The sequence below is a fragment of the Phaeobacter porticola genome (assembly GCF_001888185.1).
GTDB lineage: Bacteria > Pseudomonadota > Alphaproteobacteria > Rhodobacterales > Rhodobacteraceae > Phaeobacter > Phaeobacter porticola.
Map to the genome: position 1 here is coordinate 1,979,109 of NZ_CP016364.1, position 228,612 is coordinate 2,207,720.

209 protein-coding genes, 5 tRNA genes and 2 pseudogenes (2 of these 216 running past the window's edge) are annotated in these 228,612 nt (G+C 59.8%); 90 read left to right on the plus strand and 126 right to left on the minus strand.

The genetic code is table 11. From position 1 onward, the window contains the following. Positions 1-580 carry the 3' portion of a pentapeptide repeat-containing protein gene (locus PhaeoP97_RS09515; protein WP_072504866.1) on the plus strand. It extends 836 nt beyond the left edge of the window, so only the last 580 of its 1,416 coding nucleotides appear in the window; its start codon lies off the left edge, out of view; it ends in the stop codon at positions 578-580. Positions 581-677: 97 nt separating this feature from the next. Beyond that, positions 678-1,970 carry a serine--tRNA ligase gene (gene serS / locus PhaeoP97_RS09520; RefSeq protein WP_072504867.1) on the plus strand — a complete coding sequence of 431 codons (1,293 nt, stop codon included), beginning with the start codon at positions 678-680 and terminating at the stop codon, positions 1,968-1,970. Positions 1,971-2,060: 90 nt separating this feature from the next. Here serS and PhaeoP97_RS09525 read toward each other — a convergent pair whose 3' ends face one another. The 5 genes from PhaeoP97_RS09525 to PhaeoP97_RS09545 all read right to left on the minus strand — a co-directional run bounded on the left by PhaeoP97_RS09525 (position 2,061) and on the right by PhaeoP97_RS09545 (position 7,702). Next, on the minus strand, positions 2,061-2,774 hold the full coding sequence (locus PhaeoP97_RS09525) for a helix-hairpin-helix domain-containing protein (protein ID WP_072504868.1): 714 nt from the start codon (positions 2,772-2,774) through the stop codon (positions 2,061-2,063). Further along, positions 2,771-3,784, minus strand: a complete 1,014-nt coding sequence (locus PhaeoP97_RS09530; RefSeq protein ID WP_072504869.1) for a fatty acid desaturase — start codon at positions 3,782-3,784, stop codon at positions 2,771-2,773. The genes PhaeoP97_RS09525 and PhaeoP97_RS09530 overlap by 4 nt, the downstream gene beginning before the upstream one ends. A gap of 307 nt (positions 3,785-4,091) precedes the next feature. Continuing rightward, positions 4,092-5,552 carry a ribosome biogenesis GTPase Der gene (gene der, locus PhaeoP97_RS09535; protein ID WP_072506392.1) on the minus strand — a complete coding sequence of 487 codons (1,461 nt, stop codon included), beginning with the start codon at positions 5,550-5,552 and terminating at the stop codon, positions 4,092-4,094. Between the two features lie 99 nt (positions 5,553-5,651). Beyond that, on the minus strand, positions 5,652-6,974 hold the full coding sequence (locus tag PhaeoP97_RS09540) for a PQQ-like beta-propeller repeat protein (protein WP_072504870.1): 1,323 nt from the start codon (positions 6,972-6,974) through the stop codon (positions 5,652-5,654). A 56-nt stretch (positions 6,975-7,030) separates the two neighbouring features. Then, positions 7,031-7,702 (minus strand): hypothetical protein, encoded by a 672-nt coding sequence (locus tag PhaeoP97_RS09545; RefSeq protein WP_072504871.1) that lies wholly within the window; start codon positions 7,700-7,702, stop codon positions 7,031-7,033. 297 nt (positions 7,703-7,999) lie between these two features. Between PhaeoP97_RS09545 and PhaeoP97_RS09550 the strand changes: the two genes are divergently transcribed. The 3 genes from PhaeoP97_RS09550 to PhaeoP97_RS09560 all read left to right on the plus strand — a co-directional run bounded on the left by PhaeoP97_RS09550 (position 8,000) and on the right by PhaeoP97_RS09560 (position 13,595). Next, on the plus strand, positions 8,000-9,295 hold the full coding sequence (locus tag PhaeoP97_RS09550; protein ID WP_072504872.1) for an efflux RND transporter periplasmic adaptor subunit: 1,296 nt from the start codon (positions 8,000-8,002) through the stop codon (positions 9,293-9,295). Beyond that, positions 9,292-13,134: an efflux RND transporter permease subunit gene (locus PhaeoP97_RS09555; protein ID WP_072504873.1), complete on the plus strand. Its 3,843-nt coding sequence runs from the start codon at positions 9,292-9,294 to the stop codon at positions 13,132-13,134. The genes PhaeoP97_RS09550 and PhaeoP97_RS09555 overlap by 4 nt, the downstream gene beginning before the upstream one ends. 233 nt (positions 13,135-13,367) lie before the next feature. Beyond that, positions 13,368-13,595 (plus strand): hypothetical protein, encoded by a 228-nt coding sequence (locus PhaeoP97_RS09560; protein ID WP_072506393.1) that lies wholly within the window; start codon positions 13,368-13,370, stop codon positions 13,593-13,595. Positions 13,596-13,642: 47 nt separating this feature from the next. Here the strand turns inward: PhaeoP97_RS09560 and PhaeoP97_RS09565 are convergent, their stop codons facing one another. Together PhaeoP97_RS09565 and PhaeoP97_RS09570 are read right to left on the minus strand one after the other, a co-directional pair. Continuing rightward, complete coding sequence (locus tag PhaeoP97_RS09565) at positions 13,643-15,451, minus strand: ABCB family ABC transporter ATP-binding protein/permease (RefSeq protein ID WP_072506394.1); 1,809 nt, start codon at positions 15,449-15,451, stop codon at positions 13,643-13,645. A 148-nt stretch (positions 15,452-15,599) separates the two neighbouring features. Continuing rightward, positions 15,600-17,240, minus strand: coding sequence for a LysM peptidoglycan-binding domain-containing protein (locus tag PhaeoP97_RS09570; RefSeq protein ID WP_072504874.1), 1,641 nt, complete (start codon positions 17,238-17,240; stop codon positions 15,600-15,602). A 164-nt stretch (positions 17,241-17,404) separates the two neighbouring features. On the opposite strand from PhaeoP97_RS09570, the gene PhaeoP97_RS09575 reads away from it, so the two are divergent. Then, a complete protein-coding gene (locus tag PhaeoP97_RS09575; protein WP_072506395.1) occupies positions 17,405-17,947 on the plus strand; it encodes an LOG family protein in 543 nt (180 codons plus the stop codon). 74 nt (positions 17,948-18,021) lie between these two features. On the opposite strand, the gene PhaeoP97_RS09580 is transcribed toward PhaeoP97_RS09575, so the two are convergent. The 9 genes from PhaeoP97_RS09580 to PhaeoP97_RS09620 form a co-directional block, all read right to left on the minus strand. After that, positions 18,022-18,474: a host attachment family protein gene (locus PhaeoP97_RS09580; RefSeq protein ID WP_072504875.1), complete on the minus strand. Its 453-nt coding sequence runs from the start codon at positions 18,472-18,474 to the stop codon at positions 18,022-18,024. After that, positions 18,474-18,674, minus strand: coding sequence for a hypothetical protein (locus PhaeoP97_RS09585; RefSeq protein WP_072504876.1), 201 nt, complete (start codon positions 18,672-18,674; stop codon positions 18,474-18,476). Before PhaeoP97_RS09585 ends, PhaeoP97_RS09580 begins: the two co-directional genes overlap by 1 nt. Positions 18,675-18,815: 141 nt before the next feature. Beyond that, entirely contained in the window at positions 18,816-19,415 is a 600-nt protein-coding gene (locus PhaeoP97_RS09590; RefSeq protein WP_072504877.1) for a superoxide dismutase, read from the minus strand. Positions 19,416-19,587: 172 nt separating this feature from the next. Then, a complete protein-coding gene (locus PhaeoP97_RS09595; protein WP_072504878.1) occupies positions 19,588-20,013 on the minus strand; it encodes a hypothetical protein in 426 nt (141 codons plus the stop codon). A gap of 112 nt (positions 20,014-20,125) precedes the next feature. After that, positions 20,126-20,599 carry a hypothetical protein gene (locus PhaeoP97_RS09600; protein ID WP_072504879.1) on the minus strand — a complete coding sequence of 158 codons (474 nt, stop codon included), beginning with the start codon at positions 20,597-20,599 and terminating at the stop codon, positions 20,126-20,128. A 180-nt stretch (positions 20,600-20,779) separates the two neighbouring features. Further along, the gene (locus PhaeoP97_RS09605) at positions 20,780-21,352 is read right to left on the minus strand and encodes a sarcosine oxidase subunit gamma (RefSeq protein WP_072504880.1); all 573 of its coding nucleotides are present in this window, start codon (positions 21,350-21,352) and stop codon (positions 20,780-20,782) included. Further along, complete coding sequence (locus tag PhaeoP97_RS09610; protein WP_072504881.1) at positions 21,345-24,377, minus strand: sarcosine oxidase subunit alpha family protein; 3,033 nt, start codon at positions 24,375-24,377, stop codon at positions 21,345-21,347. The genes PhaeoP97_RS09605 and PhaeoP97_RS09610 overlap by 8 nt, the downstream gene beginning before the upstream one ends. A 58-nt stretch (positions 24,378-24,435) precedes the next feature. Further along, positions 24,436-24,765 carry a sarcosine oxidase subunit delta gene (locus tag PhaeoP97_RS09615; protein ID WP_014874937.1) on the minus strand — a complete coding sequence of 110 codons (330 nt, stop codon included), beginning with the start codon at positions 24,763-24,765 and terminating at the stop codon, positions 24,436-24,438. 85 nt (positions 24,766-24,850) lie between these two features. Beyond that, entirely contained in the window at positions 24,851-26,095 is a 1,245-nt protein-coding gene (locus PhaeoP97_RS09620; RefSeq protein WP_072504882.1) for a sarcosine oxidase subunit beta family protein, read from the minus strand. 233 nt (positions 26,096-26,328) lie between these two features. On the opposite strand from PhaeoP97_RS09620, the gene ccmI reads away from it, so the two are divergent. From ccmI to PhaeoP97_RS09635, 3 genes are read left to right on the plus strand one after another with little or no spacing between them, the layout of a single operon-like run. Next, entirely contained in the window at positions 26,329-27,591 is a 1,263-nt protein-coding gene (ccmI, locus tag PhaeoP97_RS09625; protein ID WP_072506396.1) for a c-type cytochrome biogenesis protein CcmI, read from the plus strand. Further along, a complete protein-coding gene (ruvX, locus tag PhaeoP97_RS09630) occupies positions 27,588-28,061 on the plus strand; it encodes a Holliday junction resolvase RuvX (RefSeq protein WP_072504883.1) in 474 nt (157 codons plus the stop codon). Before ccmI ends, ruvX begins: the two co-directional genes overlap by 4 nt. A gap of 5 nt (positions 28,062-28,066) precedes the next feature. After that, positions 28,067-28,300, plus strand: a complete 234-nt coding sequence (locus PhaeoP97_RS09635) for a DUF1289 domain-containing protein (RefSeq protein ID WP_072504884.1) — start codon at positions 28,067-28,069, stop codon at positions 28,298-28,300. A 190-nt stretch (positions 28,301-28,490) separates the two neighbouring features. Here the strand turns inward: PhaeoP97_RS09635 and PhaeoP97_RS09640 are convergent, their stop codons facing one another. The 4 genes from PhaeoP97_RS09640 to dusA all read right to left on the minus strand — a co-directional run bounded on the left by PhaeoP97_RS09640 (position 28,491) and on the right by dusA (position 32,115). Continuing rightward, entirely contained in the window at positions 28,491-29,156 is a 666-nt protein-coding gene (locus PhaeoP97_RS09640; RefSeq protein WP_072504885.1) for an HNH endonuclease, read from the minus strand. A 39-nt stretch (positions 29,157-29,195) separates the two neighbouring features. Next, the gene (locus PhaeoP97_RS09645; protein ID WP_072504886.1) at positions 29,196-29,987 is read right to left on the minus strand and encodes a hypothetical protein; all 792 of its coding nucleotides are present in this window, start codon (positions 29,985-29,987) and stop codon (positions 29,196-29,198) included. A 25-nt stretch (positions 29,988-30,012) separates the two neighbouring features. Further along, positions 30,013-30,879: a sulfite exporter TauE/SafE family protein gene (locus tag PhaeoP97_RS09650; RefSeq protein ID WP_072504887.1), complete on the minus strand. Its 867-nt coding sequence runs from the start codon at positions 30,877-30,879 to the stop codon at positions 30,013-30,015. A gap of 213 nt (positions 30,880-31,092) precedes the next feature. After that, on the minus strand, positions 31,093-32,115 hold the full coding sequence (gene dusA, locus PhaeoP97_RS09655) for a tRNA dihydrouridine(20/20a) synthase DusA (protein ID WP_072504888.1): 1,023 nt from the start codon (positions 32,113-32,115) through the stop codon (positions 31,093-31,095). A gap of 451 nt (positions 32,116-32,566) precedes the next feature. Here dusA and PhaeoP97_RS09660 point away from each other — a divergent pair. Then, positions 32,567-33,232, plus strand: a pseudogene (locus PhaeoP97_RS09660) (transposase). Between the two features lie 179 nt (positions 33,233-33,411). On the opposite strand, the gene PhaeoP97_RS09665 reads toward PhaeoP97_RS09660, so the two are convergent. Beyond that, positions 33,412-34,143: a Crp/Fnr family transcriptional regulator gene (locus PhaeoP97_RS09665; protein WP_072504889.1), complete on the minus strand. Its 732-nt coding sequence runs from the start codon at positions 34,141-34,143 to the stop codon at positions 33,412-33,414. 87 nt (positions 34,144-34,230) lie between these two features. Between PhaeoP97_RS09665 and PhaeoP97_RS09670 the strand changes: the two genes are divergently transcribed. Then, positions 34,231-34,698: a hypothetical protein gene (locus PhaeoP97_RS09670; protein ID WP_237028921.1), complete on the plus strand. Its 468-nt coding sequence runs from the start codon at positions 34,231-34,233 to the stop codon at positions 34,696-34,698. A gap of 20 nt (positions 34,699-34,718) precedes the next feature. After that, on the plus strand, positions 34,719-34,892 hold the full coding sequence (locus tag PhaeoP97_RS09675) for a DUF1328 domain-containing protein (RefSeq protein WP_072504890.1): 174 nt from the start codon (positions 34,719-34,721) through the stop codon (positions 34,890-34,892). Between the two features lie 126 nt (positions 34,893-35,018). Here PhaeoP97_RS09675 and PhaeoP97_RS09680 read toward each other — a convergent pair whose 3' ends face one another. Further along, the gene (locus tag PhaeoP97_RS09680) at positions 35,019-37,691 is read right to left on the minus strand and encodes a hybrid sensor histidine kinase/response regulator (RefSeq protein WP_072504891.1); all 2,673 of its coding nucleotides are present in this window, start codon (positions 37,689-37,691) and stop codon (positions 35,019-35,021) included. Between the two features lie 26 nt (positions 37,692-37,717). Further along, the gene (locus tag PhaeoP97_RS09685) at positions 37,718-38,242 is read right to left on the minus strand and encodes a putative pterin-binding protein (RefSeq protein WP_072504892.1); all 525 of its coding nucleotides are present in this window, start codon (positions 38,240-38,242) and stop codon (positions 37,718-37,720) included. A 339-nt stretch (positions 38,243-38,581) separates the two neighbouring features. On the opposite strand from PhaeoP97_RS09685, the gene PhaeoP97_RS09690 reads away from it, so the two are divergent. Beyond that, the gene (locus PhaeoP97_RS09690; protein WP_072504893.1) at positions 38,582-39,196 is read left to right on the plus strand and encodes a response regulator transcription factor; all 615 of its coding nucleotides are present in this window, start codon (positions 38,582-38,584) and stop codon (positions 39,194-39,196) included. A 426-nt stretch (positions 39,197-39,622) separates the two neighbouring features. On the opposite strand, the gene cydB is transcribed toward PhaeoP97_RS09690, so the two are convergent. From cydB to PhaeoP97_RS09710, 3 genes are all read right to left on the minus strand, one after another. Then, positions 39,623-40,627 (minus strand): cytochrome d ubiquinol oxidase subunit II, encoded by a 1,005-nt coding sequence (gene cydB / locus PhaeoP97_RS09695; protein ID WP_072504894.1) that lies wholly within the window; start codon positions 40,625-40,627, stop codon positions 39,623-39,625. Between the two features lie 14 nt (positions 40,628-40,641). Further along, the gene (locus PhaeoP97_RS09700) at positions 40,642-42,066 is read right to left on the minus strand and encodes a cytochrome ubiquinol oxidase subunit I (protein WP_072504895.1); all 1,425 of its coding nucleotides are present in this window, start codon (positions 42,064-42,066) and stop codon (positions 40,642-40,644) included. Positions 42,067-42,663: 597 nt separating this feature from the next. After that, positions 42,664-44,025 (minus strand): glycosyltransferase family protein, encoded by a 1,362-nt coding sequence (locus PhaeoP97_RS09710; RefSeq protein WP_072504897.1) that lies wholly within the window; start codon positions 44,023-44,025, stop codon positions 42,664-42,666. 219 nt (positions 44,026-44,244) lie between these two features. Between PhaeoP97_RS09710 and PhaeoP97_RS09715 the strand changes: the two genes are divergently transcribed. The 3 genes from PhaeoP97_RS09715 (at position 44,245) to PhaeoP97_RS09725 (ending at position 45,349) form a co-directional block, all read left to right on the plus strand. After that, on the plus strand, positions 44,245-44,574 hold the full coding sequence (locus PhaeoP97_RS09715; protein WP_072504898.1) for a TfoX/Sxy family protein: 330 nt from the start codon (positions 44,245-44,247) through the stop codon (positions 44,572-44,574). 90 nt (positions 44,575-44,664) lie between these two features. After that, on the plus strand, positions 44,665-44,835 hold the full coding sequence (locus tag PhaeoP97_RS09720; RefSeq protein ID WP_072504899.1) for a YqaE/Pmp3 family membrane protein: 171 nt from the start codon (positions 44,665-44,667) through the stop codon (positions 44,833-44,835). After that, positions 44,828-45,349 carry a DUF4112 domain-containing protein gene (locus tag PhaeoP97_RS09725; protein ID WP_072504900.1) on the plus strand — a complete coding sequence of 174 codons (522 nt, stop codon included), beginning with the start codon at positions 44,828-44,830 and terminating at the stop codon, positions 45,347-45,349. Before PhaeoP97_RS09720 ends, PhaeoP97_RS09725 begins: the two co-directional genes overlap by 8 nt. Positions 45,350-45,473: 124 nt before the next feature. Here PhaeoP97_RS09725 and ndk read toward each other — a convergent pair whose 3' ends face one another. After that, positions 45,474-45,896, minus strand: coding sequence for a nucleoside-diphosphate kinase (gene ndk, locus PhaeoP97_RS09730; RefSeq protein ID WP_024096904.1), 423 nt, complete (start codon positions 45,894-45,896; stop codon positions 45,474-45,476). 242 nt (positions 45,897-46,138) lie between these two features. Here ndk and PhaeoP97_RS09735 point away from each other — a divergent pair, with 242 nt between their 5' ends. The 3 genes from PhaeoP97_RS09735 (at position 46,139) to PhaeoP97_RS09745 (ending at position 49,261) form a co-directional block, all read left to right on the plus strand. Continuing rightward, positions 46,139-47,992 carry an ABC-F family ATP-binding cassette domain-containing protein gene (locus tag PhaeoP97_RS09735; protein ID WP_072506397.1) on the plus strand — a complete coding sequence of 618 codons (1,854 nt, stop codon included), beginning with the start codon at positions 46,139-46,141 and terminating at the stop codon, positions 47,990-47,992. Beyond that, a complete protein-coding gene (locus PhaeoP97_RS09740) occupies positions 47,992-48,612 on the plus strand; it encodes a MarC family protein (RefSeq protein WP_014874962.1) in 621 nt (206 codons plus the stop codon). The genes PhaeoP97_RS09735 and PhaeoP97_RS09740 overlap by 1 nt, the downstream gene beginning before the upstream one ends. A 67-nt stretch (positions 48,613-48,679) precedes the next feature. Next, positions 48,680-49,261 (plus strand): retropepsin-like aspartic protease family protein, encoded by a 582-nt coding sequence (locus PhaeoP97_RS09745; protein ID WP_072504901.1) that lies wholly within the window; start codon positions 48,680-48,682, stop codon positions 49,259-49,261. 34 nt (positions 49,262-49,295) lie between these two features. Here the strand turns inward: PhaeoP97_RS09745 and PhaeoP97_RS09750 are convergent, their stop codons facing one another. Both PhaeoP97_RS09750 and PhaeoP97_RS09755 read right to left on the minus strand, forming a co-directional pair. Then, positions 49,296-49,760 (minus strand): DNA polymerase III subunit chi, encoded by a 465-nt coding sequence (locus PhaeoP97_RS09750; protein WP_072504902.1) that lies wholly within the window; start codon positions 49,758-49,760, stop codon positions 49,296-49,298. A 20-nt stretch (positions 49,761-49,780) separates the two neighbouring features. Beyond that, positions 49,781-51,256 carry a leucyl aminopeptidase gene (locus tag PhaeoP97_RS09755; RefSeq protein ID WP_072506398.1) on the minus strand — a complete coding sequence of 492 codons (1,476 nt, stop codon included), beginning with the start codon at positions 51,254-51,256 and terminating at the stop codon, positions 49,781-49,783. A gap of 237 nt (positions 51,257-51,493) precedes the next feature. On the opposite strand from PhaeoP97_RS09755, the gene lptF reads away from it, so the two are divergent. The 6 genes from lptF to rsmA all read left to right on the plus strand — a co-directional run bounded on the left by lptF (position 51,494) and on the right by rsmA (position 59,119). Next, entirely contained in the window at positions 51,494-52,636 is a 1,143-nt protein-coding gene (gene lptF / locus PhaeoP97_RS09760; protein WP_072504903.1) for an LPS export ABC transporter permease LptF, read from the plus strand. Then, positions 52,633-53,736, plus strand: a complete 1,104-nt coding sequence (gene lptG, locus PhaeoP97_RS09765) for an LPS export ABC transporter permease LptG (protein ID WP_072504904.1) — start codon at positions 52,633-52,635, stop codon at positions 53,734-53,736. Before lptF ends, lptG begins: the two co-directional genes overlap by 4 nt. A gap of 1 nt (position 53,737) precedes the next feature. Continuing rightward, a complete protein-coding gene (locus PhaeoP97_RS09770; protein WP_072504905.1) occupies positions 53,738-55,927 on the plus strand; it encodes an LPS-assembly protein LptD in 2,190 nt (729 codons plus the stop codon). Continuing rightward, positions 55,912-57,177, plus strand: a complete 1,266-nt coding sequence (locus tag PhaeoP97_RS09775; protein WP_072504906.1) for a peptidylprolyl isomerase — start codon at positions 55,912-55,914, stop codon at positions 57,175-57,177. Before PhaeoP97_RS09770 ends, PhaeoP97_RS09775 begins: the two co-directional genes overlap by 16 nt. After that, positions 57,174-58,151 (plus strand): 4-hydroxythreonine-4-phosphate dehydrogenase PdxA, encoded by a 978-nt coding sequence (gene pdxA, locus PhaeoP97_RS09780; RefSeq protein WP_072504907.1) that lies wholly within the window; start codon positions 57,174-57,176, stop codon positions 58,149-58,151. The genes PhaeoP97_RS09775 and pdxA overlap by 4 nt, the downstream gene beginning before the upstream one ends. Before the next feature lie 122 nt (positions 58,152-58,273). Continuing rightward, positions 58,274-59,119 (plus strand): 16S rRNA (adenine(1518)-N(6)/adenine(1519)-N(6))-dimethyltransferase RsmA, encoded by an 846-nt coding sequence (gene rsmA, locus PhaeoP97_RS09785; RefSeq protein WP_072504908.1) that lies wholly within the window; start codon positions 58,274-58,276, stop codon positions 59,117-59,119. 118 nt (positions 59,120-59,237) lie between these two features. Here rsmA and PhaeoP97_RS09790 read toward each other — a convergent pair whose 3' ends face one another. The 3 genes from PhaeoP97_RS09790 to prfA all read right to left on the minus strand — a co-directional run bounded on the left by PhaeoP97_RS09790 (position 59,238) and on the right by prfA (position 62,097). Beyond that, positions 59,238-59,963, minus strand: a complete 726-nt coding sequence (locus PhaeoP97_RS09790) for a DUF4167 domain-containing protein (protein WP_072504909.1) — start codon at positions 59,961-59,963, stop codon at positions 59,238-59,240. A 224-nt stretch (positions 59,964-60,187) separates the two neighbouring features. Further along, a complete protein-coding gene (gene prmC, locus PhaeoP97_RS09795; RefSeq protein ID WP_072504910.1) occupies positions 60,188-61,045 on the minus strand; it encodes a peptide chain release factor N(5)-glutamine methyltransferase in 858 nt (285 codons plus the stop codon). Then, positions 61,042-62,097 carry a peptide chain release factor 1 gene (gene prfA / locus PhaeoP97_RS09800; protein WP_072506399.1) on the minus strand — a complete coding sequence of 352 codons (1,056 nt, stop codon included), beginning with the start codon at positions 62,095-62,097 and terminating at the stop codon, positions 61,042-61,044. Before prfA ends, prmC begins: the two co-directional genes overlap by 4 nt. A 166-nt stretch (positions 62,098-62,263) precedes the next feature. Between prfA and PhaeoP97_RS09805 the strand changes: the two genes are divergently transcribed. Continuing rightward, entirely contained in the window at positions 62,264-62,557 is a 294-nt protein-coding gene (locus tag PhaeoP97_RS09805) for a hypothetical protein (protein WP_237029021.1), read from the plus strand. A 42-nt stretch (positions 62,558-62,599) separates the two neighbouring features. Here the strand turns inward: PhaeoP97_RS09805 and PhaeoP97_RS09810 are convergent, their stop codons facing one another. Genes PhaeoP97_RS09810 through PhaeoP97_RS09825 form a run of 4 tightly spaced genes read right to left on the minus strand, consistent with a single transcriptional unit; the run spans position 62,600 to position 66,228 of the window. Continuing rightward, positions 62,600-63,022 (minus strand): DUF1499 domain-containing protein, encoded by a 423-nt coding sequence (locus PhaeoP97_RS09810; protein WP_072504912.1) that lies wholly within the window; start codon positions 63,020-63,022, stop codon positions 62,600-62,602. A gap of 44 nt (positions 63,023-63,066) precedes the next feature. Further along, entirely contained in the window at positions 63,067-64,014 is a 948-nt protein-coding gene (speB, locus tag PhaeoP97_RS09815) for an agmatinase (protein WP_072504913.1), read from the minus strand. Then, positions 64,007-64,975: an agmatinase gene (speB, locus tag PhaeoP97_RS09820; RefSeq protein WP_072504914.1), complete on the minus strand. Its 969-nt coding sequence runs from the start codon at positions 64,973-64,975 to the stop codon at positions 64,007-64,009. The genes speB (PhaeoP97_RS09815) and speB (PhaeoP97_RS09820) overlap by 8 nt, the downstream gene beginning before the upstream one ends. A 59-nt stretch (positions 64,976-65,034) precedes the next feature. Then, the gene (locus PhaeoP97_RS09825; protein WP_072506400.1) at positions 65,035-66,228 is read right to left on the minus strand and encodes a M20 aminoacylase family protein; all 1,194 of its coding nucleotides are present in this window, start codon (positions 66,226-66,228) and stop codon (positions 65,035-65,037) included. A gap of 64 nt (positions 66,229-66,292) precedes the next feature. On the opposite strand from PhaeoP97_RS09825, the gene mazG reads away from it, so the two are divergent. From mazG to PhaeoP97_RS09840, 3 genes are all read left to right on the plus strand, one after another. Next, positions 66,293-67,129, plus strand: a complete 837-nt coding sequence (gene mazG / locus PhaeoP97_RS09830) for a nucleoside triphosphate pyrophosphohydrolase (RefSeq protein WP_072504915.1) — start codon at positions 66,293-66,295, stop codon at positions 67,127-67,129. Between the two features lie 64 nt (positions 67,130-67,193). Continuing rightward, on the plus strand, positions 67,194-67,886 hold the full coding sequence (locus PhaeoP97_RS09835; RefSeq protein ID WP_072504916.1) for a M48 family metallopeptidase: 693 nt from the start codon (positions 67,194-67,196) through the stop codon (positions 67,884-67,886). 193 nt (positions 67,887-68,079) lie between these two features. Beyond that, the gene (locus PhaeoP97_RS09840) at positions 68,080-69,075 is read left to right on the plus strand and encodes an LLM class flavin-dependent oxidoreductase (protein ID WP_072504917.1); all 996 of its coding nucleotides are present in this window, start codon (positions 68,080-68,082) and stop codon (positions 69,073-69,075) included. Positions 69,076-69,141: 66 nt separating this feature from the next. On the opposite strand, the gene PhaeoP97_RS09845 is transcribed toward PhaeoP97_RS09840, so the two are convergent. The 4 genes from PhaeoP97_RS09845 to PhaeoP97_RS09860 form a co-directional block, all read right to left on the minus strand. Continuing rightward, a complete protein-coding gene (locus PhaeoP97_RS09845) occupies positions 69,142-69,681 on the minus strand; it encodes an RSP_2648 family PIN domain-containing protein (RefSeq protein WP_072504918.1) in 540 nt (179 codons plus the stop codon). A gap of 16 nt (positions 69,682-69,697) precedes the next feature. Continuing rightward, a complete protein-coding gene (locus PhaeoP97_RS09850) occupies positions 69,698-70,912 on the minus strand; it encodes an RSP_2647 family RNA methyltransferase (protein WP_072504919.1) in 1,215 nt (404 codons plus the stop codon). Between the two features lie 105 nt (positions 70,913-71,017). Then, positions 71,018-71,308, minus strand: a complete 291-nt coding sequence (locus PhaeoP97_RS09855) for a hypothetical protein (RefSeq protein WP_072506401.1) — start codon at positions 71,306-71,308, stop codon at positions 71,018-71,020. After that, positions 71,301-74,117, minus strand: coding sequence for a [protein-PII] uridylyltransferase family protein (locus tag PhaeoP97_RS09860; protein ID WP_072504920.1), 2,817 nt, complete (start codon positions 74,115-74,117; stop codon positions 71,301-71,303). The genes PhaeoP97_RS09855 and PhaeoP97_RS09860 overlap by 8 nt, the downstream gene beginning before the upstream one ends. Before the next feature lie 542 nt (positions 74,118-74,659). Here PhaeoP97_RS09860 and PhaeoP97_RS09865 point away from each other — a divergent pair. The 5 genes from PhaeoP97_RS09865 (at position 74,660) to PhaeoP97_RS09885 (ending at position 78,894) form a co-directional block, all read left to right on the plus strand. Continuing rightward, positions 74,660-75,877, plus strand: coding sequence for an MFS transporter (locus PhaeoP97_RS09865; protein ID WP_072506402.1), 1,218 nt, complete (start codon positions 74,660-74,662; stop codon positions 75,875-75,877). A gap of 39 nt (positions 75,878-75,916) precedes the next feature. Further along, a complete protein-coding gene (locus PhaeoP97_RS09870) occupies positions 75,917-76,897 on the plus strand; it encodes a contractile injection system protein, VgrG/Pvc8 family (RefSeq protein WP_072504921.1) in 981 nt (326 codons plus the stop codon). After that, positions 76,894-77,265, plus strand: a complete 372-nt coding sequence (locus tag PhaeoP97_RS09875; RefSeq protein WP_072504922.1) for a DUF1353 domain-containing protein — start codon at positions 76,894-76,896, stop codon at positions 77,263-77,265. The genes PhaeoP97_RS09870 and PhaeoP97_RS09875 overlap by 4 nt, the downstream gene beginning before the upstream one ends. Before the next feature lie 405 nt (positions 77,266-77,670). Further along, positions 77,671-78,378, plus strand: a complete 708-nt coding sequence (locus PhaeoP97_RS09880) for a hypothetical protein (RefSeq protein ID WP_157891243.1) — start codon at positions 77,671-77,673, stop codon at positions 78,376-78,378. Positions 78,379-78,384: 6 nt separating this feature from the next. Continuing rightward, the gene (locus tag PhaeoP97_RS09885) at positions 78,385-78,894 is read left to right on the plus strand and encodes a hypothetical protein (protein WP_072504924.1); all 510 of its coding nucleotides are present in this window, start codon (positions 78,385-78,387) and stop codon (positions 78,892-78,894) included. A 1,151-nt stretch (positions 78,895-80,045) separates the two neighbouring features. On the opposite strand, the gene PhaeoP97_RS09890 is transcribed toward PhaeoP97_RS09885, so the two are convergent. Continuing rightward, a complete protein-coding gene (locus tag PhaeoP97_RS09890) occupies positions 80,046-80,693 on the minus strand; it encodes a TVP38/TMEM64 family protein (RefSeq protein WP_072504925.1) in 648 nt (215 codons plus the stop codon). A 4-nt stretch (positions 80,694-80,697) separates the two neighbouring features. Continuing rightward, entirely contained in the window at positions 80,698-81,429 is a 732-nt protein-coding gene (locus PhaeoP97_RS09895) for an SDR family oxidoreductase (RefSeq protein ID WP_072504926.1), read from the minus strand. Between the two features lie 90 nt (positions 81,430-81,519). Between PhaeoP97_RS09895 and PhaeoP97_RS09900 the strand changes: the two genes are divergently transcribed. Continuing rightward, a complete protein-coding gene (locus PhaeoP97_RS09900; protein WP_072504927.1) occupies positions 81,520-82,056 on the plus strand; it encodes a Crp/Fnr family transcriptional regulator in 537 nt (178 codons plus the stop codon). Between the two features lie 477 nt (positions 82,057-82,533). Here PhaeoP97_RS09900 and istB read toward each other — a convergent pair whose 3' ends face one another. The 3 genes from istB to PhaeoP97_RS20505 are packed head-to-tail and all read right to left on the minus strand — an operon-like array spanning position 82,534 to position 84,761. Continuing rightward, positions 82,534-83,265: an IS21-like element helper ATPase IstB gene (gene istB / locus PhaeoP97_RS09905; RefSeq protein WP_072503358.1), complete on the minus strand. Its 732-nt coding sequence runs from the start codon at positions 83,263-83,265 to the stop codon at positions 82,534-82,536. Next, positions 83,262-84,278 (minus strand): Mu transposase domain-containing protein, encoded by a 1,017-nt coding sequence (locus tag PhaeoP97_RS09910; RefSeq protein WP_237029020.1) that lies wholly within the window; start codon positions 84,276-84,278, stop codon positions 83,262-83,264. The genes istB and PhaeoP97_RS09910 overlap by 4 nt, the downstream gene beginning before the upstream one ends. A gap of 39 nt (positions 84,279-84,317) precedes the next feature. After that, on the minus strand, positions 84,318-84,761 hold the full coding sequence (locus PhaeoP97_RS20505; RefSeq protein ID WP_217525901.1) for a hypothetical protein: 444 nt from the start codon (positions 84,759-84,761) through the stop codon (positions 84,318-84,320). A 173-nt stretch (positions 84,762-84,934) separates the two neighbouring features. On the opposite strand from PhaeoP97_RS20505, the gene PhaeoP97_RS09915 reads away from it, so the two are divergent. From PhaeoP97_RS09915 to PhaeoP97_RS09935, 5 genes are all read left to right on the plus strand, one after another. Beyond that, complete coding sequence (locus PhaeoP97_RS09915) at positions 84,935-85,873, plus strand: hypothetical protein (RefSeq protein WP_102870100.1); 939 nt, start codon at positions 84,935-84,937, stop codon at positions 85,871-85,873. A 570-nt stretch (positions 85,874-86,443) separates the two neighbouring features. Continuing rightward, on the plus strand, positions 86,444-86,911 hold the full coding sequence (locus PhaeoP97_RS09920) for a DUF2852 domain-containing protein (protein ID WP_072504929.1): 468 nt from the start codon (positions 86,444-86,446) through the stop codon (positions 86,909-86,911). A gap of 200 nt (positions 86,912-87,111) precedes the next feature. Further along, complete coding sequence (locus PhaeoP97_RS09925) at positions 87,112-87,543, plus strand: RDD family protein (RefSeq protein ID WP_072504930.1); 432 nt, start codon at positions 87,112-87,114, stop codon at positions 87,541-87,543. Positions 87,544-87,764: 221 nt separating this feature from the next. Further along, positions 87,765-88,586, plus strand: coding sequence for an arginyltransferase (locus PhaeoP97_RS09930; protein ID WP_072504931.1), 822 nt, complete (start codon positions 87,765-87,767; stop codon positions 88,584-88,586). Between the two features lie 3 nt (positions 88,587-88,589). Beyond that, entirely contained in the window at positions 88,590-88,973 is a 384-nt protein-coding gene (locus tag PhaeoP97_RS09935) for a VOC family protein (RefSeq protein WP_072504932.1), read from the plus strand. 193 nt (positions 88,974-89,166) lie between these two features. Here the strand turns inward: PhaeoP97_RS09935 and PhaeoP97_RS09940 are convergent, their stop codons facing one another. From PhaeoP97_RS09940 to PhaeoP97_RS09950, 3 genes are all read right to left on the minus strand, one after another. Continuing rightward, a complete protein-coding gene (locus PhaeoP97_RS09940) occupies positions 89,167-91,521 on the minus strand; it encodes a TRAP transporter large permease (RefSeq protein ID WP_072504933.1) in 2,355 nt (784 codons plus the stop codon). 16 nt (positions 91,522-91,537) lie between these two features. Then, positions 91,538-92,464 carry a TRAP transporter small permease subunit gene (locus PhaeoP97_RS09945; protein WP_072504934.1) on the minus strand — a complete coding sequence of 309 codons (927 nt, stop codon included), beginning with the start codon at positions 92,462-92,464 and terminating at the stop codon, positions 91,538-91,540. 182 nt (positions 92,465-92,646) lie between these two features. After that, the gene (locus PhaeoP97_RS09950) at positions 92,647-93,729 is read right to left on the minus strand and encodes a TRAP transporter substrate-binding protein (protein WP_072504935.1); all 1,083 of its coding nucleotides are present in this window, start codon (positions 93,727-93,729) and stop codon (positions 92,647-92,649) included. Positions 93,730-93,981: 252 nt separating this feature from the next. Between PhaeoP97_RS09950 and PhaeoP97_RS09955 the strand changes: the two genes are divergently transcribed. From PhaeoP97_RS09955 to ilvN, 4 genes are all read left to right on the plus strand, one after another. Then, a complete protein-coding gene (locus PhaeoP97_RS09955; RefSeq protein ID WP_072504936.1) occupies positions 93,982-95,415 on the plus strand; it encodes a cache domain-containing protein in 1,434 nt (477 codons plus the stop codon). Positions 95,416-95,492: 77 nt separating this feature from the next. Next, positions 95,493-96,137: a response regulator transcription factor gene (locus tag PhaeoP97_RS09960; RefSeq protein WP_072506403.1), complete on the plus strand. Its 645-nt coding sequence runs from the start codon at positions 95,493-95,495 to the stop codon at positions 96,135-96,137. A gap of 468 nt (positions 96,138-96,605) precedes the next feature. Continuing rightward, a complete protein-coding gene (locus tag PhaeoP97_RS09965; RefSeq protein ID WP_072504937.1) occupies positions 96,606-98,357 on the plus strand; it encodes an acetolactate synthase 3 large subunit in 1,752 nt (583 codons plus the stop codon). Between the two features lie 66 nt (positions 98,358-98,423). After that, positions 98,424-98,984 (plus strand): acetolactate synthase small subunit, encoded by a 561-nt coding sequence (ilvN, locus tag PhaeoP97_RS09970; RefSeq protein ID WP_072504938.1) that lies wholly within the window; start codon positions 98,424-98,426, stop codon positions 98,982-98,984. A 116-nt stretch (positions 98,985-99,100) separates the two neighbouring features. Here ilvN and PhaeoP97_RS09975 read toward each other — a convergent pair whose 3' ends face one another. Continuing rightward, a complete protein-coding gene (locus PhaeoP97_RS09975; protein ID WP_072504939.1) occupies positions 99,101-99,598 on the minus strand; it encodes a hypothetical protein in 498 nt (165 codons plus the stop codon). A gap of 212 nt (positions 99,599-99,810) precedes the next feature. On the opposite strand from PhaeoP97_RS09975, the gene PhaeoP97_RS09980 reads away from it, so the two are divergent. Then, positions 99,811-100,623, plus strand: a complete 813-nt coding sequence (locus tag PhaeoP97_RS09980; protein WP_420848978.1) for a helix-turn-helix domain-containing protein — start codon at positions 99,811-99,813, stop codon at positions 100,621-100,623. 16 nt (positions 100,624-100,639) lie between these two features. On the opposite strand, the gene PhaeoP97_RS09985 is transcribed toward PhaeoP97_RS09980, so the two are convergent. The 6 genes from PhaeoP97_RS09985 to PhaeoP97_RS10010 all read right to left on the minus strand — a co-directional run bounded on the left by PhaeoP97_RS09985 (position 100,640) and on the right by PhaeoP97_RS10010 (position 109,586). Next, positions 100,640-101,410, minus strand: coding sequence for a DUF2189 domain-containing protein (locus tag PhaeoP97_RS09985; protein ID WP_072504941.1), 771 nt, complete (start codon positions 101,408-101,410; stop codon positions 100,640-100,642). Continuing rightward, positions 101,410-102,849: an amidase gene (locus tag PhaeoP97_RS09990; RefSeq protein ID WP_072504942.1), complete on the minus strand. Its 1,440-nt coding sequence runs from the start codon at positions 102,847-102,849 to the stop codon at positions 101,410-101,412. Before PhaeoP97_RS09990 ends, PhaeoP97_RS09985 begins: the two co-directional genes overlap by 1 nt. A 142-nt stretch (positions 102,850-102,991) precedes the next feature. Further along, on the minus strand, positions 102,992-104,116 hold the full coding sequence (gene prfB, locus PhaeoP97_RS09995; protein ID WP_072504943.1) for a peptide chain release factor 2: 1,125 nt from the start codon (positions 104,114-104,116) through the stop codon (positions 102,992-102,994). A gap of 163 nt (positions 104,117-104,279) precedes the next feature. After that, the gene (locus PhaeoP97_RS10000; RefSeq protein WP_072504944.1) at positions 104,280-106,781 is read right to left on the minus strand and encodes a penicillin-binding protein 1A; all 2,502 of its coding nucleotides are present in this window, start codon (positions 106,779-106,781) and stop codon (positions 104,280-104,282) included. A gap of 196 nt (positions 106,782-106,977) precedes the next feature. After that, complete coding sequence (locus PhaeoP97_RS10005; RefSeq protein ID WP_192849653.1) at positions 106,978-108,246, minus strand: N-acetylmuramoyl-L-alanine amidase; 1,269 nt, start codon at positions 108,244-108,246, stop codon at positions 106,978-106,980. Positions 108,247-108,440: 194 nt separating this feature from the next. Next, the gene (locus PhaeoP97_RS10010) at positions 108,441-109,586 is read right to left on the minus strand and encodes a pyridoxal phosphate-dependent aminotransferase (protein ID WP_072504946.1); all 1,146 of its coding nucleotides are present in this window, start codon (positions 109,584-109,586) and stop codon (positions 108,441-108,443) included. Between PhaeoP97_RS10010 and PhaeoP97_RS10015 the strand changes: the two genes are divergently transcribed. Next, entirely contained in the window at positions 109,585-110,973 is a 1,389-nt protein-coding gene (locus PhaeoP97_RS10015) for a M48 family metalloprotease (protein ID WP_072504947.1), read from the plus strand. The genes PhaeoP97_RS10010 and PhaeoP97_RS10015 overlap by 2 nt on opposite strands. Beyond that, a complete protein-coding gene (locus PhaeoP97_RS10020; protein WP_072504948.1) occupies positions 110,970-111,743 on the plus strand; it encodes a DsbA family protein in 774 nt (257 codons plus the stop codon). Before PhaeoP97_RS10015 ends, PhaeoP97_RS10020 begins: the two co-directional genes overlap by 4 nt. A 204-nt stretch (positions 111,744-111,947) precedes the next feature. On the opposite strand, the gene ispG is transcribed toward PhaeoP97_RS10020, so the two are convergent. The 3 genes from ispG to hemA all read right to left on the minus strand — a co-directional run bounded on the left by ispG (position 111,948) and on the right by hemA (position 115,864). Continuing rightward, on the minus strand, positions 111,948-113,069 hold the full coding sequence (gene ispG, locus PhaeoP97_RS10025) for a flavodoxin-dependent (E)-4-hydroxy-3-methylbut-2-enyl-diphosphate synthase (RefSeq protein WP_072506404.1): 1,122 nt from the start codon (positions 113,067-113,069) through the stop codon (positions 111,948-111,950). 201 nt (positions 113,070-113,270) lie between these two features. Then, on the minus strand, positions 113,271-114,497 hold the full coding sequence (locus PhaeoP97_RS10030; protein ID WP_072504949.1) for a helix-turn-helix domain-containing protein: 1,227 nt from the start codon (positions 114,495-114,497) through the stop codon (positions 113,271-113,273). A 131-nt stretch (positions 114,498-114,628) separates the two neighbouring features. Next, positions 114,629-115,864, minus strand: coding sequence for a 5-aminolevulinate synthase (gene hemA, locus PhaeoP97_RS10035; protein WP_192849707.1), 1,236 nt, complete (start codon positions 115,862-115,864; stop codon positions 114,629-114,631). Positions 115,865-116,166: 302 nt separating this feature from the next. On the opposite strand from hemA, the gene PhaeoP97_RS10040 reads away from it, so the two are divergent. Next, entirely contained in the window at positions 116,167-117,558 is a 1,392-nt protein-coding gene (locus tag PhaeoP97_RS10040) for a M20/M25/M40 family metallo-hydrolase (protein WP_072504950.1), read from the plus strand. Between the two features lie 137 nt (positions 117,559-117,695). On the opposite strand, the gene PhaeoP97_RS10045 is transcribed toward PhaeoP97_RS10040, so the two are convergent. From PhaeoP97_RS10045 to PhaeoP97_RS10075, 7 genes are all read right to left on the minus strand, one after another. After that, positions 117,696-117,772, minus strand: a tRNA-Asp gene (locus tag PhaeoP97_RS10045). 87 nt (positions 117,773-117,859) lie between these two features. Beyond that, positions 117,860-117,936 (minus strand) — tRNA-Asp (locus PhaeoP97_RS10050). 50 nt (positions 117,937-117,986) lie between these two features. Continuing rightward, a tRNA-Asp gene (locus PhaeoP97_RS10055) sits at positions 117,987-118,063 on the minus strand. Between the two features lie 304 nt (positions 118,064-118,367). Continuing rightward, positions 118,368-118,443, minus strand: a tRNA-Val gene (locus PhaeoP97_RS10060). Positions 118,444-118,520: 77 nt separating this feature from the next. After that, the gene (locus PhaeoP97_RS10065; RefSeq protein WP_072504951.1) at positions 118,521-119,090 is read right to left on the minus strand and encodes a histidine phosphatase family protein; all 570 of its coding nucleotides are present in this window, start codon (positions 119,088-119,090) and stop codon (positions 118,521-118,523) included. 145 nt (positions 119,091-119,235) lie between these two features. Continuing rightward, positions 119,236-119,310: transfer RNA gene (locus PhaeoP97_RS10070), tRNA-Val, on the minus strand. Positions 119,311-119,459: 149 nt separating this feature from the next. After that, positions 119,460-119,915, minus strand: a complete 456-nt coding sequence (locus PhaeoP97_RS10075; RefSeq protein WP_072506406.1) for an Lrp/AsnC family transcriptional regulator — start codon at positions 119,913-119,915, stop codon at positions 119,460-119,462. A 129-nt stretch (positions 119,916-120,044) separates the two neighbouring features. On the opposite strand from PhaeoP97_RS10075, the gene PhaeoP97_RS10080 reads away from it, so the two are divergent. Next, the gene (locus tag PhaeoP97_RS10080) at positions 120,045-121,100 is read left to right on the plus strand and encodes a Leu/Phe/Val dehydrogenase (protein ID WP_072504952.1); all 1,056 of its coding nucleotides are present in this window, start codon (positions 120,045-120,047) and stop codon (positions 121,098-121,100) included. 247 nt (positions 121,101-121,347) lie between these two features. Then, positions 121,348-121,620 carry a YrhK family protein gene (locus tag PhaeoP97_RS10085; RefSeq protein WP_072506407.1) on the plus strand — a complete coding sequence of 91 codons (273 nt, stop codon included), beginning with the start codon at positions 121,348-121,350 and terminating at the stop codon, positions 121,618-121,620. Between the two features lie 201 nt (positions 121,621-121,821). Here the strand turns inward: PhaeoP97_RS10085 and PhaeoP97_RS10090 are convergent, their stop codons facing one another. Then, positions 121,822-122,193 carry a VOC family protein gene (locus PhaeoP97_RS10090; protein WP_072504953.1) on the minus strand — a complete coding sequence of 124 codons (372 nt, stop codon included), beginning with the start codon at positions 122,191-122,193 and terminating at the stop codon, positions 121,822-121,824. 69 nt (positions 122,194-122,262) lie between these two features. Here PhaeoP97_RS10090 and PhaeoP97_RS10095 point away from each other — a divergent pair, with 69 nt between their 5' ends. After that, complete coding sequence (locus PhaeoP97_RS10095; protein WP_072504954.1) at positions 122,263-122,814, plus strand: TetR/AcrR family transcriptional regulator; 552 nt, start codon at positions 122,263-122,265, stop codon at positions 122,812-122,814. A 186-nt stretch (positions 122,815-123,000) separates the two neighbouring features. On the opposite strand, the gene lon is transcribed toward PhaeoP97_RS10095, so the two are convergent. The 5 genes from lon to tgt all read right to left on the minus strand — a co-directional run bounded on the left by lon (position 123,001) and on the right by tgt (position 128,476). Further along, complete coding sequence (gene lon, locus PhaeoP97_RS10100) at positions 123,001-125,415, minus strand: endopeptidase La (RefSeq protein WP_072504955.1); 2,415 nt, start codon at positions 125,413-125,415, stop codon at positions 123,001-123,003. Between the two features lie 280 nt (positions 125,416-125,695). Continuing rightward, on the minus strand, positions 125,696-125,848 hold the full coding sequence (locus tag PhaeoP97_RS20300; RefSeq protein WP_157891244.1) for a hypothetical protein: 153 nt from the start codon (positions 125,846-125,848) through the stop codon (positions 125,696-125,698). 275 nt (positions 125,849-126,123) lie between these two features. Continuing rightward, a complete protein-coding gene (locus PhaeoP97_RS10110; protein WP_237028922.1) occupies positions 126,124-126,474 on the minus strand; it encodes a hypothetical protein in 351 nt (116 codons plus the stop codon). Between the two features lie 98 nt (positions 126,475-126,572). Next, on the minus strand, positions 126,573-127,349 hold the full coding sequence (locus PhaeoP97_RS10115) for a hypothetical protein (protein ID WP_157891245.1): 777 nt from the start codon (positions 127,347-127,349) through the stop codon (positions 126,573-126,575). Then, a complete protein-coding gene (gene tgt, locus PhaeoP97_RS10120) occupies positions 127,346-128,476 on the minus strand; it encodes a tRNA guanosine(34) transglycosylase Tgt (protein WP_072506408.1) in 1,131 nt (376 codons plus the stop codon). Before tgt ends, PhaeoP97_RS10115 begins: the two co-directional genes overlap by 4 nt. Positions 128,477-128,823: 347 nt before the next feature. On the opposite strand from tgt, the gene PhaeoP97_RS10125 reads away from it, so the two are divergent. Both PhaeoP97_RS10125 and PhaeoP97_RS10130 read left to right on the plus strand, forming a co-directional pair. Next, positions 128,824-129,717, plus strand: coding sequence for an SPFH domain-containing protein (locus tag PhaeoP97_RS10125; protein ID WP_014875050.1), 894 nt, complete (start codon positions 128,824-128,826; stop codon positions 129,715-129,717). Beyond that, entirely contained in the window at positions 129,714-129,992 is a 279-nt protein-coding gene (locus PhaeoP97_RS10130; RefSeq protein WP_072504959.1) for an NfeD family protein, read from the plus strand. Before PhaeoP97_RS10125 ends, PhaeoP97_RS10130 begins: the two co-directional genes overlap by 4 nt. A gap of 228 nt (positions 129,993-130,220) precedes the next feature. On the opposite strand, the gene PhaeoP97_RS10135 is transcribed toward PhaeoP97_RS10130, so the two are convergent. Next, positions 130,221-130,763, minus strand: coding sequence for a YaeQ family protein (locus PhaeoP97_RS10135; protein ID WP_072504960.1), 543 nt, complete (start codon positions 130,761-130,763; stop codon positions 130,221-130,223). Positions 130,764-131,140: 377 nt separating this feature from the next. Here PhaeoP97_RS10135 and PhaeoP97_RS10140 point away from each other — a divergent pair, with 377 nt between their 5' ends. From PhaeoP97_RS10140 to tpiA, 4 genes are all read left to right on the plus strand, one after another. Next, positions 131,141-131,503, plus strand: coding sequence for an SUF system Fe-S cluster assembly protein (locus tag PhaeoP97_RS10140; protein ID WP_072504961.1), 363 nt, complete (start codon positions 131,141-131,143; stop codon positions 131,501-131,503). 353 nt (positions 131,504-131,856) lie between these two features. Continuing rightward, positions 131,857-133,110, plus strand: a complete 1,254-nt coding sequence (locus PhaeoP97_RS10145; protein WP_072506409.1) for a glycerophosphodiester phosphodiesterase family protein — start codon at positions 131,857-131,859, stop codon at positions 133,108-133,110. A gap of 68 nt (positions 133,111-133,178) precedes the next feature. Continuing rightward, entirely contained in the window at positions 133,179-133,538 is a 360-nt protein-coding gene (locus PhaeoP97_RS10150; protein WP_072504962.1) for a HesB/IscA family protein, read from the plus strand. A 308-nt stretch (positions 133,539-133,846) separates the two neighbouring features. Beyond that, on the plus strand, positions 133,847-134,599 hold the full coding sequence (tpiA, locus tag PhaeoP97_RS10155) for a triose-phosphate isomerase (RefSeq protein ID WP_072504963.1): 753 nt from the start codon (positions 133,847-133,849) through the stop codon (positions 134,597-134,599). Positions 134,600-134,801: 202 nt separating this feature from the next. On the opposite strand, the gene PhaeoP97_RS10160 is transcribed toward tpiA, so the two are convergent. The 6 genes from PhaeoP97_RS10160 to PhaeoP97_RS10185 form a co-directional block, all read right to left on the minus strand. Next, a complete protein-coding gene (locus PhaeoP97_RS10160; protein ID WP_072504964.1) occupies positions 134,802-136,205 on the minus strand; it encodes a TRAP transporter large permease in 1,404 nt (467 codons plus the stop codon). Further along, positions 136,205-136,882, minus strand: a complete 678-nt coding sequence (locus PhaeoP97_RS10165; RefSeq protein ID WP_072504965.1) for a TRAP transporter small permease — start codon at positions 136,880-136,882, stop codon at positions 136,205-136,207. The genes PhaeoP97_RS10160 and PhaeoP97_RS10165 overlap by 1 nt, the downstream gene beginning before the upstream one ends. Before the next feature lie 108 nt (positions 136,883-136,990). Continuing rightward, the gene (locus PhaeoP97_RS10170; RefSeq protein ID WP_072504966.1) at positions 136,991-137,992 is read right to left on the minus strand and encodes a DctP family TRAP transporter solute-binding subunit; all 1,002 of its coding nucleotides are present in this window, start codon (positions 137,990-137,992) and stop codon (positions 136,991-136,993) included. A 291-nt stretch (positions 137,993-138,283) separates the two neighbouring features. Further along, positions 138,284-138,541: a hypothetical protein gene (locus PhaeoP97_RS10175; protein ID WP_072504967.1), complete on the minus strand. Its 258-nt coding sequence runs from the start codon at positions 138,539-138,541 to the stop codon at positions 138,284-138,286. 132 nt (positions 138,542-138,673) lie between these two features. Continuing rightward, positions 138,674-139,909 carry a sigma-54-dependent transcriptional regulator gene (locus PhaeoP97_RS10180; RefSeq protein WP_072504968.1) on the minus strand — a complete coding sequence of 412 codons (1,236 nt, stop codon included), beginning with the start codon at positions 139,907-139,909 and terminating at the stop codon, positions 138,674-138,676. Then, entirely contained in the window at positions 139,906-141,696 is a 1,791-nt protein-coding gene (locus tag PhaeoP97_RS10185; RefSeq protein ID WP_072504969.1) for a sensor histidine kinase, read from the minus strand. The genes PhaeoP97_RS10180 and PhaeoP97_RS10185 overlap by 4 nt, the downstream gene beginning before the upstream one ends. A 61-nt stretch (positions 141,697-141,757) precedes the next feature. On the opposite strand from PhaeoP97_RS10185, the gene PhaeoP97_RS10190 reads away from it, so the two are divergent. Then, positions 141,758-142,942 carry a cytochrome P450 gene (locus PhaeoP97_RS10190; protein ID WP_072504970.1) on the plus strand — a complete coding sequence of 395 codons (1,185 nt, stop codon included), beginning with the start codon at positions 141,758-141,760 and terminating at the stop codon, positions 142,940-142,942. Between the two features lie 74 nt (positions 142,943-143,016). On the opposite strand, the gene PhaeoP97_RS10195 is transcribed toward PhaeoP97_RS10190, so the two are convergent. Both PhaeoP97_RS10195 and PhaeoP97_RS10200 read right to left on the minus strand, forming a co-directional pair. After that, positions 143,017-144,222 carry an MFS transporter gene (locus PhaeoP97_RS10195; protein WP_072504971.1) on the minus strand — a complete coding sequence of 402 codons (1,206 nt, stop codon included), beginning with the start codon at positions 144,220-144,222 and terminating at the stop codon, positions 143,017-143,019. Positions 144,223-144,427: 205 nt separating this feature from the next. Continuing rightward, the gene (locus PhaeoP97_RS10200) at positions 144,428-144,907 is read right to left on the minus strand and encodes an Lrp/AsnC family transcriptional regulator (RefSeq protein ID WP_014880395.1); all 480 of its coding nucleotides are present in this window, start codon (positions 144,905-144,907) and stop codon (positions 144,428-144,430) included. A gap of 146 nt (positions 144,908-145,053) precedes the next feature. Between PhaeoP97_RS10200 and cobA the strand changes: the two genes are divergently transcribed. From cobA to PhaeoP97_RS10230, 6 genes are all read left to right on the plus strand, one after another. After that, the gene (gene cobA, locus PhaeoP97_RS10205; RefSeq protein ID WP_072504972.1) at positions 145,054-145,887 is read left to right on the plus strand and encodes a uroporphyrinogen-III C-methyltransferase; all 834 of its coding nucleotides are present in this window, start codon (positions 145,054-145,056) and stop codon (positions 145,885-145,887) included. Further along, complete coding sequence (locus PhaeoP97_RS10210) at positions 145,887-146,195, plus strand: DUF2849 domain-containing protein (RefSeq protein WP_014880397.1); 309 nt, start codon at positions 145,887-145,889, stop codon at positions 146,193-146,195. Before cobA ends, PhaeoP97_RS10210 begins: the two co-directional genes overlap by 1 nt. Next, positions 146,188-147,852, plus strand: a complete 1,665-nt coding sequence (locus PhaeoP97_RS10215) for a nitrite/sulfite reductase (protein WP_072504973.1) — start codon at positions 146,188-146,190, stop codon at positions 147,850-147,852. Before PhaeoP97_RS10210 ends, PhaeoP97_RS10215 begins: the two co-directional genes overlap by 8 nt. A gap of 4 nt (positions 147,853-147,856) precedes the next feature. Continuing rightward, entirely contained in the window at positions 147,857-148,636 is a 780-nt protein-coding gene (locus PhaeoP97_RS10220; protein ID WP_072504974.1) for a phosphoadenylyl-sulfate reductase, read from the plus strand. A gap of 3 nt (positions 148,637-148,639) precedes the next feature. Continuing rightward, positions 148,640-149,038 (plus strand): DUF934 domain-containing protein, encoded by a 399-nt coding sequence (locus tag PhaeoP97_RS10225; RefSeq protein ID WP_072504975.1) that lies wholly within the window; start codon positions 148,640-148,642, stop codon positions 149,036-149,038. 148 nt (positions 149,039-149,186) lie between these two features. Further along, positions 149,187-150,077: a ferredoxin--NADP reductase gene (locus tag PhaeoP97_RS10230; protein WP_072506410.1), complete on the plus strand. Its 891-nt coding sequence runs from the start codon at positions 149,187-149,189 to the stop codon at positions 150,075-150,077. 826 nt (positions 150,078-150,903) lie between these two features. Here the strand turns inward: PhaeoP97_RS10230 and PhaeoP97_RS10235 are convergent. From PhaeoP97_RS10235 to PhaeoP97_RS10245, 3 genes are all read right to left on the minus strand, one after another. Continuing rightward, entirely contained in the window at positions 150,904-152,124 is a 1,221-nt protein-coding gene (locus PhaeoP97_RS10235) for an NADH:flavin oxidoreductase/NADH oxidase family protein (RefSeq protein WP_072504976.1), read from the minus strand. Between the two features lie 2 nt (positions 152,125-152,126). Further along, positions 152,127-152,426, minus strand: coding sequence for an ArsR/SmtB family transcription factor (locus tag PhaeoP97_RS10240; RefSeq protein ID WP_072504977.1), 300 nt, complete (start codon positions 152,424-152,426; stop codon positions 152,127-152,129). 206 nt (positions 152,427-152,632) lie between these two features. After that, complete coding sequence (locus PhaeoP97_RS10245; protein WP_072504978.1) at positions 152,633-155,080, minus strand: GcvT family protein; 2,448 nt, start codon at positions 155,078-155,080, stop codon at positions 152,633-152,635. A gap of 97 nt (positions 155,081-155,177) precedes the next feature. Between PhaeoP97_RS10245 and PhaeoP97_RS10250 the strand changes: the two genes are divergently transcribed. Then, a complete protein-coding gene (locus tag PhaeoP97_RS10250; protein WP_096740454.1) occupies positions 155,178-155,945 on the plus strand; it encodes a GntR family transcriptional regulator in 768 nt (255 codons plus the stop codon). A gap of 70 nt (positions 155,946-156,015) precedes the next feature. Continuing rightward, positions 156,016-157,173 (plus strand): M24 family metallopeptidase, encoded by a 1,158-nt coding sequence (locus tag PhaeoP97_RS10255; protein ID WP_072504979.1) that lies wholly within the window; start codon positions 156,016-156,018, stop codon positions 157,171-157,173. 72 nt (positions 157,174-157,245) lie between these two features. Here the strand turns inward: PhaeoP97_RS10255 and PhaeoP97_RS10260 are convergent, their stop codons facing one another. Then, complete coding sequence (locus PhaeoP97_RS10260; protein ID WP_072504980.1) at positions 157,246-157,722, minus strand: dihydrofolate reductase; 477 nt, start codon at positions 157,720-157,722, stop codon at positions 157,246-157,248. Between the two features lie 12 nt (positions 157,723-157,734). Further along, positions 157,735-158,568, minus strand: a complete 834-nt coding sequence (locus PhaeoP97_RS10265) for a thymidylate synthase (RefSeq protein WP_072506412.1) — start codon at positions 158,566-158,568, stop codon at positions 157,735-157,737. 313 nt (positions 158,569-158,881) lie between these two features. Between PhaeoP97_RS10265 and PhaeoP97_RS10270 the strand changes: the two genes are divergently transcribed. The 3 genes from PhaeoP97_RS10270 to PhaeoP97_RS10280 all read left to right on the plus strand — a co-directional run bounded on the left by PhaeoP97_RS10270 (position 158,882) and on the right by PhaeoP97_RS10280 (position 161,808). After that, on the plus strand, positions 158,882-159,820 hold the full coding sequence (locus tag PhaeoP97_RS10270; protein ID WP_072504981.1) for a thymidylate synthase: 939 nt from the start codon (positions 158,882-158,884) through the stop codon (positions 159,818-159,820). Positions 159,821-159,824: 4 nt separating this feature from the next. Beyond that, positions 159,825-161,249, plus strand: a complete 1,425-nt coding sequence (locus tag PhaeoP97_RS10275) for a hypothetical protein (protein ID WP_072504982.1) — start codon at positions 159,825-159,827, stop codon at positions 161,247-161,249. Positions 161,250-161,379: 130 nt separating this feature from the next. Further along, positions 161,380-161,808 (plus strand): VOC family protein, encoded by a 429-nt coding sequence (locus PhaeoP97_RS10280; RefSeq protein ID WP_014875114.1) that lies wholly within the window; start codon positions 161,380-161,382, stop codon positions 161,806-161,808. 514 nt (positions 161,809-162,322) lie between these two features. Here PhaeoP97_RS10280 and PhaeoP97_RS10285 read toward each other — a convergent pair. The 3 genes from PhaeoP97_RS10285 to PhaeoP97_RS10295 form a co-directional block, all read right to left on the minus strand. Next, the gene (locus PhaeoP97_RS10285; RefSeq protein WP_192849654.1) at positions 162,323-162,820 is read right to left on the minus strand and encodes a MarR family winged helix-turn-helix transcriptional regulator; all 498 of its coding nucleotides are present in this window, start codon (positions 162,818-162,820) and stop codon (positions 162,323-162,325) included. 73 nt (positions 162,821-162,893) lie between these two features. Further along, positions 162,894-163,154, minus strand: coding sequence for a succinate dehydrogenase assembly factor 2 (locus PhaeoP97_RS10290; protein ID WP_072504983.1), 261 nt, complete (start codon positions 163,152-163,154; stop codon positions 162,894-162,896). After that, positions 163,151-163,546 carry a helix-turn-helix domain-containing protein gene (locus tag PhaeoP97_RS10295; RefSeq protein WP_072504984.1) on the minus strand — a complete coding sequence of 132 codons (396 nt, stop codon included), beginning with the start codon at positions 163,544-163,546 and terminating at the stop codon, positions 163,151-163,153. The genes PhaeoP97_RS10290 and PhaeoP97_RS10295 overlap by 4 nt, the downstream gene beginning before the upstream one ends. Before the next feature lie 109 nt (positions 163,547-163,655). On the opposite strand from PhaeoP97_RS10295, the gene PhaeoP97_RS10300 reads away from it, so the two are divergent. From PhaeoP97_RS10300 to PhaeoP97_RS10310, 3 genes are all read left to right on the plus strand, one after another. Further along, on the plus strand, positions 163,656-164,858 hold the full coding sequence (locus PhaeoP97_RS10300; protein ID WP_072504985.1) for a pyridoxal phosphate-dependent aminotransferase: 1,203 nt from the start codon (positions 163,656-163,658) through the stop codon (positions 164,856-164,858). Positions 164,859-164,872: 14 nt separating this feature from the next. After that, complete coding sequence (locus PhaeoP97_RS10305; protein ID WP_072504986.1) at positions 164,873-165,295, plus strand: hypothetical protein; 423 nt, start codon at positions 164,873-164,875, stop codon at positions 165,293-165,295. Between the two features lie 250 nt (positions 165,296-165,545). Next, the gene (locus tag PhaeoP97_RS10310; protein ID WP_072506414.1) at positions 165,546-166,412 is read left to right on the plus strand and encodes a delta-class carbonic anhydrase; all 867 of its coding nucleotides are present in this window, start codon (positions 165,546-165,548) and stop codon (positions 166,410-166,412) included. A 181-nt stretch (positions 166,413-166,593) separates the two neighbouring features. Here the strand turns inward: PhaeoP97_RS10310 and PhaeoP97_RS10315 are convergent, their stop codons facing one another. Continuing rightward, positions 166,594-167,685, minus strand: coding sequence for a hypothetical protein (locus PhaeoP97_RS10315; RefSeq protein WP_072504987.1), 1,092 nt, complete (start codon positions 167,683-167,685; stop codon positions 166,594-166,596). Between the two features lie 236 nt (positions 167,686-167,921). Then, positions 167,922-169,316: an MATE family efflux transporter gene (locus tag PhaeoP97_RS10320; RefSeq protein ID WP_072504988.1), complete on the minus strand. Its 1,395-nt coding sequence runs from the start codon at positions 169,314-169,316 to the stop codon at positions 167,922-167,924. Between the two features lie 170 nt (positions 169,317-169,486). On the opposite strand from PhaeoP97_RS10320, the gene PhaeoP97_RS10325 reads away from it, so the two are divergent. Further along, complete coding sequence (locus PhaeoP97_RS10325; protein WP_072504989.1) at positions 169,487-170,221, plus strand: DUF2461 domain-containing protein; 735 nt, start codon at positions 169,487-169,489, stop codon at positions 170,219-170,221. Positions 170,222-170,243: 22 nt separating this feature from the next. Here the strand turns inward: PhaeoP97_RS10325 and PhaeoP97_RS10330 are convergent, their stop codons facing one another. Both PhaeoP97_RS10330 and PhaeoP97_RS10335 read right to left on the minus strand, forming a co-directional pair. Then, entirely contained in the window at positions 170,244-170,852 is a 609-nt protein-coding gene (locus PhaeoP97_RS10330) for a peroxidase-related enzyme (protein ID WP_072504990.1), read from the minus strand. 89 nt (positions 170,853-170,941) lie between these two features. Beyond that, positions 170,942-172,357, minus strand: a complete 1,416-nt coding sequence (locus PhaeoP97_RS10335; protein ID WP_072504991.1) for a pyridoxal phosphate-dependent decarboxylase family protein — start codon at positions 172,355-172,357, stop codon at positions 170,942-170,944. 358 nt (positions 172,358-172,715) lie between these two features. Here PhaeoP97_RS10335 and parE point away from each other — a divergent pair, with 358 nt between their 5' ends. Then, positions 172,716-174,674 (plus strand): DNA topoisomerase IV subunit B, encoded by a 1,959-nt coding sequence (gene parE / locus PhaeoP97_RS10340; RefSeq protein ID WP_072506415.1) that lies wholly within the window; start codon positions 172,716-172,718, stop codon positions 174,672-174,674. Between the two features lie 12 nt (positions 174,675-174,686). On the opposite strand, the gene PhaeoP97_RS10345 is transcribed toward parE, so the two are convergent. Both PhaeoP97_RS10345 and PhaeoP97_RS10350 read right to left on the minus strand, forming a co-directional pair. Further along, positions 174,687-175,325, minus strand: coding sequence for a hypothetical protein (locus tag PhaeoP97_RS10345; protein ID WP_072504992.1), 639 nt, complete (start codon positions 175,323-175,325; stop codon positions 174,687-174,689). Between the two features lie 6 nt (positions 175,326-175,331). Next, entirely contained in the window at positions 175,332-175,556 is a 225-nt protein-coding gene (locus PhaeoP97_RS10350) for a DUF2188 domain-containing protein (RefSeq protein WP_072504993.1), read from the minus strand. A gap of 726 nt (positions 175,557-176,282) precedes the next feature. Between PhaeoP97_RS10350 and PhaeoP97_RS10355 the strand changes: the two genes are divergently transcribed. The 3 genes from PhaeoP97_RS10355 (at position 176,283) to PhaeoP97_RS10365 (ending at position 179,952) form a co-directional block, all read left to right on the plus strand. Beyond that, positions 176,283-177,035, plus strand: coding sequence for a hypothetical protein (locus PhaeoP97_RS10355; RefSeq protein WP_072504994.1), 753 nt, complete (start codon positions 176,283-176,285; stop codon positions 177,033-177,035). Between the two features lie 101 nt (positions 177,036-177,136). Beyond that, positions 177,137-179,203: a molybdopterin-dependent oxidoreductase gene (locus PhaeoP97_RS10360; RefSeq protein WP_072504995.1), complete on the plus strand. Its 2,067-nt coding sequence runs from the start codon at positions 177,137-177,139 to the stop codon at positions 179,201-179,203. Between the two features lie 62 nt (positions 179,204-179,265). Then, positions 179,266-179,952, plus strand: a complete 687-nt coding sequence (locus PhaeoP97_RS10365; RefSeq protein WP_072504996.1) for a hypothetical protein — start codon at positions 179,266-179,268, stop codon at positions 179,950-179,952. A gap of 10 nt (positions 179,953-179,962) precedes the next feature. On the opposite strand, the gene PhaeoP97_RS10370 is transcribed toward PhaeoP97_RS10365, so the two are convergent. From PhaeoP97_RS10370 to proS, 3 genes are all read right to left on the minus strand, one after another. Next, positions 179,963-180,676: an ABC transporter ATP-binding protein gene (locus tag PhaeoP97_RS10370; RefSeq protein WP_072504997.1), complete on the minus strand. Its 714-nt coding sequence runs from the start codon at positions 180,674-180,676 to the stop codon at positions 179,963-179,965. Further along, a complete protein-coding gene (locus tag PhaeoP97_RS10375; RefSeq protein WP_072504998.1) occupies positions 180,669-181,961 on the minus strand; it encodes a lipoprotein-releasing ABC transporter permease subunit in 1,293 nt (430 codons plus the stop codon). Before PhaeoP97_RS10375 ends, PhaeoP97_RS10370 begins: the two co-directional genes overlap by 8 nt. A 171-nt stretch (positions 181,962-182,132) precedes the next feature. Continuing rightward, positions 182,133-183,488 (minus strand): proline--tRNA ligase, encoded by a 1,356-nt coding sequence (gene proS, locus PhaeoP97_RS10380; protein WP_014880453.1) that lies wholly within the window; start codon positions 183,486-183,488, stop codon positions 182,133-182,135. A gap of 195 nt (positions 183,489-183,683) precedes the next feature. Here proS and PhaeoP97_RS10385 point away from each other — a divergent pair, with 195 nt between their 5' ends. Genes PhaeoP97_RS10385 through PhaeoP97_RS10395 form a run of 3 tightly spaced genes read left to right on the plus strand, consistent with a single transcriptional unit; the run spans position 183,684 to position 187,134 of the window. Next, positions 183,684-184,751, plus strand: a complete 1,068-nt coding sequence (locus PhaeoP97_RS10385; protein ID WP_072506416.1) for an AI-2E family transporter — start codon at positions 183,684-183,686, stop codon at positions 184,749-184,751. A gap of 8 nt (positions 184,752-184,759) precedes the next feature. Further along, complete coding sequence (locus tag PhaeoP97_RS10390; RefSeq protein ID WP_072504999.1) at positions 184,760-185,542, plus strand: P-loop NTPase family protein; 783 nt, start codon at positions 184,760-184,762, stop codon at positions 185,540-185,542. Positions 185,543-185,589: 47 nt separating this feature from the next. Continuing rightward, positions 185,590-187,134, plus strand: a complete 1,545-nt coding sequence (locus PhaeoP97_RS10395; RefSeq protein WP_072505000.1) for a Ppx/GppA family phosphatase — start codon at positions 185,590-185,592, stop codon at positions 187,132-187,134. A gap of 71 nt (positions 187,135-187,205) precedes the next feature. Here PhaeoP97_RS10395 and PhaeoP97_RS10400 read toward each other — a convergent pair whose 3' ends face one another. From PhaeoP97_RS10400 to PhaeoP97_RS10430, 7 genes are all read right to left on the minus strand, one after another. Continuing rightward, a complete protein-coding gene (locus tag PhaeoP97_RS10400; protein ID WP_014880457.1) occupies positions 187,206-187,646 on the minus strand; it encodes a hypothetical protein in 441 nt (146 codons plus the stop codon). Between the two features lie 136 nt (positions 187,647-187,782). Continuing rightward, positions 187,783-188,778: an endonuclease/exonuclease/phosphatase family protein gene (locus PhaeoP97_RS10405; RefSeq protein ID WP_072505001.1), complete on the minus strand. Its 996-nt coding sequence runs from the start codon at positions 188,776-188,778 to the stop codon at positions 187,783-187,785. Continuing rightward, positions 188,759-189,457 carry a molecular chaperone DjiA gene (locus PhaeoP97_RS10410; protein ID WP_027246949.1) on the minus strand — a complete coding sequence of 233 codons (699 nt, stop codon included), beginning with the start codon at positions 189,455-189,457 and terminating at the stop codon, positions 188,759-188,761. Before PhaeoP97_RS10410 ends, PhaeoP97_RS10405 begins: the two co-directional genes overlap by 20 nt. A 9-nt stretch (positions 189,458-189,466) precedes the next feature. After that, on the minus strand, positions 189,467-189,991 hold the full coding sequence (locus PhaeoP97_RS10415) for a GNAT family N-acetyltransferase (protein WP_072505002.1): 525 nt from the start codon (positions 189,989-189,991) through the stop codon (positions 189,467-189,469). Next, positions 189,988-190,590 carry a VOC family protein gene (locus tag PhaeoP97_RS10420; protein ID WP_072505003.1) on the minus strand — a complete coding sequence of 201 codons (603 nt, stop codon included), beginning with the start codon at positions 190,588-190,590 and terminating at the stop codon, positions 189,988-189,990. The genes PhaeoP97_RS10415 and PhaeoP97_RS10420 overlap by 4 nt, the downstream gene beginning before the upstream one ends. Positions 190,591-190,939: 349 nt before the next feature. Then, on the minus strand, positions 190,940-193,063 hold the full coding sequence (gene scpA, locus PhaeoP97_RS10425; RefSeq protein ID WP_072505004.1) for a methylmalonyl-CoA mutase: 2,124 nt from the start codon (positions 193,061-193,063) through the stop codon (positions 190,940-190,942). Then, a complete protein-coding gene (locus tag PhaeoP97_RS10430) occupies positions 193,026-193,961 on the minus strand; it encodes a hypothetical protein (protein ID WP_072505005.1) in 936 nt (311 codons plus the stop codon). The genes scpA and PhaeoP97_RS10430 overlap by 38 nt, the downstream gene beginning before the upstream one ends. Positions 193,962-194,163: 202 nt before the next feature. Here PhaeoP97_RS10430 and PhaeoP97_RS20850 point away from each other — a divergent pair, with 202 nt between their 5' ends. Beyond that, positions 194,164-194,805: a DUF4174 domain-containing protein gene (locus tag PhaeoP97_RS20850; RefSeq protein ID WP_083570429.1), complete on the plus strand. Its 642-nt coding sequence runs from the start codon at positions 194,164-194,166 to the stop codon at positions 194,803-194,805. Between the two features lie 144 nt (positions 194,806-194,949). Here the strand turns inward: PhaeoP97_RS20850 and PhaeoP97_RS10440 are convergent, their stop codons facing one another. From PhaeoP97_RS10440 to PhaeoP97_RS10470, 7 genes are all read right to left on the minus strand, one after another. Further along, the gene (locus PhaeoP97_RS10440; protein ID WP_237028923.1) at positions 194,950-195,474 is read right to left on the minus strand and encodes a hypothetical protein; all 525 of its coding nucleotides are present in this window, start codon (positions 195,472-195,474) and stop codon (positions 194,950-194,952) included. 9 nt (positions 195,475-195,483) lie between these two features. Next, on the minus strand, positions 195,484-197,529 hold the full coding sequence (locus PhaeoP97_RS10445) for an acetyl-CoA carboxylase biotin carboxylase subunit (RefSeq protein ID WP_072506418.1): 2,046 nt from the start codon (positions 197,527-197,529) through the stop codon (positions 195,484-195,486). 197 nt (positions 197,530-197,726) lie between these two features. Continuing rightward, the gene (locus tag PhaeoP97_RS10450; protein WP_072505007.1) at positions 197,727-197,930 is read right to left on the minus strand and encodes a hypothetical protein; all 204 of its coding nucleotides are present in this window, start codon (positions 197,928-197,930) and stop codon (positions 197,727-197,729) included. 552 nt (positions 197,931-198,482) lie between these two features. Continuing rightward, positions 198,483-198,839 carry a hypothetical protein gene (locus tag PhaeoP97_RS10460; RefSeq protein WP_072505009.1) on the minus strand — a complete coding sequence of 119 codons (357 nt, stop codon included), beginning with the start codon at positions 198,837-198,839 and terminating at the stop codon, positions 198,483-198,485. A 69-nt stretch (positions 198,840-198,908) separates the two neighbouring features. Next, positions 198,909-199,049: a hypothetical protein gene (locus tag PhaeoP97_RS20440; RefSeq protein ID WP_192849655.1), complete on the minus strand. Its 141-nt coding sequence runs from the start codon at positions 199,047-199,049 to the stop codon at positions 198,909-198,911. 283 nt (positions 199,050-199,332) lie between these two features. After that, a complete protein-coding gene (locus tag PhaeoP97_RS20630) occupies positions 199,333-199,692 on the minus strand; it encodes a DUF6497 family protein (protein WP_237028924.1) in 360 nt (119 codons plus the stop codon). A 503-nt stretch (positions 199,693-200,195) separates the two neighbouring features. Continuing rightward, complete coding sequence (locus PhaeoP97_RS10470; RefSeq protein ID WP_072505011.1) at positions 200,196-201,728, minus strand: acyl-CoA carboxylase subunit beta; 1,533 nt, start codon at positions 201,726-201,728, stop codon at positions 200,196-200,198. 217 nt (positions 201,729-201,945) lie between these two features. Between PhaeoP97_RS10470 and PhaeoP97_RS10475 the strand changes: the two genes are divergently transcribed. The 3 genes from PhaeoP97_RS10475 (at position 201,946) to PhaeoP97_RS10485 (ending at position 205,949) form a co-directional block, all read left to right on the plus strand. After that, positions 201,946-203,175: a M10 family metallopeptidase gene (locus PhaeoP97_RS10475; RefSeq protein WP_237028925.1), complete on the plus strand. Its 1,230-nt coding sequence runs from the start codon at positions 201,946-201,948 to the stop codon at positions 203,173-203,175. Between the two features lie 47 nt (positions 203,176-203,222). Continuing rightward, positions 203,223-204,434, plus strand: a complete 1,212-nt coding sequence (locus tag PhaeoP97_RS10480; protein ID WP_072505013.1) for a multidrug effflux MFS transporter — start codon at positions 203,223-203,225, stop codon at positions 204,432-204,434. Positions 204,435-204,560: 126 nt separating this feature from the next. After that, positions 204,561-205,949 carry a helix-turn-helix domain-containing protein gene (locus PhaeoP97_RS10485; protein ID WP_072505014.1) on the plus strand — a complete coding sequence of 463 codons (1,389 nt, stop codon included), beginning with the start codon at positions 204,561-204,563 and terminating at the stop codon, positions 205,947-205,949. 149 nt (positions 205,950-206,098) lie between these two features. Here the strand turns inward: PhaeoP97_RS10485 and PhaeoP97_RS10490 are convergent, their stop codons facing one another. After that, on the minus strand, positions 206,099-206,437 hold the full coding sequence (locus PhaeoP97_RS10490) for a winged helix-turn-helix transcriptional regulator (RefSeq protein WP_072505015.1): 339 nt from the start codon (positions 206,435-206,437) through the stop codon (positions 206,099-206,101). Positions 206,438-206,537: 100 nt separating this feature from the next. Here PhaeoP97_RS10490 and PhaeoP97_RS10495 point away from each other — a divergent pair, with 100 nt between their 5' ends. Then, complete coding sequence (locus tag PhaeoP97_RS10495) at positions 206,538-207,518, plus strand: quinone oxidoreductase family protein (protein ID WP_072505016.1); 981 nt, start codon at positions 206,538-206,540, stop codon at positions 207,516-207,518. A gap of 79 nt (positions 207,519-207,597) precedes the next feature. Here the strand turns inward: PhaeoP97_RS10495 and PhaeoP97_RS10500 are convergent, their stop codons facing one another. From PhaeoP97_RS10500 to PhaeoP97_RS10520, 5 genes are all read right to left on the minus strand, one after another. Continuing rightward, positions 207,598-207,837: an HP1242/YdcH family protein gene (locus PhaeoP97_RS10500; protein WP_072505017.1), complete on the minus strand. Its 240-nt coding sequence runs from the start codon at positions 207,835-207,837 to the stop codon at positions 207,598-207,600. A gap of 180 nt (positions 207,838-208,017) precedes the next feature. Then, positions 208,018-209,673, minus strand: coding sequence for a choline dehydrogenase (gene betA / locus PhaeoP97_RS10505; RefSeq protein WP_072505018.1), 1,656 nt, complete (start codon positions 209,671-209,673; stop codon positions 208,018-208,020). A gap of 209 nt (positions 209,674-209,882) precedes the next feature. Further along, positions 209,883-211,340 (minus strand): betaine-aldehyde dehydrogenase, encoded by a 1,458-nt coding sequence (gene betB, locus PhaeoP97_RS10510; protein WP_072505019.1) that lies wholly within the window; start codon positions 211,338-211,340, stop codon positions 209,883-209,885. Positions 211,341-211,406: 66 nt separating this feature from the next. Beyond that, positions 211,407-212,915, minus strand: coding sequence for a choline-sulfatase (betC, locus tag PhaeoP97_RS10515; protein WP_072505020.1), 1,509 nt, complete (start codon positions 212,913-212,915; stop codon positions 211,407-211,409). Positions 212,916-213,096: 181 nt separating this feature from the next. Further along, positions 213,097-214,305, minus strand: a complete 1,209-nt coding sequence (locus PhaeoP97_RS10520; RefSeq protein ID WP_027246937.1) for a choline transporter — start codon at positions 214,303-214,305, stop codon at positions 213,097-213,099. Positions 214,306-214,465: 160 nt separating this feature from the next. Between PhaeoP97_RS10520 and betI the strand changes: the two genes are divergently transcribed. Next, positions 214,466-215,041, plus strand: a complete 576-nt coding sequence (betI, locus tag PhaeoP97_RS10525) for a choline-binding transcriptional repressor BetI (RefSeq protein WP_072505021.1) — start codon at positions 214,466-214,468, stop codon at positions 215,039-215,041. 55 nt (positions 215,042-215,096) lie between these two features. On the opposite strand, the gene PhaeoP97_RS10530 is transcribed toward betI, so the two are convergent. From PhaeoP97_RS10530 to PhaeoP97_RS10540, 3 genes are all read right to left on the minus strand, one after another. After that, positions 215,097-216,212 (minus strand): DUF1036 domain-containing protein, encoded by a 1,116-nt coding sequence (locus tag PhaeoP97_RS10530; protein WP_072505022.1) that lies wholly within the window; start codon positions 216,210-216,212, stop codon positions 215,097-215,099. 103 nt (positions 216,213-216,315) lie between these two features. Further along, positions 216,316-217,176: a DMT family transporter gene (locus PhaeoP97_RS10535; RefSeq protein ID WP_072506419.1), complete on the minus strand. Its 861-nt coding sequence runs from the start codon at positions 217,174-217,176 to the stop codon at positions 216,316-216,318. 234 nt (positions 217,177-217,410) lie between these two features. Next, the gene (locus PhaeoP97_RS10540) at positions 217,411-218,016 is read right to left on the minus strand and encodes a LysE/ArgO family amino acid transporter (protein ID WP_072505023.1); all 606 of its coding nucleotides are present in this window, start codon (positions 218,014-218,016) and stop codon (positions 217,411-217,413) included. Between the two features lie 114 nt (positions 218,017-218,130). Between PhaeoP97_RS10540 and PhaeoP97_RS10545 the strand changes: the two genes are divergently transcribed. After that, a complete protein-coding gene (locus PhaeoP97_RS10545; protein ID WP_072505024.1) occupies positions 218,131-219,015 on the plus strand; it encodes a LysR family transcriptional regulator ArgP in 885 nt (294 codons plus the stop codon). 20 nt (positions 219,016-219,035) lie between these two features. Next, complete coding sequence (locus tag PhaeoP97_RS10550) at positions 219,036-219,956, plus strand: COG3904 family protein (protein WP_083570356.1); 921 nt, start codon at positions 219,036-219,038, stop codon at positions 219,954-219,956. 3 nt (positions 219,957-219,959) lie between these two features. Here the strand turns inward: PhaeoP97_RS10550 and PhaeoP97_RS10555 are convergent, their stop codons facing one another. Together PhaeoP97_RS10555 and PhaeoP97_RS10560 are read right to left on the minus strand one after the other, a co-directional pair. After that, positions 219,960-220,430 (minus strand): GNAT family N-acetyltransferase, encoded by a 471-nt coding sequence (locus PhaeoP97_RS10555; protein ID WP_072505025.1) that lies wholly within the window; start codon positions 220,428-220,430, stop codon positions 219,960-219,962. 101 nt (positions 220,431-220,531) lie between these two features. Continuing rightward, positions 220,532-221,272, minus strand: coding sequence for a YebC/PmpR family DNA-binding transcriptional regulator (locus tag PhaeoP97_RS10560; protein WP_024096685.1), 741 nt, complete (start codon positions 221,270-221,272; stop codon positions 220,532-220,534). A 190-nt stretch (positions 221,273-221,462) separates the two neighbouring features. On the opposite strand from PhaeoP97_RS10560, the gene PhaeoP97_RS10565 reads away from it, so the two are divergent. Together PhaeoP97_RS10565 and PhaeoP97_RS10570 are read left to right on the plus strand one after the other, a co-directional pair. Next, complete coding sequence (locus PhaeoP97_RS10565) at positions 221,463-223,238, plus strand: SLC13 family permease (protein WP_072505026.1); 1,776 nt, start codon at positions 221,463-221,465, stop codon at positions 223,236-223,238. 120 nt (positions 223,239-223,358) lie between these two features. Further along, positions 223,359-224,624, plus strand: a pseudogene (locus tag PhaeoP97_RS10570) (FAD-binding dehydrogenase); the annotation flags it as partial. Positions 224,625-224,665: 41 nt separating this feature from the next. Here the strand turns inward: PhaeoP97_RS10570 and PhaeoP97_RS10575 are convergent. From PhaeoP97_RS10575 to mgtE, 4 genes are all read right to left on the minus strand, one after another. Further along, entirely contained in the window at positions 224,666-226,444 is a 1,779-nt protein-coding gene (locus PhaeoP97_RS10575; protein ID WP_072506421.1) for an SLC13 family permease, read from the minus strand. 278 nt (positions 226,445-226,722) lie between these two features. Then, positions 226,723-227,535: a TIGR00282 family metallophosphoesterase gene (locus PhaeoP97_RS10585; RefSeq protein WP_072505028.1), complete on the minus strand. Its 813-nt coding sequence runs from the start codon at positions 227,533-227,535 to the stop codon at positions 226,723-226,725. 114 nt (positions 227,536-227,649) lie between these two features. Then, the gene (locus PhaeoP97_RS10590; RefSeq protein WP_072505029.1) at positions 227,650-228,213 is read right to left on the minus strand and encodes a 5-formyltetrahydrofolate cyclo-ligase; all 564 of its coding nucleotides are present in this window, start codon (positions 228,211-228,213) and stop codon (positions 227,650-227,652) included. A 60-nt stretch (positions 228,214-228,273) separates the two neighbouring features. Next, positions 228,274-228,612, minus strand: the final stretch of a protein-coding gene (mgtE, locus tag PhaeoP97_RS10595) for a magnesium transporter (protein ID WP_072505030.1). It continues 1,050 nt past the right edge of the window; only the last 339 of its 1,389 coding nucleotides appear in the window; its start codon lies off the right edge, out of view — the gene reads right to left on this strand; it ends in the stop codon at positions 228,274-228,276.

A 228,612-nucleotide genomic window follows, 5' to 3' on the forward strand; every position in this document is an offset into this window, starting at 1 on the left:
TAATCTTTCCGGTGCGGACTTCGCTACACGCGATTACTCGGGAGCAATGTTCCACCACAGTCTCATTGAGGGCGCGAACTTTATGAGGGCGAATTTCCAAGGCGCTGAGTTAAACTACTGCACTCTAAACTATTCGAGATTTCTCGATTGTGATCTGACAGGCGCGATCCTAGTACATGCGACACTTAACCAACCGGTCGGTTCACTTCACTCCAATCATCTTGGATGGGCAACTCTGCGGGGGCTTGATGTCTCAGGTGCTGATTTATCAGGTGTATTCAACCTCGGCGACAATATCCAGATGAATACGATTTTCGGCACGAGTGATACCAAACTTCACGAACGCTACACTCGGCCAAACAGAAATGGCAGCATTTCTGAACTTAGGATGGAATTGGAGTATGCAAAAGATGACGGAGAATCCGAACGCGCCGATGACCTGTCACGTAAATTGTCTGAAAAAGGATTTAGATCTTGGTCACCATATAGTTCTGACGACGGTGTAACCCACTCTCTCTACAACGACCTAATGATCAAACTGGACCTCTGCCACTTCCCTTTTCATGGAAGACACAAATGAGCGAATAACTTCGCCAACCACTAGCGCCCTCTTCCCCTTCCCGCCCCCATCCGGCATATGCTGGCGGCACTGATTCAACGCTTTAGGAGCACCTCCCATGCATGACATCCGCGCGATCCGCGAGAACCCTGCCGCTTTTGACGCCGCTTTGGCGCGGCGTGGGGATGCGGCGATGTCTTCCGACATCCTGGCGCTGGATGAATCCCGCCGGGCCAAAATCCAGGCGGCTGAAACCGCGCAGGCCGATCAGAACAGGGCGGCCAAGGCTATTGGTGCGGCCAAGGCCAAGGGGGATGACGCCGAATTCGAACGTCTGCGGGCCGAGGTGGCCGGCAAGAAAGCCGAAGTCGCAGCCCTGCAGACCGAGGCCAAGGAGCTGGACGCCAAGCTGACCGACGTGCTGGCCCGCATCCCCAACCTGCCGGCCGAGGACGTGCCAGCGGGCGCCGATGAGGACGACAATGTCGAGGTCAGCAAATGGGGGGCGATCCCCAATTTCGCCTTTGACCCGAAAGAGCATTTTGAAATCAAGGGCGTCGCGGCTGCGATGGATTTTGAAACCGCTGCAAAGATCTCCGGCGCGCGCTTTGTGCTGCTGAAGGGCGCTGTGGCACGCATCCACCGCGCGCTGGCGCAGTTCATGGTCGACACCCATGTGGATGAAAACGGCCTTACGGAGGTGAACTCCCCGGTGCTGGTGCGTGACGAGGCGATGTATGGCACCGATAAGCTGCCGAAATTCGGCGATGACAGCTATCAGACCACCAATGGCTGGTGGCTGGTGCCGACCTCCGAAGTGCCGCTGACCTATTCCGTTGCGGGCGACACGCTGGATGAGGCCGCCCTGCCGATCCGCATGACCGCGCATACGCTCTGCTTCCGCTCCGAGGCGGGCAGCGCGGGCAAAGACACCTCCGGCATGCTGCGCCAGCACCAGTTTGAGAAGGTCGAGATGGTCTCGGTTGTGCATCCGACCCAATCCGACGATGAACAGAAGCGCATGCTGCGCTGCGCTGAGGGGTTGCTGGAAAAACTGGGCATCCCCTATCGCACCGTGGTGCTTTGCACCGGTGACATGGGGTTCGGCGCGCGCCGAACCTTTGACATCGAAGCCTGGGTGCCCGGTCAGAACACTTACCGCGAGATTTCTTCGGTCTCCACCACAGGTGATTTCCAGGCCCGCCGCATGAACGCCCGGTTCAAACCTTCGGACGGTGGCAAGCCGGAATATCTGCACACGCTCAACGGCTCCGGTCTGGCGGTCGGGCGCTGCCTGATTGCGGTGCTGGAAAACGGTCAGCAGGAAGACGGATCCGTCAAACTGCCAGAGGTTCTGGCCCCCTATCTGAGCGGTCGCTTGACCCTGACGGCAGAAGGCGCATTGGTTTAATAACCACGCACAATCTCTTAATAAGAAGTAAAAAACCGACGCCTCACAGCGTCGGTTTTCTTTGTTCTCGGCACAGTGTTCCCGGCGGCGCTATTTCTTTTTCTTACCCTTCGCAGGAACGCTCGGCTCTCTCTGCTTCTTGACTATTGGCTTCTTCACTCCGTCCTTTTTGGCTGCGACCTTCTTGGTCGGCTCCTTTTTGGACGCATCTTTCTTGCCGCTGTCTTTCTTCCCGCTGTCTTTTGCGGACGCCTCTTTCTTCGGGTTGTGTTTGGCCTCAAGGATCGCTTTTGCCTTGGCCTTTTCCTTTTCAATCGCGCGTTTGGCCTTGGCTTTCACCCGTTTGGCCTTCGCCTTGGCTTTCACCTTTGCGGCGGAAAATTCCTCGGCAAGGGCGGCGGCTTTCTTCGCGGATTTCTTCGCTTTCAGGACCGCCTTTTCCGCCTTCGCCTCAGCCGCACGACGGGCCGCCTCGGCAGCCGCCAGCGCGGAGCTGAGCTTGTCAGCCTCGGCGCGGTCACCGGGTTTTTCCTGCGCGGCACCATTCGGCACAGTCGGTGCGGCCCCATTGGCGCGGCGGGCGGGTTTGCCACGCTCCGGGCTGGTCGGCTTGGGACTGGCCTCCCCTCGCGCCTTCTGCGCCTCTGCGGACAGTTTTGCCGCGCGCAGCTTGCCGATCCTGGGGATCTTGCTCAGCTCCTCTGGCGATTTTCCTGCCACAGCCTCAATCGTGGCGCAGCCGTTTTCCGAGAGGATCCGGGCCAGCGCGGGGCCGACACCGGGAAGTTTTGCGATAGATGTCATGAAGGCTCCTGCCTGTTGGTTTGCCCTGTGGCCGTGACCGGTGCACCCGGCGCATTAGCTGGCGGGAATGGCACCAGCCGCTGCTGATCCTCGTCCCAAAGCTTTAGCCCCATGGCGCGGATCGCCTCAGTGAACTTGATCCGGCGCGGTGCAATCTCCGGCGGCAGGTTGTGGTGGCAGCGGCGCAGCCGGTAGCTGGGAATACGGGCGTTGAAATGATGAATGTCATGAAGCGTGATATTGGCGACTGCAAAGTCAAAAAACCAGCCAAAATCGAGACAGGATGATCCCTGAAGCGCCGCAACCTGCGGATTAAGGTCAGGCCGGCGATCCCAATAAGTGTCCTCAAAATTATGTTGCAGATAGACTAGGAACACGCCGATCATGCCCCCGAAAAAGGAAAACCCTAGCCAGACCAACACACCGGTCGTGCCCGCGACGGCGTAGAGCAGCGCAAGCAGCAGCACGATCACCACATTATGCAGGATCACCCCAGATACACCAAACCGCAGCGTGTTTTTCGGCCAGCGGTAGCGAATGAAATAGGTGAACGCCGCCCCTAGTGGCACCAGCACAAGCGGATTGCGATACAGCCGATAGGCCAGTCGCTGTGCCCAGCCTGCCGCCTGCCATTCGCGCAGGGTCATGGTATGGATTTCGCCGGATTCGCGGTGTTCCAGATTGCCGACATAGGCGTGATGCTCATTATGGTTCTGCTTCATCACCTCAAACGGGGCAAAGGTGAAGGGCGACAGCACATGACCGGCAATTTCATTCTGGATCCGGGTTTCAAACAGCGAATGATGCCCGGTGTCATGTTGCAGCACGTATAGCCGCACCGCTGCAAAGGCAAACACACCCCCCGCAGACAGCATCAGATACCAGATCTCAGCGTAGCGGATCGCAACCGTCAGCGCCAGGAAGTAGATTGCAAATGTCCCGAAATAGCTGAGCGCGGCCAGCCGGTTGTCCTTATCACAATATGTCCGCGTGTATGCTCTCAAATCCATGGGATGTTCCCTAGAGACGCAGTGTGACGCCACGATGACGCGGCCCTTTGGTGATATGTCACCAAGCGCGCGGCGATCCAACGCCACTGTTAATATCCCGGTCATGGCCATACTGCGCCCTACAAACATGGCAACAGCCCACCGGCATTTCAATAAATTACAGTGAAGCCTAGCAAGGCCAGTGGCTTGCGGTCAAATTCTACGTGGTCAGCACAGGCGCAAACCCGCGCTTGCCATGAAAAAAGGCAGCCCCCAACATGGAAAGCTGCCTCTGGTCATTCTTCATTCTTGGAGCAGGCACCTACGCTTAGTTGCGGCGGCCTTCCAGATGTTTGCGCAGCTTCGACGGCGGCGCCTTCTTCTTGCCCTTGTAGGGGTTCTTGTCCGACTGCGAGCGCAGCGTCAGACGGATCGGCGAGCCGGGCATATCAAAATCCTGCCGCAACCCGTTTACCAGATAGCGATTGTAACTCTCGGGCATCTTGTCGGGATGCGAACACATCACCACAAAGCCCGGCGGACGGGTCTTGGCCTGGGTCATATAGCGCAGCTTGATCCGCTTGCCCTGCGGGGCTGGCGGCGGGTGCTGTTCCAGCATCCCCGTCAGCCAGCGGTTCAGCGCAGCTGTTGGTATCCGGCGGTTCCAGACGTCATAGGCGCGCATGATGGCCGCGTGCAGACGGTCCAGTCCCTTGCCGGTTTTGGCCGACACGGTAATCAACGGCGCGCCGCGCAACTGCGGCAGAAGCCGGTCAAAGGCCTCTTTCAGGTTGCGCAGTTTTTCCTGCTTTTCGTCCTCGATGTCCCATTTGTTCACCGCAACCACAACCGCGCGGCCTTCCCGCTCGGCCAGATCGGCAATGCGCAGATCCTGCTGTTCAAACGGGATCGCGGCATCCAGCAGGACCACCACAACCTCGGCAAATTTTACCGCTCGCAGACCGTCGGACACGGAGAGCTTCTCCAGCTTTTCCTGTACTTTGGCCTTCTTGCGCATCCCCGCGGTATCGAAGATGCGCATCGGCACATCCTGCCAGTCGATCTGTAGCGAGATCGCATCGCGGGTGATCCCGGCCTCGGGCCCGGTCAGCAGACGGTCCTCACCAAGGATTTTGTTGATCAGCGTGGATTTACCCGCGTTCGGACGCCCGACAACAGCAACCTGCAACGGTTTGTTGCGGGTTGGCATCGGCACCGACAGATCTTCTTCGTCGGCGTCTTCATCCAGAGCCACGTCAATCTCGGGGCTGTCATCCTTGGCGCGTTCTTCAAACTCATCCGCCAAGGGCATCAGCTGCGAATAAAGATCGTTCAGACCTTCGCCATGTTCACCGGACAGGCGGATCGGCTCACCCAGACCTAAGCCCCAGGCGTCCAGCACACCGGCATCAGCGGCGTTGCCCTCGGCCTTGTTGGCAGCCAGAATCACATGGGCGGATTTCTTGCGCAGGATTTCCGCAAACATCTGGTCGATCGGCGTCACGCCAACGCGCGCATCAATCATGAACAGACAGATGTCGGCCATATCAACGGCCCGCTCGGTCAGGCGGCGCATCCGCCCTTCCAGCGAGTTGTCGGTGGCATCTTCCAGACCGGCGGTGTCCACAACGGTAAAGCGCAGATCGCCGAGACGCGCTTCCCCTTCGCGCAAATCGCGCGTGACGCCGGGCTGGTCATCCACCAGCGCCAGCCGCTTGCCGACGAGACGATTGAACAATGTGGATTTGCCCACATTCGGGCGGCCCACAATAGCGAGGGTAAAAGACATCAGACCAACTTTCTGCGATTCAGACGCGCCCCATAGCGCATCTGCGCGCGCCCTGCCAGAGTGCATCGCTGTTTAACCCTCTCCTAGCGCATCAAAGCGTTATCGGAAAGCGTGCAATTGCCCCTTGCTAGACACAACATAAAGCGTGCCCCCTGCAACCACGGGCGCGGTACTGGCACCACCGGGCACCTCAACTGTGCGGACAAGCGCACCGTTTTGTGGATTGTAGAACCGCAACAGACCGTCATTGGACGCCACAATCACCTGCCCGCCAGCAACCACCGGCCCATGGTGGGCGACAACAGCGCCACGCTTGCGCGGCTTGTCCTTCAGATACCCCGGCAGATCTGATGCCCAGATCGCCTCGCCGCTGTCGGCATCCAACCGCAGCAACTGACCCAGATCACTGATCAAAAACACGCTGCCAGCCACCGGCCAGACCGGATCCACTGCACCATGCGGCACGGTCCACAGACGATCGCCTGACCCGATGTCAAATGCCGCCGTACGGCCTGACTGATTGCCAACATACATGCGGTTGCCCGATACCACTGGCGATCCGGTCACATCGCCAATGCGCGAAATCGTGCGGCCAATCCGCTTGCCTGCAACCGAGGCGTTCCAGCGCCGCAGGCCGCCCTTGCGGAAGGTCGCGGTCAGATCACCCGATCCAAAGGCGAAGATCGCCAAATCCGAGGTAACCGCAGGTGCCGGTGCGCCCAGAATATTCGACGGGCTGGGCGTAGCTTGAACCTGCCAGGCAATACGGCCATCCTTGGCATGAACCGCCCAACCGGTATCATCTCCGGCCACCAGATAGACCAACCCATCGCGCACAGTTGGCTGACCCGAACCGGTTGCTTCCAGCTCCTGCCGCCAGATGGTTGCGCCGCTGGTGGCATTCAATGCCGTCAGAACGCCATAGCCGGACGAGACATAAAGCACGCCGCCCTCATAGGCCAGCCCGCCGCCGGTGGCCTGGCCGGAGCTATCGGTCGCAGGGATCAGCTCGCTCTGCCACTGCAAGGCTCCATTGGTGCCCACAGCCGAGACCTTGGCACCGCTGTCCAGCGTGTAGATACGACCATCGCCAATCACCGGGTTGGCGGTGATCCGTTGGCGGCGGCTGTCGCCGTCTCCGATAGAGGTGGACCAGATTGCATTGGGGGCGGCGGCCAGAGCCGGGTGGGTGGGGCGCAGCCCTTCGACCCCTGGCCCCTGTGGCCAGCTGGCATTGCTACGTGCCGCCGGCAGGGCAATGGCGCGGGATTCATTGGTCACCACAGTGACACTGTCATCCCGCAGATCCAGGCGCTCACCGCGCAGAATGACCTCAGGCTCGGTACAGGCGGACAGGATCAACGCCAGCGCGGTCCCCGTCAGAATGCCCCTTGCGCCCCAAAAGCTTGTTACTGCCGTCATCGCTCTGCCCCGTTACTGCACTTTTCTCCCTGCGCACGCTGGCGCAGATCTATTGGTTAGCCTTCTGGTGCCGCAGTCGGCTCCAGTGTTCCCCCAAGCGCCACAATCACTTGCGCGGCGCGGTCTTTCAAGTCCGAGGTGACCGCAGCCGACGCAATAATGTCGCGCAAACGGGTAATGGCAGCCTCGGTGTTGCCTTCCTCGATGTCAATCAGCGCCAGTTGTTCCTGCGCCAACAGCGCCAGCGGTGCACCGGGCTGGGCCAGGGCTTCGAACTGGATTCGACGCTCTGCGGCGGGCAGGCTATCCTGTTGCAGCCCCAGCGCCTTGAACGCGGCGATATGGCGATAGATCAACGGCATATCGCCATTGCTGCCAACCGCATTGAGGCGCTGCACAGCTGTCTCGGTGTTCCCGGCATCAGCCAGAGCGCCCGCCTGCAACAGCTTCAATATGGTATCGCCCCCCTCTGTCGCAGAGGTGATGGCGTCCAATGCTGTGGCACGGTCTGCACTGTCGTCACTGTCAAGCGCTGTGATCATCTGATCCCCCAGCGCCTGTGCGGCTGCGTCGGTCTGGGCGCGATTGTATTCACGCAGCGACGCACCGCCGACAATCACCACCACGGCCAAACCGCCAATCCAGCCATAGCGCTTGAGCAGCATGAACAGGCGATCACGGCGGACCTCTTCTGTCACCTCATCGATAAAGCTGTCGGTATCGCTCATGAAAATGTCCCTGGCAGATCCCGCAACCGCCCCCGCGCTCGCCGGAAAGTTTCCTGTGTTCCGCATCTCTTACAGTGCAACCGATGCCAAGCCAAGTGGCCCTGTTGTGCCCGATCCCGCACAAACCGCCCCAAAAAGACAAAAAATGTGAACTGAACTACAGAGTTTAGTATGGACAATGCCTATATGGCCCATATCACTTGGCGCAAGTTCGCCCAAACGTACCGATTGGTGGTATGACTATTTAGTGGCTCTATATGTCCCGCAGGGGACGACTGTGAATTAGGAAGGCCCCAGATGCGTGTAATTCCCTTGCTGACAGCTGCTGTTGTGACTGCTGGTCTCTATTATGCCGTGATTGAGCGTGACACGCTTTTGTCCTTTGCCCGCGGAGAGGACAGCACCGACACCACAGCCGCTGCCGCATCAGATGGGGCCACAGCCGAGGCAGCGACAGCCGCCGGTGACACCGCTGCCGCATCAACAGCGGCAACACCCACAACGACCGACGGAAACAACACGTCCGTCGGCGTGGTTGCCCTGCGCAGCAGCGCCCGTGGCATCGACAGCGCGGTTGTGCTGCGGGGCCAGACCCAGGCGATCCGCCAGGTTGAGGTGCGCGCTGAAACCACATCAACCGTGCTGTCCGAACCGCTGCGCAAGGGCGCGCAGGTCAAGGCCGGCGATCTTCTGTGCAAACTGGATCCCGGCACCCGCCCCTCGACCCTGCTAGAGGCCAAGGCCCGCCTGCGCGAGGCCAAGATCCGCATCCCCGAAGGGCAGGCCCGACTCGACGAGGCACGGGCGCGCCTGAAAGAGGCGCAGATAAATCTGACCGCCGCCGCGAAACTCTCCGAGGGCGGTTTTGCCTCTGAGACCCGTCTGGCAGCCGCACAGGCAGCAGAACGCTCTGCCGTGGCGGGCGTAGCGACGGCAGAAACCGGGCTGGAAACCGCAGGCGCCGGGATCGAAGCCGCCTCCGCTCAGGTCGCCGCGTCGGAAAAAGAACTGTCGCGGCTCGATATTCTTGCGCCTTTCGACGGGCTTTTGGAAAGCGACACCGCCGAGCTGGGCAGCCTGATGCAGCCCGGCAGTCTTTGTGCAACGGTGATCCAGCTGGAGACAATCAAGCTGGTCGGTTATGTGCCAGAGGCCGAAGTCAACCGCGTCACCATTGGTGCCATGGCCCGCGCCGAACTGGCAAACGGGCGCCTGACTGCGGGCAAGGTGACTTTTATCAGCCGCTCCGCAGACCCAACCACCCGCACCTTTGAGGTCGAAATCACTGTGCCCAACCCGGATCTGGCGATCCGCGACGGTCAGACCGCCGATATCGTGATCTCTGCCGAAGGCTCCAAGGCACATTACCTGCCGCAATCCTCGCTAACACTGAACAATGACGGCCAGCTGGGTGTGCGGGTTGTGAACACGGACCAAACCGTCGGGTTTTACCCTGTCAGCCTCTTGCGTGATGAGGCCAATGGCGTCTGGGTTGGCGGGCTGCCTGAGCAGGCAGATGTAATTGTTGTTGGACAGGATTTTGTTGTCGCAGGCGTCACCGTTGCGCCTACCTATCAAGAGGTTTCGCAATGACCGGTATTGTCAGCTGGGCCGCTGAACGGGCCCGTATGATTCTGGCGTTCATCGCCATTTCGCTGCTGGTTGGCGGCTTTGCCTATGCCAGCCTGCCCAAAGAGGGCGAGCCGGACATCGAAATCCCGGCGCTGTTCATCTCCGTCCCCTTCCCCGGCATCTCTGCCGAGGATGCCGAAACCCTGCTGGTCAAGGTGATGGAGACCGAGCTGGCCGACCTTGACGGGCTCGACAAGATGTCCGCCACCGCAGCTGAAGGTTATGGCGGTGTGGCGCTGGAGTTTGATTTCGGCTGGGACAAAACCGCGATCATGGCCGATGTGCGTGATGCGATGGATGCCGCTGAGGCGGAGTTCCCCGAGGGAGCCGAGAAGTATTCGATCAATGAAATCAACTTCTCCGAATTCCCGATCGTTATCGTCAACCTGACCGGCGCAGTCCCCGAACGGACAATGGCGCGGATTGCCAAGGATCTTCAGGACGACCTCGAAGCACTTGAGCCGGTGCTTGAGGCAGGGATCGCTGGCAACCGCGACGAAATGGTCGAGGTGCTGATCGATCCTCTGCGGCTGGAAGCATATAATGTGACAGCGCTTGAGCTGATCACGGTGGTGCAGAACAACAACCAGCTGATCGCGGCAGGTGAGGTAGAGAGCAATCAGGGCACCTTCTCGGTAAAGATCCCCTCGTCCTTTGACGAGGTGCGCGATATCTACGAACTGCCGATCAAAACCAATGGCGACCGCGTTGTCACGCTTGGCGAACTGGCCACCATCAACTTCACCTTTGAGGACCGCCGCGGTACCGCACGCTTTAACGGTGAGGACACGGTGGCCCTGCAAGTGGTCAAACGCAAAGGCTACAACCTGATCGACACCGTTGATGAGGTAAAAGAAGCCATTGCCACCGCCAAGACCAAATGGCCGCCAGAGCTGCAAGCCGCTGTTTCCGTTGGCACGTCGAACGACCAAAGCCGCGTTGTCGGTTCCATGGTCAGCCAGCTGGAAGGCTCGGTTCTGACGGCTGTCGCCCTGGTCATGATCGTGGTGCTGTCGGCCCTTGGCAGTCGCGCAGCGCTGCTGGTTGGCTTTGCGATCCCAACCTCTTTCCTGCTGTGCTTTGCCTTCCTCGCCGTGATGGGAATCAGCATCTCCAACATCGTCATGTTCGGCCTGATCCTTGCGGTGGGTATGCTGGTGGACGGGGCCATCGTCGTGGTGGAATATGCCGACAAGCGTATCAAGGACGGGGTTGGCCCGATGCACGCCTATGTCGAGGCGGCGCAGCGGATGTTCTGGCCGGTGGTTTCCTCCACCGCGACCACGCTCTGCGCCTTTTTGCCGATGCTGTTCTGGCCCGGTGTTCCGGGTGAATTCATGGGCATGCTGCCGGTGACACTGATTTTCGTCTTGTCGGCCTCGCTGGTGGTGGCGCTGATCTACCTGCCTGTCATGGGGGGCGTCACCGGCCGCATGAGCCGCCTGTTTGAAAATCTGTCGGACGGCCTGCGCGCCGTTGCCCCCTGGTGGCTGCGGGCCGCTCTGGTGCCTGTCACGCTTTGGGGCATGTTTGCCGGGGCGATGCAGATGCTCAATGGTGACTACCTCCTGCCCAATGACGTGCCGGACGTTGCCGCGTTGATCTTTGGCGCGGTGGTCTTCTCGCTTGCGGCCTTTGGCGCATCAGTGACACTCGGCGCGGCAAGCCTTCAACGGCCCCCCAAGGCCGTTGAAGCCGGACATCACCACACGCCTTTTGGCCATTTCATCAAGTTCATTGTTGGCAACCCGCTGATGCCAATTGTCACCATCGGCGCTGTCGGTTTCGCGATCATGACGGTCTTCACCTTGTTCGGTGAAAACAACTATGGCGTGGAATTTTTTGTCGAATCCGAACCAGAACAGGCCACCGCCTATGTCCGCGCACGGGGCAATACGTCCCTGATGGAAGAAAACGAGATGGTGCGGCTGACCGAACAGGTGGTGATGGCGCATCCGGCTGTGGTCAATGTCTTCTCCTTTGCGGGTGAAGGCGGGCTGAACACCGATGCCTCGGGCGCACAGACGCCGCCCGACACGATTGGTCAGGTCCAGTTTGAGATCATCCCCTGGGAGAATCGTCCTACCCAGACCGAAAGCTGGTTCAACGGCTGGTTCACTCGCGAGGTGACAGCGACCGATTTCGACGGCGACACCGTGATTGAGGAGATCAATACAGAGCTGGCAAAACTGCCCGGTTTCGAGGCTGAGATCCGCGCCCTGGCGCAGGGACCAGCTTCAGGCAAACCTGTTCATCTGCGCCTGAAGGGCGACAACTGGGACACGCTGACAGCCGCCACCGAACAGGCACGTGCCCGGTTTGAAGACACCCCCGGTCTTAATCTGATCGAGGACAGTCTGCCCCTGCCCGGCATCGACTGGCAGATTGATGTCGACGTTCAGAAGGCCGGCCGCTATGGCGCCGATGTGGCCACTGTGGGCGCGATGGTACAGCTGGTCACCCGTGGGATTCTGTTGGACACGATGCGGGTTGACAGCTCGGACGAGGAAATCGAAATCCGCGTCCGCCTGCCCGAAGAGGACCGCGTTCTGTCCACCCTTGATGTGCTGAAACTGCGCACCGAAGATGGTCTGGTACCGCTCTCGAACTTTGTCACCCGCCAGCCGGTGCCCAAACTGGACAAGATCAGCCGCGTCCAGCAGCAGCGTTATTATGACGTGAAGGCAGATATCGAACCGGGTATCTCCAAGGTTGTCGCCGCCAATGCCGACAGCGGTGAGGATGAGACGCTTGCCTATGTCAAAACCTTCGCCGACGGGGCTGACGCAAGCGGCAGCAACCTGACCAGTGCGACCAGCGCGCCTCTGCAGTTGCGCAGTTTGGCGACCGCCAGCACCCTTGACGCGGTTCAGGCAGGACTGGATGACGGGGCCCGCGTTGTGGCGCTGAACGCCAATGAACGGATTGCCAAGCTGACGGAATGGCTGGAAACTGATCCGCTGCCCAAGGACATCACCTGGGAATGGACCGGTGATCAGGAAGAACAGGCCGAATCCGGGGCCTTCCTGATGAAGGCCTTTGCGGGCGCATTGGCATTGATGTTTGTAATCCTGCTGGCGCAGTTCAACAGCTTCTACAACTCGATCCTTGTTCTGCTGGCGGTGGTTCTGTCCACCACTGGCGTGCTGATCGGCATGATGGTGATGCAACAGCCATTTTCAATCATCATGACCGGCACGGGTATCGTGGCGCTGGCCGGGATCGTGGTGAACAACAATATCGTTCTGATCGACACCTATCAGGAATACGCCCAGAAGATGCCGCGGATCGAGGCGATCATTCGCACCGCCGAGGCCCGCATTCGCCCGGTTCTTCTGACCACCATCACCACGATGGCAGGCCTTGCACCGATGATGTTCGGCCTCAGCCTCGACTTTATCAACGGTGGCTACTCCATCGACAGCCCGACTTCCTTGTGGTGGAAACAGCTGGCAACGGCAGTGGTCTTTGGTCTGGGCATCGCGACGGTTCTGACGCTCTTGGTCACCCCTTCGCTGTTGGCGATCCGGGTCTGGCTGTGGATCTATGTTGGCGCGCTTGGCCGCCTGCTCGCACGGCTCACCGGTGGGCGATCAAGCCGTATCGCACGCGACATGCGTCTGGCAACCAAGGCCCGCACCCTGCCCACAACCGAGATCCTGTGGGAACGTGAAGGCAAGTTGGACAACGCGGCTGACGCAGAGACGTCGGCGCCCGACGACACCGAAGCCAAGCCCGACGAGGTATGGGAGCGAGGTAAGGCGAAACCACCCTCCGCCCCGCTCCGCGCAGCAGAATAAATTGCCAACGCCCCGCCATGCGGGGCGTTGCGCGTTTTTGGGGACGTGTCTCAAACGTTGGGCACCCCAGGGCATGAACAGCGACCAATCCGCCATATCAGTAAATTTTAGTGGTAATGACAGGACAGCTGAGCCAGCCTGAAACAACCCAGCACCGCCCACTGCCACACTGAACCGCGACCTGTCATCAGCATGACGGACGCGGCCGCCGCCCAGCACAGAGGATGCACAATATGCCCAATTTCAATGATATGTTTGAACTGACCGTCGCCGATGTGGATTTAATCGAAACCGCCCTGCAACGCACCCAGGAGGCACTCGCAGACGAGACCCAGCTGACACAGGGCATCGCGGGTCACAGCCGCGAAGACACCCTGCGCCAAATCCATGACCTGCTGGGACGGCTGCACAATCAAAAGATTTTTTACAAACCCAAAGACGGGATCTACGTCAGCGGTTAGACGCGCAGACGTAGACCCCGTGACAGCGGGTATCCAGAGCGCAACTGCTACGCTGCATCCTGATCCGATTGCTGGCGTTGCCACAGATGCGCGTAACGCCCGTCCTTGGCCAGCAGCTCGTCATGCGTGCCGCGCTCAGCAATCTCGCCCTGTTCCAGCACAATGATCTGGTCCGCCTCCGCCACCGTGCTAAGTCGGTGCGCAATGGTGATCACCGTGCGCCCCTGCCCGGCCCGCGACAGGGCTTCCTTGATCTCCTGCTCGGTGTCACTGTCGAGCGCCGATGTTGCCTCATCCAGCAGCAGGATCGGCGGATTCTTCAGAAGGGTGCGGGCAATGCCCACCCGCTGCTTTTCACCGCCCGACAGCTTCAGTCCCCGTTCACCCACCTGCGTCTCATACCCCTCAGGCAGCCGCATGATGAAATCGTGGATCTGCGCATCGCGCGCCGCCTGTTCGACCTCGTCCTGCGTCGCCCCGTCCCGGCCATAGGCGATGTTGTAGCGGATGGTGTCGTTGAACAGCACCGTGTCCTGCGGCACCACACCAATGGCGGCGTGCAGGCTTTGTTGTGTGACATCACGCACATCCTGCCCGTCGATGCGCAGCGCGCCGCGCGTCACATCATAGAACCGGAACAACAAGCGGCCGATGGTGGATTTTCCCGACCCGGTTGACCCAACAATGGCCACCGTGTGCCCGGCTGCCACCTCAAAGCTGACGCCCTTGAGGATCTGGCGATCGCTGTCATAGCCGAATTCCACCGCATCCAGCCTGATGGCCCCGCCATTCACAGTCAGCTGTTTGGCATCCTGAGCGTCGGTCACATCCGGCGCCTGTTCGATCAGATCGAACATCTCGCCCATATCCACCAGGCTCTGGCGGATTTCACGGTATACAGTCCCTAGGAAGTTCAAAGGCACGGTGATCTGGATCATATAGGCGTTGACCATTACAAAATCGCCAACCGTCAGATTGCCCTGCTGCACGCCGATTGCCGCCATCACCATCACCGCAACCAGACCGCCGGTGATTACCAGGCTTTGGCCAAAGTTGAGGAATGCCAGTGAATAGGCCGTCTTCAGCGCCGCCTTGGCATAGGCGCGCATGGCCACATCATAGCGCGCGGCCTCGCGTTCTTCGGCGCCGAAATATTTAACGGTTTCATAGTTCAGCAGGCTATCGATCGCCTTTTGATTGGCGTCGGTGTCCTGCTTGTTCATCTCGCGACGCAGCTTCACCCGCCATTCGGTGATGGCAAAGGTGAACCAGACATAGAACCCGATGGTGACAACCACAACGACCAGATACCAGATGTCGAACATCACCGCGAGAATGATGGCGACCAGTGTCAGCTCCAGCACCAATGGGCCGATGGAGAACAGCAGGAAGCGCAGTAGGAACTCCACGCCCTTCACGCCGCGTTCGATAATGCGGCTCAGCCCGCCGGTCTTGCGGGTGATATGATAGCGCATCGACAGGCGATGGATATGCCGAAAGGTCTCCAGTGCCAGACGCCGCAGCGCCCGCTGGCCCACCGGGGCAAACACCGCATCGCGCAATTGCTGAAACCCATTGGTGAGGATCCGTGCCATGCCATAAGCCACGGTCAGACCAACCGCCCCCAGTGCCAGCGGCGGCACGCCCTCACCCGCCAGGCTGTCCACAGCGCCTTTGTACAGCATCGGTGTATAAACGGCGACCAGCTTGGCCAATATCAGCACCGCAAGTGCTGCCACCACGCGGTATTTGACCCAGTTCAGACCTTCAGGCCAGAGATAGGGGCCAACGCGGCGCAGGGTGCGCAGACCCGAGCGGCGCTCCTCGTGCGCGGTTGTCATATCCGTGTCAGTCATCACAGTTCCTTGTTGCAAGATCTCTGACATAGGCGGCACACGCCCGTTTGACCAGCGCGCCGCGCTACCTGGGCCTACCAACTGGGCCTGTTATCTGGCTGAGGGCCGCACATCAGGCGGCCCTGTCGCGTCGATCAGATGCAGCCTGCTATTGCACCGGCACCGCAAACACCTGACCGGGATAAATCAGATCCGGGTTGCGGATGGCCTCGCGGTTGGCATCAAACACCCGCACATACAGCAGCCCGTCGCCATAGCGTTCACGCGAAATCGCCCAAAGCGTATCGCCTTTTTGCACTGTCACAACCCGCACCAGCGGCGTCGCCCCGGTGGGCGATACATCCGGGCTGGCCGCAGCAATGTCGACAGCCGGTTGCAGCACCTCTGGTGCTTCACGTTTGAACGGAGTTTCCAGGCGGCTCAGCACCTTGCCCTCGGTATCCAGCGCATCCAGCCGCAGCGCATAGATGCCCGGTGCGACATCGGGCAGAATGCCCGACCAGCGCCCGTCGTCATCGACCGGCAGGTCGGCGATGGCGGAGTTGTCGAGATAGGCCCGCACAACAGCATCCGAACGCACCCGCCCGCTCAGCACCACAGCCCCTTCTGCATCATATGAGATGGTATCCAGCGCCACGGTATCCGGTGCCTCGGCCAATGTCGGCGTCGTCGGCTGTACCAGCTGCACGCCGCTGGCGTCCGCACGCAGCACTGCCACCCGATTTGGTGCCGCTTGGGCGTCATCAGGGACAGAAGCCGCCTCGGCGTCAGCTGTTACCGCAGTTTCTGGCTGAGCGGTGGTTGCAGGCTCTGATAGTTGGGCGACATCCTCGTCTGCGGTGACCTGCGCCACCCCTTCTGCGACATCCCCCGTCGACTGCACAGCCTCGGTTTCATCGCTGGTATCAACGCGGGCTATGACCTCAGCCGTGGCTCCCTCAGGCTGCTCGGGCGTCGTTACCTCGGCTGTGGGAGCCACCTCATCGCTGCGAATTTCGGGGGTTGGATCCGCATTCACGTCCGCCACCTCGGCCTCCGCCGCGCGCGTACCGGTCACTTTAGGCTCCGCGTCCGGCGTATCGGCCAATGCCACCTGAGACGCTGTCGGCTCCTCAGCCACGGCCACCTCTACCGGTGAAACAGGCGCTAGGATGAACTGCGCGTCAGAGGCCAGCACCGCGCCGTCCAGCGCCGCTTCAAGTGATATCACTTGCGGCTGGTCCGAGGGGGCAACGCTGGTAAACAGCACAAACGCACCATCCGGCGGCACCGTCAGCGTCTCAATCACTGTCCCGTCCAACATCAGCGACAGCACCGATCCGGGGGCCGCACGCCCGGCAACCATACCGCTGCCATCCATCTCAAACCGTGCCAAATCCATCTGCGGCGCGCTGAACCCCGCCACGTCTGTGGCCTCCTCTGCCGTCTCGGCAGCGGCCACATCATTTGTATCGGCAACCGCGTCCCCGGCTGCAGTCTCTGTCGGCGTCGCCTCAGCCGCGGGCTCTGCCACCGGCGTATCGACCTGATCAGCCTCTGCTAACGAGTCCTTTTCGTTACCCGTGTCGGCTGCGTCATTCGCCACCACAGGTGAGACCAGCTTGCGGTCTGACGAACTGCTGGGTGAGATCACCACTTGCTCCCCCTCCGCCGACCTGCTGCCTTGGGGATCCTCCTTTTCAGAACCGCCCCATTGTAGAAAAACCACGCCGCCAAGCACCGCAACCACCGCCGCAACGCCGCCGATGGTCGTTGTGGACAGCCCGCTTTTGCCCGTTACAATTGTCATTCCAATCCTTCCCTTTCGACCATCCCGGCCCCCAGACAGGGTCCAATACTGCCGATCCTGCGGGATGTGCCCCCCCGCTTGCTTGAGCCAAGCATTCAATGCGGCTATCAGGGTCCAAAGGACGACTTATTTCCCCGCCGAACACAACAAAAAAGGTGATCGCCATGCGTATTCATTCCGTCTGTGTGTATTGTGGATCGCGTGACGGCACCCGTCCCGCCTATGCCGCCGCCGCCGAGGCGCTTGGCACAGGCCTTGCCCGACAGGGCCAACGGCTGGTTTACGGCGCTGGCGATGTTGGTTTGATGGGCCGCGTGGCACGGGCAGCGCAGGCCGCAGATGGGCGAACGTTTGGCGTTATTCCTGAACATCTGGTCCGCCGCGAGGTCGCCAAGACCGATCTGAACACCTACGTGGTCACCGAAACCATGCATGAACGCAAAAAGGTCATGCTATACAACGCCGATGCCGTGGTGGTGTTACCGGGCGGCGCCGGCTCTCTGGACGAACTGTTCGAGGCGCTGACATGGCGGCAGCTGGAGCTGCACCAAAAGCCGATCCTGGTCCTGAATATCGACGGCTATTGGGATCCGCTCAAAGCTCTGGTGGATCACGTCGTCGCCGAAGGGTTTGCCGGTGACGAAACCTCCGCCGCCCTCACTTGGGTCACCAGCGTCGAAGATGCGCTGGCCATGCTGCGCGACTGATCAAGACGACCAGGACGCGGCGCATTCCTGCACCGCGTTTGCTGTAAATCCGTCTGACGCACGCCCCTGCCGGGTCAGCCTGCCAGCTCGTTCTGGACGATTTTCTCGATCTCATCCAGCGGGTGATTGGTCAGGGTCTTCGGGATCTCCGCCGTGACCAAGTCCTGCACCTCCTTGTGCAGCTTGCCGCGCAGATTGCCCAGCACCTGAGGTGAGGCCACCAGAACAATCGGCCCCAGCTTGCCCTTGTGGGCGCGCGCGTAAAGCAGATCGGCGATATCATCGGCGAAACGTTCCTTGGCCAGTTCATGCCAATCAGTATCATCCAGCGCAGATCGTTGCCCAGGACCGCCATCATGCATCCGACCGGGCCGGTTTGCAGATTGTTCAATGTCGGAGGGATTGTCCTGCTCTTCCTTGCGGCGCACCTCCAGATTTGGATCCTGCGCATCGGTGGTGTTCTGCAACAACAGGGCCTTTTCGCTATCGGTCACCAGGACAAATGTACCGTGATCAAGCTGTGCCATTACTGGTCCTCCTGCTCGTTGGATTTGGTCACGCGGGTGGCACCGGCTGGGCGTTCCACAACACGCTTTTCCTCGTCCTCGGTCGCGACCTCCCGGGCCAGTCGGCCACCGGTGCGGCCGCCGTGCGAAACGCTGCCTTCTGCCCCCAGGATCTCTTTGGTTTCCTGACGGCCATCCTTTGATCTGACGCGGTCTGCCATGTCGGTCCTCCGTGTGTTGTGGGTTCACTACCACAACACATAGGCGCCGAAATTGTTCCACAGGCCCACGTGATCCGCCATAAAAAAAAGGCCCCGTCCGATACCGGACGGAGCCTCAGATCAATCACTGATCTGTAGCTATCACATACGCGATGCAACGTTTTCCCAGTTGACCAGATTGTCGAGGAAGTTGGTCAGGTAGGCCGGGCGTTTATTGCGGAAGTCAATGTAGTAAGAGTGCTCCCACACGTCACACCCCAGCAGGGCGGTCTGACCAAAACAGACGGGGTTCACGCCGTTCTCAGTCTTGGTGACTTTCAGGCCACCATCGGTGTCCTTGACCAGCCAAGCCCAGCCAGAGCCGAACTGGCCAGCGCCTGCCGCCGAGAACTCTTCCTTGAACGTGCCAACAGAACCAAAGCTGTCGGTGATCGCCTTTTCCAGATCGCCTGGCATTTTGCTCTCACCCGGGCCCATCATTTCCCAGAACTGGTTGTGATTCCACAGCTGCGAGATGTTGTTGAAGATACCGCTTTGGGCGACAGCGTTTGCGTCGTAGGTCCCTTTGATGATCTCTTCCAAGGACTTGCCGTCCCACTCGGTGCCAGCAATCAACTTGTTGCCATTGTCCACATAGGCCTTGTGGTGCAGGTCGTGGTGGTATTCCAGCGTTTCGGCAGACATGCCTTTGGATGCCAGCGCATCATGGGCATAGGGAAGATCGGGAAGTTCAAAAGCCATCTGGGCCCCCTGTTTTATCTGTTGTGTTCCTAGGCAGATACATGCGGCTGGTGCCCCCGTTGGTCAAGACCAAGCCGGGGAAACACCTAAAAAATAGCTCAGGTTCTTATGTAAATCACGACCCGGACAATACTTTGACCGAGGCAGTGCAGGTAAGTTTGTCCTGACCTGCTTATTTGCGCAGCTTGATATTGCTGCGCTTGCAAGGGCCACTGCCAGAGGGGCGGTTGTCGTAGCCGTGTACGCGGGCTGTAATCGACAGCTTCATACGCGGCTCATCCATCGTCGCTGAATAGCTTGCCTTGGCAGAGCCACTACGTGCGTCGATATTGTTGACGGTCCACTTCAGCTTGAGCCGGTTTTTAGAACGTTGATCGTAGGGCACGATCATCGGTGTTTTCTGCACGCTGGCGATAATGCCGTCCATTACGCCCGTAACTTTCTCCTCATGATCCACAAAGACCAAAACACGCGGCGAGAGCCAGCCGTATTTCTCATACGAGGTGATCTCGCAGTCATAGGTGACAGGTGCTGCAACAACAGGTGCCGCGCCAAACAGACAAGTGATCGCCGCAGCGGCTTTGATCAGAGTTTTCATAAAGATACCTCACGTAAATTTTAAAGGCGTATTAGGAGTTTACAGGTGCAACTGCCAGTTGAGCAACCTGATGTCAACGATCGACCAAACTCGGCAACCCCGAAACAGTGAGCTAACCGGTAATCTGCTCACATCGACCGATGCCACGCGGAGAGTCGGGCTCCATTCCCGCAGAGATCACCTGCACGGAGATCTTCATATTCCGGGTGTTGAAAACCGCACGATAATGGGTTTCCACCGCGCCTGCGCTATTGCCGACAGACGAGTTGGAGATGGTCCAACTAACCCGGTAGGAACTCTCACTGAGGCGAAAGAAACCAGCCTTCAATGCGCGCCCGGCCAGAGCGCTGAGGTTGCCCAAATGCACGACCTCGGCGGACCATTCATTGTAAAAGCGCAGGCTGATCTGGGGCGGAATCCAACCACGTCCCGACAGCGATTTAATATCACAGACATACATACCGTCCAGTGCCCGTGTCTGCGCCTGAACCTGTGCCGACATCGACAGGCCAGCGCCCAAGGCAAGACCAAAAATAAGGCCGAGCGATCGTGCCACTGGTGAAAACAGGTCAGAGACCTTGGACATGCGAACTCCAAATCGTCTTGCGACAACTTAGCGAACCACGTTGCCCTAAATAAGTTTTCCGATTTGGTGACAACTACGAATCAACGTTGGAGAAAGACCAACAAAACCAAATAAAAAGTGCCCCCGGAAATCCAGGAACACTTTATAAGGGCATAAAACTCACTACAAGGCTAAATTGCCTTAACCAGTTAATGCACCTACCTTAGATTGTGGGTGCGCAGCTGTGGATAACAACTTGTACACATAGGCCGCTACGGATCTGAAACAAACGATGTGAAAATCGCCCGCCTCATCCAGCCAGAATGCGGCTGCGACCTGCGCCATACGGGTCCGGCGGAACTGGCTAGGTTTGAAGGCCTCAGCCGACATATCCACCGGGCAGATCTTTGCCAGAACCTCACGTGCCCCATCACCAGACAGGCGGAACATGCCACGTGCGTCCGAGACATTGGCCGCCAGCGCATGTTCGCCTTTCAGCGCCTCTGCCAGATCCGCCACCTTGGCGTCAACCTCGGCGTAGGGCACCAGCAACAGCAGCTCATCCGGGGACATCCACGCGACACCGCCCGCGTCGGACAGTGACACCTGACCGCCGGTTGGAACATCAGCCCCTGTGGCGGCCTTAACAGCCGCTTTCAGCGGGGCCGAGGCCAGATCGCCACGCAGGGTAATCATCCCCTGCAATCCGCTGTCCTCGACCTGTGCCAGACCGGAGAACTTCGCACCATTCATTGCGCTGACAGGATCAGACATTCTGCTTCTCCCCTTCCTTATCGTAAAAGACCTGATCGACGATCTTGGCCTTGTAGATTGTCCCGTCGGTGCCGGGGAATTCGATCACCTCGCCCATCCGTTTGGGACCATGCTTGACCAGACCCATGGCGATGCCACGGCCCAGATTCGACGAGTAATAGGTCGAGGTCACGCGCCCGATGGTGTTTTTCTGCCCATTGGCATTCACACCATTGCCCACTGCATAGGCGCCATCCGGCAGCACCGATCCATCGGTGGTTTCCAGACCCACCAGCTGCCAGCGGTCGGGATCGGCCATATGGCTGCGGGTATGCGCCCGCTTGCCGAGGAAGTCCTCTTTCTTCTTCGACAGCGCCCAGTTCAGGCCCAGATCCTGCGGAATAACGGTTCCGTCAGTCTCGTCCCCGATCATGATGAAGCCCTTTTCGGCCCGCAGGATGTGCAGACATTCGGTGCCATAGGGCATCACCCCGAATTCCTTGCCCGCTTCCATCAAGGCGGTCCAGAACGCCTGCCCGTCCGAGGCCGCAACCGCAATCTCATAGGACAGCTCACCCGAGAAGGAGATCCGGTAGGCCCGCGCCTTGAAGCCGCCGATCTCCCCGTCACGCCACTCCATGAAGGGCAGCGCCTCTTTGGAAAGATCCATGCCACCGCCCGCGTTTTCGTTCAGCTTTTCCAAAACCTTGCGGGCATTGGGGCCAACCACGGCGACCTGCGCCAGCTGTTCGGTGATATTGGCAACATAGACTTTCCAGTCCCACCATTCGGTCTGGAGCCACTCTTCCATATGACCATGGATCCGCTCGGCACCGCCGGTGGTTGTGTGGCAGAGCCAGGTATCGTCATCAATACGCGCAACCACGCCATCGTCGATCAAGAACCCGTTCTCCGAACACATCAGACCGTAACGGCATTTGCCAATCTTCAGCGTCGACATCATGTTGGTGTACATCATGTCGAGGAACTTGCCCGCATCAGGACCTTTCACGACGAGCTTGCCAAGGGTGGAGGCATCCAGCAGGCCGAGGTTCTCACGGGTGTTCTTCACCTCGCGGTTCACCGCGTCATGCAGGCTCTCGCCGGACCGCACGTAGGCGAAGGGACGGCGCCACTGGCCCACCGGCTCCCAATCCGCACCATTGCTGTCGTGCCAGTCGTGCATCGGTGTCTTGCGCAGCGGCTGGAAGATCTCGCCGCGGGCCTCACCGCCAATCGCCCCCATCGAAATCGGGTGATAGGGGGGACGGAAGGTGGTGGTGCCCACTTGCGGAATTTCAGACCCCAGTGCATCAGCAAGGATCGCCAAGCCGTTGATATTGGACAGCTTACCCTGATCGGTTGCCATGCCCAGCGTGGTATAACGCTTGGTGTGTTCGACGCTCTCGTAACCTTCGCGCGCCGCCAGCTGCACGTCCGACACTTTGACGTCGTTCTGATAATCCAGCCAGGTCTTCATGCGCAGTTTGATGTCGGCCTTGGCAGGCATAAGCCAGACCGGCTCCATTGCCGTCTCTGTCGGCGCGTCGCCAACGGGCGCGGTGCCCACCTTGACCTTGCGACCAGCAGCCTTCGCCGCCGCCTCGCCAGCGGCCTGCGCATCGCTCAACGCCTCTGCCAGACCGGCAGCGCCATTGGCAGCGCCGGCCGCAATGACAAAGCCCTCGCCATCCGCACCAAGTGGCGGACGGGAGGCATCGGGACGGAAGTTTGCATGGGTCTGATCCCAGATCAGCTTGCCGCCGCAATGGGACCACAGGTGCACAACCGGCGACCAGCCACCGGACATCGCGACCGCATCGGCCTCGACCTCTTCCTGCGCGCCGCCTTCACCGTTCTGGGCGCAGATCGCCACGGATGTGACGCGCTTGCCGCCCTTCACCTTGGCAATGGCCCGGCCACATTCAACGCGGATGCCCAGCTGACGGACCTCTTCCATCAGGGCGCCGCCGCCGCTGTCACGGGCATCCAGCACGCGCACCACCTCAACACCCGCAGCATGCAGGGCAATCGCGGTGCGATAGGCGTCGTCATTGTTGGTGGCGACAACGACCTTCTGGCCCGGGGTCACACCCCAGTTCACCGCATAGTCGCGCATCGACGCCGCCAGCATCACGCCCGGCACGTCATTGCCCGCAAAGGACAAAGGCCGTTCAATCGCGCCCGTCGCAGTCACAATCTGGCTCGCCCGGATCCGCCACAGACGGTGGCGCGGACCACCCTGCCCCGGCGCATGATCGGTCAGACGCTCATACCCCAGCGCGTAACCGTGGTCATACACACCCGCGCCCATGCAGCGGTCGCGCAGCAGCACATTGTCCATGCCCCGCAGCTCGGCGAGGGTTTTCTCGACCCAGGCCTCAGGCTCCATTCCGTCGATGGTGCCGCCGTCAACCGGCGCACGGCCGCCCCAATGGTTGTTCTGCTCCAGCAGCAGCACCTTGGCACCGGACATCGCCGCAGCCTTGGCCGCCTGCAAACCCGCAACACCGCCACCAATCACCAGCACATCGGCGAAATAGTAGAAATGCTCATAGGTGTCGGCGTCCTTCAGCTCCTTGTCCGGCGCTTTGCCCAGACCGGCAGAGTGGCGGATGATCGGCTCATAGACATGTTTCCACAAGGGACGCGGGTGGATGAACATCTTGTAATAGAAACCCGCAGGCAGGAACCGCGCCAGCGCGTTGTTGGCAACGCCGACGTCGAATTCAAGGCTCGGCCAGTGGTTCTGCGACTGCGCCGACAGGCCCGAGAACAGCTCGGTCGTGGTGGCGCGCTGATTGGGTTCAAACCGGTCGCCGGTGCCCAGCCCCACAAGCGCATTGGGCTCTTCCGGGCCGGCCGCAACCAAGCCGCGCGGGCGATGGTATTTGAACGAGCGGCCAACCATCATCTGGTCATTGGCCAACAGAGCAGACGCCAGCGTGTCGCCTGCATAGCCCTTCATCCGCTTGCCGTTGAAGGTGAACTCGATCGGTTTGGAGCGGTCGATCAACCGGCCATTTTTGGCAAGGCGCGTGCTCATGTGGCGGACCTTTCGCAAGAGAGGGCGACGAAAAGGGAGGTAACGTTCAGACAGGCGATCATTTCAGATCCCGCCATGTCCAACCGGGGCGCTTGGCCGTGACCGCATCCAGAATGTCCTGAGGCGGTTCATAGGTCTGCGCCGAATAGGTGCCAAACACCTCCAGCGTGGTGGTGCAGCGCGCGGCATGAAACCACTTGCCGCAGCCATTGGCGTGGCGCCAGCGTTCGAAATGCACACCCTTGGGGTTTTCGCGCATGAACAGATAGTCATGAAACTCGTCATCTGACGAACCGGGACCAAAACGCTTCAGATGCGCCTCGCCACCTGCGTGCAGTTCAGTTTCTTCGGCTTTGACGCCGCAATAGGGGCATTCAAGGATCAGCATTGTGCGGACCTCTCCAACTGGGGGCCAAGGATTTCAGATAATCCTTGGCAAAATTCTTCCAGGAATTTTGCGACGGTGCGCGGCATCAGTGAGCCACACCCGCTGCGACGCTCTCGTCGATGAATTTGCCTTCTTTGAAGCGCATCATCGAAAACTCTTCGGCCAGCGGTGAATGGCCTGTGGCCATCAGCTCCGCCATCGCCCAGCCGGAGCCCGGGATCGCCTTGAAGCCACCTGTGCCCCAGCCTGCGTTGACAAAGATATTGCCAACAGGCGTTTTGGAGATCAGCGGCGAACGGTCGCCGGTCACATCCACGATCCCGCCCCACTGGCGCAGCATCTTCAGACGGCTGACCATCGGAAAGGTCTCGTTGAGGGCGCGCACGGTTTCCTCGATATGATGGAAGGATCCGCGCTGGGTATAGTTGTTGAACCCGTCGGTGCCGCCGCCGATGACCATCTCACCTTTGTCGGACTGGGACATGTAGCCATGCACGGTATTGGCCATCACGACCACATCCATGCAGGGTTTGATCGGCTCAGACACCAGCGCCTGAAGCGCCACGCTTTCGACCGGCAGACGGAAGCCCGCCATTTCCGACAGATGCGAACAATTGCCCGCAACCACCATGCCCAGCTTGTCGCAGTCGATGGCACCTTTGGTGGTGTCGACGCCAACGACGCGGCCGTTTTCATTGCGCACGCCGGTGACTTCGCACTGCTGGATGATGTCCATACCCATGTTGGAACAGGCCCGCGCATAGCCCCAGGCCACCGCATCGTGGCGCGCGGTGCCGCCGCGTTCCTGCCAGAGCCCACCCAGAACCGGATACCGCGGCCCCTCAAGGTTGATGATCGGCACCAATTCTTTGACACGTTTGGGGTCGATCCACTCGGTCGGAACACCCTGCAACGCATTGGCATGGGCGGTCCGCTTATAGCCGCGCACCTCATGCTCGGTCTGCGCCAGCATGATCACGCCGCGCGGGCTGAACATCACGTTGTAGTTGATATCCTGACTCATCGTCTCATAGAGCGAGCGCGATTTCTCGTAGATCGCCGCAGACGGATCCTGAAGATAGTTCGAGCGGATGATGGTTGTGTTGCGTCCAGTATTACCGCCGCCCAGCCAGCCCTTTTCCAGCACCGCGACATTGGTGATGCCAAAGTTTTTGCCAAGGAAATAGGCTGTGGCCAGACCATGCCCCCCGGCTCCGACGATGACGACATCGTAATGGCGTTTCGGTTCCGGGGCGCGCCAGGCGCGTTCCCATCCGGTGTGGTAGCGCAGCGCCTCACGCGCGACAGCAAAGGCAGAATAACGTTTCATGGGCGAATCCGATGGTTCGAGACTGTTAACGGGTATGCACCAGAGACAGGGCTGGCTTACGCCGTTTATCGTCGCAATCATGCATGGTTGCGACATCCGCGCGCAAAGATATCACCGGCGTGACACGCCCTTTGCGCTCCCTGCGCCACCAGCAGGGACAGCGCGCCGCAGCCGTTTGGCCTTTTTTCTGGCTCCAGACCGCTATACATGGGTTTCAAACTGCGGGAGCCCCCATGACCTTCTGGATTGTTATCAGTCTCATCACGCTGGCCACGGCCTGCTTGCTATCGCTTGTGCTGCTGCGCGGACGCGACAGCGGCGAACCCGCCGCCGCCTATGACCTGCAGGTCTACCGGCAGCAATTGCGCGATGTCGACAAGGATCTGGCGCGCGGGGTTCTGCAAGAGGCAGATGCTGATCGCATCCGCACCGAAATCTCCCGCCGCATTCTGACCGCCGATGCCCAGGCACAGGCCGCCACCACCGGGCGTAGCCAGCCGCGTGCCCTTACAGGCGTGGTGGCAACCGCCCTCGCCGGACTGGTCTGCGGCGGCACCTATCTGCTTTATGCCAATCTCGGCGCGCCGGGATACAGCGACCTGGGCCTGCAACTGCGCATCGATGCCGCGGCAGAACGCGCCGCCAACCGGCCCTCGCAGGCCGCGGCCGAAGCCGACGCCCCAGAACGCCCCGACCGCGTGGTGGAGCCGGGCTATGCCACGCTGGTCGATCAGCTGCGCGACACCGCCAGCAAACGCGTTGATGACGCACAGGGTCAGGCGCTGCTGTCCCGGCACGAGGCGAACCTTGGCAATTTCGCCGCCGCCGCCAAGGCCAAGGCGAATTACATCCGCATTATGTCCGGCGATGTTGAGGCGCGCGATTTTGGCGAGCTGGCGGAATTGCAGATCATGGCCGCAGGCGGCTATGTCTCCCCCGAAGCGGAGGACGCCCTGCGCACCACGCTGACGCTGAACCGTTTTGATGGCGGCGCGCGCTACTACTGGGGCCTGATGATGGCGCAGATCGGCCGCCCGGATGTGGCCTATGAAGTCTGGAGCGAAACCCTCGCCATGGGCCCCGAAGACGCGCCATGGGTCACCGCGATCAGCGCTCAGATTGAAGACATCGCCTTTCGCGCTGGCGTGGACTACACGCCGATCACGCCGGGCAGCGTAGCGATCCCCGGTCAAAACCCCAATCCCGATGCTGACCTTGCAGGCCCGAGCGCTGATGATATCGCCGCCGCTGAGGAGATGAGCACCGAGGACCGCCAGCAGATGATCCGTGGTATGGTTGAGAGCCTCTCCGACCGCCTTGCCACCACCGGCGGCACGCCGCAGGAGTGGGCACGGCTGATCGGCGCCCTCGCCGTGCTGCAGGAAACAGCGCGCGCTCAGGCGATCTACAGCGAGGCGCAAGAGGTCTTTGCCGAGACACCCGAGGCGCTGGCCACCATTACCGCCGCCGCAGAAAATGCAGGACTGACCCAATGATCTACGATGATTTTGAGGCCTACGCCGCCGCGGTTCCAGGGTTCGCCCCAATCGCCGGGCTGGATTTCGGCGACAAGACCGTCGGTGTTGCCATTTCTGACCGATTGGGCACCGTCGCCACGCCGCTGGAAACCATCCGGCGCAAGAAATTCACCCTGGATGCCGCGCGCCTGTTTGAGATTGTCAAAGACCGTGAGGTTGGCGCGCTGCTGTTGGGCCTGCCCCGCAATATGGATGGCACCGAAGGCCCCCGCTGCCAGAAAACCCGTGCCTTCGCCCGCAATCTGGCCAAGCTGACAGAGCTGCCCATCGGATTCTGGGACGAGCGTTTGAGCACGGTTGCCGCCGAAAGGGCGCTATTGGAGGCGGATACGAGCAGAAAACGTCGCGCAGAAGTGATCGATCACGTCGCCGCTTCGTATATCCTACAGGGGGCGCTGGATCGGATGCGCCATATCAAGGCAGGATAAAGCAGATGAGCGACGAGGTCTGGAAACGTGACGAGGTGCAATCGCCCTGCATCCAAATCTGTGTCGTCCACCCGGAGGCGCGGATCTGCACCGGTTGTTACCGTTCCATCGACGAGATCACCCGCTGGTCAAAGATGAGCAACGATGAACGGGCGGAGCTGCTGGAGGCCCTGCCCGACCGCGCCAAGGACCTGACCAAGCGCCGCGGCGGCCGCAGCGCCCGCCTAAAACGCAGCTAACGCGGCGCGCGGCGGATGTTGCGCGGCAACGGACAGCTGGCTGAAGAGGCTCCGATTTCTGCAATCAGAGGCCGCGCACGCCATCGTAACCTTCTGATAATCATGCGGAATAACCCCTGACCCATTGTTTCGCACGCGAAACATTCGGGCAGGGCTGCTGACCTTTTTCAGTGCTGTACGTGACGTCTTCTCACCAATATCTCCGGGTTGACCCAAAATGTTCCTGCCGGTGACAATTGGGGCAGAGAGCAACCATATTCTCGATCGTATCAGTGCCGCCTTCGCTCAGCCATGTCTTATGATGGACCTCAAGAAACCAGTCTCCACTCTGTGTCTGAAAAGTCTTTCTTTTGCAGGCATCACAAACCCCGTTTGCCGCCTGCCTGACCCTGCGACTAAACTCAGAATTCCGTACAAAAACGGAACGGGTGACAGAGTTGACCTCAGCCTTTGCGCTTTTGGCAGCGGTAAAATCTGCAAGCGCATTGCGCTGCTCAAGCATCGACGGCGACCAGAACACCCGATGCGGATCGGCAAGCTCATCGACATTAAATCCGCGCATACCGAGCTGTCGCTGCCGTTTCTCATCAAAGCGGACAATATCGAATCCAAGCGATGAAAGCTCACTCTGATAGCGGTGTGAGGTAAAATCATTCGGATCGATAATCCTATCCACAAAACGTAGAGCCATACGCACAACCGGCTTCAGATCCCACAATTCAAACGCAATTGGGCAACGAATGAAGGTATTCATTGACGGCGTATAAGTAACACCGCCCAGATCCCGAGATTTGAAACGCTCCAGCGCCTGTTGGATATGTCGTCGCCCAACGCCGTATTCCCGCAGTGAGGTCATCCAGTTCCCCTATTGGTATGCCGCTTGCGCAACAGCTGCCTAACGCTCCGCCAGCCACTCATTGGTCCAATCCGCCATCTCAGGTCGGAAATAGGCGATCATACGGCCCTCTTCCGGTGCGCTGGCACCCTCTGCCCAAGGCGCAACACCGTGCAGACAAAGACGGTGCATCAGATAGGCCTCCCCCGGTTTTGCTGACACCATGACACGCGGACAGGTTTCAAACACCTGCTTGCGGGCGGCCGTATAAGCGTCGGTCACATCAACCTCGCCCCATTGCTCCGATGGGATGCCGTCAAACGCTGCTGCAAAGGCACGGCGCATGATCACATGGCTGCCCTCCCAGATCACCAATGGGGAGGCATCCGCGCTGCTGTCATTCAGCGGCAGGCCAAGCACCCAGGCATGCGGTTCTTCCACCTTGCGGCGACGGGCATCGCCGAACATCTTCACCCCGTCCACATGCGCCGCATCCCGTTTGATCCGGTAGCGCAGCGCTGCCTCCCCCTCACCGGGGCGCGGTCGTGGATAGCCCGGAAAGACCGAGGACACCTGCCCGCGATGCAGATCTGGCAGACCGCCCAGATGCGCCGTGATAAAATCAAGCGCGGGGCCCGCCAGCTCCGGCCCACCGGGCAGCTGCCCACGCGTATCATTGGGCAGCGCATCCACACCAATGAACCACGTCCCCTCACATTGCAGCCAGTCAGCATTCGCCGGATCCGCTAACGCCTGAACGCCTACCTTATGGGCATGTCGCGCCCAGTCTAGCGTGCCCGCATCCGCCGGAAAATCACACCAACCCTTTGTTAAGAACCGCTGCCAATCCATTGTAAAACCTTAGCAAAGACAAAAATCAAAAGCCGAGCGACTTGCGCAGCATATTCAGCGCCACCAGGATCAGGAACACCGCAAACACCCGCTTCAGCGGTTTCGGGTCCATCGCATGGGCCAGCTTGACCCCCCAGGGGGCAGTGATCAGCGTCATCGCAATCACCACCACAAAAGCAACCAGATTGACCGCCCCAACAGTGAGCGGCGGACGCACCGACGGATCAACAGGAAGGAACAGAAACCCAATCACCGACGGAACCGCGATGATCACCCCAAAGCCCGCCGCCGTCGCCACCGCGCGATGAATGGGGGTTGCATGCAGGCTCATCAGCGGCACGCCAAAACTGCCGCCGCCAATGCCCATCAGTACCGACAGAAACCCCACCATGGGCGACAGGATCATGCGGCGTGCACCCTTTGGCATCTCCTGCCCCAGCCGCCAGTCCGCGCGCCCAATAGCCATATAAAGCCCGATCACCAGCGCCAGCACACCAAACAGCGCCTGCAATGTGGTCGAGCGCAGAGAGGACGCCACCGTGACGCCGATGATGGCGCCAATGGCAATGCCCGGCCCCCAGCCGCGCAGGATGTCCCAATCCACTGCACCCTTTTTATTGTGGCTCATCACCGAGCGCAGAGAGGTCACGATAATCGTCGCCAGAGAGGTCGCCAGACACATCTGCATCAGCTGATCACCGCCATATCCCAGCGTCTGAAATACATAGAAAAACGCAGGCACCAGAACAATACCGCCGCCAACCCCCAGCAGGCCCGCCAGAACACCGGCCACCGCGCCTGTCACGATCAGCAAACCGCCCATTTGCGCCAGTACGGCAGGCTCCGGCAGCAGGGCGGCAGTGGTCACAAGACTGGTGGTCAGGGCTGACATCGGCGGCTCTCCTTATTGGCGGTCGGCATTCCGGCCCGACATGGCTCCATCGTGGATGACGGTGCGGGGCGCAAGTCCGATCTCTCCCCTACAGGGTGAGCGCAAATTTGTCTCAGGATTTCTTACGGTTCAGTCGATTGCAGCAGTGACCCGTGGTCGCAGGGCATCGCAGGCTGGCCCCATTCGGCAGATCACACGCAGGCCCCTGCATGATCAGGCCGCAATCCCCGTCACCTGTTCCAGCGCAGTTTCCACCAGTCGGGTATCCGCCCCTGGACGACTTGCGCCCTCTGACAACACCCGCCGCCAGTTGCGCGCACCGGGCCGTCCCGCGAACAGCCCCAGCATATGCCGGGTGATCTGATGCAACCGGGCCCCCTGTACCATCTGATCGTCGATATACCCCAGCATCTGCCCCACAACGGCCACCGGATCTGTAGCACTGCCGGTGCCAAAAATCAGCGGATCCGCCTGTGACAGGATATCGCTGGGCTGGTGATAGGCGGCGCGGCCAATCATGACACCATCAAGGCCCCGCTCCAGATGCGGCAACGCCTCATCCAGACTGGCCACCCCGCCGTTGAGAGAGATATGCAGCTGCGGGAACTCCGCCTTCATCTGATGCACGATATCATAGTCCAGTGGCGGAATATCGCGGTTTTCTTTGGGGCTGAGCCCCTTCAGCCAGGCCTTGCGAGCATGGATGGTGACCCGCTCGCAACCTGCCGCCGCGATGGCGGAAATAAACCCCGGCAGCACCTCTTGCGGGTCCTGATCATCCACCCCAATGCGGCACTTCACGGTGACTTCGACATCAACCTTGGCCCGCATGGCCGCAACGCAATCGGCCACCAGATCCGGTGATTTCATCAGCACCGCGCCAAAGGCCCCCGACTGCACCCGGTCACTGGGGCAACCGCAGTTGAGGTTGATCTCATCATAGCCCGCCTCGGCGCCAAACCGTGCAGCCTGCGCCAGCTCAACCGGGTCCGATCCACCAAGCTGCAAAGCCACAGGATGCTCCTGCGGGGAATGGTCGAGTAAATGCATAGCCCCGCCCCGCACCAAGGCAGGCGATGTTACCATCTCAGTGTAAAGCAGCGCCTCTTTGCTCAGCAGCCGGTGCAGATAGCGGCAATGGCGATCGGTCCAATCCATCATGGGGGCAACGGACAGGCGGGCAGCCCGCCGTACGTCGGAAAACCCTGATTTTTCTTGGTTTTTTGGATTCGCCATTTTGCGCGGTTTCCCCGTTTCGGTCCGATTTAGCCTGTTTTGAGTGCAGGGCTACAGAATGTAGCACCGACGGCGCCGTGTAGCACTTTTTTCCGCCTGAGTTCCAGCACTCCAAATCATGCGCTGCCGAGCAACCACCCTATCCCATCGGTTTTCCCCCATTCAGCCCGATCGCCCCCGGTTTGGGATTCAAACCCAATCAAACCCGCTTCCGAAAAAACCGGAAGGATTGGCGCGCCGTGAACGCAAAGGCACGCAAAAGCGTTGCCGATTGCATAAACGATTACATCGACGCTTCCCCTGAAGGTTTTGGAAAATAAAAATCTCAAATGCTGAGCTATTTTCAACGACTGGATTTTGGCGCGTCTTTCATTGTGGTTCTGATGGCGTTGTTGCAGCACTCTGAGTGCTAAGGATTCACAACACGAATCCATGCGGCTAGACAGGGCAGATGAACATGCCCGCACTTGGCCGCTACCGTACGGCGCATTGGTCCAGCTAGAACGATGCGCTCAGAAAGCGCGGGTCGCTTCTGATCTGGTTGGACAACGAGATGATCTGGCTCGTGCCGCAGGATGGCAGCCCCGGCCGCCCTGCGGTCTTCTCGGATGCGGCGATCCAGTTTGCCTGTCGATCAAGGTTCTGTTCAAGCTGCCCCTCCGGCAGACCGTCGGGAGGGTCACCAGCCTTTTGCACCTGGCGGGTCTGGACTGGCCTGTTCCATATTTCTCTACGCTGGCCGTCCAGATCCCATATCGCCGCGCCGGTGGGCCGCTGAACCTGCTTGCCCCCTCTCGGGACATCACTGTGTGATGCCCTGCCGGGCAGTGGATGGCACTGGGATCAAGTTCCTTGGCGATGGTGAGTGGCAGGCCCGCAAGCACGGCGTTCAGGGGCGCGCCAATCACTGCCCGGTCTTACCGGACTTGTTGGGTCAGGTCCCCAAGGGCGAAGACATCGGCACCGTGATCGCCTCTCTCGGCGATGCTTAAAGGCATTCGGCGAGCGCAGTGCCGCAAGAGACCCCGACCGCCAAACCGGCGAAATCCACATCCGCATCGCACGCATCAACCGCTTCAACCCACGCGGCACCGCCGAGATCATCCGCGTCGCCTAAGTTCGGAGGGGAAAGCGGGAGACAGCCTCAACAGCCAGTTCTGCAAAAATGCCGCGCGCCGCCCCCACAATCAGAGGTGGCGCACAATCAAACTTGGCAACCAGAGACACCGCCCATGGTGCTGTTGCCGCAGCACATCGGTGAGATCACAGTTCACAGTTCGGTTGTTTTGGCTGCCATCAGATCAGCGGGCGGTGCTCGGGCTTTTCAATATCGACCAGCGCGAGATCGGCCAGCGCCTTTAGATCCATAATGGTCAGGACCCCGTTCTGCCATTCCGAGAGCCCCGCATCGCGCAACGCCTTCAGACGTTTGTTGGTGTGAACCAGCGAAAGACCCAATGCGTCAGCCAGATCCTGCTGTCGATAGGCAAGCGGCACGGTGTTGCCAACCTCCAGCCCAACTGCACGCAACCTTAGATAGATTCGCACCAATGCCCAAGCGATCCGCTGCGACGCGTCACGCTGGCCAAGTGACGCGATGGTTTCACCCAGGAAATGCTCCTCCACCGCGGAAATCCAAGTCAGGTCATACGCCCGCGCCGGGTTCTGTTCAAAAAGGCGAAATGTTTCAGACCGACGAAATACACACAGCGTCATACTGGTTGTGGCGTCAACCGAATGTTTCATTTCACCCATCAGACTGGCTTGCAAGCCTATGAAATCCCCTGGAAAAACAAAATTTATCACCTGTCTTCGTCCGTTTTCAAGGGTGGTATAGCGTGTCCCCATTCCCTTGAGCACAGTGTAGATCTGTGGGCTGTTTGATCCCTCCAGCAAAATGGTCGTGCCGGGATCCACCACCAGTTCGCCCGTTTTGAACCCTTGGGTGAACGTCAGTTCCTCTGCGGTCATCGCGTTGAATATCTCGCGGTTTCGCAAGGGGCAATTCTGGCAATCTGTGGTCGGCAATAGCTCATCCCCTGAACGATATGTCGTAGATTAATGCAAACTATCTCTATTCGGCGCAAAGTGCACGAAACAAAAGGCTGACACCACATGCAAGACGACCTGCCGGTCAACACCTCTGCGGCTGACCATCCCGTCTATATCATCGCGTCACGGGACTATCTGACCAGTTGCGATATCTCTGACACCGTATTTGATACCGATCCCGACGCGCAGGTGATCTGTCATCCTACAATCAAGTCGGCGCTGACGGATATCTGTCGCTATGGCACGCTGACCGCCGTCTTTGCCGAAGCCGGAAAAACGCTGGTCCACCAGATGCAGCTGGATAAGATCATTGCGGCACGCAGTGGTCAATTGGTGCTGCTGGGCGCAACGGCGGAGGCCGAGCTTGAGGCGGAGGAGATTGGAAAATACCCTTGGCCCGTGCTGTGCCGCCCGTTTTCAACCTCAATGATCAAAAGCTGGTTGCAGCCACGACAGACAGCCCCAGACGCAGCACTTGGGAACAATACCGGCGATCGCACGTTTATCTCTTGTCTGCGGGTCGTGGACTAACTTTTTGAAGGAGTGAGAATATGCTTGGTTGGGCAATTACGTTTCTGGTTGTAGCACTGGTTGCTGCATTGCTTGGATTTGGTGGGATCGCCGGGGCCTCAGCCGGGATAGCAAAGATCCTCTTCATTATTTTCCTGGTTCTATTTGTCATCGCCATGGTGATGCGTGCCCTGAAAGGCAAACCGCCGGTGTAATGTAAAACTGGTCCAGATCTGGTCCGCCAATGGCATATTGCGCTATGACCGGCATCGTGGATTATGATCGGATGGCGGATCTTTGGTCGCACCGATCAGGCTCGATCAGGGCTGATCAAAACTCTGCTATTGCCGCGGCAGGTGTTGGCGGATGCGGATGTCAGCCTGCTGCCAAATCTCGCCCAACCGGGCCAGATCCGGTACATCATCGGCTTCAGCATGTTCAATATCCAGCAGTATCGTTCGCAAATCGTGAAAGCCCAGAACTGCCGCTGAACCAGCAAGGCGATGCGCCTCTTCCCGCAGGGGCTGGGCCAATTCGCGGGCCTGGTCCAGACTGTCGATCAAACGCTGCATCTCGTCGCGATATAATTGTAAGAACGTCGCACCGCGTTCGGCACCAAGTGCATTGAAGAATTGCGCGATATCAGAGGCATCTTCGCCAGAGCCGTTGAATTGCGGACCGGTACTCTCGTTGGCCCCCGATTGGGCGGACGGTGTGGTGGATGTGACCGTTTCGATGGTCGTATACGGCGGCGCTGCGATGAGTGGCTGATCAACCTTTCGCGAATTGGCACGGCGCGTGATCACCTCTTGCAAGGTTGATTTCTTCACCGGCTTCGTCACCACCTCTGCCAGCCCCGCATCCAGAATTCTTGCGTGATCGCGACTGGCGACATGCGCAGTGAGTGCCACGATATCAATACCTTCAGCGAGTTTCTGTTGACGTATACGACGGGTGGCCTCCAGGCCGTCAACCTCTGGCATGCTGACATCCATGAAAATTAGATCGAACGCCCCCTGCCGCGCCGCTTCGACACCTTCTGCACCGCCCGATGCAAGGACCACCTCGTAACCGAGACTGGTCAGCACGCGTTCGACAAGGATCCGATTGACCTCATTGTCTTCCACAACCAGGATTCTGAATGCGGCTGTTTCGGACGGTGTCACGGGTTCTGGTCCGCCGGCGGCCGCCGCGAAGGGCGCAACGGGCTTTGGTGTATCGCTGATGTTGGGGGCACCCGAAGCTGTCCCCGACTGTTTCGCCGAATGTGACGCGGGCAGTGCCAGCGATATCGTGAACAAGCTCCCCTCTCCCAATTCGCTTTCACAGGTGATCTCGCCCCCCATCGACACCACAATGCGCCGTGTTATGGCAAGGCCCAGCCCGGTGCCTTCGCTGCGGCGCGCATAGCTGGCGTCAAGGCGGATAAAATCCTCAAAAATGCGCTCAAGATCTGTATCGGCGATGCCCGCGCCGGTGTCGGCGATGCTGAATTCGACGGTATCGCTGTCCCCCAGCCGTTGTACGTCAATTGAGACCGCCCCGTCGGAGGTGAACTGCAACGCGTTTTCAATCAGGTTGACCAAGACCTGTTGCAGCGCAACCGGCCGACCAAGCACGTCGTCCGACGGGCCAAGATTGCAATGCAGGCTGAGCTCGTTGCGCCCCCGGCGGGCGTCACCCTGATGTGAATCGACCAATTCCTGCGCAAGATCGGCAAGGTTGAAGATCCGTTGGTGCTCATGTTCGACACCAGTTTCCAGATGCGACAATTGCAGCACATCGTTAACGTGGTCCATCAGCCGGTCACCGGAATGACGCATCGCCTCCAGATAAGATTTTTGGATCGCTGTGATCGACGTGTCTTCCATCAGCTCAATCGCGCCCAGAATTCCGGTAAGCGGGGTGCGCATTTCATGGCTCATGACGGTGAGCAGATCTGCCTTTGCACGCTCTCCTGCCAAGGCTTCATCTCTGGCGTGCCGCAAGTCCTCTTCTGCGGCGATACGGTCAGAGATATCCCGCAAGTAGCTGACAAAGACGGTTTCCTCGGCCGAGTTGCTAGCCGTGATTGACAATTCCACCGGAAACACCTCACCGGATTTGCGCATCGCCTCTAGCTGGACACGCCCCTGGCCGATGACGCGTGCCTCGCCGCCAGAAAGATAGGATTGCATGCCCTGTTCATGGGCCACGCGCAGATGCTCGGGCACGATCAGCTCCGCCATTTCTGCACCCGTTGCTTCGGCACGAGAATAGCCAAAAATAGCCTCTGCCGCGCCATTGAATTCCTGGATGCGCCCGTCGTCACCAACCACCAGAATGGCGTCCAACGACGAGGTGATCATCGCGCGCATTCGGCTGACAGCAAACCGGGTGCGTTCCGCCAGCCGCTTTCCGCGTTGGTAGAGCCGCCCCATCATTAGCGCCGTCAACCCCAATGCCACACATAGCGCAAGAACCACCCAGGCAAGACGCGACAGGATCGCAAAGAGGTTGAGGCGCTTTTCCTCTGTGGTGCGCGCATGTTCGCTCAATCCCGATAGGGCAAGCTTGCGCAGATCGCCCCGGTTTTCCGTCAGAATCTCCGTCACCCTGGGAAGGCCGAACATCAACGCTTCTTCGGGGCCATCAATATATGTGATCAGTGTCTCGATCCGCCCGATGACGCGCTGTAGACTATCGGCATTCTCGGCGACATCGCGCACAGGTTTGAATGTCCGGCTTTCGCGAATGGTGGCGATACGGCTGTAGAGAATATCAAATTTACGACGAATCTGCGATAGATCCTCGTCACTGCGCGCAGAAAGCACCGCGTTTTCCAGTTTCAGATGCTCAATCTCGGCCTGTGACAATGTCCATTGCAAGCTGTCAGTGGCAGCAGTCGACAGCCCATCCAGTCGCAAAAGCACCTCACGCCCCAGCCGAACGGATTGCACCGCGAGTAAGGCGAGAACCAAACCCACGGTGATAAGAACGCTGCGCGACAGCAGGGGATTTTCCCGTAACCGCACCTAATACATGCTCTGTGCTATGCGGATCATTGGCCTACAGTGATCTCCTCAAGCTGCCAGATGCTGCGGGAATAGACAGCTTCGGTACGATATGTCGGATCGCTGTCGTAGGGATAGACAATCCACAAAGGGCCCTTGTCGCGCACTGACATTGATGACCCATTTCGTTCATAGGCCACCATCGGTCCACCGCTGATCGCATCGGCGACTGGGATTTCAACGGCATAGTCATTGATGGCGCGCGCCACGACAATCCCGTTCTGCGCGTCTGTGACCCCGACATGGGCCAGAAGAGCCGCGAGGCTGACGCCGGTGAATTCCTGTTCACCAGAGGTCCATATAGTCCGAGTATCAAATTGCGCGACCGGCAATGTGCGCAGATCCTCAATCGAAAATTCATGACGCAGCGCACCGTCGTCGCCGGGTGATGTAACCGCCACCGTCAAAACTGCCTCGTCCGACTGCGCAGCCAGCGCGACAGTGGGCGCAACACCGCAAAGCAACGTGACGGCTGCAACCAGTGCAACGATATGGAGATACCAGTGTCTCATAATTTGTATCCTTTTGCCCGTGCCATGCGGTAAGTCAGGTTCCTGATCTTGCCGCGATGCACATCCTTTAATCTGACCTAAGCCTGTCATAAATGTCTGCATCGGGCATCTGTTCCTGCGGATAGACTGCTATTCTTTGGTATAGGAATCGTAACCAGACCCGGATTTTTTTGACAACCAATGTCGATTTAACGTGCCCGCCACGCACTGCACCGACAAAATGGCGAACAGATATTTGTACATTTAGCCCAGAGACCCGCTGACCTCACGATGTTGAGAATTCGTAAACAAATTTAAGCCTATACTGCAGGCTAAAGCCGGTACTTAGCAGGAGGATACATGCGTATTCTATTGGCAGACGATCATGACATGGTACGCGAAACGATCTCGGCCTATCTGAAATCAGAAGGCGGGGCAGCCGTCACATCTACGATTGATTTGCCCGGCGCCTTGAGCGAGATCGAAGAGAACGGCCCATATGATCTGGTCCTTCTTGACTACAACATGCCCGGAATGCAGGGGCTGGACGGGCTTGGCTCCGCGCTGAAGGCCAATGGTGGCAAGGGCGTTGCGATCATCTCAGGAAGCGCGCCCAACCGTACGGCCCAGGACGCGCTGGATGCCGGGGCCATTGGTTTCATCCCGAAAACCATGGGCGCCCAGTCGCTGTTGAATGCCGTGCGGTTCATGAGCGCGGGTGAAATCTATGTCCCGGTTGAGCTGATGCGCAAGGAGGCAGAGACACCTGCCCACCCGCTTGCCGACAAGCTGAGCCCCCGCGAAATAGAGGTTTTGGAGGGTCTGTGTCGTGGCCAGTCGAACAAGGAGATTGCGCGCGAGCTGGGATTGCAAGAGGTGACCATTAAGCTGCATGTGCGAACACTTTGTCGCAAACTGGAGGCCAAGAACCGTACGCAGGCCGCGCTGACGGCGAAAGAGGCAGGCCTGTTTTAGCAGCTGCGTGGAATTCTCCGACCACTCAAAAAAATCGCGCGCCCAAGCATTGTTGAGCGCGCGTTTTGTTTGCCGGGTGCTGGTCTGGATGACAGCTCCGGTTTTGGGCGGCGTGGTACACTGCATTCCCTGTGCGCAGGGGTCTTAAGTGCCGCCCTGCGGGTTGGCACCCGGCCTGCCTCATGGTGTCCCGTGTCGACGTGACCAACTCCCGTCAAGTATCAGTCGCTCCATCAGACCGCGCTGGCGCACCCAATCATGGCATCACGGCCCAACGGATGACGTAGGCGACGCAGGCCAAGACCCCGACGCTGGCAATCCAAATCGCCGCAAACCACAGCAGCCTAGCGGCTGAGTTTTCCGCGCCCGGTGCAGGCAGCAGCGGTATCTGGCTGTCTGGGGGTGTCTTCTCGGGCTTTCCCTGCATCAGTGGTAGCCCTCCTCCGGGTTAATCTTGCCGCGAAACACCCAATAGGCATAAGCGGTATAGCCCAGGATAAGCGGCACCAGCACCGCTGCGCCGACCAGTGTGAACATCAGGCTTTCATCCGGCGCGGCAGCCTCGGCGATGGTCAGACCCGGTGGTACGATAAACGGGTAGAAACTGATACCAATCCCGATGAAGCTGAGGACAAACAGCCCAAGTGCTGCGAGGAATGGCTGCGCGTCTCGTGTTCCTTTCAGCCCCTGAAACAGCGCGTAGCTACACAGCGCAACCAGTCCTGGCACCAATAGGCTGAACAGGCTGCCGGGCAGGTTAAACCAGCGGCGGAAATACTCCGGGTCCTGAAACGGTGTCAGCAGGCTGACCAGCCCAATAGCGGCCAGCGTTCCTGCCCCAAGCCAGCGGGCGTAGCCGCGCATCTGGCATTGCAGCTCGCCTTCGGTCTTCATATTGAGCCAGGTCGCGCCCAGCAGCGCATAGCCGGTCAACACCGCCAGCCCGGTGAGAACCGAGAACAGCGTCAGCCAGTCCCACCAGCCACCTGCGTAGGCGCGGCCTTCAATCTCGACCCCCTGCACCAGCGCGCCCAGCGCGATGCCCTGCATGGTGGCGGCCACCACGGAACCGCCGAAGAACGCGCTGTCCCAGACGCCACGCCAGCGGGTGGTGCGCCAGCGGTATTCAAAGGCCACACCGCGAAACACCAGCGCCAGCAACATCAATGTGATGGGCATATAGAGCGCGGGCATAATCACCGCATAGGCCAACGGAAAGACCGCGAACAGCCCACCGCCGCCAAGGACCAGCCAAGTCTCATTGCCATCCCAGACCGGCGCAATTGAGTTCATCATGGTGGCACGGTCGCGCTCTGAGGTGGCGAAGGGGAACAGGATGCCGACGCCAAGGTCGAACCCGTCGAGGACAACATAGGTCAGCACCGCAAAGGCGATGATCCCGGCCCAGATGAAGGATAGATCAAACAACATAGTAAGGACCTCTGTCAGTTGCCTTGCGGGGTGGGATCATCGGTGATGTCTCGGTCGACCTGCTGCGCCGGGGTGATCCCCGCCGCCCGCACTGGCCCGTCACGCAGGCCAAGATTGCGGGTCGCCGGTGCCTTGTTCATCATGCGCAGGATGTAGAAGGTTCCAGCCCCGAAGATGAAGAAGTAGACAATCACAAACGCGGTGAGGGAGGCGGCAACCGCAGGTGCCGACACGGGCGCCAGACTGTCAGAGGTGCGCAGCAGACCATAGACCGTGAACGGCTGGCGCCCGACCTCTGTGGTGATCCAACCGGCCAGAACCGCAACGAACCCCATCGGCCCCATCACAATCGAGGCGCGGTGCAGCCAGCGACTGTCATGTAGCCGCCCGCGCAGACGCCACCAGAGCGACCAGAGCCCAAGACCCGCCATCGCAAAGCCAAGACCAACCATCACCCGAAAGCTCCAGAATACGATGGCCACAGGCGGCTCATCCGCGTCTGGGATGGTGTCCAGCCCGGCCAGCGGGGCATTCAGATCATGCTTCAGGATCAGGCTGGACAGTTTGGGGATCTGAATGGCGTAGTCGATGGACTTCGTCTCGGCATTGGGCAGGCCAAACAGGATCAGCGGGGCGCCCTCGGGATGGCTGTCATAGTGACCTTCCATCGCCATCACCTTGGCCGGTTGATGTTCCAGCGTGTTCAGCCCGTGCATATCGCCTGCGAAAATCTGCATGGGGGCAACCAGCACCAGCATCCACATCGCCATGGAGAATATCCGCCGCGCAGCTGCATCGGTTTTGTCGCGCAGCAAGTGCAATGCGCCGACACCCCCCACCACCAGCGCAGTGGTGAGGAAGGCCGCGAGCACCATATGCACCAGGCGATAAGGGAAAGAGGGATTAAAGACGATCTGCCACCAGTCCTCCGGGACAAACTGACCGACCTCGTTGATGCTGTAGCCAGCAGGCGTCTGCATCCAGCTGTTCACGCTCAGGATCCATGTGGCCGACATCAGCGTGCCAAAGGCGACCATGGCGGTGGCGAACATATGCAGCCTGTCCCCGACACGAGCGCGGCCAAACAGCATGATACCGAGAAACCCGGCCTCAAGGAAAAACGCAGACAGCACCTCATAGGCCATCAACGGACCCAGCACCGGGCCGGTCTTATCCGAGAACACCGACCAATTGGTGCCAAACTGGTAGGACATCACGATGCCGGAGACGACCCCCATGCCAAAAGCGACCGCGAAGATCTTTTTCCAGTACTCAAACAAGGTGTAGTAAGTTTCATCCCCGGTGCGCAGCCATTGTGCATTCAGCACCGCCAGATAGCTGGCCAAGCCGATGGAAAATGCCGGGAAGATGATGTGAAACGAGACGGTGAACGCAAATTGCATTCGTGCCAATGTCTCGGCTGTCTGCCCATCGAACATGTCTGGTCTCTTTCTTTGAATCCCGTGCCGTCCTTGTCGGGTGAACCTGCATCCAGCAGTGACGCGGCACCTTGTGTGAGACAAAGCTAATACTGGGCGACAGAATTGCAGGTGGCAGAAAGCCGCAGCGCGGCGACAGGTCTCAGGTTTCCTGACCAGCATTGCAAACTGAAGGCACCAGAAAAAGCCACTGCATCCCTCGTTCCGGGGCCTTGGCCCTTGTTCGACGACGTCGATCAGCGGTGAAGGTGGCAGAATGGCGCAGGTGAAAACAAAGACCCGGTTTGACCCCAACCGTTAGCTTCGGCGGTGCATATGGACGAACGCCTGCTTTCCACCACTAGGTATCAGTGAACACTACCGTCATTACTGCGGCTCTGGTGATCGGAACATTGACCCGCAGCGGCTGCGACTGGCAGCCATCAATAGCGCAAACATCAGCCGGCGTTGATCAATAGCGGGCGGTGCGCGCCCATGACCGCGATCTGTCTGTGCCAACTGTCCACCCCGGGTTTGGCGACGGATGCGGTCTGCTAAAAACAACCCAAGGCCGCTGCGCTTTGCGGCCCTGGTTTTCAATGTCGATACAACGGGATATCACGCAACCCCCTGCAGGTTGACACGCGCCCTCTTGATCGCAGTATTCCGGGTCGGGGCGACCTCGATCAGTCGCAGCGGACGGATGCCGATATTGTCGATCTGCTGAATTTCGCCGCCGCTGGTGAGGCTTTGATCGCGCCAGACCATCCGCACCCGCTCATCCGATGAAATCATTGCAGAGCCTTCGACCACCCGCCAATGGGTGCCAAGGGTCGCAACCGATAGCGGCAGGCTCTGCCCCGGCAGCACGGTCAGATGTTTGACGATGCTACGGGTTCCCATATCGAGGACCTCACTGCGGCCCCAGCTCTCGGTCGTGGTCTGACCTGCGCTGGTCGTGCGCGCCTCGCTAAGCTGATCGGCATACCAGGTCGCCAAAGTGTCGGCGTCATTGCCTTCTACACTAACCTGCGCCGTCTCCGCCATGTGTTCGGCCATAGCCTTGCGGCTGTGTGGCAGGGTTTTGCACCAGGCCGCCTCGCCAGAGACGCTACGGGTCAGCCAAGCATCCCATTCCGCATCGCTTGCCGCCTCGGTCTCGACCTGCCATGCATCCGCTTCATTCCAACCTGCATCCAGTTCCACCACCGACAGCTGTGCATACTGGCGCAGGATCGCGGTTTCAAAAGAGCTGCCACGGGCGCGGCGATAGCTTTCGGCGTCCAGTGCAAGGATGCCGTCGATCTGAAGCCCCCGTGCAACAGCGGTTTTACTAGGCATCAGGATCCGGGCGGCGTGTTTTTTGTAAGCGGTCAGCAAGGTGTCGATGCGCGCCAGATAGATGCCGGTGCTCCAGAGTTTGGCGGCAGGCTGCTCGCGCCAGCCATCAAAGGCCGGGTTGCGCTGATCCAGAAAGTTGCTCACCGGGGTGACGCCATCGGCATTAACGCTGCGGGCACATTCAATGTAGCCATGGCTACGGCAAGCCCGGTCTGTCTGCACGCCCAGCATCACGATATCGCCCTGCTGTGCCGCATGGACCCCCTGCGCCAAAGCATCCTGGAGCTGGTCAGCGTCATCAAAATCCTGATCTGCGGGCAGGATCAACACGAGGCTGTCTGCCGAGGCCCGCAGGCTGTGAAGGGCTGCGATAGTGGCGGCAGCGGTTTTGGTTGCGCCCGGCTCCAGCAGCAACAGACCTGCAAGGCCCATCGCTTCCATCTGGGTGCCCGCGACTTCGGCAAAAGCGCCACAGGTCACGACGGTCGGCGCCTGGAATTCCGGCGCGGCGATGGCCGACAACAGCATCTGGAAGCGGCTCTGGACACCGACAGCATCTTCAAAGTGCATCGGCACCATCTCCGCGCTGCTTGCGGTATCGGTGTCGGTGGCTCCGGCGAGAACGATGGGATAAATCATGCTGCAGTCCTTTCGGCGTATCGGGTTGCGTCGTGTTGATCTCACATTAGGGAATTCAGCGATCACAATCTTCTATCCAGTGGGTGTTTCCGCCCGCAAAAAAGGATAGCGGTCCTGCATCTTTAGCGAGAGAAACGCCTTCAATTCACCATAGAAGTGTTTCAAATTTCCTTAAAATTACGGCGTGACAGTCACAGGTCCCGCAGATATGTTCCCGGTATGTCCACACCCGTCTCTTCGATCCGCAATCTTGGCCCCGCCTTTGAGACGGCCTGCACCCGTGCCGGCATCCCCTCGGCAGAGGCCTTGCGTGCGCTGGGAGCCGATGCCGCCTATGCGCGCCTGATGGAGGCAGGAACCAAGCCACATTTCATCGGATATTACGTTCTGGTGATGGCGCTTCAGGGACGGCCATGGAACGATTGCAAGGGTGAAGAGAAGGCCGCGCTGCGCAGATCCTTTGATGCGCTAAAGGCACAGTGTTTCGATACAGACCGGTCCGCATTTGAACGCCAGTTGAACGAAATCGGAGTGATCCCGCGGCGCTAGCTGCCCCAGGTATCCAACCTCGCGATGGAACCATACCTACGTCAATGCGTTGATAAGGTAAGTTCAACAGCATTTACTGGGAGATCTCTTATGGACCTTATCCGCATCATCGTCGCCGTTCTTCTGCCGCCCTTGGGTGTTTTTCTTCAAGTTGGTTTGGGCAAACATTTCTGGCTGAACATCCTGCTGACTATCCTGGGTTACATCCCCGGCATCGTTCACGCCGTCTGGGTCATCGCACGGGAGCCGCAGCATGCCTGAGGGATTGACCCGTCACGAAAGCAGGCTGCAGTCCCTTGAGCAGCTGGCGCATGGTATGGACAAGGCGTTCCGTTTGCCCGTTCTGGGCACGCGGGTCGGCTGGGACAGTATTCTGGGCCTGGTGCCGGGTGTCGGCGATGCGCTGGCCCTTGCCCCAGCAGGTTACATAATACTGTCAGGCTACCGCATGGGGGCTTCTGCCGGGACGTTGGCGCGGATGGTCGGCAATGTCGGAGTGGATACGCTGATCGGCACCGTGCCGCTGATTGGTGATCTCTTTGATATCGGTTGGAAAGCCAATGTCCGCAATGTCGCCGTCCTGAGGCGTCACCTCGAAAAAAAGGCCATGGCGGGCGAGCCTTTGGCGAAACGGCTGGCCCGCAGAGGTTTTGATCACGTTAAGGCACCGCTGCCACAAACATTGAGAGCGGCAGACAAGGTGCCGCACCGGTTGTCGGCCAGACGGCGAAGACCCGTGCGGGTCGGCAACAGCCCGCATCTGCAAGTGCAGTGATCCACACATGACGCGTGTTTTGCGCCGTGTACAAGCAATACGTGCTACAACAGACCATGAAAAAGGCCGCCCCGGTTGATCCGGCGCGGCCTTCTTGATTCAGATCGAGTAACGATGCTGCGGTTTAGCCGACCAGTTCGAGACCCGAGAAGAAATATGCGATTTCAACTGCTGCGGTTTCCGGCGCGTCGGAACCATGGACAGAGTTTTCGCCAACGGATTCGGCGAACTCAGCACGGATGGTGCCCGCAGCTGCGTCGGCCGGGTTGGTGGCGCCCATGACTTCGCGGTTTTTCGCGATGGCGTTTTCGCCTTCCAGAACCTGAGCAACGATCGGCGCGGATGCCATGAATTCGCAGAGTTCGTCGTAGAACGGACGCTCGGCGTGTACGGCGTAGAACTCACCCGCTTGTGCTTTGGTCAGGTGGATGCGCTTTTGTGCGACGACGCGCAGACCTGCGTCTTCGAACTTGGCATTGATCTTGCCGGTCAGGTTGCGACGGGTTGCATCGGGTTTGATGATCGAAAAGGTACGTTCCAGAGCCATTAGGCATACTCCTGCATATTGGGCCGCGGAAAGGACCTCCCGGGGCCGGAAACTTCGCGCGCCGCCTAACATGGCTCGCGCGCCTTGGGAAGGGGGTTGTTCACTCACCTGTCGTATCTGGGCCGCGCTCGCGAACCCAGATCACGTTTAATGTGTCCAATCCCGGCCAAGATGTCGCTCTTCGCGCGTTCTGGCTGCCGTGGCCGATTGACAGCACCCGGTGGCTGGGCCACACCGCTGGCATGTTACGTATCAGCGATATTTCCTACGCGGTCGAAGGCCGCCTGTTGTTCGATGGCGCCAGCGCCACGATCCCCACTGGCCATAAGGTTGGTTTGGTCGGCCGCAATGGCACCGGCAAAACCACGCTGTTCCGGCTGATCCGCAATGAGCTGTCGCTGGAATCCGGGGTGATCTCGTTGCCAAGCCGCTCGCGTATTGGTGGCATTGCACAGGAAGCGCCGTCTTCCAACGTATCGCTGATTGATACGGTGCTGGCGGCAGACACTGAACGCGCCGAATTGATGGCCGAGTCCGAGACCGCGCAGGATCCTGGCCGGATTGCCGAAATTCAGACCCGTCTGTCAGATATCGACGCCTGGTCAGCCGAGGCGCGCGCCGCCGCGATCCTCAAGGGGCTTGGGTTTGACTATGCGGCCCAGCAACGCCCCTGTTCCGATTATTCGGGTGGTTGGCGGATGCGTGTGGCGCTGGCAGCGGTGCTGTTCTCGCAACCGGATCTGTTGCTGCTTGATGAACCGACCAACTATCTGGACCTTGAGGGCGCGCTGTGGCTGGAGGCCTATCTGGTCAAATACCCGCACACGGTGATCATCATCAGCCACGACCGCGAGTTGCTGAACCGGTCGGTCAATGGCATTCTGCATCTGGAAGAGCTGGGGCTGACCTATTATTCCGGCAACTACGACCAATTCGCCCGTCAGCGCGCTGCCAATCGCGCCAATCAGGCGGCCCAGGCCAAGAAACAGGATGCTCGGCGCGCCCATTTGCAGGCCTTTGTCGACCGGTTCAAAGCCAAGGCGAGCAAGGCCAAACAGGCCCAGAGCCGCGTTAAGATGCTGGAGAAGATGGAAACCATCCGTGCGCCCGAAGATGCAGCGCGCACGGTCTTTACCTTCCCCGAACCGGAAGAGCTGTCACCGCCCATCATCGCAACCGAGGGTGCCTCGGTTGGGTATGACGGCAATGCGATCCTGAGCCGCCTGGATCTGCGGATTGATCAGGATGACCGTATTGCCCTACTGGGCAAGAACGGCGAGGGCAAATCCACCCTGTCCAAGATGCTGTCGGGCCGGTTGGATGTGATGACGGGCAAAATGACCCAGTCCAGCAAGCTGCGCATCGGTTTCTTTGCCCAGCACCAGGTGGATGAGCTGCATATTGACGAAACCCCGTTGCAGCATCTGCAACGCGAGCGCCCCAATGAGGGACAGGCCCGTCTGCGCGCCCGGTTGGCGGGCTTTGGCCTTGGGTCAGATCAGGCGGATACCGAGGTGGGGCGGCTGTCCGGTGGGCAAAAGGCGCGTCTGTCGCTGCTACTGGCCACCCTGCCCGCGCCGCATCTGTTGATCCTCGATGAGCCGACCAACCACCTGGACATCGAAAGCCGCGAGGCGCTGGTGGAAGCACTGACTGCCTATTCCGGCGCGGTCATTCTGGTCAGCCACGATATGCACCTTCTGAGCCTGGTGGCGGACCGGTTGTGGCTGGTCTCCGGCGGTACGGTGAAACCCTATGAGGGCGATCTGCCCTCCTATCGTGATCTGCTGCTGACACGCGACAAACCGGCGGGCAAATCCAAGACCAAAGCCGAAAAGCCCAAACGCCCGTCTCGCGATGCCATTCAGGCGCTGCGCGCAGAGGTGCGTAAAGGTGAGGCGCGGTTGGGCAAAGTCAGCGAAATGCGTGACAAACTGGCCAAAAAACTTGCCGATCCGGCCCTCTATGACGAAGAGCGCAAGGATGAGGCCGTGGTTTGGCAACGCAAATACGCCGAAGTGATGGAAGCGCAGGACCGGGCAGAGGATCTGTGGCTGAAGGCGGTGGAGAAGCTTGAGAAAGCGGAAGCCCTGTGATGGACACCGCCTTTCTGATCACCTCCTTTGTCACGCTGTTTGTGATCGTGGATCCGATTGGCCTGACGCCGATCTTTCTGGCGCTGACGCAAGGCATGACACCGGCGCAGCGCCGGGCAATTGCCCTACGCTCGACCGTGACTGCCGCCGTATTGCTGGCGGTCTTCGCCGCTTTTGGTGAGGCGGTGCTGGGATTTGCCGGGATCTCCATGGCCGCTTTTCGCATTGCCGGAGGCGTGTTGCTGTTCCTGACCGCCCTCGACATGCTGTTTGAACGCCGCAACAAGCGGCGCGAGGACCGCAGCGAGGAAGATGATTTTGACGATCCTTCTGTCTTCCCGCTGGCGATCCCGTTGATTGCCGGCCCCGGCTCCATCGCGACGGTGATCCTGCTGACCGGGCAGCAGCCGGGTTTTGCCGGGTTTGCCATGGTGATGGGCGTGGTCTTTGCTGTCTTGGGTATCCTGCTGATCATGTGCCTGTTCTCCGGCCTGTTTGAGCGGCTGCTTGGCAAAACAGGTATCACCGTGGTGACCCGCCTCTTGGGGATGCTGCTGGCGGCGCTGTCGGTGCAGTTTGTTCTGGACGGTCTGCGCGCCTTTGGCTTTGCCGGGGGATAACCCCTCGTAACAGGTGATTTCCTTCCCATATTAGGCAGTGAAGCCCAAATAGCGTAGGAGAAGCAAGTTGGACGGCATTGAAACCCCACGGCTGATTTATCTGATGCTGCTGCTGGTTGCGGTTGGCTTCTGGGTGTTCGTGCAGAACCGGCAGGGGCTGGGCAAGACTGTGCAACAGCTGGCGATCTGGGCGTTCATCTTTCTTGGGGTGATTGCTGGCTACGGCCTTTGGGACGATATCCGCAGTACGGTTCAGCCGCAGCAGGTGGTGATGCGCGACGAGGGTCGCGTCGATGTGCCCCGCGCACGCGACGGACATTATTACCTAACCGTGGATGTGAATGACGTGCCGGTACAGTTCCTGGTCGATACCGGCGCCAGCGCCGTGGTGCTGAACGAGGAAGACGCCCGACGGGTTGGCCTGAACCCCGATGATCTGGCCTATCTGGGACGCGCACGTACCGCCAATGGCGAGGTGCGCACCGCCTTGGCCAAGGTGGACAGTATGTCACTGGGCGGCATCACAGACCGCAATATCAGCTTGTCGGTGAACGAGGGACAGATGGATCAATCGCTGCTGGGGATGGATTATCTGCAACGCTGGTCCAGCATCGAGATCCGCAACGGATCACTGATCCTGACCCGCTGAGGCCAGCGCCGCCCCCCCTACGCGGGTTGGTGCCTTAGGCGGTTTTCTCGGCCTTTTTTTCCCAGCGCCCGCTCTCTTCGGACCAATATTGCGCTGAGCACCCCGCATCAGTGAGGGATTTCCATTGCACGCGTGCGCGGGCCACCGCGTCCGGGCTGGTGCCGTCAAACAGGATGCAGACACGCTCCAGCGCCGTCACCTCTTCCGCCGTGACCTCCGCGCCATCCACCGTCATCAGGCAGCTGGTGCCGGTCACCGGCGTGGTCTCATGGCTGAGCAGGACAGGCTGAAGCGCGTCATGGGGGCCGCCAACCAGACCATGGGGAAGAAACTGATCCTCCGCCCCCAGCCACAAGCGTTCGTCCAGACGTGCGATCCGCTGCTGGTCCTGCGCGCGCACAACAATGCGCCACCCGGCGCCAAGCGCCTTGTCGAGGAGGACCGGCAGCGTCTCTTCTAGCGAACGCCGGGTCAGGTGATAGAAATAGGCCGCCCCCATGGTCTGTGTCTCAGCCTGCCTCAGTCCGCTTCAAACATGTTCTGCACCAGGCGGCTCAGCGCCATGACGCCCCAGCCGGTGGCGCCTTTGGGCGCATAATCAGTATCAGTTTTGACGGACGCCACACCGGCGATATCAAGATGGATCCATGGGGTGTCGTCCTGAACAAAGCGCTGCAGGAACTGGGCTGCGGTAATGGACCCAGCGGCGCGGCCACCGATGTTCTTCATATCCGCAATGCGCGATTTCAGAAGATCATCATACGCCTTGCCCAAGGGCAGACGCCACGCGCCCTCACCCTCGGCATCGGCAGCCTTGAGGAAGGCATTGCAGAGCGCATCGTCGTTGGAGAACACACCGGCATTCTCATGGCCAAGGCCGATGATAATCGCGCCGGTCAATGTGGCAAGATCAATCATGCCAACCGGTTTGAACCGCTCTTGCGCATACCACATCACATCACACAGCACCAAACGCCCCTCGGCGTCGGTATTGATCACCTCTACAGTGTCACCCTTCATGGATCTGATGACATCGCCGGGACGGGTGGCATTGCCCGACGGCATATTTTCCACCAACCCAACCAGGCCCACGACATTGGCTTTGGCCTTGCGCAGGGCGAGCGCGCGCATGGTGCCGGCCACAACACCTGCGCCACCCATGTCCATGGTCATGTCTTCCATGCCCGCACCCGGCTTTAGCGAGATACCCCCGGTGTCAAAAACCACGCCTTTGCCGACCAGTGCAAGTGGGGCGTCCCCGTCTTCGCCGCCGTTCCAATGCATCACCACAACTTTGGACGGGCTGGCAGAACCTTGGCCAACACAGAGCAGCGTCCGCATGCCCAGCTCTTCCAGCTGGTCCTCTTCCAGCACCTCAACCTTGAGCCCGAGGCTCTCCATCTCGGCCAGACGGTTGGCAAATTCGGTGGTGGTCAACACATTTGCAGGCTCATTGACCAGATCACGGGTCATATGCACGCCCTCGGCCACCGCAGCCAGTGGGGCATAGACCGCTTCGATATCGGCAGAGGATTTATGCGCGATCACCACTTCGGCCTCAGACGCAGATTTGTCGCCGGTTTTATGATCGTCAAAGCGATAGTCCCGCAGCGCCATCCCCAGTGCCAGATCCGCCGCGCGGGGCATGGAACCAGCCATCACGGTGATGGTCTTGCCATCGCCGCGTGCAGCCAGTTTTGCCCCTGCCTTGCGTGCGTCTACGGCACTGATCTTGCGCGGGGTGACCAGAATATCCAGCGCCTCAGCCTTCATGCCGGCAGGCCAGGCCAGTGAGATCACATCGCCCGCCTTGGTCTTTTCAAAGCTCTTCGCCTCGACCAAACGCGCCAGCGCGCCTTTGGTCAGCCGGTTTGCGGTGCGTGCAGCCTGCCCCAATGTCCCTTCGGGGGTGATCTGTACCACCACGCGACCCTCAATGTCGGAGAGGGTCTTGGGATCAAAGTCAACAAAACGTGTCGGGGTCAGCGGGCGCATATGTGGGGCTCCTGTCAGGGTCAAATCCTCAATTCCCAACAGGTAACTTGCCTGTGCGACAATGACTAGAGGCAGATGCGCGGGCAGGCCAAGACCAAGCCCATCGCGCAGATCCACTGACCAGCTAACAAGGTGGTCACGGCTGACTGTCGCCCGTGCTCAGAATGCAGTTTTCCCCGGCAAACAAATCCTCTAAGGTCGCCACAAAACAAGGACAGTAGGGTCTGGGGGGATCGAGTGTCACGATACGACAGATATGTGCTGTCCCAATACCTGCTGTTTTTCGGGTTCTTTGCCTTGATTCTGGTGGCAGTATTCTGGATCAATCGCGCGGTTGTGCTGTTTGACCGTCTGATCGGTGACGGACAGTCTGCATTGGTATTTCTGGAGTTCACGGCACTTGCGCTGCCGAATCTGGTGCGCATGGTGCTGCCCGTTGCCGCCTTTGCGGCCTCGGTCTGGGTGACCAACCGGCTCAACAGCGAGAGCGAGCTGACAGTGCTGCGGGCCACCGGCACCAGCCCCTGGCAAATGGCCAAACCGGCGCTGGCCTTTGGCCTGATTACGGCGGCAATGATGTCGATCCTGACCCATATTCTCCTGCCGGCCTCAATTGCCACACTCGAACAACGCGAATCCGAGGTTGCCCGCAATGTGACGGCCAAGCTGTTGAGCGAGGGCGATTTTCTGCATCCGGCGCGCGGAGTGACCTTTTACATCGGACGAATTGATCCTGATGGCACCCTGAATGATGTGTTCCTGTCTGACCGCCGCAACCCCGAAGAAAGCGTCACCTACACCGGCGGCAAGGCCTATCTGGTGCGAGACGACGACAAGACCCATCTGGTGATGGTCGATGGCATGTCCCAGCGCACCGACACGGAAACCCGGCGATTGTCCTCAACCATATTTTCTGATTTTTCGTATGATATCAGCAGCCTTGCCAATAAAGCTGAGACCAGAACCCGCAACATCCGCGCCATCCCCAGCCTTGAACTGCTGCGCGAGACGCCAAAGCTGATCGCTGAAGGGTCCTATAGTGCAGGCGCACTGGCCGAAGAACTGCACCTACGGTTTGCCCGCGCGCTGGTCTGTCTTGCGGTGGTGCTGATCGGCTTTGCCTCGTTGATGCTGGGCGGGTTCTCACGGTTTGGCGTCTGGCGGCAAGCATTCCTGGCCTTTGTGCTGTTGATCTTTGTCGAAGGACTGCGTGGGGTGGTGTCTGAACCGGTGTTACAGGATGCCGATCTCTGGCCGTTGATCTATCTACCCACGGTGATCGGACTTGCCGTGGGGCTGCTGTTTCTGCAACTGGCGGCCAAGCCGTTGGGACCAATTGTTACGCGCCATCGCCATCAACGTCGGGAGCGCACGGCATGACACTGGATCTTTATTATGCGCGCCGGTTTCTGCAATGGTTTGCAGTGATTTGTAGTGTTTTGTTAACCCTTGTGATCCTGATCGACCTAAATGAGCAGATCCGCCGATTTGACGCGCAGGACCTTTCCTTTGGTCAACTGTTTGGTCTGACGCTGCTGAATGCGCCCGCTGCCCTGAGCGAATTTCTACCGCTGATCATGATCCTGACCACCATCGTGCTGTTCATCGGCCTTGCCCGCAGCAGCGAATTGGTGGTGACCCGCGCCATTGGCCGTTCGGGCATCCGGGCGCTGGCGGCGCCTGTCCTGTTGGCAGCGCTGATCGGTGTTCTGGCCGTTAGCACGCTGAACCCGATTGTGGCCGCGACCTCCAACCGCTACCGTGATCTGGCAGAGACCTACCGCAATGGCGGCCCCGCCGCCCTGTCGCTGACCGGCGAAGGTCTTTGGCTGCGCCAGGGTGGCGCGCAGGGCCAATCAGTGATCCACGCCACCGGCTACAGTGGCGATCCTGAGAACATTACGCTGCATGAGGTAACGATCCTGTCCTACGGTCCCGAAGGCCGCCCAATCCGCCAGACGCTGGCCGATGCGGCCGCGCTGGACGGTGGAGACTGGGTTCTGACCAAGGCCAAGGTCTGGCCCCTGATTGTTGGCGTGAACCCGGAAACCAACGCTGAACACCACCCGACGCTACGGCTGTCCACCACGCTGACGTCCGAGAGGATCCGTGACACGCTGGGCACTGCCACAGGCATCTCTGTCTACGATCTGCCCTCGACCATCCGCGAGCTGTCAGAGGCCGGTTTTTCCACCAAACGCTACGAAGTCTGGCTACAGGTTGAGCTGGCGCGCCCGTTGTTTTTGATTGCCATGGCACTGGTTGGTGCTGCATTTACCATGCGACACGCCCGCTTTGGTGGCACCGGGCTTGCGGTATTAACCGCGGTTCTGCTGGGATTTGGGCTATATTTTCTGCGCAATTTCGCCCAAATTCTGGGAGAAAACGGTCAGGTTCCTGTGGCACTGGCCGGATGGGCTCCACCAGTTGCGGCCATCCTGTTGACGATGGGATTACTCTTACATGCCGAGGACGGATAACATGCGCGGCGCCCTGCTTCTTTCGACGGTTCTGCCTTGGCTGACCCTGGGTGCGCTTGCCCTGCCCGACACAGGGCGCGCGCAGGGGCTGACACCGGTCGCATCTGCGTCCAACGCCAGCAACGCCCCCGCGATCCTGGTAGCTGATCAATTGTTCATCACACCGGACCGCACCCTGGTGGCCGAGGGCAATGTCGAGGCGTTTCAAGACGGTGTCCGGCTACGTGCCCAGAAGATCACGTTTGATCAGACGCAAGGGGCATTGCAGATCGAAGGGCCCATTCGCATTGACGAGGGCGGCGACATTACCATTCTGGCCGATGCGGCCGAATTGGATCGTGACCTGCGCAATGGTCTTCTGACGGGCGCGCGGATGGTGTTCCAGCAGCAGCTGCAACTTGCCTCGCTGCAAATGACACGGGTGAACGGGCGTTACACGCAGCTCTACAAAACCGCCGTGACGTCCTGCCATGTCTGCAACGATGGGCGTCCACCGCTCTGGCAAATCCGCGCGGAGCGGATCACCCATGACCAGCAGGAACGCCAGCTCTATCTTGAGAACGCACAATTGCGGGTGTTGGACACGCCGATCTTTTACTTTCCGGGCATCCGCCTGCCGGATCCGACACTGGAACGCGCCAACGGATTTTTGATCCCGTCAATCCGCACGACGTCCAACCTCGGCACCGGGGTGAAAGTCCCTTATTTTCTGACCATCGGTCCCCATCGCGATCTGACCCTGTCGCCGTATCTGTCGTCGCGCACCCGGACGCTGGATATGCGCTATCGTCAGGCCTTTCGGCATGGCGAGATAGAACTCAACGGCGCCTATACCCGCGATGAGCTATACCGTGACGAGGATCGCGGCTATGTTTTTGCCGAGGGCCGCTTTGACCTGCGCAACGCCTACAAGCTGCGATTTGATCTTAAGACTGTATCTGACGATGCTTATCTGGTGGACTATGGCCTGCAGGATCTGGACCGGCTGCGTTCTGAGGTGGTCATTTCCAAGGTACAACGCGATAGCCTATTCCGGGCCAGCGCAATCTCCTACAAGACGCTGCGTGACAGCGAAAATCAGGATCTGATCCCCGCCTCCATCGGCAATATCTACTACGAGCGGCGATTCTTTCCGTCACAGATCGGTGGCGAACTGCGGCTGTCCCTGGAGACACACGGGCACAATAGAACCTCGGACATCGAAGGCGATCTGACCGACCCGGGCGGGCGTGATGTCGGGCGCGCCACGATTGATGTGGATTGGCGCCGCAGTTGGCGGTTCAATAGTGGGCTGGTGGCAGAATGGTCGCTCGGCGCGGCCGCGGATACCTTTGCTGTCTATGACGACAAGGTCTTTGCCAACAACACTTCGCGGCTCAGCCCGCGCAGTGCTCTGACCTTCCGCCTGCCAATGACAAGGCGCGAACAATCTGGTGCGACCCAATTTCTGGAACCGATACTGCAAATCGGCTGGACCGACAAAGGCGACACCGCCGTCCCCAACGACGAGAGCAATTTTGTAGAGTTTGATCGCGGCAATCTTCTGGAGCTGTCCCGCTTTCCAGCGACAGATGCCCGCGAAGACGGCATTGCCGTGGTTTACGGGTTAAACTGGGCGCGCTATTCCCCCTCTGGCTGGCAGGCCTCGGCCACCGTTGGACAGGTGTTTCGTGACGCAGACGACGGGCGATTCACCAAAAGCTCAGGACTTGGCGGCACCTCATCGGATCTATTGCTGGCGGCACAGCTGAAACTGAATGATGATTTGGCGATTTCCACACGCGGCCTTTTGAACGGGTCATTGAACTTTTCCAAGGCCGAGGTCCGGGGCGACTGGATGACCGAACGCAGCCGCCTGACCAGCACCTATATGTGGCTGGGCACCGATCCGGCGGAAGGCCGCTCCGAGGAAACCTCGGAGATCTGGTTCGACGGCGCTTACGAAGTTTCCCCCGGCTGGACGGCCAGCGCCAGTTTGCGCTACGACATCTCAGACGCCCGTGCCACCCGCGCGGGGCTTGGGTTGGTCTATTCCAATGAATGCGTGACGGTCGATCTTTCGGTCAACCGGCGCTATACATCGACAACAAGTGTTGAGCCGACAACGGATTTCGGCTTTACCATCGCGTTAAACGGGTTCTCCGTGGACAGCGGCAGCAAGAAGTACAGGCGATCATGCAAAAACACCTGAGTTTCCGGCCCCAAGGTGCGGCCCCCCTCCTTCAGCAATTGACCCGGACCACAGCCGCGCTGGCGTTCGTCGCCGTCGCGACGCTGGTGCCTGCACCGGTCGTCGCCCAAGGGCTGTTTGCCCCGGCTGTGACCGTGAATGATACGGTTGTCACCAATTACGAATTGCAACAGCGCGCCCGTTTCCTGACCCTGCTGCGCGATCCCGGCGATCCGTTGAAAAAGGCGCGCGAGGATCTGATCCTGGACCGCCTGAAGCTGGATGTGCTGGCGCAAGCCGGCATCGAGCCGACAGAGGAAGAGATTGCCGAGGGCATGAGCGAACTCGCCAGCCGCGCCAACCTCAGCCTGCAAGAATTCCTGAATGTGCTGGGCCAAAACGGCGTGGCACCTGAAACCCTGCGGGATTTCACCCGTGTGGGCATCGCATGGCGTGAATATGTCGCGGCACGCTATCTGGCTCAGGCCCGCCCCAGCGAAGATGAAATCGACCGTGCCATGGGGCTGTCCGGCTCTGGTGGAGTAGAAGTTCTGCTCTCTGAATTGATCATGCCGATCAACGCTCAAAACGCACCTCAGGTTGAGGACATCGCCCAACAGGTGAGCCGGATCAGCACCACTGGCGCCTTCTCTCAGGCAGCACAGCAATATTCAGCAACGGCCACCCGGCAGAGCGGCGGTCGGCTGCCCTGGATGCCGCTGACCAATCTGCCACCGCAGTTGCAACAGGTGGTGCTGGGCCTGCGTCCAGGCGAGGTGACCGCCCCGCTGCCGCTGGATGGGGCCGTCGCCCTGTTCCAGTTGCGTGATCTGCGCGAAACCAGCGGCGCCGCCCCCAGCTACGCCGCCATCGAATACGCGGCCTACTACCTGCCCGGAGGCCGCACCCCCGAGGCGCTGGCCGCAGGCACCAAGGTTGCAAACGCCATCGACACCTGTGACGATCTCTACGGCGTGGCCAAGGATCAGGATCCGTCTGTGCTGGACCGTGAAACTCTGGCCCCGGCAGAGATCCCACAGGATATCGCCATTGAGCTGGCCAAGCTGGATCCCAATGAAACCTCGCTGGCTCTGACCCGCAACAATGGCCAGACCCTGATGCTGCTGATGCTCTGTGGCCGCACCGCAGAGGTGAACGCCGAAGCCAGCCGCGAAAGCGTCGGCAACGCGCTGACCCAGCAGCGGCTCGGGGCCTTTGCCGACAGCCTGCTGGAGCAGCTGAAAGCTGACGCGCGGATCAGCGACGAATGAGCCGCCCTGCCCGCCCCTTGCCCATCGCGCTCAGCTGTGGGGAACCGGCGGGCATTGGCCCGGAACTGGCGGTGAAGGCCTGGCAGGAGCTGCGCGACAGTTGCCCCTTCCTGTGGTTAGGCGATCCACGGCACCTGCCCACGGGAACAGACTGGCAAGAGATCACCAATGCCGCTGAGGCCGTCGATGTCAGCGCCAGCGCGATGCCTGTGCTGCGGGTCGACTTTGCCGCCCCAACCGTGCCCGGACAGCTCAACCCCGACAATGCCGCCGGTGTCATCTGCGCCATCGAGGCCGGTGTCGCGCTGGTGCAATCCGGTGAGGCCAGCGCGCTCTGTACCGCGCCGATCCACAAGAAGGCGCTGATGGATGGGGCGCAGTTTCCCTTCCCCGGCCATACCGAATTCCTCGCCCATCTCGGCAATGTTCAGAATGTGGTGATGATGCTGGCCAGCCCGGCGCTGCGGGTGGTGCCTGCGACCATCCATATTGCCCTCGCGGAGGTGCCAAAGGCGCTGACCGCCGCGCGCCTGCGGGCCACCATCGAAATCACCGCCCAGGGGCTGCGCGATCAGTTTGGCCTGGCGCACCCAAGGATCGCAATTGCAGGTCTCAATCCCCATGCCGGCGAAGAGGGTGCCATGGGCCACGAAGAACTGGATTGGATGCGCGCGCTGATTGCCGATATGCAGGGCGGCGCCTATACGCTCTCTGGGCCGCATCCCGCCGACACGATGTTCCACGCGGCAGCCCGCGCCCGCTACGACGCGGCGATCTGCATGTATCACGATCAGGCGCTGATCCCGATCAAGACGCTGGATTTCGACCGCGGCGTCAATGTCACGCTGGGGCTGCCCTTCATCCGCACCTCGCCGGACCATGGCACCGCCTGCGACATCGCCGGTCAGGGCCTCGCCAACCCCTCCAGTCTGATTGAGGCGCTGCGGCTGGCGCAGTCCATGGCGCGCAGCTGACCGGGCAAATGGCCCGCAGACAGAACGCCGGCACTTGAAACTTCTTCTGGCCGGAAATATCCCCGCCGGAAGCATGAAAATCATGGCGCGTCCCTCGCGCCCCGTCCCAAGGTACCGATGATATGAGCGCTATCGACTCCCTTCCTCCCCTGCGTGAGGTGATCGAGACTCACCAGCTTCTGGCGCGCAAATCGCTGGGCCAGAACTTTCTCCTTGATCTGAACCTGACCGCCAAAATCGCGCGGCAGGCTGGTGACCTCAGCGAGTGTGATGTGCTGGAAATCGGTCCCGGCCCCGGCGGTCTGACACGGGGCTTGCTGGCAGAGGGTGCGCGTCGCGTATTGGCGGTGGAGAAGGACAGTCGCTGCATTCCCGCGCTGGCGGAAATTTCCGACGCCTATCCCGGCCGGTTGCAGGTGATAGAAGGCGACGCGCTGGAGGTGAACCCGCTCACCCATCTGACCCCTCCGATCCGCATTGCCGCCAATCTTCCCTATAACGTCGGCACCGAGCTGCTGGTGCGCTGGCTGACGCCGAAGGCCTGGCCGCCGTTCTGGCAGAGCCTGACCCTGATGTTCCAGCGTGAGGTCGCGGAGCGGATCGTGGCCGTGCCGGGCAGCAAGGCCTATGGGCGTCTGGCGTTGCTGGCGCAATGGCGTGCCGATGCTCGTATCGTGCTGTCGCTGCCGCCCGAAGCCTTTAGCCCGCCGCCCAAGGTTCACAGCGCCGTGGTGCATCTGACCGCCCTGGACTCCCCCCGCTATCCTGCTGACGCCGGCACATTGAACAAGGTCGTTGCGGCGGCCTTCAACCAGCGCCGCAAGATGCTGCGCGCCAGCCTCAAGAGCGTGAGCCCTGATATTGAGGATCATCTGACCGCCGTTGGCATTCCGCCGACCGAGCGGGCCGAACAGATTGGGCTGGAGGCGTTCTGCGCGCTGGCCCGCAGCCTGAAGCCTCTGGACTGACCTTTGCTTTGCAACATGTCAGCAACGCCTCTGCCAAATAGAAAACCCGGTCTCATCTGAGACCGGGTTTTTTTCCCATCCACGGTGTGCCAGATTTCATCAATCTGACGTCACGGATCTATTCCGCGGCTTCCGGCGCATCCGCAGCCGGGGGTTTTGGCTTGGGCTTACGCCGTGCTGCTGGTTTGCGCTCGGGTGCGGGAGCGACATCGTCCGTCTCTGCCACGGGCGCCGCAGCGGCTGCGGACGTATCACCAGTTTTGGCAGCGCCGCCTTTGGTCTCCTCGGCATGCGCAGCATCAGCTTTTGGCTGCGGCTTGCGGCTGCGTGGCTTGCGCGCCTGAGGCTTCTGCGGCTTGCTCTCGCCCTCGGCGCCAGCAGGGGCCTGATCGCGGCTTTCAGGTGTTGCGACAAGGCCGCTTTCACCATTGCTATCGCGCGGGTCTAGCACATCGGGTTGCGGCGCTGCAGCCGGATCATCGTTGCGGCTGCCCGCTTCGCGTTCCTGACGCTCGAGCCGTTCGGAACGCTCGCGGTCCCGCTCTGCCTGGCGTTCGCGGTTTTGCCGCTCCTGCTCTTCGCGGCGCGCGTCAATTTCGCGTTGTGCTTCGTTTAACATCCGCAGGTAATGCTCTGCGTGTTGTTGAAAATTCTCGGTGGCAACACGATCATTGCTCAACTGGGCATCACGCGCCAACTGATTATATTTATCGATGATCTGCTGCGGCGTGCCGCGTACCTTGCCCTCGGGACCGGAGCTGTCGAACACGCGGTTGACAACATTTGCCCCTGCGGGGCGGTTCCGGTTTGACTTGGAACGCGAACGTGATTTGGACGATCTCATATGCCTAACGTCAGCCTTGATTGTATTTGTCGTGGATCCACACCAGCGCGCCTCTGCGCCGGATCATCGACCATTTTGGGCTTGATGTCGCCGGGAGGTATTTTGCACCTCACCCGAAGGCGACCTCTCTGAGTAATCATGTTCCGCCTGTTCAGACAAGGGGTTGGATGGGATTATCCACTCTTTTTCTTACGAAACTGCGGATTTACGCGTGGATGACGGTGTTATCGGGCGTTTTCGCCACAGTTTCGGGCGCAAACCACCCTATCGCGCCCATCCAGGTCCTGGATGACGCGGATGTCGGTCAGCCCTGCGTCCACCAGAAAACGCGAGACGTCTGCGGCCTGGGTTGGCCCGATTTCTACAAAAACCCGCCCCTCTGGGCTAAGGTGCTCCGGCAGCTGTTCCGCGATCACGCGATAGGCCCCCAGCCCGTCGCCACCATCAGTGAGGGCCATCTCAGGCTCATGGCCGCGCACCTCGTCAGACAACCCATTCATTTCATCTAGCGCAATATAGGGCGGATTCGACACGATAAGGTCAAACCGCCCCACCACCTGCGAAAACCAGTCAGATTGCAGGATCTCGGCGCGCGGCTCCACCCGGTGCAGCACCGCATTGGCGCTGGCTTGCAAGCAGGCCGCCTCGCTCAGATCCACCCCCAGGCCAGTGGCCTCAGGCATCTCCGCCAGCAGTGTCACCAAAATGCAGCCCGATCCAAGACCGAGATCCAACACCCGCGCAAAGGGTTCAGCCAGTGCCGCCTCAATCAGGCATTCGGTTTCCGGACGCGGATCCAGCACATCACCAGAGACCTTGAACCGCCGTCCGTAGAATTCCCGCTCACCGACCAGATGCGACACCGGCACCCGGATGGCGCGCAGGGCAATCAGCTGCTCATAACGTTCGGCAATCTCCGGGGCCAAATCTTCGGGCGCAATCAAGGTGACACGGCTGGCCTCGATCCGGGCGGCATGGGCCAGCAGGACGCGGGCATCGCGCGCCGGATCGGGCACGCCGGCCGCGCGCAGGCGCGAGGCCGCAGCCGCCATCGCCTGAGCAGCTGTCTGTGGTGCGTTCATTGGCCCATCTCGGCCAACAGTCGCGCCTGATCATCCGCCGTCAGCGCGTCGATGATTTCATCCAGGTCGCCCTGCATGATCTGATCCAGCTTATAAAGCGTCAGGTTGATGCGGTGATCCGACATCCGCCCCTGCGGGAAATTATAGGTGCGGATCCGTTCGGAGCGATCACCAGAACCGACCTGACTGGCGCGATCAGCTGAGCGTTCGCTGTCGATCCGCTGGCGCTCCAGATCATAGAGCCGGGTCCGCATCACCTGCATGGCAATCTCGCGGTTACGATGCTGGGATTTTTCAGAGCTGACAACAATGATGCCGGTCGGGATATGGGTGATCCGCACGGCGGAATCTGTGGTGTTCACATGCTGGCCGCCAGCACCAGAGGCCCGCATGGTGTCGATCCGCAGATCGCCGGGATCAATGCGCAGATCCACATCCTCGGCCTCGGGCAGAACCGCGACAGTGGCGGCGGAGGTGTGAATGCGGCCACCGGATTCCGTCACCGGAACTCGCTGCACGCGGTGGACGCCGGATTCATACTTCAGCCGGGCAAAGACGTTTTCGCCCTTCACATGGGCCACCACTTCTTTCAGCCCGCCCAATTCGGTGGTCTGCTCTTCGATGATCTCAAATCCCCAACCCCGTGCCTCGGCGTAGCGCTGATACATGCGCAAGAGATCACTGGCAAAAAGAGCCGCCTCGTCGCCGCCGGTGCCGGGGCGGATTTCCAGCATAGCCGGACGTGCGTCAGCCTCATCACGTGGCAACAGCGCCAGTTGCAGCGTGTGTTCCGCCTCAGGCAGAGCGGCGCGCAGCTGCGGCAATTCCTCTTCAGCGAGCTCTGCCATATCGGGATCCGCCAACATCTGTTCGGCCTCTTCCAGATCGGACAGCAGCCGGCGATAGGCGGTGATCTGCTCCGCAACCGGGCGCAGGTCGGAATATTCCTTGGCCAAAGCCGCGATATCCGCACCGGCAACGCCCTCAGCCATTGCAGCCTCAAGATACTGGAACCGTTGCAAAATTTGTTCAAGGCGGTCTTCGGGGATCATGCGCGCAATGTCCGTTCTGATCTGTCTTTGGCGAAAGCTGCCCTTGTGATATGCTAGGGTCATGCAACATGCCAGTCCTCATATCGTGGGAACGGACCGCCTGGAGCGCCGCGCCCGTGCCGTTATTCACCCCGAAAACAATGCTGTGCCCCCAGGTCGGCAGTTGATGCGGCTTCTTGGTCTTGTGCTGCTGTTTCATACCATCGCGACAACTGTCCGAGCGGATGTGACCGCTCCGAACGGCCGCACCATTGACTGCTATTGTACCGACAAGACAGGCAGCCGGATCGAATTGGGTGAATTTATCTGCCTTCAAGTTGATGGGCGCATGTTCACGGCCCAATGCCAGATGTCGCTGAACGTACCAATGTGGCGCGAGGTACAGCAGGGGTGCCTTGCAGCTGAGACCCATGAGGCACCTGCGGCCTCGAGAGCGGCCAATCCGCTTCCGCGGATCTGACCCTGCTAACAATCGTCTTGCCGCCTCAGCCCTGCCAGCGAACTATTGCGGCGCAGGCTCCATCTGCGCGATCCAGCTGTTGATCCGGTCGTTATTGGCCCCCAGATCGGAGCGGCCAAAGCGCAGCCGGGCATAGACCTTGAGCAATTCACCATCCTGCCGCGCCGTGGTGTAATCTGGAAACCCCAAAAGCCGGGTGCGGGTCACATAGGTGACCATCTCATCCTCGACCGAGCCCGCAAGGACCCTGGTGCGTGCTGCGTTGCTGGCAACAATATGGAACCGCGCCAACCCATCCTCACCACTGCGCACGACACGGAATACACCACCGCGAAATGTCTTATCCTCAGAGAATTCTGGCTGGGTGTTCCAGTCCAGCGGGTCACTGGGGGCAAGGCGGATAAAGCCAAGCACCACAACAATGGCTGCGATGCTCAGCCAGATGAATATCACCACACGACCCATATGGTCCGCTCTCCCTCGTGGCGGCTGCCACCGGGCAGCACACCTTATTTGGTTGTAACGCCAGGCAAGATGCACAGCAGCTCGTATAGCAGGTTCGCTGCCGTCAGCGCCGTATTGCCGGACGTGTCGTAGGGGGGTGACACTTCGACCATGTCACACCCAACAATATTCAGCCCCCGCAAAGCCCGGATCAATTCCAGCGCCTGCGGCGTTGTCAGCCCGCCGATTTCCGGCGTGCCTGTTCCCGGTGCATATGCCGGATCAAGACTATCAATATCATAGGACACGTAGACAGGCCTATTGCCGATATCGCGACGAATTTCCGCACCCATGCCGTGCAGAGAGCGGTTCCACAGCTCGCTTGCCGGAAAATGCTGAAATCCCCAGCTTTGCGCCTCTTTAAAGTCGCTGGCACCATAACCTGTGCCACGCAGGCCGATCTGGTAGGTCTTGTCGGCGACAATCAGACCCTCCTCATAGGCACGACGGAACACGGTGCCATGGGTCTCGCGCTCGCCGAACATATCGTCGTTCACATCCGCATGGGCATCGACATGGACCAAGGCGACGGGACCGTATTTTTCAGCAATGGCGCGCAGGATCGGCAGGGTGATCGAATGGTCGCCGCCCATCGCAACCGGTGTCACATCACTGGCCAGAATGGCGCTGTAGCTTTCCTGGATGATACGCAGGCTGTCGGGCAGAGAGAACGTATTGATCGCCAGATCGCCGATATCGCCAATGTTCAGGCTGTCGAACGGCGCCGCGCCAGAGGTCATGTTGTAGGGGCGGATCATCGCGCTTTCGGCGCGGATCTGCTTCGGCCCAAAGCGGGTGCCAGAGCGCCAGGAGGTGCCGATATCCATCGGCACGCCCAGAATGGCTACGTCCAGCCCGTCCAGCGAGGTGGCCTGTGGCAGCCGCATGAAGGTGTTCGGACCGGAAAACCGTGCCAGATCATTGCCGCTGATCGGTTGATTGAAGTCAGTCATTGTCTCTCATATTCCAGCCAAGAAGGCAGATAATTTCGGTCGCCACATGGGCGCCTGCGATGGCGGTGGCGCCGGTGGTGTCAAACGGAGGGGAAACCTCCACCACGTCGCCGCCTTTGATATTGATGCCTGCAATCTCGCGCAGGATGCGCGACGCCTGCGCCGAGGTCAGCCCGCCCCAAACCGGCGTGCCGGTGCCCGGCGCATAGGCTGGATCAAGACAGTCAATATCGAAGGTCAGATAGGTCGGCCGGTCGCCAAGGATCGCCTTGATCCGTTTCGCGGTCTCAACCGGGCCGATGTCATGCACGGTGGGCGCGTCGATGATGTTCACACCCAGCGTATCGTCATTGGTGGTGCGGATCCCGACCTGAACGGATGTTTTCGGATCCACAAGGCCCATTTTCACGGCCTTGTAGAACATGGTCCCATGGTCGATCCGGTCCATATTGTCGTCGGGCCAGGTGTCGGTATGGGCATCAAACTGCAACAGCGAGATCGGGCCGTGTTTCTCGGCATAGGCCTTGAGGATCGGAAAGCTGATATAATGATCCCCACCCAAGACGACCGAGGCCGTGTCGGTCGCCAGAATACCGCGAATATGATCCGTCAACGCCGCCGGAAATGCCGGAACATCCGCGTGATCGAAAGCCAGATCACCATAATCGGCAATGGCCAGTGTGCTCAGCGGTTTATGTGGCCAGCCATAGGGTTCGTCCGGGCTTTGCAGGCAAGACGCCTCGCGGATTGCGCGGGGACCCAGCCGTGTTCCGGGCCGGTTGGTCACCGCCTGATCAAACGGCACGCCCGTGACCGCGATATCCACCCCGGTCAGATCCTTGGTATATTTGCGTCGCAGAAAGGAGGTCGCTCCACCAAAGGTGATCTCAAAGCTGAGACCTTTCATATCCTCACGCGTAAAGGCGTGATCGATCATGTGCTTTGCGTCTTCTAGCGCCATTCTGCGCCTCCTTGTGATGCACCTGCTGTTTGATCAAATAGCGGGTCACATTGTCCTTGTCACCCGTCGTTGGATGCGTTGACCGCTGGCTGTGCTCTCTCGACCAGACGGGCGAAAAACGACGCCCCAATCGGCGCGATCTCATCGTTGAAATCGTACTTCGGATGATGCAGCCCGGCGCTGTCGCCCTGCCCCAGAAACAGATAGGCACCGGGGCGGGCCTGAAGCATGTAGGAGAAATCCTCCGCCCCCATTTCGCGCCCGGCCTCGGCCTCCACATTCTCAGGACCCGCAACCTCGCCCGCGACGCTGGCCGCAAAACCCGTCTTGGACGCGTCATTGATGGTGGCAGGGTAACCCACCTCATAGTCCAGCTCAGCCTCAACACCGTAGCTTGCTGCCTGCCCCGCAACAATTTCCTTCATCCGCCGCATCACCATCTCCTGCACACGCGGATCAAAGGTGCGCACGGTGCCGTTGATATAGGCGGTGTCAGGGATCACGTTATCGACGGTGCCGGTGTGGATCTGGGTGACAGAGACCACGAGATCGTCCAGCGCATAGTGGTTGCGCGACACAATCGTCTGGATCGCCTGCGCCATGCCGCAGGCCGCCATCACCGGATCGCGGGTTTCATGCGGCATGGCCCCATGGCCGCCGACGCCCTGAATATTGATGTGGAAGGTATCAACTGCCGCCATCAACGGCCCCGGCGTGGTGGCAAAGGCCCCAACAGGCAGGCCCGGCGCATTATGCAGCGCATAGACCTCACCAATGTTGAACCGCTCCATGATGCCCTCTTCGACCATGATGCGGGCGCCGCCGATGGCTTCCTCCGCAGGCTGGAAGATCAGCGCCACGCGGCCTTTGAAATTCCGCGTCTCCGCGAGGTATTTCGCGGCCCCCAAAAGCATGGTGGTGTGACCATCGTGACCACAGGCGTGCATATTGCCCGCATGACCTGAGACATAGTCGACCCCCGTTTCTTCCGGGATGGGCAGCGCGTCCATATCGGCGCGCAACCCAATGGTCGGCCCGTCGCCTGCGTCATTGCCCTGCCCGTTGATGATCGCCACCATACCGCTGGTCGCGATTCCCTCATGCAGCTCATCCACACCAAATTCGCGCAGCCGCTCAGCGACAAAGGCCGCGGTTTTTGGCAGGTCCAGCGCCAACTCGGGGATCTGGTGCAGATGCCGACGCCAGGTCTTCATCTCGTCGGCATAGTCGGCAATTCGGTTCACAACCGGCATTGGGGTGGACTCCTTGGTCAGACTCGGGATTGATGCATCTGACACTGGAACAAGAGCCGCCGCAATGCCCGAAACCGATCTCATCCACAATGAAACTGCCGGCATTGAACGGCTGTTGGAAATCATGCGCCGCTTGCGGGATCCAAAGGGCGGCTGCCCCTGGGATATCGAGCAGAATTTTGCAAGTATCGCGCCCTATACCATTGAAGAGGCTTACGAAGTTGCCGACGCAATTGAGCGTGAAGCCTGGGATGAGCTGAAGGGGGAACTGGGCGATCTGCTGTTTCAATCGGTGTTTCATGCCCAAATGGCGGCAGAGGCCGGGCATTTCACCTTTCAGGATGTGGTCACCACCATGTCCAACAAGATGGTGTCGCGCCATCCGCATGTCTTTGGCGATGAGAGCCGCGAAAAATCCGCCGACCAGCAGACCGCCGACTGGGAGGCGATCAAGGCGGCGGAACGCGCTGACAAGGCACAACGGGGCACCTTGGATGGCGTTGCGGTTGGCCTGCCCGCCCTTCTGCGCGCTTATAAGCTGCAAAAACGCGCCGCGCGCGTCGGCTTTGACTGGCCCTCGGCAGATAATGTCATCGATAAAATCGCCGAAGAATCTGCCGAACTGGTAGAGGCGCGCGACAGTTTGAGCCAGGCGGAGGTCGAGGAGGAATTCGGTGATCTGATGTTTGTGATGGCCAATCTGGGTCGTCACCTGGGTGTTGAACCAGAGGCGGCGCTGCGGGCTGCCAATGCCAAATTCACCCGCCGGTTTGAGGGCGTCGAAGCCAAGCTATCCGCCCGCGGCAAACGCCCCGAGGACAGCGATCTGACCGAAATGGATGCGCTCTGGGATGAGGTGAAGGTCGAGAGCCGCGCCGCCGCCAAAACAGACCACAAATGATCGGTCGCCCTGCACAGGCGGCCACAGCCTTGTCTCTATCGCCGTTGCGCCCCATATCCCTATAATGTTGAGATTGACCCCGATCCTATTGGCCGTGATCTATGGGCTGGTGATGTACCGCCTGTCGATATGGCGGACTCATCGCGCCCTGGACGAACAATCGACTGAGCTGGCCGATGCCCGCCTGCGTCAACTGACAGATCGCATGGCTGCCGCGCTGGAGATCAGCCATATCCCGGTTTACATCTATGAGGTCGACCCCGTGAACGGGCTGGCGGCGCCGGACGGGCGGATTTTTATCACCCGTGGGTTCTATCGCAAATATCGCAGTGGCGAGGTCAGTGACGCCGAGCTGGCCTCGGTCATCGCGCATGAGCTGGGCCATGTGGCGCTGGGGCATGCTAAAAAGCGCATGATCGACTTCTCCGGTCAGAACGCGCTGCGCACTGCCTTGATGCTGATCATCGGTCGCTTTGTTCCTTTTGTTGGTCCCTGGATCGCCAATGTCTTGACCTCTCTGCTAGCTGCCCGCCTGTCGCGCGGGGATGAATATGAGGCAGATGAATATGCGGCTGCCCTGCTGACCAAATCCGGCATCGGCACCGCGCCGCAAAAGAGCCTGTTTCGCAAGTTGGAAGAACTGACCCAGGCCCGCAGCGGCCTGGCCCCCGCCTGGCTAATGAGTCATCCCAAGACAGAGGAACGTATCGCCGCGCTGGAGCGCCTGGAACAGCGCTGGAGTAGTAAAAAGACTTGAAGATTGCGCTGCAAGACCCTGGTTTGACGTAAGAGTTATGCAATTCAGAACGGGTGTTTTGGCCTGTTGGTTTGTCTGCGGATCGCAGTGTCCCCATCTGATCGCAACCAATTCCGCGTCGGAAGCGTTTCCTTCAGAGACGCAGAGCTGACATCACCCAATGCCTGCATTGACGGAACATCGGAGACCCAACATGCGCTATTCCGTTCTTGACCTTGCCCCAGTTCCCGAAGGCCAGGACATTGCCCAATCGCTGCGCAACAGCACCGACCTAGCACAGCGGGCCGAGGCCTGGGGCTATCATCGTTACTGGCTGGCTGAACATCACAATATGCCCGGTATCGCCAGCGCTGCAACAGCCGTGCTGATCGGCCATATTGCCAGCCAGACACAATCCATCCGGGTGGGCGCCGGGGGCATCATGCTTCCAAATCATGCGCCCTATATGGTGGCAGAGGCCTTTGGCACGTTGGCCAGTCTCTATGGTGACCGGATTGATTTGGGGCTGGGCCGCGCGCCGGGCACCGATATGCAGACGGCGCGCGCACTGCGGCGCGGGTTCCAGCCGGATGACGGCACCCCCGACGGTTTCCCACATGATGTGATCGAACTGATAAACTACCTTGGCCCGGAAACATCCGAGACACGCGTGCGCGCCTTTCCCGGTCAGGGCACCGCCGTTCCAGTCTGGATTCTCGGGTCCAGCCTGTATGGGGCACAACTGGCGGCCCAGCTGGGGCTCCCTTATGCTTTTGCCTCGCATTTTGCGCCCGCAGCGCTGGAGCATGCCTTGCAAGTTTATCGCAGCACCTTTCGACCTTCCGCGCAACGTTCAGCGCCACATGCGATGATTGCTGTCAATGTCTTTGCCGCAGAGGCCGGTGCAGAAGGCGTCCGGCTTAAGACAACCATGCAGCAGGCCTTTGCCCGGTTGCATCAGGGCAAACCCGGCAAGCTGCCGCCCCCGGTGGACGATATCGACGCCCATCTGACACCGCAGATCCTGACCGGTGTGAATGAGGCGTTACGGATCTCGGCCACCGGCAGCAAAGCGACGGTAACCGCAGAACTGAGCGAGATTTTGGAACGATATCAACCGGATGAGGTGATCATAACCGGGCAGATCCATGATCACACAGCGCGACTGAGGTCGTTTGAGATCGCAGCCGAAGTTCTGAGTGCGGTCTAAGCTCAGCGGTCGCACCTGCGGATTGCCAAGGCAGACCCACCTGAACCGCTCGCCGCGCTTGTCCGGCTAGCCCAAAGCCTTGGCAATCCGCGGCAGGCGCGCCTTTTTCAGCAGCGGTCGCATCTCCCAAATGCCGCCTGACAGGCGGTTGGCCTCTGCCAGAACCGCCTCTGCAACAGCAGACATACCGTCCTGATCTTTCAGCCAACAGTCATACAGCAGTTGGTCAGGACCGATCCGTTCCAAGCCTTCCTCAGCCAGCGTGTGGCGCGGAAAATCCTTGTTGTTGACGGTGACAATACCATCCGCATGGCCCGCAATTGCAGCAGCCAGAACGTGGATATCCGCCACATCCGGCAGCCACAGCCGCGCTTCGACACCCGGCGCCGCCGCGATTTCAGCCTTGGGCCAGGTGGCGGCGATCAGGGCGATTTCACCCCGTGCCTGTGCCTCGCCCGTAGGGCCGATCTTGCGCGCCGCCCGCGCCCATTCCTCAAGAATGCGGGCGGACCAAAGCGGGGTGAAATACCCGATACCGGCCGCCCCCAACAGCATTTCCCGCATCACCGTCGGATAGAGCACGCAGGCGTCCAAGAGCAGTTTCATTGTCAGTCGCCCAGGATCAATCGAGACGGAAAAATACGGCCTTCAGATAGCCGCTTTCAGCCAGCTGAGGCAGCTGGGGATGATCTGCACCCGCATAGCCGGTGTGCAGCAGTTGACTGCGACGTCCGCCACGCCCGATTCCGCGGGCCGAAGCATTGCGGAACCGGCTAAGATCTGCCGCATGAGAACAGGAACACAGGCCCAGATACCCCCCCGGAGCCACCAGCGGCGCGGCCAGTTTGGCAATCCGCTCATAAGCCCGCAGACCGGCCTCAAGTGTTTGTTTCGACGGCGCAAAGGCGGGAGGGTCACAGATGACCACGTCGAATTGCGCACCGTCATCGCTGAGTTGGGTCAACACATCAAACGCATCGCCTTGCAGCGCTGTGAAACGATCTTCGAAACCACTGGCAACGGCGCCCTGGCGCGCCAGTTCCAGCGCAGGCGCAGAACCATCAACACAGGTCGCCTTGGCAGCACCTGCAGCCAGCATCGCCAAACCAAAACCGCCCACATGCGAAAATACGTCCAGCACCTTGGCGCCGGGTTTCACCAATTTTGCAGCAAAGGCATGATTGTCGCGTTGGTCGTAGAACAATCCCGTTTTCTGCCCACCGGTCAGGTCTGCCATATAGGTGGCCCCGTTCATCGTGACTTCAACCGCGGCCTCCGGCGCGGTGCCGTGAAGAGCGGCGCTGACATCATCCAACCCTTCCAGACCGCGGGCGCGACCGGAAGCATTTTTCAGCACCGTCGCGACGCCGGTCACCTCCTGCAAGGCAGCGGTCAACTGCTCCAGATGGGTTTCCGCCCAGGCTGCGTTTGGCTGCACCACGCAGATGTCGCCAAACCGGTCAATGACCACTCCGGGCAAGCCGTCAGATTCTGCATGAACCAGACGGTAGTAGGGCGCATCGTATAGCTGCTCACGCAGGTCCAGCGCGCGGCGCAAGCGCGTCGCGAACCAATCCTGATTGATCTCAGCCGCCGGGTCCGTGTCCAGCATACGCGCAATGATCTTGCTCTCAGGATTAACCGCGACCAGCCCCATCGACGTCATGCCGTCATCTTCCAGTACCGCAAGGGAGCCGGGGGTCAGTTTGCGAGTGCGCCGGTCGGCGACCAACTCGTTGGCATAGACCCAAGGGAAGCCGTGGCGCAGGGCACGGGCATTGGCTTTGGGTTTCAGTTTTACGCGGGCGCGCTCTGGCGCGGAGGAAGAAGCTGTCATGCGCCCCTCTTATCCGCAAGCGGCGCGTGTTGAAAGGGCGTTGAAGATGGGCGACTGCAACGCCGCCACCCGCGTGGCCCTCTGCCACGCGCGGCGCGTGAGAGCCTACCGCGTACGCGACCGCCAGCCGCCGCGCCTGCGAGGTTTGGCATCAGCCTCCAGCCCCTCGCGCAGCACAGCTGTCATTGGGTGGTCCGGCTGGGCGGTGCCGACAAGCTCCAGCAATGCGGCAATCGCCGCGCGACTGTCCATCCCATCCGGCAGGCTCAGCGCCCAGTCGAGAAATATGCTACGACACTGCCCCGGCTCAATGCCGTCAATACGATAGCTTTCGCGGATCAACCCCTTACGATCAAGGACAGCAAGCTGCGCGCCTGTCGTCGTGGTCTCAGTCATCATGACCCGTGGCTCCTTCTCTTTGCAAGGCAGCGGCAATGATCTCGCCACAGCCCTGATAGCGGTTGATCAATGCAGCCTCCAGCGCGGCCAAATCCTCAAATCCGGTGCTGCGGCAAAGGAACTGCGCCCCGCCCTCGCCCAGCGTTTCCGCGTTGATTGCCTTACCTGACACCAGCCGCGCGGCCGTCTGCACTGACCAGAATAGATCATAACCGCGCTGCAATTCAGCGGCATCTGCGGCATCCAGCCAGCCACAGGCGACAGCCCCCGCCAATCCGCAGGCCACATCCTGCGCGCGTGCATCACTCAGCAACACCCCCGCCTGGGCGATCAGCTCGATATCCATCATCCGCCCGGCGCCGGTTTTGGCATCCCAAGGACCGTTTGGCACCTTAGCCGCGGCCAGCCGCACCCGCATTTTCGCAACCTCTGGCAGGATCACAGCACGACTGCGCGCCTCGCCCAGAAACGCTGCGCGAAAATCGGTGATATCCTGCGCCAGCCCCTCGGCGGCGGGTGTCGGCACCGCCACCACGACCCGCGCGCGGGTCAGCGCCAGATGCTCCCAGACCCAGGCATCATTGCGTTGGTACTGGCAGAAGCTTTCCAGACTGGTCGCCACCGGCCCCTGCGTGCCCGAGGGGCGCAGCCGCATGTCCACCTCATAAAGCTGGCCCTGCGACATGCGGGCCGTCAGTGCGGTGATCAGCGCCTGCGTGAGCCGCGCATAATAGGGCCGTGTTGCCAGCGGCCGGGGACCCTCCGACGCCTCCGCGTTACCGGGGTCGTAGATCACGATCACATCCAGATCCGACAACGCATTGATGCGTCTGGCCCCCAATGATCCCATCGCCAGCACAGCCGCGCCACGTCCGGGCGGCGGGCCATGTTTCAAAGCAAATTGATCGACCACAACCGGCGCCAAGCCTGCGATGACTACCTCAGCGAGTTCTGCATATTGCGCGCCAGCCTCAGCCGCACCGATCAAGCCGCGCAGATGGTGCACGCCAATCCTGAAATGCCATTCCTTGCACCAGCGCCGGGTCGCATCCAGCCGGGATTCATAGTCAACCTCATGCGACAGAACCGTCTCGAGCGACTGCTCAAGCACATTCCGCGCAGGCCAGGCGTCAAAGAACGATCCCCCAATCACCGCATCAAACACGCTTGAATTGCGCGCAAGATAGCTTGCCAACGTTCCCGAGGTGCCGACGATGTCGATCAGCAGATCTATCAGCTGGGGATTGGCCTCAAACAGGGAAAACAACTGCACGCCGGCAGGCAGCCCGGCCAGAAACCCATCTAGCGCCACCAACGCCTCTGCCGGCTGAGCAGTGCGCGCCAACCGGGCCAACAGTTCTGGTTTCAGCCGTTCAAAGATCTGCGCTCCCCGCGCTGAGCGGAGAGCCGGATACGTGGGCCAACGGGCCAGGGTATCGCTGTCCAGTACCTCCGGCAGCGGCGCCTGCACCATCTCGGGCGGGGCATCAGGGGCAAAAAACCCTTCGGTCAGGCCATGGACTTCTTCCAGCCGGGCCTTGGTTGTGGCCAGCAGCTCTGCGGGGTCACGATCCATCAGACAGGCCACACGGGCAATGCCATCCTCGGATTGTGGCATCCGGTGGGTCTGGGCATCATGCACCATCTGAATGCGGTGTTCGACCTCGCGGTGTGCCACGTAGTGGGCGCCGAGCTGGTCGCAGACATCCTGTGGCACCCAGTCCTTGGCCGCCAACGCGCGCAACCCGTCCAGCGTGCCGCGCGGACGCAGGCTTTCATCACGCCCACCCGCAATCAATTGCCGGGTTTGGGTAAAGAACTCAATCTCGCGAATGCCGCCACGCCCCAGCTTCATGTCATGCCCCGGCACGTTCAGCGGCCCGCCTGTGCCCTTGTTTTCCCGGATCCGCAGACGCATGTCATGGGCATCCTGAATCGCGGCGAAATCCAAATGGCGCCGCCAGACAAAGGGCCGCAGTGTTTGCAAAAACTCCGCACCCGCCGTCAGATCCCCAGCGCAGGGACGCGCTTTGATATAGGCGGCCCGTTCCCAGGTGCGACCCAGGCTTTCGTAATACCGTTCGGCCGCTTCCATCGCCATGGCTACGGGGGTCACCGCCGGATCAGGCCGCAACCGCAGATCGGTGCGAAACACATAGCCGTCAGCCGTACGCTCGCTTAGCGTTGTGCACATATTGCGGGTGGCGCGCACCATACCCTGTCGCGCCTCGTAGAAATCATCGGGATCAAACCGCGTTTCATCGAACAGGCAGATCATGTCGATATCCGAGCTGTAGTTCAGCTCATATGCGCCCATTTTTCCCATCGCCAACAGTGTCAGTCCACCAGCGGTTTCGATATCGTCCTCGGTCAGCCCCGGCAGTTTTTTGCGGCGGATCAGGGTGGCTATCTCGGCCTTGATGGCCACATCTGCGCAAAGCTCTGCGAAATGGGTCAAGGCGGTGGTGACCTGCATCAAATCCCACGCCCCCGCCAGATCACACAGCCCGCTTAGCAGCGCCACCTGGCGTTTCGCCCGGCGCAGTCCCGGCTTCAGCTGATCAGGAGCGAGCGCGCGCACATCACTGCTGATTTGCGTCAGTGCCGCTGCTGGATCCGCAAGCGCAGGGGGCAGCCAGTCCGCCTCACGCGCGATCAGCTCCTTCAGATAGGGGCTGGATCCAGCAGCACCAGTCACCAATGCGGCCTGATCCCCCAGAAGCGCAGGTACAAGCGCCAACGCATCCTGCCCCAGATCCGGATCAAAAGCGCGCGGAAGACGCTGAATATCAAGAGAATGTCCCATAGTGAGACACTGCGGCCAGACGCCGCCGCCGTCAATCGGTGATCCGCCAGAACTACCTTGCGCCCCTTTGGGGCGACGAGAGAATCTGAGGGTAAGTTGCCAACCGCGCCCTACAAGTTTACGCAAGGTAAGGAATACCCTAATAGTCGTATTGCGCACAAATCGTTAACGCTGGTACTGCGGCTGCGCTTACGATCCGGGGGCAAGTCAGACAACGAGTTGTTACGAGTATAACCAGTGACAGGCCGGTGCCCGGCCCCGCCGATTATGGCAGGCCATCTGGGCTATACCCTGTCACTGTGTGCGATATCATATCGTCTGACTGCATGGCGCAGCCGCAAACTACTTCTCCTGCTTTCAACGAAGCTGTCACGCCATTCAGGTGGCGCGGTTCGCGTGAGGGACGCCCTGTGCAAGACCGACGCATCAACCGCAAAACCGATGCGCTGTTCTGCTGTTGGCACGCCATTTCCGCCGTTATCCCCGTGACACCCCCATCGGAGAGCGCTAGCGTCGCCGCACCAGCACAATCGGAGGTCACCGTGGCATCACCCCTTTTGATCAGAAACCGAAACTACCGGCTGTTGTTCACCGCCGGGGCGCTCACCAATCTGGGCGACGGGTTTATCCTATTGGCACTGCCATGGCTGGCCACGCTGATGACACGTGATCCGGTCGCGATTGCCGCCGTCGCTGCGGCTGGACGCCTGCCATGGTTGTTCTTTGCCCTGCCTGCAGGGGTGATTGCGGATATGACGGATCGGCGCAAGTTGATTGCGCGCGCCGATCTTTTGCGGGCCATGATCGTGATGGCCATCCTGATGCTTGCGGTCAGCGCGCCGACTCCTGGTGCCATCTGGGCCTTGGCTGGACTCGCCTTTATCCTGGGGTCGGCTGAGGTGATCCGCGACAATGCGGCCCAGACCATCCTGCCCGATATTGTCGCCGGATCTGATCTGGAGACCGCCAATGGCCAGCTGTGGACGGCCGAGCAACTGACGGGTCAGTTCATTGGTCCGCCGCTGGCTGGTTTGCTAATCGCAGCCGGTATTGCTGTTCCCTTTGGACTGGATGTGGTGGCGCTGGTGTTGGCGGCGGGGTTTGTTTGGCTGATCAAGCTGTCACCGCGCGCGCCGCTGCGGCAGAGCTTTGGCAAAGCGCTACTTGAAGGCATCGCATTCATGCGCAGTGACCGTCTGCTGTTGCGGCTGGCCATTGTGCTGGGCATCGCCAATTTTCTCGCCACTGCAACGATTACTGTGCAGATCCTGTTTGCTCAGGACGTTCTAGCGCTATCGGCTACGGAATACGGGCTGGTGCTGTCCATTGCCGCACTTGGTGCTGTGACCGGTAGTCTGATTGCGCCACGCCTCACCCGCCTAATCGGTGTACAGCCCTGCCTGTATCTGTCGATTGCGGGATGGGCTGCTGGCTACGCCGTTATCGGCCTTAGTAACAGTGGTATCGTCATGGCCTCGGCCCTGTTTGTGGTGATGACGGCGGCAATGGTCTGGAACGTAATCACTGTATCCTGGCGCCAGCGCCGCATCCCGTCCGACCTGCTGGGACGGGTCAACAGCATCTATCGTTGCTTTGGCTGGGGGTCGATGCCACTGGGCGCGCTCACTGGTGGCGTTCTTGTTGCGCTGCTGGAGGGCGATCTGGGGCGCGATCTTGCCCTGCGTGCGCCCTTCCTGATGTCGGCGATCTGTTGCATTATTCTGCTGATCTACGCGGCGTTTTGGCTCAGGCTTGATTGACGTCGCAGGCGGAACAGGCCGGGGGGACCCGGATACGTCATGAAAGTCGCTTACCAGACCATCGCTGATGGTGAGGACGTCACCGGCAATTTTGCCGACCGGCTGATTGGCCTGACCGTCATTGATGAGGCAGGCAGCAAATCAGACCGGGCCGAGATTACAGTCGACGACCGCGACGATGCCATCGCCCTGCCCGAGGATGGGGTTGCGTTGCAAATCTCGCTTGGCTTCACCAGCGATCTGGTGGAAATCGGGCGCTTTGTGGTGGATGAGCTGAGCGGCAGCATTGCGCCGGATATCATGACCATTGGTGCCAAGGCCGCAGATATGCTGAGCGGTATCCGGGCGCGCAAATCCCGGTCCTGGCGCAACGTCTCCCTTGCCGACATCATCACCAAGATTGCGGGCGAACACGGGCTGAAACCGGTGATCAGCGACAGCCTGAAAGCCCACCGCTATGCCTATCTGGCGCAGACCACCGAAAGCGACCTCAACTTCCTGACCCGCCTGGCCAAGGATCTGGACGCCGTCGCCAAACCGGCGGGCGGTGCTCTGGTTGTGGCCAAGCGCGGAGAAAACAAGGCCGCTGATGGCTCTGCCCTGCCGGTGTTTGAGGTGAACCGCGCGCAGATGGCGTCTTGCGATTGGCAACTGAAAGGGCGCGGCAAATACGGTTGCGTCATCGTGGAATGGACCGACCTTGGCAGCGCTGAAATCCGCACCTGCAAGGCCGGAGACAAGGACCCCAAGCTGAAGCTGCGCCACCGCTACCCGAACAAGGCAGAGGCACAGCGCGCCGCCGACGCCGCCCTGTCCCGCGCCGCCCGCGCCAGCGGATCTGTCAGTGTTCAGCTCGGCGGCTTCTGGGGTGATCTGATGGCCGAGGCCAAGGTCAACCTGACCGGCATCAAGCCCGAACTGGAAGGCGAATGGTTGATCACCAGCGTCACCCACCGCCTCGGCGCGGCATTGACGACAAGTTTCAAAGCAGAACGCGACAACGAGAAGACGAAGACATGAACGTAAATCTGGACACCGAATGGTATCGCCGGGGCGACACGCGCAGCTATGTCACCACGCGCGATCTGACCTGGAGCATTGGCAAGAAAGACAGCGGCTGGCTCCTGACCATCCCGGCAGGCCGCGCGTTTGAAAGCTCGGTTCCCGCCTGGCTGCACTGGCTGTTCTCGCCGGACGATCCCTATTTCCTGAAATCCGCCGTCATCCACGACACGCTGCTGGAAGAAGGCTATCGCGTGGCCTTTGCCGACAGCCAGTGGTTTGAGGCCGCGCTAAGCGAACACGCCCCCGCCCTCCGCACCTGGGCCGCCTACGGCGCCATGCGCGCCCGCCGGTTCTGGAAATGGTTTTTTCGGCAGGAACGGTGATTGCTTTAGAAAAAAGCACTGAAGCCTGCGTTTTCGTTCACAACAGCAGAGCAGCTCCCCCGAAACCAACCACACTGAAATCGCCCACCTCAACCTATAGGAGAAGTTTTACCTAGCGAATCGACCGTCTTCACCTAATAAGTGTTTTCAAAATTAGGGGAAGATTTTATGACGAGAGTTTATCGGTTTTTGGAGTACCGCAAAGCACTATGGTTCACTGAATCAACCGATCTTGAAACCCTGCTTCGTGCATCCCATCGCGAATTACCGACTTCTCGCCAGCGGGTGGTTGAACGCTCAGATGGATCTTCCGATATGGGAGCACGGATAACACCCTACCCAGACGAAGGGGTCGCACTGCATTGCACTAGGTATGTTGATCGTCAACCAGCGGGAGTTGTACCCATGATCGACCAACAAACTACCCGCCTGTCAGAAAGAGCACCAGGGAACCAAGAAAACTATCTATATAGAGATTTTCTGGGCTTCGTTCGCGGGAACCACGTTATTTCATTCAATGCAGCATCAAATGCCGCGTCTCTACGTGGCTACCTCCAGGGATTGTTTCGCTTAGCCGGACTGCATGAAAATGCAGGGAAATTTGACCTTGTAAGACGTGCATCCGCAAATCAAATTGCCAGGATCTCCGCAGGTGGTGGCGTCGAAAGCGTCCAACTGGACCTCTCAATCGAAGATGCCACCCGGCAAGTGATTGAAGAAAACCTGAGAGCACAACAGCCTTGGACTGCGAAACGTCTACTGGACCCAATTGCTGGCATGGTTCAGGACCTGCTCGTAGCTGACCAGAAAGCGTCAGACTTAGGTCGGAGCCGTAAAGGCAATCTGCGCCTGTCAATCAATGTTCCCAAAGGGGACTTGCATCCGGCAAAGGAGGGCTTGGATGGGGTGGCTGAGATACTCGTTGAGGATGAGGATGCTGATGACTATGTCATCCGTCTTCGCAATGGTGACAGCATCAACCCAAGCGAGATGGCCATAAAGAAGAGGATACGGATAGACCGATATGCTAATACAGTGGATACGGACAGCGTCGTAATGGAGATGCGCCAGTACATGGTTGAGTTATTTCAGTCAGGGCAGTTGGAGGCTTAGGTTAGATTGGGACTTGGAGCGGGCAAAATTGCTTGGGCAAGGATCATCAGCCTTGTTGGACTGCTAGTGCTATCCATAGTCTCTGGCTATTTCCTGCAACCGCTCGTTTCTGGGAATAAAGACGCCATCAATACTATTGTTACGATCTTTTCCATACTTGCAGGTTTTTTAATTGCTGTAATCACCTTCATTGGTGACCCGGGTTTACGCGGCTGGAAAGAACTACAGTTGGACAAACGTTCAGCCCAAGCCAAGCTAAGCCGCCACAGAATGCTATTTCATTTATATTTGCTAACGTTAGCTCTCGCTCTGGCAATGTTTCTTGTGCCGGAGACATACATCACAACTCAGCTCTGGCTCGAGCGCTTTTTCGTTGGATCCGCCACATTCGTGTTTCTTGCCTCATTCTCCTTGCCTAGATCTCTCTCCGCCTTGCAGATGGAGCGCTATGAAACGGCACTCGCAGAACAACTTCCTGATTTTCTGAAGGAGCAAGGCACAACTGGCGAAAAGTGATCGTTGCACTCATTTTTGAGAACTGTCACAGGGTGCCTAGCAGTGCGCAGTTGCCTAGTTGCCAGGCAGCGCATGTATTGCGGCCACTTATGAAGTCTATGCCTGCAACAAGCGTATAAAGACCGTTGCCGCCAGCTGGTATAATACGGGTAGCGACCTCTGCCTTGCAGTTTCACAAATTGAGCTGTCCGAAGCTGTCCCGCTAATCCGGCGAGGCAGCACACCGCCCCGGCAGGCGGCAGGCCCCCGAAATACTATGAAATGGGCAGAAGTTGCGCTAAGAAGTGGCCGGATCTGAAAAAACGTTTGCTGCAACTTGAAGTGTCCGAGTTTGCAAACGGAAGTGTCCCGCTACACCCGCTACACCCGCTGTTAGGAGACACTTTATATTGCAGTAACCGGAAGAAGCCGGGAGAAGCCGGACAAACCCGGATGAGCCATAAAAATTGGGTTTTCAAGCAGGCTTCAAGGACACGGCCCAAAATGGCGCTTGTCTTGCACAACTCGAAAATGGGGAGAATATTGTGCCGGTGACGAAAACTGAGACAGTTCAAGTTTCAAATTATCCGGGGCTGCCCGCCTCGGTCCCGCCCAAGTCCGCGCTGCCTTACACGACTGCGCCCGCCTGCCCTGCTGGCCATTATCATAAGGCTGAGAGGGCACAGCCTCCCAGCCAAAGCGGCGCCACCACAGCAGCGCCGCAAGAACCCAATAAGCGCACTTATGTTAAGTTCCTAACCGCCATGTGGCCCACCGAACTTGGAATTAGCGCGCTATCGGAAGGGTCAGTTCCGAGAATGAGATTAGTGACATAAAATCAAACAGATAACCGAACACGACTATCTTATCCACCGCCCTTAACTTGGAACAGATTTTGACAGACTTGCGCACTTCGCCGAAGTTCTTCGTAAGCGCAGTTTTGTAGCCCCCAACGTCAGTGCTGCGCAGTTAGCGACCTTTGCAAAGTCGTGGAATCTGCCAGCCGGACGGCGGTCCCATGCTGCACGAGCAACGGATGGAGCAGACCTTCGCCGCAAGTGCAGCCACCAACCATCATCGAACGGACGGGATGCGGACAAAGCGAACTTTGGTTGCCGCACCACGAACGACCGCTGTACCAGCATTGATCAACTCGCCGACTGATAGACAAGTTACTTTTTCGTCCTCATCCGAAGGGCATACCAACCAGCCCATAGGATCAGATAGATAAACAAAGCAGCATAGATTGCAGGCTGTGGGTTGCTGGTCGAACTGATAGAGCCCGCGTAGGCTGCGATTAGAACGTAAGGTACCGTCCCAACTACAAAGAACAAACCATACTGCGAGATTCGCAAACGCGTTGCACCTGCCATACAAGCGGTGAGTTCAGGAACGATGGGAGCAGCTCGTGACAACATAATCATCGCGGGGCCATTCTTGTGAAAGGTTTCGACTAGATCAAGTCGGTCGCCTTCGTTCTTGATCAAGACCGAGATGAGCTTTTCACCCCAAACTCGGCTAATCGCATATCCAGAAAAAGCAGCGGCTGTCATGCCAGCAAATGCGGTTGCTGCGCCCAGTGGGAAGCCGAGAAAGAACCCTGCAAGCAGGGTGATCGTAAGCGTGGGTACCGCGACAAACAAATCAAGAAAGAGCAGCAGGACAACTGTGCCAACGACCCACACCGGAGCGACATTTTGCGCCAGCACCAGCCAGTACCGGATGTTTTCAACCGTGAGCAATCCGAAGGCTCTGCCAAGAATGAACGTTGTTGCGAAGAGTGCTCCGACGATCAACATCACTTTGAGAAGATGTTTCATGCGCCTATGCCGACTTCATGATTTTTGTGGCCAAACTAGGAGCGAGTCGTTGAATGATGCGCAAAGCTTTGACTTTGCCCACATTGATATCGAGAGTTGAGCTAGCCATCCCTTGGATGATTTCAGTGGCGACCTTGTCTACCGGCAATTTTGCAGCACCTCTGCCTTGGGTCATGGCCGTGTCCACCAAGGGCAGGAACACTTGCTTGACGTCAATATTAGTGTCGGCCAGTTGATGACGTAGCGACTGCGAGAAAATATTTAGCGCGCCCTTCGTTGCACAATAGATGGCCGAGCTCGTCTTGGGCACCAAGCCAAGCCCAGAGTTGATGTTCACGATCATGGAACGATTTGCCTGCAGTAGGCTGGGCATTAGCAAGTAAATCAACGCACAGATGGACGTGAAGTTGATGTCGATCTCGCGTTGGATCGTCTCATAGCGAAAATCGTTGTCCAGAAATCTTGGTGTGTATTGCACCGCTGCGTTGTTGATGAGGATATCAACGGGACGCTCTGATTTCACCAAACCATCAGCCGCCCGCTCAACAGATTTGGCATCCGCAAAGTCTGCTTCATATACTGCCAATTGTGGAAAAGTCTTCCTTAGCCGCGCAAGGCCATCAGATGGCCTCGCGATGACTGAAACATCGTTCCTTTCCTGAAGCTTTTGTAGCAACCCGAGACCTATGCCAGATGCGCCACCGGTGATTACGATGTGTTTGCCCGAGATGTTCATGCCATTCTCCTGAAGTGACTGGTTTGCCCTTGCTTCGTCGTGCACACTAGGCGCACGCGCCGCCCAAGGAATTATCCCAGGTTAATTGTCATGAATCTGACTGAGTTTGTTGAAGAGCATGGATCGCCGCTTACCAAAGAGGCGGAAGGTTACATTTTTAGAATGGGGGATCGGGACAGGTCTCTTTACATTGTACAAAGCGGATTGCTGAAGGCCTACTACCTGTCAGCTGATGGCAAAGAAAACATCAAGTCCTTCCTTGTGCCCGGTGACAGCATCGGCAGCATTACGTCCGCTTATGCCGACAAAGGCTGCACGTTCAGTTTGATGTGCTTACAGGATTGTAAGCTGATCTGCGTAGAATTCGACGCTGTGCTCAATGAGAGCAAGAACGATTCCGAGCTTTCAACAGAAATCATCAAATTTCTATTGGGTTTCGCAATGAAGAAAGAGGCACGCGAATACGAACTTCTGTGTCTCTCCGCGGAAGATCGATATCGCCGCCTTGTTGATACTAGACCCGAGATTTTCGATCTCGTCACTCAAATCGATATTGCGCGTTATCTGGGCGTCACTCCGGTCGGCCTAAGTCGGATCAAAAAGCGCGTTTCGGCGACACCGGCGTGACACGGCCAATCTCGGCAAAGCGGACATACAATTGCTTTGCAGCATCCTGAACATTGGGCTCACTGCCGCCGTTGGCCGCGCCAGCGTACCAAACCGGGGCTGAAACCAGAGGCCAAGGTCGGCAGAGCGGGACAAAGCGCCCTTTCGCTGCACTTGCGCCAATGTCTGTTTTGAGCGACTAGTGACAGACAATGACTTTTAGAAAATTCGGTAATCTCACTGGCACTGTCGGTATGCTCGTAGCACTGTCTGCGTGTTCTTCAGAGTACATGTCTGTCGCCAACCTTCATGGAAGCGCGACCGTCAGCATGTCTGTGACGCCAATGTTCGGTATACACAGCGACTGGAACTGTCAATGAGCGTTCAAAGTTGACCCGGTTTCAGCATTTAAAATTGACCCACCCCATGTGGCGCAAAGCCCCCAGGCGGGCCGCCCTCATATAGCGAGTCCGTCTGGGGGCTTTGCTTTCGGGACGGTTACTTTTCTCTGCGGCTTTTGCTCTGAGCAAAGCGATAGGACGTGTTGCCGGTTTCGATGATTGCGCAATGGTGGGTGACGCGATCCAGCAGCGCGGTGGTCATCTTGGCATCGCCAAAGACCGAGACCCACTCTCCGAACTCCAGGTTGGTGGTGATGATGACGCTGGTTTTCTCGTAGAGCTTGCTGATCAGATGGAACAGCAATGCTCCGCCAGACTTGGGGAACGGGATGTAGCCCAGCTCGTCGATGATGACGCAATCCAGAGCCGAGAGTTGCCGGATGATCTTCCCGGCATTGCCCTCGGCCTGTTCCTTGATCAGGGCGTTGATCAGATCGACGGCGTTGAAGAAGCGTGCCTTCTTGCCGTTGGTGATCAGGGTGGTGCCCAAAGCGATGGCGATATGGGTTTTGCCGGTGCCGGTTCCGCCCACCAGGATGAGGTTGTGCGCCTCTTGGGTGAACTGCCCTGTGCAGAACGGTTCGATCTGGGTCTGGGTGATGGCGGCAGCACCATAATCGAAGGTGGCGAAGTCCTTATGATGGGGGAACTTCGCGATCCTCATTTGATACTGGATAGAGCGCGCCCGCCGCTCTACAGTCTCCGCGTCGATCAGTTGCTTTATCGCTGTGGTCAGACTTGGTGGCTTGCGCGCGGACAGCAAATCATGTGCGCAAGCTGCCATTCCGTGCAACCTCAGGGCGGTCAGTTGGTCGATCAGGGCGTTCATGCGGCAACCTCCTCAGTCGAGCACAGGATCTCATAGCGCTTGCAGTCGGCCTCGGGTCGCAGGGTCAGTTGCGGATAGGCATAGGCTTCGCTGAGCGGCGTGATGACCGGCTCCACCAACTGGTTAATCAGGTTGATGATGGCGGGCAGGCGGAGGGTGTTTTGTGCCACGGCCAGTTCACAAGCCATCTCGACAACCTCGATCCCGTGATCCTGGACGAGCAGAAGCAGATCAACGAACTCCCGATCCCCGCCCTTGTCTGCCATGTAATGTTCCCTGATCTGGTGCATGGCCTCAGGCAGTTGCCAGTCCACGAAGGGTGCGCCATTGCGTAGGGCGCCGGGCTTGCGATCCAGCAGAGGAACATAGTGCCAGGGTTCAAAGTAGCTGACGTTGCGGGTGAAGCGGCGCTTATGCTCGGCGATGATATCCTGGCCCGACACCAGCATAATCCGGCCCGCATAAGCGCGCAGCGACACATGTTGACCGGCAAAGTGGGACGGGACGCTGTAGCGGTTGCTGGCATATTGAACCAGGCAAGTGGATCGGACACGAACCGTCTTCTCAACATAGCCGTCAAAAGGCCGACCCAAGGGGCGCAGCTCGGCGCGTTCGTCTTCGAACACCTCGGCAATCGTGCGATCCTGCTGTTCGGGATGGGGACGATTGGCCAGTTCTTCACAGCGCAGGCGCAACCAGTTGTTCAGCGCATCAAGATCTTCAAAGGCAGGCTTGGGCACAAACAACCGGCCGCGCAAAAACTGGACCTGGTTCTCGACCTGCCCCTTCTCCCAACCCGCTGCGGGCGTGCAGGCAACAGGTTCCATCACATAGTGGTTCATCAGAGCCAGGAACCGGGGATGGAATATCCGGTCCTTCGAGCGGGACACATAGGTCACCATGGTCTTGGGGTTATCAATGATCACCCGTCGTGGAACCCCGCCATAGAAAGACAGTGCCTGCACAAAAGCATCCAGAACCATCTCCTGGGCTTCGCCGGGATAGGCGATCACCAAAGGCTTGCGGCTGTGGCACAGGCGGAAATGGGCAACCTAGATCTTTTGTTCAACGCCGCCCAGGACAACCCGTTCTTCGCTCCAGTCAAACTGAAGGGCGTCACCAGCAGCAAAATGCAGGGGGATAAAAGCATCGCCAGAACCGGCGCCAGCCCGCTTCAGATCGCGGACAAATCGCTGAACTGGAGAATAGGACCCGGTGTAGCCTTCCACCACGAGCTGCTCATAAAGCTTCTGGGCCGTTCGCCGCTCCCGACGTGGTCGCTTCTGGTCCTGATCGAACAGTTCCTGAAGCCGGAGATCAAACCCGTTGCACAGTTTGTGCCGAACCGGTGGAGCCTGGCGCTGGTAGCTCGGCGGGCTCTCATCCTTCAAATACTTCTTGATCGTGTTGCGCGATAATCCCGTCGCCCGCGCAACAGACCGGATACTGCGCCCTTCAACCAGCACCCACAGACGGATCTTCGATACACTTTCCATCAATAACACCTGCTCTTTCCTCCGCACTTGAAGCGCGGATGTTAACGAAACAGGTGGGTCAATTTTACTCGCTCATAACCCACCTAAGTGGGTCAATTTCGCATGCCGATTCACAGAACGAAGAAACCGCACCCCCCGCGCATGTGAACAAACCGAGACAAGAGGTCACAGAAATGGTCTTAAGCGCATTCTTGATTTCAGATGCTGATGTTTTCACCGGCCCGGAATGGGAAACTGGGTTCGGTGAAAGACCTTGGTCAAAGTTGTCGGTAAGAGCCGCCGAGGGGATGAGGGGCGTGATTAGCGCTGCCACTATTCCATTTCAGCTTGAGCATGACTCCGTAACTCAGAGACATTTTAACAGGTTTCTCATGGCGGAACGCATCAGAAGGCTAAAAGACGTTGAGCCCGGTGCGGGGCTAAAGCCGGAGGATGAAGCCCTTGCATCGGAGATTGCTCAACAGTGTATGGACGATTTTCAGTCGTCAGAGGTCGGCAGAAACACCATAAGGAACGATATCGTCAACGGCCTCCACCGGCATATGCAATCTAAGAATATCTCCTTTGCGACGCGAGAGTTATTGTACCAAGCTCAAGTGTCTTCATGGTCAATCTTCGAAAATTTCTGTAAGTCTTTCATCGTGACTTGGCTCAACGAGCACCCTTACGTATCGAAAGATGTGTTAAGTATTAAACGCTTCCAAAAGATGATTGGCGGTCAGAGCCTTAATATTGATAATATTTCTGGGTTTGGTTTTGATCTAACAAAATCTATGGGAGATGTGATCTTTTCTGGGGTAAAATTGGACGGATTCGAGGTGCTAAAAGATCTATGCAAGGTTCTGTTGAGTGATGATCGGGTACAGCGAGCTTTTGGAAATGACTTATACTTCCTGAACAAGTCTCGTCATCTAATCGTGCATCGTCGCGCAGAGGTCGATTTGGAGTTTCTTAACTCGACTGGCAAGAGTTACCAGATTGGCGATTTGATGCATATAGATAGCCAGGATATCGAGCGCTCCTTTGAGGCGGTTCGAGAGGCAATACTAGCTATTATGTTTGCTGCGGAGGTCAGGGTAGGGTCGGCTTCAACGGGCCCTTCTGCAGTTTAACACCGGCAATGATCCAAAATTCTATGACTTTGCAAAGGGCGCTTTCTGCAGCACATCGGACGCACTGGGTCGCCCAGGCTGCGTCCGCAGCGAGCGGCTGCTTGTCCCCCCTCTCCCCCTTACACCCCTCCTTTAAACGCCCCTTTAAACCCCCTTTTAAAACTCTCTGCCGCTCCGCCGTTTTTTAACGGTTTGGGCGGCGAACGTTCAAGTTTGCAATGGGAAGTGTCCCGTACTGCAACGGGAAGTGTCCCAAAACCGCAGCGCCGGATCGGGGAAGCCGAAGCTCTCGGAGCTGGCTGGGCACCGGGTTTTGGCCTAAAAAGCAGGGAAATCATGAAAATGAGTTGCTGCAACTTGAAGTGTCCGAGTTTGCAAACGGAAGTGTCCCGCTACACCCGCTACACCCGCTACAGTCCCGCTACAGCTACACTTAAAGCTAAACAAACCGCTTTATGTGAAAAAGATTTACATCGAGCCTTGAAACCACGCCGGAGGACTCCGATATTCCATAATGTGAAGCGCATTTACATAGACGCCGCACCTTGCAACGTTAACCTGGAGACCCCGATGACGAGTTATACTTCAACCGCCCCGCAGCCGTCCGAACAGGGCTGGTTTTCCCGCAGCGAATCCTGGCTGGACAGCAAGGGCAAAGGCGCCTGGATCGCAGCCATGGTCCTTGGCTTCGTGTTTTTCTGGCCCGTTGGCCTGGCCCTCTTGTTTTACATGATCTGGAGCAAACGTATGTTCTCAAAATCCTGCAACACGCGCCGTAAATCCTGGGCCCGCCATGGTATGTCGGCGATGACCCCTTCCGGCAACAGCGCCTTTGACGCCTATAAGGCCGACACATTGCAGCGCCTGGAGCAGGAGCAGCATGATTTCGAAGCCTTCTTGCAGCGCCTGCGTGCCGCCAAGGATAAATCGGAATTCGACGAGTTTATGCATGAGCGTGCATTGCAAAATGACGATGATGCAATCGAGATGGATGACGACGATGATGATGGCGACAGCCGCCCTAACAAGCGTCACTGAGCCTGCGAGACATCAAATGCGCTTCGCCCTCCTTTAGGGCGGAGCGCCCAGTCTTTGATGTCGGAACTCTCCCGGTACTGCGCCTGAGCCGATGCATATCGAACCACCACCCCAGATATTAAGGCGCACACTCACCTGACCAACTGCTGTGATCTTGATGACAGCTCATACCCCCGATCCACGCCACTCAGGAGGCATTAATGACCGCCCTGCCCGACCCCGACTATCAGGCCGCTTTCTACCAATTTGTGACGTCCAAACGGCTCTTTGCTTGGCTGATGGACAGCGTGCTGATCACCATCCTCGCAAGCATTGCTGTCGTGCTGACCGCCTTTACTGGCCTGTTGATTTGGCCATTGCTGTATCTCGTTATCGGCTTTGTCTACCGTGTTGCCACGATTGCAGCCGGTTCCGCCACCTGGGGGATGATGATCGCCGGGATCGAACTGCGCGATCTCTCTGGTCGCAAGCTCGATACGCAGGGCGCTGTGCTGCACACTGCGGGCTATTCGATTTCCATGGCTTTTCCTGTATTGCAGGTGATTTCAATCCTTATGATGCTGACCTCTTCGCGTGGTCAGGGGCTGACCGATGCCGTGCTTGGCACCGTCGTGCTCAACCGGCGGGCCTGATGAAGCCGTCCAACAAATCCAATCCAATCGGGTGTCAAACAAAGCTCTGTAAACCTTAATCCAAACTGGCCTCTTGGCGCATCGCGACGGCGTTGCTATCATTCGTATGAATACAGAGGCCTCATCGCCCCGTTTTGTCAGCGCAGCCGTGACCGAAGTTCGGCAGCCTGCGCAACAACGGGGTCTTTTGCGCCCAGCCCAAACGGACGATCAACCGACTGATGCGCCATACTCTGCCGATTGCCCCTCAGTTTTATGTGACTGCGCCGCAGCCCTGTCCGTATCTGGCTGATCGGATGGAACGCAAACTGTTTACGGCCTTGCAGGGCGATGGGGTCGAACAACTGAACAACAGCCTGTCACAGCAGGGATTTCGCCGGTCGCAGAACGTGCTTTACCGTCCATCCTGTTCGGAGTGTTCCGCCTGCCTGTCGGCCCGCATTGATGTGTCGAAATTCACGGCAAGCCGGGGGCAAAAACGCACATTACGGCGCAATGCGGGACTGGATCGCAGGGCAACCTCACCCTGGGCCACCGAAGACCAATACGCGCTGTTTCGCAGCTATCTAGACAGCCGCCACGCCGATGGAGGCATGGCTGACATGGATGTTTTTGAATATGCCGCGATGATCGAGGAAACGCCAATCCGCAGCCGTGTTGTCGAATACAACGACCGCGACACCAATGAGCTGATTGCCGTATCTCTGACCGACGTCCTGGAAGACGGGCTGAGCATGGTCTATTCATTCTATAAACCGGACATGGCACAGCATTCGCTCGGGACCTTCATGATTCTCGATCATATTGAAATCGCACGCGAAGCTGGCTTGCCCTATGTCTACCTTGGCTATTGGGTGCCGGGCAGTGCCAAGATGGGCTACAAGGCCAAATTCACTGGACTTGAAGTCTATCACCGCGGCAGTTGGCAGCCGATGACCAACCCCAGCGCTTTTGATGACACGGCACATCCCCTTTCCACCGACCCAATCGCGGAACAGGTTGCCAATATCCACCTGCCAGAGGCTCGCCCGCTCCACAGGTAACCGATGCAATCTCTTCACGCTTTCACGCTGGTGGTCGCTGACTACGATGCCGCGATAGACTTTTACTGCGGCACATTGGGCTGGCAGCTGGCCGAAGATTTGGACCAAGGACATAAGCGCTGGGTGCGGATCCTGCCACCTGGCGCCAGCGAGGGAAGTCTGGTCCTGGCCCAAGCCAGCAGCGACGCGCAACGTAGGATAATTGGCAATCAGTTCGGTGGCCGCGTGGGCCTGTTCCTTGCGACTGACGATTTTGCCCGCGATCACGCGACCATGCTGGCAGCAGGTGTCACCTTCGATGAAGCTCCGCGCCACGAACTCTATGGCATCGTGGCCGTCTGGCGCGACCCCTTTGGCAATCGCTGGGATCTGTTGCAACTGGCGTGATCATCAAACGCCCGGCTTTGTCCTCTTTCAATTCTTCTGGCTAAAAATATCCCGGGGTGAATGCGCCATTTGGCGCAAAGGGGCAGCGCCCCGTCTCTGCCATGGCTGTTCGTCGCTTGGTCAGCTCCGGCCGCCATGATGCAAAAAGGGGCCCCACATCGGGAGCCCCTTTTCTCAGTTCTATGAACGTTGATCAGTTTGGCATCAGCGCCGGGACAATTGTGACAATTGCGGGGAACATCCACAACAACCCCAATCCGGCAACCTGGATCATCACAAACGGCAGGACCCCCCGGTAGATATGCGCTGTTGTCACCTCTTTTGGGGCCACCCCGCGCAGATAGAACAGAGCAAAGCCAAAGGGAGGCGTCAGGAACGACGTCTGCAGGTTCACCGCCACCATGATGGTAACCCATTTGGGATCAAACGATCCGCCATAGATCACCGGTCCCACAATTGGGATCACGATGTAGATGATCTCAAGGAAGTCCAACACGAACCCAAGGATGAACAACACCACCATCACGATCAGAAAGACCTTCAACTCGCTGTCAAAACTCTTCAGGAACTGCTGGATGTAATGTTCCCCCCCAAAGGAGATCACCACAAGATTCAACAGCTGCGAGCCGATCAGAATGGTGAACACCATCGAGGTCACTTTGGCGGTCTCGCGCACGACCGGGGTCAGAACCCCGCCCTTGAACAGCACCCAGCAGCCATAAAGCAGACCAAAGAGCGCAAACAGATAGGCCGCATATGAAACACCAAAGGCAATGATCGTTTCAGCTGTGACCCCGTCCTGATTGATGCGCAGATCAAAGTTCACGCCCACCAGAATACAGATCGCCACTGCAAGCGTTGCCCAGATGATAATCTTGCCCGAGCGCCCCTCGTCCTGAAGCCGCCGATAAGCCGCGAGCATAATCGCCCCACCCGCGCCTAGCGCCGCTGCTGGCGTCGGATTGGTGATGCCGCCCAGGATCGACCCAAGCACCGCTATGATCAGAACCAGCGGCGGGAACACCACACGGATCAGATCATTGCTGGCGCTGCGTCCGGCGGCAACCTTGCAACCGTATAGCGCCAGCAGGCTGGGCAATGCGATCAGCAGAACCGTCGCGCCAGCGGATGTGGTCGGTGCAATCATCACCAGATCCACCAGGGCAATTAGCAGCACACCGATGGCCCCCAGGATCAGAGGCTTAGGATCACGCGACGGCGCCACCCCGCGACCGACCGCAAGCGTCAGCCCCATAAGCACCATCAGTACGGTCAGGCCGGTCCCGATAGGTGCCGCAGCTTCGATCTTGGCAAGCTGTGCTGCTGCGAGTTCTTCCTCGGTCAGCTTGGTTGCGGCGCTGACGCCCCCTGCGGCATCAATGGTCTCTTGCTCGGCAACTGCGGCGTCCCATGCCTCCTGTCCGTGCAGGTCGATCATCGCCGACTGACACTCCGCCCCCACATTGGTCCGCAGCGAGGCCGTCTGGCCCGCGTCCGAGAAGGTCGAAACCGTTACGTTCTGACTGCCAATCACATTGACAGATCCCAGCAGCAGCGTGCCGGCAATCAGCGCGACTGGCACGCCAAGGAACCAGGTCAGACCTTCACCACGGGTGACCGGCTCGCCGGTGCCACCTTCCATCACTACGGCCGGCGCCTTGTCAGGATTCAGCAGCGCATAACCAAAGGCATAGAGCGCATAAAGCAGCGCCAGCAGGATACCTGGCAGCAGTGCCGCCTGGAACAGCGTCCCGACCGAAACAACCGCAGGCTCCCCCAAATAGGTCAAGGCGTCAGAACAGCCAAATTCCTGCGCCCGTGCTTCCTGTGCTGTGGAATATAGATCCCCGGCCAGCGTGCCCAGCAGAACGATCACGATGGACGGCGGAATGATCTGCCCCAACGTGCCAGAGGCTGCAATCACCCCTGTCGCCAGCTCTGGTGAGTAATTATTGCGCAGCATGGTCGGCAGGGCCAGCAGGCCCATGGTCACCACTGTTGCGCCCACGATCCCAGTCGAGGCTGCCAAAAACGCGCCAACAACCACAATCGACACAGCCAGACCGCCTGGCAGCGGGCCAAAGACGCGCGCCATAGTGGTCAACAGATCGTTTGCGATCTTGGAACGCTCCAGCGTGATGCCCATCAGAACGAACATCAGCACCGCCAACAGCGTCTCGATCGAAGCGCCTGCCAGCACCCGTTCATTCATACGGTTCACGATGAACGACAGGTTGCGGTCCATCGCGGTTTCCCAGCCTTGCGGGAACACAGCTTCGGCCACGCGCGGCAAGTCGGGGTATCGGAAGACCGATACGGTATCTGGCTTCACGCCAGAGTTCACCAGATCGCGGTAGACCTGCGACGAGGTATCAATCGCTTGGTGAACAAGGATCCCGGCGCTATCCAACGCCGCGATGATCCCAAAGGAGATGATCCCGGCACCGCCAATGGCAAAGGCCACTGGAAAGCCGGAGAGAATGCCTCCGAAAAGGCAAAAGAAGACAATGATCAGGCCGATTTCAACGCCATCAAGTCCGAATAGCATGGGGGCTGTCCCTTATTTAATGCGCGCCTTCATAGGCTTCTTCACCTTCACCAAGGCTGTCCTTGTCGAGGTGCTTATTTTCGCTGCCGGGGCCTTCCACAAACTCAAGGAACGAGCGGTAGAAAAACGCGATGGCATGCAGGAAGACGATGCCAGCAAAGGTCACCAGCAGGATCTTAAACAGGAAGTACCCGTTGAACCCGTTGGGGCTGAAGCCGATGGTTTCCACGTTCCAGCGCAACGCGCGGGATTTCATCACCAACCGGTCCAGCGTATCCGAGGCCGAGGGTTTCGGCACGATCAGATGGCGCCACAGGAAGAACCAGCCATACATCCACGTCAGCACAGCCGCAGGCATCATGAAGACGAGAGATCCGAACATGTCCACCACGCGTTTGGCGCGAAAGCTGATGCCCGAATAGATCAGGTCCACCCGGACATGGCCACCTTGCACAAAGGTATAAGTCACGCAAAGACAGACCACCAAAGCATTGTAAAGTTTCAGTTCTTCGGCAAACCAGCTGATGTCTTTTTCCAGCGCGATGCCCAGACCAAAGCTCATGTCCGGGCGCGCAAACACCCGCTGCATGAACACGATGATGATCTGTTGCAGCACCATCAGCAGCCCTGCCCAGGCAAACAGTCGACCCAGCGTGTTGGCAAAACCCTCCAACCCGCGCACGACCCCCCACATAATGGACTGGCGATACATGCCGACAGCCGTCAGCAGCAAGAACGCGGTGAATACCACGAAGAAGAACTCAACCGACCCGCCATAGTAGACGAACCGCATGACGGAGGCCTTGTCCGACCAATCCAGCCATAGCTGCGGATTGATGACGGCATAGCCGAAATTGTAAAAGGCGCCCGCGATGTTCTGGACCAGCCAGATCAGGCCGCCCAGTAAGGCTCCAAAAAAGGAAACGCCACTTTCGTCCTGCATTTTTCCCTCGAATAAATGCGTGCAGCGCGGGCCGTTTTGATTGTCATCTTTGGGATAAAATCAGGCGGGCACGGGTCTCTGGACCCGATGGACACATATGGTCGTTACCATCCGTGTCGGCTGCAATTGCGAAAGGATCCCCCGCAGGCTGCGGAGGATCCGATTGAAACCGCGGATGGGGGTTAGCCCAGAACGCGGTCGCGCTGTTTGGTGTAGGCACCGGACGACAGGTTGTGCCAGCTCGAAGACGCTTTCATCGAGGACATCGCGCTGTCGTATATCTTCTTGTACAGCTCATCGCCCATGTTCTCCTGATGCACGTCCATGGAGGCCTTACCAAAGGCGTCCCAGACGCTATCGGGGAATTCCATGACCTTGACGCCACCAGCCTGCAGACGTTGTAGGGCGGCACCGTTGTTGGCCAGGAACTGGCTCAGGTTCCACTGGTGCGCTTCGGCAGAGGCCAATTCGATGATCTTCTGATGCGCAGGGCTGAGGCTTTCAAAGACGTCGCGGTTGGTGGCAACTGACAGACCCGCACCCGGCTCGTGGAAGCCAGCGGTGTAATAGGTCTTGGTGATTTCCTGGAAACCGGCTTTCTCGTCCGCCCAGGGACCAATCCACTCGGTGCCGTCGATCGCACCAGAGGACAGCGCCTGATACACTTCGGAACCAGGGATGTTCTGAACAGACGCACCTAGTTTACCCAGGGCTTTGCCACCCAGACCCGGCATACGGAACTTCAGACCGTTAAAGTCTTCGGGGCTGTTGATCTCCTTGGAGTACCAGCCACCGGCCTGCGCACCGGTGTTGCCGCCGAGGAAGGATTTCAGACCAAAGATCTGACCCAGCTCGTCGTGCAGCTCCATGCCGCCGTCCTGATAGTACCAGTTCACCAGTTCCTGCGCTGTCAGACCAAAGGGAACAGCCGTGAAGAAGGCATAGCCCGGATGCTGCCCAACAAAGTAGTAGTCGGCACCATGGTACATGTCGGCCTGACCGGACGTCACGGCGTCGAAGACTTCGAATGCACCAACCAGCTCGCCGGCCGCTTTCAGATCAACGGTCAGCTGGCCATCGGACATGGTGGTGATGCTGTCAGCCACGCGCTGCGCCGAGTCATGCACACCTGCAAGGCCACGGCCCCAGGTGGTGACCATGGTCAGGGTGCGCTTGCCCTGTGCATAGGCTGGTGCGGCCAGAGTGGTTGCTGCAGCGGCGCTGCCCCCCAGCGCGGATGTCTTCAAAAAGGAACGACGATCCATAGGTTTCTCCTCCCATTTAATTGGATTGTTCCGGGTCTGCGCCCGAAACAGGTCTTGTCGAGTGACGCAACCCTAGCTGTACCCTGCGTCATGTGAATACCTACTACTGCGTAGAAAACCGCAATTTGGCCAAATTTTTTGGCCAAAATCCGGGCAGGCTGTGTCTGGGGCATGAGGCGCGTCTGACATTCGTGCGGTGACCGCACGAATGGGGGCTTTGATTCTCAAATCGGATTGCGTAACGATTCGACTATGCGCTTGATCCCCGATTTCCTACGCCCGAACTACGCCCAGAAACTGTCCCTCCTGGCCACTTTACCGCTGATTATTGCAGGGGCAGCCATTGCCGTGCTGGTCGCCGTACAGTCCCGCGCGCTGGCCGAACGGGAGATCAAAGCGTTGGAACAACAGCTGTTGCAGGCCAAGATGGCTGAGCTGCGCAACTACGTAACCCAGGCGCGCAACGGGTTTTCACATATCTACGGGCTGGCCGCGCCCGATGACGAAGAGGCCAAAGAAAAAGTAACCCAGATCCTCAGCGCGATGATTTATGACCGGGACGGGTTCTTCTTTGTCTATGACTACGAGGGCACCAATTTGGTTAGTCCGCGCCAAACGGAGTTCATCAACAAGAACTGGCGTGGTCTGACTGACAGCCGCGGCACGCCGGTCGTGGATGAATTCATCCGCCTTGCCCGTCAGGGGGCCGGTTGGCACACCTTCATGTGGGAAAAGCCCTCGACTGGCGAAGAGGCGCAAATGGTGGCCTATGTGCTTGGGTTGCAGGACTGGCAATGGGCCATCGGCACAGGGGTGTTCATCGACGATGTGCTGGCCTCCGTCGCGGCCTCCCGCGCCGAGGTTGAGGCCCGCATTCGCCGCACGTTCTACTATATCGGCGGCATCACCCTCTTTGCGCTGGGACTGGTCTTTGCCTCAGGCATGGTGCTGAACATCCGCGAACGTCGTCTGGCCGATGCTAAGCTGAAGGAGCTGACACAGCGTGTGTTTGACGCCCAGGAAGAGGAACGCGGCCGCGTCGCGCGCGAATTGCATGACGGGATTAGCCAGCTCTTGGTCGGGGTCCGCTATGCGCTGGACAATGCCCGCAGGCGATTGTCGCGCGGTGATTTTGATCGGGTCGAGGAGCCGCTGAACAAAGGCATCTCGCATCTCGGCACGGCCATCACCGAAGTTCGCCGCATCAGCCGCGATCTGCGCCCCGGTGTGCTGGATGATCTGGGTCTAGGGCCGGCGCTAAAGGCGTTAACGGACGATTTTGCCACCCGAACCGGCATTGAGACCCGGTTCAGCACTGTTGTCTTCCGCAACCGCCTGGACGGCGAGGCGAAGATCGCGCTCTACCGCATTGCGCAGGAGGCATTGACCAATATCGAACGCCACGCTGAGGCCACCGAGGTCAGCATGGATCTGCGTGGCCATGCCCGCGGTGCCACCATGCGGATCAGCGATAATGGCCGGGGCCTGCCCGCCGCACAGGATCGCGGCGGCCCGGGTATCGGGCTGCGTAACATGCAGGAACGGATCGAACAGCTTGACGGCACCCTCAGAATTTTGTCATCACGGGGCACGCAAGGCGGCACGGTGATCGAGGTTCTGCTGCCGCTGAGCCATCTGCTGCCACCCGGAAACGCGGCCAATACGGCCACCAAACGGTTGTCCTGAGCCAAACCCCGCGCCCTGCCCGATCTGTCATCATGAGTTGGGCAGCTGAAAGCGCGCAAGCCACATAAGGGGCGATGATGCCAAACACCATTCGCGTTCTGATCGTAGACGATCACCCAATGGTCGCCGAGGGCATCCAGTCCATCCTCGAAAGCTATGACGACATCGAAGTCGTGGGCATTCCCAGCAATGGCGAAGAGGCCGTGACCGAGGCCCGCGCGCTGACCCCGGATGTGATCCTGATGGACCTCAATATGCCCAAACTCGGCGGGTTGAGTGCGACAGAAATCATCCTGGAACAATCGCCCGCCACCCGTATCCTCATCCTGTCTATGCACGACAGCCCGGAATACATCTCCAGCGCGCTGGCCCATGGCGCCATGGGCTATGTGCTGAAAGATGTCCCGACCGAGGAAATTCGTCAGGCCATCGACACCGTGATGCGCGGCGAGACCTATCTGTGCACCGGTGCCGAAGGCTCGCTCAAACCTAAGGACGACCCCGCCCGCGAGGCTCTGACCGGTCGCGAACAGACCATATTATTGGAACTGGCACAGGGCAAATCGAACAAGGATGTGGCGCTGGTGCTGGATATTTCTGTGCGCACCGTGGAAACCCATCGCAAGAACATCAAACGCAAACTGGGAATTTCCTCGACTGCGGGCCTCACCCGCTATGCGCTTGAACACGGCGTCTTGCAGGGCACCGGTCACAGTTTCTGACCCGCCCACCCAGCAGGCTTTGCCTTGTGACGTACGCGTGCCGCGATGCAGCGTCATGAAATCCAAAAAATAGGTCCATAGCGCATCATATTTTATCTCAAAGCCCTTCCGCGCTGTTCGACGAGACGACCATCAACACAGGAAGACCCTTGCCTTTAGGGCCGATACGATCCGACATTCCATGCCGCATAACGTTAAAATGTCGCCAGAAACGCCAAACACGCAACATAATGTCCCAAACAGGGGTATTTTCGGTTCATTTCCCTGTTGACGCCCTCTGCCCCCAGTCATAAGGTCCGCTTTAACGCTAGAAGGAGCCAACACGATGAAAATCCTAGTCGTAGTCGTAGGAACCACGCGCATGGGCCGGTAACGGTACACCATAATCCAACCCATGCGCCTCCGACCAGAAATCGGGGGCTTTTTTTATGCGAAACAGAACGATGCCGCCAATTGGAGCTAAAGCAGATGAAACGTGAGATGACCGGCGCAAAAATGGTTGTTCAGGCCCTGAAGGATCAGGGGGTGGACACGGTCTTTGGCTATCCCGGCGGTGCTGTTCTGCCGATTTATGACGAGATCTTTTTGCAGAATGATATCCGGCACATTCTGGTGCGCCACGAACAGGGTGCGGTGCACGCCGCCGAGGGCTATGCCCGCTCCACCGGCAAGCCCGGTGTTGTTCTGGTGACCTCTGGTCCCGGTGCGACCAATGCGGTGACCGGCCTCACAGACGCCTTGCTCGACTCCATTCCGCTGGTGGTTCTGACCGGCCAGGTGCCGACCTTCATGATCGGCTCCGACGCCTTCCAGGAGGCCGACACCGTGGGCATCACCCGCCCCTGTACCAAACACAACTGGCTGGTGAAGGACACCGAGAAGCTGGCAGGCACCTTGCATGAGGCCTTTCATGTGGCCACTGCCGGCCGCCCCGGACCGGTACTGATCGACATCCCGAAGGATGTGCAGTTTGCCACCGGCACCTATCAGGATCCCAAACCCGCCGCGTCGCATTACCAGCCGCCGGTAAAAGGCGATCTGGAGGCCATCACCGAGCTGGTCGCTGCTATGGAAACCGCCAAGCGCCCGGTGTTCTACACCGGCGGCGGTGTTATCAACTCCGGCCCCGGCGCCAGCCAGCTGCTGCGCGAGCTCGCCGAGGCAACGGGAATCCCGGTGACCTCGACGCTGATGGGGCTCGGCGCCTATCCGGCCTCCGGCAAAAACTGGCTGGGGATGCTGGGCATGCACGGGTTGTATGAGGCCAATATGGCGATGCACGACTGCGATCTGATGATCAATATCGGCGCGCGCTTTGATGACCGCATCACCGGCCGTCTTGATGCCTTTAGCCCGAATTCAACCAAGGCACATATTGATATCGACCCCTCGTCGATCAACAAGGTGATCCGCGTGGATATCCCGATTGTCGGCGACATCGGCCATGTGCTTGAAGATATTCTGAAAGTCTGGAAAAGCCGCGGCCGCAAGGTGGACAGCGCCGCCATTGCCAAATGGCAGGAACAGATCAGTGAATGGCGCGATATCCGCTGCCTGGCCTACACCGGCTCTGAAACGACCATCAAACCGCAATACGCTCTTGAACGGCTTGAGGCCCTGACGAAGGATCGCAATCGCTATATCACCACCGAAGTGGGCCAGCACCAGATGTGGGCGGCGCAATACCTCGGCTTTGAAGATCCCAATCGTTGGATGACCTCCGGTGGCCTTGGCACTATGGGCTATGGCACGCCAGCTTCTATTGGGGTGCAGGTGGCACACCCGGACGCGCTGGTAATCAACGTCGCGGGCGAAGCGTCCTGGTTGATGAACATGCAGGAAATGGGCACTGCCGTGCAATACCGCCTGCCGGTGAAACAGTTCATCCTGAACAATGAACGCCTTGGCATGGTGCGCCAGTGGCAGGAACTGCTGCATGGTGAACGCTACAGCCACTCCTGGTCCGAAGCGCTGCCCGATTTCGTGAAGCTCGCCGAAGCTTTCGGAGCCAAAGGCATCATCTGCAAAGACCCCAAAGATCTGGACGATGCAATCATGGAGATGCTCGACTATGACGGGCCGGTGATCTTTGACTGTCTGGTGGAGAAGCACGAAAACTGCTTCCCGATGATCCCCTCGGGCAAGGCACATAACGAGATGCTGCTGGGCGAAGCCGACACACAAGGCGTCATCCAGGCTGGCGGCGCGGTGCTGGTTTAACCCAGGCTATGAACAGATTCTGCAGGGCGTTGTCGCCCTGCCCCGGAATTTAGGAAAGGGACTTAAATGTCTGCCCTACATATCAAAAAAGGCTCCACCAGCCACTCCGCCTATAACCTGCGTCCGAATTTTTCGGATGTTCAGGAACGCCACACCATCACCATTCTGGTGGAAAATGAACCCGGCGTTCTGGCCCGCGTGATCGGCCTGTTCTCCGGTCGTGGCTACAACATCGACAGCCTCACCGTGGCCGAGGTTGATCATACAGGCCATCTGTCGCGCATCACCATCGTCACCACCGGCACCCCGCAGGTGATTGAGCAGATCAAGGCGCAGCTGGGCCGGATCGTTTCCGTGCATGAGGTCACCGATCTCACCGTGGCAGGTCCCTTTGTCGAGCGTGAGCTGGCCATCGTGAAAGTGGTCGGCGAGGGAGAAAAACGCGTCGAGGCGATGCGCCTGGCCGAGATTTTTCGCGCGAAAGTGGTCGATACCACGCTCAACAGTTTCATTTTTGAACTGACCGGCGCGCCGGACAAGATCGACGCATTTGCCGAGATGATGCGCCCCTTAGGGCTGACCAAGATCGCCCGGACCGGCGTCGCCGCGCTGCTGCGTGGCAGCTGATCTGCGCTGATATCTGACAAAACGATGAGAGGCTGCGCGTGGCGCAGCCTCTTTTCCCATTGTGGTCTCCGTTAGGGGTAAAACCGGATGCGCGCAGGCCCCGACAAATGATCAAGCTAGCCGCTGCGGCGTTTTGACAATGCGCGTGCCTCGCGTGCAAGTTTGTCCGGAAACGACACTACCGTACAACGACTGTCCTCCCCTCGAACCCCACGCCGATCCACAGCTGCCGCCCCCTTGAGCTGCTGGCGCGTTACTTTACTCACTGGGTCAAAGGCCGCAGAATTGGGATACAGCGGGTCACTCTGCGCGTCTTCCCATGACATCACGGTCGCACGGGATCTGCTGGACGGCGGCTTGCTTTGTGCCTCATGCTGCGCCCGTGCCAAACGTGTCGTAAGTTCCGGACACTGGCTTTCTTCAATCAGCCGCACATCACGCGCCAATCGCAGATTCCCCGTGGCGCAGACCGAAAAGGCAACACAGTCGCCTTTGTTCAGAGACATCGGTTCATCTTGCAAGGTCCAGTGATAATACACCAGATCGCCGTGATCTTCGCACCAGATCACGGCTTGTTTCAGGTTGAAGTCCGTCCACAGAACGACACCAATCATATCATACCTCACATTGATACTATACTATTCTGAGATAAATCACCGGATAGGGACACCGAAAAACCATGGACAAACCTGCACCAATTTGTGTCTGATTTATGCAGATTTGACGCCATATAGCGTCAATCAAACATGATATTATCTATGAGTATGTTATCTTGTTCCCCGGACACCGCAAGATTTTGTGTTCTGGCCAACCAGATACATATAGGATGTTATCCGTGACAAGGACCAACCATAATCGTTCTCCAGCCGAACTGCGCAATATGTTCGGGGCTAATCTGCGTCATCTGGCCCAGGGTCATCCGTCAATCTCAGAACTGTCACGCCGTCTTGGGATCAACCGGACACAGTTCAACCGCTACCTCACGGGAGAAAGCTTTCCACGGCCAGATGTGCTGGATCGGATCTGCTCCTTTTTTGAGGTTGATGCACGGATTCTGCTAGACCCAGTGGAACATTTGGCCTGCAAAGGCCAAATCGTACAGGGACAGGTTCTCGGTGAGTTCCTTGGCCCCGGTGTCAGCAAACTGTCGGAAGAATTCTTCCCCTCCGGGATCTATCAGTTCCTGCGCCGCAGTTTTGTGCGCCATGATCGGTATATTCTGGGGCTGGTGCGCGTGTTTCGCCAAGAGGCGGTCACCTATGTGCGCGGCTATGAGGCCAAGGCTGCCATGCGTTATCAAGGGTTGCCCAGTGACCCTCGATCACGTGAATTTCGCGGCTATGCCTCGGTGCAGGATGATGGTGTGACCTTTACCCTGACCCGGCGCGGCGCTGTAACGGCGTCATTCAACTATCTGGCCAAAGTCCCGTCAATGGAGGCCAATATCTGGGCTGGATACGTCGCGCGTGCCTGCCGCGAGAGCGACACAGCCGACCGGGTGACCCGGATGATATACGAGCATCTGGGCCAGGAACCCTCCAACATTCTCAGCGCTGCGCGCCGCGCCGGTTTTGTCGAACAACATGAGCTGAGCCCCTTTCAACAGCGCCTTCTGGGGGGCGGCACGCGGTTTCGCTAGCCCCCCCGAACTAATCTCAGACAGTTTGGGCGACCAACCGGTACACATGCCAACTGGCATGGCCCAACAAGGGCAACACCAGCAGCAATCCAATGAACCCCGGTATCATCGCCACAAACGTGGCCACCGCAATGCCAACGGCCCATAGGATCATCAGCGCGAAATTCGCCTGAACATAGGTGAAACTGGTGATCATCGCGGTGACAAAATCCACTTCACGGTCCAAAAGCAGCGGCAGCGAAATCACCGTAATCATGTAGAGCAGCAGCGCAAATACGGCACCAACCCCGCTGCCTACCGCCAGCATGACCATCCCGTTAGCGGTCAAAAAGACACCCGCCGAGCTGGAAATATTGGTCATTGTTGAATGGCCCAGAAACAGCGCAAAGATCATATGGCCAAGAAAGAACCAGAACAGAAAGACAATTATGATAATCGCACAGATTGATGGCAGCTGACGGCGACCTTGATGCAGAACCACACCGAGTATTGCGCCAAAATCCAATGCCTTACCCTGCTCTAACCGATGCGAGACTTCATACAGACCAACCGCTGCAAACGGGCCGATCAGCGGGAACCCAATGGCGGCCAATACCAGCCAAAATGTGGTACCCGTGGCAACCGTGACCCAAGCCATGATCCAGCCCGCCAGAACATAGACACCGGCAAAGAACAGACCATATACCGGTTGGGCACAAAAATCGGCCCAGCCTCGACGCAAGGCCAGACGCAGCGTGCCAAGGGTCATCGGGTGCAGCTCAGGCACGCCAAAGATTTTTTCGTCCATTAGGCGCAGCTCCCGCTTTGATTTTTGGACATAGTCGGCAGGTTTGGAGGGTGGCGGTGCGGCCATTGTGTTGCCAGGTGATACTGTTGACCCAACGCCAACAGATCCCGATCTTGCCCATGGGCCGCAAAGATCTGCATCCCTATCGGCAGACCTGTGTCGCCGAATCCAGCTGGCACTGCCAGACTGGGCAGCCCTAGCAGGCTGACCGGGGTCACCACCTCCATCCAACGATGATAGCTGTCCATAGCAATCCCGTTGATCTGCGCCGGGTGATCTACCTCCAGATCAAACGGCCAGCACTGCGCGGTTGGCAGAACCAGCGCATCATAGTTTTGGAACAGACGCGATGCGACGCGCTGCCAGTCCGACCGCAGATCCGACGCCGCCTGGATTTCCCGCCCACTCAACGCAAGACCGCGCTCCAACTCCCATTGAGCACTGGATTTCAGCCGGTCAGTTTGCCCCGCGAATACTCGTAGCCCCGCTGCCACGGCAAAGGAGCGCAGCGTGATCCAGCTCTGCCAGATTCGGTCGGCCGCATAGGGGGGTGCAATGGCTTCGACCTCGTGGCCCAAATCCGCCAGACTGCGCAGTGCCTCGGCGCAAGTGTCCAGAATGCCCGGCTCCATCGGATAGGCCCCGCCCCAATCGCCAAGCCACCCAATCCGCATCGGACGGGACTGCGGCGACGGTATCGCAGGTACAGCAGCGCCGGTGGCGGTGGACAGCGGCTGGCGTCGGTCCGGTCCGGTCATGACGTCGAGCAGGATCGCCAAATCTTCGGGACTACGCGCCATCGGGCCGTTGGTCGACAAAGGATGCATAAATAGATCGCCCCGCGGATCCGACGGGACAAGCCCCCAACTGGGGCGAAACCCATAGACATTGCACCAACCTGCCGGATTGCGCAGCGACCCCATCATGTCTGACCCATCGGCCAGCGCCACCATACCGGTTGCCAGGGCCACTGCCGCCCCGCCGGAGGACCCGCCACAGCTGCGCGTCACATCATAAGGGTTTGCCGTCGCGCCATGAACCGGATTGAATGTATGCGAGCCAAGACCAAATTCCGGAACATTGGTCTTGCCGATGATCAACGCACCAGCCGCCCGCAGCCGTGCCACCATCAGATCATCCTGATGCGGGACAAAATCTGCCAACAAGGGCGAACCCTGAGTTGACGGCACCCCGGCAACATTTGCCAGATCCTTTACCGCAATGGGCAGACCATGCAGCGGCCCACATGTCTTTGCCCGGTCTGCGGCGGCGGCCTCTTGCATCAGCTCATCACGGTTGCGCAATGAGACGATGGCATTGACGACGGGATTGACCACATCAATGCGGGCCAGCGTCTCTTCCATCAGCGAAACCGCCGTGCGGCGACCGGCAGATAAATCCTGCAAAATATCGCGGGCGGTGCTCAGGCTCTGGGTCATTGATGTGGTTCCTGGCTGACTGTTGCCCGCAGCCTAGCCGGGGGAATTCACAAAGAAAACCCGCTTGCCGGGGCAAACGGGTTTCGATTATTTCTGCGCAAGCCATCCCACCGCACCGAGATCGGCCCGGCAGAGGTCAGGGTCAGTCGCCCTGCGCCTCGGACCGGCTTTTGCCGGAGACATTCATCGCCAGCGTCGCCCCCATGAACCCATCCAGATCGCCATCCAGCACACCTTTGGTGTCAGAGGTCTCATGGCTGGTGCGCAGGTCTTTTACCATCTGATAGGGCTGCAAGACATAGGACCGGATCTGATTGCCCCAACCGGCATCGCCCTTGGCCTCATGGGCGGCATTGATGTCGGCGTTGCGGCGGTCCAGCTCCAGCTGATAAAGTCGTGATTTCAGAGCCTTCATGGCGATATCACGGTTCTGGTGCTGCGATTTTTCAGACGAAGTCACGACGATGCCGGTCGGCTCATGGGTGATGCGAACCGCAGAATCGGTGGTGTTCACGTGCTGACCACCCGCCCCGGACGAGCGATATGTATCAATGCGAATATCCGATGGGTTCACGTCGATTTCGATATTGTCATCCACAACCGGATACACCCAGACCGAACTGAACGAGGTGTGCCGCTTGGCGGCGGAATCATAGGGCGAAATCCGCACCAGACGGTGCACACCCGATTCAGACTTCAGCCAACCGTAGGCATTGTGGCCAGAAATCTTATAGGCTGCGGATTTGATGCCCGCCTCATCACCAGAACTTTCGGATTGCAGTTCGACTTTGTAGCCTTTCTTCTCGGCCCAGCGAACATACATTCGAGCCAGCATCGACGCCCAGTCGCAGCTCTCGGTGCCACCGGCACCAGCATTGATCTCAAGAAACGTGTCATTGCTGTCGGCCTCTCCATCCAGAAGCGCCTCCAGTTCTTTCTCGGCGGCGGTATCCTTCAGCGTCTTCAGCGCGGCCTCAGCGTCAGCGATGACCTCATCGTCTTCTTCCATCTCGCCCAGCTCAATCAGCTCCATATTGTCGCTGAGATCCTGTTTGATGGATTTATAGGTATCGATGGCATCGACCAGCATCTGCCGATCCCGCATCAAGGCCTGCGCCGCATCCGCGTCATCCCATAGGTTGGGGTCCTCGACCCGCGCATTGAACTCTTCCAGACGGAACTCGGCGGTCTCCCAATCCAGACGCTGTGCCAAAAGCTCCAGCGACTTTTCGATATCGGCCACGATGTTCTGAGTTTCGGCGCGCATGGCAATCCCTTGAATTCACGTATCAGGCCTGCGTGATAAACCACCCGCGCCCTGCGGGCAAGCAGACGCGCAGTCCCGGGGGCAATTGCCGTGCCAGAAATGAAACGAGCGGGGCCGCTGCTGCGCTCCCCGCCAGATTAATATTCGGCACTGAACCGCTAGGTTAGTACAAGCCACCCGAACTGATGGTGCCAAAGGTTGCCTTTGGCCCCAGCACGGCAGTGCCACCATCAGATGTAGTCACACGGCGGCCGGATTGTGCGGCTTCCTCAAACAGTGGCAGGTTGGACCCCATGGCAAAGCCACCGTCAAAAGCCAGACCAAAGATCGGCTCAGCGCCGTCGCGGAAGTATTCCGCCACAACATTCGCGCCAGACGCCGCATCAGCCAGACGCGCACCGGTAAAGCGATCAATCTTGATGAAATGACCGCCCTCGGGCACCGCGAACTTACCCCCGCCATATTTGGCAGTCGCTTTTTTCATGAACTGTTGGAACACCGGGCCACACATGGTGCCACCATAGGCCCCGCGCCCCATCGGACGGGGCTGGTCATAGCCCATGTAGCAGCCGGCAACGATATTCGAGGTAAAGCCCACGAACCACACATCCCGCGAGTCGTTGGTTGTGCCGGTCTTGCCAGCCGTTGGAACCGGCAGGTCGATCACGCTGGAGGCCGTGCCGCGATCCACAACACCCCGCATCATGGAGGTTAGCTGATAGGCCGTAATCGGGTCCATCACCTGTTCGCGGTTGTCCACGATCCGCGGCGCCTGTCCGGCGGCCAGCGCGGGCGAAGCACAGTCAACGCAATCCCGGTCGTCATGGCGATAAATCGTCTCGCCCCGACGGTCCTGGATCCGGTCAACCAGTGTTGGCTGAACCCGCTCACCACCATTGGCAAACATCGCGTAGGCCGCCACCATCTTATAGAGTGTGGTTTCTTCCGCCCCCAGTGAGTTGGCCAGAAACGCACCCATATTGTTGTAGACGCCAAAACGTTCCGCATAACCCGCAACCACTTCCATGCCGACTTCCTGCGCCAGACGGATGGTCATCAGGTTCCGGCTCATCTCGATTCCGGTGCGCAGCGGAGTCGGGCCGTAGAACTTGTTCGACGAGTTTTTCGGACGCCACAGCCCCTGCGGCGTGTTGATCTCAATCGGCGCATCCACGACGATTGTGGCAGGGCTATAGCCGCTGTCCAGCGCTGCCGCGTAGACAAAGGGTTTGAAGCTGGACCCCGGCTGGCGCTGCGCCTGTGTGGCGCGATTGAACACCGAATGCTGATAGGAGAACCCACCCTGCATGGCCAGAACGCGGCCTGTATTCACATCCATCGCGACAAAGCCACCCTGGACCTCGGGCACCTGACGCAGCGACCAATGTTGCAGTGCGCCGTCCTTCTCGACCGCCTGGACAAGCACCACATCACCAGCGGAAATATTGTCCTTGAAGCTGCCTTTCATCCATTTGATATCCGAGCGCGGGACCGATCCGATCTCAGCCAGCTCTTCGATCCCCACACGCAGGCTCTGGTCGCCGACCTCCAGCGCCACCGCCGGATGCCACTTGCCGCCCAGATCAATGTCGCGGGGCACCGAGGCGTTGCTCAACGCCGCACGCCAGCTCTCTTCCGAGGCCAACGCCTCCGCATCAAGGGTCACACCGGTGCCGCGCCAGTTCCCGCGCGACCGGTCGTATTTCTCAAGCCCTCCGCGCAGGGCGACGGCAGCTTCGGTCTGCATTTCCTCGTCGATAGTGGCCCGCACAGTAAAACCACCAGTAAAGAATTCCCCTTCGCCAAAGTCCTCCGACAGCTGGCGGCGGATTTCATCAGTGAAGTAGTCTCGCGGCGGCAGCGCGGTGCGGAAACTGTCAAAATCACCATTCTGGACCGAGCGCAGCGGCTGATCGACCTCGACCTTGTAAACCGCATCAGAGATATAGCCGTTTTCGCGCATTTCACGCAGCACGTAGTTGCGGCGGTTCAGCAAGCGCTGTTTCTGACGCACCGGGTGGTAGTCCGAAGGCGCTTTGGGCATCGATGCCAGGGTCGCGGCTTCATGCGGGGTCAGTTCGCTCAGCGTCTTGTTGAAATACGTCTGCGCCGCAGCTGTCACCCCATAGGAGTTTTGACCCAGAAAGATCTCGTTCATGTAGAGCTCTAGGATCTTGTCTTTGCTCAGCGTTTCCTCAAGCCGGGAGGCGAGGATCAGTTCCTTGACCTTGCGCTCTGCCTTGCGGTCGCCGGACAGAAGAAAGTTTTTCATCACCTGCTGCGTGATCGTGGAGGCGCCGCGCACATTCGATCCACGCGACCGCACCGCCTCAACCGCCGCAGCGGCAATACCGCGCATGTCATAGCCGTTGTGACTGTAGAAATTCTTATCCTCGGCCGAGATAAAAGCCTGTTTCACCAGATCGGGAATCTCCTCCGACGGGGTGAACAGGCGGCGTTCCTGGGCAAATTCGTCAATCAGCGCCCCTTCGCCGGAGTAGATCCGACTGATGGTCGGCGGCTGATACTGCGCCAGGGATTCGTGGCTGGGCAGATCCCGGCCATAGATCCAGAACACCGCACCAATGGTCAGGGCAATCATTGCGATGCCCAGCGTGATGGTGCTGAAGATGGAACCAAAGAACGATAGAATAAATCTGACCACTGTAGAGCCTTTCTCGCGCAGTGCCGCCTATATAGGTGCAGTGGCGCGTGGGGTCAAAACGGGAAACGGCATATTGATGCCGCTGGTCCCGATAAAACAGGGGGAAAGCCCCGACGGCAGTCCCCGGATCCAAACGTCTGAGCCGGCGCCTCGGTTCCCGCAACGCAGCGCCATGTCTGCACCGATCACCAAGGGTTTACTGGCGCACCAAGGAGCGCGAGGATTCATCCGCGATCCGCCAGGACAACAACCCGTTCAAAATGCCACGCGCGGTGTTTTCGCGCCAGGCAGCATCCATCAGATTGGCCAGATCACGCGGGCTGGACAGAAAGCCGATTTCGACCAGAACCGACGGAATGTCTGCTGATTTTAGCACAGAAAATCCGGCTTCGCGCAGCGGTCGGCGATTCATTGCCCCGCCTTGTGCCTTGAGGCCCGACACCATCGCCCCTGCCAGCGCTTCGCTGCGAGGGTGGGTTTCCAGGCGCGCCAGATCCAATAGCACATCAGTCACCCGATCATCCGCCTGGCTCAGGTCGGTCCCCGCAAGCAGATCGCCCCGCTCGTGCCGCTCGACCAGCGTGGCCGATGCCGCGTCAGACGCATCCTTGGACAGAACATAGACGGTGGTGCCATGCGCCAGCCCCTCAGAGAGACTGTCGGCATGGAGGGACAGGAACAGATCCGCCTTGGCCTGATGAGCCAGTGCAATCCGCCGCTCAAGCGAGACAAAATAATCGTCGTCGCGCGTCAGCTGCACATTGAATTGCCCCGAACGAACCAGCATTTCTCCCAGTTCGATGGCGAATTGCAGCATCAGATCTTTTTCCTGCACCAGCCGCCCCTGAATGAAGGCCTCTGCGCCAGGGTCAATGCCGCCATGGCCGGGATCAATCACCACCAGCAAAGGCGCCAGCGAATCCCTGGCGTCCCGTGTCAGCATCGGCGTGGGTGCAGGCAGATCCCAACGTGCATCATTGGGCGCGCCTGTGTGCGCGGCAAATTCCTCCGCAGTGGTATCACGCAGCGCCACCGTCAGCCGGGCGTCAGCGGTCACCGGATCAACATTCATAGCCGCCGTCTCGATCTGCATCGGGCGCGCCAACTCTAGCACCAGGCGGGACCAACCCGGCACATAGGTGCCGAATTGCGCGGCCTTGATCCCATCGTCGGTGATCAGTGTCTCGGCCTCCAGCCCGCCCCAATCGACTTCCTGAAAGTCCATGACCACGCGGGGTGGCCCATCCAGTGTGAACAATCGATACGGCACCCCCTGGCTCAGCCCCAGCGTCAGCCCCGCGCCGCTGCGGCTATCCTTAGCCGAGGTCTGCGCCACCTCGATCCGGGCAAGACCGCTAAAGCCCTGTCCGCCAACCTGCGCCAGCGCCTGCGTTGTCCCACCCGTGATCGCAAGTGCACTGCCCGCAACCAGCGCTGCGGTCAGAATAATCTTCAGCCCGTTCATGCCCATCGGTCCGCCCGTATCCCGGCCGCCACCCGATGTGAACGGCCCGTATTCATGTCCATTGCGTGAAACGCCCTGCCTGTCACTGTCTAGTTTGCCTCGGTCGCATCCGCCGTGCATCCGTATTATGGCCACAGTCTATGCCAAGGCCATGACCCTTTGCCAGCCTCGGCTGCATGCGGCCACTTAGCAGCTCAACCGCGCCGCTCCATAAAGGCTTTGAGCCGCGTCAGGCCCTCCTCGATATCGGCGGTGGCGCGCGCATAGGAAAACCGCAATGTGGTCGCGCCGCGTTTGGGATCAAAATCCAGCCCCGGCGTCACTGCCACCCCGGCCTCGTCCAGAATTTCCTTGGCGAAGGCGCGGCTGTCATTGGTCAGCTCAGACACATCCGCATAGACGTAGAATGCCCCATCCGGTGGCGCGATCCGATCAAAGCCTGCCTTTAGCAGTCCTTCCAGCATCAGCGCACGATTGCGTGCGTAAACGGCGAGATTGCCCTCCAGCTCTTCGCGGCAATCCATCGCCGCCAAGGCCGCCACCTGACTTGCATGGGGCGCACAGATGAACATGTTCTGCGCGATGCGTTCGACCACCCGCACGTGATCCTCCGGCACCACCATCCAACCCACACGCCAGCCTGTCATGGAGAAATACTTGGAAAACGAATTGATCACATAGCAGTCATCGGTCACCTCAAGCGCTGTGACCGCCTTCGCCTCATATTCGATGCCGTGATAAATCTCGTCCGAGATAAACGCCGCCCCCTGCCCCTGTGCCGCGCCGATCAAGGCTGCCATCGCAGGTTTGTCCAGCATGGTGCCGGTGGGATTGGCCGGTGAGGCCACCATCAACCCCGCCAGATCCAACCCTTCAAGATCCTGCGGCACCGGTTGCAGGCGGTGATCCAGCGAGGTTTCGATATCCACCGGTGTCAGCCCCAGCGCATGCAGGATCTGACGGTAGGATGGATAGCCCGGCGCGCCGATGCCCACCCGGTCGCCACTGTCAAACAGCGCCGTAAAGCTGAGCAGAAACGCCCCGGATGATCCGGGAGTAATCACCACCCGTTCCGGGTTCAGATCAACATTATACCATTCGCCATACAACTGTGCGATCCGTTTGCGCAGCGCGGGCAGACCCAGCGCCACAGTGTAGCCCAAGCTGTCGTGATCCAAGGCCTTGGCCAGCGCCTCTCGTGCGGCAACAGGCGCGCCAGTGGATGGCTGACCCACCTCCATATGGATAATGTGGCGCCCCGCGTCTTCGGCGCGGCGGGCGGCCTCCATGACATCCATCACAATGAAGGGATCGACGTTGGACCGGCTTGAGTTTCGCATGTTGATCTCCCATGGTGCGGCCATGACCTTTGACCGCTTCTCCCGCCTCGCGTCAATCCCGGCTCTGGCCCTTGCCGCGCTCTGTTTCGTCGCGGGATCCCTGGCGTCATCCGCGCAGGCAGCCTCGATCTCGCTGCTGCGCGATCCCGATATTGAACGCGGGCTGAATGAACTGGCAGCCCCAGTGCTGCGCGCTGCGGGTCTGAATGCGAAACGGGTCCGTGTGCTGGTCGTCAATAACGGCTCTTTCAATGCCTTTGTCGTCGATTCTCAAACGATTTTCATCCATTACGGACTGATCCTAAAGGTAGATCGCCCCGAGATGCTACAAGCCGTGATCGCCCATGAGGCGGCCCATATCACCAATGGGCATCTGTCGCGGCGGATGCAGAACATGCGTTCGGCCCGCTCTGCGGCTGGCCTTGGGGCTGCACTTGCGGTGCTTGCTGCCGCCGCTGGCGCAAGTGAGGCCGCAGCCGGTATCGCCCTCGGCACGCAATCCTCCGCCTTGCGCGGGTTTCTGGCGCACACCCGCGCCGAGGAAGCCTCCGCTGACCGCACCGCCGCAGGCATCTTGCAACGGGCCGGGATCAGCCCGCGCGGGCTGGTCGATGTCCATAAGATCTTTGCCGGACAAGAGCTGCTGAGCCCGGTCAATCAGGATCCCTACATGCGCTCGCATCCGCTCAGCCGCGACCGCATCCGCGCCGCCGAAGCCTATCTCGCCAGCCACGGCGACAGCGCCAAACCCGATGCCAATGCGATCTATTGGTTCGCCCGCGTGCGCGGTAAGCTGTCGGCCTTTACCCGCTCCCCCAAATGGACCCTGCGCCGGACCACGGATGAGCCTTACAAGGACGTGCGCCTAATGCGAGAGGCCATCGCTCATCATCGGCGCAACAACCTGAACAAGGCTCTGCGCGCTATCGACGGCGCCATCGCCCTGCGCCCGTCTGATCCCTATTATCAGGAGTTGAAGGGCCAGATCCTGATGGAGAACCGCCGCTGGCAACCAGCCCTTGCCGCCTATGGCCGAGCCGTTCAGCAGGCGAGGCGTGACCCGCTGATCCTCGCCAGTCTTGGGCGCGCGCAATTGGCCGCAGGCCAGCCCAAGGCCGCCATCAAATCGCTGGAAGCCGCCCGCGCGCGGGATTTCCGCAATGGCGCCATGCTGCGAGATATGGCGCAGGCCTACGCGAAACTTGGCCAGTCCGGCATGGCTGCACTGGCCACCGCCGAACGCTATGCGCTACAGGGACGGCTGAAGGACGCCGGGCTACACGCCAAACGCGCCACCGCCCAACTGCCCACCGGATCCACTGCCTGGCGACGCGCCCAAGACGTGCTGATCGCCGCTGAACAAAACGAAAAAAGGAAATTGAGATGACCCGTTTGACCCGCCTACCCGCAGTTTCTGCCGCGGCACTGGCCCTTGGGCTGATCGCCGCCCCAGCTGTTCAGGCGCTGGATCTGAGCAGCATGAGCGCAGATGAACGCGCCGCATTTGGCGCCGAGGTCCGTGCATATCTGCTGGAAAATCCGGAGGTGATCCTGGAGGCCGTCAACAAGCTGGAACAGCAGCAGGCCGCCGATGAGGCCGCTCGCGATGATGCGCTGGTCACTGAAAACCTGACAGCGCTGCATGACGACGGATATTCCTGGGTCGGCGGCAATCCCGATGGCGATATCACCTTGGTGGAATTCATGGATTATCGCTGTGGCTACTGCCGCCGCGCCGCGCCCGAGGTCGAACAGCTGGTATCAGGTGACGGCAATATCCGCCTGATCATCAAGGAATTTCCGATCCTGGGCGAGGCCTCTGTGCTGACCTCCCGCTTTGCCATCGCCACCAGGCTGGTGGCTGGGGATGACGCCTACAAGGACGTCCATGACGCGCTGATCACCCTCAGCGGCGAACCAAATGAGGGGACATTGCGTCGTCTGGCCGAGGGGCTGGATCTGGATGCCGATGCGATCCTCGCGCGGATGTCCGATCCCGAAATCGCGCGTCAGCTGCAAGACACCCGCGCGCTGGCCCAGCAGCTGTCGATTTCTGGCACGCCGACCTTTGTGCTGGGGGAGGAGTTGCTGCGGGGCTATCTGCCTGCCGACCAGATGGAGATCATGGTCGCCGATATTCGCGAAAAACGCAGCTGACCCTTTGGGGCGCAGCGCAGGTCGACCCCAAGCACAGGACCAACTGGGGGACAACCCCCAGACACAGGGCGAACTGGGGGCCAGCCCCCAGACCCCCGGAGTATTTCGGGAAAGATGACAGGCGAGACAAACAAAAGAAAGAGGGCGCTGATCTCACCACAGCGCCCTTTTGGTCATCTGGTTTGCAGTCTGGTGGCGACGGGCCTATTCCGCCGCAGCAGACTCTGCATCCAGCTGAGCTGCCTTTTTCTCCACCTCTTCGACGATGTGATCCACCATCTGCGCATTGGACATCTTATGGCTGGCCTTACCCGCCAGATAAACCATGCCAGAGCCCGCACCGCCGCCAGTGAAGCCGACATCCGTCATCAGCGCCTCGCCCGGGCCATTCACCACACAGCCGATGATGCTAAGGCTCATCGGGGTTTTCACATGCTCCAGGCGTTTTTCGAGCGCCTCCACCGTCTTGATCACATCAAACCCCTGCCGTGCGCAGCTGGGGCAGGAGATGATATTGACGCCGCGGTGGCGTAGGCCGAGGGATTTCAGGATTTCAAAGCCCACTTTCACCTCTTCCACCGGATCGGCGGAGAGGCTGACCCGCAGGGTGTCACCGATGCCCATCCACAACAGCTGGCCGAGGCCGATAGCGGACTTGATGGTGCCAGAGACAAAGCCACCCGCCTCGGTGATGCCAAGGTGGATCGGTGCATCAGTCGCCTCAGCCAGTTGTTGATAGGCCGCGGCCGACATGAAGACGTCAGAGGCCTTCACCGAGATCTTGAATTCATGGAAATCATGGTCCTGCAGAATGCGGATATGATCGAGGCCCGACTCCACCATCGCCTCCGGGCAGGGTTCCCCGTATTTGTCGAGGAGGTGCTTTTCAAGCGACCCCGCATTCACACCGATCCGGATGGAACAATTATGATCCTTGGCCGCCCTGATCACCTCAGCCACGCGTTTCTCATCACCGATGTTGCCTGGATTGATCCGCAGACAGGCCGCCCCTGCCTCGGCAGCCTCAATCCCGCGCTTGTAATGAAAATGGATATCGGCAACGATCGGCACCGGGCTTTCGCGAACGATCTCCTTCAGTGCTTTGGAGGACGCCTCATCCGGGACGGAAACCCGGACGATATCCGCGCCGGCCTCAGCCGCAGCCTGAATCTGGGCAACTGTTGCCGCAACATCGGTGGTTGGCGTATTGGTCATCGTCTGCACGGCAATCGGCGCGTCGCCTCCAACCGGCACATTGCCGACATGAATCTGGCGGCTCTTGCGGCGCTCGATATGGCGCCAGGGGCGAATGTGATTGATCGACATGGGGTCCGGTCCGCGCTGTTCAGGGTTCTGGGCATAGATACGCTCTGCGCCCCAAGGCTTCAATGGGGCGCACGCGATCACATGCACAACCGATCAGATGCCGCAGCCTTTGATTGGACAGACGAGACAGCACGGCAAAATCGGAGACTTTGGTCCTGCCGCAGCGGCGCAATCAGCACCCGAAATGCACAGCTGATTGATCTATTCGCTGATGATCGCCTCAACGGGAGCAAGCGTCAGGTCGCTAGCCTGAAGTTCGGCCACCAGCGTCGCCAGGGCGCTGTTGCGCGTCTCGCTGAGATTCGCGAGCGCAAAGCGTTCAGTGAGCGCATCAGAGGACAGCACGACATTTTTGGTGACCTGCCCGCGATCGCCGACCGGGCCATAGTGGGCGCCGTTCACCGCAAAATAGATCGCGCCACTTTCCCCGGTGCGCAACAGCGGCGCCTCTTCAGTGGCGGGAATCTCAAAGTGCTGCCCCGGCTCCATAATGGTTTCAAAGATCACACTGCCATCCGCAGCCGTCACCTGAACCCATGAGGGGCGCACTGCAACCATTTGCAAAGCAGGGTCAATGTCTTCCAAAACCTGCGGAATGGGGGATTGCGGCAATGCTGCGCTTAGGCTGGCGTCCGCCAGCGTCACAGACGGCAGTTCCGGCACCGCAAAATTGCCGAACCCACGCGGATCAACTGCGGCAATCGGGCCGTCACGCGGCACCATCAACGGCACATCCAGCGCTTGCGGGCGATAGAGCCGGTCCAGCGCCTCAGCAGCGGGATCTTGATTCTGCACATCGTCGGCCCCGGCCACACCAGACAGCGGGTCCAGATCCGCAAGCACAATGGGAGGTTGATCAACAGGGGCCATCTGCACCTGCTGCACCTCTTTCAGCACCGCCCAGCCGCCATAGCCTATGCCACCAATCAGCGCCACAAGCACCGCCAGTGACCCAAACGCGCGCAGATCGACCTGAGTTAGCAGACCACTGGACGATGGAACAAATGGGGTATTAGGTGAGGTAAAGGCATCACTGCGCATCCCGCCCATGCCAGAGGCAATCGGCGCACCAGCGGCTTTGCGAACCGAGGCTTCGGCAGACATGCCATGCGCCACCTGAAAGCCGCTTTCCTGACAGAAGGCATCAAAGGTGGTGTCAGGATTCATGTTGAGATAGCGCGCATAAGACCGCACGTAACCCGCGATAAAACCGGGGGTGTCAAATACCGTGGGATCGGAATTCTCGATGGCTGCGATGTAGGACGCTTTGATCCGCAACTCCCGCTGCACATCCAGGAGCGACTTGCCCATGGTCGCGCGTTCGCCGCGCATGGTGTCGCCCAATCGAAGCTCGTAATCATCAAAGCTGCGAGGCCCTGTTGATTCGTCGTGCATCTTTGATTTGCGCTGAGTAAGGCGCCCGATCATGCCTGCTGTCCCATTTTAGCCTGCCGCATTCGACATTTAGGACGTCGTGGAATCACATCTGCGACTCGCTTTGCGCCCTTTCATCAAAAACATACTAGCATACCCTTACCAATTTGACACAGGTCTATGATTTAGCCCGCCATTTCGGCACGATTCAGCGCACAATGGGACCAGAGCGCGTCCATTGCCTTGACCAGCGCGTCGATCTCTTTCGGACCATGAACCGGCGACGGGGTAAAGCGCAGCCGTTCGGTGCCGCGCGGCACTGTCGGGAAGTTGATCGGCTGCACATAAATCCCGTGATCCGCCAGTATCATATCACTCAGCTTTTGGGTATGGACCGGGTTGCCCACGATGACGGGCACAATATGGCTGCCATGGTCGATGATCGGCAGGCCCAGGCCCTTCAAGCGCATCTTAAGGATACGGGCCTGCAACTGGTGCTGCTCACGCAATTCCGGTGCGGTCTTGAGATAGGCAACCGATGCCGCCGCCCCGGCGGCGACCGCAGGTGCCAATGATGTGGTAAAGATGAAACCCGGCGCATAAGAGCGTACCGCGTCACACATTTTTGCCGAAGCCGCGATATAGCCCCCCATCACGCCATAGGCTTTGGCCAAAGTGCCGTTCACGATATCAATGCGATCAGCCAGCCCGTCACGTTCCGCAACACCGCCACCACGCGCGCCATACATACCCACGGCGTGAACCTCATCCAGGTAGGTCAGCGCGCCGAATTCATCGGCCAGGTCACAGATCGCCTCAATCGGACCGAAATCGCCATCCATGGAATAGATCGATTCAAAGGCGATCACTTTGGGCGCCTTCGGATCATCGGCTTCCAGCAGCTCGCGCAGATGGGCAACATCATTGTGGCGAAAAACACGTTTCGCCCCGCCATTGCGGCGCACGCCTTCGATCATCGAGGCATGGTTCAGCGCATCGGAATAGATGATCAAGCCGGGAAACAGTTTTGGCAGCGTGCTCAGCGTCGCATCATTGGCGATATAGGCCGAAGTAAACAGCAGCGCCGCTTCTTTCTGGTGCAGATCGGCCAGCTCGGCTTCCAGCTGCTTGTGATAGACTGTGGTGCCCGAAATATTGCGGGTACCGCCGGATCCTGCGCCGGTGGCGTCAATCGCGCTATGCATGGCCTCCAGCACAACAGGGTGCTGCCCCATCCCCAGATAGTCATTGCCACACCAGACTGTGATATCCTGTTTGCTGCCATCCGGGCGGGTCCAGACTGCATGTGGAAACTGGCCATTCTGCCGTTCGATGTCGATGAATGTCCGATAGCGACCTTCCGTGTGAAGCTGGTCAATCGCTTGGTCGAGTTTCGCGGTATAGTCCACCGGCGTCTCCATGGCATAGTGTGGCACCAGCGGATCTGGCGCGAGCTGTGGTCAGGCTAATATATTCACGTTACCGAATAGATAGCCCGAACCCTCCGTTTGATCAATCAAATACGCCGAGGGATCGGACACAGCCTTGATGCAAGTCAAATAGACCTTTGCGGGCCGGGCAGCAAGAATTGTAACGCCCATTTGACGCTACAATCCGACGCATCTGCGCCGACCCGGACCATGTCCGCCCTGCTCTGGCCCCTGCCGACAGGCGCTGTTAGGGTTCTGCAAACGCCAATCATAACAGCAGGAGCTCCCTGAATATGTCACTGAACGACGTCCTGGACCGGATCGATACCGATCTTGATGCCGCCACCCAACGGTTGATGGACTTGCTGCGCATCCAGTCAATTTCGACCGATCCGGCCTATAAGGAAGATTGCGACAAGGCCGCCGATTGGCTGGTAACCGACCTGCGCTCTATCGGGATTGACGCGGAAAAACGCGTCACGCCCGGCCATCCGATGGTGGTGGGCCACGTCGGCCCGCAGGACGCGGGCCTGCCGCATGTGCTGTTCTATGGTCATTACGACGTGCAGCCGGTGGATCCGCTGGACCTGTGGAAAACCCCGCCGTTTGAGCCGCAGCTGGAAGAGACCGCGCGCGGCACCGTCATCCGCGGTCGTGGGGCGTCTGATGACAAGGGTCAGCTGATGACCTTTGTCGAGGCCTGCCGTGCCTGGCAGGCGGTGAACGGCTCCCTGCCTTGCCGCATCACTTTCTTCTTTGAAGGCGAAGAAGAGAGCGGCTCGCCCTCGCTGGTGCCCTTCATGGAACAGCACGCCGCTGAGCTGAAGGCGGATCTGGCGCTGATCTGCGACACCTCCATGGTCTCGCGTGGCGTGCCCTCGATCTCCTCGCAGCTGCGCGGCATGCTGAAGGACGAATTCACCCTAATCGGCCCCCGGATTGATCTGCACTCTGGCCATTACGGTGGCCCCGGCCTCAACCCCCTGCGCGAACTCAGCCGCATCATTGCGTCGTTCTACGATGAAGACACCGGCAAAGTCGCCGTCGATGGCTTCTATGACGGTGTGCATGAGGTGCCAGAGGACCAGCTGCGCCAGTGGGAGGGCTGCGGTTTTGAAGAGCAGGACTATCTCTCGAACGCAGGCTACACGCAGGCCCACGGAGAGAAGGACCGCTCTGTGCTGGAACAGCAATGGGCGCGTCCAACGCTGGAGGTGAACGGCCTCTGGGGTGGCTATAATGGTGCCGGCTCAAAAACCGTGATCCCGTCTGAGGCCCATTGCAAGATCACCTGCCGTCTGGTCGGCGACATGGATCCGGACGCCCTGCGCCTGAAAATCCGCAAACATGTCGAGGACCGGCTGAAGCCCGACACCCAGGTAAAATGGGACAATGATCTGGAAGGTTCGCGCGCCTCGGTGATGAACATCTCCCGCCCCGAGTTCGAGGCCGCCCGGGGGGCGCTGTCGGATGAATGGAACCGCGAAGCGGTGTTCTGCGGCATGGGCGGGTCCATCCCGATTGCCGGTTTCTTCAAATCGATTCTGGGCATGGATGCGATGTTGATCGGCTTTGCCAATGAGGATGACGCGATCCACTCCCCCAATGAGAAATACGATCTGGAAAGTTTCCACAAAGGCATCCGCTCCTGGGCCCGCGTGCTGGATGCGCTGACCAAGACATAACAGAACCAGTGGTGTGCGCCCCGGCGCGCACCACAGACCTCCCCCTCAAGCAGATCGAAGGCGCGAACATATATCGCCACAAACGCAAAAACCCTTCCGAAGAAGGGTGCGTTCATCCACAAAGTTAGGGAAGAAAGTGGCGCGGTTGACGGGGCTCGAACCCGCGACCCCCGGCGTGACAGGCCGGTACTCTAACCAACTGAGCTACAACCGCGCATGAGCCTTTCGGCAAATCAGACGCAGGCGCCTGACATATGTTCCCCTCCGGGGCGGGCCCTGAACGTCAGGGCAGATTTGAAAGTGGCGCGGTTGACGGGGCTCGAACCCGCGACCCCCGGCGTGACAGGCCGGTACTCTAACCAACTGAGCTACAACCGCGCATTTACTTTCATCTGGATCCCTTAACCCGGATCCGGGGCGGACAGCAGTGGCGCGGTTGACGGGGCTCGAACCCGCGACCCCCGGCGTGACAGGCCGGTACTCTAACCAACTGAGCTACAACCGCTTGCTGTTCCATCCAACGTCGCCGCTGAATGTTGGGCTGTAATATTCGCAGCACGGAGGGATCGTCAAGCAGTGTTTTGGCATTTTCCATCGTTTCGGTGAAAAAAATGCGCACGCCCCCCACGGAACATCTTAAGTTTCTGTTTTTACAATATTTCCAAGGCGGATCAACGATTTGAGCCTGATATAGCCACGGGTCCGCCAGACAAGACGGAGGTTCAGGCCAAATGGAAGACGAACTACAACAGAACACACCGCATCAGGCTTGTGTTTAATGGTAGAGCAGATTGATCTTAAGGGGGAAATGGTGGGTCGTGAGAGGCTCGAACTCCCGACATCTTCGGTGTAAACGAAGCGCTCTACCAACTGAGCTAACGACCCGGTGAGCGGGGATTTAGAGAATGCGCACGCTGGACGCAAGAGGTAAATCGCAGAAATCTGCGAAAAAAGTCATTGCCTCAGCGCAGCACCTGCTCGCCCCCGTCAGACAGCTGATAAATACAGCCCTGCTCGTTGGGCAGCGCCGCCATATCAGCGCGCGACAACCCGCAGATCAACCCGCGCAACACCTGCCCCCATAACCCATGTGCCACCACGACGGCAGGTTCCTTCAGACCGGCCAGGAAATCTTGAATACGGGCCTGAAACGCCGCGAACCCCTCGCCCTCAGGTGCGGCGCAGAACAGATCAAGGTTCAACGGGTTGGTGGCATAGATATCCGGGTAACGCGCTGCGACCTCTGCGCGTGTCATGCCCTGAAACACCCCTGCCTGCGCTTCAGCCAGCCGCGTGTCCGTCACAAAGGGGTGCGACCCCAAAGCAATCTTCGCCGTCTGCTGCGCCCGCCCCAAAGGCGACACATAGCAGGCAGGCCCCCGCGCCAGGATCGGCGCCATCAACGCCGCCTGTTGATGCGCGTGCCTGATCCCCAAGGGGCTGAGTTGCGATTCCAGCTGTCCCTGAATGCGCCCTTCCGCGTTCCACTCTGTCTGCCCGTGTCGCAGAAACCAGATCGTCGGATATGTCATGCCTGCCCTCGTCCGTTTTGCGCCACGCAAGGGCGCGTGCCCAACACCTATTCAGGTTTGCACAGACTGAGAAGCCCGAAGGCAAAAGCGCGACACCATGACAGGCCATTGACGGTCGTCAAAAAATCATAGCGAACTAAGAGAATGGTGGGTGATAAGAGATTTGAACTCCTGACATCTTCGATGTGAACGAAGCGCTCTACCACTGAGCTAATCACCCTTGATGGCGGTATTATCGCCCACCGCCTGCCGCTGCAAGAGGGCCGCCGCGAAAAAATCTTCCCAGCTGCAATTTTCCCCGTCCAATGCCGCAGCCATGCTGCCGTCTGTATCGCTATTCCAGCCTGGCCCGGTCGAACCGATCCCTGCCTATCCCGAGGGCAGCACATTGCGGCGGATCATCGTGCGCAGGGTAAAGCTGGAGCGCGTGTTGCGGATCCCCGACACGCGCATCAGCCTATGTTCCAGAAACTGGTCGAAATCCGCCAAATCCTGCGCCACCACCCGCAAAAGAATGTCGCGACTTCCGGTCATCAGATAGCATTCCATGACCTGATCAAAGCGCCGCACTGCCGCTTCAAAGGCCTGCAAGGCCGCGGTCGATTGGTGCTCCAGTTCGACCTCGACGAAAATCGTAACAGGCAGGCCAACGGCCGCCTGATCCACCCGCGCTGCATAACCCGAAATAACGCCGCTGCCCTCCAGGTTGGCCACCCGCCGCGCGCAAGGGGTTGCGGACAGGCCGACCGTCTCCGCCAGCTCAGCAATCTTGATGCGCCCATTCTCCTGAAGAGCGGCAACAATCTTGCGATCTATCTTATCCACGTCTTTTCCCTCAGTTTTCACGCCAAATTAGAGAAAAGCTTCAAAATATGCAACATTGACAACATAGTTTGGAGGAAACAGGCGGATCTCCAGCTGTATTCTCTGCCGAAATGGAGGAGCAATCCAAAAATGACAGCCACAATCACCCCCGTCGCCACCTCGACACATGAAGAAATCTACCGGGTCGAGGATGCCTCGGTTGGCCTCACTGGTTTTATTGCCGTGCATTCCACCCTGCTTGGGCCGGCGGCAGGTGGGTTGCGGATGCGTCCCTACGCCAGCGCCGAAGAGGCCCTGACCGATGTCAAGCGTCTGAGCGAAGGCATGACCTATAAGAACGCGGCTGCAGGTCTCGCGCTTGGCGGTGGCAAAGCGGTGATCATCGGCGACCCTGTGACCCAGAAAACACCCGAGCTGCTGCGCGCCTTTGCCCGCGCAATCGACAATCTGGATGGCCGCTACATCACCGCCGAAGATATGGGCATGAGCCCCGAAGATATGGCGATCCTGGCCGAGGAAACCACCTCCGTCGCCGGGTTGGCCGATGGGGAATACGCCTCCGGCGATCCCTCCCCCATCACTGCGCGTGGCATCTTCAACGCCATCCGTACCGCATGGGAGCATAAGACGGGTCAGATCGACCTCACCGATCGGGTTGTCTCCGTTCAGGGTCTGGGTCACGTGGGCTGGTACCTCTGCGACTTCCTCAACAAGGCCGGTGCCAAACTGATCGTCACCGATGTGAACACGGCGCAGGTCACCCGCGCGGTCGAGGCCTTCGGTGCCACAGCCGTCGCCCCGGATGAGATCTATGCGGTTGAGGCGGATATCTTTGCCCCCTGCGCCATTGGCGGCATCCTCAACAGCGACACCATCCCGCAGCTGAAGGTGGCTCTGGTGGCCGGTGGCGCCAACAACCAGCTGGCCTCCTCCGAGGACGCAACCGCACTGCACAAGCGCGGCATTCTCTACGCCCCCGATTTCGTTGCCAATGGTGGCGGCATCATCAATGTGGCGACAGAGATCCAGAAAATCAGCAACCGCAACAGCTTTGTCGCGGACCGGCTGGAGGCGCTTGAGGTGACCATGGCTGCGATCCTGACGCAGGCGGCCGCAGATGATGTCAGCCCCGACGCCGTCGCCATCGCCACCGTACAGGCCAAAATGGCGCCGAAAGCCGCCTAAGCCACGGAAACACCATTCAACGCGCCCCCTTCTGTGGGGCCGTCAACCAACCCCGCCACCAAAGAGCGGGCGCCAGACGGAAGCCCCCCTATCTAGTCGGGGGGAGATACGACCAAACAGAGAGGGCAGCCCAGATGGGTTGCCCTTTTTGTGCCCAGCGGATCCACCCTGCAGACAGGCGTTGAACCAAACCGCCCTTCAGGCGTTTGATGACAGCAGCACAAAAGAACACCCAAAGGAGAACCGCATGTCCCTGTTCCACCCCGACAATCGCAACCGCAGTGATCGACACAAAAAGATCTACGCCTATTGCGAAATCGCCTACACCATTGTCGATGTCTCGGCTGCGGTGCTGTTCGTGGTGGGCAGTATGCTGTTTTTTCAGGACTCCACGACCTATGTCGGCACCTGGCTGTTTCTGATCGGATCAATGCTCTTTGGACTGCGCCCGACCATCAAACTCTACCGCGAATATGCCTATCTGCGGCTGGGCGACTATGAGGACATCACCCGTCAGTGACATAGCGCCGCCTGCGGGTCGTCCAAAGCTCACCTTCAGTGGATAGGCCCATTACAAATGTGTTGAAGTGTTAAATCAAGCGCGCAACGTACCCAGAGCCGAAAGCCTGCCTCTGAGTAGACCTCTGCAAAGATTTTGCCAGTTTGAACGTCACACGCGCCTACGTTCGCGCAAAAGATTACAATGGTAGCTTTTGGGGCATCAAACTATTGGCGCGCTTACATCTACCGCCGTGCCAGCCGGATCTCTCAGCATCAGACGCCTTTGACCGTAAGGTAAGTTGGTCGGCCCTTCGATGATTTCAGCCTTCATATCGATAGCGCGCTTGTGCACGTTTTCGACAGACTCAACAACAAAGGTCAGGACGATACCGGAAGGATCGGCAGTCATGCCAACGGGGATTGTCTTGTGGCTGTGATCTAAAACTCCAAGCTCGAAACCCGGCATGTCGTCATGAGACAAAATCACAAACCAGCCGAAGTCGCCGGTGCGCTTCATGCCAAGTAGATCTTCATAGAACTGCGCTGTGGCAGAGACATCGCTGGTCAGTATGTTTGAAAAAGCGCGGTTCATGATCAGGTTCCCTCGTCAGCATACATATGTGTATCTTGCCTACAGAATACATATGTGTATGTCTAGGTGATGGACGCTCGTTTACTTACCCCCGAAGACTGGCTAGATTTGGCTTTACAAGAATTGAAAGCGCATGGTTACAACGCTCTGAGGGCTCAACCACTCGCCAACAAACTAAGCGTTACCCGCGGTAGCTTCTACCACCATTTCGAGAGTCTCGAAGTCTTTCATGCGGCTGTCATTGCTCATTGGGCTAAGATGACAAGCGGTCAAATCGCCTTGGCAGCGCAAGATATTGACGATGCGACTGAAGCGTTGGATGACCTACTTCAAAAAACGCTTTGCTCAGGGGAGGCCTTAGAGCGCGCGATCCGGTCCTGGTCCACAGTTAAGCCAATGGTTGCTGAGGCGGTGGAAAGGATTGATCAGGAGCGGATCGACATTGCCGAGACGCTCCTGTGCAGGACCGGTTTGCCAAAGTCGGTTTCGCTGGCACGAGCCAAGTTGCTCTACTGGGCAGCAATCGGGCGACTGATGCTCCCCTTTCCGCAGAACAATGTCTTGTCGAGGGTGGAAATATCGGATCTCGCCGCGCTTATGTCGACGAAGTCGTACACCTGACATTCGCTGCAGTATAAAAATCAGAAGCTCGAGCTTAGAGCTGTCGACACAGTCTTAGCACGCACTTCCACGCCGGCACGCGATCATCGACCATCGCAAGTAAGGCGACCCGAAAAGGGCCGCCCGTAAATTGTTACCTCTTGCAGACTGATCTCAACAGTTTACGAGCAGCGCCCGTAGTCCAGATCAATGCGCTATGGCACCTGCGCCGTCATCGCTGGAACCCAGGGCGGCCTTCGCGGCTGCAGCGGCTTCTTCGGCGGCCTCGTCCCATTCGATGGGTTCGGGCGTCGCTGTCAGCGCGTGTTTCAGCACCTCGGACACATGGCTGACGGGAATGATGGTCAGCCCGGCCTTCACATTGTCCGGGATGTCCGGCAGGTCTTTTTCATTTTCCTGCGGGATCAACACGGTTTTGATGCCGCCGCGCAGTGCCGCCAGCAGTTTTTCCTTCAGACCACCAATGGCCGTGGCGTTGCCACGAAGCGTGACCTCACCGGTCATTGCGATGTCCTTGCGGACCGGAATGCCCGTCAGCACCGACACAATCGCTGTCACCATCGCCAGACCGGCGCTTGGACCATCTTTTGGCGTGGCGCCGTCCGGCACGTGCACGTGGATATCAATCTTGTCGAACTTCGGAGGCTTCACCCCAAGCTGCGGTGAAATCGAGCGCACATAGCTCGATGCGGCCTCAATCGACTCCTTCATCACATCGCCCAGCTTGCCGGTGGTCTTCATCCGACCTTTGCCCGGCAGGCGCAGCGCCTCAATGCTCAGCAGTTCACCGCCAACCGAAGTGTAGGCCAAACCGGTCACAACGCCGACTTGGTCCTCTTTCTCGGCCAGACCATAGCGGTACTTCGCAACCCCAAGGAAATCATCAAGATTATCCGCTGTGACCGAGACATTATCCGCCTCTTTCTTCACGATTTTGGTCAGCGATTTCCGTGCCACTTTGGCGATTTCACGTTCCAAATTCCGCACCCCCGCCTCACGGGTATAGGTGCGAATGATCTCGGTCAGCGCCTCATCGGTCAGCTCGAACTCCTTGGCCTTCAGGCCGTGGTTCTTCACCTGCTTGGAGACCAGATGCTGCTTGGCGATCTCACGCTTTTCGTCCTCGGTATAACCCGACAGTGGAATGATCTCCATCCGGTCCAGCAGCGGCCCCGGCATATTGTAGCTGTTCGATGTGGTCAGGAACATCACGTTCGACAGGTCATATTCCACTTCCAGATAGTGGTCCATGAAAGTCGCGTTCTGTTCCGGATCCAGCACTTCCAGCATGGCGCTCGCCGGATCGCCACGGAAATCCTGGCCCATCTTGTCGATTTCATCGAGCAGGATCAGCGGGTTGGTGGTCTTGGCCTTTTTCAGCGCCTGAATGATCTTGCCGGGCATGGACCCAATATAGGTCCGGCGGTGACCGCGGATCTCGCTCTCATCCCGCACCCCACCAAGGGAAATGCGGATAAACTCGCGACCGGTCGCTTTGGCCACCGATTTACCCAGCGAGGTTTTACCAACACCCGGAGGGCCGACGAGGCACAGGATCGGGCCTTTCAGCTTGGCAGAACGCTGCTGCACCGCGAGATACTCGACAATGCGTTCCTTGACCTTTTCCAGACCATAATGGTCCGCATCCAGAATGTCCTGAGCGCGGCTCAGGTCTTTCTTCACGCGCGATTTGGTGCCCCAGGGCAGCGCCAGGATCCAGTCGAGGTAATTGCGCACGACTGTAGCCTCTGCCGACATCGGCGACATATTCTTAAGCTTCTTCAGCTCACCCTCGGCCTTTTCACGCGCCTCTTTAGAGAGTTTCGTCTCGGCGATCTTGGCTTCCAGCTCGGCCACCTCGTTGGAGCCGTCCTCACTGTCGCCCAGCTCCTTTTGAATGGCTTTCATCTGCTCATTCAGGTAATATTCGCGCTGGGTCTTCTCCATCTGTGTCTTGACGCGGGTCTTGATCTTCTTCTCGACCTGCAGCACCGACAGCTCGCCCTGCATCAGGCCATAGACCTTCTCCAGACGTTCGCTGATCGACAGCGTCTCCAGCAGATCCTGCTTATTGTCGACTTCAATGCCCAAGTGGCCGGCGATCAGATCCGCCAGCTTGGCCGGTTCGGTGGTCTCACCAACGGCGCTCAGCGCCTCTTCCGGGATGTTCTTGCGGACCTTTGCGTAGCGCTCGAACTCATCGCCGACGGTACGCAGCAGCGCCTCAACAGTGGTGATATCGCCGGGCATCTCGGTCAGATACTCTGCCCGCGCCTCAAAGAAATTGTCGTTTTCCAGATATTCGGTGATCTTCACCCGCGCATGGCCTTCGACCAGCACCTTCACGGTGCCATCGGGCAGCTTCAGCAGCTGTAGCACATTGGCCAGAACGCCAACATTGTAGATACCATCGGATTGCGGGTCGTCTTCGGCCGGGTCGATCTGACTGGACAGCAGGATCTGCTTGTCATCCGTCATCACCTCTTCCAGGGCCCGCACGGATTTTTCCCGCCCGACAAACAGCGGCACAATCATATGCGGGAACACAACGATATCGCGCAGCGGCAGGACGGGGTAGGATGAATTGAGTGGCTCTTGCATACTCGGTCCTTTGATTTGGCAAGACGCCCCCGCCCCGATTGTCGGCAGCTTTGGCGCGTCTCCTCATTGGTTTTGTTATCTGGTGCAGCGGAAGGGGGATTTCAACCGCCGTGCCTCAATGTTTGGTGTCACATTGCCCGCAGCAGAACCGGATCACAAGGGCGCAAATGACGGCAAGGATACCAAATGGTGAAGGGCAGCCACCACGGACCGCCCTTTCGTAATCTCTGTTAACAACCAGCTCCAGGTTGGCATATCTCAGGCCCTGCGCGCGGATAGGTCAGTCGATTGAATTTACGCTCAGATGGCCCAAACTGCCGCCGCGTGCAATGGGGTCACCCCCATCATCCATCAGCGCAAAAATCGCCACCCCCGCGGCCAGAAAAATCATCAGCGAACAATGCGCCAGTCCAGTCGAAGCGGTGTCATTCATCGGATCTCTCCACTTGGGTCGTTATATGCCTGCCTCGCAGTTCACTGCTGATTTGTGGCGCAAAGGTGTTCAGCGAGAGACCCGCCGGTGAACATTTGCTCAAGTTTTCAACAACACGAACACAACGCAAAGGGACCACAGGCAACATTAGGCGCGGATCCAGCGGCCCTCCCTCACCTCAATCAAAGCCGCTCAATATCGCCTCGCGCGGGTGTCCCGGAAGGTCTTACAAACCGACTACCCGCCGCTCCCGATTAGCACCGTCAGTCCGCGCCTCAAAATTCGGCAGGTCGTTTATTCCTGCGCAGCACATACGGGACCCTGCCCGATGACAAGTTGTACACATCACCAGCCAACGCGCCCGCAAGCGCCCCACCCAGAACGGTCTGCAACTGGCATTCTTTTTGACCACCGACATCACCCGTCACAGGATTGTAGGAGCTGTGAGGATAGGTGAAGCAGAGGTAATACTCCCCCGCGACAAGCTCTTGGACCCAATCCCCACGAAGCGCAGCCCTGTTTCCGGGATACCAAAGCCAGACATGCTTTTCGCTGTAGTAGGTGACTTGGTAGCCATGCCCCTTGTGCCAGTGCAGATAGGTCGCCCCAGAGGAGGGATAGGCCAATCTCTCCTCAGAGATCTGGTGTACGGTGGGATTGAATTTGGTAGTCTCCGGCCCGCCGCACGCGGCAAGACATAGCGCAATAAGCCCGACACTCCTCCCTAGAACAAGCATTTCATCCTCAGTAAAGCTGATTTGGTACCGCTGTAGCGATAAGTTTTGTAGTAGAAATTCGGTACCGGCCTGGTTTCACGATTCAAAACAAAGCCAATTCCGAGCCGGTCAAAGTCCTCTTTTTTCATCTCCAGAATTCGATCCAAACGACCGCCTAGCGCCGCATTCACACGGGCCTGTTGCTGGGGTGTCAACGGAACGCCCTCGCGAATCGGTCTGTCATCAAGGCTCACCGTGCCAGCGGCACAAATTGTCTGGCGTGCGGCCGTTTTCGCCAGTCCCAAGACACGCCCTGACGTCCGGCCGGAAGTCAGGTCACTGTGAAGTGCAACCAGCTCAGGCTTTGATAGCCCGGCAAAAACACTGCTCGGCAAATGCGCAGGCGGACGGAAAGTGCTTTCTGATGTGCCTACGGTAACTTGAAAGTAGACGGCGTTACCCCTGACGGCATCATGCCGCGCTGCACCACCCGGAACAAAAAGCACTGCAGCCGAGACTCTCTTGGCAGCAAGGCCACCATCAAAAAAGGGTCTATCGCCACCGCGCTGATAGAGCTCCATCGCGGCAACATCTTGAAAGCTCAGCTGTTTGGGAGGTCGGGATGATGAGCTGCCGCCCTCCATGCATGCAGAGAGGCTCAAAACAGTGCCCAAACAAACTGTGACGCGTGTCAAAAAATTCATCGGATCAATTCCATACTGGAGAAAAAGACGTAATTTCAAATTCACTGCTGGCGCGTAGTCGTTTTTTTGGCTTGTGATCAAAGCCGCTCGATATCGCCTTGCGCGCGGGTGTCGTGGAAGTCCTTTTGCCAGGCCTCAAACGTCCCCGCTGCGATCGCGTCGCGCATGCCGCCCATGATCTCCTGAAAATAATGCAGGTTGTGCCAGGTCAGCAGCATGCCGGAGATCATCTCGTTGGAGCGGAACACATGGTGTAGATAGGCGCGGGAATAGTTGCTGCACGCCGGGCAGCTGCAAGTCTCATCCAGCGGGCGAGGGTCGTCCTGATGGCGGGCGTTTTTGATATTGACCACACCGTAGCGGGTAAACGCCTGTCCCGTCCGACCAGACCGCGACGGCAGCACGCAGTCCATCATGTCGATGCCACGGGCCACCGCGCCAACGATATCGTCAGGCTTGCCCACGCCCATCAGATAGCGCGGCTTGTCCTCGGGCAGGAAACCGGGGGCATAATCAAGACAATCAAACATCGCCTCCTGCCCCTCACCGACCGCAAGGCCGCCCACCGCATAGCCCTCAAAACCGATCTTCGTCAGCGCCTCGGCGCTTTCTTCGCGCAGATCCTGTTCCAGCCCGCCCTGCATAATGCCAAACAGCGCATGGCCCGGACGGTCGCCAAAGGCCTCGCGCGACCGCTCGGCCCACCGCATTGACAGGCGCATTGATTCAGCAATGCGGTCGCGGTCCGCAGGCAGCGCCGGGCATTCGTCAAAACACATCACGATATCGGATCCCAAGAGCTTCTGGATCTCCATCGAGCGTTCCGGCGTCAGCTCATGCTTGGAGCCATCCACATGGCTTTTGAAGGTCACGCCCTTTTCCGTCAGCTTGCGCAGTCCTGCCAGCGACATCACCTGAAACCCGCCACTGTCGGTCAGAATCGGCCGCTCCCAGTTCATGAACTTGTGCAACCCGCCCAGGCGGTCGATCCGCTCCGCCGTGGGGCGCAGCATCAGATGATAGGTATTGCCCAAGAGGATATCCGCCCCGGTCGCACGCACGCTCTCCGGCATCATCGCCTTTACGGTTGCGGCCGTGCCAACCGGCATGAAGGCAGGCGTGCGGATCTCCCCGCGCGGTGTATTGATCACCCCGGTGCGGGCCTTGCCATCGGTGGCTTTCAGGTCAAACGAGATTTTGGGTGCCATGATATCTTCCTTGGGCTGTCGTACGCGAGGTCCCGCCACCGCGGGTGATTTTCCAACGGGATCATCTGCCACCTGAACCCTGCTCTGCGCGATCAGAAACCCAACCGGCACAGCCTGCCGGATGTGCCCGATCTCTGGCTGGTTTTCAAGCCTGCAGTGCGCCTTTCCCGAACACTGCGCTTGGCTCTCAGACAGCAGCGATGCGGCACGCCGCGTCCGCTTCCCCTTGTCTGCCAACACTGCGCGGGCCATAGAGATCGGGACCTAGGGTCTGGCAGCTGATCTTGAAATCACGCCCACAGACTCCCAAGTGCATACTATAGTATACAAATATATTGTGAGGCAAAATGTCCGAAGAACTCCTGCTCTCTCTGCTGACACAGAATATCATCTATATTCTGGGCGCAATCTTCTTGATGATCCTGATCTTCAAAGGCATCCGCATCGTGCCGCAGTCCGAAAAATATGTGGTTGAACGCTTTGGGCGCCTGCATGCGGTGCTTGGGCCGGGTATCAACTTTATCGTCCCCCTGCTGGACGCCGTCGCCCATAAGGTCTCCATCCTGGAACGCCAGCTGCCCAATGCCAGCCAGGACGCCATCACCAAAGACAACGTTTTGGTGCAGATCGACACCTCGGTGTTCTACCGCATTCTGGAACCGGAAAAGACCGTCTACCGGATCCGTGACGTGGACGGCGCCATTGCCACCACTGTGGCCGGTATCGTGCGGGCTGAGATCGGCAAGATGGACCTGGACGAGGTGCAGTCAAACCGCTCGCAGCTGATCGGCCAGATCCAGCATCTCGTCGAAAGCGCTGTGGATGATTGGGGCATCGAAGTGACCCGCGCCGAGATCCTGGACGTAAACCTTGATCAGGCCACCCGCGACGCCATGTTGCAACAGCTGAACGCAGAGCGGGCCCGCCGCGCCCAGGTGACCGAGGCCGAGGGCCAGAAGCGCGCGGTTGAACTGAACGCCGACGCCGAACTCTACGCCGCCGAGCAAATCGCCAAGGCCCGCCGCATTCAGGCTGACGCCGAAGCCTACGCCACCCAGGTGGTCGCCAAAGCCATTTCCGACCATGGCATCGAAGCCGCGCAATATCAGGTGGCCCTGAAACAGGTTGAGGCGCTCAACGCCCTTGGCGCCGGTGAAGGCAAACAGACCATTCTGGTGCCCGCAAATGCGATCGAGGCTTTCGGCAATGCCTTCAACATGCTGAAAGGTAGCGGGAAATGACCGCCCTCCTGTCGGTCTGGTGGGTCTGGATCGCCCTGGCCATCGGCCTCGGCATTGTCGAGATTCTGGCGCCGGGCTTCATTTTTCTCGGCTTCGCTCTGGGCGGCGTAGTGGTTGCCTTGCTGCTGGCCATCATGCCCGCGGGCAGCATTACCTTGCCTGTGCTGCTGCTGATCTACGCGACCCTCTCCCTGATTGCCTGGCTGGTGCTCCGCCACTTCTTCAAGGGACCAAAGGGTCAGGTGAAACACTTTGATCGCGATATCAACGACTGACAAAAACCCCGCCCAATGGATCTTGGGCGGGGCTATCAGATATTTCTGATTCCCTGATATGGCATCCTATCACAACGTGAGTTACCGCCGTGCAACACTGGCACGTGTCTCAATCACGCTCTGCGCGAAACGCGGATCTGTAGGGCGGCAACGGCCCTACAGCGTTCAGTCTTCTGCACAGAAAATCCGTCATAGCCAAGGCGAGGCCCGCTGCGCCTAAACCTTTGCCTAAACTGTGTTTTTCCATATGACCGGAGTTACATAGACGATGCTGTCACCGACACTGACCATCACGTCGCTGTCCTGAATATTGACCTGCAACTTCATTGATCGACCAGCAAGATCTCCCAGTTCACGGGTGGCCGTCTCTGAAAAATTCACAACCTGAAGGTTTTCAAACCGGGTGGTGCTGTTTTTGATTTTCTCCCACCACGACTCGGCTGTTCTGCCGTAGCTGTAGACGATCACCTGTCTGGATTTGCCACAGGACTGACGCACGACTTTCTCGCTTGGAAGTCCCAGCGCCACCCACAGGTCAAGCTCACCACTCAGGCTTTTTTGCCATATGTCCGGCTCATCATCCGTTGACAGCCCCTTGGTAAGCTCCAGTTGCTCATGCGCATTCAAGGCAAACGCGACAAGACGCACCATCAGCCGTTCATCCGTCTCCGACGGGTGTTTTGCAACGGTCAGCTTGTGGGTTTCATAGTAATGACGATCCATATCGGAAACGGAAAGTTCAACTTTATAGATGGTGGCTTTTTGCGCCATGACTTTTTCCAGACAAGCAAAGTTTCGGGGTGTTTAGGACGCCGAGGGGTATTGTGAAAGCGGAAAGCAACTGGCCTGGCCCCCGGCGCCACCCGTACTGGAAGCCTCACAGTGTTGAAACGAATAGGGTTGAAACGAATAGGCTTGAAACGAACAGGGTTGGCTGGTCTGAGGTAACGGCGGCCCAATGCTCTTCTCCAAGTCCAGCACAGGTCAAACAGTTTCGCGCACACCTCGCCGTTGCCGGGTTGCATAACACGGGCCACACGCCACAGCCCCTCCTGCGACGCTTGATCTCTAATCTGCGCATGATCCCGCACTGGACCCTTGCGCCCGGCTTCCCTATATAAACAGTCAGGAAACGAACCGAGGCACCCATGACACACGCATCCGAGCCACTGGAAGGCACACCGCTGATCGCCCCCTCCTCTGTCAGCCACGCGCTGTACGAGCCGGTGGTTGAGGCCTGCCGGTCGGTTTACGACCCCGAAATCCCAGTAAATATCTATGAACTGGGCCTGATCTACACCATCGACATCAGCGATGAGAACGACGTCAAGATCCTCATGACTCTGACCGCACCCGGCTGCCCCGTTGCCGGTGAAATGCCCGGCTGGATCATTGACGCGGTCTCACCGGTGCCCGGCGTCAAGAGCTGCGATGTGGAACTGATCTGGGAGCCGCCGTGGGGCATGGAAATGATGTCCGATGAGGCCCGTCTGGAACTGGGCTTTATGTAAATTCCCGGTTCGGATCCATCGGTAAAATCGGATCATGGCCAGGTCCACTATGGGCTTATCAGAACAACGCGGCACGGCATCTCGCCCGCCGCGTTTTTATGCAGATGACGCCACGTTGAGCCAGATACCGGTGGCGTCGCGCAGGCCAATGATGCCTGATCGCAGAACACCTCTTGTCCCCCTGCGGCAAGCCCCTTTAACATCATTCCATAGCAGATCAGGTGCTGATCACACGACGCTCCTGTCCCGGTAGAGTGTTTCAGACCGCGCCTATTTTGGCCTCACACAAGGTCGGCCCCTATTTGGAGTACCCCATTTTGCCCCGCTCTTTCCCATCCTGCGCGCGCCTGCGCATGCCCTTGCAGACTTTCAAAACCTTACCCCTCTCCCTGACCTTTGCGGCAGCATCACTTGCCAGCACTGTGCAGGCCAGCAGCACAGCTGAGACAGCTGGCCTAAGCTACGGTCCGCGCCCGGCCTATCTGATCGACGCCCTGCCCGAGGGTGATCTGAAATCGCGACTGGCCGCCTGCGCCGGACAAGCGCCACAGCGCACCAATTTTTCCATTGGCCATCGCGGCGCGCCGCTGATGTTCCCCGAACATACGGCCGAGGGGAATCACGCCGCCGCCGCTATGGGGGCTGGCATCCTGGAATGCGACGTCACCTTCACCAAGGATCTGGAACTGGTCTGCCGACACTCGCAAAACGATCTGCACACCACGACCAATATCCTCACCACAGATCTTGCGGACCGCTGCACCCAGCCCTTCACCCCGGCCACCGACGATGCGCCCGCAACAGCCGAATGCCGCACCAGTGATTTGACCCTGGCCGAACTGATGACGCTGCGCCCCAAGATGGACAGCCGCAATCCCAAGGCCACCACCGCCGAAGAGTATCAGCGCGGTCTCGCCCCCTGGCGCAGCACGCTCTACCAGGGCGAGGCCACGCTGCTCAGCCATGCGGACAGTGTCGCGCTCTTTGGGGATTTGGGCGCGCGTTTCACACCCGAGCTAAAGTCCCCAGCCGTCACCATGCCCTTCAACGGCATGACGCAGGAAGATTACGCCCAGAAACTGATCGACGCCTATATCGCTGCGGAGATTCCCGCCAGTGACGTCTGGGTGCAGAGTTTTGACCTTAGCGACATTAAATATTGGCTTACCCACGCGCCGCAATTCGGCCGTCAGGCGGTCTATCTTGATGATCGCTTTGCCCGCCATGACACCGATGAAGGCTTGGTTGACCCGATGGACCCCACCACCTTCCGCCCCTCGATGCAGGAGCTGAAGGAGATGGGCCTCAATTACATTGCGCCGCCAATCTGGATGCTGCTGACGATGCAGGACGGCCAAATGATCCCCTCCCCCTACGCCATAGCTGCGCGCAAGGCCGATCTGAACATCATCACCTGGACATTGGAGCGCTCCGGCCCGCTGAAAAATGGCGGCGGCTGGTACTTCCAATCGGTCGCAGACGCGGTGCAATCAGATGGCGCGACCTATCAGGTCCTTGATGTGCTGGCACAAGACGTGGGTGTGTCCGGCGTTTTCTCTGACTGGCCCGCAACCGTGACCTATTACGCCAATTGCATGGGGTTGTGACCGCCGCCCCTTGAGCCTGCGCCGCCGCCGCCCTAGATTAGAGGCAACGCGCGATAGTGGAGACAGGCATGTTCGGTATTCCCGGCAAACAAGCGGTGACGATCACCGACAAAGCAGCGACCCAGATCGCCAAGCTGATGAACAAGGGCGGCCATTCCGGCCTGCGCATCGGTGTCAAAAAAGGCGGCTGCGCCGGCATGGAATATACCATGGAATATGTCGATCAGCCCGACCCCAACGACGAAGTGGTCGAACAGGATGGTGCCCGCGTGCTGATCGCGCCGATGGCGCAGATGTTCCTGTTCGGCACCGAGATCGACTACGAGGTCTCGCTGCTGGAGGCGGGATTCAAATTCAACAACCCGAATGTCTCCGAGGCCTGCGGCTGCGGCGAATCTATCAGTTTCAAGGATGTGCCCGCCGGGTAAACTTGCCGGCAACTGCACCCATTTTCTGTGCACTCCCGTGAATGACAGCGCCAAAGACGACCAAACAAAGCGGGACCGCCCCATCGGTCTCGTTTTTTTTGCGCATGATTATTGTTCCGTCGGCGCTTGGACCTTGGCCAACCCATGGCCGTTCCACATATGTATTGTTCAACATGTGCCGATCCCTGCGTCCCGTTCACAGGCCAATTGTTCCCCATTCCGAACAATGCTAGGACTAGCGCAGCAGCAGACTGTCCACCCGAAAAAGGGGACCACGGACAGCAATAGAATTTTGAGGGAGATACGCAATGCGTCGTAAAATGGTTGCAGGCAATTGGAAAATGAACGGCACTGCAAGCTCACTCACCGAGCTGGGCAATCTCGCCTACAGCTGCAAGTCGGCCAAGGCCGAGGTGCTGATCTGCCCACCGGCAACCCTGCTCTACCGCGCCGCCAATGTCTGCACCGACAGCAAGGTCGAGGTGGGCGCGCAGGACTGTCACAGCGCCACCTACGGTGCCCATACCGGCGATCTCAGTGCCGAAATGTTGCATGATGCGGGCGCGACTGCGGTCATCCTCGGCCATTCCGAACGCCGAGCCGATCACGGCGAAACAGATCAAGTCGTGCGCGCCAAAGCCAAAACCGCCATTACGGCAGGGCTGACTGCGATCATCTGCGTCGGGGAGACGTTGGCCGACCGCGAAGCAGGTAAGACACTTGCGGTGGTCGGGGCGCAACTGGCAAGTTCCCTCCCCGATGACACAAGAGGCACCACCGTGGTGGTGGCCTATGAACCGGTCTGGGCCATCGGCACTGGCAAGGTGCCCACGGTCGAACAGATTGCCGAGGTCCACAACGACCTACGGGCCAGTCTGGTCAAACGCTTCGGCGGCGAAACTGCCAATGCCATCCGCCTACTCTATGGCGGATCCGTTAAAGCCAGCAATGCCAAAGAAATCTTCGCGGTCGCGCAGGTCGATGGCGCTTTGGTTGGCGGCGCCAGCCTGAAGGCGGCGGATTTCGCTCCCATCGTCGCGGCTCTCGACGCCAGCACATAAATGCGCCTCACGGCGCAGCCTCCGGCGGGAGTATTTGGGGAAAGATGACAGACCCCGCGCCGCTGCCTTCACCTTTCACAAAATACTCTGGGGTGAATGCGCGCCAGCGCAGAGGGGCAAAGCCCCTGACATAACGCCAGACAGGAAAAGGCCCGGGAACTGCTCCCGGGCCTTTTCAAATTCTGGGTACTGAGCACCTGCTCTATTTGGTTATGATCTCCGGCCCCATCACCGCATTCGGCAGCACCGTCGATATCCACGGGATATAGGTGATCATGATCAGGAACACGAAGAGCACCGCCAGGAACGGCAGCGCCGCCCGCACCACCGCCATCATCGGCATTCCTGCAACCCCAGAGGTCACAAAGAGGTTCAGACCAACCGGCGGGGTGATCATGCCGATTTCCATATTGACCACCATGATGATGCCAAGATGGATCGGGTCGATGCCCAGTTCGATGGCAATCGGGAACACCAGCGGCGCCACGATCACCAACAGACCCGACGGCTCCATGAACTGCCCCCCGATCAGCAGGATCACATTGACCACGATCAGGAACATCACCGGGCCAAAGCCCGCCGACAGCATCGCGGTGGCAATCTGCTGTGGCACCTGCTCATCGGTCAGCACATGTTTCAGGATCAGCGCATTGGCGATCACAAACAAGAGCGTCACCGTCAGCTTGCCCGCTTCAAACAGCGCGTGGCGCGTATCGGCGTGAAAGAAGGACGGGATAAAATAGACCACCGTCTGTCCCAGCATCTTGGGCAGCATGGACAGGAATTGCCCGATATCCTTGGGTTTCGGCGCAGATTTCAACGGCCCCATGTCGCGGTAGACAAAGGTCGCCACAAAGAAGGCATAGACCGAGGCCACCGCCGCCGCCTCTGTCGGGGTAAAGATGCCGCCATAAATGCCACCCAGAATGATGCCGATCAGCAGCAGACCAACCGAGGCATTGGCCGCCGAGGCCGCAACTTCCCCCCAGCCCAGCCATTCACCCTTGGGCAGGTTCTTCACCTTGGCCATCACATAGATGGTCACCATCAGCATCAGACCCGCCATCAGACCCGGAATAACGCCCGCCAGGAACATCCGCCCCACCGAGACCTCAACCGCGGCAGCATAGACCACCATCACAATCGACGGCGGGATCAGGATGCCCAGCGTGCCTGCGTTACAGATCACACCAGCGGCAAACTCCTTGGAGTACCCCACCTGCCGCATCCCCGCGATCACGATGGATCCGATGGCAACAACGGTGGCCGGTGAGGACCCGGACAGGGCCGCAAACAACATACAAGCAAAGACGCCCGCAATCGCCAGACCACCCGGCAGATGACCGACACAAGCGATGGAGAACCGGATGATCCGCCGCGCCACACCGCCCGTCGTCATGAAGCTTGAGGCCAGAATGAAGAAGGGGATCGCCAGCAGCGTGAAATGCCCCTCAAAGGCTTCAAACAATGTGCCAGCAACCGACGCCAGCGAACTGTCGGAATAGATCAGCAGGAACAATGTCGAGCTGAGGCCAAGCGCCACCGCAATCGGCACCCCGATCAGCAACAGCCCGATGACCATGGAAAACAATAGGACGACATCCATCAGTCGTGCTCCCCGCGCTGCGCCTGAACCTCGGCGATTTCATCTTCGACCTCATGACTGGCCACCAGCCGGTCCACATCACCGCGCAGGATTTGCAGACCCGCCTGCACAAACCGCAGCAACATCAGCAGCATCGACAGCGGCAACACCACATAGGGCACCACCTTGGGCAGTTTCTCGTAGGAATCGCCGTAGTTAATCAGATCTTCCAGAAACCCGAAGAGCGCCACCATCGGCACATCCTGCACCTCGTAGAAACTCTGGCTGCGCGCCTTCATATCGAAACCGGTGGGAAACCAGCGCCCGGAGGTGGGCGGCAGATCGGCAAACACCGCCCAGTAGTCATAGGCGCCCTTCAGCAGCAGCAGCGAGAACACCAGACAGCAGCCGACCGAGATCAGACCGATCACCCGGCGCGCGCCCGGCGACACCATATTGAGGATCGCATCCACCCCCAGATGGGCATGGACCTTTACCGCATAGGATGCGCCCAGCAGAACCAGCCAGGCAAACAGGAACACCGTCAGCTCCAGCGCCCACAGAATGTTGGAATTGAACACAAATCTCGCCACCACATTGGCAAATGTAATCAGGGTCATCAGCCCCAGCAGCAGCGCAATCAGCGTCTCTTCGAGTGTATTGATAAGCCCGGTCAGGCCAGGTTTTGCCCCCGCCATATCTCTCTCCCTCGATGTTTGGATATTGGGATACCGGCGCGGATGGCGCACCGTGCAAATTGGGGCGGCGCGCCGTCGCGCCAGCCCCGTATCTTCAGGCCGCAGCCCTTACATGCCCGCGTTGATCGCCTGGGCTGCGTCGATCATGTCCTGACCCACGTCGCCTGCAAACTGCTCCCAGACCGGCTTCATCGCCTCAACCCAGGCCGCACGCTGCTCAGGTGACAGTTCACGCACAACGCCACCGGCATCGATGATCGCCTGACGGGCTTCGCCATTCACCTTGGTGGATTCCGAGTTCCGCGTCGCAGTGACCTCACCCAGGATGGTCAGGAACTGTTCACGCACCGCCGGATCCAGGCTGTCCAGCCAATCCACAGAGGTCACAACCAGATAGTCCAGCGCGCCGTGATTGGTCTCGGTGACACCGTCCTGCACTTCAAAGAACTTCTTGCCGTAGATGTTGGACCAGGTGTTTTCCTGCCCGTCCACAACGCCCTGCTGCAGCGCGCCGTAAACTTCGGAGAAAGCCATTTTCTGCGGGCTGCCACCGATGGCTTCCATCTGCGCGACCAGCACGTCCGAAGACTGCACACGGAACTTCAGACCATTGGCATCCGACGGGTTGATCAGCGGCTTGTTGGCCGACATCTGCTTCATGCCATTGTGCCAGTAGGACAGCCCCTGCAGGCCACGGCGCTGCATGGAATCCAGCATCGCCTGACCGTTCTCGGAGCCTTGGAAGGCATCGACTGCATCAATGTTCTTGAACATGAACGGCAGATCGAACAGGCGGAACTGCTTGGTGAATTTCTCGAATTTCGACAGCGAAGGCGCAGCAAGCTGCACGTCGCCCTGCAGCATTGCTTCCAGCACCTTGTTGTCATTGTAAAGCGTGGAGTTCGGATAGACCTCCAGGCACATGGTGCCGTTCATCTCTTCATTGATGCGCTTTTCCAGCAGCGAGGCGGCGATCCCCTTAGGGTGCTTGTCGGTGTTGGTCACATGGCTGAACTTGACGACAATTTCACCATCATCACAGGCCGCCATTGCGGTCCCGGCACTCATGATCAGCGCCACAGCGGTGGCAGCAGCAGTTACGAATTTCATGTCTTTCCTCCCGGAATATCTCCATAGCCTCCGCTCAGGCGAAGACCCCAGACGCAGCATCACGGGCAAAGCTGCCCCGCTCAAGCCTTTGTTACCCACCAAAAATAAACATCATTTATCAATTATGAACAAATGCTTGCGCGGTGACGTTCATCTTATGTACCGGCTTGCCAGATTTGGTGTGCGAATTTCCACACAGAGTGATTACATACCTGTGCGGAAATCCGCACACTCTGTTAGCGCCAGACATTTCATCAGGCGGAATCAGCCCCGTCACCTTTCCTCAAATACTCAAATCCCGCCGCCCGCCACCGGATCCAACACCGACACCGACACTGGGCCGTTGCACAGGCGGCGCACGGTGATCTCGCGTTCGCTTAACGCCGATCTGTCAGATTGGGCGTGTCGCGACAATCGGGCCGCCTGACACGTAGCCCAATCATCCGGGGCATCTGGCACATGCCCCGGCAGGAGATCGGCCCGTCCTCGGATATCCTCCGCAGGCCGGGCGTTCAAATGACCGAAGTTGACGAAAAGGTCGACGAACATGGGTCCGGCTGACACCCGGTGCCCATCCCCCTCCGCCCCTGCCCCCTTGCGGGGCACCCGGCGGCGCCGCCACCTCACTGCCCCGCGACTTCCCCCAGGACGCGGACCACAGATGAAAACAAGACGTCGCCCTCAGCGGCGATAATCCTCAGGCCGGATGCCATAGCGCGCCAGCTTGTCATAAAATGTTTTGCGCGGCAGCTTCAGGGCTTTGGCCGCGGCAGAGGCATGGCCGTTCTGTCGGCCCAGCGCCGCTATGAGCAAAGACCGCTCCACTTGCGCCAATTGCTCGGCCAGGCCCAGCTCCGCCGATTGCGCGGCCTCCTCCGGCATCCCCAGCACAAACCGCATCGCCGCCGACATCAGCGAGCGCGCATTGCCCGGCCAGTCCTGCGCCATCAGCGCCGCCAGATGGTCCTGCGGAATATCCGGCGCAGCAATGCCCGCCTGCTCTGCGGCCTGCGCGACGTAGTGGCTGAACAGCACCGGGATGTCTTCGGGCCGTTCCGACAGCGCCGGAATGCGCACCCGCATCACATCAAGCCGATAGAACAGATCGGCCAGAAACCGCCCCCGCGCCGCCTCCTCCGCCAAATCCGCGACTGAGCCGACCAGAACCCGCGCCTCCAGCCCCTGCTCCTGTTCCAGCGCTTCCAACATGGCATATTGCGTCTCGCTTGGCAGGGCGGCGATTTCATCCAGATACAGCGATCCGCCGACCGCCGCGCGGCACAGATCCGCAAACCCTTCAGGGGGCAGCCCCGCAGCGGGACGTTTCACAAACGGGCCTTGCCCGCGCGGTGACATCAGGTGAATGACCTCTGCCACCTTGGAAATCCCACCGCCCGGCGCGCCGGTCACCAGCACCTCTGCCCCGGTGGCAGCAACCGCGCGCGCCCGGGTCCGCAGTTCCTCCATCTGCGGTGAGGTGCCAAAGATCATCCGCGCCGCCGGATCGCCGCTTTCCAGTCGCGATTTCAGCGCCCGGTTTTCCCGCACCAACGCCCGCGTCTTCAGCGCCCGGCGCACCACTGCCATCAGATCCACGCTGGCGCAGGGTTTTTCGAGAAAGTCAAACGCCCCCTCGGCCATTGCCTGCACCGCCATCGGGATATCCCCCTCGCCAGTCAGCAGGATCACCGGCAGATCAGCGTCCACCTCGCGCACATACCGCAAAAGATGAAACCCGTCGCGCCCCGGCATCCGCATATCCGACAGGATCACCCCGTCAAAATCGGGCGTGATCAGATCCTTGGCCGCCACAAAGGATCCCACCGTGATGGCATCACACTCCGCCAGCTCCAGCGTCTGGCCCAGCGCGGCACGCACCGCCGCATCATCATCCACCACCAAAACCCGATTGGTCATGCCACCTCATCCTGTTGCTGCGTGTCAGTGTCGGCCTGCGCCCGCCAGCGGTCCAGTTCCACCGTGAACTCGGCGCCATCACCGGTATTGATCCCGCGAATATGGCCACCAAAGCTTTGCACCAACCCGTAGGAGATCGACAGCCCCAGCCCCATACCCTCGGAACTGCCCACCGCCTTGGTCGAATAGAAGGGATCAAAAATTTTCTCCGGCTCCTTCAGGCCGGGGCCAATGTCGCGCACACTCACCGCAAGCCGCGCATCCGCCTCGTCATGGCGTGTCTCAATCGCAATCCGGATCTCGCGCTGCTCCTGCTCCAGCATGGCATCTGCGGCATTGTTGATCAGGTTCACAAACACCTGCGACAGCCGCACCTCTCCGCCCCAGGCAAAAACCGGCTCCGCAGGCGGCTGCCAGATCAGGCCGACCCGATCCTGACGCAGGCGCGGTTCAGTCAGCTCAATCGCCGAGGTAATCACCTGCCCCAGATCCACCCGCCCCATCGGCTCGCTCTCATTGCGGGCAAAGGCGCGCAGGTTCTTGATGATCCGCGCCATCCGTCCGGCCATCTGCGCAATCCGGCCCAGGTTCTCTCCCGCCCGCTCCGGCTTGCCGCGCGCCACAAAGGCCTCGCCGTTCTCGGCATATTGCTGGATCGCCATCAAGGGCTGGTTCAGCTCATGACTGATCCCCGCCGACATCTGCCCCAGCGCCGACAATTTGCCCGCCTGCACCAGATCCTGCTGCGCGCGCTTCAGCGCCGCCTCAGCCTCCTGGCGTTCCTGCACCTCGCGGGTGAGCCGCATATTGGTCGCCGACAAGGCCCGCGTGCGCGCCGCAACCCGGCTTTCCAGCACCGTATTCGCCTCCGCCAGCGTGCGCCTGCGCTCAATAGCCAAGGCCAGCATCGCCCCCAGCGCCAACACGATTGCCGCCATCGCCGCCGCCTGCAACCCCGCAAGACGCTGCGCCGGGGCGACATCAACCAGGATTTCGCCCACCATGCCGATCTGTGGCAGGTTCACCGCCTGATGCAGCGCCCGCTCCGGCAGATAGGGCGACCAGCGCAAATCCCAGATCTCATGCGGCCCTTCCAGCCAGGCCCGAAGCGCCACCTGCCGCCCATCGGGCGGCGACAACCCCGGCCCTTCGGTACTACGCTGCCAGAACAACAGCTCCCGCCGGTTGGCGATAAACACGTCGCCGCCGCGATTTGTGAAAAACACCGCCGGCAGCGACCCGCGCCAGGTCTGTTCCACATCCTCGACATCGGCAACAACCACCAAGGCACCGCGCACCCGGCCATCCACATCGAAGTCAGGTGCTGCATAAATATAGGCGCGCCGTCCATCCGGTTGCAGCACCCCGTAGCCAGTGCCCAGCGCGCCCTGCATTGCCCGATGGAAATAACCGGTCTGAGTTACATCGCGCCCCATCACCCCCTCAGCGGCGACCACCACCCGGCCCGCCCGGTCAACAAAGAACACATCCAGCGCCGCCGTCTTATCCGCCACCTCGCGCAACAGACCCTGCGCCGCCACCCGCGCCTCGGCCCGGTCCAAACGCTTCAGCGTCGGGTGATCGGCCATCAAAACCGCCAACTCCTGATAGACCTGCAACTGCGTTGTCACCCGGTCCGAGGCCAGCGCCAGATCCGCCGCGCTGCGTTCCGCAAGCGAATCAAGTGCTTGACGATAGCCCAGCCGGTAGACACCCCCGGCCACAGCCGCCACCGCCCCCAAGAGAAGCGCCAGAATGATCCACCGATGTGCGTGAAACTGCGTCATTGGCCGCACAGTAGCAAAGCCCCCCTTGCATTGACCAGCCGCCTTGGCAAAAGCTGCGCGGATGAAGACATTGACCCAATCCCCCACCGATCCCGATTTTGTCCAATCGCCCTACGGTTTTTACGCCGAGGCCCGCGCGATGGGACATCTGCACCACTGGCAGGACTACAAGATGGTCGCGGCCTTCTCGCACCCCGCCGTCCATACCCTGCTGCGTGACCGTCGCTTTGGCCGCGAAATCCCGCCGGAGATGGCCCGCGAAAGCCCCGCCCATCTCGCCCCCTTCCTGCAGGTTGAGGCGCATTCGCTCCTGGACGCCGAACCCCCCCGCCACACCCGCCTGCGTCGCCTCGTCTTGCGCGCCTTTACCAGCCGCGAGATCAAGGCGCTGGCGCCCGGTCTGGAAACCCTCTGCCATGAGCTGATCGACGCCTTCCCTAAGGACGCGCCCTTCGATCTGCTCACCACCTATTGCACGCAGGTGCCGGTGATCGCGATTTGTCGCCTCTTGGGCGTGCCCACGGAGATGGCGCCGCAGCTCTTAGACTGGTCGCACAAGATGGTGGCGATGTATCAGGCCTCCAAAACGGTTGAGACCGAACATGCCGCCGCCCGCGCCAGCCAGGAATTCATCGACTTCCTGACCACCTATGTGGACGAACGCCGCAAGACCCCGGGCGAGGATCTGATCACCCGCCTCATTCAGGCCGAGGAAGACGGCGAGAGCCTTTCCACCGATGAGCTGATCGGCACCTGTATCCTGCTGCTCAACGCCGGGCACGAGGCCACGGTGCATTCGCTGGGCAATGGCGTGAAAACCATGCTGCAACAGGGCTGGGACAAAAGCTGGCTTGCCCCCGACGGCATCGACGGTCTGGTGGAGGAGATCCTGCGCTACGACCCGCCGCTGCATATGTTCACCCGCTACGCCTATGAAGAGATTGAGCTGTTCGGCCACACCTTCCAGCGCGGCGATGAGGTGGCGCTGCTGCTGGCCGCTGCCAATCGCGACCCCGAAGTGCTGGAGGATCCCGAACGCTTTGATCCCACGCGCCCGGCCAAGGTGAACACCTCCTTTGGCGCAGGGCTGCATTTCTGCGTCGGCGCACCGCTGGCGCGTATGGAAATGCAGATCGCCTTGCCGATCCTGTTTGAGCGCTGCCCGGATCTGAAACTGGCTGCCGCGCCGGAATATAATAACACCTACCATTTCCACGGATTAACCCGTCTCATGGTTCAGGTCTGATCTGGAAAATCATGACTGGAAGACCATAACTGGCAGGCCTGTTCTTCGGGCCTGCCATTCTGTGCCCTTCGATGTCAGGTGACAGCTCGCTTTTTGGGCCGCCCAACGATCAGCACCGCGGCCGCCACGACAGCCACACCCGACGCGCAGCGGATCACGGTCTGAAAATCATAGGCCTGCGCAATCAGCCCCACAGCCGGGCCCGCCATCACCCCGCTCACCATCAGCGTATTCCAGTAAATCGCCGTCGCGCGGGCAGGTGTGGCTGGCGCAAAGGATTGAACATAGCTGATGCCAAGGCTGGCGTAGAACCCGTAGTACAGCCCCTCCAGCGCCGCCCCCGCCAGCATCTGCGGAAAGCTCTGCACCGCCGCCAGTAGCTGGATCGTCACAACCGCCAGCCCTGTCACCGCCAGCAGCGCCCGCCACATGCCAATACGCGCAATCACCCAAGGGGTGGAAAAGATCGCAATCACCTCGACAAAGGTTTTGATGCTAAAGGCAAAACCGGGCGCATAGCCAGGCAGCCCCACCTCTTCCACGTAAAAGATCGGCAAGGCGGAAAACGTCAGCGAATGCGCGCTCGACAGGCAGAACACAAACCCGGCCGCCAGCCACAACCCCTGCGGCGCCCCTCCGGTCTGGCCAGAGCTGTCCTGTGCGGGCGCACGGCCCGGCACCGCGGTGATGTCACGGGGCAGCGTAAACCACCACAGACCGATCCAGACCATCGACATCGCGACTGCCATCACAAACACCGCCCGAAGACCGACCCCATCCGCAATCAGAAACGTGACAGCCGGGCCAATCATCCAGGCCGTTGAAGTCGTGGCCCGCATATGCGCATTGAATCGCACCCGCTCCACCTTGTGACGCTCAGCCAGACTGCCGCCCAGACTGAACATGGTCGACACCGCGCTGGAGCTGATCCCGAACCCTATAACACCCGCCGTCAGCACCACCCAGAGCGCGGGCAGCAGCGCCAGCGCTCCGGCCGCACACACAAAGCCCGCCGCTGCCAGTCCAACCAGCGGAAACACCCGCGCGCCAGCATCAATGCGGCGGGCAAACTGCCGGTTGGCCACCAGGGTCAGGCTGATCGCCATCCCGGCATAAACACTGATGATCCAAGGCTCATAACCCAACCCCCTGACCAGGAAATAGCTCATGAAAGGCACAATCATGGCAGTGCAGATCGTGCCACAGAACAACAGCAGCAGAAACATCAGGCGCGCAGTCACCGCACCCATAGGTGCCGCAGAGGATGGGGAAATGGACATGATCAAGTCAACTCAACAGCAAATGCCTCACCATTGCCGGAGCGCCCCTTTGCGCGCAAGCCTTCAATCCAGGCCAGGCGCCGCGCGACCCGCACCGTCATCTTTCCAGAAATACTCCGGGGGATGGGACCTGCGCCGCAGGCGCGGGTCACGAAAAAGGGGGCAGCGCCCCCCTTTCCTTTGGCGCCATCTGACGACAGCGCATTTAGTCCTCGGCGATGGCGTCCAGCGGCAGCAGCGTTGTGGATTTGATCTCCTCCATCGACAAAAGTGCCGTGACATTATGCACCCGCACCTCGGAGATCAGCGCCTGATAGAAGTTGTCATAGGCACGGGCGTTTTTCACCCGCACTTTCAGGATGTAATCAATATCCCCCGCCAATCGGTGCGCCTCCTGCACCTCAGGGCGATCCTGCAGCGCCTTCAGAAACTTGGCCTGCCACTCCGCCTCATGGGCGGAGGTGCGGATCAGCACAAAGAAACACGCCTCAAACCCCAGCGCCTCAGCATCCAGCACCATGGTCTGCCGACCAATGACACCCCCCTCGCGCAATTTGCGAATACGATTCCAAACCGGGGTCTTGGAACTGCCCACACGGCGGGCGATTTCATCCAGCGACTGGCCTGCATCGCGTTGCAGCTCCGCCAGAATTTTCCTGTCCGTGCCGTCGATCCGCACTGTCATTCCTGTTTTCTCCTTGTTTGGGGATCAACCCGCCTGCATCTGCCGTCAGCTGGAACAATCTTCCTTATTTGCCGCGACATATAGCGGATAAGGGGGAATATTTCCTATATCTAAGGGTAAGTCAAACAAACCAGACGAGGCCCCAGATGACCGGTCCAGACACCATCACCCCCCGCGCGCGCCTGCCGATGCAGGGCGTTGCCTGTGGGTCCGTCTTTTCCTCGCTGGTGGCGGGTGAGGTCGCCTTTGCAGGCTCTGGCCCCGGTGACCCTGATCTTCTGACGCTGAAGGTGGCGCGCGCCCTGTTGCAGGCGGATGTGATCCTGTTTGACCGTCTGGTCAGCGCCGAGATCATGGCGCTGGCAGGCCCGCAGGCCCAGCTGGAGGACGTCGGCAAGGAGGGCTTTGGCCCGCAGGTGAGCCAGGAAGAAATCTGCGTCCGCATGGTGGCCCATGCCCGCGCGGGCAAGAAGGTGCTGCGCCTGAAATCCGGCGACCCCACCGTCTATGGCCGTCTCGACGAGGAACTCACCGCCTGCGAGGCTGCCGGTGTCGCCTATCAGATCCTGCCGGGTATTACTGCCGCCTCCGCGGCCGTGGCCTCCATCGGCCAGAGCCTGACACAGCGAGGGCGCAATGCCTCGGTGCGGTTTCTGACCGGCCACGACATGAAGGGCTTTGCCGATCACGACTGGGCTGCTCTCGCCCGTCCGGGTGAGGTGGCCGCCATCTACATGGGCAAGAAATCCGCGCGTTTCGTGCAGGGCCGCCTGATCATGCACGGTGCGGACCGCGCCACGCCGATGACCATTGTTGAAAACGCCTCGCGCGCCAACCAGCGGGTGATTGAAACCACGCTGGAGCGTCTGCCCACCGATCTTGCCGCCGCCGAACTGACCGGCCCGGCGCTGACATTCCTTGGCCTTGCCCCGCGCGCCAGCGCCCAGGCCCTGACAAATTTGAAACTGGAGCTTGCCTGATGCCCCGCCCCTTTACCCCGAAAATCATCACCGCCAACGACCTGCTTGAGGGCGACGTGATCTATTTTACCGACACCAACAGCTGGAGCCGTGAGCTGACAGAGGCCGAGCTGATCGAAGATGAGGCCGAAGCCCAGCTGCGCCTTCTGGAAGCGGAGAAAGACGCGCTGCGCGTGGTGGGCATCTACCTCACCGATGCGAAATCCGGCGACAATGGCCCGGAACCCACTCATTTCCGCGAAGATTTCCGCCGCACCGGCCCATCCAACTATCGCCACGGCAAACAGGAGGCCGCAGCAAATGTATAAGTACAACGACTTCGACACCGCCTTTCTGGCAGAACGCAACGCCCAGTTCCGCGCCCAGGTTGAACGCCGCATTGACGGATCGCTGACCGAGGATGAATTCAAGCCGCTACGCCTGATGAACGGCCTTTATCTACAGCTGCACGCCTATATGCTGCGGGTGGCGATCCCCTATGGCACGCTGAACTCTGACCAGATGCGCGCCCTGGCGCTGCTGGCGGAGAAGTGGGACAAGGGTTACGGCCATTTCACCACCCGTCAGAACATCCAGTATAACTGGCCCAAGCTGCGCGATGTGCCTGATATGCTGGACGCGCTGGCCGAGGTTGGCCTGCACGCAATCCAGACCTCCGGCAACACCATCCGCAATGTGACCTCGGATCATTTTGCCGCCGCCGCCAAGGATGAGCTGACCGACCCCCGCCCCTATGCCGAGCTGATCCGCCAGTGGTCCACCGACCACCCGGAATTCCAGTTCCTGGGCCGCAAGTTCAAGATTGCCATCACCGGCAGCTCCACCGACCGCGCTGTGACCCGCGCGCATGACATCGGCCTGCGCATGGTCGAACGCGACGGTGTGGCCGGGTTTGAGGTGATCGTGGGCGGTGGCCTTGGCCGCACGCCGCTGATTGGCAAGGTGATCCGCGATTACCTGCCGCAAGCCGATCTGCTGCCCTATCTGGAATCTGTGCTGGCGGTCTATAACCTGCTGGGTCGGCGCGACAACAAATATAAGGCCCGCATCAAGATCACTGTTTTGGAAAACGGCATCGACACCATCCGCGAGATGGTTGAAGAGCGGTTTGAAGAGCGCCGCAGGGCCTTTGACGGCACCGATCAGCTGCTGCTGGAGGAGATCACGGCGCATTTCACCCCGCCCAAACTGCGCGGTGGCAATGTGGAAACATATCTGGCCGCCTATGACGCAGATCCGGTGTTCCGCTCCTGGGCGGACACCAATCTGGCGGCGCACCGCGATGACAACCACGCCATCGTCACCATCTCGATCAAGGCGCATGGCCAGACGCCGGGCGATGCCACCGCCGCGCAGATGCGCGGGATGGCGGATCTGGCAGAACGGTTCGGCTATAATGAGCTGCGCATCAGCCATGAGCAGAACGTGATCCTGCCGCATGTCCATAAATCGGACCTGCCTGCGCTGCATGCCAAGCTGAAAGAGCACGGGCTGGCCACCGCCAATGTCGGATTGATCTCCGATATTATTGCCTGCCCCGGCATGGATTACTGCGCGCTGGCCACCGCCCGGTCGATCCCGGTGGCGCAGGAAATCGCCAGCCGTTTTGATGAGCTGAAGCTGGAACATGATGTGGGCCACCTCCAGATCAAGATTTCCGGCTGCATCAACGCCTGCGGTCACCACCATGTCGGCCACATCGGCATTCTTGGCCTCGACCGCGCCGGGGTGGAGAACTACCAGATCACCCTTGGCGGCGACGCGACTGAGACCGCCGCCATTGGCACCCGCACCGGACCCGGTTTCGCCTATGATGAAATCGTGCCTGCGGTGGAACGCCTGATCACCGCCTATCTCTCTCTGCGCGACAGCGCCGAGGAAACCTTCCTCCAGACCTATCGTCGCGTCGGCATGGATCCGTTCAAGGCCGCGCTTTACCCCGAGGCCCAGAAAAAGGTTGCTTAGCACCATGGTCAATGCAGCGGCACTACCGACTGACACACGCCAAGGCCCGAGCAGTGCGCATCAGCTGGCACTGGCAACAAAAGTGGATGCGCTCAATGCGCGCTTCCGCCACCACTCTGCCACCTCCGTGATGGAGGGCGCGCTCAAGGATGCGGGCCATATCGCGTTGGTCTCCAGCTTTGGCGCGGAATCCGTCGTGCTGCTGCATATGGCAGCGGTGATTGATCCGATGACGCCGGTGGTCTTTGTCGACACCGAGTTGTTGTTCACCGAAACGCTGGTCTATCAGCAGGAGGTGAGCGAGCGGCTGGGCCTGCGCAACGTACAGGTGATCCGCGCCGCTGATATCGCCGAAAAAGACCCCTATGGCGCGCTGCGGTTCTCGGATACCGACGCCTGCTGCGCCCTGCGCAAGACCGCGCCGCTGCAACAGGCGCTAGCGGGGTTTGATGGCTGGATCACCGGGCGCAAGCGGTTTCAGGCGGGATCCCGCGCGGCGCTGGACTTCTTCGAGGTGGAAGAAACCGCCACTGGCCCCACCGGTCGGCTGAAGATCAACCCGCTGGCCCATTGGGCGCCACAGGATGTGCGCGCCTATATGGATGAAAACAGATTGCCCCGTCACCCGCTGGTGGCCAAGGGCTACCCCTCAATCGGCTGCGCCCCCTGCACCTCGCCCGTCAAGGAAGGCGAAGATCCGCGGGCCGGGCGCTGGCGCAACCAAGACAAGGAAGAATGCGGCATCCACGTGGTGGATGGCAAATTCATTCGCACAGGAGCCTGACAGATGAGCGTGATTGTGACCGATACGGGCTTTGGCCCCGACAGCTGGACGGCGGGCTTTGACAGCGAAACTGCCATTGAGATGCAGCCGGATGCCGATCCGGCGGCTCTGTCCAACCAACTGCCGGGGCTGGAGATGATCCGTATTCATTTCCCCAGCTTTGCCGATGGCCGGGGCTTTACCCTGGCCCGCCGTCTGCGGCTGGCGGGTTACACCGGGCGTCTGCGCGCCTATGGCCATGTGCTGGCCGATCAATATGCGATGGCGCGGCGCTCCGGGTTTGACGAGGTGGAGATCAGCGAGGATCTGGCCGCCCGTCAGCCCCAGGAGCAATGGCTTGCCCGTGCCAATTGGCAGGCGCATGATTATCAGGCCCGCCTGCGCGGCACCGCCGCGCGCTAAGCCAGCCAGCCTCCGCTTCTATGGAATTCCCCCCTCAGACCCGGCTCCGTTGCGCCCTGCGCGGAGCCGGTTTCTGAAAACAGGGGTTTTCCTGACCTGTATCAAAGATTAATCAGAGGTGCCGGATATTCCTCCGGTAATGGATCCGATGAACGAGATGACACCCGTGACCGATACTGTGACAGACCCGAAACTGGCCCAAGATCCGGCCTCGAAACCAGCCAAGGCCGTGCCCGCCCTGCCCGACGCCCAGACCGTGACCGAGGTCAAGCACTGGACCGACCGGCTGTTCTCCTTCAAGGTGACGCGCCCTGCTTCCCTGCGCTTCCGCTCGGGCGAGTTTGTGATGATCGGTCTGATGAACGATCCCGATCCCAAGACCGGCAAGGTGAAGCCACTCCTGCGCGCCTATTCCATCGCCTCCCCCAGCTGGGACGAGGAAATGGAATTCTACTCGATCAAGGTGCAGGACGGCCCGCTGACCTCGCGCTTGCAGCACATCAAGGTGGGCGATGAAATCATCCTGCGCCCGAAACCCGTTGGCACGCTGGTGCATGACGCGCTGATTCCCGGCAAACGCATCTGGTTCTTTGCCACCGGCACCGGTTTTGCGCCCTTTGCGAGCCTGCTGCGCGAGCCGGAGACCTATGAGAAATTCGACGAGGTGATCATCACCCACACCTGCCGCGAAGCAGGCGAGCTGACCTATGGCCGTGAGCTGATCGAAAGCCTGAAGACCGATGAGCTGCTGAACGAGGTGATCGGCGAAGGCTTCTGGAAGAAGATCAAATACTACCCGACCACCACCCGTGAAGAGAGCGCCAAGATGGGCCGCATCACCGATCTGATGCGCTCTGGCGAGGCGTTTGCCGATCTTGGCGTGCCGCCGCTGAACCCGGAAAGCGACCGCGCGATGATCTGCGGCAACCTGGCGTTCAATCTGGAACTGAAAGACCTGTTTGAAAACACCTATGGTCTGGAAGAAGGCGCCAATTCCAAGCCCGCGCATTTCGTGGTGGAAAAGGCGTTTCTGGACTGATCGGGATCGACGTGCGGCGCTGCTTCTGGTGCTCGCAGGGGAACCTCTGGTCCCGACACAAAATATCACCCGAAACGGCAACGCGGTTCATCATCGCGTTGCCGTGACATTTTCATCAAGACAGTGTTCGGCATGGTCAAGCATTCAGCACAAACCGGACAGACTATCCGTTTTTCAGTGACGGCTCGATAGCATGGCGATGACTTTCGCCCTCCCCGTCATTAACAGCGCGAAGTGTCCAAAGGCGATGGTGCTGGACAAGGACGACACCGCTGTCGGGGAACTGGCGTTTGTTGCGCGTTGATGTGAGTGGCGTGGATTTTGCGAGCTGACGCATCTGTCTGACGATTGGGACCTTCTCAATCTAATGACAGGAGGGTCTGATGACCAATCAATATGGTCCCAAACTGCGCCAACGTTTTCTAAAAAGATATGCGGATCAAGGGTCGGCAGCCGAAGACACCGACGATGTACCTGCGTGCGATGCGCGATTTGCGCAGCAATGTCCCGAGAGGGGGTCGCAGTCTCCAACCATCGGCTCCTCCGCGCGGATGCCAGCACTGCTGGCTTTCGATGGAAAGACTACCGTATCAAGCGCATACACCGCCCGTCGTCACGCAACCGTTTGCTCTCAACGTGCGACACTGCGGCTGTAACCCACAATCCCCACAGACCCAAAACAGCCCGCGCGTTCCTCCTTGTCAGATTTGTCACCGCAACAGATCACGCCGAACAGCAGCCACAGACCTTAGACTTTGCTGCCGTTCATCGCTCCTAATTCAATGGCCGTTTTGCCGAAAATCGAGAAACAATCGTCACGCCGGTGTCATTTGCGTCTAGTGATGAGTAACCTATCGGTGGCCAGTTTGATTTGGTTCAAGTAGCTTTCATGCCCATCCACAACAGACATCGCCAGGTCCGGTGCCCCTGTCTGTCCTGCCAGCGCAATCTGAGCGCAGAACCAATTGAGAACCGCGCCGCGCGGCAGTGTTTCGGCAGGTGGAAAATCCTGCTCAACTGCAGGGGCTTTCGCAATCTCACCGTTGAGTAATTTGGTGGCAAAAGCCGGGTCAGCAATAAAGGGACGACCCATCCCGATCAGGTCGGTCTTGCCGCTAGCAATGGCGTCGTTCATGACGTTGGAGGACCGAAACCCTCCGGTGACCATGAGGGGAATATTCAAGGCATCATTGATGGCAGCGGCGTAGTCCAGAAAATAGGCTTCGCGTATCTGAGTTGATCCGCTTTTCGACGCATGTTGATACGCTGTCGGCTCTTCGAAATTGCCGCCCGAGATTTCGATAAAATCCACGCCCTCTGCTTCCAGCATGACGGCCACTTGAACTGAATCCGCGTGGTCGAACCCACCTTTCTGGAAATCGGACGAGTTCAGTTTGACGGCAACGATGAAGCCCGGATCAACCGCTTTCCGAACGGCTCTGACCACCTCGATTGCTAGCCGAGCCCTGTTTTCCAAAGCACCACCCCAGCGGTCGGTACGGGTGTTTATCCGGGGCGATAGCGCGGAACTAAGCAGGTAACCATGTGCGGCATGAACCTCGACGCCATCAAACCCAGCCTCCTGTGCAAGCCTTGCAGACCGCACGAATTTTGCGATGATCTCTTCAAATTCGGCCTCGCTTGCTGGTGTCGGCTTGCCATAGCCGGGTAAATCTAGCTGGACGTCTGATATCGATGTCGGATGGGCATTGATTGCCTCAGGCGTTTGCCGTCCTGCGTGGGCAAGTTGAGCAAGGATTTTCGCACCACCACTCTTGCCTGCTGCGGCAAGCGCTGAAACGCGCTTCATGTCCGAACTGGGGTCCAATACAAAGTTGCCAGCATGTTCGAGATGCATCCGATCAACGGGTGTGTTCCCTGTGATCAAAAGCGCGGCCCCCCCTTTGCTCCATTGCGCAAAGAGGTCAATCTGGGCCTGCGTGGGATTGTTGTATTCGTCCGCAAGCGCTTCCGACATTGCGGATTTTACGATGCGATTTTTCAGTGTGACACTGTTTGGCAGCGTCAAGTGTTGGCCGATATTCATAACTACAGTTCCTCCGCCAGTATTTTCAGGGCTGCTTTGATCGCGTCTTCGTTACGTCTGTAAAAGGTCCATTGCCCATGCCGTTCTGATGTAACAAGCCCAGCGTCTTTGAGCAGGCGCATGTAGGTCGAGATTGTTGATTGTGAGAGGTTTGCCCTCTCCTGAATATAGCCGACGCAGACCCCGCTCAGGTCAGCGTGTTCCGGCAGGGCTGGTGGGAAATTGGAGCGATCCTTGAGCCATGCCAAAATCTGGCGACGAACCGGGTTGTTGAGAGCCGACAGAGTTTTATCAATATCCATATATCGGTATATCGCGATATACTGTTTCAGAGTCAAGTGACCTGACTTAAGATTTTGAGAACGCCGCCGCTAGCACAATGCAGCAACGTGGTAGCCGTGAGCTCGGAACGGGCATTCCGCCCCGAGCCTCAGGGTCATGATCTGCACCAGCGCATACAATAGGCTGACGTCATCGCGCCCTGTTTTTGCGCTTAACCTCGCCCAAATCAGCTGCGCATCCGGCTGGCAGAGGGGTCATGCAGCGCCGTCAGGCTCAGGTCGGCCGGGATCTTCTCGCCTTCGACCAGGACGAACCAGTCGCCCTGCGGTAGGGATTGCCGGTCCTGCCCATCAGTCGGCGACACAAAGCACAGGCCAACCGCCGCGCCAACCGACTGCCCATAGCCACCAGAGGTGACATAGCCCGCGATCCGATCTCCCTGCATGACCGGTTCATTGTGATAAAGCAGCGGCGCCGGATCGCGCAGCTTGATCGAGGCCAGGAACGGCCCTGCCCCCTCGGCCGCGCGGGCGACATAGGCGTCGCGCCCGACAAATGCGATGGGCTTGTCCGGCTTGCAGGTGAACTCCAGCCCCATCTGATGCGGCGCATCGGCATAGGCCATATCGTGACCCCAGTGCAGAAATCCCTTTTCGATCCGCAGCGCATTCAGCGCCTCGCCGCCAACCAGCTTCAGACCAAAGGGGGCACCGGCCTCCATCAGCACCTCAAACACATGTTCCGCAAAGTCGGGAGAGATGAAAATCTCCCAGCCCAGCTCACCAGTATAGGACAGCCGCTGTGCAAACACCGGAGCGTGGCCAATGTGGAAATGCTGCAACGCGTTAAACCGGAAGGCCTCATTCGTCAGATCAATGTCCGCAACCGCCGCCAGCACATCCCGCGCCTTTGGCCCGGCCAGGGACAAGACCCCATAATGCGCGGTGACATCGCGCAGCCGCACATCTTCGCCCGGCAAGATATGCCGTGTCAGATGATCCCGGTCGCGGCGGGTGTGCGAAATCGACGACATCACCATAAACGCCTCTGGCCCGTGACGGGCAACGGTCACATCGCTCTCAATACCGCCGCGCTCGTTCAGCATCAGCGTATAGGCCACCCGCCCGACCTTCAGCGCCATATTGTTGGTGCAGACCCTCTGCAGGAATGCTTCGGCATCCGCGCCTTCGACCATCAGTTTGCCCAGCATGGTATAGTCGATCAAGCCAACCCCCTCGCGCACCGCCTGCTGTTCCGCCTGCGCTGCATCAAACCAGTTTTGGCGGCCAAAGCTGTAATCGATCCGTGGGGTCTCGCCCTCGGACGCAAAGAACAGCGGGCGCTCCCAGCCCTGCACCTCACCAAAGCAGGCACCACGGGCCTTCATCGGATGGTAGAACGGCGTGCGCCGCAGCCCTCGCGCTGTTTCGCGCTGCCGGTTCGGCCAATGCATCGCATAGGTCAGCACCAGCGTTTCCGGGCAGCGTTCGCGCAAATAGGGGTCGCGGGCCTGAAACGCCTCCAGCCGGGCCGGGTCCATCTCAGAGAGATCCATGGTCGGATGCCCTGCAATGATCCAATCCGCCAGCGCCTTGCCCGCGCCGGACCCCGATTGGATCCCGGTCGAGTTCACCCCCGCCAGCACATAGTAGTTCTTGAGATCCGGGGCCTCGCCCAGGGTGAAACGCCCGTCATGCGAATAGCTCTCTGGTCCGTTGAAAAAGGTGCGTATGCCGGTCTCCTGTAACAGCGGCACCCGGTTCATTGCCAGCTCCAGCACCTCCATCACGTCATCTTCAACAAAGGGCAGGCTGTCGAATTCAAAGCTCTCTGGAATGCCTTTGGTGGCCCAGGGTTTGGCGTGAAAATGCGCGAAACCAAACAGCAGTTTGCCTGCGTCTTCTTTCCAATAAGTGCCGTCGCAATAGGACCGCAGCACCGGCAGATCGCCGGGCAGATCCTTGATGGGTTCGGTGACCAGATAATAGTGCTCGCAGGCATGCAGCGGCACGCCGACACCGTTCTGCTGGCCCAGCTCCCGCGCCCACATACCGGCACAATTGACCACAACATCCGCCGTAATGGTGCCCTGATCAGTGCGCACACCGGTGGCCCTGCCCCCTTCTGTCAGCACCTCTGCGACCTTCACATGTTCAAATATCTGCGCGCCATTCATCCGCGCGCCCTTGGCCAGCGCCTGCGTCAGATCCACCGGATTGGCCGACCCGTCAGACGGCATGTGGATTCCGCCCAAAACCCCGTCGGCATTCATCAAAGGCCAGCGCTCCGCGATCTCTTCGGTGCTGAGATAATGCGCCTCTACCCCGTAGAGCGCTGCAAAATCCGCTTTGCGCTTCAGCTCAGCCAGACGCTCGTCATTGACGGCGATTGAGATCGACCCCGACTGGCGAAAGCCGGGGTTCTGGCCGGTTTCTACCTCGATCTGCTGCAACAGCTCGACCCCGTATGACGCAAAGGCCGTGGTGGCATGGCTACCCTGTAATTGCCCGACCAGCCCCGCCGCGTGCCATGTGGTGCCAGAGGTCAGCTGTTTGCGTTCCAGCAAGACCACATCGGTCCAGCCCTCGCGCGCCAGATGATAGGCAACAGAACAACCGTGGATGCCGCCGCCGATAATGACGACCTGCGCGGTCTGAGGAAGGGGTTTGGCCATGTCAGAATCTCCTGCCGGGGTAAGATTTGATTCTGGTATATACCAATAATAATTCTTGGTCTATACCAGATAAGATGCTAGCCCTTAGGGACAGCCAATGATTGCAGATCAGATGACCCATAACGCCCCCTCCTCTACCGCAACAGAAACGCATTTCGCCCGCATTGCCGATGCACTGCGCCAGCAGATCCAAACCGGCACGCTGCCATCAGGTGCCGCCCTGCCCTCGGAACGTGTGGTTGCCGAAACCTATGAGGTCAGCCGCATGACCGCGCGCCGCGCGCTAGAAGCGCTAGAGGCCGAAGGGCTTGCCTATAGCGAGGGGCGACGCGGGCGGTTTGTCTCACCTGCGCGGGTGGCTTATGACGTCAGCCATATGGTCAGCTTCGTAGCCGATGCGCAGACCAGCGATCGCGACCTGACAATCGAGATAATCGACACGGCCACCGGTCCGGCCTGCGCCGTCGTGTCTGACGCGCTGAACCTGCCCCTGGGCAGCGAGGTGTATAGTTACACACGGCTGTTTCGTATTGATGGCCATGCCACATTCGTTGAGACGGAGTATGTCAGCGCTGCCCGGTTCCCCGGCCTGCTGGACCACGACTTGCAACATTCCACCACGGCGTTGTTGCAACAGCACTATGACGCTCAGGTCAGCACCGGTGAGATCACAATACGAATGCGCCCCATGACCTGCACGGAGGCGCAGCATCTGGGCCAATCGCCCAATCGCGCCGGGTTGGAATTACAGCAGGTGATCCTTGATCAATCCGGTCTGCCGTTCTGTCTAGGTCGCCAGATATGGCGGGGTGAGCTGGCAGAATTCTCGGCGCGCGCCATCGTTGACCGGGTATCTTCCCCTTAACATCCGTCTCCGCACCCCGCTGCGACAGACCCCAGATCATCCACTCAGTATCATCGTCAAAGAGGTCACCATGACAATATCCCCCCCCATGCGCGGATTTCCCGACGCCGAATATGCCGCCCGCACCGAACTGGCCCAGATCCGCATGGCCGAAGCCGGACTGGACGCGATACTGCTGTTGACAGAACCGGAGGTGCAGTATTTCACCGGCTTTCAGTCGCTGTTCTGGCAAAGCCCGACGCGCCCGTGGTTTGTGCTGGTTCCAGTCAGTGGCAAACCGATCGCGATCATTCCCGAGATCGGCGCCAGCCTGATGCGCCGCAGCTGGATCGACGATATCCGCACCTGGTCCGCCCCCGCCCCCCAGGATGATGGCATCAGCCTGCTGATTGAGGCCCTGTCATCGCTCCGGACGCTTGGGGTAATGAAAGGGCATGAAACCCATCTGCGGATGCCGTTGGGCGACTGGGAACGCCTGATGACCGCCCTGACAGGTCTGCGCGTGGCTGATGCGACCCAGCTGGTTCAGGGGCTTCGCATGGTAAAATCCCCGGCTGAGATCGACAAGCTGGCCCGCATCTGCGCCATTGGGTCGGCCACCTTTGATATGGTGCCGCAGATCGCCCGCGAAGGCATGCCACTGGAGGACGTGTTCCGGGCGTTTCGCCGCGAAGCGCTGGCGCAGGGGGCTGATGGCGCGCCCTATGTGGTCGGCGCCAGTGCCCAGGGCGGCTATGCGGATGTAATCTCTCCCCCCGATGCCACGCCTCTGGCTGCGGGTGATATCCTGATGCTGGACACCGGGCTGGTGCTGGATGGGTATTACTGCGATTTTGACCGTAACTGGGCGATTGGCCACGCGGATGACACCGCGCGCCGCGCCTATGACGTGCTGTGGCGCGCAACCGAGGCTGGCCTGGCCGCCGCCCGTCCCGGCAACAGCTGCCGGGATCTGTTTCACGCGATGTCCGCCGTGATCGCCGAGATGGACGACAGCGGCGGCGACATTGGCAGGCTTGGCCACGGGCTGGGGCTGCAACTGACCGAACAGCCTTCGCATGCGGCCTTTGACACCACAACGCTGCAAGAAAACATGGTGCTGACGCTGGAACCCTCGCTGTCATACGGGGACGGGCTGATGATGGTGCATGAGGAAAACATCGTGGTCACACCACAAGGCGGCCGCCTGCTGAGCACCCGCGCCGCGCCCGACCTGCCAGTGATCTAACGGTCATCAATGCTTGACCTGCCACTGGCAAGAGGCCGCTCTCCCGGCGGCCTCAAAGCCCGGCTGGCAGCTTTAACGGCGCAGATATTCCACCACCACACAGGCCGGAGCCTCGCTGCGGATCTCGGTCTGGCTGGCGATCCCCCATTCACCGGCCCGGAACTTGGGGAAATACGTATCCGCGCCCTCCACCTCGGTCTCGACCTCGGTGATCAGCATCCGGTCGGCCGCCTCCATCATGCCCTTATAGATGCCGGCGCCGCCAATGCCGTAAATCCGGTGATAGCCCTGCGCGCGCGCCTCCGCCAGCGCCGCCTCAATGCTGGGATAGACCAGATCGGCGACCTCAGGATCCGAGGACACCACCAGATTGAGCCGGTTTTTCAACGGTTTCACCGGCAGGCTATCCCAGGTATTGCGCCCCATGATCAAAGCCCCGCCCAGCGTTTCGCGCTGAAAAGACTTCAGATCCTCCGGCGCATGCCAGGGGATCGTATTGTCCTTGCCGATGGCGCCATTCTGGTCGCGGGCAACAATAAGCGTGATCATCTCAGTCCTTTCTCAAACCGCGACCGGGGCTTTGATGCCCGGCTCGGGGGTGTAATTCAGCACATCGAAATCGTCATATTTGAACTCAAAAATGGAAGGCACATCGCGATTCATGCGCAGCTCCGGCAGCGGCTGCGGCTTGCGTGACAATTGCAGCTTCACCTGATCCATATGGTTGGAATAGATATGCGCGTCACCGATGGTGTGGATGAAATCGCCCGCCTCATAACCGGTCACATGCGCCAGCATTTTCAACAGCAGCGCATAAGAGGCGATGTTAAACGGCACCCCCAGAAACATATCCGCAGACCGCTGATACAGCTGAAGATGCATCCGCCGCCCCTGCACCCGCACCTGCCACAGCGTATGACAGGGCGGCAGCGCCATATCGGGCACATCCGCAGGGTTCCAGGCGGTCACGATCAGGCGGCGACTGTCGGGGCTGTTGCGGATCATATCCACCAGATTGGCGATTTGATCCACTGTGCCCGCACGATAGAGCGGCTCCTCCCCGGTTGTGCCCTCTGCCAGCTCCAGCCGCGGAAAATGCCGCCACTGATGGCCATAGACCGGTCCCAGATCACCATTTTCATCCGCCCATTCATCCCAGATCGACACCCCGTTGTCCTTGAGATAGCCAATATTGGTGTCGCCCGACAGGAACCACAGCAGTTCATGAATGATAGAGCGCAGATGCAGCTTCTTGGTGGTCACCAAGGGGAACCCATCCGCCAGCGGATAGCGGGTCTGCATCCCGAAACAGGATATGGTACCCGTGCCCGTCCTGTCGCTGCTGACCTCGCCGTGGTCCAATATATACTGCAATGCCTCGTGGTACTGGCGCATGGTGACCTCCCCCTCGTGATCGTCTCCGCTGATCGTCTCCGCACGGGGTGCTGGTGGCACCCGCAAGGTCCCTTCTGTCTAGCCTGCCCGCGCCTCTGATCTCAAGGGCTGTCCGGTCGGATCACGGCGTCTTAACGCCCTATTGCCTCGCTGGAGCCCAGCCTGCCTGCACGCGCCAGCGCGCCTGTTAAAAAAAGGTCACCGAACCGCCACGCTCCCCCGGCAACCGCGCGACCGGCGCGGCAATTCAATTGACTTTCCGCAACCATGACAAGACACTGCCGCAAACAAAGAAAATTTGAGGTCAGTACAAATGAAGCGGGCAATGCTAGGACTTGCGGCAGCCACCCTTCTGTCAGCCTGTGGCGGGGGGACAAACCCCTTTGACACCGATGACGGCACCGATGGGGGCACCACCACCGATCCGATTGTCCCCGAAGCCCTGGCCTCCGATGTTGACAGCGTCGCCTATGACGCCGATGCGGGAACACTGGTGATCAGCGGTCTCAGCCTTGATGACACACCGTTTTCCGCCAGCTACCGTCGTCGTCCCGCGCTCGACCGTCAGGGATACCAGGCCTATACTGCCCAGGACAGCTCGCTTGACCGTCACGTCACCGCCTATGTCCGCGAAATCGAAAACGGCGCCTTTGCCGTGGCTGTCGCCACAGGCGGACAGTTCTCCTACTACTTTGCCGGCACCAACTATGGCCGCACAGGTGGCTATTCCGCCCCAACCGAGGACGTCGCCTCTGGCGGCGTGGTTAGCTATGCGGGGACCTATGTGGGCCTGTTGAACGTTGGCGGCGACGGCGGCGACCTGCTGCCTGTCACGCCCGGCACCCCCGGTGATATCCGTCCGGCCCAAACCGCCGAGACCACAGGTGACGCCTTCATCAATGCGGATTTCCGTGACAACATTGTCAACGGCACCATCTATAACCGCCAGATTGAACCAATCACAGATGGTGGCACCCCCCAGACATTGTTGGCGCTTGATCTCGCACCCACGGCCATCGCCGAGAACGGCACCTTTACCGGAACCGCGTCGCAGGTGACCAATGGCACCCGCACCAATGTTGGCACCTATGGGGGAATCTTTGCCGGAACCGATGCCACATCGGTCGGCGGATCGGTCTTTGCGGCAGATCACATCGAGAGCATTCAGGGCGTCGAAGAGTATGGAATTTTCGTTCTGGGCCAATGCGGTACCGCCGAAAGCTCAGACGTCTGCGACCAGCCGGTGCCCTGATCCCATGCGGCGAAGCCTAGCCGCAGCCCTTGCCCTGTTGCTGCTTGGTGCAGCGCCATCGGCTGCGGCAGAGCCTGTGCCTGAACAACATCTGAGCCTGCAACAGGGCCGTCTGCTGGCGGCCCATGCACTTGGCACCGGCAAACCGGATCTGACGCTCGACCTGACCCGCGCGCTGCTGCGGGCCGACCGGCGTGATCATCTGGCCTGGTATCTGCGCGCCGCCGCCCAGGCGCAGCTGAAATCGCCCGGCGCCGGTCGGCGCTCCGCTGCGCGGGCCTATCGCTTTGCCCCTGACAGCGCGGGTAAATTCCGCGCCGCGCAACTGGCCGCACGGCTGGCGGTACAGGACGCCCGCCCGACCCTCGCTCAGGTCTGGCTCCGCCGCACCGCCATTCACGCCCCTGATGAGGTCAGCGAGAAACGCATCGCCCAGGACTATCAGGTGCTGCGGCGTATCAACCCATGGTCCTTTCAGCTGCGGGGTGAGCTGAAACCGTCCAACAACGTCAACAATGGGGCCGACAGCACGCTGGAGGTGATCGACGGCGTGCCCACGCTGGGCCAGTTTGGCCCTCGCTCTGTCGCGCTGGAAGGCACGGTCGGCATCGTTGACCTGTCGCTTAGCCGCCGTCTGCATCAAAGTCGCACCAGTCTCACCACCCTCAGTGCGCGCGGCTACCTGCAACGGGTCGCGTTGTCCTCGGATGCCAAGGCCAAGGCAGCCACACTCGCCCAGCAATCCGGCACCACAGTGCCGCGCAACAGTGAGTTTGGTTCCACCTATGGCGAGATTTCCCTAACCCATGCCTTTGCCGTTGGCCCGCTTGAGCGGAAGGGATCTGCGGCGCTCGGCTTCAGCTTTGGCACCGCCTGGTACGGCGGCGACAAAAACTATGATCTGGTCAGGCTGACTGCCCGGCGCAGCTGGCAGCTCTCTGCGCGCACCGGCCTGACGCTGGATGGCATGGCCGAGCAGCGGCTGGATGCGCGCGGCCCTTCTCAGGATGGCGAGGTGTTCGGCCTTGGCGCGCGGGTCAATCGCAAACTGCTGAACGGCGATCAGATCAATCTGAGCGTCGCCCTGCGCGACACCCGTTCGGACCATGTGAACACCTCCAACCGCACCGCGACGCTGCGGCTGGGATACCAGTTTGCCAAACCTTTGGGACCTGCCAAAATCAGCACCGGGTTGATCCTGGGGCGCTCTGATTATCCGCAGTTTATTGCGGGCTTTCCCGCCCGTTACCTGCCCGAAGGGCGCGAGGACACATCGCTCTATGCCGATGTGAATCTGTTCTTTGAAGAGTATGATTACGCGGGTTTTGCCCCAACACTGCGCCTGCGCGCAGGAAAAAAAGACAGCAATCACAGCCGCTTCCAGTCTCGCGAATTGTCTCTCTCCCTCGGCATCCAGTCCAAGTTTTAAGCCCTAATTACAATCAGATCCCGCAATCGCTCTGGTCACCGGCAGCGGACGCATTATGGTCAGGGTCTGAGATATACGACACGGACGCCGCGCCCCTTGGGCCAACCGTCCTGATATGAGGAAGACACCGATGCCGCTGAAATATCTGCACACGATGGTCCGCGTCAAAGACCTGGAAAAATCCATGGCGTTCTATGCGCTTTTGGGCCTGAAAGAGACCAAACGCTATGACAGTGAAAAGGGTCGCTTCTCGCTGATCTTCATGGCTGCCGAAGGCCAGGAAGACACGCCTATCGAACTGACTTACAACTGGGATGGCGATGATGCGCTGCCCAGCGACAGCCGCCATTTTGGCCACCTAGCCTATGGTGTTGATGATATCTACGCCACCTGCCAGCATCTGATGGACAATGGCGTCACCATCAATCGCCCCCCGCGCGACGGTCACATGGCCTTTGTCCGCTCTCCCGACAATATCTCGATAGAGCTGCTGCAAAACGGCGACGCGCTGGACCCGGCAGAACCCTGGGCCAGCATGGAAAACACCGGCAGCTGGTAAACCTGGCGGCTGAAAACCAACACCACAGGGCGGATCGTTCTTTCCGCCTGCCCTGTGGTATCTATATGCGCGCTGCCCGCTCTGATGGGCCACAAGCGCGCAGCTGATCAGGTCGAAAACCCGCGCCGATACGGAGGATCCGAACCTGTCCTATATCCACAATCTCAGATGCCAAAACCACGCCGCTATGACGTGGCATTCGCCGACATCTCACCCGGCTTGGCAAAGGCACATCACGTCGTGCAAAACCGCACCAGCCCGTCGCCACGGTGGTGTTTCAGCCATGCTGTCATTTTATGAAATGATAGTCCAAGCCTGATGGACCTTCTGGTCCGCAGTTCCGATAACACATCCGGCATTCTGCACGGTGGGCATCGGGATGGCTTGGTCAGATCAGCTGCCACGCAGCAAATCAGAAGGGTCGGCATATCTTGAATAACGGCGTTCTGCCGATGCTGGGATAGGCGTTTATGACCATTTTGGCACGCCCATTTCAGGCGCTGCAATGTCAGGTTTAGTAAATGTAACGGATCTGGTCAGACCAATAGCGTTCCACCCTCTTTAGCGAGGTCGTGATATCCGCGATGCCTTCATGGCTGATCACGCCCTTCCCTTCCAGACCTTCGGCATGGCGCGAAAACAGGGCAGCGACGATATCACGGATCTCACGGCCCCGTTCCGTCAGTCGCACCCGGACCGAACGGCGATCAATCTCGCAACGCTGGTGGTGCATATAGCCCATTTCGACCAGTTTCTTCAGGTTATAGCTGACATTGCTGCCCTGGTAGTAGCCGCGCGATTTCAATTCGCCCGCCGTGACCTCATTATTGCCGATATTGAACAGCAGCAACGCCTGGACCGCATTGATCTCTAGCACGCCGACACGTTCAAATTCGTCTTTGATCACATCCAGCAACAGCCGGTGAAGACGCTCTACCATTGCGAGCGCCTCAAGATAGCCAGTCATGAACCCTTTGGTGTCATGCTGGCCGATTGGCATTTCCATACTCATCCGCATCTCCGACTCGATGGTGTCTGCCAGCAACAATGCGAAAAATTCCCGAAAAATCCGTTAAGCTGAAATTTTATTCTTTTTGATGGGTTTGCGCTATCTCACCCACCATCACAGCAAAGCGCTCGGGCGTGGCGGTTTGGCCTGTCACCCATTGATACAAATCCTGATCATTTTCCTGTAGCAGGTCGTCATATAGATCCAGGTTCGCCGGGCTCATCTGCGCCAGTGCCCCCTCGGCATAAGCCGAGAGGAGGATGTCCATCTCCTTAATCCCGCGGCGCATGGATCGCATGTGCAGCCGTTTCAGACGATGGGCGTGCAGCTCGCTCATTGCACGCCGCCTTCGACCACCAGACGCAGGCGTTTTTCCAGCCGCGCAGCCCGGTCCGCGTTGCTACGCAGATCTTCACGCAGCTGGCGCAGCTCGGTCATCACGGCCGCCAGATCCTGCGGCATCTGTTCGCCTGCCGGGGCTTCCATCCCATCGCCTTCGCCCGTCAGCAGCCAGCGCATCGAGACATTCAGCAGGCCCGACAGCATCGACAGTTTGTTGGCGCGCGGCTCTGACAGATCCTGTTCCCAGCCCGCGAGGGTGGATTTCTTGATGCCCAGACGGCGGGCCAGCTGGGCTTGTGTCATGCCTGCCGCTTCGCGCGCCGCAGCCACACGGTCACCAAAAGTTGCGGCCTCTGGACCATACCAATTCATGTCGTCGTTGCTCATTTTTCCGCTCCTGTTGGCCTATCAGTTTGCCTGTCTGTTGATCCCGCTTGATCGGCTGTTAGCGGCACCCTATGACAGTTCTATATGACATTCAAACAGAGGTCTTTCCATGCAATTCCTGTCTGATAGCCTCGCCCGCGTCAAACCGTCCCCCTCCATCGCGATCACCACGCTGGCCGGGGAATTGCGCGCTGCGGGCCGCGATGTGATCGGGTTGAGCGCCGGTGAGCCTGATTTCGACACCCCCGACAATATCAAAGAGGCCGCGATCCGCGCCATTCAGGCGGGCAAGACCAAATACACCGCCCCCGATGGCATCGCCGAGTTGAAACAGGCCGTCTGCGATAAGTTCGCCCGCGACAACGGGTTGGACTATACCCCCGCCCAGGTCTCTGTTGGCACCGGCGGTAAGCAGATCCTTTACAATGCCTTAATGGCAACGCTGAACCCCGGTGACGAAGTGGTGATCCCCGCCCCCTATTGGGTGTCCTACCCCGACATGGTGCGGCTGGCTGGTGGCACGCCCGTCTGTGTCGAATCCTCGCTGGAGACCGGGTTCAAGATCACCGCCGACCAGCTGGAGGCAGCCATTACCCCCAGCACTAAATGGTTCATCTTCAACTCGCCCTCAAACCCCACCGGGGCCGGATACCACCCGGAGGAGCTGAAGGCGCTGACCGATGTGCTGCTGCGCCATCCCCATGTCTGGGTGATGACCGATGACATGTATGAGCATCTGGTGTTTGACGATTTCACCTTCAGCACCCCAGCGCAGATTGAACCCAAACTTTATGATCGTACGCTGACCTGCAATGGGGTTTCCAAAGCCTATGCGATGACCGGCTGGCGGATCGGCTATGCGGCAGGCCCGAAGCCGCTGATCGATGCCATGCGCAAAATCCAGTCACAGTCCACCTCCAACCCCTGCACCATCAGCCAATGGGCCGCGGTTGAGGCACTCAACGGCACTCAGGATTATATTCTGCCCAATACCGCCGTGTTCCGTCGCCGCCGCGATCTGGTCATCTCGATGCTCAGCCAGATCGAAGGCGTCGCCTGCCCGGTGCCGGATGGGGCCTTCTATGTCTACCCGTCGATTGCCGGGCTGATCGGGCGGACATCGGCCGGGGGCGTTGCGATCACCGATGACGAGGCCTTTGCCAAGGCGCTGTTGGAAGAGGCCGATGTCGCTGTGGTGCATGGGGCGGCCTATGGGCTGTCGCCAAACTTCCGCATCAGCTACGCCGCTGCCGATGAAACCCTGACCGAGGCCTGCCGCCGCATTCAGGTCTTCTGCGCCGCGCTGCGCTGACCGGAGGCCCCTGCATGTCCACCGCCCTGCCAGACTATTACTTTCGCGTGCGCGACAACGGCGCCTTTGTGTTCCGCGTCGACAGTGAAAACCGGCAGCGGCGGCTGGAGATGGAGCACATCGCAGTGGTAAAGCTGCGCAATGGCGAGATCCGACCGCATGGCGACCGCAGCCTCACCCCCGAGGATCTGAGCACCATCCGCGACTGGATGGCGCAACGCAGCCGCACCCTGGCGGCGCGGGATATGGATGACATCCACCGCGCCATCGACCACCTGAACCTCACCGCCCATTGGGCCCAGAGCAAGGCCAGTGACGCACAGCTGGACGAAATCACCGACCAGATGCTGCTGGCGATGCACGACCTGCGCTCGGTTCTGGTCCGCAAGAAGGCCGACCGGCTGCTGAAAGCCGCCAAGGACAGCGACGCCTCCTGATCTGATCCAACCGATCCCAGATCATGCGCTACATCCTGCGTCTTTGACAAAGCGATCCCGGCCGCAGCCCTCTGGCAAGGCCTTAATTTGCAACCACAGGTCGATTAATAAAATTATCACACACTCAATTTAAGAAACAAAGGCGGCAATGCGGATTGTGACGTGATCACCTCGCCCCCTGGTTTGGTCTCGCGCCTGTCCACGACTGCCGCCACCGTCACCAGTGAACTCAGTCAAAACAGGATTCATGATGCCGTCATATCGTTTGATCGCTCCCGCCGTTGCCGCCCTGACCCTCGCGCATGGCGCAGCAATAGCCGCCGACACGCCGAACCCCGTGAAAGACGGCGAGATTGACAGGCAACGCGCCGCGCTGGCCATGTCCACCTTTGGCGCGGGCTTTGGCCCGCAGTCGCCCCGCGATATCGACGCCGCCGAAGGGCAGAACCTCCGCTTTTTCTCAGCGGCGCCACCTGCATCGCAAATGAACCTCTGCAATATCCACTTTCACGAGAATGCCGAACATCGCGGCGGTGAATTCACCACCTACGCCGGCAATGGCGATGGCAAGGGTTACGGCAGCGGCTATCAATACGACGGCACGCTGACAGCCGCCGAACTGGCCCCGCTGGACAGCCCCATCGGGACGGAGGGCGGCCACGGCGATCTGCAGCCGGGCGACACGATTGAGGTGCATTACGTCCACACCACCGCGCAGGTGACCCCCGGCCCGACGCTTGGCGCCTGCCTGAGTGAGGCCATCGGCAACCCACAACTCCGGGTGGAGGCACAGGTCTATGTCCTGGTCAATGACCCCGGCGCCGCCGATTTCGAGGAACTGACCCGCCTGACGGTCCGTAACAACCTCTATCAGGCGCAGAACATCCCCAGCAACACCGGCACACCGGTGCGCTATGCAGGCTCCACCACCGGGCCGGGCTACAACACCAAGGGTTCCCCGTTTCAGGTCACCTGGAGCGTCCGACCCAAGGTGATCCGGGTCAATATCCACAGCGTCGGCGCCTGGCTAGAGCACAATCATTTCGACGAAACCCACGCCCATGGCGTCCGCAATCTGGTGGTCAGCCCGGACCTGCTGTCCCCGATCAGCAACTGATCCCATCTTCCGCTGCCACCAAAGGCGGCAGCGGAAGATGGGCCCGCAAAGTGGGCGCAGAAGAAGCAGCGCTCCACAGGATAGGACGCTGGGACATGACAGTCTGGGCTCAGAGCGCGTTGTCGGTTTGAGCCCTTACCTACCAAGTTGCTGCATGATGGCGAATGTCGGCTTTCCTCAGTCAGGCACTCGCGATCGTTCTGTCGAGAAAATCGATTCTGGAACGGACAGCCGAACTCTTGTCGTTTCGAAGGACATCGGACAATTCGGCCATTTCAGCCGTCAATTGTTCCCGTTTTGAGATCAGTAAATCAGCCGCAATCCTTCGTACCAATGAAGACTTATCTCGCGCAGCAGCCCCCAGAATCTCCTCGACTTCAAAATCAATCTCAATGTTGCGGGTTTCAAACTCTGCAACGCGCCGTGTGATCCCGTAGACCTTGTTCACCCACTCTCGGCGATATCCCACAAACCACCGAGCCCGCCCCATAAGAAGGGTCTCGACGGCAATTGCTCGTACAGTTGGAAGCCGTGCATCCAAGGCCAGGTTCTCAAGGTGAATGTCAAAATCAGCCCGTTGAAGAATTAGCCTTAGGCTCTGTCCAACCTTGCCGCGACGAGGCGCAAGAAACTGCTCTCGCATCTCGTCCAGCACTTCTGTGCGATAGATGCTATCCTGAAGGACCGAAAGTGCCTGATCATCCCATCTGCTCAGAAAGTTCATCTGAGGAAGTAGAAAAAATGCGCTTTCGCTTATGGCTTCTGCGCTCGCGGTTACTAGAAATTCTCTCCCGTACGTCGTCGATGCCGTTCGCACGTTGCGAACCCAGTCGTTCAGGCGGTAAACAACCGCCGCGACTTCAAACGGGCAACTCGGTGAGGTAGTGAGAGCTTCCATGGCAGCCTGACGCACATATCCGCTGCCATGAAACATGAGAAGCCAACCCAAGTCAGGATGATCTTGCAGCAAAGTGTCCCCGTTCTTGTGATTTAGACCAAGGGCCTGCAAGAATCTTGTGCCAAGCCCAATTGGTTCTCTGTGACCATAAGCCATGTTCATCTGAGCAATCTCTCTGATTTCAGATGCGCCACGCGGTACAGATTCTGCGGGCAAGTTTTGCAAAGCGCTTCTGAACGCCGATACAAGCTCCGCCGATACCTTCTTCCTTTGAAACGATACCCCTAATTCGCGAGCAAGCTCCTGCACATTTTCAGGAACGACAGACCTTTTGCGATAGGTGAATAAATCGCAGTATTCAGGAGGCCTTGGCATTCAGTTCTCCAGTTAACCAGCGGAGTGGAGCCGCCTTTGACGAGGTAACATCCCTTATGCTGCAACCCAAGAGCGGATATTGGCATAAGAAACTCGAACGGCCGCTCCGTCCCGCACTTCCGACATTCAGTACATAGGGCGCCCACAGGTCTCCTCGCAAACCTTAGCGCAAAATACCGGCGCGATGGCAAAGGGGGCTCGCGCCTCCATAGCACAGCGGCCCGATGCGCTGACCGCTACCGCGCGGCGGCGGTTTTCGACGTACCGACCAGCTTGATCGAGCGACGCCAGAACCGGATCATCAGAAACAGCCCCGCAACGGACAGGCCGATTACCAGTCCAAACCAGACACCAAGCCCACCAAAGCCAAAGGTAAATCCCAGCAGATAAGATGCCGGGATGCCCACGGCCCAATAGCTGAGCGCAGCAATGACCATCGGCACGCCAGTGTCCTGCACCCCGCGCAACAGCCCCAGTGCGACGACCTGCATCCCATCCATCAGCTGAAACAGCGCGGCCGCCGCCAGCAAGGCTGTTCCGATCAGCAGGATTTCTACGCGCTGCGGATCATCCGGGGCCAGAAACAGCGAAATCAACGCCTCTGGCATGGTCAGGAACAGGACCATGCCCAGCACCGACAGCCCCAGCGACATCGCCATAACCACAAGCGCCCCCCGCGCCATGTGATCCCGGTCCCGCCGGCCAAAGGCGTTGCCCGCCCGAATGGTTGCGGCATTGGACAGCCCCAGATGCATCATGAACGCCAGCCCCCCCAGCGACAGCGCAATCCCATGCGCTGCCAGGGCCACGGTGCCGATCCACCCCATCATCATGGCCGATGCGGCAAACAGGCTAGTTTCGCTCAGATTGGTCAGGCCAATCGGCCCGCCCATCCGCAAGACCCGGCCCAGCATCTCCCAATCCGGGCGATGGAAATTCTTCAACAGTTCATGCTCCGGCAGCACTTTCAGCGCGTAGCCCAGCACCACCAGGCAGGCAAAGATGTTGGTCGCCAATGACGCCAGCGCCGCACCGGTGACGCCCAGTTCCGGTGCCCCCCAATTGCCAAAGATCAGCACGTAGTTGACCAGCGCATTGACCCCTGCGGCCAGCACCGACACCCAAAGCACGATCTGGGTCCGCTCCAGCGCCGCGAGATAGGATTTCAGCACCATATACAGCAGCGCCGGGAACAGCGCCCATCCCGCGATGCGCAGGTATTCCGCCGCCGCATGTGCCACATCAGGCTCTTGTCCCAGCATCAGCAGGATCGCCTCGGACCACCACAGCAACGGCATCACCAGCACGCCATAGGCCAGCGACAGCCACAGCCCCATCCGGGTACACCGCCGGATCTGACGCTCTTCGCCCGCACCTGCCGCTGCCGCAACCATCGGCATCACCGCAAAGGCAAAGCCAGATCCGAGCAGAAAGATCGTAAAGAAATAGGTGGAGCCCAGCGTCACTGCCGCCAACGCCTCCACCCCGTACCAGCCCAGCATCACCGTATCAGTCAAACCAATGGCAAACTGCGCCACATGGCCGCCAATCAGCGGCAGACCAAGCACCGCAATCGCGCGGCTGTGGCCAAGGATCGTATTCGGAGCGGGCGGCGGCAATCTCTGTGTCATACACTAGCCTTAGGCAGCGGGCGACGTCCCGGCAAGCCTGATTTCGCCGTTGGTTGCGTTCCGGTCCCGGCCCACCGCTATTGCGGGATCGCTCGCCATTCTCCCCGCGTCCTCTGCCACGGGTGTGGTAGGCTGCCCCTGCACCGCACAGTCCACAAGGGAGCGCCAGCATGTCCGACGCCGCAGATCAATTGATCCCAAACGCACAAACCTTCCTTGCGGAGCTGGTGCAGAACAACAACCGCGACTGGTTCAAGGATCATCAGGGCCGCTATGATCAGCTGCTGCGTCACCCGGCTGAGGCGCTGTTGCGCGCGGTCAGCGAGTATCTGGGCCCGCATCACCCCGGCATCACCGGCAAGCTGTTTCGCCCCCAGCGCGATCTGCGCTTTGGCACCGACAAGACGCCATATCATACCCATCTACATCTGTTGTGGTCGCTGCCCGCTACCCCCGGTGCCGGGCTTTACTTCGCAGTTACCGCCACAAGGGTCACCCTGGGTGGGGGTGTCATGCAGTTTTCACGCGATCAGTTGCCGCGGTGGCGCGCGGCCATTGCAGGTCAGCCAATGACCCGCAGCTATCCCACCGGCGGTCTGGATCCGGTCGCGGGCCACAGCCCGGCAAGCGACAGCGGGCTTGCGGATGAATTGGCGGCCCTGCTGGATATTCTCGCGCTCAAAGGGTTGCAGCCAAAACCGGCAGAACTGAAACGCGTGCCCGCCCCCCATGGCGCGGGCCACCCCCATGCCGATCTGTTACGGCGCAAGTCGCTGACGCTTTGGCAGCCGCTGGACGGAGCACCACAGATGACCCCGATGGGGGCAGTCTGTAGCGCTGCCCTGATGCTGGAGCCGCTGTTCACCCTGCTGCGCCCGATCCTGACAGACACGTGTTCGGACTAGGCGAGACGCGCTTCAGACCCGATCAGCTGTGTCCCCAATCATCCGGGTTGTCACTGTTATTGGGGCTTAGCCCCAGCACATCGCCCTTGATCGAACAGCCCAGCCCCAGCACCGTGCGGTTGGCGTAAGAAAAATAGGCAGTGACCTGATTGATCTCCAGAATTTCAGCATCCCCCAGCCCGGCGACACGCAGCGCGTTGATATCGGCCTCGATCAGGGCTGCCGGGGATTCCGTCAGCTTGCGCGCATAGGCCATGCCTGCGCGCTGCGCCATGTCCAGCGGTGCGTGCTCTGGATTGCGGGCCTCGATTGCGGCGCGAATGGCATCGCCGCGCGGCGCATCCTTCAGCAACCGTTGCAGACCAGAAAAATGATGCTCCACGCAGTAGGCGCAGTCATTCAGCGACGACACCCAGACGCCCAGTACCTCCAGATACCATTTCGGCAGGCTGTTGCCACTGTGATGCAGAACCGCCTTATAAAGCGCCATATGTCCTTCCATCGAATGCGGGCGCAGCGAATGCGCCATCATGATGTTGTCGACATTGCCATCCGGCCCGGTCACCCGGTCATATAGCTTTTTCAATTTGCCGGTGGCCTCGGCAAATGGAATGGTTTTGATCCAGGCCATCGTTCTCTCCCGTTTGGTCTGCGCGAAGAGTAGCGGCTTGTGATCTAAAGGGAAGATGCAAAGCGACCCAAGGTCCAGCCCACCCGGCCCTAGCGCATCGCCTCCCGTGCCACGGCCTCAATCGCGGCCTGTATATCCTCTGCACGGCTGCGGTGATTGGTGATCGCGGCGCGCAGCAGCACGCGACCATCCCCCCGCGTGGTGGAAAACACCGCCTCACCGCTTTCCTGCAGGGTCTGGGCAATCTCCGCGTTCACCTGCGATTGCGTCTCTGGCGCCAGATCACTGCGCGCCGTGAACACGCAGATATTGGACACCACTGGCGCGCCGAGCGCCATCAACGGCTGCGCCTCAACTGCGGCGGCCATCGCTGCCGCGAGCGCACAATTGCCAGTGATCGCCTCGCAGAATGCTGCCTCGCCATAGGTTTCTAATGCGGTCCAGACCTTCAACGCCCGATTGCCCCGGCTGAGATCAATGCCGTAGTCGCAGAACCAAGGCTCGCCACCTGCCAGCCCACGCTCGGCCCCCTCCAGATAGGATGGCCGCGCGGCAAAGGCTGCCCGGTGCTCATCCTCATTGCGCAACAGCGCCATGCCGCAGTCGTAGCCCACATACATCCACTTGTGAAAATCCAGAGCGATACTGTCAGCCCGCCCGATCCCGTCGGACAAAGACCGGTACGGCTCATCCGCAATCCGTGTCCAGGCGCCAAACGCCCCATCCACATGCAGCCACAGCCCCAGCGCCGCCGCCGCATCCGCCAGCGCGTTCAGATCGTCAAACAGCCCCAGATCCACCGATCCCGCCGTGCCGACCACCAGAAAGGGCAGCGCCCCGGCTGAGCGGTCCGCTGTGACCATCTCCGCCAGTGCGGTACAATCCATCTGCCCCTGTACCAAAGGCACCTTGCGCAAATTGTCCGAGCCAATGCCCAGCAGCTCCATCCCCTTCATCGTGGCATTATGCACGCCCTCGCCCGCGTAGGCCGTCAACCGCACAGCTCCCTGACCGGATCTGCGCAGATCCGGCAGCACCCGCAGCCGCGCCGCCTGAAAGGCAATAACTGTCGCCTGCGAGGTGCCGCTGGTCAGAACGCCGCTGGCCCCCTCGGGCAGGCCCATCTTGGCGCGGGTCCAATCTATCACCGCGCGCTCCATCCGATTGGCCCCGTGATCGCGACCGCCAAGGTTGGCATTGACCGCCGCTGCCGCCATCGCGGCAATCACGTCACTGGCCAACCCCGTGCCCTGCACCCAGCCCCAGAACCGCGGGTGGATATTGCCACCATGATTGGGCAACACATCCGTGATAATCTGATCCACCACCGCCTGCGGCCCGCGCGCCGCCGCCGCAACCGCATAACGCGCATCCAGATCCTCCGGCACCGGTTGCCAGGGCCGCTTTGCCGCCTGCTGGATCTGATCCAGCGCGGCCTCCAGCATACGATGCGCCTCAGCCCGCGTTTCCCCCCAGTCTTCAGGATCCAGTCCGTGCCCTGCCATCCGCGCGCTCCTCTTTGCGTTTGCTGGCACCGGTGTAGCCTGCCCGTCGCCGCATCGCACGGGGTTAATCCCTGCAATCTCCCGTCGCGTGGTCGCGGCTCTTCACGGTGGCGTGCGGTCTATCCACATTCTGTACACAAACAACCCACAATCCCGCTCATAAGGGTCCACAGACTGTGCACAGCTCTATTCACAGGTCTGCTCACAGGGCTATCCACAAAGCCATCCACAGACCGACTCGCCGATGCCCACATCCCAGGAACCCGGCAACCATCGCCCCTGTTTCCGCCTCTTTCGCAGCACCGTCACACCTGCCATAATGGCCTTAACCAAAACCAAGCAAGAGCAGCACCCGCCCATGGCCGACGACCTTCTCAGCACGCCTGCATCCGATACCTACGACGCCTCCTCGATTGAGGTCCTGGAAGGCCTCGAACCGGTCCGCCAGCGCCCTGGCATGTATATCGGCGGCACGGATGAACGCGCGCTGCACCATATGGTCGCCGAAATCCTCGACAACTCCATGGACGAGGCCGTCGCCGGTCACGCCAACCGGATCGAGGTAACGCTGCATGCCGACCACTCCGTCACCATCTCTGACAACGGCCGCGGCATCCCGATTGATCCGCACCCCAAGTTCCCGGATAAATCCGCGCTTGAGGTGATCCTGTGTACACTCCACGCGGGCGGCAAATTCTCTGGCAAGGCCTATCAGACCTCTGGGGGTCTGCACGGTGTTGGCTCCTCGGTGGTGAACGCGCTATCGGATCTGATGGTGGTGCAGGTGGCCAAGAACAAAGAGCTGTTTGAGCAGCGTTTCTCGCGCGGCATCCCGCAGGGCCCGGTGGAAAAAATCGGCGCTGCCCCGAACAAGCGCGGCACCTTCGTGACCTTCCACGCGGATGAGCAGATCTTCGGCTCGCACCGGTTCAAGCCCAAGCGCCTGTTCACCCTCGTGCGCTCCAAGGCCTATCTGTTCTCCGGCGTCGAAATCCGCTGGAAATCGGAAATCGACGACAATGAGACCCCGACGGAGGCCACCTTCCACTTCCCCGGCGGCCTTAAGGATTATTTGACCGAGGTGCTTGGCAAATCCTCTGTCTACGCCGAGCAGCCCTTTGCCGGTAAGGTTGAGTTCCGCGAAAAATTCAACGCGCCGGGTTATGTCGAATGGGCGATCAACTGGACGCCCTCGCGCGACGGCTTCACCCAGTCCTATTGTAACACCGTCCCCACGCCCGAGGGCGGCACCCATGTTGCGGGTTTCTGGGCCGCAATCCTCAAGGGAATCAAGGCCTACGGCGAACTTGTCGGCAACAAGAAGGCCGCCAGCATCACCCGCGAGGACCTGATGGCGGGCGGTTGCGCGCTGGTCTCCTGCTTTATCGCCGACCCGGCTTTTGTGGGCCAGACCAAGGACCGCCTGTCGACCGAAATCGCCGCCAAAATGGTTGAAAACTCGGTGCGCGACCATTTCGACAACTGGCTGGCCGCCGACACCAAATCGGCCGGCGCCATCCTCGACTTTCTTGTTCTGCGCGCCGAGGAACGCCTGCGCCGCAAGCAGGAGAAAGAGACCCAGCGCAAATCCGCCACCAAGAAACTGCGCCTGCCCGGCAAGCTGACCGACTGTACCTCCAAGGACCGCGCCGGCACCGAATTGTTCATCGTCGAGGGCGACTCGGCCGGCGGCTCCGGCAAGGGCGCGCGCAACCGGGTCAATCAGGCGCTGCTCCCGCTCAAGGGTAAGATCCTGAACGTGCTGGGGGCGGCCTCCAACAAGATCGGCACCAACGCCGAAATCCGCGACCTCTGCGAGGCGCTTGGCGTCGGAACCGGCACCAAGTTCAACCTCGACGATCTGCGCTATGACAAGATCATCATCATGACCGATGCGGACGTCGACGGCGCCCATATCGCGTCCCTCCTGATGACCTTCTTCTTCACCCAGATGCGCCCGCTGATTGACGGCGGCCACCTGTATCTGGCCTGCCCGCCGCTGTTCCGCCTGACTCAGGGCGCGCGCCGCGTTTACTGCCTGGACGAGGCCGAGCGTGATCTCTGGCTGGAAAAGGGTCTGGGCGGCAAAGGCAAGATTGATGTGAGCCGCTTCAAGGGTCTTGGCGAAATGGACGCCAAGGACCTGAAAGAGACCACGATGGACCCGACCACCCGCAAGCTGATCCGCGTCACCATCGACGAGGACGAACCCGGCGAGACCGGCGAGCTGGTCGAACAGCTGATGGGCAAGAAACCCGAGCTGCGCTACCAGTATATCCAGGAGAACGCGAAGTTCGTTGAGGAGCTGGATGTTTGAATAAGAAGCAAGCTAGGGCGCTACAAACTCGCTAGGACGGCCTAGCTGCATCCAGGCCTGCATTTCATCAAGGCGTTCCTGAGTTGGAAGCTCTGTAGCTTCAACCTCAGTGTGGCCTTCATAAATTTTCTTTTCAGTCATCCAAGCTTGAAAAGTATAGTATTCGCCCTCCAACGCCGAAGCCCCGGGAAGATTGCACCCGGCTTCAACACGCAGAAAGTTCCTGAGTTTTTTGATGACAAGCTGAAAGTTACACCTGTGAAACTCTACGTCCACACCATTCAAATCTGACAAGCATCTTTTCAATTCATAGGGCTTGTCTTCAAAGATCAAAAACAGCTTATCGTTAGTCTCTGGATCGGGCGCACGTCGGCGCCCCATATCCAAGCCAAGCTCAAACGGCATATTCATTCTCAGGGCTTCGCCCTTTTTCTTTGCCACCGCTCTGCTGAGATCATGTATCGAGTATCTGCAATCTTCAATCAATTGCAAGATTTTCTCCAAACGGCTCTCGCCAGCCTCTAGGCGTTCTGAAGCAAGCCTTGGGGTAAGTTCAGCCCGGATCACACAAAAAATCATCGCTTCCAGTAATGGAGCAAAATCTTCATCAAAAGGGCAATTTATAAAAACGGATGAATTAAAATCAGCCAAACCTAATTAACCCTTAGGGGGATAGGGATCCTTGCCGTAAGTACTTCTTTCTCGAATTCGGCCATTCCGACCATGGACATACAGCTCAGATCCATCGCGCTTAGCTTTTTCACGAGCAATGTCGATCGCTTCCTTTTGCGTATTAACAACACGCGCGGCCCGCGAAGACCCGGAGGACCTTACGGCCCACTTTCCGTCTTTGGGTGTTACGTGGAAGCTCTTATGAGCCATGATTCTTTCTCCAACTGCACACGCACAGGATAGGCAATTTGGTACTTAGTTTCAATTGGCTCTCCTCCCACACCACAAGGCCCGCGCCTGACCTTGGGGAGGCGTGAAGCGCCTTCGCCTTGCTGAAAGCATGCCTCCGGCATGACGGGAAGGTCAGGCGCGGGCCGTGCCGCTACGCGCCACGTCCAAAGGGGGCACGCCGACGCCGTTACCTCCCAAGGCACCGGTAGCAGCGAAGGGCTCCGCCCGTCCGCCCCTCAAACGCTCCCCCTCACCGCCCCGTTGCGCCCCCACCGCACGCCGCCGCCACCTCCGTTTAAACCTGTTCTGCCAGACTGATCCGGTCGCGACATCCGGGGCGGTCTGACACCCCGCCCCATCACTTGGAGATCAGGACGCCCCGACCACCAACCGGGGCGGTTCGCAGATATCTCGCGAAGATGGGCAATCCCCATCCCACCCTCCGCCTTTGGCCCCAGTGGACACATTGGGCCCTTGGCGGCGCCGCCAGCTCTTTGCTGCCCGCAGCAACGGCCAAGACCCCGCCCCACCACGCGGGGCACATCACAATCAGGACAGACCCCAGCCGCGCCCCTAGGCACCTCGGGCCGCGCGGTGATAGCGCTTGCCTGCAAGGCGCTGGTCTTTCTACACTTCCCAAGAGCTTGGTAATGCCAACCCGACCAGGACCAACCCGCCCCGTACTGACCAGCAGGAGCCGCCGCTATGATGATGATCGCCGACAATCAGCTGCTGCTGATCCTCCTGTGTTTCGGCGCGGGCAGCCTTGGCACGGCACTGCTGTTTCGCCACCCTGCCGGACACCGCGTCTGGCGGCTGGCGGATCTGGGCTGGGTGGTTCTGGGCGGCATCGGCGCGCTGGTTGCTGTGCTGGCGGGCATCTACAAGGCCGACACCGGGCGGCTGGAACGGCAGATCGACATTGCCTATGCCGCCACCGCCTCTTTTGACCGCGACGCCGCGCGCTTTCGCCTGCGGTTCTGCGATCCGGCCTATGACGCGGATATCGCAACCCTATGTGATAAGATCGAGTTTCTCTCCGCCTCCACCGCGGGCAATGCCGAGCTGCCGCTGTTCATTGCTGTGACTGATCAGGTCACCCCGCTACAGGGGCTACAGCTGATCTTTGGCCGTGCCGAAAACACCAGCGAGATGATGGCGATGGCCGCCAAGGCGGACGCGTTTGATCCCGCCGCCTTCACCGTCTTTACCGCGCTCGACACCCCGACCGAAGCCGCCGTCGACAGCCTGCGCCGCAAGGTGCCGACCATTGCCGGCGATTTTCTGATCCTGGCGCGCGCCTATGATGCGCTGATTGAGCAGATTACCCAGCTGAAGAGCGAATGGGAATATCTTCAGGACAATGCGCATATTCTGGTCCTGCAAATCCTCGCGCTCTGCATGGTGGCCTTTGCCGCGCCGTTCCGGCTGGGCAAATCGGTGGTGGATCTGCGCTAAAACCTGGCCTTATCAAAAACTGCCAAACTGGCCATTTCGACAAGGTCACATTACCCGTTAGGCTAACCGCAACAGACCTGTCCAGATTTGCGAGCCCAGCCATGCGCGACACCCCACCGTCCGATAGCCCGACAACCCATCTGCCCAGCGTCTGCCCGCTGGATTGCCCCGACACCTGCAGCCTCAGCGTCAGTGTCACCGATGGCGAGGTCACCGCCGTGCGCGGATCGCGCGCCAATCCGCTGACCGATGCGGTGATCTGCAACAAGGTGGTGCGCAGTTTTGCAGGCTTCGTGCATGGTCCCAACCGGCTGACCCAGCCGCTGCGCCGCAGCGGCCCGCGCGGCAGCGGCAGCTATGAGCCGATCAGCTGGGAGGAGGCGCTGGACCTGATCCATGCAGGCGTCATGCGCGCGATTGATGCCCATGGCCCGCAGTCGGTGCTGCCCTTCAACTACGCAGGCCCCCATGGCGAACTGGCTGGCGGGTCGATGGACCGGCGGTTCTTCTACCACATGGGCGCAACCCGGCTCAATCGCGGCCCGCTCTGCGGTGCGGTGCGTGGCGGCGCCTATGAGAGCCTGTTCGGTCCCGCCCCCGGCATGCCGCCACAACAGGTGGTGCAGTCCGATCTGGTGCTGGTCTGGGGCAACAACGTCACCGTCTCCAACCTGCATATGGCGCCGCTGCTGAAGGACGCCCGCGCCAAGGGCGCACGGCTGGTGGTGATCGACCCCAAACGCACCAAGATTGCCGAACACTGCGACCTGCATCTGCAACCGGTGCCAGGTACTGATGTTGTACTGGCCATGGCGCTGGCGGCTGAGCTGGAGCGGCGCGGCGCGCTGGACCATGAGTTTATCGCCCAGTGGACCACGGGGTCCGAACCATACCTGACGGCCGCGCGCAGCTATACCCCCGATCAGGTGGCGGAGGTCTGCGGCATCCCGCTGGCGCAGTTCCACCAGCTCGCTGATTGGATCGCGCAGGCGCGCTGCATGTCCACCTCGCTTGGCAACGGCATCGAACGGGGCCGCTCTGGCGGGTCCGGCCTGCGCGCGGCGATGGCGCTTCAGGCGCTGACAGGTCACCATGGGCGCTTGGGGGCTGGTGTGCTCGCTAAACCCGGCCTTGCCGCGCCAAAGACGACTGACCGCTTGCAGGCGAGCCACCTGATCGACCCGGACACACGGGTGTTCAACATCGTCGATGTGGCGCGCAAACTGCTGGATCGCACCATGCGCATCCCGGTGAAGGCGGTGATGATCTACAACCACAACCCGGTCGCCACCCACCCCGATCAGGCGCGGCTGATTGAGGCGCTGAGCCAGGAGGATATCTTTATCGCGGGCAGCGATGTGGCGATGACCGATTCCATGCGGATGTGCGATGTGATCCTGCCTGCCGCCAGCCATTTTGAATATGACGATGTCTATGGTGCCTATGGCCAGAACTTCATCCAGCGTGCCGCGCCGGTGATCCCACTGGTGGGCGACAGCCTGCCCAATACCGAGATTTTCCGCCGTCTGGCGGCGCGGTTCGGCTATGATGATCCGATGTTTCAGGCCAGCGATACGGAGCTGATGGATCAGGCACTGGACGGCAATCACCCCCAGCTCCAGGGCCACCGCCCCAGTGAAATCCCGCTGGACCGGGCGCTGGAGATCACCGCCGCAGAAGGCGCCGCGCCGATCCTCTGTGATACGATTGCGCCAGCCACCACATCGGGCAAGATTGAGCTGTTCAGCGAGGGCTACGAGGCCCGCTACGGCTTTGGCGTGCCGCGCTATGATCCGGTGCCGCGCAGCGCGCCCTTTGTGCTGATCACGCCGTCCTCGGCAAAACGCACCAATGCCACCTTTGGCGATCAGCCGCCCTCAGATGGGGCCGAAATGGTCGAAATGCACCCCGAAGACGCCACCAGTCGCAACCTCACCGACGGCGCATTGCTGGAAGTGTTCAACGCCCAAGCCACCGTCACCCTGCGGCTGAAAATCAGCGATGCCACCCGCCCTGGCGTGCTCTACAGCCCCAAGGGCACCTGGCGCGCCAGCAGTGCCACGGGCCTGACGGTGAATGCGCTGATCCCCGCCGATATCCGCACCGATACCGAGGATGGCGCCTGCTATAACGAGACCTTCGTGGACCTGCGCCCCGTCGCCAGCTGATCGGCGATCAAAGCCCACAAAACTGGTTCCCACCCCGGCGCAACTTGCTCTAGGGTGGGGCCATGATCGCGCGTTTATTTCTGCTCATCGCCTGTCTTACCCTGCTGTCCTGCGGACGCCCACTGTCGGAAGGCGAACAGCAGTTTCTGACCCGCATCCACGGACCGGAACTGGATATGGATCGCCTGCGCATCGTGAAGGGCGCGCCGCTGTCGCAGGTCACATTTCGCCGCAAACCGCGCCCCCGCGTGACCTGCCGTGAACGTATCCTGCCCCCCGTAAAAGATGAGATCGTCACCTCTTCCCCGGCGGCACTGGCGCTGTTCAACCGCATCTTTTTCGTGCGCGATTGGTATATTGACGATTATATGCCTGCCTACCCCGAGCGGCTCTATCTGGTGGAGGCGATGCTGCTGGCCCATGAGGCGACCCATGTCTGGCAATGGCAGCAACGCGCCAAGACCGGCTATCACCCGCTGCGCGCCGCCGCCGAACATCGCGTGAGCGACGACCCCTATCTGTTTGATCTGAAAACCAATGATCGCTTCATCGACTTTGCCTATGAACAGCAGGGCGCCATCGTTGAGGAATACGTCTGCTGTCGCGCGCTGGACCCAACCGGCGCGCGCACCAAGCGGCTGCATGGAATGCTGAAGGGCGCGATGCCGGTTTCCGACCTGCCGCAAAGCCGCGAAAGCGATGTTTACCTGCCTTGGAAAGATGTCGATGTGACCGGCATCTGCGCCTGAGCCGCGCCACTCACATCCCTGCGTGCAGCTGTCCGCCCTCCAACCGCACCACCCGGTCCATCCGCTGCGCCAGCTCCAGATTATGGGTCGCAATAAGCGCTGCCATACCGGTGGCCGCCACCAGCTCCATCAGCGCGGCAAAGACCTGATCAGCCGTGCCGGGATCCAGATTGCCCGTCGGCTCATCCGCCAACAGAAGACGCGGCCCATTGGCCAGCGCCCGGCAAAACGCCACCCGCTGCTGCTCGCCGCCCGACATCGCCGCAGGGCGATGCCCGGCGCGGTCCTTCAGGCCCACCCGCGCCAACAGATCCTGCGCGCGCGCCTCTGCCTTGGCCTGGCTGATGCCATTGGCCAGCTGCGGCAACACGATGTTTTCAAGCGCGGTAAATTCCGCCAGCAGGTGATGAAACTGATAGACAAACCCCACATCCTGCCGCCGCACCGCCGTGCGCCGCCGCTCGGATTTGCCGGTCAGATCCTGGCCTGCAATCCGCACGGTGCCGCGATCGGGCGTGTCCAACAGGCCTGCCGTGTGCAGCAGCGTGGATTTGCCCGCGCCAGAGGGCGCCACCAGCGCCACGATCTCGCCCGGCTTTACCGTCAGATCAATGCCATTCAGCACATCCACCTGCGTCGGCAGGCCGTGGTTGTAGGATTTGCCGACCTGGCTCAGCTGCAATACGGCAGATTGCGCGCCTGCCTGCGCCTCAGAATTATTCATAGCGCAGCGCCTCCACCGGGTTCATCCGCGCCGCGCGCCGTGCCGGGAAAATGGTGATGACAAAGGACAAGGTCAGCGACAGCGCCACCGCCGACAGCACATCCGCCAGCCGCAGCTCGGCGGGAAGCGCATAGATGCCCCGGATCGCCGGATCCCAGACCCCGCCCCCCATCACGTAGTTCACAAAGGAAAAAATCGGATCAATGTAGATCGCGAATAGACAGCCAAGGATCACGCCCAACAGGGTGCCCACAACGCCAGTACAGGCCCCACAGAGGAAAAACACCCGCATCACCGACCCTTCGCTGAGGCCAATGGTGCGCAGGATGCCAATGTCGCGGCCCTTGTTCTTGACCAGCATAATCAAGCCGGAGACGATATTCATCGTGGCAATCAGCACCAGGATCGACAGGATGATAAACATCACATTGTCCTCGACCTCCAGCGCGCGCAGGAACCCGCCAGAGGCATCGCGCCAGGTCCAGACACCGATACCCGAGGCAACCTCATCCCCGGCCTGCAACAGCGGCAGCACCATGCGATCCACGGTTTCGGGATCCTCCACCATCACCTCGATCTCATCGGCGTAGCCTTCGCGATTGAAATAGCTCTGCGCCTCGGCAAAGGGCATGTAGAGCCGGGTCCGGTCGATGTCATAGCGCCCGGCGGTGAAGATATAGACCACCTCATAGGCGTTGACGCGCGGGCTGGTGCCAAAGGCGGTTTTCACCCCGTTGGGCGAGATCAGCTTGATCCGGTCGCCGACGCTGACACCCAACTCGCGCGCGACGCCGGAGCCCAGCGCGACGCCCTCGTCAAACCGCGACAGGTCACCAATCGCCGCCTCGCTCTGGGCGATGCCCGGCAGGGTGGCGATATTGGCGGCTGAGATGCCAAAGACCTCAACCCCGGCGCTGCGCTGGCGCAGGCTCGCCATCACCTGCCCCTTGATCAGCGGCGCGGTGCGGATCACACCGGGCACCGCTGCGGCGGCTTCGGCCAGGGCGTCATATTCTGTCAGTTTGCGGTCAATCTGGCCCTGTTCGGTCACCGTGCCATGTGAATAGAGCGTCACATGCGCATTTGCCCCCAGAACGGTGCCGACAAACTCCGACCGGAACCCGGTGCGCACCGCCAATGTGGCGATCAGCGCAAACACCGCCAGCGCAATGCCGATGAGGCTGATCCAGGTCATCACGCTGACGCCCCCTTCGGCGCGACGCGCCCGCAGATAGCGCCAGGCAATCAGCCATTCAAAACGGGAAAAAGGGAGTGGTGTGGCCATAATGATCCTGCCGGGCAAAGTTCAGCGCAACCTGTGCTGCCTGAGCTCCGGGGTCAAGATCTGCTTGCACATCCGGCAGCTTTCCCCGCTACCTCCAGATGAAAACGGCCCGCATCCCAAAAATAGGGGTGCGGGCCGTTTGTACCATTTTTTTGCGATGTCAGCTTAGCTTCAGAACCCGCGACCGGTCTGGTGGTTGGCGTAGATCTCCACGATCTTCTGCACCGCTGCCTCGGGCGAGAGTTCCTCGCTTTCGCCGCTGCGGCGGGAGGTGAGTTCGACCACGCCGTTTTTCAGCCCACGCGGGCCGACGGTGATGCGCCAGGGCAGACCGATCAGGTCCATGGTGGCGAATTTGCCGCCTGCGCGTTCCTTGCGATCATCATAGAGCGGCTCCAGCCCGGCGGCTGTCAGCGCCTCATAGAGGCTCTCGCAGGCAGCGTCCGCCTCATCGTCGCCCTGCTTGAGGTTCACGATCCCGCAGTGGAAGGGCGTCACACCTTCGGGCCAGATGATGCCCTTGTCATCATGGCTGGCTTCAATAATGGCGCCCAGCAGACGAGAAACACCGATGCCGTGCGATCCCATATGGACCGGCGACTGCTTGCCATCCGGGCCTTGCACATTGGCACCAAGTGCTTCGGAATATTTGGTGCCAAAGTAGAAAATCTGGCCAACCTCGATCCCGCGCGCCACGCGGCGACGCTCTTCCGGCACCTCATTGAACAGCGCCTCGTCATGGGTTTCATCGGTGCGGGCATATTTGGAGGTAAACTCCTCCAGCACGCCCTGACACTGCTCAACACTGTCATAGTCAATCGCGCGGTCGCCAAAGGTCAGATCGGTAACCGCGCTATCATAGAACACCTCGCTCTCGCCGGTGTCGGCCAAAACCAGGAATTCATGGGTATAGTCGCCCCCAATAGGCCCGCCATCGGCGCGCATCGGAATCGCCTGAAGCCCCATACGCTCGTATGAACGCAGATAGCTGACCAGATGACGGTTATAGGCGTGCAGCGCGTCCTCTTTGGTCAGGTCGAAGTTATAGCCATCCTTCATGTAGAATTCGCGGCCCCGCATCACGCCGAAACGCGGGCGGATCTCGTCGCGGAATTTCCACTGGATGTGATAGAGCGTCAGCGGCAGGTCCTTGTAGCTGCCGACATGGCTGCGGAAAATATCGGTGATCAGCTCTTCATTGGTGGGACCATAGAGCATGTCACGGCCATGGCGATCAGAGATCCGCAGCATTTCCTGACCGTAATCATCATAGCGACCGGATTCTTTCCAAAGATCCGCCGATTGCAACGTCGGCATCAGCATCGGGATATGGCCCGCGCGCATCTGCTCTTCGTGGACAATGGTTTCGATCTTTTTCAGCACCTTGAAGCCCAAGGGCAGCCAGGAATAGATCCCGGCGGCGGATTGTTTGATCATGCCAGCCCGCAACATATAGCGGTGGCTGACGATCTGGGCCTCGGAGGGGTTCTCTTTGAGAACAGGCAGGAAATAGCGGGACAGGCGCATGGCGGTCTCATTTATCAATCTGGGTTCTCAAGCGGTCTAAGCCATCGGCGCGTCTGGGGCAATCGCGCTTTGTCGTCTGAGCTTTTGCAGCCCACAACAACGGGCCACATCAACGGGTTGCATCAGCGGGGCGCATCGGCGAAGACTTGGGCCGAACACGCGCCGCAGGCTCGGGCTGACAGCAAGGACGCAACCATGGCTCTTCCCGCACAGAAACAGATGAAATACTGGGGCATTGCGGCGGTTGTTATCGCGGTTGTGCTTTGGGCGCTTGGCGATGTGCTGCTGCCCTTCGTGCTGGGTGCGGCGATTGCCTATCTGATTGACCCGATTGCCGACCGGCTGGAGGCGATGGGCCTCAGCCGGACGGCAGCCACTGCGGTGATCACCGTTTTTGCGATGCTGCTGTTTGTCGTCATTCTGCTGGTGGTGGTGCCAACACTGATCTACCAGATGCTGGATCTCGCCAAGGTGCTGCCGGAGGCCTTCAAGAACCTGCGGGACTTTGTACAGCAACAGGCACCATCCCTGTTTGACGAGGGCAGCCGCGCGCAACAGACCATCGTATCCATTGCCCAGACCCTGCAAAGCAAGGCCATCGGCGTGCTGGAAGGCGTTGTCGGCTCGGCTGTGTCGCTGGTCAATGTGCTGATCCTGTTTGTGATCGTCCCGGTTGTGGCGGTCTATCTGCTGTTGGACTGGGACCGGATGGTCGCCCGCATTGATGAGCTGCTGCCACGCGACCACGCCCCCACCATCCGCGAACTGGCCGCGCGCATTGACAAGGTGCTGGCCTCCTTCATCCGTGGCATGGGCACCGTCTGCCTGATCCTTGGCACCTATTACGCCGTTGCCCTGATGCTGGTCGGACTGAACTTTGGTCTGGCCGTTGGCTTTATCGCTGGTCTTGTCACCTTCATTCCCTATCTGGGCGCCCTGATCGGCGGCGTGCTGGCCATTGGTCTGGCGCTGTTTCAGTTCTGGGGTGACTGGTGGTCCATCGGTATGGTGGCCGGGGTCTTTGCCATCGGTCAGGTGATTGAGGGCAATTTTCTCACCCCCAAACTGGTGGGCAATTCGGTCGGGCTGCACCCGGTCTGGCTGCTGCTGGCCCTGTCTGTCTTTGGCGCGTTGTTTGGCTTTGTCGGCATGCTGATTGCGGTGCCCGTTGCCGCCGCACTTGGGGTGATTGCACGTTTCCTTGTTGAACAGTATCTGGACAGCCGACTCTATCAGGGCAAAGCCCATAACGACGCGGACTGAATCCCTCCATGGCCCAGCAACTGAGCTTTGATCTCCCGGCGAAACCGGCGCTTGGGCGGGACGATTTCTTTGTCGCGCCCTCCAATGCGATGGCGGTGGCGATGCTGGATCCCTCGTTCGCCTGGCCCGGCGGCAAGCTGGTGTTGAGCGGGCCGAAACGCTCTGGCAAGACCCATCTGGTACATGTCTGGGCCAGCAATTCGGGCGCGCAGATCATTCCCGCCTGGCAGCTGACCAAGGAAGATGTGCCGCATCTGGCTGATGGGCCGATCGCGGTAGAGGATGTGCCGGATATTGCCGATAGCGCGCCTGCGCAGGACGCGTTGTTTCACCTGCACAATCTGGTGCTGGCCAATGGGCACGCCCTGATGCTGACGGGCCGCGCGGCACCACATCTGTGGGGCATGTCGCTGCCTGATCTGCAAAGCCGGATCGAAGGCGCGCCACATGCGCAACTGCAACCACCGGATGACGCCCTGCTGTCGGTGGTTTTGGCCAAGCTGTTCAATGACCGCCAGATCACCCCGAAACCCGATGTGATCCCCTATCTGGTTGCCCATATGGACCGCTCTTTTGCCGCCGCCTCGCAGATCGTGGAGGAGCTGGATCGTCTCTCCCTCACTGAGGGGCGCATGGTGTCGCGCATGCTCGCGGTGGAGCTGATGTCCGATCGCCCTGCCCGGCCGGCATCGGCATCGGCACAAACATCCGCAGACGCGGGCGACAGCGCAGATACCGATCCGAAAACAGATGCCGCAGACGCAGCCGACCCGGCCACATCCGGCGATTGACCCGCGCCCTGCGATCCCCCATCCTGACGACACGTAACGGAGCCAACATGCACGTGACACCGGAACCTGCCACCGCCGATTGGGGGCCATTTGAGCGCCCCTTGTTTGACGATCCCGGCGTCCGCGCCCTGTCACGGGTGGGCGTTGTTGACGTCGGCTCCAACTCGGTGCGGATGGTGATATTCGACGGCGCCGCCCGTAGCCCGGCCTATTTCTACAATGAAAAAATCATGTGTGCCCTTGGGGCGGGCCTGTCAGAGACCGGTCGCCTGAACCCCGAAGGGCGCGCACGCGCGTTATCAGCGCTGCGCCGGTTTCAGCATCTGGCCGAGGGCATGGACATGCCGCCGCTGTCGGTGGTGGCGACCGCCGCGGTGCGCGATGCCAGCGACGGCGAGGACTTCTGCGAAGAGGTGCTGCGTGACACCGGGCTGAAAATCCATGTCATCGACGGTCAGGAAGAGGCGCGCCTGTCCGCCCAGGGCGTGCTGCTGGGCTGGCCCGGATCTTATGGTCTGGTCTGCGATATCGGCGGCTCCTCCATGGAGCTGGCAGAGATCCATGACGGCGAGGTCGGCAAACGCGTGACCTCATCGCTCGGCCCGCTAAAGCTGCGCGACATTCCCGGCGGCAGGCGGGGTCGCAAAGCGCATATCACCGACGTTATGGAAGGCCTGCGCAGCGAGATGGGTCAGCAGAACGACCGGCTGTTTCTGGTTGGCGGCAGCTGGCGGGCGATTGCGCGGATCGACATGGCGCGACAGGGCTACCCGCTGCGGGTGCTGCATGAATATCGCATGAATGCGCAGGCGGTGCGCGAAACCCTGCGCTATATCGAGACCCAAGATCTGGAAGCATTGCGCAGCGAATGCGGCATTTCTACCGCGCGGATGTCGCTGGTGCCCTATGCCGCCGATGTGCTGTCACGACTGGTTAAGACTTTCAAACCCAAGGATATTGCCGTCTCCAGCTATGGTATTCGCGAGGGGCTGCTCTATGAGCAGATGCCGCAGCGTCTGCGCAACCGGGACCCGCTGATCGAGGCCAGCCGCTTTGCCGAGAAGAAAGACGCCCGTATCCCCGGCTTTGGCCGCACGCTCTATGAATTTGTGTCGCCCCTGTTCAAAGCCTCCGATCATGCCAAGACCCGGTTGGTCAAGGCCGCTTGCCTGTTGCATGACGTCAGCTGGCGCGCCCACCCCGACTACCGCGCCGAGGTCTGTTTCGACAATGCCACCCGCGCCAATCTGGGCGGGCTGAAGCACTCTGAACGGGTGTTTCTGGGTCTGGCGCTGCTACACCGCTACCGCAACAAGCGGCAGGGGACGGCGTTTGAATACCTCTATGATCTCCTGGATGAGCGCGGCAAGAAAGAGGCCGAGATCCTTGGCAAGGCGATGCGATTTGGTGCCATGCTGATGGTCAGCAAAGACGGCGACATCGGCAAGCTGGTCTGGCAGCCACGCAAGAAACATCTGCTGCTGGAACTGCCGCGCGAGGCGGAGCCGCTGTTTGGCGAGGTGGCCGAGGCACGGCTGAATTCCCTTGCCCGCTCGCTGGAGGCAGAGCTGCGGGTGAAGATCCGCAAGTGATCCTCCGCATCTTTCAAATCTGATACCGATCTTTGGCACAGGGCCGCCCGGACCGGGCCGCCCTGCGACGCTCAGAGGTCGGTTGTCCCCTCGGGCAACACCTCACCCTGCTGCCCCTCGGGTGTGGCATCTGGTGTAGCATCCGGCGCGGCTTCGGGTTTTCGGCGTATGATAATATCGCCATTGGGCAGGATTTCGGGGCGGTCATAGACGCTCCAATCCTCGACCTTGCCTGCGATTTCGGCCAGTGCCGGTCCCATCTCAGACAGGAACCCTTGCAGGCTTGGCCCGAAGTCATCTGCCAACGCCTGCAGATCGTCGATTGCCGGAGCCATCTCCTGACGCAGCCCTTCCCAGAACAGCTCTGCCCCGCGCTGCATCAGGCTGCTGCCTTCATCCTCGGACGCAGGCGCGTTTTCCGCCAACGCGGATGGCGCCAGCGGCAGCATCAACAGTCCTGAAAGCACAAGGATACGGCTCAATTGCGGTGTCATTTGAAACTTAGGCATCATGGTATTGCCCCCTTTGGCATGGACAGGTTGGCATGGGCAGGGATCGCTTGCCGTCAATATAGGCAGAACACGTCAGGATTGAAGAGGGCGCAGACCCGACGGTATGCGCTGCAGCCCTTGGCGGAGCTGGTCGCTGTTACGTCAGATCCAGATCAAGGCTGACCGGGAAATGATCAGAGGCCGCCAGCAACGCCTCGCGCAGCGCCACGTCCTCATAACAGGCTGCATCCTCAAACGGGTGCCAGATCCGCCAGTTGGCTGCTGGTTGGCGCAGCCCGGATGAGACCATGATATAGTCCAGCAAGGCACTGAAATAGCGTTTGTTTGCCTTATCATAGAAGCGCGCGGAACTGGGCATCACCCGCAGCCGGGGTTGCAGCAGGCTCTGGGCGTTGGGATCATAAAGATCGCTCTCCATCGCGATCTCAACCGAGGAGCGGTTGAACAACTGTTCGTATTGGTCCAGCCCTGGCCCATCGTTGAGGTCGCCCATCACCACAACGTCCCGCCCCTCGGCCAAAAGCTGCTCAACCCGGCGGCGCAACCAGATTGCCTGTGCCAGCTGTTTGCGCCGGTTGGCAATCGACAGGGTGACAGCATGATCATCAGAACGCGCGCCATGCGGAGCCTTTGATTTGAGATGCGCCCCAATCAGCGAGATCTCGCGGCCCCCGTTTGTGGTTACGGTCAGCTCCAGCGGGGGTTTGGAGAACCGCACCGCGTCTTTCTGCGCATCGACATCCAGATCAATGTGAAAGACGCTATCAAACCGCGGTGCCGCCGCACTTTCTCTCGGCGAATGGGCCACATGCAGCACCTTCGGATCGTAGAGAAAGGCGATCTCCTGCTGGGTGTCATTGGCAAAGCCGATCACCGCCTTGGTGCTGCGCAGACCGGCCTCCTGCGCAAAATGCTCCAGCGCGCGCAGGGTTTTGCGGCGGTTGTTGGTATCCGGGGCTTCGATCACCATGATGCCATCGGCATCGAGCCTTTGAAACACTTCTGCGAGAGCGCGGGTCTGGCTGTCGCGGTCGACCCCGTGGCGGCCCGATGTGCCGCCGTCCATCAGCAGCGTGTCGTCCGCACCGAACAGCGAGGAGAACCACTCAACGTTATAGGTGACGAGCCGCATGGCCACCGCATCCGTTGATTTCATCCCAGGCGCGGTTGATGTCGATCATCCGCTTTTCCGCAAGGCGCACCGCCTCCTCGGGCACACCACGCGCCATCATGGAATCAGGATGGGTTTCGCGCACCAGTTTGCGCCAGTGTTTGCGGATCTCATCGCGCGGCATATCCGGGGACACGCCCAGCACCGTGAAGGGATCACGCGGCGCATCAGCGACAAACCGTGCCCGTAGCGCCATGAACTGCTGCTCGCTCTGGCCGAAGATGCGGCTGACCTCTGACAGGAATTCGTTTTCGCCCGGATGATAAAACCCATCCGCCATGGCGATGTGAAACAGCCCCTCCATCAGATCGCACAGGGTCTGGGGATCATTGGCAAACATCTTCTGAACGCGGGCGGCATAGTCCTGATAGCCCGCGATATCAGTCCGCGCGAGGTCAAAGACACGCGCCGCGCCGACCTCATCCTCGGCGGCGATCTGAAACACCTCGCGAAAGGCGGTGACCTCATCACGGGTAACCTGCCCGTCTGCCTTGGCCATTTTGGCACCAAGCGCGATCACCGCAATGGCAAAGGCGACGCTGCGTTCCGGCGGTGCGCGCAGGCTGTCGAACACCTCGGAGAGGCTCTGACCGGAGGCCAGCGCAGAGAGCGCTTCGGTGATGCGGGTCCAGAGTGACATAAGGGCAGACTACCCTGATTTGACCGGGCTGTCAGCGGGGCCAACCCCTTTGGGGGAGAGAATTTTCTGCATCAGCACCAGGTCAAGCCACTGGTCGGCCTTATGCCCGACTTCCGGCATTCGCCCCACCTCGACGAACCCCATGGCGGTGTGGAAGGCCAACCCGCCTGCGTTCACGGCACTGATGCCTGCGACCAGCACATGGACCCCATCGGCACGCCCAACCGCCTCAATGGCGGCAATCAGCGCCCGCCCTGCCCCGCGACCACGGGCCGTTTCAGCCAGATAGATCGCGTGTTCGCAGGTGCGGGCATAGCCGGGGCCGGTGCGAAAGGCGCCAAGGCTGATGTAGCCGAGGATCTGGCCCGCCTCCTCGGCCACCTGCACATATGCGCCTTTCTCGGCGATCTCATCCCTGACTTGTTCGCTGGTCTTTTCCGCAGTGGTGAAGGTGATCAGCGTGTGGCGAATGATCTGGTTGGTGATCGCGGCGATTGCCTCTGCATCCGCTGCCGTGGCCGCCCGGACGATCATCGCAGTACCCTTGGCCCATGGGGCGTGTCAAACTCAGCCTCGAAGGCGGCGGGGCCATGGTGGATCTCCACCCGTGCATCACGCAGCGGCAGCGCCTGCGCCAGTGCTGTGCTGTCCGTGTGCGACAGATGCAGACGGCGCAGGGTGCAGCCATGCTGGGTCAGCGCGGCGGCGGGATGAGGGCTGTGCCACTGCATCAGCGCCGGGAACATATTGTCGAGGGGCAGGATGCCATCCTCCGGCACCGCCATCTGCCAGCTGAGATTCCCCCGTTGCAGATCGACAATCTCGCCCGCGCCCTCCGGGGCTGCCGCCAGCGCGGCTGCGAGATCGGCGCAGCGGCAGATCCAGTTGGTGATCCGCGCAGACCCCTGCCTGCGATCCAGATCGAACCAGCGCGGGCTGCGCTGCGGTGTCGCGGCGGGGTCAATCGCAATGGCTTCAAGGTAGAGCCCATCGGCAAGGCCAAGGAGCCGGTTGTGCGTGCCAAAGACCGCATGACTGCCGCCGGGCTGCATCGGCACGCCGAGGCTCTCCTCCACATGGGCAACCGCCGCGTCCAACGTGTCTGCGGCCACCGCAAGATGATCCAGCTCCATGACGTCACTCCCTTCCGGCACTGCCGATTGCGTCAGCGCGAGACTAGCCGGACATCGCCGGGGCGCAAGCGGCAATATTGGAGCCATGTGAGGGGGTAGACAGCGCCGCTCCCGCCCGTCGTCGACCGCGTCATAGACGCAGCCGCTCCCGTTGGGCATCGCATCGCGCCAAGCGCGATGCAAGCAGCCAGCCGGACAGGCTGGCTGCTTGGCTGGCTGCATCGCCGAAGGCCGCTAAGGGGGCGTTTGCCCAGGGGCAAACCCACCTGCGGGGGCGGGAGCACTATGGATGCCGCGATGCCGGTGCGGATGGGCGCGCGCAGAGAGATGCCACGCGCGCCATCGGCACTCAGCTCTGGCGGATCAGCTTCAGGATATCCTGCGCCGCTTCGGGGATATTGGTGCCGGGGCCAAAGATCGCCTTGACGCCATTGTCATAGAGGAACTGGTAGTCCTGCTGCGGGATGACCCCGCCGCAGATCACGATGATATCCTCTGCGCCCTGCTCTTTCAGCGCCTTGACCAGCTGCGGGGCCAGCGTTTTGTGACCCGCCGCCTGTGACGAGATCCCGACCACATGCACGTCATTGTCGATGGCGTCCTGTGCGGCCTCATCCGGGGTCTGGAACAGCGGGCCGACATCGACGTCAAAACCGATATCGGCAAAGGCTGTGGCGATCACCTTGGCGCCACGGTCGTGACCGTCCTGGCCCATCTTGACCACCAGAAGACGCGGGCGACGGCCCTCTGCCTCGGCAAAGTCCTCGATGGATTTCTGAATGGCGGCAAAGCCTTCGTCGCCCTCATAGGCGGCACCATAGACACCGGCGAGCGTCTTGACCTCGGCGCTGTGACGTCCGAATTCCTTTTCCATTGCCATGGAGATCTCTCCGACTGAGGCCCGCGCACGGGCGGCTTCGACAGCGGCGGCGAGAAGGTTGCCACCTTCCTTTGCGACGCGGGTCAGATTGTCCAGCGCGGCCTCGCAGGCGGCGCTGTCGCGGCTGCCGCGGATCTGTTCCAGACCGGCAATCTGGCTGTCACGGACGGCGACATTGTCAACATCGAGAATGTCGATCGGGTCTTCCTTTTCCTTGCGGTATTTGTTGACGCCGACGATCACCTCTTCGCCGCGGTCGATCATCGCCTGACGACGGGCCGCGCTTTCCTCAATCCGCAGTTTGGGCATGCCGGAGGCCACGGCCTTGGTCATGCCGCCCATCTCCTCAACCTCTTCCATCAGCGCCCAGGCTTTCTCGATCAGCTCATTGGTGAGGCTTTCGACATAGTAGGAGCCGGCCAGCGGATCGACCACATTGGTGACGCCGGTTTCCTCCTGCAGCACCAGCTGGGTGTTGCGGGCGATGCGGGCGGAAAAATCGGTGGGCAACGCGATGGCTTCGTCCAGCGCGTTGGTATGTAGGGATTGCGTGCCGCCAAGCACTGCCGACATCGCCTCGTAGGCGGTGCGGATCACGTTATTGTAGGGATCCTGCTCCTGCAAGGACACGCCCGAGGTCTGGCAGTGGGTGCGCAGCATCTTGGAGCGGTCATTCTTGGCATCAAAGTCGGTCATCACCCGGTGCCAGAGCGTGCGAGCCGCACGCAGCTTGGCGATTTCCATGAAGAAATTCATGCCAATGGCAAAGAAGAACGACAGACGACCTGCGAATTTGTCGACGTCCATGCCCGCCTCCATCGCCGCGCGCACATATTCGCGCCCGTCTGCGAGGGTATAGGCCAGCTCCTGCACCAGATTGGCGCCGGCCTCCTGCATGTGGTAGCCGGAAATGGAGATGGAGTTGAATTTGGGCATCTCGTTCGAGGTGTATTCGATAATGTCCGAGATGATCCGCATCGAAGGTTCTGGCGGATAGATATAGGTGTTGCGGACCATGAACTCCTTCAGAATGTCGTTCTGTATGGTGCCCGCCAGCAGTGATTTGTCATGGCCCTGCTCTTCGCCTGCCACGATAAAGCTGGCAAGGATCGGGATCACCGCGCCGTTCATGGTCATGGAGACCGAGACCTGATCCAGCGGGATACCGTCGAACAGGATTTTCATGTCCTCAACCGAGTCGATCGCCACCCCGGCCTTGCCGACATCACCCATCACACGCGGGTGATCGCTGTCATAGCCACGGTGGGTGGCAAGGTCGAAGGCGACGGAAACGCCCTGCTGACCGGCCGCAAGGTTGCGGCGATAAAAGGCGTTGGATTCCTCAGCCGTAGAGAAGCCCGCGTATTGGCGGATGGTCCAGGGGCGGCCAGCGTACATCGTGGCCTTTACCCCGCGGGTAAAGGGGCCAAAGCCGGGCATGGTGCCCATATGGGGCAGGTCTTTGGTATCGGCCTCGGTATAGAGTGGTTTGACATCAATACCTTCCAGCGTATTCCAGGTCAGCGCGTCCAGCGGGCGGCCGCGCAGTTCCTTTTCAGCCAGAGCCCGCCAATCGTCGGTTTTGGTCGTCATCGGAAGTTCCTCTTGTCAGGTCGTAGGGGGGCGGGTTCGAGCCCACCGCGTGTTTGTCAGGGTCGCGCATCAGCTCTGCCAGGCCATCGGCGCCGCCATGCAGCCACATCAGGTCATCGGCGTAGCGCTCGCGCAGCGTTGCGGATTGAATGTCGGAAAACGGGCTCCAGCGGCCCTCCCCGCGCGGCAGGTCACGGGCCACATTTGGGGCCAGGCGGTGGCGCAGGGTCGGCAACCCGTCCGAGCGATTCAGCCGGTCCGCATGTGACAGCCGCGCCAGCCGCGTGCCGGTCAGTAGCGCCAGCTGCACCTCTGGCCGGTCGCCATAGGTTTCATAGGGCATCACCCAGATGCGAGCGTTTGGCATCGCACAGGCGACATCGGTGATCACGTCGCGCCAACTGCGTGGTTGGGCGGCAATCTGGCCAAGGAGATCGGCAGAGGGCAGCGGATTGCCTTTGGCGACGCTTTGCGTCAGCAGCGAGGTCCAGAATCGTTCCGGGCTGCGCAGGTTCAGCATCACATCGCGCACCTGCCCGTCAAAGGCGGCATCAAAGCGCGCCATGCGCACCCCTACACCGCCATAGAGCTGGCGCTGGGACAGAATGTTGCGGGGGGACCCCATCAGGTCGGCATCGCTGATCAACAGCTGTTTGCTGCCGCCGGCCTGTTCAGCTGCGAGGCGCAATTGCAACCGCCCTCGCGCGCGGGCCACAAGATTACGCCCGGTCACAGATACGGGCCCTGGCTGGACACCATGAAACAGCCCATCGCGGGTTTGATCAGGCCCCCAGATCGCCCATCCGTCCCGCCCCAGGGCGGCCGCGTGATGGGCGAGAAACGCCTGAAAATACCCTGTTGCGCAGCGGTGCGCCCCAATATGCAGCATGATATCCATGGCCAACCTCGTCCCGATGTTGGCAGCACGCAGCGCGGGCCGCCGGATTAGCAGAGGTCGAGAGGATGCCACAGCGAGATTGACAATAGGGTTAATACGCCGCGCGTGCGTGTCGCGTGAGGGTGATTTTTTTGAACTGATAACGGAATTGCCCATCGCAATTGTTGGCACAGGCCATATATTCATCGCAACAGGAGAGCCGATGAAACACTTGTTTGCCTTTGGAAAAACCGGATTTCCACCCTCAATCCCGCGCGGCCTGCTGGCGCGTCCGCGACCTGCCGGAATGCGCAACGCGCCGGGCCTTGGCTTGGGTCTTGGGTTGGCGACGGTGCTCAGCCTTGCGATGCCCATAGAGGGTCGCGCACAACAAGCCCCAGAAGCGACTGAAGCGGCGGCAACACCAGCTATCACCGCCAGCGATGGCGCGGCCAGCGTGACCATAGAGACAAACGCAGAGGCCCCACAGGAGGATCCCGTCACCCGGTTGATCCAAGACGGGGACAGCGTCGATCTGGACAGCCTGATGTGGCTGCGCAGGCCGGTTGTGATCTTTGCCGACAGTCCCGCCGATCCGCGATACCACGAACAGATGGAATGGCTGAGAAACGGCGCTGAGCCACTGCTGGACCGGGATGTGATCGTGCTGATAGACACGGATCCCAGCGTCAAATCCGCATTGCGCAAGAAGCTGCGACCCCGGGGGTTCATGCTGGTGCTATTGGGCAAGGACGGCGGCATCAAGCTGCGCAAACCGCAGCCGCTCACCGTGCGCGAGTTGAGCCGGAGCATCGACAAGTTTCCAGACCGGCTGCGTGAGGTTGAGGAACGGCGCGAGAATTGAGCCGAAGCCCGCGGGCCTGCGCCAGACCGGAAGGCCGCGCCAGACGTGGGGCATACGCTAGACGTGGGGCCTGCGCCAGACGTGGGGCCTGCGCCAAACGTGGGGCCTGCGCCAAACCCTGTAATGGTGCCGGGCTGGATCACATCACGCCCCCCCGCCCTGCGCGTAGAACAGGCGCCGGTTTGTGCGGTCAACAACGGCCATGAACCGCGCGCGCGGTTCGTAGATCAGCACCGATTCTGGATCCAGCAGCGCGACCAAATAGGCGCGGCTCACCTCTTCCAGCATACAGTCCTTGCCGACGATACCGGCGGCAAATATGCCGTTGCCGCGCCCCTGATCCAGCGTCATTACCTGCACTGAGACCATATTTGGCGACAGGCCTTCGACCTGAAACGCGACGGCTCTGTTGTTGTTCAGATGGCGCAGCCCGGCCTCGATCGAGCGGGCTTTGGTGAGAAGTGACGATATCCGGGTGGCTTTGATTTCAAACACCCCGGCGGCGCAGTTGTTACGAGAGAAATAATACTGCGTCTCGCCCAGTTGCACCCAATCGCCGACGGCGGCACGGGCCGCCGCCTCATCTTGCAGGGTGCAGCCCACCAGCCCCGAAAGAGCCAGCGCCACAGAGGCGACACGCGCCAGTTTGCGATATGGCTGCACCGACATCATTTCGTTTTATTCGAATTCCATGATGACTTCGTCAACAGCAAGGCTATCGCCTGCCGCTGCATTGATGGCGCTGACCACGCCCTTGCGTTCGGCGCGCAGGATGTTTTCCATCTTCATCGCCTCAATCGTGCAAAGCGCCTGACCTTCCTGCACCTCATCGCCGATCTCGACCTCCAGTTTCACCACCAGACCCGGCATCGGGCAGAGCAGCAGCTTGGAGGTGTCGGGGGCGATTTTTTCAGGCATCAGCTTGGCCAGTTCGGCCTGTCGCGGCGTGCGGACATGGACCTTCAGATCGGCACCGCGCGAACGGATGCGGAACCCCCCGGAGATCTTGCCAACCTTGAGCACAAGGCTGTCACCACCAACGGTGAGCCGCGCCAACTGATTGCCCGGTGTCCAATCAGAGGTCACGCGCAATTCGCTGCCATCGTCAAACCGCACGGTAGAGCCATCGCGATCGGCATCCACCACCACGGCAAAATCAATGTTTTGCAAGCTGACCACCCAATCGCTGCCGACCTTGCGTTCGTGATTGTCCATCCGGCCCGACACACGGGTGCGGCGAATTTCGGCAACCCGGTGCATGGCGGCAGAGGCGGCTGCGATCTTGCGCAGGTCCTGTTCCGGCAGCTCGACCCCGTTGAAACCTTCGGGATATTGCTCTTCGATAAAGGCGGTGGTCATGGTGCCCGCGATAAAGATCGGGTGATCCATCACCGCACTGAGGAACGGCAGATTGTGACCAATGCCCTCTACCTCAAACCCATCAAGCGCGTCGCGCATTGCCGCAATCGCCGCCTCGCGGGTGGGACCCCAGGTGCAGAGCTTGGCGATCATCGGATCGTAGTACATTGAGATCTCGCCGCCTTCAAAGACGCCGGTGTCATTGCGCACAGCGAGTTCACCCGCAGGCGCGTCGCCCTGCCATTTGCCGCTGTCATGCAGCGGGCCTGCGGCCACCTCGGCGGGTGGGCGATAACGGGTCAGACGCCCGATGGAGGGCAGGAAACCCCGATAGGGATCTTCGGCATAGAGGCGGTTTTCAATGGCCCAGCCGTTCAGCTTAACGTCATTCTGGGTAATCGACAGCGGCTCGCCCCCGGCGATGCGGATCATCTGTTCGACCAGATCAACACCGGTAATCAGTTCGGTAACCGGATGTTCCACCTGAAGGCGGGTGTTCATTTCAAGAAAGTAGAAATTCTTGTCGCCATCGACGATGAATTCCACGGTACCAGCGGAGGCGTAGCCCACAGCCTTGGCCAAGGCGACGGCCTGTTCACCCATCGCGCGGCGGGTGTCTTCATCAAGGAAGGGCGACGGTGCCTCTTCCACCACTTTCTGATTGCGGCGCTGGATCGAACATTCCCGCTCCCCCAGATAGATGCCATTGCCATGGGCGTCGCAGAGCACCTGAATTTCAATATGGCGCGGTTGCGTCACGAATTTCTCAATAAATATACGATCATCACCAAAGGAATTCGCCGCCTCGTTCTTGGAGGACTGGAAACCTTCGCGGGCCTCGGCGTCGTTCCAGGCGATCCGCATCCCCTTGCCGCCGCCGCCAGCAGAGGCCTTGATCATCACCGGATAACCAACCTCATTGGAGATCTTCACCGCCTCATCCGCGTCGGCGATCAGCCCCATGTAGCCGGGCACGGTGCTAACACCGGCCTCCTGCGCGATTTTCTTCGAAGTGATCTTGTCGCCCATGCTTTCAATCGCGCCGACCGGCGGGCCGACAAAGGCGACGTCTTCAGCGGCCAGCGCCTCGGCGAATTTGGCGTTTTCCGACAGGAAACCATAGCCCGGATGCACCGCCTGCGCGCCGGTTGCGCGGATCGCCTCCATCACCTTGTCGATGACGATATAGGACTGGTTGGCGGGCGGCGGGCCGATGTGGACGGCCTCGTCGGCCATTTTCACATGCAGGGACTGCTTGTCGGCGTCCGAGTAGATGGCAACGGTCTTGATGCCCATCTTGCGGGCGGTCTTGATGACGCGGCAGGCGATTTCGCCCCGGTTGGCGATCAGGATCTTCTCAAACATTGGCTGTCCCTTGTCTTCGGTGTCTTCCGTGTGGCGCGGGGGCATACCCCGCCACGGTCTTGGCTTCGTCGAAACACAAAAAAGGCCGCGCCGGAGTGATCTCCGGGCGCAGCCTTTGTGCGGTGGATATGCAGCGCAGCCCCTTACCCGCGCTGGGCAAGCGGTCAGGCGTCAGACCTGTCTGCGGGCAAGCAGTCTCAGCACTTGCGCGGATTTTCCTTGCAGTAAATGACATTGGCCGCAGCACCAACGGCAGCACCTGCGACGAGGTTGCCATTGAGAAGCGCCGAGCCAACCGCACCCGCGCCGGCGCCGTAGACGACCTGCTCGCCTGTGGTGTCGCCACAGGCCGCCAGAGAACTGCACAGCGCAAATGCCGCGAGAATGAGTTTTGCCTGCATGGGGGTGATCCTTCGTTGTATGATCCAAGCTCTGCGCAACTGTTTGCAGCCCCGCCGACAGGAGACAAGGAAAACCGTTCTGCAACAAGGGAATGCGCAGAAGCCTGCCAAACACTGGGGGGCAATTGGCAAGCTTCCGCCTTTGCATCCAAGGAAAAAATGGGCAGGCCGCGATTGGGGGGGCAGACCTGCCCTTCCAGGCGAAGGGGCTGGATCAGATGCACGACAGGCTGACCTGTCACGATCAGAATGCACGCCCGCTGAACCAGAAACATCCCCTGAGTTGCAAAACATCCCGATTTGGCGGGAATTTGCGCAAAACGCAGCCTGCCCTGCAGGAATACGCCGAAACCTGCGCGATTTGGCCAGTTTGACCGCTGAACGATGTCACCGCCCCGCATTTTCGAGCACCGCGACGAGGCCCTATGACGCGGGTCAATGGACCTGATTGCCAATGGTAGATTCGCCCGGATCCGACGGGCCGTGCCCCATGGTCGCGGCGCCGCAGCGCAGCCCCAACAGACATGGCTATGATCGGATCCTGCGATCATATCAGCGTTTGCTTCCACCAAAGACTTCGGGAAAGGCCAGTTCGGCGGCGGTCACGTCGATGACCAACAGCGCGTCATAGCTTGAGGGATCAAACGGATCTTCGGCAGCGATCACTTCGCGCCCGAACAGCCAGCTGAGACGGCCCGCATCCAGATTGCCACGTTCAAACGGCTGATCGCCAAAATTCTCCCACAGCGCCTGCATAAACCCCGCATCTGCACGCCGATCTGGCGGACGGCGGTCCGGGAACCGTTCACGCTGGGTGATCGGTGTCACCCCTTTGGGGTTGGGACGGCGAATGGTGAACTGAAAATCGGTGCCCGGCAGGCGGCCGGGAAAACCGCGGTGTTTTAGCATAATGGTGCCTCCGATCCGGCACCCCGCGGGACGGTAGAGTCCGGCCGCAGGGCCGGACCCCTGTAGTGATTACTTGTATTTACCGGTGTAGGCCGGCTCGACCGAGATGGGCTCGGGATCGACAACGACGTATTCTTCTTCCTGCTGTGCACAGGCTGCGACGGCTGCAAGCAGGCCCGCCAGGGCAACGAGTTTGATGCTCTTGGACATTTCTGTCTCCCAATTGTGTCTTTGAAACCTGCGCGGACCGCGGTCGGCGCCTGCCTCATCCTCAAATTACGGATCACACATATGTGACCCGGCGCGAGAATAGCCGAGATGCGGGTGCTTTCACATCCCAAAGCTGAGTCTGTCGCCAGTTCAACAGACAAAGCTGCAAAAAAGCGCCAGTTTTCAACCTGCATCGGCGTTTTTGTGACAGCAGCTGGCACCACGACCGCTTGCGGCGACCGGGTTTCTCTCGACCAGACATTTGGTGGCACGCAGGAGAACATCAGAACGCCTCCCAGATACAGCTGTCACCGTCGGGGCGATAGCTTTCGAAGAATTGTGTTGCAGAGGCGTCCATCTGACCAAAAGCCACATCGCGGTCCGCCAAAGAGATCACCACCCGCGACGGATCAAGGTCATGTTGGCGTAAATAGGCCAGCGCAAGCGTCTGGCAGAGGTAATCCATATCCGGGGCAGCCTGCTCATAGCTGATCAAAGCCGCGTCGCGGGCAATCTGAGGCGCGAGAAAGCGAAACCGCACCCACAGCTCCCCGGTGCCCTCATCCAACAACACCTCTTGCAGGCTGACATCCTGACCCGAGGGCAAATCGACCGGCAGCGGATTGGCAAGAGCCGATGACACCAGCAGGGCACCCCCCGCAACAACACCGAAACCGGCGTGAAGGCACCGCCGCGCCACATCCGCAGACGACCCTAGAAGGCGGACAAAAGGCACGTCCAATAGCGATGTGATGACAGGCTCATTACCGCAGCCCCGACCCCAAAAACGATGGGCTCCTCCTGTCGGGGCTGCAGGCGCTGCACACGCGGTGCGCGCTGTCCGATATGAGCTGGCGCGGATCATGAGACAGATTCGGCTCTGGTGTCAAACAAAGAGGCCAATTTGAGCGCAAACAATTGAGATTGCTCAAATTGATCGCATTTTGCGAACAATCCGGCCAGATTTGCAGGGATTGGTTCCAGTCCATTGATATTCAACGGGCTTTTGCCATCACCACGGCACCCCATCCCGGTATTTCCAAGCGCTGACATCTTAGGTGTATCCTCATAAACCCTCACAACCAAGGCGATATTTACCTTTGACCGCAAGGGTCTGGATCAGGAAATCCGGAACATGTCCGGGTGTTACAGGGGAATATTGTCGTGCTTCTTCCACGGATTCTTCAGCTGCTTGCCCCGCAGCGACGCAAAGGCGCGGCTGACGCGTTTGCGGGTGGATTGCGGCATGATCACCTCGTCGATGAAGCCACGTTCCGCCGCCACGAATGGGTTGGCAAAGCGTTCTTCGTAATCCTTGGCATGTTCGGCAATCTTCTCGGCATCGGCCAGATCAGCTCGGTGAATAATCTCGGTCGCGCCCTTGGCGCCCATCACCGCAATTTCTGCCGTTGGCCAGGCATAGTTGAAATCGCCGCGCAGATGTTTGGACGCCATCACGTCATAGGCCCCGCCATAGGCCTTGCGGGTGATCACGGTCACTTTGGGCACAGTCGCCTCGCCATAGGCAAACAGCAGTTTCGCGCCATGTTTGATCACGCCGCCGTATTCCTGGCTGGTGCCTGGCAGGAAGCCCGGCACATCCACCAGCGTCAGGATCGGGATCTCGAAACAATCACAGAAGCGGACAAACCGCGCAGCCTTGCGGCTGGAATCAATGTCGAGGCAGCCCGCCAGAACCGTGGGCTGGTTCGCCACAACACCCACGGTCTGCCCTTCAAGGCGAATAAAACCGGTGATGATGTTTTTGGCGAAATCTTCCTGGATTTCGTAGAAATCTCCCTCGTCCGCGACTTTGTGGATCAGCTCCTTCATGTCGTAGGGCGTGTTCGGATTCGCAGGAATCAACGTGTCGAGCGAGGTCTCGACACGGCCCGGCTCGTCAAAGAAGGGGCGCACCGGCGGTTTTTCGCGATTGTTCAACGGCAGGAAGTCGACCAGTCGGCGGACCTCTGCCAAGGCTTCTACATCGTTTTCGAAAGCCCCATCGGCCACCGAAGACTTCTTGGTGTGGGTCGAGGCCCCGCCCAGTTCTTCGGCTGTCACCACCTCATTGGTGACGGTCTTCACCACGTCGGGGCCAGTCACGAACATGTAGGATGTGTCTTTCACCATGAAGATGAAATCGGTCATCGCGGGGGAGTAGACCGCGCCGCCGGCACAGGGGCCCATGATGACGGAAATCTGCGGCACCACGCCGGAGGCCATGATGTTGCGCTGGAACACTTCGGCATAGCCCGCAAGCGAGGCGACGCCCTCCTGGATGCGCGCGCCACCGGAGTCGTTGATGCCGATGACCGGCGCGCCATTCTGCACCGCCATATCCATGATCTTGCAGATCTTTTGCGCGTGGGTTTCCGACAGGGAGCCGCCAAACACGGTGAAATCCTGGCTGAACACATAGACCATCCGGCCATTGATGGTGCCCCAGCCAGTGACCACACCATCCCCCGCGGGGCGCTGGTTTTCCATGCCGAAATCCGTGCAGCGGTGCGCCACGAACATATCGAATTCTTCGAAACTACCCTCGTCCAGCAGCAGTTCAATCCGCTCGCGCGCGGTCAGTTTGCCGCGCCCGTGCTGGGCGTCGATCCGCTTTTGTCCGCCACCCAGTCGCGCTGCGTTGCGACGGTCTTCCAGCTCGGAAAGGATATCTTTCATGGCCATGCCCCCTGTTGAATTTCAGGCGACCATAGACGCTGAACACGCGAAGCCAAAGGCAATAATGGCAAATTTGCAAAGCATTTGCGTAGAGGATGCGCTAATTTGCAAATCAGCGCGGAACCGCGCAGAAACTGCCGAAGCGGCGGGTGTTCTTGATGTGCTGACGGATGTACTCGTATCACCGGGGTCGACTAACGGAAACGGAACACCCCCCATGTTACAACCTTCCCAGATCATCCAGGCGATGCAATTCGACGGGTTCTACACCCGCAACCCGGTCAATACGGATGACGCCCCACGCCTCACCATCACCTATCAGTTCGCGGGCAACTCCGCGCCGGGCGACCTGCCCACCGGCTCGAACTATTCCGGCTGGCAGAGCTTCAGCGCCGCCGAGCAAGCTGCCTTCGCCGAGGCGTTCGCGCATATTGAAACTTTCCTCAATGTCGATTTCGTCGAAGTCCAGGGCTCCAGCGATCCGGATCTCAACCTCGGCTCAGTCACTATTCCGGGCAGCACGGTGGGCATTGGTGGCTACAGCATGAGCTTCCGCGGCGATGATATCACCCGGTGGGATGGTTATGCCGTGTTCGATAACACGCTGGATATGTCACAAGACAACCGTGAGAGCCTGATCCTGCATGAACTGGGACATGCTCTTGGTCTTCAGCACACCCATGACTCAAGCCTGCCTGAAGAGTTTGACAGCAACCTCTATTCGGTGATGTCCTACCGGGAAAACCCGCTGAACGGGCAGGACAGCGATGCGATGATGCTGTTTGACGTGCTGGCGCTGCAGGACATCTGGGGGGCTGCGGATTTCAACACCAGCAACACCACGTATCGCGGATCGCGCACGGATACGGTCGATGTGGTCTGGGACACAGGAGGCACGGACACTTTCAACGCCAGCAACCGAACCAATGCGGTGACGCTGGACCTGCGCGAGATGCATTTTTCAAGTTTCGATGCCGACAGTGATGTGACCATCGCCCAGGGGGTCACCATTGAGAATGCCATTGGCGGGCGAGGACGCGATCGCATCACCGGCAATGACTCCAACAACCGGCTGGTCGGCGGCGGCGGGCGTGACACGTTGCGCGGTGACGGCGGCAATGACGCGCTGAACGGCAACAGCGGCGTGGATCTGCTGGTCGGCGGTGGCGGCAATGACCGGCTGAACGGCGCTGGCGGCAACGATCGGCTGGTGGGAAACAGCGGTGCTGATCTGTTCATCTTTGCCCGCAAAGGCGGCAATGACACCATCCGCGATTTTCAGGACGATATCGATACCCTGCGGATTGTCGGGCATGGCAGCAAAGCAGATGTGCTGGCCCGTGCCAGCGAGGTGGGGGATGATCTCTACTTCGATCTGGAGGGCAACCACAGCATCACCCTGCGCAATATGACGTTGGATCAAATCAGCGACGATCTGCTGGTCTGAGACCGCTGAATATGGACAATCGCCGCGGTGTGACCTAACTCGTTCACATGCGAACCATTCCGCGGCGATTTCTGGACCGTCGGTCCAACCCAAATATCGGCACGCTGATCCTGCTGTCAGGACTTTCGGCGCTGGCGATGAATATCTTTCTGCCCTCCCTTCCCGGGATGGCGCGGTATTTTGATGCTGACTACAGTCTCATGCAGCTTTCGGTCGCGCTCTACCTTGCGGTGAGCGCGATTGTACAGATCTTTGTCGGGCCTATATCGGACAAACTGGGACGGCGCCCGGTGATCCTCTGGGGGGTGGCGCTGTTCCTTCTGGCGACATTGGGCTGTCTTTATGCGCCCTCAGCCGAGATTTTCCTGTTGTTTCGGATGTGCCAGGCCATCGTTGCCTCGGCCATGGTGCTGAGCCGGGCTGCGGTGCGCGACATTTATGACAGCGATCAGGCTGCCAGCATGATCGGCTATGTCACCATGGGCATGGCCGTTGTTCCAATGATTGGCCCGATGATTGGCGGCGCACTGGAAGAGACCATCGGCTGGAAAGCCAACTTCTGGCTATTGATCGCGTTGGGTGCGGGCACTTTTGTCATTGCTTATCTGGACCTTGGAGAGACGGCACAGAAGAGCGGCAAGACCTTGATGGCGCAATTCCGGGAATACCCCGAATTGCTACGGTCGCCCCGGTTCTGGGGCTATTCTCTGGCCTCGGGCCTGTCATCGGGGGCATTTTTTGCCTATCTTGGCGGCGCGCCCTTTATGGGGACGCAGGTTTATGGCCTTTCAGCCGCGCAATTGGGTGTGTATTTCGCCTCCCCTGCGGTTGGCTACTTTGTCGGAAATTTTCTGTCCGGGCGTTACTCCATGCGGATCGGACTGAACCAGATGGTGCTCTGGGGTTGTCTGATCAACGGTGTGGGCGTGGCGCTGTCGCTGGGGCTGGCGCTGGTCGGCGCAGACAGCGTCTATTCCTTCTTTGGCTTTATGACGTTTGTTGGCTTGGGCAATGGCATGGCGATTCCAAATGCCACAGCGGGTGCCATTTCCGTGCGTCCGCATCTGGCCGGCACAGCCTCTGGCCTGGCGGGGGCGATTATGATTGGTGTGGGCGCGGGCCTCAGCGCCTATGCCGGCTATCTGCTGGTGCCGGGATCGACGCCGGTGCCCTTGTTGCTGATCATGCTGAGCACGGCAGTCCTGGGATTTATTTCGATCCGCGTGGTTATTCGCCGCGAGAGAACGCTTGGGCTTTAACCAGTGCCTACGTTAGGCTCTTCGCCTGCCCCACTGTAACGGTCCGCCCCCAGTAGCCACGCCTATTGCGCCAACTGATTTGCAATTCTACAATTGCAGAACCCTCAGTTTGCAAAGGTAGCTCACATGGCGCAACAGAAACTCTATGCCGGGGCCAAGCTGCGGGAAATGCGGCTGCGCCTGTCGCTGACACAAAAGGAGTTTGCCGCCAAACTGGGCGTCTCCCTGCCCTATCTCAACCAGATGGAGAACAACAACCGGCCGGTATCGACAACTGTGGTGCTGGCGCTGGCGCAGGAATTTGGGTTGGATGTGACCGAGCTGTCTGCTGGCGACAGTGAACGTCTTGTCAGCGATATGCGCGAGGTGATGGCCGATCCGGTTTTTGCCGATGACGCCCCCCCGATGGCTGACCTGCGGCTGACGGCCTCCAACGCGCCGGCCCTGGCGCGGGCCTTACTAACCCTGCACCGCGCCTATCGGCAGACCCATGAGCGGCTGGCTTCGCTAGATGAGGCCTTAGGACGCGAGGATGCGCGCATTCAGGCCTCTCCCTGGGAAGAGGTGCGCGATTTTTTCCATTATTGTGACAACTATATCGACGCGGTCGACCGCGCAGCAGAGAATTTCTGCGGGCGGCTGGATGCGCGCACTGCGGCAATTGCGGCGCTGGATCAGGCCGGGATCAGCGTGGTCTTCGGCGATATCGACGGGCTGCGCAAATTTGATCCGGCGGGAAAGGTGCTGCGCCTGTCCAACCGGGCCTCGCCGCAGACGCAGCTGTTTCAGCTGTTGTTGCAGGTGGCGTTGCTGCGACAGAATGATCTGCTGGAGGCGACGCTGGATTTTGCAAAATTCCACAGCGAAGCGGCCCGCTCCATCGCCAAGATCGGGCTGGCCAACTACTTTGCCGGGGCTGCCATGATGCCCTACCGGCAGTTTCTGGACGCGGCGGTCGAATGTCGGCATGATCTGGAGCTGCTCTCCACCCGCTTTGGCGCGTCAATTGAGCAAGTCGCCCATCGGCTATCGACATTGCAGCGCCCCGGCGCCAAAGGTGTGCCGTTTTTCTTTGTGCGGGTGGATCAGGCGGGCACGATCACCAAGCGCCATTCGGCCACCAGGCTGCAATTTGCCCGCTTCGGCGGCGCCTGCCCCTTGTGGAATGTGCACCGCGCCTTTGAAACGCCGGGCCGGTTCCTGCGGCAACTGGCGGAGACACCGGACGGAGTGCGCTATATCTCGCTGGCGCGCGATGTCTCGAAACCCGGCGGTTCCTTTGGCTCGCCTGTACGCCGCTACGCCATTGCGCTGGGGTGTGAGGTGCGCCACGCTGATGCGCTGGTCTATGCGGATACGCTGGATGTGAGCCAGGACAGCGCCTATGAGCCGATCGGGATCTCCTGTCGCATCTGCGAGCGGCGCGACTGTCATCAGCGCTCGGTGCCGCCGCTTGAACGCAGGCTCAGAATCAACACCGATCAACGCGGCGTGCTACCCTATGAGGTGAGCTGAGCTGAGCGCGGCCATGCAGCACGGAACAAAAAAACCGAAATCCGACATTACCCGCTCTCGGCAACCCATCAAGTGATTGCTACGCAACACCCCACTGACAGCTATTGGTTTGCAGATACCTGGGGTTTCACCGCTTGGGACTGCTCTAGCTAACTTCTGCTAATGTCCGGAAGCTCCGCCGCCAGTTCCACCAGCTGATGCACGATTTTTGCAATCTCGGCACCACGGTCCGACAGGCGATAGCTTACCTTCGGCGGCACCTGCGCGACAAAGGTGCGAACAACGTATCCTTCGTCCTCAAGCATTCGCAAACGGTCCGTCAACACTTTGGGCGAGACATACACAAGTTGCTTACGAAGATATCCAAACCGTTGCTCTCCGTGCATCAGCAATATCCACAGAATATGCGCTGTCCACTTGCTCATGAGCTTGCGCAGCAAAAGATCGACCTCGCATTCGGGCAATAAGGTCTTATTGGTTACATTCATGAAACTACTTACATTTTGATCACTAGTTCACTTTTGTAAGTAATGGATTTAGCTCTGCCTGACAATAAAGTTCTGAAACAGCGTCATATTAGGAAAAAAGATGCGTGCAATACATGTGAGCCAGTTCGGTGGTCCGGACGTTTTGAAATTGGTCGATGTGGAGACCCCAGAGCTTAAGCCAGAAGACACGTTGATCAATGTAGAAGCATCGGGCGTCAACTTTGCAGACAGCTACTTTCGTGCCGGAGCATTTCCAGGCCTGCCAACGCCGCCGTTCATCGCCGGCATGGAAGGCGTGGGCCGTGTGTCGGCCGCCCCGGTCGGTGGCTTACCTGTCGGTCAGAGGGTGGCCTTCGGGGCCTACGGCACCTATGCCGAACAAGCCGTACTTCCAGGCACGGGTGAACCCTGGCATATTGCGGTGCCTCTCTCTGATGACTTTCCCGTCGAAAGCGCGGCGGGCCTGATGATGTCAGGTCGTACAGCATATCTCTTGGCAGATCAGGTCAGCGCACAGAATGCAGCCGGAACGGCACTGGTTTATGCCGCTGCCGGCGGCGTGGGCTGGGTCCTGTGTCAGCTTCTGAAACTGAAAGGCATGCGGGTGATTGCACTGGTCGGGGATGAGAGCAAAAAAGACGCGCTTGAACCATTTGACCTAGCAGCGGTTGTCAACCGAAAGGCGCCTGACGCCGAAGACCAAATTTCCTTGCACGCTCCAGAGGGGGTCAGTGTGGTTTTCAACGCTGCGGGCGGTGAAACAATCGCAACCGATCTGGATCGACTTGCTAATTTTGGTCAACTGATCTGGTACGGGTTTGGTGCAGGCGCGGATGCACCGGGGTTGGGCGACGCCATGGTGAGGAATTTCATGCGGTCCGTATCGGTTGAGGCCTTCAACGGAGGTCTTCATTCCAAAGAATTCAATGCGAGGTCGGTCACGGCCCTCATCGGAATGATTGAAAACGGTCAAGTTGTTCCAGTGCCCGCCACAAGCTTTGAGCTGGCAGACGCCCATGAGGCTCACAAGGCCATGCTAAATGGAAGCCATATCGGAAAGATGTTACTCACCGTTGGTTGAATGCGGACCACAAGATCTAAATGGTCGAGACAAAGGGACACCGATGGTGCCCCTTTGCGAGCTGTTCACGGGGCACCTCTCATGCCTTGGACAGGATACCCCAGATCTCATCCTTCAGTGCCGCGCGTTGTTTGCGCAGGCCGGTCTCGGCCTCGGCGCTGACCGGTTCAACATTGGTTTCGGCGCGGTGCACTGCGCGGTTCACCTCGTGATACTCGTCCGAGAGTTTGGCAAAATGCGCATCGGATTGTTTCAGCTGGCTGATCTGCGCTGTTTTATCGGGAAATTCTTCGGCCAGCTCATGCGGGGTATTGGACATCTGTTCGCTCCTTTTTCTTAGCGTCAGCCAGAGCGTAGGGCCACGGGTCGTCAGCCACCTTGACGCGGATCAAACGCGCGGCGACAGCACATAAAAAAGACGCCCGCGCAACGGTGTGCAGCGGGCGTTTCAGGGATCGTGATTAACGGCGGTCGCAATACCGGGATCGCGACATAGGGGTCAGCGCTGTGAGCCTTCCCAATTCGGGTTGAACCACGGTTCCGCATTGGAAGACGGCAGGCGGCGGCCCAGAATATGATCAGAGGCCTTCTCTCCGGTCATGATTGAGGGGCCGTTGAGGTTGCCGTTGGTGATGCGGGGGAAGATCGAGCTGTCGGCAACGCGCAGCCCCTCAACGCCGATGACACGGCATTCCGGATCAACCACCGCCATCGGGTCCTCCGCCGCGCCCATCTTGCAGGTGCCGCAGGGGTGATAGGCGCTCTCGACATGCTCGCGGATGAAACCGTTCAGCTCTTCGTCAGATTGCAGCGCGTCGCCGGGCTGGATCTCATGTTTGACGAAGGGTTTCATCGCATCCTGCGCAAAGACTTCGCGGGTCAAGCGGATGCATTTGCGGAAGTCTTCCCAGTCCTTCTCCGTGGACATGTAGTTGAACAGGATCTTCGGCGCATCATTGGGGTCGGCAGAGGCCAGCGTGACCTCCCCGCGCGAGTCCGACCGCATCGGGCCGACATGGGCCTGAAAGCCGTGGCCCTCGGCCGCGGCCTGCCCGTCGTAGCGGACGGCAATCGGCAGGAAGTGATACATGATGTCCGGGTAGTCCACCCCCTTGCCGGAGCGGACAAAGGCGGCGCTTTCGAACTGGTTGGAGGCCCCAAGACCGGTCTTGGTGAACAGCCACTGCGCCCCCACCAGCGCCTTGCCGAACAGGTTCCAGTATTTGAACAGGGTGATCGGCTGTTTGCAGGCGAACTGGAAGTAGAATTCCAGGTGGTCCTGCAGGTTCTGGCCCACGCCGGGGCGGTCAACCACCACATCAATACCATGTTCGGCCAGATGTTTCGCCGGACCAATGCCCGACAGCATCAGCAGTTTGGGCGAATTCAGCGAAGACGCCGCAAGAATAACCTCGGCATTCGCCCGGATGACTTCGATCTTGCCGCCACGCTCGACCTCGACACCAACGGCGCGCCCGTCCTCAATAACCACCTTGCGCGCCAGGGCACGGATCATCTCGCAATTGTCGCGCTTCAGCGCCGGTTTCAGATAGGCGTTGGCGGCCGACCAGCGCTGACCTTTGTAGACGGTCATTTCCATCGGGCCAAAGCCCTCTTGCTGTTCGCCGTTGTAGTCCTTGCTCACCGGATAGCCCGCCTGTTCCCCCGCCTTGACGAAGGCCGCGTGCAGCGGGTTGTCGCGGGGGCCGCGGGTCACATGCAGCGGGCCGTCGGTGCCGCGCCAATCGGGATCGCCACCATGACCGCGATCATCCCAGGTTTCCATGCGTTTGAAATAGGGCAGCACGTCGGCATAGGACCAGCCCGCAGCACCCGACTCGGCCCAGTGGTTGTAGTCGCCCGCGTGACCGCGCACATACACCATTCCGTTGATCGACGACGACCCGCCAACCACCTTGCCGCGCGGGCAAACCAGTTCCCGCCCGTCCAGATGCGGTTCCGGTTGGGACTTATACCCCCAGTCATACATCGACATGTTCATCGGATAGCTCAGCGCGCCGGGCATCTGGATGAAGGGGCCCGCATCTGTGCCCCCGTGTTCAATGACCAGCACCGACTTACCGGCCTCCGACAACCGGTAAGCCATGGCACAGCCGGCTGATCCGGCGCCAACAATCACATAATCCGCGTTCATTGCGTCTCTCCATTGCGGATTCGGGCTGGGTCAAGGATGCCTGTGGCACCGCGCCCTGCGCGGCTTGTCCTTGAGGCATCCCGAATCTGCCTCATCATTGTTCTGGTCTGCTGAGGACGCAAAGCGCCCTCAGCGACCTCTCAGCAAACCCTTTCCTCTTGCCCTTTTGGGCAACGGGGCGGGTGGGTGGGCGTTGCCCAAAAGGGCAATCAGAAGGCCGCTTCGACGTCGCCCATGCGGACGTAAACAGACTTCACCTGGCTGAAGTGCTTGATCGCCTCTTTCGAGTTTTCGCGGCCCACACCAGACGCCTTCACACCGCCAAACGGCGCCTCGACCGGCGCGTCATTGTAGGAATTGATAAAGCAGCTGCCGGCCTCAAGGTTGCCGATCACCCGGTGGGCACGGGTGAAATTCTTGGTGAAGACACCAGCGGACAGGCCGAATTCGGTGTCATTGGCGCGGGCCACAACTTCTTCTTCCGTATCGAAATCGAGAACCGACATGACGGGGCCAAAGATTTCTTCGCGCGCAATGGTCATCTCGTCGGTCACGTCAGCAAAGACGGTCGGCTGGATGTAGTAGCCGTCCATGTTTGCGCGCGCGCCGCCGCAGATCAGGCGGGCGCCTTCTTCTTTACCCTTCTCGATATAGCCCAACACGATGTTCATCTGGTTTTCGGTCACCATCGGGCCAAAGCTGGTGGCCTCATCCATCGGGTCGCCGAGGATGGCATTGCCCGTGCGTTCAGCCAGACGGGCGAGGAATTTTTCCTTGATGCCTTTTTGCACAAACACGCGGGTGCCGTTCGAACAGACCTGACCGGAGGAGTAGAAGTTGCCGTTGATGGCGCCGCCGACGGCATTGTCGATGTCGGCGTCGTCAAAGATGATCAGCGGCGATTTGCCGCCCAGTTCCATGGTGACATGCTTCATGCCCTCAGCCGCCGCCGCATAGACCTTCTTGCCGGTCGGCACCGAGCCGGTCAGCGAGACCTTGTCGACGCGGGGGTCAGTGACCAGCGCGCCGCCAACTTCACCCATGCCCTGAACGACGTTGAAGACGCCCGCGGGGGCACCGGCCTCGATCAGGATCTCAGCGACTTTCAAGGCACATAAGGGCGTGGTCTCGGAGGGTTTGAACACCATCGAGTTGCCACAGGCCAAAGCTGGTGCGCCTTTCCAGCAGGCAATCTGCGTGGGGTAGTTCCAGGCACCGATGCCAACGCAGAGGCCCAGCGCCTCGCGTTTGGTATAGACCCAATCCTCACCCAGCGGGATATGCTCGCCGGTGAGGCTCGCTGCCAGACCGCCGAAATACTCCAGCGCGTCAGCGCCGGAGGTGGCGTCGGCCACAAGGGTTTCCTGCAGCGGCTTGCCGGTGTCATAGGTTTCCAGAACCGACAGATCGTGGTTGCGCTCGCGCATGATGTCAGCGGCGCGGCGCAGCACGCGGCCCCGCTCGGTGCCGGTCATCTTGGCCCATTCTTTCTGGGCTGCTTTGGCGGTGGAGAGCGCCTGTTCGACGATTGCCGGGGTGGCCGCGTAGACGGTGGCGATCTGCTCACCGGTGGCAGCATAGATCACCGGGATCGGCGTGCCGGCGGTGTCTTCGACGTATTCGCCATTGATGAAATGGCTGGCTTTGGGCTGTGCGGGGTGTGTCATGATTTTATGCCTCCGGCGGGGATATTTAGGGCCAGAAGAACTGGCGTAGGAGTGTGTGTGAGTGGTCTATTCGCCGCGAGGAAAGCGGTTGCCGTCCTCAACGTCGTTCAGATCCATATGGTTGCGCATGTAGCGTTCGGATGCTTTTTGCAGCGGCTGGTAGTCCCATGGGTAATAGCCGCCCTGGCGCAGGGCTTCGTAGACGACCCAGCGGCGGGCCTGACTGGCGCGGACCTCTGCGTCAAAGCGGTCCAGATCCCAGCGGGCCTCGGACTTGGCGCGCAAGGTCTGCAGCGGGCCTGCATGGGCCGGGTCGCCGGCCAGATTGTTGAGCTCCTGCGGATCCGCCTCCAGATCGAACAGCTGATCGGGGTCCAGCGCGCAGCGGTTGTATTTCCATTTTCCATACCGCAACGACACCAGCGGCGCATAAGAGGCCTCCGCGGCGTATTCCACGGCAACCGGTTCGGTGCGCTCTGTGCCCATCGCCAGCGGCAGCAGGTTCTGCCCGTCTGTCCAGGGTTCAATCTCTGCCATATCTACACCGGCCAGCGCGCCCAGCGTTGGGGTCACGTCCAATGTGGACACCGGCGTCTCGATCAGCCCGGCAGGCAGATTTGGTGCCGAAATCATCAGCGGTACGCGGGAGGAGCCTTCGTAAAAGCTCATCTTGAACCACAATCCCCGCTCCCCCAGCATGTCGCCGTGGTCAGAGACAAAGAGGATAATCGCCTCTTGCCGGGTGGTTTCCAGCACCTCAAGGATCTCGCCAATCTTGTCATCAAGGTAGGAGATATTGGCGAAATAGGCGCGGCGGGAGCGTTTGATATCCTCTTCCGAGATATCAAAGCTGCGCCAGTCGTTGGCGTCAAAGATCCGTTTGGAGTGGTTGTCGTGGTCGGCATAGTCCATCGCCGGAACCTCTGGCAGCAGATGCTCGCAATCCTCGTAGAGATCCCAGTATTTGCGGCGCGCCACATAGGGGTCATGCGGGTGGGTAAAGCTGACGGTCAGGGCCCAGGGGCGATCATCCTTGCCACGCGCCAGATCATAAAGCTTGGCCTTGGCGTGATAAGCGACCTCATCGTCATATTCCATCTGGTTGGAAATCTCGGCGATGCCTGCGCCGGTGACCGATCCCATATTGTGATACCACCAGTCGATCCGCTCACCCGGTTTGCGATAATCCGGCGTCCAGCCGAAATCGGCCGGGTAGATATCGGTGGTCAGGCGGTCCTCAAACCCGTGCATCTGATCAGGGCCGACGAAGTGCATTTTGCCGGACAGGCAGGTGTAGTAGCCCGCGCGGCGCAGGTGGTGGGCGTAGGTCGGGATATCACTGCGGAACTCAGCGGCATTGTCATAGACGCCGGTGCGCGACGGCAATTGACCCGACATGAAGCTCGCCCGTCCCGGCGCACAGAGGGGCGAAGCGGTATAGGCGTTTTTGAAACGGGTGGAGCGGGCCGCCAGTTTTTTGAGGTTGGGCGCATGCAGGAAATCAGCGGGACCATCGGGGAACAGCGTGCCGTTCAACTGGTCAACCATCACGATCAGGATATTCGGGGCGGTCATCTTTCCAACGTCTCCTCTGTCTTTGCAATGCGGCCTTGGGCCCGGTGATAGCTTGCAACAGGTGGTGTTTTACGGGGCCAGAGGCGCGCGACACAAAGAACCAATCCTGTCAGATGTCTGAATGCGGCGATGCCGCGAAAGGCCCCGGCCCTGCCATCTGGCGGGCCGGGGCGCCCGGTCTTTAGTGGGCTGTTTTGATACGATCGAAGTCGAGGGTGTTTTCCTCAGGCGAGGTGGTGATCGCCGCAACTTCGCTACGCTTCTTCACGAAGATGTAGATCAGGCAGGCGATGTAGATGCCGATCACCACGGTGCCAACCCACTGGATTTGCAACCACTGGCTCTGGAAGGCCAGCGTCAGGGCAAAAAGCGCCACCGCATTGCCAAGCACATAAGGCAGCTTGCCCAGACGTTCGGCGCTGAGGTTCATGTTGTCGGTGTAAAGGCGGATCAGCGAGTCAAACGAGTTGATCACGAAGAGGATGCCAACCACAGTCATGGACCAGTTGATCAGACCAGCGGTCGGGATGGTATTGAGGTGGTAGAAATACAGCACCGAGAACCACACCGCGAGCGGGATCGACGGGAACACCAGAAGTGCGGCGAGCAGCTGCCATGTGGTCAGACCGCCAACAAAGCGCGAGGTGAACTGGCCAATCATGATCGACCATGCAAACCACCAGAACAGGTAGAATTCATGGTATTCGGTCAGCGGCAGGATGAATTTATGGATATTGCCGAAGTAGCCGCCGATATTGCCAGCAGTCGAGACGAATTCGCCAAGCCCCATACCTGCATAAGCCCACATGCCGAGGATCAGCGCGAAGAACAGGAAGGTCGAACCCACCGACAGGATACGGACGTATTTGATGTCGGTCGAGGAATAGGCCGCCGCCAGGATCACCAGGAAGCAGATCACGTAGAAGGCCGGGATGACCGTCTCACCGTCGCCGACTTCGGCGATATAATAAGGCATGTAGATGAGGAACAGCGCACCGGTGAAGGCACAAGTGGTGATGATCACCAAATTGTTCAGCAGCTTCACGATGCCGATCTCAAAAAACTTCACCCGCGGTTCGATGGCGCAGAAGTAGAATGAGGTCAGGAAGTAGAAAGCCCAGATCAGAAAGCCCCAGAAGCCGAACTCAAGCGCCAGCGGATTGGTGAACGCATAGGCAGGTTCTGCTGCGGTATCCGCATAAAGCGGGTAGTCAAAGGCCAGCGGGAACATGATAAGCCCCACATCCAGACCCGAGGTGAACAGGATTGCGATGAAGGTGAACAATGGCACCGGGGTGACCCCGACAATGCGCATGTTCCACCATTTGATCACGCAGAAAATCACCAGCGCAAAGGCCAGCAAGATCCCGGCTGAGATGATTGTTGTCATACGTCCCTCCCTTGGATGGGCGTTGATCGCCCTTTTGACGTGTGCGGCAGGCATAGCAGAAAAATAGTCAGCTCTAAACCTATTTTTAAACGGCCATTCAAGATTCGGAATACGCATAACAGGAGTTGAAACGCAGAGCGACCTGACGCAAGACTGCAGGATGGGTAGAAAAAGAATTCGTGACATCCGCAATGAAGAGCTGATCGAAGCCACCATCGTCGCCGTTCACCGACGTGGTTATGGCGTTGTTACGATGGCGGAAATTGCGCAGGAGGCCGGGGCCTCAGCGGCGTCAATCAACTACTACTTCGGGTCCAAGGAAGGGCTGATGGAAGCAACGATGCGCCATCTTCTGAACAAGCTGCGTCAGGCCATGGTCCGGGGATATGCAACAGCCAGCACCCCAAAAGAGCGGCTGTACGCGGTAATGGATGCCAATTTTGACGATGATTTGTTCCGCGTGGCACAGTGTAGCCTGTGGATGCAGTTCTGGGCCAGCGCGCCATATTCGACCCGCTTATCCCGGCTGCACAGAATCAACCGAAGTCGCGTGCGCAGCCATTTTCTGGCGGAGTTGAACCGCCTCTTATCCCGTGACCGCGTTGAAACAGCTCGCCATGCCTTGCAATGCTACATGGATGGTGTCTGGCTACAGGCGGCCCAATCCGAAGCACCGTTGGATTCGGAACAGGCCCGCCGGGCCGCGCATCGGGTGGTTGATCTGGTGATCGGCTGACCGCTGCACGGTCTACTGTCCGGACTATTGGTCACATCAGCCCCGCCGCATCGGTTCAATTGACGGGCATATCATTTCGGCGATAACGCAATTGGGTGCCACGTGGCAGGTAGGACAGGTCCAGCTCTGTCTCGGTGACAGACATGATCCGGTAGCAATGAACCGGCCCGCCGTCTTCGGCCTGCGCCATCAGATAAGGCCCCTGCCCCGACGCGTCGCCGCAAGCGCCTTGGACCGAAATCAGTTCGACCGAGGTTTCGATTTTGCCGTAAAAACTGCGCCGCTCTGCCCCCGTGATGACAAAACGATCATAGTCGTCATCCAACGACACCCAATCGCCCTCCAGACGATACAATAGCGCATCCAGCCCGGTTTCATCACGTGGCTTGACGTCATGCAGCATCGCCTGTGTGATCCGCTCGAATTGGCCCAACCTGTCCCCCGAGATCTGAACAGGAGTGCCCGGAGCCAACGCCTGCAACCGGTCGATGATTGCAGAGGACGTCATGCCGTTTTCTTCGACACAGATCTGCCCATCCTCAGTGACGAATTTGCAAATCACCTGGCCATCTCTGCCGCGTTCTTCGCACCCAAGAAAGGTGACATTGCTGACAAACCCCGGACCATATTGTCCCTGCGGAGGCACGGCCCGCCCATCCGGTATCCCAGCAAGCGCGCCGTTGGTAGTTGGGCCAGCGATGGGCTGTGAATGGGCGCTGAGTTGAGAGACAAACGCCTGAGCGCCGGTGTTGTTCGCCGTCTCTGCCCCCCGGCCACGCAGGTCATGGGTGTCGATTTTGGCAAAAAAGGCGCTTTTGTAACCGCGTATCGCGCAGTCATGGTCGCCGTAAATGGTGAATTCGTCCGGGCCGACGCAAAAACTGATCCGCTCATCGAGAAACTGCCAATCTGGCGCCGTGCTGCGGAAATAATAAAACCGGTTTTGCAGTCGGCCCTCAAGCACCTGTCGACAGCTGGCGGGTGGCAAACGCCACCATCCTTTGGTGAGCCACTGACCATCATCCCGGTACGCCAGACTTACAGATTGGGGCACTGGCGTATCGTTGCAGACTTCGAGCCCGATATAGGCCGGTGCAGCCTGAGCCATCGGCGCAGCTGCCCCTGTCATCAGAGGTGCGAGCAATAACGCCAAGACCAATCGGGCGCACATGTCTGTCACCTCTGTTACAGAATTTATTCGATATTTCTAACAGTGAAATGTAACGAATTTGCGAAGTCCACCATCACAATTGCCATGGACATGATCCGGTCCTTCACACTTTTGTTGCAAGGCTGGCTGGCGTCACGGCCCGACGCTTTAGCACTGCCTCGCGCCAGGTGATGAAACTGACGGCAGCCAAGATCAGGCAGCCGCCTGCTACTACCCAGATGTCCACCGGTTCGGCAAAGACCAGCGCCCCCAGAAGCGTGGCCCAGAGCAATTGGAGAAAGGTGACCGGCTGTGTCACCGTCACCGGTGCTGACGCAAAGGCCAGCGTCATTGTGTAATGTCCTGCGGTGGCAAAACAGGCGACCGCAAACAGGACCGCCAGCTCCCACAGGTTGGGCGTGACCCAAACAGCGCCCGCGAGCGGTGCCAGAAACACTGTTACCCAGATCGACAGCATCGCCACAACAACAACAGGGTTGGTGCCATCCACGGTAGATTTCGCCAGCAGATAAGACGCCCCAAAGGCCAGCGCCGTGAACAGCATGGCGATATGGCCTGCGTCGATTTCTCGAAAACCCGGGCGGAGAATGATCAAGGCTCCTGCCAGTGCCACCAGAATGGCCCCGACCCGGCGCAGGGCCATCCGTTCACCCAGAAACAGCGCAGCCCCAATAGAGACATAGATCGGTGAGAGGTAGTTCATCGCCGTGACCTCGGCCAGCGGGATCTGGGTCATCGCAAAAAACCACAGCGTCACGCCCGCTGTATGCACAAAGCCACGCAGCGCAAACAGGCCCCAAAGCCGCCGGGTGATCCGGGTTCGGCGCAACGTGCCCATCATTGGAACCAGGAACACCAGCCCCAAGAGGTAACGCAAAAAGGCAGATTCCGCCGGGGGGATGCGATCGCCGAGGTATTTCACCAGCGCTGTTACCGCAACGAAGCAAAAGCCCGTCACCAACATCCAGAACACCCCTTTTAGCGGTTGGCTCGCACCGGGCATCGTCGGGTCCACGGTGGAAGGGGCGTTCTGCACCGGGACGGCCTGCGTCGGGTAATCTTTGGGTGATGAGGTCATGATCTGCATGAGAGCACCGCGTCTTGGGCAGGGCAACCCTTCACATATGAAATATCTAGATTTGACCGCGCCATCTGTATTGCTGGCAGGTGACCACTCCGTTACGACCGGCAAATAGGTTCACATCATCAACAGCTTGAGCGCGATCGCCCACATGGTGAGGCCAACCAGCACATCCAGCACCTGCCACGCCCTGGGCCGGGCAAAGACCGGGGCCAGAAAGCTGGCGCCATAACCCAGCGTGAAGAAGAAGACGAAGCTAGATACGGCAGCCCCCAGCCCGAACACCAGCGGTTGCGGATATTGCGCCGAGATTGAGCCCAGCAGCACCACGGTATCCAGATAGACATGGGGATTGAGCCAGGTCAGCGCCAGCACCGTTGCCAGCATCGGCCAGAGCGTTACCGGCGCCCCCTGCCCGTCGGCACTGTCCAGATGCGCCCCGCCCCGCCATGCGGCCATCAGGCTGCGCGCGCCGTACCACAGCAGAAACGCCGCCCCGCCCAGGCGCATCGCCATCTCAAACCATGGCACCGCCAGTGCGAGAGAGCCAAACCCCAAAACACCGGCAGTGATCAGCAGCGCATCGGAGCTGGCACAGGTGAAACAGATCCAAAACACATGCTGCCGCCGCAGCCCCTGCCGCAGCACAAAGGCGTTTTGCGCGCCAATAGCCATGATGAGGCTGAGGCCCAGAAAGAAACCGGCAATCAGACTGGGGGGCATGGGGATATCCTTTGGTGGTGTCTGCGCGGACCGATCTCCGCATCTGCGACTTTGACTACGCCGCCCAAGTGCTGTACGCAAATTAATCCGAATAACCTCAATTAAGCAGAGCTAATGAAATTCGATCCCAATCACCTTGCCGCGCTCTCGGCGGTCCTGCGGCTTGGCTCGTTTGAGGCGGCGGCGCAGGCACTGCTGGTCACGCCCTCAGCGATCTCGCAGCGGATCAAGGCGCTGGAGGATCGGATCGGCAGCAGTCTGGTGCAGCGCGGCAGCCCTTGTCTTGGCACGGAGGCCGGGCTTCGCATTGCCAAACACGCCGAGGATGTGGCCTTGCTGGAAGCGGCTGTGTCAGAGGATCTGCGGCTGGAGCGCGCGCCCGGTGCGTCGCGCCTGCGGGTGGCGATCAATGCGGACAGTTTGGCGACCTGGTTTGTTCCGGTGATGGCCGCCTGCGACGGGCTGCTGTTTGATCTGGTGATCGACGATCAGGATCACAGCGCCGACTGGCTGCGCCGGGGCGAGGTTTCGGCGGCGGTGACGGCCCATTCCAAGCCGGTGACCGGCTGCGATGCCTACCCATTGGGGGCGCTGCGCTATATTGCGACGGCGTCACCAGGGTTTCGGGAGCGCTGGTTTGCCAAGGGCGTGACACAAGAGGCCGCAACGCGCGCGCCCTGTCTCATATTTAATGCCAAGGATCAGCTGCAGGCGCGCTGGCTCGGCGCGCATGTGGGACAAGGGGTTGCACCCCCCGCCCATTTCCTGCCGTCCAGTCAGGCCTTTGTCGATGCCGCACTGGCAGGCGTCGGCTGGGGAATGAACCCCGAGCAGCTGGCGGCGCCCTATCTGGCAGCAGAGCAGCTGTGCCCGCTGATCCCAAACACCCCGCTGGATGTCCCGCTGACCTGGCAGGTGAGCCGGGTTCTGGCCCCGGCCCTTGCCGATGTGACCCGTGCCGTGCTCAAATCAGCGCGTCGGCATCTGACGCCGATCTAACCACCGGGGGCACGGAGACAGTGCCAGAGGATCACGACACCAGCAAAACGGACGGCAGGTTATCCTGCCTGAAAACCGACCCCGCCCGCACCTCGCCAAAGCGGCTGCGCATTCTGACACTGGGGCGCAGCTTTCTATGGCAGCTGGTTCTGCCAAGGATCGTGGTGCTGCTGACATGGGCGTTGCTGAACAGTGTCATCACTCTGCCCTTGCGGCTGCTCTACGGATTGGTGCTGCTGGACGGGATTTTGTTGCTATGGCAGGCGCGGTGTTTCCTGCGCAGTGCGGATGCCCATATCCGCGACACCGGACATCTGGCGCCGGTCTGGGGCGGATATCTGGCCATTCTCTTTGCCGGCTTTGCCACCGTCACCCTGTGGTGGGACGCGGTGCTGATCGCCTCGACCCCGGTTGAACCGGATTATGCTGAACAGGAACGGCTGGCGCGTGAGGCACTTTATGACTTGTCGATCACCCCGGATGGCCGGAGGTTGATTTTTGCAGGGGAGATTCCGCATGGGCTGACCCGCCGCATAGCGGCGATGATGGAAGATGCACCCGCCCTGCGCGAGGTCGCCCTGAGCGGTCCCGGCGGTCTGATCTATGAGGCCCGCGGCGTGGCCCGGCTGATCCGTGAGCGCGCGCTGGATACGGTGGCGGAGGGCACCTGCGCCTCCGCCTGCACGTTGATCTTCGCGGCGGGGCAACAGCGCAGGCTGGCCGATCAGGGCGTCTTGGGGTTCCACTCTTATGTACTGGCCTATCCGGGTGGGTTGCCACAGCTGGATCTGAAAAAAGAACAGGACCGCGACCGGGCGTTTTTGATGCGGCAAGGCATCAGCGCAGGGTTTGCCGACCGGCTATATTCAATCTCCAGCAATGACATGTGGTTCCCGGATGCGACCGAGCTCCGTGATGCAGGCGTCCTGACGCAGAATTGACCGTCAGGTCAGGACCTTGGTCATCCGGTAGTTATGCAGCGCAACACCGCGACGTTCAATCTCGCGGCGCCCCTCGTCGGTGAAGCCCTGCCGGGTGAAAAACCGCTTCGCGGCCTCGCTTGCCTCAACATATAGGCTGCCCAACCCCAGATCCCTTGCCCGGATTTCCAGCTGCTGATAAAGCGCAAGACCGACACCGGTGCCCGCAACATCCGGGTGGCAATAGAAGCAATCAATATGACCGTCACGCTCCAGCTCTATGAAGCCCTGTGGCTGACCGCTATCATTCACCGCGACAAAAACAAATCGCCCGTCATTGTCGCGGCCCTGCCAGGCTTTGGCCGGGGCTGGTTCCGGGCTCCAGGCGGCGCATTGCTCCGGGCTGTAGTCCCGCGCGCTCACGCCATGCACGGCAGCGTGAAAAATCTGCGCCAGCGCTGCGGCATCTTCGGGGCGGAAAGGTCTGATATTCATGACTTTATCCTTCTACAGCATAGGGCCTGCAGCCATTGTGCAGACGAAAAAGGCCCGCCAGTCCGGCGGGCCTCAGGCGTTCTCATTGTCGCAGCCGCGGTTTACAGCTGCTCCATCACCTCGTCGGAGGCTTCAAAGTTGGTGGTGACGCGCTGCACGTCGTCGTCGTCTTCCAGCGCATCCACCAGTTTCATCAGCTTCTGCATGCCTTCGAGATCCAGCTCGGTGGTGGTGGTGGGTTTCCACACCAGCTTGGTCGAGTCGGACTCGCCCAGCTCACCTTCCAGCGCGTTGGACACCTCGTTGAGGTCGGTGTCGGCACAGTAGATGATATGGCCATCTTCGGAGCTGTCGACATCCTCAGCGCCCGCCTCGATCGCGGCCATCATCACGGTGTCCGCGTCGCCGACCGTCGCCGGGTAGGTCACCTCACCCTTGCGGTCGAACATAAAGCCAACCGAGCCGGTTTCCCCGAGGTTGCCACCGTTCTTGGAGAAGGTGGAGCGCACGGTAGAGGCGGTGCGGTTGCGGTTGTCGGTCATGGCTTCGACGATGACCGCCACACCATTCGGGCCATAGCCCTCATAGCGGATTTCTTCGTAATCGTCGCCTTCACCGGCAGTGGATTTCTTGATCGCGCGATCAATCACATCCTTGGGGACGGATTGGCTCTTGGCTTCTTTTACCGCCAGACGCAGACGCGGGTTTTTCTCAGGATCGGGGTCGCCCATTTTGGCGGCGACGGTGATTTCCTTGGAGAGTTTCGAGAACAATTTCGACCGCGCGGCGTCCTGACGGCCCTTGCGGTGCTGGATATTCGCCCATTTGGAATGGCCTGCCATGGTGCATCCTTGCTGCTTCAATTTCGATCTGGCGCCCATATAGCCCCGACACCGGGGGGCTTTCAAGCGCCCCATATGCACCCTGCCCCCACCAGCGCGCCCCAATCACATGCGCGCGCCTCTCGTAGGCTGTGTCCCATTACCGAAATGTGGTGGTTGCCCCGCCCGCCCCAGCGGCTAGAGTGGCGCCATGACATTTGACCAGATCGTTTTGTTCGCCCTCTTTGCCGCTGTGTTTGGCCTGCTGCTGTGGGGGAGGTATCGCTATGATATCGTGGCGTTTTCCGCGTTGATGGTGGCGGTGGTTCTGGGCGTGGTGCCAGCCAATGACGCCTTTGCCGGATTTGGCCACCCGGCCACATTGGTAGTGGCATTGGTGCTGGTGGTCTCGGCCGGGCTGGTGCGCTCGGGGGCGGTGTTTCTGATCACCCGCACTTTGGTGGACAGCAGCCGTAGTCTGGGCGCGCATATCACGCTGATGGGCGGGATCGGCGCGGTTCTGTCAGCGTTCATGAACAATGTGGCCGCACTGGCGCTGCTGATGCCGGTGGACATCCAGACCGCGCGCAAGGCGGGACGCACGCCGGGGATGAGCCTGATGCCGCTGTCCTTTGCCACCATTCTGGGCGGGATGGCGACGCTGATCGGCACGCCGCCCAATATCATCATTGCCTCGATCCGGGCCGAAACCCTGGGTGAGCCGTTCGGGATGTTCGATTTTGCCCCGGTGGGCGGCATCGCGGCGCTGGCGGGGTTGCTGTTTGTGGCGCTGATCGGCTGGCGTCTGATCCCGCTGCGCCAGAATGCGGCGGGCGCGTCAGAGGCGCAGCTGTCCCAGTATATAGCCGAGCTGACCGTGCCGGAAGGTTCAGAGATGATCGGCCAGCGGCTGGGCGAATTCGACAAAGAGGCCGAGAAGGCCGATGTGGCGATCCTGGGTCTGATCCGTGATGGCAAGCGCCTGTATGGCCGCGCAGCAGGTCAGCTGTTGCGGGCCGGTGACGCGCTGGTGCTGGAGGCCACACCGGAAGCGCTGGATGAATTCCGCACCGCCGCCTCGCTCGACTTCGCCGATGCAGCACGGCAGGAAAAGCTGGGCGCAGTCGGCGATGGGCTGGAACTGGTCGAGGTGGTGGTGCCGGAAACCGCCCGCATCAAGGGGCGCAGCGCGCAGGCCCTGGGGCTGGCCTGGCGGCAGAATACCGTGTTGATGGGGCTGGCGCGGCAGGGTCGCCGCCTGACCCGGCATATCCGCCAGGAACAGATTGAGGCCGGGGATATCCTGCTGCTGCTGTGTCCGCGCGATCGCGGCGCCGATGTCACCGAATGGCTGGGCTGCCTGCCGCTGGCGGAGCGCGGTCTGTCGGTGACCGCCAATGACAAGACCTGGCTGGCGATTGGCCTCTTTGCAGGCGCGGTATTGGCGGCTTCGCTGGGGATTATCTACCTGCCAATTGCGCTGGGACTGGTGGTGGTGGCCTATGTGCTGACCAAGATCCTGCCGCTGGCCGAATTATACGACCATATCGAATGGCCGGTGGTTGTGCTGCTGGGATCCATGATCCCATTGGGGGCAGCCTTAGACAGCGCCGGTGGGACGGCTCTGATTGCTGAAAGCCTGCTAACGCTGACCAATGGGATGCCCGCCTGGGCCATTCTGACGGTGTTGATGGTGGTCACCATGACGCTGTCGGATGTGCTGAACAACACCGCCACGGCCATTGTGGCGGCCCCTGTCGGCATCCAGATGGCCACCAGCCTTGGCGTGTCGCCTGATCCGTTCCTGATGGCGGTGGCGGTGGCGGCCTCCGCAGCCTTCCTCACCCCTATCGGGCATAAGAACAACACGCTGGTTCTGGGTCCCGGCGGCTATCACTTTGGCGACTACTGGCGCATTGGCCTGCCGCTGGAGGTGCTGGTCATCGCCGTATCTATCCCGTCAATCTTGCTGTTCTGGCCGCTTTGAACAGGCGGATCAACGCGGATATGACCCAACGGCAGGGCGCGCAGAGTTTGCGCCTTTACCCTCTGCACGCTTAGGCTGATCCCAACACGGGGACCAACAGCGAAGGCACGCCATGGGACAGGCAACGGCAATTCGGTGCCGCGCTTCCACCTGACCTGGGGCACCGGGCCCGGCGTGGTCGCCCCCTTTGCCGAGCGGGTTGAGGCCCATATCGAGGCCGGTTTGATCCAGCCGCGGTTTCGCCATCAGGTCAGCCATATCATCACCCAGGGCGGCATCGTCAAAGGCGTCTCTGGCGAGGTTCTGGCCTCTGACGATGCCCCGCAGGGCGCGCGCACCAACCGGCAGGAGATTGGCGAGTTTGAGGTCTATGCGCCGTCGGTGCTGGTCGCCTCTGGCGGGATTGGTGGCAATCTGGATGCTGTGCGCAAGAACTGGCCGGTGGATCGGCTGGGGCCTGCGCCGCGCCGCATGGTGTCCGGTGTGCCCTTTCATGTGGATGGGCGGATGATCCCCATTACAGAAGCCGCAGGCGGCCATGTCATCAATGCCGACCGGATGTGGCACTACACCGAAGGGCTGCGCAACTGGGATCCAATCTGGCCCAACCACGGCATCCGCATCCTGCCGGGGCCTTCTTCGATGTGGTTTGACGCCAGAGGCGACCGCCTGCCCGCGCCTTATTTGCCGGGGTTCGACACGCTGGGCACCCTGCGCGAAATCCTGAAGACCGGGCAGGATTACAGCTGGTTCATCCTCAGTCAGAAAATCATTCAAAAGGAATTTGCCCTGTCGGGGTCCGAGCAGAACCCGGATCTGACCGCTGGCAAATGGGGCGAGGTGCTGCGCGCGCGGCTGTTGTCGCGGGGCAAGGCCCCGGCCCCGGTTGAGGCCTTCAAGAAACATGGTGCGGATTTTGTGGTCGCCGATACGCTGAGCGAACTGGTCGCAGGCATGAATGAACTGGGGGAACTGCCGCTGGAGGAAACCCATCTGCGGCGTCAAATCGAAGCGCGCGATGCGCAGGCCGACAATCCCTTTGCCAAGGACGCGCAGCTGATTGCGATCAATGCCGCGCGCAACTACCGGGGCGACCGGCTGATCCGCACCGCCAAACCGCATCGCCTGCTGGACCGTGCCAATGGGCCGTTGATCGCTGTGCGGCTGAACATTCTGACGCGCAAGTCACTGGGCGGCTTGCAGACCGATCTCGACGGGCAGCTGATTGGCGCGGATGGCGCCACGGTGCCGGGATTGTTTGCTGCCGGAGAGGTCGCAGGCTTTGGCGGTGGCGGCTATCACGGCTACAACGCGCTGGAGGGCAGTTTCCTTGGTGGGTGTCTGTTTACCGGCCGTCAGGCCGGACAATCACGTGCGATTGCCTGAACTGACATAAATCATGGTTAACAACCCCTTACTGACCGCTGTTAAAGCGGCCAGAAGACCGGGATCAGGATGGATGCCAAGAGGCCGACGCTAAAGTTCAGCGGAATGCCGACGCGCAGAAAATCTGTGAACTTGTAACCGCCCGGGCCATAGACCAGCATGTTGGTCTGATAGCCGATTGGCGTCGCGAAAGAAGCCGAGGCCGCCACCATCACCGCCACCACCAAGGGGCGCGGATCAATGCCCATGGCCTGCGCCAGCCCCACTGCGATGGGGGTCACCACCACGGCCACGGCATTGTTCGAGACCAGCTCTGTCAGTATTGAGGTCAGCAGGTAGACCGCCCAGACCAGCAGGAACGGCGGCAGCACCGAGAGTGAGGGCGCTACCGCATCGACGATCAACCGAACTGCTCCGGAGCTTTCCAAGGCGGCCCCGATGGCCAGCATCGCGAAGATCAGCGTCAGCAGGCGACCGTCAACAAAAGAGAAGGCCTCATCCGCGTCAATACAGCGGGTGATCAACACGGTGGAGACAGCAAGCACCGACAACAACAGGATCGGCGCCACGCCAAGCGCTGCCAGCACAACGATACCGATCAGTGCGACAATCGCGATGGGCGCATGACGGCGACGATAGGCGCGCACAGACGGCTGCGACACCGCCGCCATATCCATATCCGCAGCAAGGCGCTGGATATCTTCAGCGTTGCCTTCCAGCAGCAGGGTATCGCCGACCCGCACCACCAGATCCTCCAGCTGAACACCGATATTCTGGTTCCGACGATGCACCGCCAGCGTATAAACACCGTAGCGGCGGCGCAGGCGCATCGCCCCCAGCGAGCGGCCCACCATGCGGCAGCCAGGGGTGATCAGCACCTCGACGGTTTCCGTTTCCACGGTGGAGACCTGATCGACGCGTTTCAGTTCTTTGTTGCGTTGCAGGCTGAGGAGTTCGGTCATCTGCGTGCGCAGCACCACGCGATCCCCCACCTGCAGCTCCACCCCCTTAAGCGCGTTGCGCAGCGATATATCACCGCGAATGACATCAATCAGCCGCACGCCCTGACGTTTGAACAGCTGCACACCGGTGACCTCGCGGCCGATAAGGTTGCTTTCGGGGGGGATCACCGCCTCGGTAAAGAATTTCATCCGTGAGCGGTCGCTGAGCAGGCTTGCCATGCTGCTACGATCCGGCAGCAGGCGCGGCGCGATGAAACGCAGATAGATCATGCCCCAGATCACCAGAATGATGCCGAGCGGCGTGACCTCAAAAATGGTGAAAGGCGCCAACCCCTGCGCCCGTGCGACACCGTCAACCAGCAGGTTGGTAGACGTACCGATCAGCGTCAGCGTACCGCCAAGGATAGCCGCATAGCTGAGCGGAATCAGCATCTTGGAGGCGGAGACCTTCATCGTGCGCGAAATCTGAATGAATACCGGGATCATCACCACCACAACCGGCGTATTCGACACAACGGCAGAGGCGACAACAACAAAGACCATCAACAGAGCGATGGCCAGCTTCGGATTGACCTCCGCCTGCTTGCGGGCTTGCGCGGTAAAAGCATCCAGCGCGCCGGTGCGCACCAAGGCACCCATGATGATAAACATGGCCGCAATCGTCCAGGGCGCCGGGTTTGACAGCACCGGCAGCGCCGCCTGATAGGGTAGAACACCGGTTGCCAGCATCACGGATACACCCGCCAGCGCCACCACCTCGGTCGGGAAGGTTTCACGCAGGAAAGCAGCAAACATCGCCACCACGATCAGCAGCGTCAAAACCGCGCCGCCGGTCTCACCAAGGGGAAGAAACTGCATCAGGGGTAAAGACATCCAAGAGGTTGAAAGATTAATCATCGCAAACCGAAAAGAACTGCCATGGCCGCATTCATCTTCGCGCGGCCCAAAGGAGTGAACCTGATCTTGTCAGCCGAGGCAAGGGGCTCGCTCTGCAACCGGTTTGCATAGCCCTGATTTATCAGCTGTTTGCGAACAGGGTTCGGGTTTTGCGCGCATAGGCAGGCAAGTATCCCCCTGCCCTGCGCGTATTTTTTGCGGAGCACAGCACGTTGCAAACCGCATGAGCAGAGCTTGCCTCAGGGGATTGCCTGTTCCAACAGGCCGCCAACGCGGATCATGCGGATTGATTTCGCCGCGCCTGTCCGGTCATCGGTTTCCACGAAAACGCCGGACAGGGTTGCGGAGCCTTCTGCGGGGGTAAAGCGGTTCTTGGGCATTCCGGTCAGGAAGCGGCGCATCGGCTCAGCCTTCTCCATGCCGATCACGGAGTTATAGTCGCCGCACATGCCCGCATCTGTCAGGTAGCCGGTGCCCTCGGACAGGATCTGTGCATCGCCCGTCGGCACATGGGTATGGGTGCCCACAACCAGCGAAGCGCGTCCATTGCAGAAATGCCCCATGGCCATCTTCTCGGATGTGGCTTCGCAGTGCATGTCCACGATCACCGCCTGCGCCAGACCGCCGCGTGGATGCGATTTCAGCACCGCCTCCACCGCACCAAAGGGATCATCATAGGCGCGTTTCATGAACACCTGCCCCAGCGCCTGCACCACCAGCACCTTGCGCCCGCCGGGGGCGTTGAACAGCCGGTAGCCGCGCCCAGGTGCGTTTTTGGCAAAATTTAGCGGCCGGATAATACGCGGCTCTTTCTCGATGGCCTGCAACATGTCCTTCTGGTCAAAGGCATGATCGCCAAGGGTCAGACAATCGGCCCCCGCATCCAGCAGCGCTTTGGCGTGTTCGCCATTCAGCCCCATGCCATTGGACGCGTTCTCGCCATTGACCACGACAAAGTCGAGCCGCCAGTCCTTGCGCATCTGCGGGAGGTTTTCGGAAATGGCCTTGCGTCCCGCACGGCCCATGACATCGCCAAGAAATAATAGTCGCATCCTGGCGTGGTACGCCGTTGCTGGGCTCAGGACAAGAGCTGCGTTGTGGGTGTAAAACTTTTTGAAAAGCTTTGCCGGGGTTTTTGGAAAAACCCTCATCATCCCGCCTAAGCATCACCGACTGAACTGCAACACCCGGCTTTCGGTAATCAGCATGTCCAGTGGCTGATCCGTTGATTCCAGCGGCAGGTCGTCGGCCTCTTGCGCGTCAAAGGCAAAACCGATGGCCAATGTCGCACGTTTGGCGCGCAGCAGCTCCAGGGTGCGGTCATAAAAGCCGCCCCCGTAACCAAGCCGCCCGCCGCGCGCATCAAAGGCGACCAGCGGCACGATCAGGATCTCGGGTTCGAAATAATCGTCAACCTCTGGCACTTTGGCCCCAAAGGGCCCGTCGCGCAGCGCGCCTTCGGGTTGCCAGCGACTGAATTTCAGCGGTGTACTCTTGGCCTGGATCACCGGCACACCAACGGGACCGTGGGCTGCTGCCTCGGCCATAGCCGGAAGCGGATCAATCTCAGTGCGGATCGGCATATAGCCAGACAGCGGCACCCCGCGATAGCCTGCCAGCACCTCTGACAGATGGCCCGCGACGCCGGGTTTGTTCATGTCAAAGGCGGCCTTGCGGCGCTGAAAGGCGGCTTTACGGGCGTCGGCCTTGATCTGGGTAAGGTCATCCATGATGCGGGTCCTGTCAGAGTGAGTGAACACGGCCCAAATGGGCAGCAACAGCAGGCAGGATCAGAGCAGCAATACCCCAGCCAGCCCGAGAAAGGCAAAGAAACCAACAATATCAGTCACCGTCGTCACAAAGGCGCCGGAGGCCAGCGCCGGATCGACGCCGATCTTCTCCAAAATAATCGGGACCGCCGTACCTGCCAGCCCCGCGACGACCAGATTGATCACCATAGCGACGGCGATCACCACACCCAGCAAGGGCGAGCCAAACCATAGAATGCCGACAACGGCCATGATCAGGGCAAAGGCGATGCCGTTTACCAGACCCACCAGAACCTCCCGCCGGATCACCCGCCAGACGTTGGAGCCAGTGAGGTCGCGGGTGGCGAGCGCGCGCACCGC

Coding starts and splice junctions, on each gene's coding strand:
- serS (WP_072504867.1), top strand. CDS start 678: ATGCATGACATCCGCGCGATCCGCGAGAACCCTGCCGCTTTTGACGCC.
- PhaeoP97_RS09525 (WP_072504868.1), bottom strand. CDS start 2,774: ATGACATCTATCGCAAAACTTCCCGGTGTCGGCCCCGCGCTGGCCCGG.
- PhaeoP97_RS09530 (WP_072504869.1), bottom strand. CDS start 3,784: ATGGATTTGAGAGCATACACGCGGACATATTGTGATAAGGACAACCGG.
- der (WP_072506392.1), bottom strand. CDS start 5,552: ATGTCTTTTACCCTCGCTATTGTGGGCCGCCCGAATGTGGGCAAATCC.
- PhaeoP97_RS09540 (WP_072504870.1), bottom strand. CDS start 6,974: ATGACGGCAGTAACAAGCTTTTGGGGCGCAAGGGGCATTCTGACGGGG.
- PhaeoP97_RS09545 (WP_072504871.1), bottom strand. CDS start 7,702: ATGAGCGATACCGACAGCTTTATCGATGAGGTGACAGAAGAGGTCCGC.
- PhaeoP97_RS09550 (WP_072504872.1), top strand. CDS start 8,000: ATGCGTGTAATTCCCTTGCTGACAGCTGCTGTTGTGACTGCTGGTCTC.
- PhaeoP97_RS09555 (WP_072504873.1), top strand. CDS start 9,292: ATGACCGGTATTGTCAGCTGGGCCGCTGAACGGGCCCGTATGATTCTG.
- PhaeoP97_RS09560 (WP_072506393.1), top strand. CDS start 13,368: ATGCCCAATTTCAATGATATGTTTGAACTGACCGTCGCCGATGTGGAT.
- PhaeoP97_RS09565 (WP_072506394.1), bottom strand. CDS start 15,451: ATGACTGACACGGATATGACAACCGCGCACGAGGAGCGCCGCTCGGGT.
- PhaeoP97_RS09570 (WP_072504874.1), bottom strand. CDS start 17,240: ATGACAATTGTAACGGGCAAAAGCGGGCTGTCCACAACGACCATCGGC.
- PhaeoP97_RS09575 (WP_072506395.1), top strand. CDS start 17,405: ATGCGTATTCATTCCGTCTGTGTGTATTGTGGATCGCGTGACGGCACC.
- PhaeoP97_RS09580 (WP_072504875.1), bottom strand. CDS start 18,474: ATGGCACAGCTTGATCACGGTACATTTGTCCTGGTGACCGATAGCGAA.
- PhaeoP97_RS09585 (WP_072504876.1), bottom strand. CDS start 18,674: ATGGCAGACCGCGTCAGATCAAAGGATGGCCGTCAGGAAACCAAAGAG.
- PhaeoP97_RS09590 (WP_072504877.1), bottom strand. CDS start 19,415: ATGGCTTTTGAACTTCCCGATCTTCCCTATGCCCATGATGCGCTGGCA.
- PhaeoP97_RS09595 (WP_072504878.1), bottom strand. CDS start 20,013: ATGAAAACTCTGATCAAAGCCGCTGCGGCGATCACTTGTCTGTTTGGC.
- PhaeoP97_RS09600 (WP_072504879.1), bottom strand. CDS start 20,599: ATGTCCAAGGTCTCTGACCTGTTTTCACCAGTGGCACGATCGCTCGGC.
- PhaeoP97_RS09605 (WP_072504880.1), bottom strand. CDS start 21,352: ATGTCTGATCCTGTCAGCGCAATGAATGGTGCGAAGTTCTCCGGTCTG.
- PhaeoP97_RS09610 (WP_072504881.1), bottom strand. CDS start 24,377: ATGAGCACGCGCCTTGCCAAAAATGGCCGGTTGATCGACCGCTCCAAA.
- PhaeoP97_RS09615 (WP_014874937.1), bottom strand. CDS start 24,765: ATGCTGATCCTTGAATGCCCCTATTGCGGCGTCAAAGCCGAAGAAACT.
- PhaeoP97_RS09620 (WP_072504882.1), bottom strand. CDS start 26,095: ATGAAACGTTATTCTGCCTTTGCTGTCGCGCGTGAGGCGCTGCGCTAC.
- ccmI (WP_072506396.1), top strand. CDS start 26,329: ATGACCTTCTGGATTGTTATCAGTCTCATCACGCTGGCCACGGCCTGC.
- ruvX (WP_072504883.1), top strand. CDS start 27,588: ATGATCTACGATGATTTTGAGGCCTACGCCGCCGCGGTTCCAGGGTTC.
- PhaeoP97_RS09635 (WP_072504884.1), top strand. CDS start 28,067: ATGAGCGACGAGGTCTGGAAACGTGACGAGGTGCAATCGCCCTGCATC.
- PhaeoP97_RS09640 (WP_072504885.1), bottom strand. CDS start 29,156: ATGACCTCACTGCGGGAATACGGCGTTGGGCGACGACATATCCAACAG.
- PhaeoP97_RS09645 (WP_072504886.1), bottom strand. CDS start 29,987: ATGGATTGGCAGCGGTTCTTAACAAAGGGTTGGTGTGATTTTCCGGCG.
- PhaeoP97_RS09650 (WP_072504887.1), bottom strand. CDS start 30,879: ATGTCAGCCCTGACCACCAGTCTTGTGACCACTGCCGCCCTGCTGCCG.
- dusA (WP_072504888.1), bottom strand. CDS start 32,115: ATGGCGAATCCAAAAAACCAAGAAAAATCAGGGTTTTCCGACGTACGG.
- PhaeoP97_RS09670 (WP_237028921.1), top strand. CDS start 34,231: ATGCAAGACGACCTGCCGGTCAACACCTCTGCGGCTGACCATCCCGTC.
- PhaeoP97_RS09675 (WP_072504890.1), top strand. CDS start 34,719: ATGCTTGGTTGGGCAATTACGTTTCTGGTTGTAGCACTGGTTGCTGCA.
- PhaeoP97_RS09685 (WP_072504892.1), bottom strand. CDS start 38,242: ATGAGACACTGGTATCTCCATATCGTTGCACTGGTTGCAGCCGTCACG.
- PhaeoP97_RS09690 (WP_072504893.1), top strand. CDS start 38,582: ATGCGTATTCTATTGGCAGACGATCATGACATGGTACGCGAAACGATC.
- cydB (WP_072504894.1), bottom strand. CDS start 40,627: ATGTTGTTTGATCTATCCTTCATCTGGGCCGGGATCATCGCCTTTGCG.
- PhaeoP97_RS09700 (WP_072504895.1), bottom strand. CDS start 42,066: ATGTTCGATGGGCAGACAGCCGAGACATTGGCACGAATGCAATTTGCG.
- PhaeoP97_RS09710 (WP_072504897.1), bottom strand. CDS start 44,025: ATGATTTATCCCATCGTTCTCGCCGGAGCCACCGACACCGATACCGCA.
- PhaeoP97_RS09715 (WP_072504898.1), top strand. CDS start 44,245: ATGTCCACACCCGTCTCTTCGATCCGCAATCTTGGCCCCGCCTTTGAG.
- PhaeoP97_RS09720 (WP_072504899.1), top strand. CDS start 44,665: ATGGACCTTATCCGCATCATCGTCGCCGTTCTTCTGCCGCCCTTGGGT.
- PhaeoP97_RS09725 (WP_072504900.1), top strand. CDS start 44,828: ATGCCTGAGGGATTGACCCGTCACGAAAGCAGGCTGCAGTCCCTTGAG.
- ndk (WP_024096904.1), bottom strand. CDS start 45,896: ATGGCTCTGGAACGTACCTTTTCGATCATCAAACCCGATGCAACCCGT.
- PhaeoP97_RS09735 (WP_072506397.1), top strand. CDS start 46,139: ATGTTACGTATCAGCGATATTTCCTACGCGGTCGAAGGCCGCCTGTTG.
- PhaeoP97_RS09740 (WP_014874962.1), top strand. CDS start 47,992: ATGGACACCGCCTTTCTGATCACCTCCTTTGTCACGCTGTTTGTGATC.
- PhaeoP97_RS09750 (WP_072504902.1), bottom strand. CDS start 49,760: ATGGGGGCGGCCTATTTCTATCACCTGACCCGGCGTTCGCTAGAAGAG.
- PhaeoP97_RS09755 (WP_072506398.1), bottom strand. CDS start 51,256: ATGCGCCCGCTGACCCCGACACGTTTTGTTGACTTTGATCCCAAGACC.
- lptG (WP_072504904.1), top strand. CDS start 52,633: ATGACACTGGATCTTTATTATGCGCGCCGGTTTCTGCAATGGTTTGCA.
- PhaeoP97_RS09770 (WP_072504905.1), top strand. CDS start 53,738: ATGCGCGGCGCCCTGCTTCTTTCGACGGTTCTGCCTTGGCTGACCCTG.
- PhaeoP97_RS09775 (WP_072504906.1), top strand. CDS start 55,912: ATGCAAAAACACCTGAGTTTCCGGCCCCAAGGTGCGGCCCCCCTCCTT.
- pdxA (WP_072504907.1), top strand. CDS start 57,174: ATGAGCCGCCCTGCCCGCCCCTTGCCCATCGCGCTCAGCTGTGGGGAA.
- rsmA (WP_072504908.1), top strand. CDS start 58,274: ATGAGCGCTATCGACTCCCTTCCTCCCCTGCGTGAGGTGATCGAGACT.
- PhaeoP97_RS09790 (WP_072504909.1), bottom strand. CDS start 59,963: ATGAGATCGTCCAAATCACGTTCGCGTTCCAAGTCAAACCGGAACCGC.
- prmC (WP_072504910.1), bottom strand. CDS start 61,045: ATGAACGCACCACAGACAGCTGCTCAGGCGATGGCGGCTGCGGCCTCG.
- prfA (WP_072506399.1), bottom strand. CDS start 62,097: ATGATCCCCGAAGACCGCCTTGAACAAATTTTGCAACGGTTCCAGTAT.
- PhaeoP97_RS09805 (WP_237029021.1), top strand. CDS start 62,264: ATGCGGCTTCTTGGTCTTGTGCTGCTGTTTCATACCATCGCGACAACT.
- PhaeoP97_RS09810 (WP_072504912.1), bottom strand. CDS start 63,022: ATGGGTCGTGTGGTGATATTCATCTGGCTGAGCATCGCAGCCATTGTT.
- speB (WP_072504913.1), bottom strand. CDS start 64,014: ATGACTGACTTCAATCAACCGATCAGCGGCAATGATCTGGCACGGTTT.
- speB (WP_072504914.1), bottom strand. CDS start 64,975: ATGGCGCTAGAAGACGCAAAGCACATGATCGATCACGCCTTTACGCGT.
- PhaeoP97_RS09825 (WP_072506400.1), bottom strand. CDS start 66,228: ATGCCGGTTGTGAACCGAATTGCCGACTATGCCGACGAGATGAAGACC.
- mazG (WP_072504915.1), top strand. CDS start 66,293: ATGCCCGAAACCGATCTCATCCACAATGAAACTGCCGGCATTGAACGG.
- PhaeoP97_RS09835 (WP_072504916.1), top strand. CDS start 67,194: ATGTTGAGATTGACCCCGATCCTATTGGCCGTGATCTATGGGCTGGTG.
- PhaeoP97_RS09840 (WP_072504917.1), top strand. CDS start 68,080: ATGCGCTATTCCGTTCTTGACCTTGCCCCAGTTCCCGAAGGCCAGGAC.
- PhaeoP97_RS09845 (WP_072504918.1), bottom strand. CDS start 69,681: ATGAAACTGCTCTTGGACGCCTGCGTGCTCTATCCGACGGTGATGCGG.
- PhaeoP97_RS09850 (WP_072504919.1), bottom strand. CDS start 70,912: ATGACAGCTTCTTCCTCCGCGCCAGAGCGCGCCCGCGTAAAACTGAAA.
- PhaeoP97_RS09855 (WP_072506401.1), bottom strand. CDS start 71,308: ATGACTGAGACCACGACGACAGGCGCGCAGCTTGCTGTCCTTGATCGT.
- PhaeoP97_RS09860 (WP_072504920.1), bottom strand. CDS start 74,117: ATGGGACATTCTCTTGATATTCAGCGTCTTCCGCGCGCTTTTGATCCG.
- PhaeoP97_RS09870 (WP_072504921.1), top strand. CDS start 75,917: ATGAAAGTCGCTTACCAGACCATCGCTGATGGTGAGGACGTCACCGGC.
- PhaeoP97_RS09875 (WP_072504922.1), top strand. CDS start 76,894: ATGAACGTAAATCTGGACACCGAATGGTATCGCCGGGGCGACACGCGC.
- PhaeoP97_RS09880 (WP_157891243.1), top strand. CDS start 77,671: ATGATCGACCAACAAACTACCCGCCTGTCAGAAAGAGCACCAGGGAAC.
- PhaeoP97_RS09890 (WP_072504925.1), bottom strand. CDS start 80,693: ATGAAACATCTTCTCAAAGTGATGTTGATCGTCGGAGCACTCTTCGCA.
- PhaeoP97_RS09895 (WP_072504926.1), bottom strand. CDS start 81,429: ATGAACATCTCGGGCAAACACATCGTAATCACCGGTGGCGCATCTGGC.
- PhaeoP97_RS09900 (WP_072504927.1), top strand. CDS start 81,520: ATGAATCTGACTGAGTTTGTTGAAGAGCATGGATCGCCGCTTACCAAA.
- istB (WP_072503358.1), bottom strand. CDS start 83,265: ATGAACGCCCTGATCGACCAACTGACCGCCCTGAGGTTGCACGGAATG.
- PhaeoP97_RS20505 (WP_217525901.1), bottom strand. CDS start 84,761: ATGGAAAGTGTATCGAAGATCCGTCTGTGGGTGCTGGTTGAAGGGCGC.
- PhaeoP97_RS09915 (WP_102870100.1), top strand. CDS start 84,935: ATGGTCTTAAGCGCATTCTTGATTTCAGATGCTGATGTTTTCACCGGC.
- PhaeoP97_RS09920 (WP_072504929.1), top strand. CDS start 86,444: ATGACGAGTTATACTTCAACCGCCCCGCAGCCGTCCGAACAGGGCTGG.
- PhaeoP97_RS09925 (WP_072504930.1), top strand. CDS start 87,112: ATGACCGCCCTGCCCGACCCCGACTATCAGGCCGCTTTCTACCAATTT.
- PhaeoP97_RS09930 (WP_072504931.1), top strand. CDS start 87,765: ATGCGCCATACTCTGCCGATTGCCCCTCAGTTTTATGTGACTGCGCCG.
- PhaeoP97_RS09935 (WP_072504932.1), top strand. CDS start 88,590: ATGCAATCTCTTCACGCTTTCACGCTGGTGGTCGCTGACTACGATGCC.
- PhaeoP97_RS09940 (WP_072504933.1), bottom strand. CDS start 91,521: ATGCTATTCGGACTTGATGGCGTTGAAATCGGCCTGATCATTGTCTTC.
- PhaeoP97_RS09945 (WP_072504934.1), bottom strand. CDS start 92,464: ATGCAGGACGAAAGTGGCGTTTCCTTTTTTGGAGCCTTACTGGGCGGC.
- PhaeoP97_RS09950 (WP_072504935.1), bottom strand. CDS start 93,729: ATGGATCGTCGTTCCTTTTTGAAGACATCCGCGCTGGGGGGCAGCGCC.
- PhaeoP97_RS09955 (WP_072504936.1), top strand. CDS start 93,982: ATGCGCTTGATCCCCGATTTCCTACGCCCGAACTACGCCCAGAAACTG.
- PhaeoP97_RS09960 (WP_072506403.1), top strand. CDS start 95,493: ATGCCAAACACCATTCGCGTTCTGATCGTAGACGATCACCCAATGGTC.
- PhaeoP97_RS09965 (WP_072504937.1), top strand. CDS start 96,606: ATGAAACGTGAGATGACCGGCGCAAAAATGGTTGTTCAGGCCCTGAAG.
- ilvN (WP_072504938.1), top strand. CDS start 98,424: ATGTCTGCCCTACATATCAAAAAAGGCTCCACCAGCCACTCCGCCTAT.
- PhaeoP97_RS09975 (WP_072504939.1), bottom strand. CDS start 99,598: ATGATTGGTGTCGTTCTGTGGACGGACTTCAACCTGAAACAAGCCGTG.
- PhaeoP97_RS09980 (WP_420848978.1), top strand. CDS start 99,811: ATGTTATCCGTGACAAGGACCAACCATAATCGTTCTCCAGCCGAACTG.
- PhaeoP97_RS09985 (WP_072504941.1), bottom strand. CDS start 101,410: ATGGACGAAAAAATCTTTGGCGTGCCTGAGCTGCACCCGATGACCCTT.
- PhaeoP97_RS09990 (WP_072504942.1), bottom strand. CDS start 102,849: ATGACCCAGAGCCTGAGCACCGCCCGCGATATTTTGCAGGATTTATCT.
- prfB (WP_072504943.1), bottom strand. CDS start 104,116: ATGCGCGCCGAAACTCAGAACATCGTGGCCGATATCGAAAAGTCGCTG.
- PhaeoP97_RS10005 (WP_192849653.1), bottom strand. CDS start 108,246: ATGAACGGGCTGAAGATTATTCTGACCGCAGCGCTGGTTGCGGGCAGT.
- PhaeoP97_RS10015 (WP_072504947.1), top strand. CDS start 109,585: ATGTTGATCTCCCATGGTGCGGCCATGACCTTTGACCGCTTCTCCCGC.
- PhaeoP97_RS10010 (WP_072504946.1), bottom strand. CDS start 109,586: ATGCGAAACTCAAGCCGGTCCAACGTCGATCCCTTCATTGTGATGGAT.
- PhaeoP97_RS10020 (WP_072504948.1), top strand. CDS start 110,970: ATGACCCGTTTGACCCGCCTACCCGCAGTTTCTGCCGCGGCACTGGCC.
- ispG (WP_072506404.1), bottom strand. CDS start 113,069: ATGTCGATCAATCACATTCGCCCCTGGCGCCATATCGAGCGCCGCAAG.
- PhaeoP97_RS10030 (WP_072504949.1), bottom strand. CDS start 114,497: ATGATCGGGCGCCTTACTCAGCGCAAATCAAAGATGCACGACGAATCA.
- hemA (WP_192849707.1), bottom strand. CDS start 115,864: ATGGAGACGCCGGTGGACTATACCGCGAAACTCGACCAAGCGATTGAC.
- PhaeoP97_RS10040 (WP_072504950.1), top strand. CDS start 116,167: ATGTCACTGAACGACGTCCTGGACCGGATCGATACCGATCTTGATGCC.
- PhaeoP97_RS10065 (WP_072504951.1), bottom strand. CDS start 119,090: ATGACATATCCGACGATCTGGTTTCTGCGACACGGGCAGACAGAGTGG.
- PhaeoP97_RS10080 (WP_072504952.1), top strand. CDS start 120,045: ATGACAGCCACAATCACCCCCGTCGCCACCTCGACACATGAAGAAATC.
- PhaeoP97_RS10085 (WP_072506407.1), top strand. CDS start 121,348: ATGTCCCTGTTCCACCCCGACAATCGCAACCGCAGTGATCGACACAAA.
- PhaeoP97_RS10090 (WP_072504953.1), bottom strand. CDS start 122,193: ATGAACCGCGCTTTTTCAAACATACTGACCAGCGATGTCTCTGCCACA.
- PhaeoP97_RS10095 (WP_072504954.1), top strand. CDS start 122,263: ATGGACGCTCGTTTACTTACCCCCGAAGACTGGCTAGATTTGGCTTTA.
- lon (WP_072504955.1), bottom strand. CDS start 125,415: ATGCAAGAGCCACTCAATTCATCCTACCCCGTCCTGCCGCTGCGCGAT.
- PhaeoP97_RS20300 (WP_157891244.1), bottom strand. CDS start 125,848: ATGAATGACACCGCTTCGACTGGACTGGCGCATTGTTCGCTGATGATT.
- tgt (WP_072506408.1), bottom strand. CDS start 128,476: ATGGCACCCAAAATCTCGTTTGACCTGAAAGCCACCGATGGCAAGGCC.
- PhaeoP97_RS10125 (WP_014875050.1), top strand. CDS start 128,824: ATGTCCGAAGAACTCCTGCTCTCTCTGCTGACACAGAATATCATCTAT.
- PhaeoP97_RS10130 (WP_072504959.1), top strand. CDS start 129,714: ATGACCGCCCTCCTGTCGGTCTGGTGGGTCTGGATCGCCCTGGCCATC.
- PhaeoP97_RS10135 (WP_072504960.1), bottom strand. CDS start 130,763: ATGGCGCAAAAAGCCACCATCTATAAAGTTGAACTTTCCGTTTCCGAT.
- PhaeoP97_RS10140 (WP_072504961.1), top strand. CDS start 131,141: ATGACACACGCATCCGAGCCACTGGAAGGCACACCGCTGATCGCCCCC.
- PhaeoP97_RS10145 (WP_072506409.1), top strand. CDS start 131,857: ATGCCCTTGCAGACTTTCAAAACCTTACCCCTCTCCCTGACCTTTGCG.
- PhaeoP97_RS10150 (WP_072504962.1), top strand. CDS start 133,179: ATGTTCGGTATTCCCGGCAAACAAGCGGTGACGATCACCGACAAAGCA.
- tpiA (WP_072504963.1), top strand. CDS start 133,847: ATGCGTCGTAAAATGGTTGCAGGCAATTGGAAAATGAACGGCACTGCA.
- PhaeoP97_RS10160 (WP_072504964.1), bottom strand. CDS start 136,205: ATGGATGTCGTCCTATTGTTTTCCATGGTCATCGGGCTGTTGCTGATC.
- PhaeoP97_RS10165 (WP_072504965.1), bottom strand. CDS start 136,882: ATGGCGGGGGCAAAACCTGGCCTGACCGGGCTTATCAATACACTCGAA.
- PhaeoP97_RS10170 (WP_072504966.1), bottom strand. CDS start 137,992: ATGAAATTCGTAACTGCTGCTGCCACCGCTGTGGCGCTGATCATGAGT.
- PhaeoP97_RS10175 (WP_072504967.1), bottom strand. CDS start 138,541: ATGTTCGTCGACCTTTTCGTCAACTTCGGTCATTTGAACGCCCGGCCT.
- PhaeoP97_RS10180 (WP_072504968.1), bottom strand. CDS start 139,909: ATGACCAATCGGGTTTTGGTGGTGGATGATGATGCGGCGGTGCGTGCC.
- PhaeoP97_RS10185 (WP_072504969.1), bottom strand. CDS start 141,696: ATGACGCAGTTTCACGCACATCGGTGGATCATTCTGGCGCTTCTCTTG.
- PhaeoP97_RS10190 (WP_072504970.1), top strand. CDS start 141,758: ATGAAGACATTGACCCAATCCCCCACCGATCCCGATTTTGTCCAATCG.
- PhaeoP97_RS10195 (WP_072504971.1), bottom strand. CDS start 144,222: ATGTCCATTTCCCCATCCTCTGCGGCACCTATGGGTGCGGTGACTGCG.
- PhaeoP97_RS10200 (WP_014880395.1), bottom strand. CDS start 144,907: ATGACAGTGCGGATCGACGGCACGGACAGGAAAATTCTGGCGGAGCTG.
- cobA (WP_072504972.1), top strand. CDS start 145,054: ATGACCGGTCCAGACACCATCACCCCCCGCGCGCGCCTGCCGATGCAG.
- PhaeoP97_RS10210 (WP_014880397.1), top strand. CDS start 145,887: ATGCCCCGCCCCTTTACCCCGAAAATCATCACCGCCAACGACCTGCTT.
- PhaeoP97_RS10215 (WP_072504973.1), top strand. CDS start 146,188: ATGTATAAGTACAACGACTTCGACACCGCCTTTCTGGCAGAACGCAAC.
- PhaeoP97_RS10220 (WP_072504974.1), top strand. CDS start 147,857: ATGGTCAATGCAGCGGCACTACCGACTGACACACGCCAAGGCCCGAGC.
- PhaeoP97_RS10225 (WP_072504975.1), top strand. CDS start 148,640: ATGAGCGTGATTGTGACCGATACGGGCTTTGGCCCCGACAGCTGGACG.
- PhaeoP97_RS10230 (WP_072506410.1), top strand. CDS start 149,187: ATGAACGAGATGACACCCGTGACCGATACTGTGACAGACCCGAAACTG.
- PhaeoP97_RS10235 (WP_072504976.1), bottom strand. CDS start 152,124: ATGAATATCGGCCAACACTTGACGCTGCCAAACAGTGTCACACTGAAA.
- PhaeoP97_RS10240 (WP_072504977.1), bottom strand. CDS start 152,426: ATGGATATTGATAAAACTCTGTCGGCTCTCAACAACCCGGTTCGTCGC.
- PhaeoP97_RS10245 (WP_072504978.1), bottom strand. CDS start 155,080: ATGGCCAAACCCCTTCCTCAGACCGCGCAGGTCGTCATTATCGGCGGC.
- PhaeoP97_RS10250 (WP_096740454.1), top strand. CDS start 155,178: ATGATTGCAGATCAGATGACCCATAACGCCCCCTCCTCTACCGCAACA.
- PhaeoP97_RS10255 (WP_072504979.1), top strand. CDS start 156,016: ATGACAATATCCCCCCCCATGCGCGGATTTCCCGACGCCGAATATGCC.
- PhaeoP97_RS10260 (WP_072504980.1), bottom strand. CDS start 157,722: ATGATCACGCTTATTGTTGCCCGCGACCAGAATGGCGCCATCGGCAAG.
- PhaeoP97_RS10265 (WP_072506412.1), bottom strand. CDS start 158,568: ATGCGCCAGTACCACGAGGCATTGCAGTATATATTGGACCACGGCGAG.
- PhaeoP97_RS10270 (WP_072504981.1), top strand. CDS start 158,882: ATGAAGCGGGCAATGCTAGGACTTGCGGCAGCCACCCTTCTGTCAGCC.
- PhaeoP97_RS10275 (WP_072504982.1), top strand. CDS start 159,825: ATGCGGCGAAGCCTAGCCGCAGCCCTTGCCCTGTTGCTGCTTGGTGCA.
- PhaeoP97_RS10280 (WP_014875114.1), top strand. CDS start 161,380: ATGCCGCTGAAATATCTGCACACGATGGTCCGCGTCAAAGACCTGGAA.
- PhaeoP97_RS10285 (WP_192849654.1), bottom strand. CDS start 162,820: ATGAGTATGGAAATGCCAATCGGCCAGCATGACACCAAAGGGTTCATG.
- PhaeoP97_RS10290 (WP_072504983.1), bottom strand. CDS start 163,154: ATGAGCGAGCTGCACGCCCATCGTCTGAAACGGCTGCACATGCGATCC.
- PhaeoP97_RS10295 (WP_072504984.1), bottom strand. CDS start 163,546: ATGAGCAACGACGACATGAATTGGTATGGTCCAGAGGCCGCAACTTTT.
- PhaeoP97_RS10300 (WP_072504985.1), top strand. CDS start 163,656: ATGCAATTCCTGTCTGATAGCCTCGCCCGCGTCAAACCGTCCCCCTCC.
- PhaeoP97_RS10305 (WP_072504986.1), top strand. CDS start 164,873: ATGTCCACCGCCCTGCCAGACTATTACTTTCGCGTGCGCGACAACGGC.
- PhaeoP97_RS10310 (WP_072506414.1), top strand. CDS start 165,546: ATGCCGTCATATCGTTTGATCGCTCCCGCCGTTGCCGCCCTGACCCTC.
- PhaeoP97_RS10315 (WP_072504987.1), bottom strand. CDS start 167,685: ATGCCAAGGCCTCCTGAATACTGCGATTTATTCACCTATCGCAAAAGG.
- PhaeoP97_RS10320 (WP_072504988.1), bottom strand. CDS start 169,316: ATGACACAGAGATTGCCGCCGCCCGCTCCGAATACGATCCTTGGCCAC.
- PhaeoP97_RS10325 (WP_072504989.1), top strand. CDS start 169,487: ATGTCCGACGCCGCAGATCAATTGATCCCAAACGCACAAACCTTCCTT.
- PhaeoP97_RS10330 (WP_072504990.1), bottom strand. CDS start 170,852: ATGGCCTGGATCAAAACCATTCCATTTGCCGAGGCCACCGGCAAATTG.
- PhaeoP97_RS10335 (WP_072504991.1), bottom strand. CDS start 172,357: ATGGCAGGGCACGGACTGGATCCTGAAGACTGGGGGGAAACGCGGGCT.
- parE (WP_072506415.1), top strand. CDS start 172,716: ATGGCCGACGACCTTCTCAGCACGCCTGCATCCGATACCTACGACGCC.
- PhaeoP97_RS10350 (WP_072504993.1), bottom strand. CDS start 175,556: ATGGCTCATAAGAGCTTCCACGTAACACCCAAAGACGGAAAGTGGGCC.
- PhaeoP97_RS10355 (WP_072504994.1), top strand. CDS start 176,283: ATGATGATGATCGCCGACAATCAGCTGCTGCTGATCCTCCTGTGTTTC.
- PhaeoP97_RS10360 (WP_072504995.1), top strand. CDS start 177,137: ATGCGCGACACCCCACCGTCCGATAGCCCGACAACCCATCTGCCCAGC.
- PhaeoP97_RS10365 (WP_072504996.1), top strand. CDS start 179,266: ATGATCGCGCGTTTATTTCTGCTCATCGCCTGTCTTACCCTGCTGTCC.
- PhaeoP97_RS10370 (WP_072504997.1), bottom strand. CDS start 180,676: ATGAATAATTCTGAGGCGCAGGCAGGCGCGCAATCTGCCGTATTGCAG.
- PhaeoP97_RS10375 (WP_072504998.1), bottom strand. CDS start 181,961: ATGGCCACACCACTCCCTTTTTCCCGTTTTGAATGGCTGATTGCCTGG.
- proS (WP_014880453.1), bottom strand. CDS start 183,488: ATGCGCCTGTCCCGCTATTTCCTGCCTGTTCTCAAAGAGAACCCCTCC.
- PhaeoP97_RS10385 (WP_072506416.1), top strand. CDS start 183,684: ATGGCTCTTCCCGCACAGAAACAGATGAAATACTGGGGCATTGCGGCG.
- PhaeoP97_RS10390 (WP_072504999.1), top strand. CDS start 184,760: ATGGCCCAGCAACTGAGCTTTGATCTCCCGGCGAAACCGGCGCTTGGG.
- PhaeoP97_RS10395 (WP_072505000.1), top strand. CDS start 185,590: ATGCACGTGACACCGGAACCTGCCACCGCCGATTGGGGGCCATTTGAG.
- PhaeoP97_RS10400 (WP_014880457.1), bottom strand. CDS start 187,646: ATGATGCCTAAGTTTCAAATGACACCGCAATTGAGCCGTATCCTTGTG.
- PhaeoP97_RS10405 (WP_072505001.1), bottom strand. CDS start 188,778: ATGCGGCTCGTCACCTATAACGTTGAGTGGTTCTCCTCGCTGTTCGGT.
- PhaeoP97_RS10410 (WP_027246949.1), bottom strand. CDS start 189,457: ATGTCACTCTGGACCCGCATCACCGAAGCGCTCTCTGCGCTGGCCTCC.
- PhaeoP97_RS10415 (WP_072505002.1), bottom strand. CDS start 189,991: ATGATCGTCCGGGCGGCCACGGCAGCGGATGCAGAGGCAATCGCCGCG.
- PhaeoP97_RS10420 (WP_072505003.1), bottom strand. CDS start 190,590: ATGGAGCTGGATCATCTTGCGGTGGCCGCAGACACGTTGGACGCGGCG.
- scpA (WP_072505004.1), bottom strand. CDS start 193,063: ATGACGACCAAAACCGACGATTGGCGGGCTCTGGCTGAAAAGGAACTG.
- PhaeoP97_RS10430 (WP_072505005.1), bottom strand. CDS start 193,961: ATGGATATCATGCTGCATATTGGGGCGCACCGCTGCGCAACAGGGTAT.
- PhaeoP97_RS20850 (WP_083570429.1), top strand. CDS start 194,164: ATGAAACACTTGTTTGCCTTTGGAAAAACCGGATTTCCACCCTCAATC.
- PhaeoP97_RS10440 (WP_237028923.1), bottom strand. CDS start 195,474: ATGTCGGTGCAGCCATATCGCAAACTGGCGCGTGTCGCCTCTGTGGCG.
- PhaeoP97_RS10445 (WP_072506418.1), bottom strand. CDS start 197,529: ATGTTTGAGAAGATCCTGATCGCCAACCGGGGCGAAATCGCCTGCCGC.
- PhaeoP97_RS10450 (WP_072505007.1), bottom strand. CDS start 197,930: ATGCAGGCAAAACTCATTCTCGCGGCATTTGCGCTGTGCAGTTCTCTG.
- PhaeoP97_RS10460 (WP_072505009.1), bottom strand. CDS start 198,839: ATGCTAAAACACCGCGGTTTTCCCGGCCGCCTGCCGGGCACCGATTTT.
- PhaeoP97_RS20440 (WP_192849655.1), bottom strand. CDS start 199,049: ATGTCCAAGAGCATCAAACTCGTTGCCCTGGCGGGCCTGCTTGCAGCC.
- PhaeoP97_RS10470 (WP_072505011.1), bottom strand. CDS start 201,728: ATGAAAGATATCCTTTCCGAGCTGGAAGACCGTCGCAACGCAGCGCGA.
- PhaeoP97_RS10475 (WP_237028925.1), top strand. CDS start 201,946: ATGTTACAACCTTCCCAGATCATCCAGGCGATGCAATTCGACGGGTTC.
- PhaeoP97_RS10480 (WP_072505013.1), top strand. CDS start 203,223: ATGCGAACCATTCCGCGGCGATTTCTGGACCGTCGGTCCAACCCAAAT.
- PhaeoP97_RS10485 (WP_072505014.1), top strand. CDS start 204,561: ATGGCGCAACAGAAACTCTATGCCGGGGCCAAGCTGCGGGAAATGCGG.
- PhaeoP97_RS10490 (WP_072505015.1), bottom strand. CDS start 206,437: ATGAATGTAACCAATAAGACCTTATTGCCCGAATGCGAGGTCGATCTT.
- PhaeoP97_RS10495 (WP_072505016.1), top strand. CDS start 206,538: ATGCGTGCAATACATGTGAGCCAGTTCGGTGGTCCGGACGTTTTGAAA.
- PhaeoP97_RS10500 (WP_072505017.1), bottom strand. CDS start 207,837: ATGTCCAATACCCCGCATGAGCTGGCCGAAGAATTTCCCGATAAAACA.
- betA (WP_072505018.1), bottom strand. CDS start 209,673: ATGAACGCGGATTATGTGATTGTTGGCGCCGGATCAGCCGGCTGTGCC.
- betB (WP_072505019.1), bottom strand. CDS start 211,340: ATGACACACCCCGCACAGCCCAAAGCCAGCCATTTCATCAATGGCGAA.
- betC (WP_072505020.1), bottom strand. CDS start 212,915: ATGACCGCCCCGAATATCCTGATCGTGATGGTTGACCAGTTGAACGGC.
- PhaeoP97_RS10520 (WP_027246937.1), bottom strand. CDS start 214,305: ATGACAACAATCATCTCAGCCGGGATCTTGCTGGCCTTTGCGCTGGTG.
- betI (WP_072505021.1), top strand. CDS start 214,466: ATGGGTAGAAAAAGAATTCGTGACATCCGCAATGAAGAGCTGATCGAA.
- PhaeoP97_RS10530 (WP_072505022.1), bottom strand. CDS start 216,212: ATGTGCGCCCGATTGGTCTTGGCGTTATTGCTCGCACCTCTGATGACA.
- PhaeoP97_RS10535 (WP_072506419.1), bottom strand. CDS start 217,176: ATGTTGGTGACGGGCTTTTGCTTCGTTGCGGTAACAGCGCTGGTGAAA.
- PhaeoP97_RS10540 (WP_072505023.1), bottom strand. CDS start 218,016: ATGCCCCCCAGTCTGATTGCCGGTTTCTTTCTGGGCCTCAGCCTCATC.
- PhaeoP97_RS10545 (WP_072505024.1), top strand. CDS start 218,131: ATGAAATTCGATCCCAATCACCTTGCCGCGCTCTCGGCGGTCCTGCGG.
- PhaeoP97_RS10555 (WP_072505025.1), bottom strand. CDS start 220,430: ATGAATATCAGACCTTTCCGCCCCGAAGATGCCGCAGCGCTGGCGCAG.
- PhaeoP97_RS10560 (WP_024096685.1), bottom strand. CDS start 221,272: ATGGCAGGCCATTCCAAATGGGCGAATATCCAGCACCGCAAGGGCCGT.
- PhaeoP97_RS10565 (WP_072505026.1), top strand. CDS start 221,463: ATGACATTTGACCAGATCGTTTTGTTCGCCCTCTTTGCCGCTGTGTTT.
- PhaeoP97_RS10575 (WP_072506421.1), bottom strand. CDS start 226,444: ATGCAGTTTCTTCCCCTTGGTGAGACCGGCGGCGCGGTTTTGACGCTG.
- PhaeoP97_RS10585 (WP_072505028.1), bottom strand. CDS start 227,535: ATGCGACTATTATTTCTTGGCGATGTCATGGGCCGTGCGGGACGCAAG.
- PhaeoP97_RS10590 (WP_072505029.1), bottom strand. CDS start 228,213: ATGGATGACCTTACCCAGATCAAGGCCGACGCCCGTAAAGCCGCCTTT.